This window comes from Nocardiopsis mwathae, from assembly GCF_014201195.1.
Taxonomy (GTDB): domain Bacteria; phylum Actinomycetota; class Actinomycetes; order Streptosporangiales; family Streptosporangiaceae; genus Nocardiopsis_C; species Nocardiopsis_C mwathae.
Genome location: NZ_JACHDS010000001.1, coordinates 403,701 through 634,386 on the forward strand (window position 1 = coordinate 403,701; position 230,686 = coordinate 634,386).

The 230,686-nt window shown below is 71.4% G+C and carries 145 protein-coding genes, 1 tRNA gene, 3 rRNA genes and 1 riboswitch (1 of these 150 running past the window's edge); of the genes, 110 read left to right on the forward strand and 39 right to left on the reverse strand.

What is annotated here, in order from left to right:
• Nucleotides 1-548 carry the 3' portion of a TetR/AcrR family transcriptional regulator gene (locus HNR23_RS01670; protein WP_184072809.1) on the forward strand. The gene continues 106 nt to the left of window position 1, outside the view, so only the last 548 of its 654 coding nucleotides appear in the window; its start codon lies off the left edge, out of view; its stop codon occupies nt 546-548.
• Nucleotides 545-2,068 (forward strand): glycerol-3-phosphate dehydrogenase/oxidase, encoded by a 1,524-nt coding sequence (locus tag HNR23_RS01675; protein WP_184072811.1) that lies wholly within the window; start codon nt 545-547, stop codon nt 2,066-2,068. The genes HNR23_RS01670 and HNR23_RS01675 overlap by 4 nt, the downstream gene beginning before the upstream one ends.
• Nucleotides 2,069-2,150: 82 nt before the next feature.
• Here the strand turns inward: HNR23_RS01675 and HNR23_RS01680 are convergent, their stop codons facing one another.
• On the reverse strand, nt 2,151-3,032 hold the full coding sequence (locus HNR23_RS01680; RefSeq protein WP_184072813.1) for an SCO6745 family protein: 882 nt from the start codon (nt 3,030-3,032) through the stop codon (nt 2,151-2,153).
• A gap of 112 nt (nt 3,033-3,144) precedes the next feature.
• On the reverse strand, nt 3,145-3,633 hold the full coding sequence (locus HNR23_RS01685) for an inorganic diphosphatase (protein WP_184072815.1): 489 nt from the start codon (nt 3,631-3,633) through the stop codon (nt 3,145-3,147).
• A gap of 207 nt (nt 3,634-3,840) precedes the next feature.
• On the opposite strand from HNR23_RS01685, the gene HNR23_RS01690 reads away from it, so the two are divergent.
• The 6 genes from HNR23_RS01690 (at nt 3,841) to HNR23_RS01715 (ending at nt 35,530) form a co-directional block, all read left to right on the forward strand.
• Nucleotides 3,841-4,692, forward strand: coding sequence for a metallophosphoesterase (locus HNR23_RS01690; protein ID WP_184072817.1), 852 nt, complete (start codon nt 3,841-3,843; stop codon nt 4,690-4,692).
• A gap of 1 nt (nt 4,693) precedes the next feature.
• Nucleotides 4,694-5,386, forward strand: a complete 693-nt coding sequence (locus HNR23_RS01695; RefSeq protein WP_184072819.1) for a 4'-phosphopantetheinyl transferase superfamily protein — start codon at nt 4,694-4,696, stop codon at nt 5,384-5,386.
• Nucleotides 5,387-5,525: 139 nt separating this feature from the next.
• Nucleotides 5,526-6,110: a TetR/AcrR family transcriptional regulator gene (locus tag HNR23_RS01700; protein WP_246421526.1), complete on the forward strand. Its 585-nt coding sequence runs from the start codon at nt 5,526-5,528 to the stop codon at nt 6,108-6,110.
• A 970-nt stretch (nt 6,111-7,080) separates the two neighbouring features.
• Nucleotides 7,081-18,171 (forward strand): SDR family NAD(P)-dependent oxidoreductase, encoded by an 11,091-nt coding sequence (locus tag HNR23_RS26455; RefSeq protein WP_184072824.1) that lies wholly within the window; start codon nt 7,081-7,083, stop codon nt 18,169-18,171.
• Nucleotides 18,172-18,228: 57 nt separating this feature from the next.
• Complete coding sequence (locus HNR23_RS26460; protein WP_184072825.1) at nt 18,229-29,178, forward strand: type I polyketide synthase; 10,950 nt, start codon at nt 18,229-18,231, stop codon at nt 29,176-29,178.
• 7 nt (nt 29,179-29,185) lie between these two features.
• Complete coding sequence (locus tag HNR23_RS01715) at nt 29,186-35,530, forward strand: type I polyketide synthase (RefSeq protein WP_184072827.1); 6,345 nt, start codon at nt 29,186-29,188, stop codon at nt 35,528-35,530.
• A 92-nt stretch (nt 35,531-35,622) separates the two neighbouring features.
• Here HNR23_RS01715 and HNR23_RS01720 read toward each other — a convergent pair whose 3' ends face one another.
• A complete protein-coding gene (locus HNR23_RS01720; protein ID WP_184072829.1) occupies nt 35,623-35,997 on the reverse strand; it encodes a hypothetical protein in 375 nt (124 codons plus the stop codon).
• A 536-nt stretch (nt 35,998-36,533) separates the two neighbouring features.
• Nucleotides 36,534-36,776, reverse strand: coding sequence for a hypothetical protein (locus HNR23_RS01725; protein ID WP_184072830.1), 243 nt, complete (start codon nt 36,774-36,776; stop codon nt 36,534-36,536).
• A gap of 14 nt (nt 36,777-36,790) precedes the next feature.
• Here HNR23_RS01725 and HNR23_RS01730 point away from each other — a divergent pair, with 14 nt between their 5' ends.
• From HNR23_RS01730 to HNR23_RS01745, 4 genes are all read left to right on the forward strand, one after another.
• A complete protein-coding gene (locus HNR23_RS01730) occupies nt 36,791-43,123 on the forward strand; it encodes a type I polyketide synthase (protein WP_221307997.1) in 6,333 nt (2,110 codons plus the stop codon).
• Nucleotides 43,124-43,731: 608 nt separating this feature from the next.
• A complete protein-coding gene (locus HNR23_RS01735) occupies nt 43,732-45,711 on the forward strand; it encodes an ABC transporter ATP-binding protein (RefSeq protein ID WP_184072835.1) in 1,980 nt (659 codons plus the stop codon).
• 319 nt (nt 45,712-46,030) lie between these two features.
• Nucleotides 46,031-46,930, forward strand: coding sequence for a proline iminopeptidase-family hydrolase (locus tag HNR23_RS01740; RefSeq protein WP_184072837.1), 900 nt, complete (start codon nt 46,031-46,033; stop codon nt 46,928-46,930).
• 104 nt (nt 46,931-47,034) lie between these two features.
• Complete coding sequence (locus HNR23_RS01745) at nt 47,035-47,997, forward strand: ACP S-malonyltransferase (protein ID WP_184072839.1); 963 nt, start codon at nt 47,035-47,037, stop codon at nt 47,995-47,997.
• A 75-nt stretch (nt 47,998-48,072) separates the two neighbouring features.
• Here HNR23_RS01745 and HNR23_RS01750 read toward each other — a convergent pair whose 3' ends face one another.
• Entirely contained in the window at nt 48,073-48,315 is a 243-nt protein-coding gene (locus HNR23_RS01750) for a phosphopantetheine-binding protein (protein WP_184072840.1), read from the reverse strand.
• Between the two features lie 207 nt (nt 48,316-48,522).
• On the opposite strand from HNR23_RS01750, the gene HNR23_RS01755 reads away from it, so the two are divergent.
• From HNR23_RS01755 to HNR23_RS01805, 11 genes are all read left to right on the forward strand, one after another.
• Nucleotides 48,523-50,073: an AMP-binding protein gene (locus HNR23_RS01755; RefSeq protein ID WP_184072841.1), complete on the forward strand. Its 1,551-nt coding sequence runs from the start codon at nt 48,523-48,525 to the stop codon at nt 50,071-50,073.
• A gap of 326 nt (nt 50,074-50,399) precedes the next feature.
• Nucleotides 50,400-52,001 carry an AMP-binding protein gene (locus HNR23_RS01760; RefSeq protein ID WP_184072842.1) on the forward strand — a complete coding sequence of 534 codons (1,602 nt, stop codon included), beginning with the start codon at nt 50,400-50,402 and terminating at the stop codon, nt 51,999-52,001.
• Nucleotides 51,998-53,254, forward strand: a complete 1,257-nt coding sequence (locus HNR23_RS01765; protein ID WP_184072843.1) for a type III PLP-dependent enzyme domain-containing protein — start codon at nt 51,998-52,000, stop codon at nt 53,252-53,254. Before HNR23_RS01760 ends, HNR23_RS01765 begins: the two co-directional genes overlap by 4 nt.
• 138 nt (nt 53,255-53,392) lie before the next feature.
• On the forward strand, nt 53,393-53,917 hold the full coding sequence (locus tag HNR23_RS01770; RefSeq protein ID WP_184072844.1) for a cobalamin B12-binding domain-containing protein: 525 nt from the start codon (nt 53,393-53,395) through the stop codon (nt 53,915-53,917).
• Between the two features lie 13 nt (nt 53,918-53,930).
• Complete coding sequence (locus HNR23_RS01775; protein WP_184072845.1) at nt 53,931-55,298, forward strand: methylaspartate mutase; 1,368 nt, start codon at nt 53,931-53,933, stop codon at nt 55,296-55,298.
• A 162-nt stretch (nt 55,299-55,460) separates the two neighbouring features.
• Entirely contained in the window at nt 55,461-72,242 is a 16,782-nt protein-coding gene (locus HNR23_RS01780; protein ID WP_184072846.1) for a type I polyketide synthase, read from the forward strand.
• 2 nt (nt 72,243-72,244) lie between these two features.
• On the forward strand, nt 72,245-77,842 hold the full coding sequence (locus HNR23_RS01785) for a type I polyketide synthase (protein WP_343070384.1): 5,598 nt from the start codon (nt 72,245-72,247) through the stop codon (nt 77,840-77,842).
• Nucleotides 77,843-78,251: 409 nt separating this feature from the next.
• The gene (locus tag HNR23_RS01790) at nt 78,252-79,865 is read left to right on the forward strand and encodes an acyl-CoA carboxylase subunit beta (protein WP_184072848.1); all 1,614 of its coding nucleotides are present in this window, start codon (nt 78,252-78,254) and stop codon (nt 79,863-79,865) included.
• A 35-nt stretch (nt 79,866-79,900) separates the two neighbouring features.
• The gene (locus tag HNR23_RS01795) at nt 79,901-80,131 is read left to right on the forward strand and encodes an acyl-CoA carboxylase subunit epsilon (RefSeq protein WP_184072850.1); all 231 of its coding nucleotides are present in this window, start codon (nt 79,901-79,903) and stop codon (nt 80,129-80,131) included.
• Nucleotides 80,128-80,904 (forward strand): thioesterase II family protein, encoded by a 777-nt coding sequence (locus HNR23_RS01800; RefSeq protein WP_343070385.1) that lies wholly within the window; start codon nt 80,128-80,130, stop codon nt 80,902-80,904. Before HNR23_RS01795 ends, HNR23_RS01800 begins: the two co-directional genes overlap by 4 nt.
• An 847-nt stretch (nt 80,905-81,751) precedes the next feature.
• Complete coding sequence (locus tag HNR23_RS01805) at nt 81,752-84,628, forward strand: helix-turn-helix transcriptional regulator (RefSeq protein ID WP_281381933.1); 2,877 nt, start codon at nt 81,752-81,754, stop codon at nt 84,626-84,628.
• 151 nt (nt 84,629-84,779) lie between these two features.
• On the opposite strand, the gene HNR23_RS01810 is transcribed toward HNR23_RS01805, so the two are convergent.
• Together HNR23_RS01810 and HNR23_RS01815 are read right to left on the reverse strand one after the other, a co-directional pair.
• Nucleotides 84,780-85,451 (reverse strand): ATP-binding cassette domain-containing protein, encoded by a 672-nt coding sequence (locus HNR23_RS01810; RefSeq protein ID WP_184072854.1) that lies wholly within the window; start codon nt 85,449-85,451, stop codon nt 84,780-84,782.
• Nucleotides 85,452-86,473: 1,022 nt separating this feature from the next.
• A tRNA-Arg gene (locus tag HNR23_RS01815) sits at nt 86,474-86,545 on the reverse strand.
• A 110-nt stretch (nt 86,546-86,655) separates the two neighbouring features.
• Here HNR23_RS01815 and HNR23_RS01820 point away from each other — a divergent pair.
• From HNR23_RS01820 to HNR23_RS01930, 23 genes are all read left to right on the forward strand, one after another.
• Complete coding sequence (locus tag HNR23_RS01820; RefSeq protein ID WP_343070386.1) at nt 86,656-87,045, forward strand: response regulator transcription factor; 390 nt, start codon at nt 86,656-86,658, stop codon at nt 87,043-87,045.
• Entirely contained in the window at nt 87,042-88,484 is a 1,443-nt protein-coding gene (locus HNR23_RS27105) for a DALR anticodon-binding domain-containing protein (protein WP_184072856.1), read from the forward strand. Before HNR23_RS01820 ends, HNR23_RS27105 begins: the two co-directional genes overlap by 4 nt.
• A gap of 123 nt (nt 88,485-88,607) precedes the next feature.
• The gene (lysA, locus tag HNR23_RS01830; RefSeq protein ID WP_184072858.1) at nt 88,608-89,999 is read left to right on the forward strand and encodes a diaminopimelate decarboxylase; all 1,392 of its coding nucleotides are present in this window, start codon (nt 88,608-88,610) and stop codon (nt 89,997-89,999) included.
• A gap of 88 nt (nt 90,000-90,087) precedes the next feature.
• The gene (locus HNR23_RS01835; RefSeq protein WP_184072860.1) at nt 90,088-91,386 is read left to right on the forward strand and encodes a homoserine dehydrogenase; all 1,299 of its coding nucleotides are present in this window, start codon (nt 90,088-90,090) and stop codon (nt 91,384-91,386) included.
• A gap of 342 nt (nt 91,387-91,728) precedes the next feature.
• Entirely contained in the window at nt 91,729-92,787 is a 1,059-nt protein-coding gene (gene thrC, locus HNR23_RS01840; protein WP_184079727.1) for a threonine synthase, read from the forward strand.
• A gap of 211 nt (nt 92,788-92,998) precedes the next feature.
• Nucleotides 92,999-93,988, forward strand: a complete 990-nt coding sequence (gene thrB / locus HNR23_RS01845) for a homoserine kinase (protein ID WP_184072862.1) — start codon at nt 92,999-93,001, stop codon at nt 93,986-93,988.
• A 436-nt stretch (nt 93,989-94,424) separates the two neighbouring features.
• The gene (gene rho / locus HNR23_RS01850) at nt 94,425-96,422 is read left to right on the forward strand and encodes a transcription termination factor Rho (RefSeq protein ID WP_184072864.1); all 1,998 of its coding nucleotides are present in this window, start codon (nt 94,425-94,427) and stop codon (nt 96,420-96,422) included.
• 389 nt (nt 96,423-96,811) lie between these two features.
• The gene (gene rpmE / locus HNR23_RS01855) at nt 96,812-97,021 is read left to right on the forward strand and encodes a 50S ribosomal protein L31 (RefSeq protein WP_184072866.1); all 210 of its coding nucleotides are present in this window, start codon (nt 96,812-96,814) and stop codon (nt 97,019-97,021) included.
• 154 nt (nt 97,022-97,175) lie between these two features.
• Nucleotides 97,176-98,243, forward strand: coding sequence for a peptide chain release factor 1 (gene prfA, locus HNR23_RS01860; RefSeq protein WP_184072868.1), 1,068 nt, complete (start codon nt 97,176-97,178; stop codon nt 98,241-98,243).
• Nucleotides 98,240-99,097 carry a peptide chain release factor N(5)-glutamine methyltransferase gene (prmC, locus tag HNR23_RS01865; RefSeq protein WP_184072870.1) on the forward strand — a complete coding sequence of 286 codons (858 nt, stop codon included), beginning with the start codon at nt 98,240-98,242 and terminating at the stop codon, nt 99,095-99,097. The genes prfA and prmC overlap by 4 nt, the downstream gene beginning before the upstream one ends.
• A gap of 61 nt (nt 99,098-99,158) precedes the next feature.
• Complete coding sequence (locus tag HNR23_RS01870) at nt 99,159-99,956, forward strand: L-threonylcarbamoyladenylate synthase (protein ID WP_184072873.1); 798 nt, start codon at nt 99,159-99,161, stop codon at nt 99,954-99,956.
• 203 nt (nt 99,957-100,159) lie between these two features.
• A complete protein-coding gene (locus HNR23_RS01875; RefSeq protein ID WP_184072875.1) occupies nt 100,160-101,341 on the forward strand; it encodes an MraY family glycosyltransferase in 1,182 nt (393 codons plus the stop codon).
• A gap of 227 nt (nt 101,342-101,568) precedes the next feature.
• Nucleotides 101,569-101,994, forward strand: a complete 426-nt coding sequence (locus tag HNR23_RS01880) for a hypothetical protein (RefSeq protein ID WP_184072877.1) — start codon at nt 101,569-101,571, stop codon at nt 101,992-101,994.
• Between the two features lie 60 nt (nt 101,995-102,054).
• Entirely contained in the window at nt 102,055-102,273 is a 219-nt protein-coding gene (locus tag HNR23_RS01885; protein WP_184072879.1) for an AtpZ/AtpI family protein, read from the forward strand.
• A gap of 120 nt (nt 102,274-102,393) precedes the next feature.
• Nucleotides 102,394-103,233 (forward strand): F0F1 ATP synthase subunit A, encoded by an 840-nt coding sequence (atpB, locus tag HNR23_RS01890; protein WP_184079729.1) that lies wholly within the window; start codon nt 102,394-102,396, stop codon nt 103,231-103,233.
• 96 nt (nt 103,234-103,329) lie between these two features.
• Nucleotides 103,330-103,548 (forward strand): ATP synthase F0 subunit C, encoded by a 219-nt coding sequence (gene atpE / locus HNR23_RS01895; protein WP_017558358.1) that lies wholly within the window; start codon nt 103,330-103,332, stop codon nt 103,546-103,548.
• Nucleotides 103,549-103,601: 53 nt separating this feature from the next.
• Nucleotides 103,602-104,138: a F0F1 ATP synthase subunit B gene (locus HNR23_RS01900; protein ID WP_184079731.1), complete on the forward strand. Its 537-nt coding sequence runs from the start codon at nt 103,602-103,604 to the stop codon at nt 104,136-104,138.
• Nucleotides 104,138-104,947 (forward strand): F0F1 ATP synthase subunit delta, encoded by an 810-nt coding sequence (locus HNR23_RS01905; protein WP_184072881.1) that lies wholly within the window; start codon nt 104,138-104,140, stop codon nt 104,945-104,947. Before HNR23_RS01900 ends, HNR23_RS01905 begins: the two co-directional genes overlap by 1 nt.
• A gap of 80 nt (nt 104,948-105,027) precedes the next feature.
• Nucleotides 105,028-106,671, forward strand: a complete 1,644-nt coding sequence (atpA, locus tag HNR23_RS01910; protein WP_184072884.1) for a F0F1 ATP synthase subunit alpha — start codon at nt 105,028-105,030, stop codon at nt 106,669-106,671.
• Nucleotides 106,672-106,674: 3 nt separating this feature from the next.
• Nucleotides 106,675-107,592 (forward strand): F0F1 ATP synthase subunit gamma, encoded by a 918-nt coding sequence (locus HNR23_RS01915; RefSeq protein ID WP_184072886.1) that lies wholly within the window; start codon nt 106,675-106,677, stop codon nt 107,590-107,592.
• Between the two features lie 5 nt (nt 107,593-107,597).
• Complete coding sequence (gene atpD / locus HNR23_RS01920) at nt 107,598-109,040, forward strand: F0F1 ATP synthase subunit beta (protein ID WP_184072888.1); 1,443 nt, start codon at nt 107,598-107,600, stop codon at nt 109,038-109,040.
• 78 nt (nt 109,041-109,118) lie between these two features.
• On the forward strand, nt 109,119-109,523 hold the full coding sequence (locus HNR23_RS01925) for a F0F1 ATP synthase subunit epsilon (RefSeq protein WP_184072890.1): 405 nt from the start codon (nt 109,119-109,121) through the stop codon (nt 109,521-109,523).
• 20 nt (nt 109,524-109,543) lie between these two features.
• Entirely contained in the window at nt 109,544-110,029 is a 486-nt protein-coding gene (locus HNR23_RS01930; protein ID WP_394353734.1) for a DUF2550 domain-containing protein, read from the forward strand.
• A gap of 128 nt (nt 110,030-110,157) precedes the next feature.
• Here the strand turns inward: HNR23_RS01930 and HNR23_RS01935 are convergent, their stop codons facing one another.
• From HNR23_RS01935 to nucS, 3 genes are all read right to left on the reverse strand, one after another.
• Nucleotides 110,158-110,754, reverse strand: a complete 597-nt coding sequence (locus tag HNR23_RS01935; RefSeq protein WP_184072894.1) for a cob(I)yrinic acid a,c-diamide adenosyltransferase — start codon at nt 110,752-110,754, stop codon at nt 110,158-110,160.
• Nucleotides 110,755-111,150: 396 nt separating this feature from the next.
• Nucleotides 111,151-112,680 carry a M20/M25/M40 family metallo-hydrolase gene (locus HNR23_RS01940; RefSeq protein ID WP_184072896.1) on the reverse strand — a complete coding sequence of 510 codons (1,530 nt, stop codon included), beginning with the start codon at nt 112,678-112,680 and terminating at the stop codon, nt 111,151-111,153.
• Between the two features lie 254 nt (nt 112,681-112,934).
• A complete protein-coding gene (nucS, locus tag HNR23_RS01945) occupies nt 112,935-113,612 on the reverse strand; it encodes an endonuclease NucS (protein WP_184072898.1) in 678 nt (225 codons plus the stop codon).
• Nucleotides 113,613-113,901: 289 nt separating this feature from the next.
• On the opposite strand from nucS, the gene HNR23_RS01950 reads away from it, so the two are divergent.
• Nucleotides 113,902-114,288 (forward strand): SCO5389 family protein, encoded by a 387-nt coding sequence (locus tag HNR23_RS01950; RefSeq protein WP_184072900.1) that lies wholly within the window; start codon nt 113,902-113,904, stop codon nt 114,286-114,288.
• 208 nt (nt 114,289-114,496) lie between these two features.
• Here the strand turns inward: HNR23_RS01950 and HNR23_RS01955 are convergent, their stop codons facing one another.
• Entirely contained in the window at nt 114,497-115,501 is a 1,005-nt protein-coding gene (locus HNR23_RS01955; protein WP_184072902.1) for an LLM class flavin-dependent oxidoreductase, read from the reverse strand.
• Between the two features lie 140 nt (nt 115,502-115,641).
• On the opposite strand from HNR23_RS01955, the gene HNR23_RS01960 reads away from it, so the two are divergent.
• The 5 genes from HNR23_RS01960 to HNR23_RS01980 all read left to right on the forward strand — a co-directional run bounded on the left by HNR23_RS01960 (nt 115,642) and on the right by HNR23_RS01980 (nt 120,594).
• Nucleotides 115,642-116,886: a 3-hydroxyacyl-CoA dehydrogenase gene (locus tag HNR23_RS01960; RefSeq protein ID WP_184072904.1), complete on the forward strand. Its 1,245-nt coding sequence runs from the start codon at nt 115,642-115,644 to the stop codon at nt 116,884-116,886.
• A 96-nt stretch (nt 116,887-116,982) separates the two neighbouring features.
• Nucleotides 116,983-117,297, forward strand: coding sequence for an ATP/GTP-binding protein (locus HNR23_RS01965; protein WP_184072906.1), 315 nt, complete (start codon nt 116,983-116,985; stop codon nt 117,295-117,297).
• A gap of 78 nt (nt 117,298-117,375) precedes the next feature.
• Nucleotides 117,376-118,113: an alpha/beta hydrolase gene (locus HNR23_RS01970; protein ID WP_184072908.1), complete on the forward strand. Its 738-nt coding sequence runs from the start codon at nt 117,376-117,378 to the stop codon at nt 118,111-118,113.
• Between the two features lie 409 nt (nt 118,114-118,522).
• Complete coding sequence (locus HNR23_RS01975) at nt 118,523-118,876, forward strand: DUF485 domain-containing protein (protein ID WP_184079733.1); 354 nt, start codon at nt 118,523-118,525, stop codon at nt 118,874-118,876.
• Between the two features lie 20 nt (nt 118,877-118,896).
• Nucleotides 118,897-120,594 carry a solute symporter family protein gene (locus HNR23_RS01980; RefSeq protein ID WP_221308329.1) on the forward strand — a complete coding sequence of 566 codons (1,698 nt, stop codon included), beginning with the start codon at nt 118,897-118,899 and terminating at the stop codon, nt 120,592-120,594.
• Between the two features lie 204 nt (nt 120,595-120,798).
• On the opposite strand, the gene HNR23_RS01985 is transcribed toward HNR23_RS01980, so the two are convergent.
• Together HNR23_RS01985 and mce are read right to left on the reverse strand one after the other, a co-directional pair.
• On the reverse strand, nt 120,799-122,100 hold the full coding sequence (locus HNR23_RS01985) for a DivIVA domain-containing protein (RefSeq protein ID WP_184072912.1): 1,302 nt from the start codon (nt 122,098-122,100) through the stop codon (nt 120,799-120,801).
• 431 nt (nt 122,101-122,531) lie between these two features.
• A complete protein-coding gene (mce, locus tag HNR23_RS01990; RefSeq protein WP_184079735.1) occupies nt 122,532-122,978 on the reverse strand; it encodes a methylmalonyl-CoA epimerase in 447 nt (148 codons plus the stop codon).
• Between the two features lie 144 nt (nt 122,979-123,122).
• Here mce and HNR23_RS01995 point away from each other — a divergent pair, with 144 nt between their 5' ends.
• The 3 genes from HNR23_RS01995 to meaB all read left to right on the forward strand — a co-directional run bounded on the left by HNR23_RS01995 (nt 123,123) and on the right by meaB (nt 126,054).
• The gene (locus HNR23_RS01995; RefSeq protein ID WP_184072914.1) at nt 123,123-124,310 is read left to right on the forward strand and encodes an acetyl-CoA C-acetyltransferase; all 1,188 of its coding nucleotides are present in this window, start codon (nt 123,123-123,125) and stop codon (nt 124,308-124,310) included.
• Nucleotides 124,311-124,425: 115 nt separating this feature from the next.
• Nucleotides 124,426-124,980: a DinB family protein gene (locus HNR23_RS02000; RefSeq protein ID WP_184072916.1), complete on the forward strand. Its 555-nt coding sequence runs from the start codon at nt 124,426-124,428 to the stop codon at nt 124,978-124,980.
• A 126-nt stretch (nt 124,981-125,106) separates the two neighbouring features.
• The gene (gene meaB, locus HNR23_RS02005) at nt 125,107-126,054 is read left to right on the forward strand and encodes a methylmalonyl Co-A mutase-associated GTPase MeaB (RefSeq protein WP_184072918.1); all 948 of its coding nucleotides are present in this window, start codon (nt 125,107-125,109) and stop codon (nt 126,052-126,054) included.
• A 216-nt stretch (nt 126,055-126,270) separates the two neighbouring features.
• Here the strand turns inward: meaB and HNR23_RS02010 are convergent, their stop codons facing one another.
• Nucleotides 126,271-128,244 carry a glycosyl hydrolase family 18 protein gene (locus HNR23_RS02010; RefSeq protein ID WP_184072920.1) on the reverse strand — a complete coding sequence of 658 codons (1,974 nt, stop codon included), beginning with the start codon at nt 128,242-128,244 and terminating at the stop codon, nt 126,271-126,273.
• 316 nt (nt 128,245-128,560) lie between these two features.
• On the opposite strand from HNR23_RS02010, the gene HNR23_RS02015 reads away from it, so the two are divergent.
• The 13 genes from HNR23_RS02015 to HNR23_RS02075 all read left to right on the forward strand — a co-directional run bounded on the left by HNR23_RS02015 (nt 128,561) and on the right by HNR23_RS02075 (nt 141,404).
• A complete protein-coding gene (locus HNR23_RS02015; protein WP_184072922.1) occupies nt 128,561-129,112 on the forward strand; it encodes a MarR family transcriptional regulator in 552 nt (183 codons plus the stop codon).
• Nucleotides 129,113-129,198: 86 nt separating this feature from the next.
• Nucleotides 129,199-130,896: an acyl-CoA mutase large subunit family protein gene (locus HNR23_RS02020; protein ID WP_184072924.1), complete on the forward strand. Its 1,698-nt coding sequence runs from the start codon at nt 129,199-129,201 to the stop codon at nt 130,894-130,896.
• 159 nt (nt 130,897-131,055) lie between these two features.
• Nucleotides 131,056-132,006 (forward strand): tetratricopeptide repeat protein, encoded by a 951-nt coding sequence (locus HNR23_RS02025; protein WP_184072926.1) that lies wholly within the window; start codon nt 131,056-131,058, stop codon nt 132,004-132,006.
• Between the two features lie 228 nt (nt 132,007-132,234).
• Complete coding sequence (locus HNR23_RS02030; protein WP_184072928.1) at nt 132,235-132,987, forward strand: cytidylate kinase-like family protein; 753 nt, start codon at nt 132,235-132,237, stop codon at nt 132,985-132,987.
• A gap of 227 nt (nt 132,988-133,214) precedes the next feature.
• Nucleotides 133,215-134,612, forward strand: a complete 1,398-nt coding sequence (locus HNR23_RS02035) for a malic enzyme-like NAD(P)-binding protein (protein WP_184072930.1) — start codon at nt 133,215-133,217, stop codon at nt 134,610-134,612.
• 75 nt (nt 134,613-134,687) lie between these two features.
• Complete coding sequence (locus HNR23_RS02040) at nt 134,688-135,272, forward strand: YqgE/AlgH family protein (RefSeq protein ID WP_184072932.1); 585 nt, start codon at nt 134,688-134,690, stop codon at nt 135,270-135,272.
• A 59-nt stretch (nt 135,273-135,331) separates the two neighbouring features.
• Entirely contained in the window at nt 135,332-135,574 is a 243-nt protein-coding gene (locus HNR23_RS02045; RefSeq protein ID WP_394353809.1) for a DUF3039 domain-containing protein, read from the forward strand.
• Nucleotides 135,575-135,755: 181 nt separating this feature from the next.
• Complete coding sequence (locus HNR23_RS02050) at nt 135,756-136,148, forward strand: ATP-binding cassette domain-containing protein (protein WP_184072936.1); 393 nt, start codon at nt 135,756-135,758, stop codon at nt 136,146-136,148.
• Between the two features lie 7 nt (nt 136,149-136,155).
• Nucleotides 136,156-136,938 carry a class E sortase gene (locus tag HNR23_RS02055; protein ID WP_184072938.1) on the forward strand — a complete coding sequence of 261 codons (783 nt, stop codon included), beginning with the start codon at nt 136,156-136,158 and terminating at the stop codon, nt 136,936-136,938.
• A gap of 156 nt (nt 136,939-137,094) precedes the next feature.
• The gene (locus tag HNR23_RS02060; protein WP_184072940.1) at nt 137,095-137,262 is read left to right on the forward strand and encodes a hypothetical protein; all 168 of its coding nucleotides are present in this window, start codon (nt 137,095-137,097) and stop codon (nt 137,260-137,262) included.
• A gap of 170 nt (nt 137,263-137,432) precedes the next feature.
• Nucleotides 137,433-139,151: a DEAD/DEAH box helicase gene (locus HNR23_RS02065; RefSeq protein ID WP_184072941.1), complete on the forward strand. Its 1,719-nt coding sequence runs from the start codon at nt 137,433-137,435 to the stop codon at nt 139,149-139,151.
• Between the two features lie 140 nt (nt 139,152-139,291).
• Nucleotides 139,292-140,278, forward strand: a complete 987-nt coding sequence (locus tag HNR23_RS02070) for a zinc metalloprotease (protein WP_184072943.1) — start codon at nt 139,292-139,294, stop codon at nt 140,276-140,278.
• 115 nt (nt 140,279-140,393) lie between these two features.
• A complete protein-coding gene (locus HNR23_RS02075) occupies nt 140,394-141,404 on the forward strand; it encodes a tryptophan--tRNA ligase (protein WP_184072945.1) in 1,011 nt (336 codons plus the stop codon).
• A 90-nt stretch (nt 141,405-141,494) separates the two neighbouring features.
• Here the strand turns inward: HNR23_RS02075 and HNR23_RS02080 are convergent, their stop codons facing one another.
• Together HNR23_RS02080 and HNR23_RS02085 are read right to left on the reverse strand one after the other, a co-directional pair.
• Entirely contained in the window at nt 141,495-142,070 is a 576-nt protein-coding gene (locus tag HNR23_RS02080; RefSeq protein WP_184072947.1) for an isochorismatase family protein, read from the reverse strand.
• Nucleotides 142,071-142,128: 58 nt separating this feature from the next.
• Complete coding sequence (locus tag HNR23_RS02085) at nt 142,129-143,445, reverse strand: nicotinate phosphoribosyltransferase (protein ID WP_184072948.1); 1,317 nt, start codon at nt 143,443-143,445, stop codon at nt 142,129-142,131.
• 208 nt (nt 143,446-143,653) lie between these two features.
• Between HNR23_RS02085 and clpS the strand changes: the two genes are divergently transcribed.
• The 7 genes from clpS (at nt 143,654) to HNR23_RS02120 (ending at nt 148,471) form a co-directional block, all read left to right on the forward strand.
• Nucleotides 143,654-143,944: an ATP-dependent Clp protease adapter ClpS gene (clpS, locus tag HNR23_RS02090; RefSeq protein WP_184072950.1), complete on the forward strand. Its 291-nt coding sequence runs from the start codon at nt 143,654-143,656 to the stop codon at nt 143,942-143,944.
• A 66-nt stretch (nt 143,945-144,010) separates the two neighbouring features.
• A complete protein-coding gene (locus HNR23_RS02095) occupies nt 144,011-144,577 on the forward strand; it encodes a DUF2017 domain-containing protein (RefSeq protein WP_184072952.1) in 567 nt (188 codons plus the stop codon).
• 110 nt (nt 144,578-144,687) lie between these two features.
• Nucleotides 144,688-145,101 carry a Mov34/MPN/PAD-1 family protein gene (locus HNR23_RS02100; RefSeq protein ID WP_184072954.1) on the forward strand — a complete coding sequence of 138 codons (414 nt, stop codon included), beginning with the start codon at nt 144,688-144,690 and terminating at the stop codon, nt 145,099-145,101.
• A 207-nt stretch (nt 145,102-145,308) separates the two neighbouring features.
• Nucleotides 145,309-145,587, forward strand: coding sequence for a MoaD/ThiS family protein (locus HNR23_RS02105; RefSeq protein WP_184072955.1), 279 nt, complete (start codon nt 145,309-145,311; stop codon nt 145,585-145,587).
• A gap of 5 nt (nt 145,588-145,592) precedes the next feature.
• On the forward strand, nt 145,593-146,540 hold the full coding sequence (locus HNR23_RS02110) for a PLP-dependent cysteine synthase family protein (RefSeq protein ID WP_184072957.1): 948 nt from the start codon (nt 145,593-145,595) through the stop codon (nt 146,538-146,540).
• A gap of 81 nt (nt 146,541-146,621) precedes the next feature.
• A complete protein-coding gene (locus HNR23_RS02115) occupies nt 146,622-147,443 on the forward strand; it encodes a thioesterase family protein (protein WP_184072959.1) in 822 nt (273 codons plus the stop codon).
• 227 nt (nt 147,444-147,670) lie between these two features.
• Nucleotides 147,671-148,471, forward strand: a complete 801-nt coding sequence (locus tag HNR23_RS02120; RefSeq protein ID WP_184072961.1) for an MBL fold metallo-hydrolase — start codon at nt 147,671-147,673, stop codon at nt 148,469-148,471.
• Between the two features lie 110 nt (nt 148,472-148,581).
• On the opposite strand, the gene HNR23_RS02125 is transcribed toward HNR23_RS02120, so the two are convergent.
• Entirely contained in the window at nt 148,582-149,262 is a 681-nt protein-coding gene (locus tag HNR23_RS02125) for a hypothetical protein (RefSeq protein WP_184072963.1), read from the reverse strand.
• A gap of 250 nt (nt 149,263-149,512) precedes the next feature.
• Between HNR23_RS02125 and rph the strand changes: the two genes are divergently transcribed.
• From rph to HNR23_RS02155, 6 genes are all read left to right on the forward strand, one after another.
• The gene (rph, locus tag HNR23_RS02130) at nt 149,513-150,190 is read left to right on the forward strand and encodes a ribonuclease PH (RefSeq protein ID WP_394353735.1); all 678 of its coding nucleotides are present in this window, start codon (nt 149,513-149,515) and stop codon (nt 150,188-150,190) included.
• Nucleotides 150,187-150,810 carry an RdgB/HAM1 family non-canonical purine NTP pyrophosphatase gene (rdgB, locus tag HNR23_RS02135; protein ID WP_184072967.1) on the forward strand — a complete coding sequence of 208 codons (624 nt, stop codon included), beginning with the start codon at nt 150,187-150,189 and terminating at the stop codon, nt 150,808-150,810. Before rph ends, rdgB begins: the two co-directional genes overlap by 4 nt.
• 824 nt (nt 150,811-151,634) lie before the next feature.
• Nucleotides 151,635-153,169 (forward strand): 16S ribosomal RNA (locus HNR23_RS02140).
• A gap of 384 nt (nt 153,170-153,553) precedes the next feature.
• A 23S ribosomal RNA gene (locus HNR23_RS02145) occupies nt 153,554-156,658 on the forward strand.
• A gap of 167 nt (nt 156,659-156,825) precedes the next feature.
• Nucleotides 156,826-156,941 (forward strand): 5S ribosomal RNA (rrf, locus tag HNR23_RS02150).
• The 16S, 23S and 5S rRNA genes sit together here, the layout of an rRNA operon.
• A 349-nt stretch (nt 156,942-157,290) precedes the next feature.
• A complete protein-coding gene (locus tag HNR23_RS02155) occupies nt 157,291-157,833 on the forward strand; it encodes a GNAT family N-acetyltransferase (protein ID WP_221308000.1) in 543 nt (180 codons plus the stop codon).
• A 303-nt stretch (nt 157,834-158,136) separates the two neighbouring features.
• On the opposite strand, the gene HNR23_RS02160 is transcribed toward HNR23_RS02155, so the two are convergent.
• Both HNR23_RS02160 and HNR23_RS02165 read right to left on the reverse strand, forming a co-directional pair.
• On the reverse strand, nt 158,137-158,907 hold the full coding sequence (locus HNR23_RS02160; RefSeq protein ID WP_184072969.1) for an ABC transporter permease: 771 nt from the start codon (nt 158,905-158,907) through the stop codon (nt 158,137-158,139).
• 116 nt (nt 158,908-159,023) lie between these two features.
• Nucleotides 159,024-159,995 carry an ATP-binding cassette domain-containing protein gene (locus HNR23_RS02165; protein WP_184072971.1) on the reverse strand — a complete coding sequence of 324 codons (972 nt, stop codon included), beginning with the start codon at nt 159,993-159,995 and terminating at the stop codon, nt 159,024-159,026.
• Nucleotides 159,996-160,898: 903 nt separating this feature from the next.
• Between HNR23_RS02165 and HNR23_RS02170 the strand changes: the two genes are divergently transcribed.
• Nucleotides 160,899-164,426 (forward strand): transglycosylase domain-containing protein, encoded by a 3,528-nt coding sequence (locus HNR23_RS02170; RefSeq protein WP_246421542.1) that lies wholly within the window; start codon nt 160,899-160,901, stop codon nt 164,424-164,426.
• A gap of 231 nt (nt 164,427-164,657) precedes the next feature.
• Here HNR23_RS02170 and HNR23_RS02175 read toward each other — a convergent pair whose 3' ends face one another.
• The 8 genes from HNR23_RS02175 to HNR23_RS02210 all read right to left on the reverse strand — a co-directional run bounded on the left by HNR23_RS02175 (nt 164,658) and on the right by HNR23_RS02210 (nt 174,703).
• Nucleotides 164,658-165,740 carry a prenyltransferase/squalene oxidase repeat-containing protein gene (locus HNR23_RS02175; protein WP_184072973.1) on the reverse strand — a complete coding sequence of 361 codons (1,083 nt, stop codon included), beginning with the start codon at nt 165,738-165,740 and terminating at the stop codon, nt 164,658-164,660.
• The gene (locus HNR23_RS02180) at nt 165,737-166,507 is read right to left on the reverse strand and encodes a class I SAM-dependent methyltransferase (RefSeq protein WP_184079742.1); all 771 of its coding nucleotides are present in this window, start codon (nt 166,505-166,507) and stop codon (nt 165,737-165,739) included. Before HNR23_RS02180 ends, HNR23_RS02175 begins: the two co-directional genes overlap by 4 nt.
• Before the next feature lie 25 nt (nt 166,508-166,532).
• Entirely contained in the window at nt 166,533-167,831 is a 1,299-nt protein-coding gene (locus tag HNR23_RS02185; RefSeq protein ID WP_184072975.1) for a glycosyltransferase family 4 protein, read from the reverse strand.
• Nucleotides 167,832-168,402: 571 nt separating this feature from the next.
• On the reverse strand, nt 168,403-169,449 hold the full coding sequence (locus tag HNR23_RS02190; protein ID WP_184072977.1) for an MBL fold metallo-hydrolase: 1,047 nt from the start codon (nt 169,447-169,449) through the stop codon (nt 168,403-168,405).
• Nucleotides 169,450-169,635: 186 nt separating this feature from the next.
• The gene (locus HNR23_RS02195; protein WP_184072979.1) at nt 169,636-170,820 is read right to left on the reverse strand and encodes a lipid-transfer protein; all 1,185 of its coding nucleotides are present in this window, start codon (nt 170,818-170,820) and stop codon (nt 169,636-169,638) included.
• A complete protein-coding gene (locus tag HNR23_RS02200) occupies nt 170,811-172,265 on the reverse strand; it encodes an OB-fold domain-containing protein (protein WP_343070389.1) in 1,455 nt (484 codons plus the stop codon). The genes HNR23_RS02195 and HNR23_RS02200 overlap by 10 nt, the downstream gene beginning before the upstream one ends.
• Nucleotides 172,266-172,290: 25 nt before the next feature.
• Nucleotides 172,291-173,460: an acyl-CoA dehydrogenase family protein gene (locus tag HNR23_RS02205; protein WP_184072981.1), complete on the reverse strand. Its 1,170-nt coding sequence runs from the start codon at nt 173,458-173,460 to the stop codon at nt 172,291-172,293.
• A gap of 22 nt (nt 173,461-173,482) precedes the next feature.
• Nucleotides 173,483-174,703: an acyl-CoA dehydrogenase family protein gene (locus HNR23_RS02210; RefSeq protein WP_184072983.1), complete on the reverse strand. Its 1,221-nt coding sequence runs from the start codon at nt 174,701-174,703 to the stop codon at nt 173,483-173,485.
• A 344-nt stretch (nt 174,704-175,047) separates the two neighbouring features.
• Here HNR23_RS02210 and HNR23_RS02215 point away from each other — a divergent pair, with 344 nt between their 5' ends.
• Together HNR23_RS02215 and HNR23_RS02220 are read left to right on the forward strand one after the other, a co-directional pair.
• The gene (locus tag HNR23_RS02215) at nt 175,048-175,632 is read left to right on the forward strand and encodes a TetR family transcriptional regulator (RefSeq protein WP_221308001.1); all 585 of its coding nucleotides are present in this window, start codon (nt 175,048-175,050) and stop codon (nt 175,630-175,632) included.
• Between the two features lie 227 nt (nt 175,633-175,859).
• Nucleotides 175,860-177,023 (forward strand): steroid 3-ketoacyl-CoA thiolase, encoded by a 1,164-nt coding sequence (locus HNR23_RS02220; protein WP_184072987.1) that lies wholly within the window; start codon nt 175,860-175,862, stop codon nt 177,021-177,023.
• Between the two features lie 32 nt (nt 177,024-177,055).
• On the opposite strand, the gene HNR23_RS02225 is transcribed toward HNR23_RS02220, so the two are convergent.
• The gene (locus HNR23_RS02225; protein WP_184072989.1) at nt 177,056-178,912 is read right to left on the reverse strand and encodes a hypothetical protein; all 1,857 of its coding nucleotides are present in this window, start codon (nt 178,910-178,912) and stop codon (nt 177,056-177,058) included.
• Between the two features lie 248 nt (nt 178,913-179,160).
• Complete coding sequence (gene nadA / locus HNR23_RS02230; protein ID WP_184072991.1) at nt 179,161-180,159, reverse strand: quinolinate synthase NadA; 999 nt, start codon at nt 180,157-180,159, stop codon at nt 179,161-179,163.
• Between the two features lie 211 nt (nt 180,160-180,370).
• Between nadA and HNR23_RS02235 the strand changes: the two genes are divergently transcribed.
• The 6 genes from HNR23_RS02235 (at nt 180,371) to HNR23_RS02260 (ending at nt 185,791) form a co-directional block, all read left to right on the forward strand.
• The gene (locus HNR23_RS02235; RefSeq protein WP_246421908.1) at nt 180,371-181,099 is read left to right on the forward strand and encodes an NUDIX hydrolase; all 729 of its coding nucleotides are present in this window, start codon (nt 180,371-180,373) and stop codon (nt 181,097-181,099) included.
• Nucleotides 181,100-181,183: 84 nt separating this feature from the next.
• On the forward strand, nt 181,184-181,837 hold the full coding sequence (locus HNR23_RS02240; RefSeq protein ID WP_221308336.1) for an HAD family hydrolase: 654 nt from the start codon (nt 181,184-181,186) through the stop codon (nt 181,835-181,837).
• A gap of 262 nt (nt 181,838-182,099) precedes the next feature.
• On the forward strand, nt 182,100-183,299 hold the full coding sequence (locus HNR23_RS02245) for an ABC transporter ATP-binding protein (RefSeq protein ID WP_184072995.1): 1,200 nt from the start codon (nt 182,100-182,102) through the stop codon (nt 183,297-183,299).
• On the forward strand, nt 183,296-184,108 hold the full coding sequence (locus tag HNR23_RS02250; RefSeq protein WP_184072997.1) for an ABC transporter permease: 813 nt from the start codon (nt 183,296-183,298) through the stop codon (nt 184,106-184,108). The genes HNR23_RS02245 and HNR23_RS02250 overlap by 4 nt, the downstream gene beginning before the upstream one ends.
• Nucleotides 184,105-184,785 carry an ABC transporter permease gene (locus HNR23_RS02255; RefSeq protein ID WP_184072999.1) on the forward strand — a complete coding sequence of 227 codons (681 nt, stop codon included), beginning with the start codon at nt 184,105-184,107 and terminating at the stop codon, nt 184,783-184,785. The genes HNR23_RS02250 and HNR23_RS02255 overlap by 4 nt, the downstream gene beginning before the upstream one ends.
• Before the next feature lie 100 nt (nt 184,786-184,885).
• Nucleotides 184,886-185,791, forward strand: coding sequence for a glycine betaine ABC transporter substrate-binding protein (locus HNR23_RS02260; RefSeq protein ID WP_184073001.1), 906 nt, complete (start codon nt 184,886-184,888; stop codon nt 185,789-185,791).
• A gap of 394 nt (nt 185,792-186,185) precedes the next feature.
• Here HNR23_RS02260 and HNR23_RS02265 read toward each other — a convergent pair whose 3' ends face one another.
• Both HNR23_RS02265 and sppA read right to left on the reverse strand, forming a co-directional pair.
• Nucleotides 186,186-186,653 (reverse strand): flavin reductase family protein, encoded by a 468-nt coding sequence (locus HNR23_RS02265; protein ID WP_184079748.1) that lies wholly within the window; start codon nt 186,651-186,653, stop codon nt 186,186-186,188.
• A gap of 23 nt (nt 186,654-186,676) precedes the next feature.
• Nucleotides 186,677-188,422, reverse strand: coding sequence for a signal peptide peptidase SppA (gene sppA / locus HNR23_RS02270; protein ID WP_184073003.1), 1,746 nt, complete (start codon nt 188,420-188,422; stop codon nt 186,677-186,679).
• A gap of 127 nt (nt 188,423-188,549) precedes the next feature.
• Here sppA and HNR23_RS02275 point away from each other — a divergent pair, with 127 nt between their 5' ends.
• Nucleotides 188,550-189,251, forward strand: coding sequence for a hypothetical protein (locus HNR23_RS02275; protein WP_184073005.1), 702 nt, complete (start codon nt 188,550-188,552; stop codon nt 189,249-189,251).
• Between the two features lie 178 nt (nt 189,252-189,429).
• On the opposite strand, the gene HNR23_RS02280 is transcribed toward HNR23_RS02275, so the two are convergent.
• The 5 genes from HNR23_RS02280 to HNR23_RS02300 all read right to left on the reverse strand — a co-directional run bounded on the left by HNR23_RS02280 (nt 189,430) and on the right by HNR23_RS02300 (nt 198,364).
• Complete coding sequence (locus HNR23_RS02280; protein WP_343070390.1) at nt 189,430-190,497, reverse strand: DUF418 domain-containing protein; 1,068 nt, start codon at nt 190,495-190,497, stop codon at nt 189,430-189,432.
• Between the two features lie 224 nt (nt 190,498-190,721).
• Entirely contained in the window at nt 190,722-192,971 is a 2,250-nt protein-coding gene (gene glgB / locus HNR23_RS02285) for a 1,4-alpha-glucan branching protein GlgB (RefSeq protein WP_184073007.1), read from the reverse strand.
• 79 nt (nt 192,972-193,050) lie between these two features.
• The gene (locus tag HNR23_RS02290; protein ID WP_184073009.1) at nt 193,051-194,436 is read right to left on the reverse strand and encodes a maltokinase N-terminal cap-like domain-containing protein; all 1,386 of its coding nucleotides are present in this window, start codon (nt 194,434-194,436) and stop codon (nt 193,051-193,053) included.
• A complete protein-coding gene (treS, locus tag HNR23_RS02295) occupies nt 194,433-196,292 on the reverse strand; it encodes a maltose alpha-D-glucosyltransferase (protein WP_184073011.1) in 1,860 nt (619 codons plus the stop codon). The genes HNR23_RS02290 and treS overlap by 4 nt, the downstream gene beginning before the upstream one ends.
• A gap of 80 nt (nt 196,293-196,372) precedes the next feature.
• Nucleotides 196,373-198,364, reverse strand: coding sequence for a maltotransferase domain-containing protein (locus HNR23_RS02300; RefSeq protein ID WP_184073013.1), 1,992 nt, complete (start codon nt 198,362-198,364; stop codon nt 196,373-196,375).
• A gap of 564 nt (nt 198,365-198,928) precedes the next feature.
• On the opposite strand from HNR23_RS02300, the gene glgP reads away from it, so the two are divergent.
• The 10 genes from glgP to HNR23_RS02350 all read left to right on the forward strand — a co-directional run bounded on the left by glgP (nt 198,929) and on the right by HNR23_RS02350 (nt 212,932).
• Complete coding sequence (glgP, locus tag HNR23_RS02305; RefSeq protein WP_184073016.1) at nt 198,929-201,592, forward strand: alpha-glucan family phosphorylase; 2,664 nt, start codon at nt 198,929-198,931, stop codon at nt 201,590-201,592.
• Nucleotides 201,593-201,762: 170 nt separating this feature from the next.
• A riboswitch (TPP riboswitch) is annotated at nt 201,763-201,871 on the forward strand.
• Nucleotides 201,872-201,968: 97 nt separating this feature from the next.
• Nucleotides 201,969-202,607, forward strand: a complete 639-nt coding sequence (locus HNR23_RS02310) for an ECF transporter S component (protein ID WP_184073019.1) — start codon at nt 201,969-201,971, stop codon at nt 202,605-202,607.
• On the forward strand, nt 202,604-204,163 hold the full coding sequence (locus tag HNR23_RS02315) for an ABC transporter ATP-binding protein (RefSeq protein ID WP_184073021.1): 1,560 nt from the start codon (nt 202,604-202,606) through the stop codon (nt 204,161-204,163). Before HNR23_RS02310 ends, HNR23_RS02315 begins: the two co-directional genes overlap by 4 nt.
• Nucleotides 204,160-204,975, forward strand: coding sequence for an energy-coupling factor transporter transmembrane component T family protein (locus HNR23_RS02320; protein ID WP_184073022.1), 816 nt, complete (start codon nt 204,160-204,162; stop codon nt 204,973-204,975). Before HNR23_RS02315 ends, HNR23_RS02320 begins: the two co-directional genes overlap by 4 nt.
• 102 nt (nt 204,976-205,077) lie before the next feature.
• The gene (locus HNR23_RS02325) at nt 205,078-205,842 is read left to right on the forward strand and encodes a GNAT family N-acetyltransferase (RefSeq protein ID WP_184073024.1); all 765 of its coding nucleotides are present in this window, start codon (nt 205,078-205,080) and stop codon (nt 205,840-205,842) included.
• Nucleotides 205,843-206,148: 306 nt separating this feature from the next.
• On the forward strand, nt 206,149-206,937 hold the full coding sequence (locus HNR23_RS02330; protein WP_184073026.1) for an enoyl-CoA hydratase-related protein: 789 nt from the start codon (nt 206,149-206,151) through the stop codon (nt 206,935-206,937).
• A 448-nt stretch (nt 206,938-207,385) separates the two neighbouring features.
• The gene (locus tag HNR23_RS02335; RefSeq protein ID WP_246421543.1) at nt 207,386-209,479 is read left to right on the forward strand and encodes a protein kinase domain-containing protein; all 2,094 of its coding nucleotides are present in this window, start codon (nt 207,386-207,388) and stop codon (nt 209,477-209,479) included.
• A gap of 270 nt (nt 209,480-209,749) precedes the next feature.
• A complete protein-coding gene (locus tag HNR23_RS02340; protein ID WP_184073028.1) occupies nt 209,750-210,529 on the forward strand; it encodes an electron transfer flavoprotein subunit beta/FixA family protein in 780 nt (259 codons plus the stop codon).
• A 31-nt stretch (nt 210,530-210,560) separates the two neighbouring features.
• The gene (locus HNR23_RS02345; protein ID WP_184073030.1) at nt 210,561-211,505 is read left to right on the forward strand and encodes an electron transfer flavoprotein subunit alpha/FixB family protein; all 945 of its coding nucleotides are present in this window, start codon (nt 210,561-210,563) and stop codon (nt 211,503-211,505) included.
• Nucleotides 211,506-211,762: 257 nt separating this feature from the next.
• Nucleotides 211,763-212,932 (forward strand): cysteine desulfurase family protein, encoded by a 1,170-nt coding sequence (locus tag HNR23_RS02350; RefSeq protein WP_184073032.1) that lies wholly within the window; start codon nt 211,763-211,765, stop codon nt 212,930-212,932.
• Between the two features lie 139 nt (nt 212,933-213,071).
• Here HNR23_RS02350 and HNR23_RS02355 read toward each other — a convergent pair whose 3' ends face one another.
• Nucleotides 213,072-214,247: a DUF695 domain-containing protein gene (locus HNR23_RS02355; protein WP_184073034.1), complete on the reverse strand. Its 1,176-nt coding sequence runs from the start codon at nt 214,245-214,247 to the stop codon at nt 213,072-213,074.
• Between the two features lie 182 nt (nt 214,248-214,429).
• On the opposite strand from HNR23_RS02355, the gene mnmA reads away from it, so the two are divergent.
• The 8 genes from mnmA (at nt 214,430) to HNR23_RS02395 (ending at nt 225,197) form a co-directional block, all read left to right on the forward strand.
• Nucleotides 214,430-215,527 (forward strand): tRNA 2-thiouridine(34) synthase MnmA, encoded by a 1,098-nt coding sequence (mnmA, locus tag HNR23_RS02360; protein WP_246421544.1) that lies wholly within the window; start codon nt 214,430-214,432, stop codon nt 215,525-215,527.
• Between the two features lie 208 nt (nt 215,528-215,735).
• Nucleotides 215,736-216,263: a DedA family protein gene (locus HNR23_RS02365; RefSeq protein ID WP_184073036.1), complete on the forward strand. Its 528-nt coding sequence runs from the start codon at nt 215,736-215,738 to the stop codon at nt 216,261-216,263.
• Between the two features lie 47 nt (nt 216,264-216,310).
• Nucleotides 216,311-217,330, forward strand: coding sequence for a uroporphyrinogen decarboxylase/cobalamine-independent methonine synthase family protein (locus tag HNR23_RS02370; protein WP_184073038.1), 1,020 nt, complete (start codon nt 216,311-216,313; stop codon nt 217,328-217,330).
• Nucleotides 217,331-217,354: 24 nt separating this feature from the next.
• Complete coding sequence (gene ligA / locus HNR23_RS02375; RefSeq protein WP_184073040.1) at nt 217,355-219,550, forward strand: NAD-dependent DNA ligase LigA; 2,196 nt, start codon at nt 217,355-217,357, stop codon at nt 219,548-219,550.
• A gap of 359 nt (nt 219,551-219,909) precedes the next feature.
• Entirely contained in the window at nt 219,910-221,967 is a 2,058-nt protein-coding gene (locus tag HNR23_RS02380; protein WP_184073042.1) for a putative bifunctional diguanylate cyclase/phosphodiesterase, read from the forward strand.
• Nucleotides 221,968-222,086: 119 nt separating this feature from the next.
• The gene (gene gatC, locus HNR23_RS02385) at nt 222,087-222,386 is read left to right on the forward strand and encodes an Asp-tRNA(Asn)/Glu-tRNA(Gln) amidotransferase subunit GatC (RefSeq protein ID WP_184073044.1); all 300 of its coding nucleotides are present in this window, start codon (nt 222,087-222,089) and stop codon (nt 222,384-222,386) included.
• Nucleotides 222,383-223,897 (forward strand): Asp-tRNA(Asn)/Glu-tRNA(Gln) amidotransferase subunit GatA, encoded by a 1,515-nt coding sequence (gene gatA, locus HNR23_RS02390; protein WP_184073046.1) that lies wholly within the window; start codon nt 222,383-222,385, stop codon nt 223,895-223,897. Before gatC ends, gatA begins: the two co-directional genes overlap by 4 nt.
• A gap of 196 nt (nt 223,898-224,093) precedes the next feature.
• Nucleotides 224,094-225,197, forward strand: a complete 1,104-nt coding sequence (locus HNR23_RS02395) for an IS630 family transposase (RefSeq protein WP_184072741.1) — start codon at nt 224,094-224,096, stop codon at nt 225,195-225,197.
• Nucleotides 225,198-225,393: 196 nt separating this feature from the next.
• Here the strand turns inward: HNR23_RS02395 and HNR23_RS02400 are convergent, their stop codons facing one another.
• Both HNR23_RS02400 and HNR23_RS02405 read right to left on the reverse strand, forming a co-directional pair.
• Nucleotides 225,394-226,626 (reverse strand): Cys-Gln thioester bond-forming surface protein, encoded by a 1,233-nt coding sequence (locus tag HNR23_RS02400; RefSeq protein ID WP_184073048.1) that lies wholly within the window; start codon nt 226,624-226,626, stop codon nt 225,394-225,396.
• A gap of 495 nt (nt 226,627-227,121) precedes the next feature.
• Nucleotides 227,122-228,321, reverse strand: coding sequence for a thioester domain-containing protein (locus tag HNR23_RS02405; protein ID WP_184073050.1), 1,200 nt, complete (start codon nt 228,319-228,321; stop codon nt 227,122-227,124).
• Between the two features lie 468 nt (nt 228,322-228,789).
• Between HNR23_RS02405 and gatB the strand changes: the two genes are divergently transcribed.
• Nucleotides 228,790-230,286, forward strand: coding sequence for an Asp-tRNA(Asn)/Glu-tRNA(Gln) amidotransferase subunit GatB (gene gatB, locus HNR23_RS02410; RefSeq protein WP_184079756.1), 1,497 nt, complete (start codon nt 228,790-228,792; stop codon nt 230,284-230,286).
• Nucleotides 230,287-230,686: the final 400 nt, after the last annotated feature.

Below are 230,686 nucleotides of genomic sequence, written 5' to 3' on the forward strand. Positions count from 1 at the left end.
CCGGCGTGAGCCGCCCCACCGTCTACCGCCGCTGGCCCGACGTCACCTCCCTCGTCGCCGACCTGCTCACCCGCGAGCTGTGCGCGCTCCTGCTGGCGAACAAGTCCGACCAGGGCGAGCTGGCCGGCCGCGACCACCTCGTCCTCCAGGCGGCGGGTGTACTCCGCTCGCTGCTCTCCCACCCCCTGTTCACCCGGATCGTCGACAACGAGCCGGAGCTGATGGCCACCTACACCTTCCAGCGCCTCGGGGCCGGTCAGGAGGCGGCGCTCGCCATGCTCCGGCCCGAGATCGAGGCCGGGCAGCACGACGGCTCGATCCGCGGCGGCCACCCGGAGTCGATGGCCCGCATGGTCCTGCTGGCGGTCCAGAACACCGCGACCTCGCGCCGCCTGACCGCCGACGTCATGACCGAAGAGCAGCTGGTCGGCGAGCTGAGCTCGCTGCTCGACGGCTACCTGGCCCCGCGCCCCCCGAAGGGCGCGGCCACCCCTCCCGCGGCGGACACCGCCACCGACGACACCCAGGGCGAGGTGCTGCACCGATGACCCGACCGACATCCCTCAACGCGGCCCGACGCGCCCGCGAACTGGACGGACTCGCCGCGGACCCCGCGGTGGACGTGGTGGTCATCGGCGCCGGGGTGACCGGCGCCGGTGTCGCCCTGGACGCCGCCGCGCGCGGGCTCGGCGTCGTGCTGGTCGACCGGCACGACCTCGCTTTCGGCACCAGCCGGTGGAGCTCCAAACTGGTCCACGGCGGGCTGCGCTATCTGGCCAAGGCCCAGGTCGGCGTCGCCTACGAGAGCGCGCGGGAGCGCGACGTGCTCATGCGGGTCACCGCGCCGCACCTGGTGCGGACCATGCCCATGGTGGTGCCGCTGCACGAGACCGTCGACACCGCCCACGCCACCGTCACCCGCACCGGCGTCGCAATGGGCGACCTGCTGCGGGTCGCGGCCGGGACCGATCGCGGCACACTGCCGCGCTCCCGCCGCCTGAACCGGGCCCAGACCGCGCGGCTGCTTCCGGGCATCCGCGACACCGGACTGCGCGGCGGCATTCTGTCCTTCGACGGGCAGCTCACCGACGACGCCCGCCTGGTCGTCGCGCTGGCCCGCACGGCGGCCGGGCTCGGCGCCCGGGTCATCACCCGCTGCGCGGCCGAGCAGGCGCACGGCGACGGGGTGGTGCTGCGCGACACCCGCACCGGTGAACGGCTGGAGGTGCGCGCCCGCGCCGTGGTCAACGCGACCGGGGTGTACGCGGGGGAACTCGTCCCGGGGCTGCGATTGCGCCCCAGCCGCGGCACCCACCTGGTGCTTCCCGCCGAGGCGCTGGGCCACCCGCGCACCGCCGTCACCGTCCCGATCCCGGGCAGCTTCAACCGCTTCGTGCTCGTCCTGCCGCAGCGCGACGGGCGGGTCTTCGTCGGGCTCACCGACGAGCCGGTGGACGGCCCCCTTCCGGAGGTTCCCGAAGTACCCGAGTCCGACATCGCGTTCCTGCTCGGCGTCGTCAACGGCATCACCACGCGCCCGCTGCGGCGCTCCGACGTCATCGGGGCCTATGCGGGCCTGCGCCCGCTGCTCGACGCGGGCGACCGCTCCAGCGCCGACCTGTCCCGCAGGCACGCCGTCCTGGTCGCGGACAACGGTGTCATCAGCGTCGTCGGCGGGAAGCTCACCACCTACCGCAGCATGGCGCAGGACGCCGTCGACATGGCCGTGCGCACCTCCCGCCTGGCGGCGGGCCGCTGCAGGACGCGGGAGCTCCCGCTGGTCGGCGCGGCGGACCGCAACACCCTGGACGCGGTGCCGGCGGAGCGGCGCCTGGTCGCCCGCTACGGCACCGAGGCCGCGGCGGTGATCGAGGAGGCGGTCGGCGACCCGGCGCTACTGGCTCCGGTCGCCAACGGGGTCACCCCCGCCGAACTGCGTTTCGCGGTCCGCCACGAGGGCGCCCTGGACGTCTCCGACCTCCTGGACCGCCGCACCCGCATCGGCCTGGTCCCCGAGGACCGCGCCAAGGCCGTCGCGGCGGCCGAGGAGGCACTGGCGGCGGGCTGAGGCCCCCACAGCCGCGCCTCCTCAGCCGTCCGCGGGCCCCTGAGCCCCGTCGCCGACCGGCGAGAGAACCCAGGGGCGGGTGTCACTTCCTGACGGGGGGCAGGGTGCCCTTGGCGCGGATGTCCGCCGAGATGGGGGCGGCCAGTTCGCGCAGGCGCCGACACCCGTCGGCGCCGAGGGGGGCGAACGCGGGCAGAGACAGGGCGTCGGTGCGCGCCTCCAGGTCGTCGCGGAGGCGCCGGCCCTCCTCGGTGACGGTGGGGTCGCCCGCCTCCTCGACCGTGACGAGGCCGCGGTCGGCCAGTCGGGTCACGGCGGCGTTCCAGTCCTCCTCGCTCCACCCGCGGCCCCACCGCAGGACCTCGGCGGAGTAGGCGCCGGTCGCGGCCTGGCTGGCCAGGGCCTCCACCGGCCCCAGGTCGGCCTCCAGCAGCAGCGCGATGTGGCCGTCGCCGCGGAACTCGCGGATCAGCGTGGCGGCGTGCCACAGGACCAGGTGCGGTTCCTCCGGCCAGGGGAGCCCGGCGTGTCCCGCGAACAGCGGGCGGGCGTGCGGATGCCGCGCGGCCGCCTCCGCCGCGGTGCGGGCGAGGTCGGCCGCCTCCCGCAGCTCCGGCGAATCCAGCCTCTCCTTGCCCAGGATGCGGCGCAGGACCTTGTCCGCGATCGCCAGCCGGGTGCCCAGCACCGCCTGCGGCGCGGCCACCGACCACGCCTCGGGGATGACGGTGCGGATCAGCTCGGGGTTGAAGTTGTAGAAGGTGGCGGCCACCGTTTCCGCCCCGACCGGGCCCAGCGGGGCCGCGCGCGAGGGGAAGTACGTCCAGGGCAGCGACTCCAGGCCGATGCTCTGGAAGGCGGGGGCCGTCTCGGGTGCGAAGTAGACGGATGCGTGGATCGGCTCGACCGCAGCCCAGGCGGCGCGGGCGAGGTCGGGGGTGGCGGGTGGGGTCGACGCAGACATACGTGCTCCGTTCCGCGCGGTGGCCGGTCGGCCGGCGCGGCCGGCCGTCGCGCAACACGGTACCGAGCCGGGTTCGGCCTCCCGGGAGCGGCCCCGGGCGAACGGTCGGCGCTCAGGCCTTCTGCCGCGCGGCCCGCCGCTGGGCGTCGAGGACGGTCGCCTCCGCGGCGGCACGGTCCTGCCAGCCGCGGACCTCCGAGCTCTTGCCCGGCTCCAGGAGCTTGTAGATCTCGAAGAAGTGGGTGATCTCGTCGAGCTGGTGCTCGGGGATGTGCCGCAGGTCGCGGATGTGCTCCACGCGCGGGTCCCTGGCCGGCATGCACAGGACCTTGGCGTCCGGGCCGCCCTCGTCCTGCATCCAGAACACCGCCACCGGGCGGACCAGAACCGCGCACCCGGGGAACGACGGCTGCTCCAGCGGCACCATCGCGTCCAGCGGATCGCCGTCCTCGGCGAGTGTTCCGGGGATGTAGCCGTAGTCGGCGGGGTACTGCGTCGCGGTGAAGAGCGTCCGGTCCAGCCGGATCCGGCCGAGCCTGTGGTCCATTTCGTACTTGTTCCGCGATCCCTGCGGGATCTCTACGACCAGGTGGAATTCCATGACGACTCGTCCCTCGCGGTTGCCTCGCGGCGGCGGGTTCGCGGCCGCGCGTGGACGGGTGTACCCACTCTGGCGGAAGAGGCTCATGGGGCGGCGGTGGCCGACAGTGACGGGAAGGGCGTTCCGGGCGTTCCGGGTGCTTTTCCGGGCCGGGTCAATGGGAGATAGGGGTGACGCTGCGCGAACCCCTTCCGTAGGCTGGGTCGGGTGAATTCTGCGCGTGTGCACCCCGGAAACCTGCTCGCGGTCAGCGACCTGCACGTGGCCCACCCGGAGAACCGCAAGGCCCTGGAGGAGCTGCGTCCGCGGACGCCGGAGGACTGGCTGATCGTCGCGGGCGACGTGGGGGAGCTCAGCGCCGACATCGAATGGGGACTGGCGACGCTCGGCGAGCGGTTCGCCAAGGTCATCTGGGTGCCGGGGAACCACGAGCTGTGGACGCACCGCGACGACACCGTCCGCCTGCGCGGCGAGCACCGCTACCGCCACCTGGTGGAGGTCTGCCGCAGCATCGGCGTGGTCACCCCGGAGGACCCGTACCCGGTCTGGGAGGGCGCGGGAGGCCCCGTGGTGATCGCGCCGCTGTTCGTGCTCTACGACTACAGCTTCCTCGCCCCTGGCACCTCCACCCCCGAGGAGAGCCTGGCCAAGGCGTACGACACCGGCGTGGTGTGCACCGATGAGATGATGCTGCACCCCGACCCCTTCCCGACCCGCGCGGCGTGGTGCGCGGCGCGGGTCGAGGCGACCGAGCGCCGCCTGGCCGCCGTCGACCCGGAGCTGCCGACGATCCTGGTCAACCACTGGCCGCTGGTCCGCGAACCCACCCGCATCCTGCGCTACCCCGAGTTCGCACAGTGGTGCGGCACCGACCGCACCGCCGACTGGCACGTGCGCTTCCGTGCCCGGGTCGCGGTCTACGGGCACCTGCACATCCCCCGCACCACCGTCTACGACGGGGTGCGCTTCGAGGAGGTCTCCATCGGCTACCCGCGGGAGTGGAAGCCGCGCGGCGGCCACGGTGGACTGCGCCGCATCCTGCCGGAGGAGGACGGCTGAGGTGATCGAGGAACTGCTGCCCGTCGGCGTCGCCGCGGTCGAGGCGTTCGAGGACCGGGACGACGCCGCGCTCTTCCCCGAGGAGGAGGCGCTGCTGGCCCGCGCCGTGGACAAGCGCCGCCGGGAGTTCACCACGGTGCGCGCCTGCGCGCGCGACGCGCTCGCCTCCCTCGGCTTTCCGGCCGCCCCGCTGTTGCCGGGGGAGCGCGGTGCCCCCGGCTGGCCGCGGGGGGCGGTCGGCAGCATGACCCACTGCGCCGGGTACCGGGCCGCCGCGGTGGCCCGTGCGTCCGACGTGGCGACGGTCGGCATCGACGCCGAACCTCATGATGCCCTGCCCGACGGGGTCCTGGAGAGCATTGCCCTGCCGGAGGAGCGTGTCCGGCTGAAGAACCTCGCGGTCGGCGACCCGGACGTCTGTTGGGACCGTCTCCTGTTCAGCGCCAAGGAGTCCGTGTACAAGGCGTGGTTTCCGCTGACCCGCAGGTGGCTGGGGTTCGAGGAGGCCGATATCGCCATCGACCCCGAACGGCGGACCTTCTCGGCGCGCCTGCTCGTGGAGGGGCCGGTCGCCGACGGCCGCCGATTGGACGGGTTCGAAGGCCGCTGGATCGTCGGCAACGGCATCGTCGCCACTGTGATCGCCGTGCCCAAGGGCGGCGATGGGACGGCACCCGGACGATACGGAACGTGATTCGAGAAGGGGAGTGGGCAACGCGTCGCCGCGCGGTCGTGAAGAACAGGTTACGAAGTTGTTGGCGGAATCCCTGGACTTCAAATAGACGTTTGTCTAGGCGCCGGGATACGATAGCCAAATGGGACATCGTGGGGACTTGCTCGCGGGAGCGAAACGCTGCCTGTACGAAAAAGGTTACGCCCGCACAACCGCGCGGGACATCGTTGCCGCCTCGAACACGAATCTGGCGTCGATCGGCTATCACTTCGGGTCGAAAGAGGCTTTGCTCAACGAAGCGCTTATTCAGGCGTGCACGGAGTGGTATGAGGAGCTGGAACGGGCGCTGGTGGTCGAACTCGACCCGACGACCGGCGCGGTGGACCGCTTCGAAACGGTGTGGAGCCGAATCGTCGAGCTGTTCGAGCAGCACCGTTCTCTGTGGATCGCCAATTTCGAGGCGCTGGCGCAGATCGAGCGGGCCCCGGAAGTACGCAGAATTCTCGCCGAGTCCCAGCAGTCGGTGCGCGACGCCATGGCCTCATGGTTCCCCGACCAGGGCGCCGCGGGTGACGAGATGCCGCCGCCGGAGGTCGGCGCCCTGCTGCAGGCGATGCTGATGGGCGTGATGGCGCAGTGGCTCATCGATCCCGAGTCGGCGCCCGGCGGGCGGGACCTGGCGATCGGGCTGCGCCGCATCGGCACGGGCATCGGCCCGTTGCGCGGGACTCCGCACGGGGGCTGAGCTCGGGGACCGGAGGCGTCCAGACGGGCTCGGGGGCAGGGGGCCCGCCCGGACACCTCCGGGATGTGACGGCGTGACCGCGGTGGTCGGGAGGCCAGCGCGGCCACGCGCATTCACCGAGTGGGCATTCGCCGGTACCGACCGGTCCGACGGGGACGTCCGCACCGCCGTTCAGACGAGAGGGGAACCGGGTGAACGGTGGATGCTCGGCGTCAGCGCGGTTTCAGCAAGGGGGAAACCGCGCCGACGACACGGTGACGGTCGCCGTGGTCCGGGGCTCTCGGGAGACTCGTGCCGGTGCGGATTCGCAATGAATCCGCACGTCGGCCTGTAGGCCGTCGGCACCGGCGCCGTGCGCGCACTTTCGCACGTTTGAACCTCCCTTGACGTTATACGTACTTACGTCTTAGTCGTCCGTATAACCGTCAGGATGAGCCTAACCCATCCGGGCGGCGTTGAATCGCCCGCGGTGGAGGCCTTTTCGGGCGCCGGGGCGGGCGTTCGGTGCGGGTGAGATCATTTCCGTTTCGACGGGATGGCGCAACCTGGCGCTATTCACCGTGTGTGACTGATCCGCGCCGCAGCGTTCTTGGGCTACTCGTGAGTAACAATAAGGTCACGGCAGCGCCTCGGGGCGGGCACGGCGCGAAGCCGGCCGCCCGCTCCCCGTTAGGGGGGAGTAGGGACGAGCTAGGGGTGGCGCCCCACGGGGGTGCTAAGTAGCGTGCAAGTGGATATCTCGGTGCCTTCGAGAGGTTTTCCGATGATTCTTGAGCGCGGCTCGATAAGTGGAGGCAACTGATTACGGCAATGGTCGCCGAATCTTGTCGACGGTGATCGGGGCGAAACCGAATCCGGGGATTCGAGTGGCGAATCGGGTCCGCGGCCCGGGGTCGCCCCCACTCGTGTGCGCCGTGGCTCCTGTGCATCGGCGCACGATTTTCCTGATCGATTCAGTGGGGTGGCGTGGGTGAACAACGAGAAGAAACTTCTCGATTACCTGAAGCGGGCGACAGCGGATCTGCGCGAGGCCCGCAAGCGTATTGCCGAGACTGAACGGCGGGACCACGAGCCCATCGCCATCGTCGGCATGGCATGCCGCTACCCCGGGGACGTGGCCTCTCCGGACGACCTCTGGCGCCTCGTCGCCGAAGGCCGGGACGCCGTCTCCGAGTTCCCCACCGACCGCGGCTGGGACACCGACGCGCTCTACGACCCGGAGCCCGGCACACCCGGCAAGAGCTACACCCGCGAAGGCGGCTTCCTCCATGACGCCGCCGCGTTCGACGCGGACTTCTTCGGCATCAGCCCACGCGAGGCCAAGGAGACCGACCCGCAGCAGCGCCTGCTCCTCGAAGTGGCCTGGGAGGCCTTCGAGAGCGCCGGAATCGACCCCTCCTCACTCCGCGGCAGCCCCACCGGCGTGTTCGCCGGAATGATGTACCACGACTACGCCGGCGGCTCCGCCACCGGCTCCATCACCTCCGGCCGCCTCTCCTACACCTTCGGCCTCGAAGGCCCCTCGGTATCGGTCGACACCGCCTGCTCGTCCTCCCTCGTCGCCCTGCACCTCGCCGCCCAGTCGCTGCGCCGCGGCGAATGCACACTCGCCCTGGCCGGCGGCGTCACCGTTATGGCCACCCCCGAGACCATCGTCGAGTTCAGCCGCCAGCGCGGGCTGGCCGCCGACGGGCGGTGCAAGTCCTTCTCCGCGACCGCCGACGGCACGGGCTGGTCCGAGGGCGCCGGAATCCTCATCGCCGAGCGGCTCTCCGACGCCCGCCGCCACGGCCACCCCGTCCTCGCCGTCGTGCGCGGCACCGCCGTCAACCAGGACGGCGCCAGCAGCGGGCTCACTGCCCCCAACGGCCCCGCCCAGCAGCGCGTCATCGCCCAGGCCCTGGCCGCCGCCGGGCTCACCCCCGCCGACGTCGACGCCGTCGAGGCCCACGGCACCGGAACCACCCTGGGCGACCCCATCGAGGCCCAGGCGCTCATCGCCACCTACGGCCGCAACCGGCCGCAGGACCGGCCGCTGCGGCTCGGCTCCATCAAGTCCAATATCGGCCACGCCCAGGCGGCGGCCGGTGTCGGCGGCATCATCAAGATGATCATGGCGATGCGCCACGGCCTGCTGCCCCGGACCCTCCACCTGGAGGAGCCCAACCCGCAGGTCGAGTGGTCCGACGGCGCCGTCGAACTCCTACGCCAGGCCCACCCCTGGCCCGCGACCGACCACCCCCGCCGCGCCGGGGTCTCCTCCTTCGGCATCAGCGGCACCAACGCCCACGTGGTCCTCGAAGAGGCGCCGAGCGGGCGGCGGGAACCCGACACCGACCTCCGCGACGGAGAAGCGGACGCGACCGCCGCCCCCGACCCGGCCGACGACGCCCGCCCGGCCGTCCGCGGCCCTGTCGTGCCCTGGCTGATCTCCGCCAAGACGCCCGCGGCACTGCGCGCCCAGGCCGAGCGCCTGCACGCCTTCGCCCGGCGCGATGGCGACGGGACCGACCCCGACCCCTTCGACGTCGGCTTCTCACTGGCCACCACCCGCGCCACCCTGGACCACCGCGCCGTCGTCGTCGGCGCGGACCGTGAAGACCTGCTGCGCGGTCTGCACGCCGTCGCCGCCGATACCGCAGCCCCCAACGTGGTCCGCGGCTCCGCGTCCGAGGGCAGAACCGCCTTCCTGTTCTCGGGGCAGGGTGCGCAGCGTGTGGGGATGGGTCGGGAGTTGCACGCCGCCTTCCCCGCCTTCGCCGAGGCGTTCGACGCGGTGTGCGCCGAGCTCGACACGCACCTGGACCGCCCGCTCAAGGAGGTGGTGTGGGCGGTGGAGGGTTCGGATGAGGCCGGGCTGCTGGACCGGACGGCCTACACGCAGACGGCGCTGTTCGCGGTCGAGGTCGCCCTGTTCCGGCTGGTCGAGTCCTGGGGCATCAAACCCGATTACCTGGCCGGGCATTCGGTCGGCGAGCTGGCGGCCGCCCATGTCGCCGGGGTGCTGTCGCTTGCCGATGCGTGCGCGCTGGTGGCGGCGCGGGGGCGGTTGATGCAGGCGCTGCCTGCGGGCGGGGCGATGGTGGCGGTCCAGGCGACCGAGGGGGAGGTCGCCCCGGTTCTCGCGGAGGTGGCCGACCGGGTGAGCATCGCGGCCCTGAACGGCCCGGCCTCGGTGGTGGTCTCCGGTGCCGAGGACGCGGTTCTCGCGGTGGCCGACCGCTTCAGGGAGCAGGGTCGCAAGACCAGCCGCCTGACGGTGTCCCACGCCTTCCACTCTCCGTTGATGGAGCCGATGCTGGAGGAGTTCCGTTCGGTCGCTGAAGGCCTCACCTACGACCCGCCGTCGATCCCGATCGTGTCCAATGTGACCGGTTCGCTCTCCTCTGCCGTTGATCTCGGGGATATCGGGGGAAAGACCGGCGCTGATGCCCCGATATCTCCGAGATCATCGGGGGATGTGGCCTCGGCGGAGTATTGGGTGCGGCATGTGCGGGAGGCGGTGCGGTTCGCCGACGGGATCCACGCGCTGGAGGCCGAAGGCGTCACGCGCTTCCTGGAGCTGGGCCCTGACGGTGTCCTCACCGCGATGGCGCAGGGGTGCGTGGAGTCCGCCGATGCCCTGCTGGTCCCGGCCGCCCGGAAGGACCGGGGCGAGGTGACGGCGCTCTTCACCGCCGTCGGCGCGCTGCACGCCGACGGCGCGTCCGTGGACTGGGCACGGGTCTTCACCGGCCGGGGCAAGCGCGTCGATCTGCCGACCTACGCCTTCCAGCGCGAGCGCTTCTGGATGAACTCCGTCGCCACCCCCGGCGGTCAGGGCGACGTCCGATCGGTCGGCCTCGGCCCGACCGACCACCCGTTGCTCGGCGCCGCCGTGCGGGTCGCGGACTCCGACGGCGTCGTGCTGTCGGGCCGCCTCGCAGTCGGCACCCAGCCCTGGCTGGCCGACCACCGGATCGGCGAGACCATCCTCTTCCCCGGCACCGGCTTCGTGGAGCTGGCGATCCGCGCGGGCGACGAGGTCGGCTGCGGCCTCGTCGAGGAGATCACCCTGGAGGCGCCGCTGACCCTGCCGGAGCGGGGCGGCGTCGCACTGCAGGTGGTCGTCGGCGACCCGGACGGCTCCGGCACCCGAAACGTGGCCGTCTACTCCCAGCGCGAGGACGACCTGGCCGGGGAGGACGGCTGGACGCGGCACGCCAGCGGCATTCTCGCCCCCGGCGCCGACGCCCCCGCCGCCGACCTGGGGGAGTGGCCGCCGAACGCCACCCCCGTCCCGGTCGAGGACGCCTACGACCGTCTCACCGGTGACGGCTACGGGTACGGCCCGGTGTTCCGCGGCCTGCGCGCGGCCTGGCGGAGCGGTGACGATCTGTTCGCCGAGGTCGCCCTGCCCGAGCACGCCCACGAGGACGCCGCCCGTTTCGGCCTCCACCCCGCCCTGATGGACGCGGCGCTGCACGTCGGCCTGCTGGAGGACAAGGGCGACGGCGAGACGCTACTGCCGTTCGCCTGGAACCGGGTCTGCCTGCACGCCGTCGGCGCGACCGCACTGCGCGTGCGGATCTCGCTGCTCGGCCAGGGCCGCGAATCCCTCACCATGACCGACACCACCGGTCGGCCGGTGCTGTCGGTCCAGACCCAGGTGACCCGCCCCGTCGACGCCGGCGGGCTCACCGCGGCCGCGGGGTCGAAGCGGCACGACGCACTGTTCACCGTGGACTGGACACCGGCCGCGGGGGTGAACCCGTCCGATGCCCCGGCCGATCGGAGCCTGGCGGTGCTGGGAGCAGAAGGCAACGGCTTCGGCGGCGCGGGCACGGCCTTCCCCGACCTGGCCGAGCTGGCGTCCACCCTGGACGACGGAACGCAGGCCCCCGACGTCGTCCTCGCCGTCGCCGAACCCCGCGGAACCGCCGATCCCGGAACGGGCGCGGCGACTCCGCAGGCGGTGCGCGCAGCGGCCCATCGGACGCTGGACCTGCTGCGCGCCTGGCTGAACGATGACCGGTTCGCCGCATCCCACCTGGTCATCGCCACACGGAACGCCGTGGTCGTCGACCCCGAGAACGACACGATCGACCTCGTCCAGGCCCCGCTGTGGGGGACGGTACGTGCCGCACAGGCGGAGAACCCCGGCAGGATCACCCTCGTGGACGTCGACGGCCGCGACGACCTCACGCCCCTCCTCCGCGCCCTGGCCGCCTCCGACGAGACCGAGGCGGCGGTGCGCGGCGGCACCGTGCACGTCCCCCGGCTCGCGCGGGCGAACCGACCGGGCCGACCGGGCACCGAGGGCGACACCGCCACTTGGACCCCAGACGGAACGGTGCTGGTCACCGGCGGTACGGGCGGGCTGGGCGCGCTGGTCGCCGAGCACCTGGTGCGCGAGCACGGGGTGCGGCACCTGCTGCTGACCAGCCGCCGCGGTATGGACGCGCCGGGAGCGGCCGAATTGCAGGCCGAACTGGCCGCGCTCGGCGCAGAGGCCACCATCGCCGCCTGTGACGTGGCCGACCGCGACGCGCTCGCCGCCCTGCTCACCGGCATCCCCGCCGATCACCCGCTGACCGGTGTCGTCCACGCCGCGGGCGTCGCCGACAACGGGCTCGTCACCGCGCTGACCCGCGAACAGCTCGACACCGTGCTGCGCCCCAAAGCCGACGCCGCCTGGCACCTGCACGAACTCACCCGCCACCTCGACCTGTCGGCCTTCGTGCTCTTCTCCTCCACCGGCGGCATGCTGCTCGCCGCGGGGCAGGCCGGGTACGCGACCGCCAACGTCTTCCTCGACGCACTGGCCCGGCACCGGCGGTCCACCGGACTGCCCGCGACCTCCCTGGCCTTCGGGCTGTGGAGCATCGACACCGGCATGGCGGGCGAACTCGGCGAGGCCGACCTGCAGCGGATGAACCGCCTGGGCCTGCCCGCTCTCTCCACCGACGAGGGCCTGTCCCTCTTCGACGACGCCGTCGCCGACGACGCGGCCGTGCTCATCCCCACCAAGGTCGACATGGCAGCGCTGCGCGCCCGCGCCGACGAACTGCCCGCCCTGCTGCGCGGACTGGTCCCGGCCCGCGCCCGGCAGGCGCGGCAGGCCGCGGCGGGCGGCGGCACCCCCGGTTCACCATCGACCCTGGAGCAGCGGCTGGCCACGCTGGACCCTGAGGCGCGCGACCGCATTCTGCTCGACCTGGTGAGCACACACGTCGCCACCGTCCTCGGGCACGCGTCGGCCGACGCGATCGACCCGGACCGCCCCTTCCAGGAGCTCGGCTTCGACTCGCTCGCCGCCGTGGAGCTGCGCAACACCCTGAACACCTCCACCGGTCTGCGCCTGCCCGCGACCCTCCTCTTCGACTACCCGACCTCCCGGCAGGTCGCCCTGCACCTCGCGTCCTTCTTCACCGCCACCCGGACCGTGCCCGCGGCTGCGGTGGCGGCGACGGCCGCACCCGATGACGACCCGATCGTCATCGTGGGCATGGGCTGCCGCTTCCCGGGCGGCGTGGAGACCCCCGACGACCTGTGGCAGCTGGTGGTCGACGGCCGTGACACCGTGTCGGCCTTCCCCACCGACCGGGGCTGGGACATCGAGGGCACCTTCGACCCCGAGCCGGGCACCCCCGGGAAGAACTACGCGCGCGAGGGCAGCTTCCTCTACGACGCCGCCGACTTCGACCCCGCGTTCTTCAACATCAGCCCCCGCGAAGCACTGACGATGGACCCCCAGCAGCGGCTGCTGCTGGAAACGTCCTGGGAGGCCTTCGAACGCGCCGGAATCGACCCGGCCACACTCAAGGGCAGCGCGACCGGCGTGTTCACCGGGATGATGTACCACGACTACGCGGCCAACAGCAGCACCGGCTCCATCGCCTCCGGGCGCATCGCCTACACGTTCGGCCTGGAAGGCCCGGCGGTCACCGTCGACACCGCGTGCTCGTCCTCCCTGGTCGCGCTGCACTGGGCGATCCAGTCGCTGCGGTCCGGGGAAAGCTCGCTGGCGCTCGTCGGAGGTGTGGCGGTGATGGCCACCCAGGAGATGTTCGTCGAGTTCAGCCACCAGCGCGGGCTCGCCGTCGACGGCCGGTCCAAGGCGTTCGCGGCGGCCGCCGACGGCGCCGGGTGGGGTGAAGGCGCCGGTGTCCTCATCGTCGAGCGGTTGAGCGACGCCGAACGCAACGGCCACCGGGTGCTCGCCGTCATCCGCGCCAGCGCACTCAACCAGGACGGCGCCAGCAACGGCCTGACCGCCCCCAACGGACCCGCGCAGCAGCGGGTCATCCGCCAGGCGCTGGCCAGTGGTGGGTTGACCCCCGCCGAGGTCGACGCGGTGGAGGCGCACGGGACCGGGACGACGCTGGGCGACCCGATCGAGGCGCAGGCCCTCATTGCCACCTACGGGCAGGAGCGGCCGCAGAGCGGTGAGCCGCTGTGGCTCGGCTCGATCAAGTCCAACATCGGGCACACCCAGGCGGCGGCGGGCATCGCCGGCGTCATCAAGACGGTGATGGGGCTCCGCTACGGGCTGCTGCCCAAGACCCTGCACATCGACGCGCCCACCCCCGAGGTCGACTGGTCGGCGGGAGCGGTGGAGCTGCTGACCGAAGCGCGGCCGTGGCCGTCGACCGACCGCCCGCGCCGGGCCGCCGTCTCCTCCTTCGGCGCCAGCGGCACCAACGCCCACGTGGTCCTCGAACAGGCGCCGATGGGCCAGGCACTGCAGGCGGTTGCCGACGCCGACACCGACACGGGGGACGGCACCGGCGGTCGTGCGTCGGCAGCGGAAGCGGTGCCCGTACTCGTGTCCGCCAAGAGCACCGAGGCGCTGCGCGCACAGGCCGCGAAGCTGCGCTCGCACATCGTCCAGCACAGTGACCCGAACACGTTCGACCTGGCCGACCTGACGAACACCGCCTACTCGCTGGCCACGACCCGCGTCCCGATGGAGCACCGCGGAGTCGTGGTGGCGGGGGACCACGGTGAGCTGCTGGAGGGACTGTCCGGACTGGCCGCAGGTGAGCCCGCGGGTGGGGTCGTTCAAGGCGTGGCCCGTACCGGAGGATCGACCGCGTTTCTCTTCACCGGGCAGGGTGCGCAGCGTGTGGGGATGGGTCGGGAGCTGTACGGCAGGTTCCCGGCGTTCCGTGAGGCGTTCGACGCGGTGTGCGCCGAGCTCGACACGCACCTGGACCGCCCGCTCAAGGAGGTGGTGTGGGCGGAGGAAGGCTCGGACGACGTCGGGCTGCTGGACCGGACGGCCTACACGCAGACGGCGCTGTTCGCGATCGAGGTCGCCCTGTTCCGCCTGGTCGAGTCGTGGGGGATCACGCCGGACTTCCTGGCCGGGCATTCGGTCGGTGAGCTGGCGGCCGCGCATGTGTCCGGGGTGCTGTCGCTTGCCGATGCGTGCGCGCTGGTGGCGGCGCGGGGGCGGTTGATGCAGGCGCTGCCTGCGGGCGGGGCGATGGTGGCGGTCCAGGCGACCGAGGGGGAGGTCGCCCCGGTTCTCGCGGAGGTGGCCGACCGGGTGAGCATCGCGGCCCTGAACGGCCCGGCCTCGGTGGTGGTCTCCGGTGCCGAGGACGCGGTTCTCGCGGTGGCCGACCGCTTCAAGGGGGAGGGTCGCAAGACCAGCCGCTTGACGGTGTCCCACGCCTTCCACTCTCCGTTGATGGAGCCGATGCTGGAGGAGTTCCGTTCGGTCGCTGAAGGCCTCACCTACGACCCGCCGTCGATCCCGATCGTGTCCAATGTGACCGGTTCGCTCTCCTCTGCCGTTGATCTCGGGGATATCGGGGGAAAGACCGGCGCTGATACCCCGATATCTCCGAGATCATCGGGGGGTGTGGCCTCGGCGGAGTATTGGGTGCGGCATGTGCGGGAGGCGGTGCGGTTCGCCGACGGGATCCGCGCCCTGGAGGCCGAAGGCGTCACGACCTTTGTCGAGCTCGGCCCCGACGGTGTGCTGTCGGGGATGGGCCAGGACTGCGTCACCGGCGACGCCGATGTCGCGTTCTTCCCGGTCCTACGCAAGGACCGCGGCGAGGAGCGCGAACTGGTCACCGGTCTCGGTGTGCTGCACGCCCGGGGTACGGCGGTGGACTGGGAGGCGTTCTTCGCGGGTCGCGGCGCCGATCGCGTCGACTTGCCCACCTACGCCTTCCAACGGGAACGCTTCTGGCTGAACTCCGAGGGCGACGAGTCCGGCAGCGTCGGGTTCGCCGGGCTGGAGACGGTCGACCACCCGCTGCTCAGTGCCGCCGTCGCCATCCCGGAGTCCGGGGGCAGGGTCCTCACCGGCCGCCTTGCCGTGGGCACCCAGCAGTGGCTCGCCGATCACGACATCCTCGGCACCGCGGTGCTTCCACCGGCGGCACTCGTCGAACTGGCGGTCCGCGCAGGGGACGAGGTCGGTTGCGCCACCGTGGCCGAGCTGGCCGTGGAGGTACCGCTGGTCCTTCCCGAGCGCGGTGGTGTCGCCCTGCAGGTGGCTGTGGGCGGCTCGCAGGAGTCGGGGGCCCGGCCCATCTCCATCTACTCGCGCGCCGAGGACGCCGTACCGGACGCTCCCTGGACGCGGCACGCCACGGGCGTCCTCGGCTCCTCCGCCGACACCGCTCCGGCACCTCTCGCGGAGTGGCCGCCGTCCGGCGCCACCGCCATCGATGCCGACGACACCTACAAGCGCCTGTTCACCGCCGGGTACGGGCACGGCCCGGTGTTCCAGGGGCTCCGGTCGGCGTGGCAGGCGGGGGACGACCTGTTCGCCGAGGTCGCCCTGCCCGACGACGGGGATGCCGCCGCCTTCGGCCTGCACCCCGCCCTGCTCGACGCGGCGCTCCACACCGGGCTGCTCGACGGGGGTGGCGACGACGGTGACGGGATCGTCCTCCCCACCTCCTGGAAGGGGGTGACCCTGCACGCCACCGGCGCCGCGGCCGCCCGGGTCCGGCTCACCGCCGCGAGTGAGGACGGGGGCAGGAAGCTGATGATCGCCGACGCCGCGGGGCGGCCGGTCCTGACGGCCGAGGCGGTCGCGTTCCGACGGGTCTCCGCCGATCGGCTCAGAGCGACCGGCGGCGTCCGCGACGACGCGCTGTTCCGGATCGCCTGGGAACCGGTTTCCTCCGGCAGCACCGCCGCGGCGGCCCCGGCACCTGGAGGCTGGGCGGTCGTCGGCTCCGATGCGCTGGGCCTCGGTGGCGACGTGCCGGTGTTCGCCGACATCCCCGCACTGCTGGACGCCGTCGGCGACGGCGCGTCGGTGCCGGGCACGGTGCTGCTCGCCACGGCCCCGCCGACCGGGCACGCGGGAGAGGCGGACGCGGATCCCGCGGCTGTGCACGGCGCGGCCGCGGCCACCCTCGCGTTCCTCCGAACCTGGTTGGCCGAACCCCGCTGTGCCGACTCCAAGCTCGTGGTCGTCACCCGAGACGCGGTGTCCACCACCGGCGAAGCGGCGCCGAACCTGGTCGGTGCCGCGATCCGGGGCCTGATCCGCTCGGCGGAGTCGGAGAATCCCGACCGGTTCATGCTGCTGGACGTGGACTCCGCCGACTCCTCCTGTGAGGCGCTGCTCACCACCACGGCCCTGGACGAACCCGAGGTCGCGCTGCGCGACGGAACGGCCCTGGCGCCCCGGCTCACCCGGGCCGCCGCACCCACCTTGTCCGATGACGCCTCCATCGGCCTCGATGTGGAGGGAACGGTGCTGGTCACCGGCGGTACGGGCGGGCTGGGCGCGCTGGTGGCCGAGCACCTGGTGCGCGAGCACGGGGTGCGGCACCTGCTGCTGACCAGCCGCCGCGGTATGGACGCGCCGGGAGCGGCCGAATTGCAGGCCGAACTGGCCGCGCTCGGCGCAGGGGCCACCATCGCCGCCTGTGACGTGGCCGACCGCGACGCGCTCGCCGAACTCCTGGACACCATCCCTGCCGAGCACCCGCTCACCGGAGTCATCCACACCGCCGGTGTGCTCGACGACGGCGTCATCGGGTCGCTGACCTCCGAGCGCATGGCGAACGTCCTGCGCCCCAAGGTCGACGCCGCCCGACACCTGCACGACCTCACGCGCGACACCGAATCCCTGTCGCTGTTCCTCCTCTTCTCCTCGGTCGCCGGTACCCTCGGCGGCCCTGGACAGGGCAACTACGCGGTGGCCAACGCCTACCTCGACGCCCTGGCCGTGCACCGCCGCTCCCTCGGCCTGCCCGGGATGTCTCTGGCCTGGGGCCTGTGGGGTCTGGGCGATGGCGGCATGGCAGGGAGCCTCGGAGACTCCGACCTGCGGCGGATGAACCGCTCCGGCATCACACCGATGTCCGCCGACCAGGGACTGGAACTGCTCGACGCGGCGCTCGGCACGGATGGCGGTGTGCTGCTGCCGGTCCTCCTCGACCTCGCCACCCTGCGGGCGCAGGCCGGCACCGGCCTGCTGCCCCCCGCCCTGTACGGCGTCGTGCCCGTCCCGGTCCGGCAGGCGGCGGCCCAGGGCGGCGGGACGTCCGGCACCGGCGTGGGCGCGCCGCTCGCGGACCGGCTGGCGCGGATGAGCGCGCCCGAGCGCGACGACTTCCTGATGGAGCTGGTCGCCAAGCACGTCGCCGCCGTCCTCGGGCACGCCGCCTCCACCCGGGTCGAGCCCGACCGCGCCTTCTCCGAGCTGGGCTTCGACTCGCTGGCGGCGGTGGAGCTGCGCAACCGGCTCAACGCCGCCACCGGGCTGCGCATGCCCGCCACGCTGCTGTTCGACCACCCCACCTCCCGCCAGGTGGCCGGGTTCATCAGGTCCGAGGCGAGCCCCGAGGAAGCGGACTCCGCGCAGCCCGTCCTCGCCGAGCTCGACCGGCTCGGCGCTGCTCTCACCACCCTCGCCTCCAGCGGTGACGACGGCGGCGAGCACGCCAAGATCACCGCCCGCCTGGAGACGCTGCTGCGCACGTGGCAGGACGCACACGCCGGAACGACGGCCGAGGAAGCGCCGGAGAGCGACTTCGCGGAGGCCTCCGACGACGAGCTGTTCGCGGTCCTGGACAACGAGCTCGGCACACCCTGACCCGCACGAGACACGACGCCGGCCCCACCTGCCACCGCAGCAAGATTGGTTGAATCCATGACCAAGGCCAACGACGACAAGCTTCGCGACTATCTGAAGCGGGCCACGGCCGACCTCCAGCAGACCCGGCGTCGACTCCGCGAGGTCGAGGCGCGCGACCACGAGCCGATCGCGATCGTGGGCATGTCGTGCCGCTACCCGGGGGGCGCGGACACCCCCGAGAAGCTGTGGCGGCTGGTGGACGAGGGGCAGGACGTCATCGCGGGGTTCCCCACCGACCGCGGCTGGGACGTCGACGATCTCTACGACCCGGTCCCGGGCACCCCCGGCAAGACGTACGCGCGCGAAGGCGGCTTCCTCTACGACGCGGGGGAGTTCGACGCCGACTTCTTCAGCATCAGCCCGCGCGAGGCCAAGGAGAGCGACCCCCAGCAGCGGCTGCTCCTGGAGACGTCCTGGGAGGCCTTCGAGCGCGCCGGGATCGACCCGACCCGGCTGAAGGGCAGCCCCACCGGTGTGTTCGCCGGGCTCGTCTACCACGACTACGCGGCCAGCACCACACGCGGCGCGGTCGTCTCCGGGCGCGTCTCCTACACCCTGGGCTTGGAAGGGCCTGCGGTCACGGTCGACACCGCCTGCTCATCGTCGCTGGTGGCGCTGCACCTGGCCGCGCAGTCGCTGCGCCGCGGCGAGACGTCGCTCGCGCTGGCCGGAGGCGTCACCGTCATCGCCACGCCCGAGACCTTCGTGTGGTTCAGCGAGCAGCGCGGGCTCTCCCCCGACGGGCGATGCAGGGCCTTCGACGCCGCCGCCGACGGCACCGGGTGGGGGGAGGGCGCCGGAATGCTGCTGCTGGAGCGGCTGAGCGACGCCAGGAAGAACGGGCACCCCGTGCTCGCCCTCCTGCGCGGCAGCGCCATCAACCAGGACGGCGCCTCCAACGGTCTGACCGCACCCAACGGCCCCTCGCAGATGCGGGTGATCGAGCAGGCCCTCGCCGACGCCCAGGTCCCGGCCGACCAGGTCGACGCCGTCGAGGCGCACGGAACCGGGACCACACTCGGCGACCCCATCGAGGCGCAGGCGCTGCTCGCCACCTACGGCAGGAAGCGGCCCGAGGACGGGCGGCCGCTGTGGCTGGGCTCCATCAAGTCGAACCTCGGCCACACCCAGGCAGCGGCGGGTGTGGCCGGGGTCATCAAGATGGTCATGGCCATGCGCAACGGGCGCCTGCCCAAGACCCTGCACGTGGAGGAGCCCTCCCCTCAGGTCGACTGGACGGCCGGCGCCGTCGAGCTGCTGGCCGAGCCCGTCGCATGGGAGGAGAACGGGCACCCGCGCCGCGCCGGGGTCTCCTCCTTCGGTGCCAGCGGCACCAACGCCCACGTCATCCTCGAACAGGCGCCGACATCCGAGGAGACCGACGGCCCTGACGGGGCCGCGGGCGCCGCGGACGACACCCCTGCCGCCCCCGTCGCCGCCGCCTTCCCCGTGGTCCCGTGGATCGTCTCCGCCAGGACCCCGCGGGCGCTCCAGGCGCAGGCGGCCAGACTGGCCGAGCGCACCGACCTGGTTCCGGGGGCCGACCCCGCCGATGTCGGGCACGCGCTGCTGACCACCCGCGCCGCCTTCGACCACCGCGCCGTGGTCATCGGCGGCGACCCGACGGCCCTCGCCGAGGGCCTGACCGCGCTGGCGGACGGCGAACCCGCCCCCGGCGTCGTACGCGGCACGGCGCTCAGCGACCCGCGCGTGGTGTTCGTGTTCCCCGGCCAGGGTTCGCAGTGGGTCGGGATGGCCGTCGACCTCCTCGACACCTCCCCCGTCTTCGCCGAGCGCATGGCCGAGTGCGCCCGAGCGCTGTCCCCCTACATCGACTGGGACCTCATCGACGTGGTCCGGGGCAGGCCGGGCGCCCCCACCTACGACGCCGTCGATGTCGTGCAGCCGGTCCTGTGGGCGGTCATGGTGTCGCTCGCGGAGCTGTGGCGGTCCTTCGGCGTCCGGCCCGACGCCGTCGTCGGCCACTCCCAGGGCGAGATCGCCGCCGCCTGCGCGGCCGGCGCCCTCACCCTCGACGACGGAGCCAAGGTGGTGGCGCTGCGCAGCCGGATCATCGCCGACAAGCTCGCCGGCAAGGGCGGCATGGTCTCGGTCTCCGCGCCGATCGCGCGCGTGCGCGAGCTGGTGGGCGGCTGGGACGGGCGCATCCAGGTGGCCGTCGAGAACGGCCCCGGTTCGGTGGTCGTGTGCGGCGAGGCCGACGCCCTCGACGGGTTCCTCGCGCAGATGGAGAGCGAGGGCATCCGGGCGCGCCGGGTCAAGGTGGACTACGCCTCGCACTCGGTGTTCGTCGAGGAGATCCGCGATGACCTGCTCGCGGCCCTGGCGGACGTGCGCCCCCGCTCCTGCGACACCGCCTTCTACTCGACGGTGACCGGCGGACTACTGGACACCTCCCGGCTCGACGGCGAGTACTGGTACACCAACCTCCGCTCCACGGTGCGCTTCGAGGAGGTCGTGCGCGGCCTGCTGGAGAAGGGCTTCGGGGTCTTCGTCGAGTCCAGCGCCCACCCCGTACTGACCATGAGCGTCGACGAGTCCATCGAAGCGGCCGGGGCGGCGGCCGCGACCGTCGGGTCGCTGCGCCGCGACGAGGGCGGACTCGACCGCTTCGCCACCGCGCTCGCCGAGGCCCACACCCGCGGTGTCGCAGTGGACTGGTCCCCGGCCTTCGCCGTGCGGCCCGGCGCCCGCGTGGACCTGCCCACCTACGCCTTCCAGCGCGAGCACTACTGGCTCGACTCGGTCGGCGGCCAGGGCGGCGACGTCCGCTCGGTCGGCCTGGGCTCCGCCGACCACCCGCTGCTCGGCGCCGCCGTGAGCCTCGCCGGGTCCGACAGCGCGGTGCTGACCGGTCGCCTGTCGGCCCGTACCCAGCCGTGGCTGGCCGACCACCGCGTCGGCGACACCGTCCTGTTCCCCGGCATCGGGTTCGTGGAGCTCGCGATCCGCGCCGGTGACGAGGTCGGCTGCGGGATCGTGGACGAGCTGACCCTGGAGGCGCCGCTGGTGCTGCCGGAGCGCGGCGGCGTCGCCCTGCAGGTCCTCGTCGGCGGACCGGACGACTCCGGTGCGCGCACCGTGGAGGTGCACTCGCGGCCCGACGACGAGGAAGCGGCGGACGCGCCCTGGACACGGCACGCGACCGGCCTGCTGTCGTCGGACGGCACCGGGGACGGCGGCGCCCGCCTCGACGTATGGCCGCCGCCGGACGCCGTCCCGGTCGGTGTCGACGACGCCTACGAGCGCCTGGCCGACAGCGGGTACGGCTACGGCCCGGTGTTCCAGGGGTTGCGTGCCGCCTGGAGGCGCGGCGACGAACTGTTCGCCGAGGTCGAACTGGCCGAATCCGCGCACGGCGACGCGGCGCGCTTCGGCCTGCACCCGGCCCTCCTGGACGCGGCCATGCACGTCATCGCGCTGACCGGGAGCACCGGGGACGCGGGCGAGGTGATGCTGCCGTTCGCCTGGTCCGGCGTCCGATTGCACGCCTCCGGTGCCACCGCCCTGCGCGTGCGCGTCGAGACCACCCGCGACGACGTGCTGAGGCTCGACATCGCCGACCCGACGGGCGCCCCTGTGGTGTCGGTGGAGTCGCTGACCCTGCGCGCGATCGACGAGGCGCGGCTGAGCGCGGCCCGGCCGGCCTTCCATGACGCGCTGTTCCAGGTGGAGTGGCCCGCCGTTCCGGTCGCGGCGGACTCCGGCGGACCGGTGTCGTCCGTCGCGTGGGACGCGGTCGCCGACGTCGCCCCCGACGCAGGAGACGGCGGCGGCACCGACACCGACACCGACACCGACACCGGCACCGGCACCGGCACCGACGTTGTCATCCTCCCCGTCGACGGCGGCACCGACCCCGAGACGGTCCGTGCGGCGACCTACCGCGTGCTGGAGGCGCTGCAGTGGTGGCTGGCCGAGGAGCGCGAGGCGGTGTTCGCCGGCTCCCGCCTGCTCGTCGCCACCCGTGGAGCCATCGCCGCGGCCCCGGCCGAGCAGGTCACCGACCTGGCCGGGGCGGCGGTGTGGGGCCTGGTGCGCTCGGCCCAGACCGAGAACCCCGGGCGGATCATCCTCGTGGACCTGGAGGTGGGCGGTGGGCGGCTCGCCGACGTGCTCCCCGCGATCGCCGCATCGGGCGAATCACAGCTCGCCCTGCGCGGAACCGAGCTCCGCGCCGCCCGCCTGACCCGCGCCCCGGCCCCGGAGGACGTCGCGGACGAGGGCGGCCCCGCATGCGGGCCCGGTACGGCGTTCGGGCCACACGGGACCGTGCTCATCACCGGCGCCACCGGCATGATCGGCTCCCTGGTGGCCGAGCACCTGGTGCGCGAGCACGGGGTGCGGCATCTGCTGCTGACCAGCCGCCGCGGTATGGACGCGCCGGGAGCGGCCGAGCTGAGGGACGACCTGGCCGGTCTGGGTGCGCAGGCGGTGATCGCCGCCTGCGACGCCGCCGACCGCGACGCACTGGCGACCCTGCTCGCCGGCATCCCGAACGACCGACCGCTCACCGGGGTCGTGCACGCAGCCGGTGTGCTGGACGACGGCGTGGTCGCCTCGCTCACCCCCGACAGGATCGACGCCGTCCTGCGGCCCAAGGCGGACGCGGCCTGGAACCTGCACGAACTGACCCGGGGCACCGACCTGTCGGCCTTCGTGCTGTTCTCGTCGGCGGCCGGTGTCATCGGGTCACCGGGACAGGGCAACTACGCCGCCGCCAACGCCTACCTCGACGCGCTCGTCGCACATCGCCGAGCCTCGGGACTGCCCGGTCAGTCGCTCGCGTGGGGCCTGTGGGCGCAGAGCAGTGAGATGACCGGGCAGCTGGACGCCACCGACAGATCCCGCATCGGGCAGGGCGGCGTCGTCCCGCTGACCACCGAGGAGGGCATGGCGCTCTTCGGGGCGGTCACCCGGCCGACCGCGCCGCCCGTACTCGTGCCGCTGCGCCTCGACCGCTCCGCTCTCGGCAGCGGCGGCGCCGTCCCCGACCTGTTCCGCGGCCTGGTCCGCACCCCGACCCGCCGGGCCGCGCATCGCGCGGCCGGGGCCTCCTCTCTGCGGGACCGGCTGGCCAGGATCCCCGAGGCCGACCGCGAGGCCGCCGTGCTGGAGATCGTGCGCAAGCACGTCGCCGCGGTCATCGGTATCGCCACGGCCGCGTCCGTCGACGCGCAGCGTGCCTTCTCCGATCTCGGATTCGACTCGCTCATGGCGGTGGAGCTGCGCAACGGGCTCAAGGACGAGATCGGGCTGCGCCTGCCGACCACGCTGATCTTCGACCACCCGACGCCGCAGCGCGTGGCCCGGCACATCCTGGCCGAGGTATCGGGCGAGGTGGACGAGGCCGCCGTGCGCCGTCCGGTCGCCGCCGCGTCCGACGACGACCCGATCGTCATCGTCGGCATGAGCTGCCGCTTCCCGGGCGACGTCGCCTCGCCCGAGGACCTGTGGCGGCTGGTCGCCGACGGTCGGGACGCGGTCGCGGCGTTCCCCGAGGACCGCGGCTGGGGCGCGGACCTCTACGACCCGGAACCCGGCAAACCCGGCAAGGTCTACACGCGCGAGGGCGGGTTCCTCTACGACGCCGCCGACTTCGACCCCGCGTTCTTCGGGATCAGCCCCAACGAGGCGCTGTATATGGACCCGCAGCAGAGGTTGCTCCTGGAAGCGTCGTGGGAGGCCTTCGAGAGCGCGGGCATCGACCCGGGCACCCTCAAGGGCAGCGCGACCGGTGTGTTCACCGGGATGATGTACCACGACTACGCCGCCAACGCGGCGACCGGCGGCATCGCCTCGGGCCGGGTCTCCTACACCTTCGGTTTGGAGGGGCCTGCGGTCACGGTCGACACGGCCTGCTCGTCGTCGCTGGTCGCGCTGCACTGGGCGATCCAGTCGCTGCGGTCGGGAGAGTCCGATCTGGCGCTCGCCGGGGGTGTGGCGGTCATGGCGACCCCCGAGGTCTTCGTCGAGTTCAGCAGCCAGCGCGGGCTGTCGCCCGACGGGCGGTGCAAGTCGTTCTCCGGGGCGGCGGACGGCGCCGGCTGGTCCGAGGGCGTCGGCATGCTGCTCGTCGAGCGGCTGAGTGACGCGGAGAAGAACGGGCACCCGGTGCTGGCGGTGGTGCGCGGCAGCGCGGTCAACCAGGACGGGGCCAGCAACGGGCTGACCGCCCCCAACGGGCCGTCGCAGGTGCGGGTGATCCGCCAGGCGCTGGCCAGTGGTGGGCTGGGTCCGGACGAGGTCGACGCGGTGGAGGCGCACGGGACCGGGACGACGCTGGGCGACCCGATCGAGGCGCAGGCGCTCATCGCCACCTACGGGCGGGAGCGGCCGCAGAGCGGTGAGCCGCTGTGGCTCGGCTCGATCAAGTCCAACATCGGCCACGCGCAGGCGGCGGCGGGCGTCGCCGGGGTCATCAAGATGGTCGAGGCCATCCGGCGCGGCAAACTGCCCCGGACGCTCCACGTCGACGAGCCGACGCCCCAGGTCGACTGGTCGGAGGGCGCGGTCGAACTCCTCACCGAGGAACGGGACTGGCCGGACAACGGACAGCCGCGGCGGGCTGGAATCTCGTCGTTCGGGATCAGCGGCACCAACGCCCACGTCATCCTCGAACAGTCGCCGACCGGTCAGGAAGCGGCGGACGGAGTCGAGCAGCCCGACACCGCTCCGCAGGCGTCGGCGTTCCAGCAGGTGACGCCGTGGCTGCTGGCCGGACGCGGCGCCGACGCGCTGCGCGCCCAGGCCGAGCGGCTGAAGGCATTCGTGGTGGAGCGGGACGAGCTGACGCCGCTCGACGTGGCCTACTCGCTGGCCACGACGCGGGTGCCATTGGAGCATCGCGCGGCGGTCATCGGTGAGGACCGGGACGCACTGCTGCGTGGCCTGGACACGCTGATCGCCGGTGAGCCCCGCCCCGACGTCGTTCAGGGCACGGCGAGGGACGGCAAGCTCGCGTTCCTGTTCTCGGGGCAGGGTGCGCAGCGTGTGGGGATGGGTCGGGAGCTGTACGCCGCCTTCCCCGCCTTCGCCGAGGCGTTCGACGCGGTGTGCGCCGAGCTCGACACGCACCTGGACCGCCCGCTCAAGGACATCGTCTGGGCCGAGGAGGGCTCGGACGATTCTGAGCTGCTGGACCGGACGGCCTACACGCAGACGGCGCTGTTCGCGGTCGAGGTCGCCCTGTTCCGCCTGGTCGAGTCCTGGGGCATCAAACCCGATTACCTGGCCGGGCATTCGGTCGGCGAGCTGGCGGCCGCCCATGTGTCCGGGGTGCTGTCGCTGCCCGACGCGTGCGCGCTCGTGGCCGCACGCGGCCGCCTGATGCAAGCCCTCCCTGCAGGGGGCGCGATGGTGGCGGTCCAGGCGACCGAGGAGGAGGTCGCCCCCGCACTGGCGGGCCTGGAGAGCAAGGTGAGCATCGCGGCCCTGAACGGCCCCCGGTCCGTCGTGGTCTCCGGCGAGGAAGCAGCGGTTCTGGAGATCGCCGACCGCTTCAAGAAGCAGGGTCGAAAGACCAGCCGCTTGACGGTGTCCCACGCCTTCCACTCTCCGCTGATGGAGCCGATGCTGGAGGAGTTCCGCGAGGTCGCCGAGGGGCTTACGTACAACACCCCCACGATCCCGGTGGTCTCCAACGTGACCGGTTCGCTCTCCTCTGCCGTTGATCTCGGAGATATTGGGGGAAAAACCGGCGCTGAGACCCCGATATCTCCGAGATCATCGGGGGGTGTGGCCTCGGCGGAGTATTGGGTGCGGCATGTGCGGGAGGCGGTGCGGTTCGCCGACGGGATCCGCGCGCTGGAGGCCGAGGGGGTGACGACCTTCCTCGAACTGGGGCCGGACGGCGTCCTGACCGGCATGGCGCGGGTCTGCGTCGAGTCCGACCGTGCGGTCCTGGCGCCGTCGCTCCGAAAGAACCGTCCCGAAGCCGTCGCCCTCGTCACGGCGCTCGGGACACTCCACACCACCGGCGTCACCGTCGACTGGCCGCAGGTGTTCGCCGGGTCCGGGGCGAGCCGCGTGGATCTGCCCACCTACGCCTTCCAGCACGAGCGCTACTGGATGGACTCGGTCGGCGGGCAGGGGGGCGACGTCAGATCGGTCGGCCTCGGCTCGACCGACCACCCGCTGCTCGGCGCGGCGGTCCGGCTGGCGGGGTCCGACGGGGTCGTCCTGTCGGGGCGCCTGTCGGTCGGCACCCAGCCCTGGCTGGCCGACCACGCGGTGGGTGGCTCGGTGCTGTTCCCCGGCACCGGGTTCGTGGAGCTGGCCGTCCGCGCCGGTGACGAGGTCGGGTGCGGCCGCATCGACGACCTGACCCTGGAGGCACCGCTGGTGCTTCCCGAGCGCGGGGGTGTCGCGCTCCAGGTGGTGGTCGGCGACCCGGACGATTCGGGTGCGCGGCCGGTCGACATCTACTCGCATGGCGAGGAGGCCCCGGCCGAGGAGCCGTGGACCCGGCACGCCACCGGCCTTCTCGGCACCGCGGAAGGTGCTCCGGCCGTCGAACCGGCGGCGTGGCCGCCGCAGGGTGCCGAACCCCTTGACCTGGACGGCTTCTACGCCGGACTCGCCGCAGACGGCCTCGACTACGGCGCGCTGTTCCAGGGCCTGCGCGCGGCCTGGCGCACCGACGACGGGATCGCCGCCGAGGTGGCGCTGCCCGGCCCCGCGCAGGAGGAGGCCGCCCGTTTCGGCCTGCACCCCGCCGCACTCGACGCGGCACTGCACGCCGTCGCGCTGACCGGGGACACGGACGGCGTGGTCCTGCCGTTCTCCTGGTCGGGCGTCGAACTCCACGCCGTGGGCGCGTCCCACCTGCGGGTCCAGGTGCGCAGGACCCGCGACGGCGAGGTGGCGCTGGACATCGCGGACCCGGCCGGGGGAGCGGTCGCGACCGTGCGGTCGCTCGTGCTGCGGCCGTTCTCCCCCGAGCAGCCGGCCGCCGCGCGGACCGCCTTCCACGAGGCGCTGTACCGACTCGACTGGACACAGGTCCGGGCGGGGGCGCCGCAGCCGATGGCCTGGGCGGTCCTCAAGGCCCAGGGGCCGGACCTCGCCGAGGAACTGGGTGCGCAGGCCCGGAGCATCGACCGCCTCGACGCGGCGGGGGGCGGCGACGTCGTGCTGCTCCCGTGCCTGGGCGGCGGCGCCGATCCCGACGTGGTCCGCGGGGCGACGCACCGGGTGCTGGGCGTGCTGCAGGCGTGGCTGGCCGAGGATCGGTTCGCCGACTCCCGGCTGGTCGTGGTGACGCGCGGCGCCGTGGCCGCCGGGCAGGACGAGGAGGTCGTGGATCCGGCCGGGGCCGCGGTGTGGGGCCTGGTGCGCTCCGCTCAGGCCGAGAACCCGGGCCGGGTCGCCCTCGTGGACATGGATGGCGACACGGACGCGGTCGCCGCGGACGGCCTGTCGGCCGCCCTCGCTTCGGGTGAGCCGCAGGTCGCGGTGCGCGGGTCGTCGGTCCTCGCCCCCCGCTTGGCGAGGGTGCCGAGGGAAGAGGGAACTCAGGTCGGCGCCGGAAGCGTCGGCGGCGGCACCGTTCTGGTCACCGGCGCCACCGGCACGCTCGGTGCCCTGGTCGCCAAGCACCTGGCAGCAGAGCACGGAGTGCGGCACCTGATGCTGACCAGCCGCCGGGGAATGGACGCCCCGGGCGCCGCCGAGCTGCACAAGGAGCTGGCCGAGCTCGGGGCCGCGGCCACGATCGCCGCCTGCGACGCGGCCGACCGCGACGCCCTCGCCGCCCTGCTCGGCACGATCCCGGCCGAGTACCCGCTGACCGGTGTCGTGCACGCGGCGGGCGTCCTGGACGACGGCGTGATCGCCTCGCTCACCCCGGATCGGATCGACGCGGTGCTGCGGCCCAAGGTGGATGCGGCGTGGAACCTGCACGAGCTGACCCGCGACCTCGACCTGTCGATGTTCGTGCTGTTCTCGTCGGCGGCCGGTGTCATCGGGTCGCCAGGGCAGGGCAACTACGCCGCAGCCAACGCCTACCTCGACGCCCTGGCCGCGCACCGCCGGGCGCAGGGGCAGGTCGGCCACTCGCTGGCGTGGGGGCTGTGGGCGAGTGACGCGGGTATGGCGGGCGGTCTGGCCGACGCCGACGTGCAGCGGCTGAGCCGCTCGGGCGTCGACGCGCTCGCGGTCGAGGAGGGGCTGTCCCTGTTCGACACCGCCGCCGGGCTCGCCGAACCGGTGCTCCTGCCCCTGCGCCTGAACCTGGGCGCGCTCGGCGGCGGCTCCGCGGACGGCTCCGATCTCCCGTCGGTGTTCCGCGGGCTGGTCAGGACGCCCACCCGTCGCGCCGCCGGGACGGGGCCGGGGGCGGCGGCCACGCTCAAGCAGCGGCTGGCCGGGCTGTCGGCCGACGAGCGCGGCACCGTCCTGCTCGACCTGGTCCGGGGCCAGGCGGCGGCCATCCTCGGGCACCCCGGCCCGGACGCGGTCGAACCCGACCGGGCCTTCAGCGACCTGGGCTTCGACTCGCTGACGGCGGTCGAGTTCCGCAACCAGGTCAACGCGGCCACAGGCCTGCGCCTCCCCGCCACGCTGATCTTCGACCACCCCAACTCCCAGGCACTGGCCGACCACCTCGCCACCGAGCTCGCACCGCAGGACCCCGTGGACGACGGCCCGGGGTCGGGTGAGGCAAGGATCCGTTCCGCCCTGCAGACCATCCCGCTCGACCGGTTGCGCGAGGCCGGGCTGATGGACAGCCTGCTCGAACTCGCCGGGCTCACCGGTGAGGACGAGGCGCGGGCGGCGGTCGGTGAGGACGGTGGAGAGGACGGCGCCGACCCCGCCGGTGACATCGGCGCCATCGACGAGATGGACGCCGAGAGCCTGATCAGCATGGTGCTCGACGGTTCCGGCAGCGCCGATGGCCCTGACGACTCCGAACACTCCGACGACGCGACGCGGGAAGCGTGACACTGCGATGGCCGATGCCAAGGACAAGAAGCTGGTCGACGCGCTCCGGGCCTCCCTCAAGGAGACCGAACGGCTGCGTGCGCAGAACAAGAAACTGACGGCGGCGTCGCGGGAGCCGATCGCGATCGTCGGCATGAGCTGCCGCTTCCCCGGGGGTGTGACGTCCCCGGAGGACCTGTGGCGGCTGGTCGCCGACGGGCGGGACGCGGTCGCCGGGTTTCCGACCGATCGCGGCTGGCCCGCGGACCTCTACGACCCCGACGCGACGCGACCGGAGACCAGCTACTCCAACGAGGGCGGGTTCCTCTACGACGCGGCCGACTTCGACGCCGACTTCTTCGGGATCAGCCCCAATGAGGCGCTCATGATGGACCCGCAGCAGCGGCTGCTGCTGGAGGCGTCGTGGGAGGCGTTCGAGCGGGCCGGGATCGATCCGGGGACGCTCAAGGGCAGCGCCACCGGCGTGTTCGCCGGGATGATGTACCACGACTACCCGGCCAACGCGAGCACGGGCGCCATCGCCTCGGGCCGGATCGCCTACGCCCTGGGGCTGGAGGGTCCGGCGGTCACCGTCGATACCGCGTGCTCGTCGTCGCTGGTCGGCCTGCACTGGGCCGTGCAGGCGCTGCGGTCGGGTGAGTGCTCGCTGGCACTGGCCGGCGGCGTGACCGTCATGGCCACCCCGGAGACGTTCATCGAGTTCAGTCGGCAGCGCGGGCTCGCGCCCGACGGGCGGTGCAAATCGTTCTCCGGGGCGGCCGACGGCACCGGCTGGGGCGAGGGCGTCGGCATGCTGCTCGTCGAGCGGCTGAGCGACGCGAAGAAGAACGGGCACCCGATCCTGGCGATCGTGCGCGGCAGCGCGCTCAACCAGGACGGGGCCAGCAACGGGCTCACCGCCCCCAACGGGCCGTCGCAGATCCGGGTCATCCGCCAGGCGCTCGCCAACGCGCAGGTGTCGGCCGAGCACGTCGACGCCGTCGAGGCACACGGGACGGGGACCACCCTGGGAGACCCGATCGAGGCACAGGCGCTGCTCGCCACCTACGGCCGCGACCGCGCGGCCGACCGCCCGCTGTGGCTGGGGTCGATCAAGTCGAACATGGGCCACACCCAGGCGGCGGCCGGCGTCGCCGGGGTCATCAAGATGGTCATGGCGATGCGGCACGGAGTTCTTCCCAAGACGCTGCACGTTGATCGGCCGTCGCCGCAGGTGGACTGGTCGGTGGGCGCGGTGGAGCCGCTGACCGGGGCGCGGCCGTGGCCCGAGGTCGACCGGCCGCGCCGCGCCGCCGTGTCGTCCTTCGGGATCAGCGGCACCAACGCCCACGTCATCCTGGAGGCCGCGGCGGAGGCGCCGACCGAGGCCGTCGATACGGCCGACGCCGCGGTGTCCACCCCGGTCGTGCCGTGGGTGCTGTCGGCGAGGACCCCCGACGCCCTGCGCGCCCAGGCCGAGCGGCTGCGGGCGCACGTCGCCGACCGGGCCGAGGAGACGGCGCTGGACGTCGGGTACGCGCTGGCCACGACGCGTGCGTCGATGAAGCACCGGGCGGTCGTCGTCGGTGCGGACCGCGAGGAGCTGCTGCGCGGGCTGGACGCGGTCGCGGCGGAGACGGCGGCTCCGGGGGTCGTGCGGGGGACGGTGCGCCGGGGGAAGACCGCGTTCCTGTTCTCCGGTCAGGGCGCTCAGCGGCTGGGGATGGGCCGGGAGTTGTATGCGGCGTTCCCGGTGTTCGCCGAGGCGTTCGACGCGGTCTGCGCCGAGCTCGACAAGCACCCGGACCGCCCCCTCAAAGACATCGCCTGGGCCGAAGAAGACTCCGCCGATGCCGGTCTGCTGAACCAGACCGCTTACACGCAGACGGCGCTGTTCGCGATCGAGGTGGCGCTGTTCCGTTTGGTGGAGTCGTGGGGGATCAGGCCTGACTTCCTGGCCGGGCACTCGATCGGTGAGCTGGCCGCCGCGCATGTCGCCGGGGTGCTGTCGCTGGACGACGCGTGCGCTCTGGTGGCGGCGCGCGGACGGTTGATGCAGGCGCTGCCGTCCGGCGGCGCCATGGTCGCCATCCAGGCCACCGAGGAGGAGATCGCCCCGGCCCTGGCGGGTCTGGAGGACAAGGTCAGCATTGCCGCGGTCAACGGCCCATCGTCGGTCGTCATCGCCGGTGCCGAGGACGTGGCCGAGGAGATCGGCGCGAAGTTCGCGGCGATGGGCCGCAAGACCCGCCGCCTGACGGTCTCGCACGCCTTCCACTCTCCGCTGATGGAGCCGATGCTGGCGGAGTTCCGGTCGGTCGCTGAAGGCCTCACCTACAACCCCCCGTCGATCCCGCTGGTCTCCAACGTGACCGGTTCGCTCTCCTCTGCCGTTGATCTCGGGGATATCGGGGGAAAAACCGGCGCTGATACCCCGATATCTCCGAGATCAACGGGGGATGTGGGGTCGGCGGAGTACTGGGTGGATCACGTCCGCCACGCCGTCCGGTTCGCCGACGGGGTGCGTGCGCTGGAAGCAGAGGGCGTGGCGCGCTTTCTGGAGCTGGGGCCCGACGGTGTCCTTACGGGGATGGCCCAGGGGTGCGTGGAGTCCGCCGACGCCCTGCTGGTCCCGGCCGCCCGGAAGGACCGGGGCGAGGTGACGGCGCTCTTCACCGCCGTCGGCGCGCTGCACGCCGACGGCGCGTCCGTGGACTGGGACGCGGTCTTCGCGGGGCGCGGCGCCAAGCGCGTCGATCTGCCCACCTACGCCTTCCAGCGGCGGCGGTTCTGGCTGGAGGACCCGTCGCTGGGCGGCGACCCAGCCGGGCTGGGGCTCGAAGCGGCCGACCACCCGCTGCTCGGTGCGGTGGTCGCGGCCTCGGAGGACGGCGGCGAGACGGTGCTGACGGGCCGCCTGTCCGCGGACTCTCCGGCGTGGCTCGGCGACCACCTCATCGCCGAGACGGTGCTGTTCCCCGGCACGGGGTTCGTCGAGCTGGCGGTCCGCGCCGGCGACGAGGTCGGGTGCGGGGTGGTGGAGGAGCTGACGCTGGAGGCGCCGCTCGCGCTGCCCGACAGCGGGGGAGTGGCGGTCCGCGTCGTCGTGGGCGGACCGGGCGAGGGCGGGGCGCGGGCGATCCACATCTACGCGCGGGCCGAGGGCGCCGCGCCGAGTGAATCGTGGACGCGCCACGCGGTCGGCACGCTGGCCCCGAACACCGCCCCCGCATCGGATGACGTGCTCGGGGTGTGGCCGCCGCAGGGCGCCACCGCCATCGACCTCGACGGTTTCTACCCCCGGCTGGCCGAGCGGAGCCTGACCTACGGGCCGGTGTTCCAGGGGCTCAGGGCGGCGTGGCGGCGCGGGGACGAGGTTCTGGCCGAGGTCGCCCTCCCCGAAGGGGCCGAGGGCGAGGCGGCCCGGTTCGGCCTGCATCCGGCCGTGCTCGACGCGGCCCTGCACACCATCTCCTTCATGGAAGGGAACGAGGAGCGGCCGCTGCTGCCGGTGGCGTGGAACGGCGTCGCCCTGCACGCGGCGGGGGCGGGATCGATCCGCGTGCGGCTGCGGCCGACCGGGGACGACATCGTCGCCCTGGACATCGCCGATGCGTCGGGCGGCTCGGTGGCGTCGGTGGAATCGCTGGTCCTGCGGCCGCTCGCGCTCGACGCGCTGGAGGCTGCGGTCGGGGGGTACCAGGAGTCGCTGTTCCGCGTGGAGTGGGCGCCTGCGGCGGTGGGCGGGTCGACGCCGCCGAGCTGCGCGGTCCTCGGCGGCGACCCGTTCGGCGTCGTGGGTGCGGATGACGTTCCCGCCTTCGACGACCTGGACGTGCTCGGCGCGGCCATCGACGCGGGTGCCGACCGGCCCGAGGCGGTGCTCTACCCGTTCGACGCGAGTGCCGGGGCGGACCCGGCCGCCATCCGCGCGGCGGTGTCGTCGGTGCTTCGGGACGCCCAGTCGTGGCTGGGCGACCCGCGCTTCGCCGGGTCCCGGCTCGTCCTGCTGACGCGCGGCGCGGTCGCCGTCGGTGATGGGGAGGACGTCGCCGACCTGGCCGGGGCCGCGGCGCGCGGCCTGGTGCGGTCCGCTCTCGCCGAGAACCCGGACCGGTTCGGTCTGCTGGACATCGATGGTGCGGTTTCGGATCCCGCCGCGCTTCCTCTCGCTGTCGGCGTCGGTGAAGCGGAGGTCGCGGTGCGCGGCGGCGAGGTTCGCGTGCCGCGCCTCGCGCGGGTACCGGCGGTCGGCGAATCCGAGGTGCGGCCCTTCGGCTCCACGGCCGACGGGACGGTGCTGGTCACCGGTGGCACTGGTGGCCTGGGCGCTCTCGTGGCCGAACACCTGGTGCGGGAGCACGGGGTGCGGCACCTGCTGCTGACCAGCCGCCGGGGCATGGACGCGCCGGGGGCGGCCGAGCTCGTGGACAGGCTGACCGGGCTCGGGGCCGAGGCGGAGGTCGCGGCCTGCGACGTGTCCGACCGGGAGGCCCTCGCCGCCGTCCTGGGCATGATCCCGGCCGATCGGCCCCTGGCGGGGGTCGTCCACACGGCCGGGGTGCTGGACGACGGCGTTGTCCCGTCGCTCACTCCCGAGCGCATGGACACGGTGCTGCGTCCCAAGGTCGATGCGGCCTGGCACTTGCACGAGCTGACCCGGGACCGCGACCTGTCGGCGTTCGTGCTGTTCTCCTCGGCCGCCGGAGTTCTCGGCAGCCCGGGGCAGGGCAACTACGCGGCCGCCAACTCCTTCGCCGACGCGCTGGCCGCGCACCGCCGGGCGCAGGGGCTGGTCGGCCAGTCCCTCGCCTGGGGACTGTGGGCGCGGTCCAGCGGGATGACGGGGACACTCGACGACGCCGACCGCTCCCGGATCGCGCAGGGGGGCGTGCTTCCGCTCTCCGACGAGGAGGGCCTGGAACTCCTCGACGCGGCTGCCGTGTCCGGAGGGGCGCTCCTCGTCCCGATGGGCGTCGATCTCACGGCTGTGGGCGCGGCGGGAAATGGCCTTCCGGACCTCTTCCGAGGCCTGGTGCGGACACCGGCGCGGCGATCGGCGAGTGGCACACGGGCCGGCGCGGGGGCGCTGCGCAAGCAGCTCGCCGACCTCGCCGAGGAGGAGCGTGAAGGCGCGCTGCTGGAGGCGGTGCGCGGGTACGCGGCCACCGTGCTCGGGCACGGCGGCGCCGAGGACGTCGACCCGGACCGCGACTTCCTGGAGTCCGGCTTCGACTCGCTCACCGCGATGGAGCTGCGCAACCGGCTCAACGCCGCCCTCGGACTGAGCCTGTCGCCGATGGTGGTCTTCGACAGTAAGAACCCGGCGGATCTCGCCCGTTATGTTCTCGGTGAGCTAGCGGCGCAGCTGGACGGCGCCGTGAACGGTGGCGCGGCGTCGGCGGACTCGGCGATGTCGGGCGACGATCGGTCGGACACCCTGCACGACCTGTTCCAGAGCGCCGTGACCTCGGGCCACATGCAGAAGGGGTTGTCCCTGCTGCGTGCGGTCGCCGACATCCGGCCGGAGTTCGAGACGCCGGACCAGCTGGAGGAGCCGATCAGGGCGGTGCGGTTGGCCGACGGGTCGAAGCGGCCCCGGCTGATCTGCCTGGCCACGCCCATGGCGACCGGTGGCGTGCACCAGTTCGCGCGGCTGGTTCCGCCGTTCCGCGGGGAGCGCCCGGTGGCGGCCCTGCCGCTGCCGGGCTTCGGGCGCGGGGAGCCGTTGCCGACATCGCTCGACGGCGTGCTCGCGGCGATCGCGGACAGCGTGCTGGACGCGGCCGAGGGAGAGCCCTACGTGCTGCTCGGCTACTCGTCGGGCGGCCTGGTGGCCCAAGCCCTCACCGCCCGCCTGGAGGACCTGGGCAAGCGGCGGCCGGAGGCGGTCGTCATGCTCGACACCTACCAGGTGGACGACTCCGGGAAGGCCGACCTGTTCGAGGACCTGATCGGGGGCCTGTACACGAAGGAGTCGAACTTCGGGCGCTTCGACAGCGCGCGCCTGTCCGGGATGATCCGCTACATCGACCTGCTGCTCGGCGACTTCACGGCCCGGAGCATCGAGACGCCGATCCTGTTCGTCGGCGCGAGCGAGTGGTTCAGCGACGCGAAGCCGAACGAGCGAGCGGAGCCGTCGATGCCGTTCGCCGACGGCCGGTTCGCGTCGGCGGTGGAGTCGAGTGAGGAGGCCGGGCGCGTAGAAAGCACTGCTGCGGCGGAGGCGGCGGACGGCGAGGACTGGCAGGCGACGTGGGACGGAGCCGCGGCCACGGTGCGCGTGCCGGGCAACCACTTCACCATCGTCGAGCAGGACGCGGTGACGACCGCCCACGCCATCGAAGAATGGCTCGCGACCCTCGACATCTGATACCGCTTCCACCCCACCTCCTCCGATGATCTCGGGGACGGCGACGTAATACCGGCGGGTATTCGGTCGACGGGCCCGAGATCAACGGGGGATCAGGGGTGCCCCCACCCGTTGGCGAGCCGCCGCATGTAGGGCCGGATGAGGGCGGGCTGGACGGAGTCGTGGCGCTTGTTCCAGCAGCCGATGGGTTCGCCGGGGTAGGCGAAGATGAAGGTATGGCGGACCGGGAGGAGTGTCCAGCCCTTCCGCAGTCCCCTGGTGTGGTCGCTCAGCCAGGCGCCGAACAGCTCTTCGGCATGACTGGACTCCCGTGCCCAGAGGAACATCGGCGGGCGGCGTCGGCCGCGACGCTCGTCGGACAGGATGAGGAGCAGCACCGCCGCCACGATGTCGGCCAGGCGCCCCAGCACTCCCCGCCGGGGTTTGGCGTGCCGGGCGTGGTAGGTCGGAATCCTTGCGGCGATCACTTCTCACCTCGTGGGAATGAAGGGCGGCAGGCCGTCGGGGCCTGTCCGACGGTGGAGGCGGCCCGGACACCGGTCCCCAGGTCGTGTCCGGGGACGGTGCGGTCGTGGCCCCATGCGTCCGCCAGCGCTTCGACGAGCAGGAGCCCGCGCTGACCCTCGGTAGTCAACCAGTCATCAGGGGACCTGTGTGCAGGAATCGTGGGAATGAGTCCGCTTCCGTCCTCGTCGACCTTCGGATCCCGCCGGGCGCCGCAGGGGCTCGTGCGGCTCTGTGGTCAGGCTCCTTGCCAGGCTCTTCGCCCGGTACTTTCGTGCTGCCGGGGTTCGAGAACCGCGCCGCTGCGGGCGGTCCATGGAGAGGCGAGGGAAACGCGTCCACGGGGTCGAGGTCGGGGTCCGGGAATCCGGGGGGCGGTCCTTCTGTGTTCTGTCATGCGGAATGTTCAGGGTTCAATATGTGAGCGTCGGCCATTTTGTGTTCTTGATCGTTTGTGATTCGACGGACGTCGGTCGCAGTGGTGATGGCACCATTGACTTCAGAGTTCATGCTGATGGAGGTGGGTGATCCGGAGGGTGGTAAGTGTGGTGTCATCACCACTGCCCTTGGTGGTGCGTGCACCAGTGTGATCATCTGTAGGCTCCTGGAAGCCTTGAGTCATGGGATGAATGCTGCCATTTTCAATAGGTGAATATTCCATCACTTCCGTGGGCCATGATCGCTGTTCTTCTGCGATCTGGTCCTTCTTTATGGTGAGCGCGTTATTTGCTGCCGTGATCACTCTGGATGGTGTGGGTGAGTAACGAACAGAAGCTTCTCGACTACCTCAAGCGGACCACCGCCGACCTGCGCAGTGCGCGGAAGAAGGTCATCGAGGCGGAGCTGCGGGAGCGGGAGCCGATCGCGATCGTCGGGATGGGCTGCCGGTTTCCCGGCGGGGTGGAGTCGCCCGAGGACCTGTGGCGGGTCGTCGACGAAGGCCGCGACGTCGTCGGTGGCTTCCCCGAGGACCGGGGGTGGGACCTGGCCGGGCTCTACGACCCCGAACCGGGCAGGCCCGGAAAGTGCTACGTGGACCAGGGCGGCTTCCTCTACGACGCCGGGGACTTCGACGCCGACTTCTTCGGCATCAGCCCACGCGAAGCCAAGGACTCCGACCCCCAACAGCGCCTGCTCCTGGAGACGGCCTGGGAGGCGATCGAGAGTGCCGGCATCGATCCCACGACGCTGAAAGGCACCCCCACCGGCGTGTTCGCCGGGGTCATGCACCACGACTACGGCGTCGGCAACACCGTCGGCAGCATCGTCTCCGGGCGCATCTCCTACACCCTCGGCCTGCAAGGGCCGGCCGTCTCCCTCGACACCGCCTGCTCGTCCTCACTGGTGGCTCTGCACACCGCCGCGCAGTCGCTGCGCAGGCAGGAATGCGGCCTCGCCCTCGTCGGCGGTGTCACCGTCATGGCCACCCCCGACGCCTTCCTCTACTTCAGCGAGCAGCGCGGACTTGCCTCCGACGGCCGCTGCAAGTCCTTCGCCGCGGCCGCGGACGGCACCGGGTGGAGCGAAGGCGTCGGCATGCTCCTGGTCGAACGCCTCTCCGACGCCGAGAAGAACGGCCACCGCGTCCTCGCCGTCCTCCGGGGCAGCGCGGTCAACCAGGACGGCGCCAGCAGCGGCCTCACCGCGCCGCACGGCCCCTCCCAGATCCGGGTGATCGAGCAGGCCCTGGAGGACGCCCGGCTGCCCGCCGAGTACGTCGATGCCGTCGAGGCGCATGGGACCGGTACGACCCTGGGCGACTCGGTGGAGGCGCAGGCGCTGCTCGCCACCTACGGGAAGGACCGCCCCGCCGACCGGCCCGTGCGGCTCGGGTCGATCAAGTCGAACATGGGCCACGCCCAGGCCGCCGCCGGTGTCGCCGGGGTGATCAAGATGGTCATGGCGATGCGCCACGACCGGCTGCCCCGGACCCTGCACGTCGACGCGCCCTCGCCGCAGATCGACTGGTCCGCGGGCGGTGTCGAACTCTTGACCGCCCCGGTCGCCTGGCCGCGCACCGACGAACCGCGCCGCGCGGCCGTCTCCTCGTTCGGAATCAGCGGCACCAACGTCCACGTCATCCTGGAGGAGCCCCCGCCCGCCGAAGGCGAACCGAGCCCGACCGACGGCGACGCGCCGGACCCCGCCGCGCCGCTCCCCGTCCCCTGGGTGCTCTCCGCCACGACCCCCGAAGCCCTGCGTGCCCAGGCCGCCAAACTCCACTCTCACCTGGAGGAGCGGCCCGACCTGCACCCGGTGGACGTCGGCCACTCCCTGGCCACGACGCGTACCGCCTTCGCCCACCGAGCCGTCGCCGTCGGCAACGGCCGTGACGAACTCATGCGCGGACTCGCCGATCTGGCCCACGGCGGCTCCGCCGACAACATCGTCCACGGCACCGGCTCGACCGAAACCCCGCGTGTGGTGTTCGTCTTTCCCGGTCAGGGCTCGCAGTGGGCCGGGATGGCGGCCGGGCTGCTCGACGCCTCGCCCGTCTTCACCGAACGTATGGGGGAGTGCGCCCGAGCCCTGAAGCCGTTCGTCGACTGGGACCTGTTCGACGTGCTGCGCGGCCGCCCTGGCGCGCCCACGCTCGCCGCGGTCGACGTCGTGCAGCCGGCGCTGTGGGGGGTGATGGTGTCGCTGGCCGAGTTGTGGCGCGCCCACGGGGTCGAGCCCTCGGCGGTGGTCGGACATTCCCAAGGCGAGGTCGCCGCCGCCTGCGTGGCCGGAGCGCTCTCGCTCGACGACGGCGCCCGCGTCGTGAGCCAGCGCAGCCGCGTCATCGCCGAGCGGCTGGCCGGGAAGGGCGCCATGGCCTCGGTGGTGGCACCGGTCGGCCGGGTCCGCGACCTGGTCGCCGCCTGGGGCGGACGCATCCAGATCGCCGCGGAGAACGGCCCGAGCTCCGTGGCGATCTGCGGCGAACCTCCCGTGATCGACGAGCTGATCGAACGGCTGACCGGCGAGGGCATCCGCGCGCGTCGCATCGGCGTCGACTTCGCGTCCCACTCCTCGTTCGTCGAGGACGTCCGCGACGACATGCTCCAGGCGTGCGACCCCGTGCGCCCCCGGTCATCGGATATCGCCTTCCACTCGACGGTCACCGCGGCACGCCTGGACACGGCAGGCCTCGGCGCCGACTACTGGTACCGCAACCTCCGGTCCACCGTGCGCTTCGACGAGGCCGTGCGCGGTCTGCTCGACACCGGCGCCGACATCTTCATCGAGGTCAGCCCGCACCCCGTGCTCTCCCTGGGGGTGGACCAGGCCATCGAGGCCGCCGGTGCTCCCGCCGCCACGGTGCCGACCCTGCGCCGCGACGACGGCGGCCCGGCCCGGTTCGCGATCTCGCTCGCCGAGGCGTACGTGCACGGTGTCCCCGTGGACTGGGCCAGGGAGTTCTCGGGAGTCGGCGCCCGGCGCGTGGACCTGCCGACCTACGCGTTCCAGCGCGAACGCTACTGGGTCGACCCCTCGGGCCCCTGCACCGGCGCCCCGGCGGGCCCCGCCGGCGGCGTCGGCCTGGAGCCGGTGGACCACCCCGTCCTCACCGCCGCGATGCCCGCGCCCGAGACCGGCGGCGTAGTGCTGGTGGGCCGACTGGCCCGCGCCTCCCACCCCTGGGTGGCCGACCACGCCGTCGCTGACACGGTCCTCTTCCCCGGCACCGGCTTCGTCGAGCTGGCGATCCGCGCAGGAGACGAGGCGGGCTGCGGGCGGCTGGACGAACTGACCCTGGAGGCACCGCTCGTCCTCCCCGACCGGGGAGGCGTCGCGCTCCAGGTCGTGGTCGGCGAGCGGGACGCGGCCGGGGCGCGTTCCGTCGGCATCTACTCGCGCGCCGACGACGGACCATCCCGCGAGACCCCCTGGACCCGGCACGCCACCGGATCGGTGAGCGAGACGCCGACCGAGAGCGCGGCCGCCGGGCTGAGCGTGCCCCCTGCGCGCTCAGCCTCCTCGCTCGGCTCCGCCGCCGACGCGGGTGGGCCTGCGGCGGGTGGCGTCGACGGCTCCGCTCGCTCGTTCGACTTCGCCTCGCCGTGGCCCCCGGCCGACGCCACCGCACTGGATGTCGCCGACGCCTATGAACGTCTGCGGGCCGACGGGTACGGCTACGGCCCGGTGTTCCAGGGACTGCGTGCGGCATGGCGCCGTGGCGACGAGCTGTTCGCCGAAGTCGCCCTGGCCGACGCGGCGCGAGCGGAAGCCGACGGCTTCGGCCTGCACCCCGCCCTCCTCGACGCCGCACTGCACCCCGCCCTCCTCCCCGGCGACGGCGCCGAAGGCGGACGCGACGGGGTCGGCGACGCCAAGGGCGACGGCGGCGCGACCATGGTCCTCCCCTTCGGCTGGAACGGGGTCACCCTCCACGCGGTCGGCGCCACCGAACTGCGTGTCCGGCTGGTGACGGCTCCCAGCGGCGGCGGGGAACTGGCCGTGGCCGATACCTCCGGCCGCCCTGTTCTGACGGTCGACTCGCTGGTCGTGCGCAAGGTCCCGGCCGACCGGCTGATCACGGCCGCCCGGCGGCCACACGAGTCCCTCTACCGGGTGCGCTGGGAGCCCGCACCGAGTCTGGCGCGTGTCGCATCCTCCCCGCCCTCCCCGGCGGCCCCTCGCGGCCTGGTCGTCCTCGGCCCCGACACGCTCGGCCTCGGCGGCGGCGCCGAACAACTCGCCGACACCACCGCACTCGCCGCCGCCATCGACAACGGGCGCACCCCGCCCGACCTCGTGGTCACGCGCATCGCGCCCGCGACCGGCGACCTGCCGGACGCGGCCCGCACCACCGCCTGCGAAACACTGGACCTGCTGCAGGCCTGGTGCGGCGACGACCGGCTCGCCACCTCCCGCCTGGTCGTGGTGGCCGGCGGCGCAGCGGTCGCCGGCGCCGACGCGGAGCACACGGACCTCGGCCTGGCCCCGGTGCGGGGCCTCGTCCGCTCGGCGCAGGCCGAGAACCCCGGCCGAATCGTGCTGCTCGACCCAGACGACTCCGTCATCCCCGCAGACCTCCTGTGCGCGCTGGCGGAGTCCGGCGAACCCGAGGTCGCACTGCGCGCCGGGACGCCCTGGGTCCCCCGACTGGCCCGGACCGGCGCGCCCGCCGACCGCCCCGACGCGTGGGACGCCTCCGGCACGGTCCTGATCACGGGCGGAACCGGCGGGCTCGGCGCGCTCGTCGCCCAGCACCTGGTCGCCGAACACGGCGTGCGGCACCTGCTGCTGGCCGGCCGCCGCGGCCCCGACGCCCCCGGAGCGGCCGAACTCCAGGCCGACCTCGTCGCCCGTGGCGCCACCGTCACCATGGCCGCCTGCGACGTCTCCGATCGCGCGGAAGTGGCCCGCCTGCTCGCCGGGATCCCGGTCGAACGTCCCCTGACCGGGGTGGTGCACACCGCCGGTGTGCTCGACGACGGCGTCATCGGTTCGCTGACCGCCGAGCGTATGGACAAGGTCATGCGTCCCAAGGTCGACGCCGCCTGGCACCTGCACGAGTTCACCCACGACCTCGACCTGTCGGCGTTCGTGCTGTTCTCGTCCGCTGCCGGGGTCCTGGGCAACCCCGGCCAGGGCAATTACGCGGCGGCCAACACCTTCCTCGACGCGCTCGCCGCACACCGCCGCGCCTCCGGGCTGCCCGGCCGGTCGCTGGCCTGGGGACTGTGGGCGCGAAGCAGCGGGATGACCGACGCGCTCGGCGGCGCCGGCACCTCCAGGATCGCGCGCGGCGGCGTGCTGCCCCTGCGCGACAGCGAAGGCCTGGAGCTGTTCGACGCCGCCACGACCTCAGACGACGCCGCCTCCGTCCCCATCAGGCTGGACCTGGAATCCCTGTCCGGCAGCGGCGACCTCCCCCCGCTGTTCCGCGGGCTCGTGCGCCGTCCCTCCCGGCGGATCGTCAGCGGCCGCGCCGACGCCGAGCCACTGCGCGACCGACTCACCGGCGAGCCCCGGGAGGCGATCGAGGCAGAGGTGCTGGACCTGGTACGGACCCACGTGGCGGCGGTGCTCGGACACGGCGGCCCCGAGGACATCGACCCCGACCGGAACTTCTTCGAATCGGGCTTCGACTCGCTCACCGTGATGGAGCTCCGCAACGGGTTGAACGCCGCCACCGGGCTGTCCCTGCCGCAAATGGTCGTGTTCGACAACGACAACCCCGCCGCACTCGCCCGACAGGTCGCGTACCTCCTGACCGAGGAACTGGACGGCGGAACCGGCGGCGAGCAGCAGAACGACCCCGAGGAGGCGGATGACCTGCACGCGCGCCTGCGCGAGGCGGTCCTCTCCGGCGACCCGCAGCGGGGGCTGGCGATGCTCCGCGTTGCAGCGGAGGAGCGGCCGAGGTACGACTCCCCGGCGGACCTGGACGAACCCCCGGCGCCGGTGCGACTGGCCGAGGGAGCCGGGAACCCGAGGCTGATCTGCGTCAGTACGCCCATGGCGACCGGCGGCGTCCACCAGTTCACCCGCCTGGTCACCCACCTGCGCGGGGTACGCCACGTGTCGGCGGTCCCGGTACCCGGATTCTCCTCGGGCGAGAGGATCCCCGCCACCGGTGCGTGCGCCCTGGAGACCATCGCGCAGAGCGTCCTGCGCGCGGCCGAGGGGCAGCCGTTCGCCCTGCTCGGGTACTCCTCGGGCGGCCTCCTCGCCCAGGCTGTGGCCGGCCACCTTCAAGCGAATCGGGGAATCGACCCGACCGGGGTCGTCATGCTCGACACCTACCCGATCAAGGGGCGCACCGGGGCGCCCATCTTCGAACGCCTCATCGGAGGCCTCTTCGACCGGGAAGCGACCTACGGCTGGTTCGACGCCACCCGCCTGACCGGCCAGGCCGCCTACATGAACATCCTCCAGGACCTCGACACCGACATCTCCCGAGCCCCGCTGTTCTTCGTCGGAGCCGAGGCCCCCTTCGAAACCGAACCTGACGGCTCGGCCCCCGCCGACTGGGCCGCCACCTGGGAGTCCGCCACCCTGACCCGCCGCGTCCCAGGCGACCACTTCACCATGGTCGAGGACCACGCCGAAACCACGGCCCGGGCCGTCGAGGAGTGGCTGGCGCGGCTGGGGTAGGGAATCACGTCCACCGCTCCCGCACACCGGGTCCGCTGATCACCACCCCGATCGGCGGACCCGGTGCCGCCTCCCGCAGTGAGCATGGGCTGACATCCGATGGTGTCCGTTTCGTCCGATCAAATCCCATGGTCATTCGCGGGAGCCGAACAAATCAGGCGCCGGGAGGATAGGGTCGTCCGCCGCCTCCTCTCCGGCCTGTCCGGAACCGACTCGCCCTCGGAAAGCGCTTACCCGCCCCCAAGGGCACCGCCGACCGTGGCGGGGCAGGGGCGCCCCACCACGCACCCGCCGTCGCCGCTGCTTTTCCCCACAGGACTCCCCGCACACGACCACCGACAAGGCCGCCCAGCGGACCCCATCAGCCTCACCCCCTGCCCCCTATCGACGTCGATCTGCCTGCTGCGGTGGGACCGGTGATTTCGGATCGGCGGTATCCACAGCGGAGCTCGGTGGTTCCCTCGCACGTGGGCGGCGTTGCGGTCGGGATCGGCTCCCGAAATTTCGGGAAACCGCCGCGCTGGTGAGGGGTCCTCCCGCAAGCTGGGGCGCATAGCTCCCCGCTCCCCGCCCCGTCGCAGCCGCAGTCGTGAGGAGATGAACGCTTCATGCCGCTTTGGCGCCGACGCCCTCCGGCAGCCGACGCGCAGCAGTCCGCCACTGAGCAGTCCGCCACCGAGCCGTCCGGCGCCGAGTCGTCGGGTGCGCGGTTGCCGGAGGCGAAGGCCAGCCGCTACAGCCCCTGGGCGCATGAGCTGGAGGCGACATCGATCTGGCGGGTGGCGGCTCGGCTCCCGGCGCTGGTGGTCACCGCGCTGCGCTGGTCGTGGCGGGCCAGTCCGCGCGATACCGCGGCGACGGTCGGGTTGAACGTGGCGGCCGGGGTGTTCACCGCGTTCGGCCTGATCGCGGTCGCGGGCGTGCTGGAGTCGCTGTTCGGTTCGGGCCCGACACCGGAGCGGGTGCGGGCGGCGCTGCCCTCGCTGCTGCTCGTCGCCGGGGCGGCGGTGGCGCGCGGGACGCTGGCCACCCTGGCCGGGTGGGCGCAGGCGCGGCTGGCGCCGCAGGTGGAGCGGTCGGTCGAGCTGGAGCTGTTCCGGCTGACCTCCCGGATCCGGCTGGAGTCCTTCGACGACTCCGACTTCGCCGACACCATGTACCGGGCGCGTGACCGCGGCACGAGGGAGGTCGCGCGGATGGTCAACTACACCGTCGACGTCCTGACCGCGCTGATCGGGCTCATCGCCGTGGCCGGTGTGCTGTCGGTTCTGCACATCGCTCTGCTGCCGCTGCTCATCCTGACGGTGCTGCCCGACGGGTGGGCGGCGGTGCGCGCCGCCCGGATCCGCTACGCCAAGCTGCGCGAGATGACCACCATCCGGCGCCGCGAGACGATCATCGGCGACCTGCTGGCCGATCGCGCGTCGGCCGCGGAACTGCGCGCCTACGACATGCGCCCCTTCCTGCTGGACCACTACAAGGCCTGCGCCGACCACGTCCGCGACGCCCTGCTCGGCGTCGCGCGGCGCCAGACCCTGGTGCGCGCAGGCGGCGACTCGGCCTCGGGCGCCGCAACCGCACTCACCTACACCGCGCTGGGCGGGCTGCTGGTCGGCGGCGCGATGCCGCTGTCGGTCGCGGGGACCGCGGTACTGGCCATCCGCCAGGGGCAGACCTCGCTCAACCAGCTCCTGCTGAGCGTCAACGCCTGCTATGAGTCGGGCCTGTTCTTCAACGACTTCCTGGAGTTCTGCGACCAGGCACGCACCCGTCTGGCACCGCCGGCGACCCGGCCGCTCCCGGGCGAGCTGGAGGTGCTGTCCACCCGCGGCCTGGTGTTCGCCTACCCCGGGACGGACGAACCGGCCCTGCGCGGGGTGGACATCGAGGTCCGCAGAGGTGAGGTGGTCGCGCTCGTCGGTGAGAACGGGTCGGGGAAGAGCACGCTGGCGCGGCTGCTGTCCGGGCTCTACACGCCTCAGGCCGGAGCGGTGCTGTGGAACGGCGTCGACCTGGCGGAGGTCGTGCCCGAGGAGTACCGGGCCCGCATCGGGCTCATCAGCCAGGACTACACCCAGTGGCCGCTGTCGGCGCGGCGCAACATCACCATGGAGCGGGACACCGACGAGCAGCGGCTGCGGCGGGCGCTGAAGCTCAGCGGCGCCGACGAGGTCGTGGCCGAGCTGTCCCAGGGGCTGGACACCCTGCTCGACAAGCGGTTCGTCGACGGCGCCGACCTGTCCGGCGGGCAGAAGCAGCGCATCGCGGCTGCCCGCGGGCTGTACCGGGACGCCGACCTGGTCGTGGCCGACGAGCCGACCGCCGCCCTGGACGCCCGCGCCGAGCAGCGGCTCTTCGACACCCTGCACACCGCGGCGACCGACCGGACGGTCCTGCTGATCACCCACCGGCTGGCGTCGGTGCGCATGGCCGACCGCATCTACGTGCTGGACCGCGGCCGGGTGGTCGAGCAGGGGACGCACGAGCAGCTGATGGACATCCCCGGCGGCCACTACCGGCAGCTGTTCTCCATCCAGGCCGACGCGTATGCGGGCCTGGGCTTTCCCTCCCGGTCCGGCGAGGAGTGAATCGGCGATAGCCGGGGCGGTGCGCCAGGGCGTGTGCGGCGGATGCCCTCCGGGGGGCGAGCGGCCGTCCGGAGCAGTGAGCGCAGTGCCGGTGGCCGCGATCCGGAAATGATCCGCCACACATGCCTTAGGGGGTCCTAGGGATCGCTTAGGGGTTTCGCCCGTGGGGGGTTTCGTTAGGATCGAGACCGGTCGCATATCTGTGTTGTGATGGATGTGACGATGCCTTCTCGATTGCGCGGCCGGTGTCGCGGGAGCGCGGGGACGTTCCGTTCTCGGTGAATGTTGAACGAAGATCTTGACCGTCGAGGTGATTGAAATGTCCCTGGCTCCCAGCGCCAAAGGGACCGTGCCGTTCAAGGAATTCCAGACGTGGTACCGGGTCACCGGGGACCTGGAATCCGAACGGCCCGCCCTGGTTCTGCTGCACGGAGGTCCGGGGAGCACGCACGACTATATGTTGAACATGGCCGAGCTCAGCGAGCTCGGTTTTCCTGTCGTGCACTACGACCAACTCGGCAACGGCGGCTCCACGCACCTGCCCGACCGCGGCCCGGCCTTCTGGACGGTGAAGCTGTTCCTCGACGAGCTCGACAACCTCCTCGGCCACCTCGGGATCGCCGACGACTACGTGCTGTTCGGCCAGTCCTGGGGCGGCATGCTCGCCGCCCGGCACGCCTCCGAACGGCCCGACGGGCTGCGCGGCCTGGTCATCGCCAACGCCCCGGCCTCGTACCGGCTGTGGCTGCAGGAGATGAAGGTGCTGCGCGAGCAGCTGCCGGAGGACGTCAACGAGACCCTGCTGCGGCACGAGGCGGACGGGACGACGCAGAGCGACGAATACTTCGCCGCCATGCGGGTCTTCTACGAGAAGCACGTCTGCCGACTGGACCCGTGGCCGCGCGACTACATGGCCTCCTTCATGGAGATCTACAACGACCCCACCGTGTACTACGCGATGAACGGGCCGAGCGAGTTCCACGTCATCGGAACGCTGAAGGACTGGTCGGTGGAGGAGTGCTCCGCGGATATCGCGGTGCCGACCCTGCTGGTTTCCGGGCGGTACGACGAGGCGACTCCGGCGACCGTGCAGCCTTTCTACGACAGGATCCCGGACGTGCGCTGGGAGATATTCGAGGAATCGAGCCACCTGCCGCATCTGGAGGAGCCGGAGCACTTCCGGGAAGTCATGGCGGAGTTTCTCAACGGGGTCGGATGAAATTGTCCGGCGCCGTTCTGCTGCTCGGGCCATCAGCCGGTCTTCCGGACCGTTGATCTGCTGAACATTTCGACCGCACGGCTGGGACAAGGGAAAGCGGACTTATGGAGAACGGTGCCCGTACGGGCGAGGCGGTCGTCTTCCCCGGGATGGGGCCGACCCGCTTCGCGGACGTCGGCAAGTTCATGGTCATCAACCCGTTCGCGCGGGAGCTGGTCGCGGTCGCGAACGACACCCTCGGGTACTCGCTCGTCGAGCGCTTCAAGCGGACCCCGGGCGACTACTCGGAGTACGCGCAGGTCGCCTTCCTGATCAACTGCCTCGCGATGGCGCGATGGGCCGAGCGCGAGCACGGCGCCCAGCCCGAGCTGTGCGTCGGACCGAGCTTCGGTGCCAAGACGGCGGCGATCTACTCCGGCGCCCTCGACCCCGCCCAGGGCGTCGACGTGGCGGTGCGCCTGGCCCGGCTCCAGGACGAGTTCTTCGCCACCGAGCACACCGACGTGGTCACCGCCTCCTTCGCGCGGGTGCCGGACGCGGCACTGCGCGAGATCCTCGACGGTATGGCCGAGCGCGGCGAGTGGTACGACGTCGCCTGCCGGGTCGACGCCGACTTCCACATGGTCTCGCTGCGCCGCGAGCACCTGGAGGCGTTCCACAAGGAGCTGAGGGGGCGCGGCGGGCTGCCGCTGTACGAGATGCACCCGCCCATGCACTCGTCCGCGTTCGGCGGCCTGCGGAAGCGGGCCGAGGAGGAGGTCTTCGCCGACCTGGAATTCCGCGACCCCCGGGTGCCGGTGGTCGCCGACCAGGACGGCAGGGTCGTCACCACCGGCGACGGCGTGCGCGAGCTGCTGCTCGACGGGTTCGTCCGGGCGGTCCAGTGGCCCGAGGCGGTGGCGGCGATGCGGGACCGGGGGATCACCAAGGTCTATGTGTGCGGCCAGGACGCGCTGTTCGGCCGGGTCGGGGTCACCACCCGCACCTTCACGGTGGTGCCCGTCAACCCCCAGCTGGTCATGCGGCCCGAACGGCGCCCCAGGCGGCGGCCCGAGGCGCGGCGGTAGGCGGGCCGACGGCGATGCGGGGTCGTCCGCCTTCGCCCGGCCCCGGGCCGCCCGGCCCGGGGCGGTGCAGGGCGGTCAGGCGGCCTGCATCTGCGACAGCGTCTTCCACAGCACACCCGGGGACGCGAAGGTCTCCATCGTCAGCGCCTCGTCCACGAACCGCACGTCGTAGGCGGCCTCCAGCTGGGCGAGCAGCTCGACCGTCCCCATCGAGTCCAGACCCAGGTCCCTCAGGTCGGTGTCCTCCTCCAGCGGCTCGTCCGCGGAGAGAAAGGGAACGTAGGACCGCAGAAGCTCTTCGAACCGTTCATCCCACATATCCACATCAGCCTTTCATCGTGATCCCGGATGCACTGATCTCCGTAATGGACGTTATTGCACGAACCGGGGTGTGACAAGTTTTGTGGCACATTTTTTCGAGTTGGGGATTCGTTTCTCCGCGAAGGCCCTCTCTCTTCTTCGGTGTGTCCTGAAAACCGTCGAAACCGCTGCGTGCCGCACCCTTCCGAGGAGGAAGTGAAAGAAATGAAGGAAACAACCGGAGTGGCGCTGTACTCGCGTTTCCTTCGCGGGCTCGCCCGATCCCCCGACCGCCCCGCGGTCCGGCTCGGCACGGACACCATCACCTACGAGAGCGCCCACCGCCGTGCTCTGCTATGGGCCGGGTCCCTGCTCGCCGGGGCGCCCGAGCCGCCCGCGGCCGTCGGCGTGCTCGCGGGCAAGGGCGTCCAGTCGTACGTCGGCATCCTCGCCGGGCTGTACGCCGGGGCGACGGTGGTGCCGCTGCACCCCGCCTTCCCCACCGCCCGAATCCGCCGGATGCTGCAGGTAGCGGGGGTGACGGCGATCGTCGCCGATGAGCAGGGGCTGGCCGGGCTGCCCGAGATCCTCCACGACGCCCCGCCCATCCTTGTGCTGGCGCCCGAGGTCGACGCGGAGGTCCCCGCCCCTCTCAAGGAAATCCCCGTCGACCCCGCGCACGCCCTGGCCGAGCCGCGCCCCGTCACCGCAGCCGACACCGCCTACATGCTCTTCACCTCCGGATCCACCGGCGTCCCCAAGGGCGTGCCGATCAGCCACGGCAGCACGCACCACTACTTCGGGCTGCTCGACGAGCGCTACGACTTCACGCCCGACGACGTCTTCACCCAGACCTTCGACCTCAACTTCGACTGCGCCATGTTCGACCTGTTCTGTGCCTGGGGTGCGGGGGCGAGCGTCGTCTGCCCGCCGCCGCAGGCCTACCGGGACATGCCGGCGTTCCTCGCCGAGCAGGGCGTCACGGTGTGGTTCTCCACGCCCAGCAGCATCGCGCTTCTGCGCCGTATGGGAGCGCTTGTACCGGGTTCGATACCGACGCTGCGCTGGAGCTTCTTCGCCGGCGAGGCACTGCGCCTGGCCGACGCCGCCGACTGGCACGCCGCCGCGGTGAACTCGACGCTGGAGAATCTGTACGGCCCCACCGAGCTCACCGTCACCATCACCGGGCACCGCTGGTCGCCCGAGGAGTCGCCGCGGCTCGGCCTCAACGGGCTCATGCCCATCGGCCGCGTACACCCCGGCCACGACCACCTGCTGCTCGGTGCCGACGGCTCGCCCACCGACGCCGACGAGGGCGAACTGTGCATCACCGGCCCGCAGATGGCGGCCGGGTACCTCGACCCCGCCCAGAACCAGGGCCGGTTCGTCGAGATCGACGGGCGCACCTGGTACCGCACCGGTGACCGGGTCCGCCGCGCCGACAACGGGGAACTCGTCTACATCGGACGGCTCGACGCCCAGGTCCAGGTACAGGGGTGGCGTGTGGAGCTGGCCGAGATCGAGCACGAGCTGCGCGGTGTGGACGGGGTCGAGGACGCCGTCACCGTGACCCGCGAGGGCGACGGCGGAACCGAACTGGTCGTCTTCTACACCGGTACCCCTACCTCCCCGGCCGCCCTCGCCCGCGAACTGCGCCGGGTCCTGCCGCCGGGCATGCTGCCCAAGCAGTACCGGCACGTGGACGCGTTCCCGCTCAACCCCAACCGGAAGATCGACCGGGGCCGGTTGGGGTGCGTCGCGAACGCGATCGAGTGAGCGGAGGCGTCGATGCCGTTCGGCCGCAGGCCCGTGTGCGTCGGCGGTGGAGTGAGGGAGGAGCGTGAGTGCGCGGGGGGTGCGTCGCGAACGCGATCGAGTGAGCGGAGGCGTCGATGCCGTTCGGCCGCAGGCCCGTGTGCGTCGGCGGTGGAGTGAGGGAGGAGCGTGAGCTCGCAAGGAGAACAAGGAGAAAAGCACAGCGGGCGGCCGAGGAACGCCAGGGCACGCTCCGGGGCCGACGGGATAGGGGAGCCTAGGGGTATTGCATACGTACGTACGTAGGTAGCCTTTTTTCCCGACGCCGAATTCTTCCTTGTTCTGCCATGGGCGCGAATCGCTCGTATGTTTTCAACTACCGGGCACGGGGAGTGGCCTTGAATACCCACGCGAACTCGACCCCGAATGATGATGTGAAACCGCCTGCCGCGGGTGGCCTTATTCATGCACTGCTGGATGACGCCGTCGCGGAGGTGCCGGACGCCCGTGCGGTTCGCGACTCGGTCGGGGAATGGAGTTACCGGCGGCTGAGCGAGCTCAGCCACGCTTTCGGAAACTGGCTGATGGAGCGCGGTGTCCGGCCGGGTGACCGTGTCGTCACGCAGATGTCGAGCACGCGGGAACTGGTCGCCATGTTCTACGGCGCCTCCCGCTGCGGCGCGGTCTTCGTGCCGCTGAACCCGGCGATGAAGTCCTTCCACCTGGCCTCGGTACTGAAGAACGCCGACCCGGTGGTGGTCGTGGCGGCGGAGGCCAACACCGGGCCGCTGCGCGAGGCGGCGCCGTCGGTGCCCGTCTACGACGCGGCCGAGGTGTGGACGGAGGTCGAAGCGCTGGACGCGCGCGGCGTCCCCCCGGTGGAGGCCGGGGTCGGACCCGATGACCTCGCGGTCCTCATCTACACATCGGGTAGCACATCGGCCCCCAAAGCGGTCATGGGACCGCATGCCCAGGTCACGTTCGCATCGCATGCGATCAACGCCGAGCTGCGCTACCGCCCCGACGACGTGGTCTTCTGCCGCTTCCCGCTTTCCTGGGACTACGGCCTGTACAAGGTGCTGCTGTCGTGCATCGGCCGCTCGGAGATCGTGCTCGCCGGTGAGGAGTCCGACCTCGTGCTGCTGCGGCGCATGCGCGAGGTGGGGGCGACGGTGGTCCCGATCGTCCCGTCCCTGGCCGGCATGATCGCCACCCTGGCCGGGCGCGACGCCGAGCCGGCGCCGCCGGTGCGGATGTTCACCAACACCGGCGCGGCCCTGCCCGCCTCCACCATCGACGCGCTGCACAAGCACTTCGCCGGGGCGCGGGTGGTGCGCCAGTTCGGGCAGACGGAGTGCAAGCGGATCTCGATCATGCCGCCGGAGATGGAGCTGGAGAAGCCCGAGTCGGTGGGCCGCCCGCTGCCCGGCACCCGGGTGCTGATCCTCGGTGAGGACGGGGAGGAGCTGCCGGTCGGCGAGGTCGGCGAGATCGTCGCCGTGGGCCCGCACGTGATGCCGGGCTACTGGTGCGCGCCCGAGCTGAGCGCCCGCACCTTCCGGCGTGATCCGCGGACCGGTGGCCTGCGCCTGCACACCGGGGACTACGGGAGCCTCGACGCCGACGGCTACCTGTACTTCGAGGGCCGCCGTGACGACATGTTCAAGCGCAAGGGCATCCGGATGAGCACGCTGGAGATCGAGGCCGCGGCCATGGACATCCCCGGTGTGCGCAGCGCCGCCGTCCTGCCCCCGACGGGCGGGCACGACCTGGCCGTCTTCGTCGAGGGCGAGCTGGAGCAGCACGCGGTCCTACGGGAGCTGCGGCTGCGCTTGGAGCCGCAGAAGGTCCCGGCGATCTGCCGGGTGATCGACGACGTCCCGCTCACGCTGCACGGCAAGAACTCGCGGGAGGCGCTGGTGAAGATGCTCGACGGGAGTGACCGGTGACACGATACGCCGACTTGGCCGAGCGCTACGGCTCGCCGCTGTACGTCTACGACCTTCAGCGGGTGGCCACCGCGCGGCGGGACCTGTTCGCCGCGCTGCCGGAGGAGTTCGACCTCTTCTACGCGATCAAGGCGAACCCGCACCCCGAGGTCGTGCGCACGCTGCGCGAAGGCGGCGCGGACGCCGGGAAGGCCTGCCGGGCCGAGATCAGCTCCACGGGCGAGCTCGCCGTGGCGCTGGAAGCCGGGTTCCGAGGGGAGGAGATCCTCTACACCGGGCCGGGCAAGACCGGGCGGGAGCTGCGCGAGGCGATCGCGCTGGGCGTGCGCATGTTCTCGGTGGAGTCACCGGGCGACATGCGGCACATCGGCGCGGCCGCTGTGGAGTCGGGGGTGGAGGTCGAGGCCCTGCTGCGCATCAACAGCGTTTCGGCCAGTGCTACCACCAGCATCCGGATGACCGGAACTCCGTCCCAGTTCGGGATCGACAGCGAGACCCTGGCGGACGTGCTACCGGAGCTGCGCTCGGTGCCCGGCACCCGCATCGCCGGCTTCCACTTCTTCCCGCTGAGCAACGCGAAGAACGAGGAAGCCCTCATCGGCGAGTTCCAGAACACCATCGCGCTGGCCGCAAGGCTGGAGCAGGAGCTGGACCTGCCGCTGCGCTTCCTGGACATCGGCGGCGGCTTCACCCTGCCCTACGCGGTGCCCGGCGAGCGCCCCGTCTACGGCAAGCTGCGCTCCGAACTGGAGAGCACGCTGGACGTGCACTTCCCACAGTGGCGCTCGGGTGCGCCGCGGATCGCGTGTGAGTCGGGCCGCTACCTGGTGGGCGACAGCGGCACCCTGGTCGCCGGGGTCAGCAACGTCAAGGAGAGCCGCGGCCGCAAGTTCGTCATCCTCGACGCGGGCATCAACACGTTCGGCGGCATGTCCGGCCTGGGGCGGCTGCTCCCGGTCGCCGTGCAGCTCGACGCCGAGGAGGAGGCCTCCGACACGGCCACGCTCGTCGGCCCGCTGTGTACCCCCGGCGACATCCTCGGCCGCGAGGTCGCCTTGCCGCCGCTGGCGGCGGGCGACGTCGTGAGCATCCCCAACGCCGGCGCCTATGGCCCCACCGCCAGCCTGCTCATGTTCCTCGGACGGCCCGCGCCGACCGAGGTGATCGTCCGCGGCGACGAGCTCGTCTCCGTCTCCCGCATCGACCACACCCGTTCCTATCAGGTGGGATCCGGCCCCGACGTACGCCAGTAGCCACGCCTCTCCGTTGATCCCGCGAGAACGGTTCGAACCACGACGAAGATCCGAACCGTTCTCCCGGGATCAACGGAGGGACACGGGGATGGGGCGGATCCCTGGTCATCTATCTCGGTATTCGAGTGGAGTATTCCTTTGTCTGAGTCAGGGTCCGAGTCGGAGCTCGAACCTCCGCAGAACGAGGCGAGCAAGGGGACGGTCGTCGTCACCACCATGGCGTCCGACTCCCACACCTGGAACCTGGTGTTCCTCCAGCTGCTCATCGAAGAGCTGGGCTACGACGTGGTCAACCTCGGCCCGTGCGTCCCCGACGACCTGCTGGTGCGCGAATGCCGCGACATCGCACCGGAGATGGTGGTCATCAGCAGCGTCAACGGCCACGGGTACCAGGACGGCATGCGCGTCATCTCGCGGCTGCGCGCCGTCGACGACCTGGCCGCCACCCCGATGGTGATCGGCGGCAAGCTCGGCATCGCCGGCGGCGAGGACGCCGCACACATCGAGGAGCTCATGGCCGCCGGCTTCGACGGGGTGTTCCAGGACGGGGTCAGCGGGGTGGCCGACTTCCGCAAGTTCATCGAGACCGCCCCGGCCAAGGGCCGGGAACTCGCCGCGGCATCCGAGCGGCGGCGGCTGAGCGCGGCCAACGCGAGTGGATGAGCGGGAGCCGCGGATGAGCCTGGTCCCCGGGGGCGCGCGGCCGGTCGCACACGGCGACCTGCCCGTCGACTTCGGTGCGTTCGTGCGGCGTGAGGGCGGTGGCGGTGGGCTGGTGGCCCAGCCGCGGATGGGGTTCAGCGACCCCGCGAAGATGCGTGAGGGCCTCATCGCCACCAAGGGGGCCGACGCCAGCACGGTCGGAACGATCACCCTCGACAGCTACACGCGCGTCGGCGACCTGGCCGCCGCCGCGACCGCCCTGCGCGACGGCATCGGCCTCAACGGCTACCCGATCGTCAACCACAACGCGGCCACGACCCGCCGGATGCTGGCCGGGGTACGCGACGCCGACTTCCCCGTGCAGGTCCGGCACGGCTCGGCGGTGCCGCGCGACATCTTCCGGGCCTGCCTGGAGCTGCTGCTGAACGCGAGCGAGGGCGGACCGGTCTCCTACTGCCTCCCCTACGGGCGCACCCCGCTGGCCGAGTCGGTGCGCAACTGGGCCGAGTGCACCGCCCTGTTCTCCGAGCTCCGCGGCATCGGAGTGGAGGCCCACCTGGAGACCTTCGGCGGCTGCATGATGGGCCAGCTGTGCCCGCCCAGCCAGCTCGTGGCCATGAGCGTGCTGGAGGCGCTGTTCTTCCACCAGCACGGTGTCCGCAGCATCTCGGTCAGCTACGCCCAGCAGACCAGCATGGCCCAGGACATCGAGGCGGTCCGCGCGCTGCGCCGCCTGTGCTCGCAGCTGCTGCCCACCGACAACTGGCACGTGGTCATCTACGCCTACATGGGCGTCTACCCGATGACGCCCGGTGGCGCCTACCGGCTGATGGGGGAGGCCGCCCGGCTGGCGGTGCTGACGGGTTCGGAGCGCATCATCGTCAAGACCGTGGCCGAGTCGCAGCGAATTCCGGTCATTGCGGAAAACGTCGCCGCCCTCGAATTCGCCGGGCAGGTCGCCGAAAACAACCATCCGCTGCCCGATGAGGGTGAGGTGGATACGCAGACGTACCGGGAGGCGCACGCCCTCGTCGATGCCGTGCTCAATCTCGACTCCGATATCGGGCGCGCCCTGCTGCTCGCATTCAAGCAGGGGTACCTGGACATTCCCTACTGTGTGCACCCCGACAATATGGGGCGTGCCCGCAGCTACATCGACGGCGATGGCTGGCTGCGGTGGGCGGAGACGGGATCGCTTCCGTTGAAGCGGGTGGTGGGTGGCGGGCGGTCGCGTCGGCTCACCGCGGCCGACCTGCTGGAGGACCTTTCCTACGTGCAGCGGAAATTCGATGACGAAGCGCTGGAGCTCGACGGTGCGGACGGTGGCGGAGTTGGTATCGGTGCGCCCGGCGATCCTGCCGTGAAGGAAATGGAAAATTAAATATTCGATATCCGGGGGGCGTCGTCGGGGTCGCTTTTCCGGGTGTTCGCCTAGGGGCCGCTAGGGGTGTGGAGGGGGTCAATTTCCTCCGTACCGTACGGTGCTGGGCCTGGTCGTGTGTGAAGCCTGTCCGCAAGAACAGTGATGACGTGGAGTGCGCAGATGAGCGAGTCCGGAAGCTCTGTTTCCGACAGCCGCAGCGAGCCGAACACGGGGGGCGCCTCGGCGTCGGTCCGCCGGCTCGAAGGTTTGCCGGCATCCGAGCAGGGCGCCGTCCTGCTCTCCATGGTCCGAACCGAGGCCGAGGCGGTGCTGCGCAAGGTGCGGCCCGACACCAGGGCGGCCGTCGACGCCGACCGGCCCTTCAAGGAGCTGGGGTTCGACTCGCTGGCCGCCGTCGAACTGCACACCCGCCTGACCGCGGCCACCGGCCGGGACCTCCCGGTCACCATCGCCTTCGACTACCCCACCCCCGCGGTCATGGCCCGCTTCCTGCGCGCCGAAATCCTCGGCCTGCCGGAGGAGATGCCCGCCCCGGCCGCACCCGAGTCCGTCGACGACGAGCCGGTGGCCATCGTGGGCATCGGCTGCCGCTTCCCCGGCGGCGTCTCCTCGCCCGAAGACCTGTGGCGGCTCCTTCTCGACGAGCGCGACGTCCTGGGCGAGTTCCCGCGCGACCGGGGGTGGGACGTCGACGACATGTTCGACCCCGACCCCGAGACCCCCCGTAAGAGCTACGTGGACAAGGGCGGCTTCCTCGACACCGCCACCGAGTTCGACGCCGACTTCTTCGGGATCAGCCCGCGTGAGGCCCTGGCCATGGACCCGCAGCAGCGGCTGATGCTGGAGACCGCCTGGGAGGCGCTGGAGCGCGCCGGCATCGACCCCACCTCGCTGCGCGGCAGCCGGGCCGGCGTGTTCATCGGCTCCGAGGTCCACGAGTACGGGGTGCGGGTGCACGAGGCCCCCGAAGGCCTCGACGGCTACCTGATGACCGGCAACGCGCCCAGCGTCGCCTCCGGCCGGGTCTCCTACACCCTCGGTCTGGAAGGCCCCGCCGTCACCGTCGACACCGCCTGCTCCGGCTCGGTGGTCTCGCTGCACCTGGCCGCCCAGGCGCTGCGACGCGGCGAGTGCTCGCTCGCGCTCGTCGGCGGTGTCGCCGTCATGGGCAGCCCGGGCATGTTCACCGCCTTCAGCCGCCAGCGGGGCCTGGCCCCCGACGGCCGCGTCAAGGCGTTCGCCGCGGCCGCCGACGGCACCGGATTCTCCGAGGGCGTGGGCCTGCTCGTCGTCGAGCGCCTGTCCGACGCCCGCCGCAACGGCCACACCGTCCTCGCCCTGGTGCGCGGCTCCTCCATCAACCAGGACGGCGCCTCCAACGGGCTCACCGCCCCCAACGGCCCCTCGCAGCGGCGTCTCATCCAGCAGGCCCTGGCCGGCGCCGGGCTCACCCCCGACCAGGTCGACGCCATGGACGCGCACGGCACCGGCACCAAGCTCGGCGACCCCATCGAGGCCCAGGCCATCCTCGCCACCTACGGGCAGGGCCGCGAGGAGGACCGGCCGCTGTGGCTCGGCTCGATCAAGTCGAACCTCGGCCACACCCAGGCCGCCGGTGGCGTCGCCAGCGTCATCAAGATGATCCTGGCGATGCGCCACGGCGTGCTGCCCAAGACCCTGCACGTGGACGCCCCGACCCCCAACGTGGACTGGTCGACCGGGGCGGTCGAACTCCTCTCCGAGACGCGGCCCTGGCCCCGGACCGACCACCCGCGCCGCGCCGCCGTCTCCGCCTTCGGCATCAGCGGCACCAACGCCCACGTCATCCTCGAAGAGGCGCCCCCGGTCGAAGAGGACGGGGAGGCGCAGGCGCCCGCCGAGCCGGAGGCGCGCGAGGAGAACGAGGACAGCACCGCCGCGCCGGTGCCCGTGGTCGTCACCGGAAAGAACGACGCCGCCCTGCGCGCCTACGCCGCGCGGCTGCGCGACCGCGTCGCCGACGACCCCGACCTCACCCCCGCCGACCTCGGCTACTCCCTGGCCACCACCCGCGCTTCCCTGGACCGGCGCGCCGCCGTGGTCACCGACGACCGGGACGAGCTGCTGTCCGCCCTGGAGACGCTAGCCGACGGGCGCACCCAGCCGGGAACCGCCACCGGGACCGTGCCCGGCGGGCGCCTGGCGTTCCTGTTCACCGGGCAGGGCAGTCAGCGCCTGGGCATGGGACGCGAGCTCAGCGAAGCCCACCCCGTCTTCGCCGATGCCCTTGAGGAGGCCATCGGCTACCTCGACCTGCAGCTGGAGGAATCGCTGTGGGACGTCCTCTTCGCGGAGGAGGGAACCGAGGAAGCTGCGCTGCTCGACCAGACCGCTTACACGCAAGCCGCGCTGTTCGCCGTCGAGGTCGCGCTGTACCGCCTGGTGGAGTCCTGGGGCATCCGCCCCGACTACCTCGTCGGGCACTCCGTCGGTGAGCTCGCCGCCGCGCACGTCGCCGGCGTGCTCTCCCTGGAGGACGCCGCCACCCTGGTGGCGGCGCGCGGCCGGTTGATGCAGCGGCTGCCCGAGGGCGGCGCCATGGTCGCGGTGCAGGCGAGCGAGGACGAGGTGCTGCCGCTGCTGGACGGCTACGGGGACCGGCTCGGCATCGCCGCCGTCAACGGCCCCACCGCCGTCGTCATCTCCGGCGACGAGGACGCCGCCCTGGAGGTCGCCGCGCAACTCACGGAGCAGGGGCGCAAGACCAAGCGGCTCAACACCAGCCACGCCTTCCACTCGGCCCGCATGGAACCCATGCTGGCGGAGTTCGCCGAGGTCGCCCGGGTGCTGGACTACCAGGCGCCGCTGATCCCCATCGTCTCCAACGTCACCGGCCGACCGGCCACCACCGAGGAGCTGTGCTCGCCCGACTACTGGGTACAGCACGTCCGCGCCGCCGTCCGCTTCAGCGACGCCGTCCGGCTGCTGGAGGACGAGGGCGTCACCACGTACCTGGAGCTCGGCCCCGACGCGGTGCTCTCGGCCATGGGCCAGGAGTGCGTCACCGGCACCGACCCCGAGTCGGCCCCCGTCTTCGCCGCTCTCATGCGCCGCGATCGGGACGAGGAGCGCGAGGCCGTCGCCGCCGTCGCCCAGGCCCACGTGCGCGGCGCCCGGGTGGACTGGGAGGCCTTCTACGCCGGACGCGGCGCGCGCCGCGTCGAACTGCCCACCTACCCCTTCCAGCGCCGCCGCTTCTGGCTGACCCTGCCGGTGTCCACCGCCGACGCCTCCGGCTTCGGCCAGGTCCCGGCCGAACACCCGCTGCTGGGCGCGATCGTGCAGCGCGCCGACGGCGAGGGCCTGGTGCTGACCGGGCGGCTCTCGCTGCGCACCCACCCGTGGCTCGCCGACCACGTGATCTCCGGGGTGGCTCTGCTGCCCGGGACCGCGTTCGTCGAGCTCGCCGTGCGCGCCGGCGACCAGGCCGGGTGCGACCACGTCGAGGAGCTCACCCTCGAAGCTCCGCTGGTGCTGCCCGAGCAGGGCGCCGTCGCGCTGCAGATCGTCGTCGGCGAGCCGGACCGGACCGGCAAACGGACGGTGGAGTTCTACTCCCGCCCGCACGACGACCCCGAGTCGGAGTGGACCCGCCACGCCAGCGGCCTCCTCGCCTCCGGCGCCCCGGCTGCGGTCACCGACACGTTCGAGGCAAGTGCCTGGCCGCCCGCCGGAGCCGCCCCGGTCGACATCTCCACCCTGTACGACGACATGGCCGCCCAGGGCTACGGCTACGGCCCCGCGTTCCACGGCCTGCGGTCGGTGTGGCGGCGCCCCGGCGGCGAGGTGTTCGCCGAGGTCGTGCTGCCCGAGGAGATCCGCTCCGACGCGGGCGACTTCGCCCTGCACCCTGCCCTCCTCGACGCGGTCCTGCACGCCACGGACTTCACAGCAGAGGTTCCCGACCGCGACACCACACGGCTCCCCTTCTCCTGGAACGGCGTGACCCTGTACTCCACCGGCGCGCAGGCGCTGCGGGTCCGCATCACCGCCACCGGCGACGACTCGGTGGCGCTGGCGATCGCCGACGCCGCCGGCGCGCCCGTCGCCGCCATCGACTCCTTCGTGCTGCGCACCGTCTCCGAGGAGCGGCTGCGCGCCGCCCGGGGCGGTGGCGCCTCGCTCTACCGGATCCACTGGGACGTGGTGTCCGGCGGGACACCGCGGCCCGAGACCGTCGCCGAGTGGGCCGTCCTCGGCGCCGGGGGGCCGTTCGGCGCGGCCGTGGCCGCGTACGACGACCTGGCCGCCCTCGGCGCGGCGATCGACGCCGGGGCGCCCGCGCCCGAGGCCGTGTTCGTCCCCGTGGAGCCCGACGCCGAGGGCGCCGACGTTCCCGCCGCCGTTCGCGACGGCATCAGGCGCCTGCTGGACCTGGCACAGGCCTGGCTGGCCGACGACCGGTTCGCCGCGTCGAAGCTGGTCGTGGTCACCGGCGGTGCCGTGGCGGCGGAACCGGGCCAGGCGCCCGCCGATCTCGCCGCCGCGCCGCTGTGGGGTCTGCTGCGCTCGGCGCAGGCCGAGAACCCCGACCGGTTCGTCCTGGTCGACATCGACGACCAGGAGACGTCGGTGCGCCGCCTGCCCGAAGCACTGGCCACCGGGGAGCCCGAGCTCGCCCTCCGCGACGGCGAGATCCGCGCCCCCCGCCTCACCCGCCTCCCCGCGTCGACCGACGCGGCCGCGACGTGGACCCCGGCAGACGGTGAAGGCACCGTCCTGATCACCGGTGGCACGGGCGGCCTCGGGGCGACCGTCGCCCGGCACCTCGTGGCCGAACACGGGGTGCGGCACCTGCTGCTGGTCGGCCGCCGCGGTATGGACGCCCCCGGCGCCGCGGAGCTGAAGGACGCGCTGACCGAACTGGGCGCACAGGTCACCGTCGCCGCCTGCGACGTGTCCGACCGCGACGCCCTGGCCGCCCTTCTGGACACCGTCCCCGCCGAGCACCCGCTGACCGGGGTCGTGCACACCGCCGGTGTGCTCGCCGACGGCCTGACCGCGTCGATGACCCCCGAGCAGGTCGACACCGTGCTGCGGCCCAAGGCCGACGCCGCCTGGCACCTGCACGAACTCACCCGCGACACCGACCTTTCCGCATTCGTCCTGTTCTCCTCGACCGCCGCCTTCCTCGACGGCGCCGGGCAGGGCAACTACGCCGCCGCCAACGTCTTCCTCGACGCGCTCGCCGCCCGTCGGGTGCGCGACGGACTGCCCGCCACCTCGCTCGCGTGGGGCCTGTGGACCGGTGTCGGCGGCATGGGTGAGGACCTCGACGAGGCCGCTCTGCAGCGCATCCGTCGACTCGGCCTGGACGTCCTCACCCCCGAGGAGCACCTGGCCGCGCTCGACGCCGCCCTCGCCACCGGGGAGGCCGCCCTGGCGCCGGTCCGCGTGGACCGGCGCGCGCTCAGCGCCCGCCCCGACGGCATCCCCGCGATCCTGCGGTCCCTGGTCCGCACCCCCGCCCGCCCCACAGCGGCGGCCACCGGCCCCGTCTCCGTCGAGGAGTCCCTGGCCCGGCGGCTCGCCGAGATGCCGGAGAGCGAGCGGTTCCGCGTCCTGCTCGACCTGGTCCGCGCGCAGGTCGCCGACGTCCTCGGCCACGACGGCTCCGACGCGATCGGCCCGCGCCGCGCGTTCAGCGACATCGGTTTCGACTCACTGGCCGCCGTCGAGCTGCGCAACCGGCTCAACACCGCCACCGGCCTGCGACTGTCGGCGACACTCACCTTCGACTACCCCACACCCCAGGCCTTGGCCGAGCACATCGAGTCCAAGCTGCTCAGCGTCGAGCCGTCGACCGCAGCCCCCCCGGCCGTGGCCGCGCCCGCCACCGACGACGACCCGATCGTCATCGTCGGCATGAGCTGCCGCTACCCCGGCGGCGTGTCCTCGCCCGAGGAGCTGTGGGACCTGCTCGCCGACGGCGGCGACGGCGTCTCCTTCTTCCCCGAGGACCGTGGCTGGAACGTCGAGACGCTGTACGACCCCGAGCCCGGCAAGCCAGGCAAGAGCTACTCGCGCGAGGGCGGATTCCTGCACGACGCCGCCGAGTTCGACCCCGACCTCTTCGGGATCAGCCCGCGCGAGGCCCAGGCCATGGACCCGCAGCAGCGGCTCCTCCTGGAGAACGCGTGGGAGGCCTTCGAACGGGCGGGGATCGACCCCCTAGCGCTGCGCGGCAGCCGCACCGGTGTGTTCGCCGGTGTCATGTACCACGACTGGGCCACCCGGCTGGGCGGCGAGGTCCCCGAGGACGTGGCCGGCTACCTCGGTAACGGCGGGCTGGCCAGTGTCGTCTCCGGCCGGGTCGCCTATGCCCTGGGCTTGGAGGGCCCGGCGGTCACCGTCGACACCGCCTGTTCCTCCTCCCTGGTCGCACTGCACTGGGCCGTGCAGGCGCTGCGTGCGGGGGAGTGCGACCTCGCGCTCGCCGGCGGTGTGACCGTGATGTCCACCCCCGACACCTTCATCGACTTCAGCCGCCAGCGCGGCCTCGCCGTCGACGGCCGCTGCCACTCCTTCGCCGCCTCGGCGGGCGGCACCGGCTGGGGCGAGGGCTCCGGCCTGCTCGTGGTGGAACGGCTGAGTGACGCGCAGCGCAACGGGCACCGGGTGCTGGCCGTGATCCGCGGCAGCGCGGTGAACCAGGACGGCGCCAGCAACGGCCTGACCGCCCCCAACGGGCCGTCGCAGCAGCGGGTCATCCAGCAGGCGCTGGCGGTCGGCGGCCTCACCCCCGCCGACGTCGACGCCGTCGAGGCGCATGGCACCGCCACCACCCTGGGCGACCCGATCGAGGCGCAGGCCCTCATCAACACCTACGGGCGGGAGCGGCCGCAGAGCGGTGAGCCGCTGTGGCTCGGCTCCGTCAAGTCCAACCTCGGCCACACCCAGGCGGCGGCCGGTGTGGCGGGCGTCATCAAGATGGTCGAAGCCATGCGGCACGGCGTGCTGCCCAAGACCCTGCACGTCGACGAGCCGACGCCGCAGGTCGACTGGTCGGACGGAACCGTGGAGCTGCTGACCGCAGCGCGGGCGTGGCCCGAGACCGAACGCCCGCGCCGCGCCGGGATCTCGTCCTTCGGCATCAGCGGCACCAACGCCCACGTCGTCATCGAGCAGGCGCCGTCGAGCGGCACCCCCGCTGTCGGCGGCTCGGGCGGCACCGATGCGCCGACCCCGGTGGCGCTCGCGACCGTCCCGTGGGTCGTCGCCGGTAGGACACCGCAGGCGCTGCGGGCCCAGGCCGAGCGGCTGCGCGGCCGCTTGGACGCGCTCGCCCACCACCCCGTCGCGGAGATCGGCCACGCCCTGGCCACGACGCGCGCCGCGCTGGAGCACCGGGCGGTCGTCGTCGGCGCGGACAGCGAGGAGCTGGCCCGGGGGCTGGAGGCGCTGGCCGCGGGCCGGACCGCGCCGGGCGTCGTGCGCGACACGGCGACCGACGGCAACGTCGCCTTCCTGTTCTCCGGGCAGGGTGCGCAGCGTGTGGGGATGGGTCGGGAGCTGTACGGCAGGTTCCCGGCGTTCCGTGAGGCGTTCGACGCGGTGTGCGCCGAGCTCGACACGCACCTGGAGCGCCCGCTCAAGGAGGTGGTGTGGGCGGAGGAAGGCTCGGACGACGTCGGGCTGCTGGACCGGACGGCCTACACGCAGACGGCGCTGTTCGCGGTCGAGGTGGCGCTGTTCCGGCTGGTGGAGTCCTGGGGGATCACGCCGGACTTCCTGGCCGGGCATTCGGTCGGTGAGCTGGCGGCCGCGCATGTGTCCGGGGTGCTGTCGCTTGCCGATGCGTGCGCGCTGGTGGCCGCACGCGGTCGCCTGATGCAGGCGCTGCCCGCAGGGGGCGCGATGGTGGCGGTCCAGGCGACCGAGGGGGAGGTCGCCCCCGCACTGGCGGGCCTGGAGAGCAAGGTGAGCATCGCAGCCCTGAACGGCCCGGCCTCGGTGGTGGTCTCCGGTGCCGAGGACGCGGTTCTCGCGGTGGCCGACCGCTTCAAGGGGGAGGGTCGCAAGACCAGCCGCTTGACGGTGTCCCACGCCTTCCACTCTCCGTTGATGGAGCCGATGCTGGCGGAGTTCCGCCAAGTCGCAGAGGGGCTTACGTACAACCTCCCCTCCATCCCGATCGTGTCCAATGTGACCGGTTCGCTCTCCTCTGCCGTTGATCTCGGGGATATCGGGGGAAAGACCGGCGCTGATGCCCCGATATCTCCGAGATCATCGGGGGGTGTGGCCTCGGCGGAGTATTGGGTGCGGCATGTGCGGGAGGCGGTGCGGTTCGCCGACGGGATCCGCGCCCTGGAGGCCGAAGGCGTCACGACCTTTGTCGAGCTCGGCCCCGACGGTGTGCTGTCGGGGATGGGCCAGGACTGCGTCACCGGCGACGCCGATGTCGCGTTCGTTCCGGTTTTGCGTCGGGACCGCGGCGAGGAGCGGGAGCTGGTCACCGGTCTCGGTGTGCTGCACGCCCGCGGCATCGACGTCGACTGGGCCGAGTTCTTCGCGGGCCACCGCGCCGGCCACGTCGATCTGCCGACCTACGCCTTCCAGCACAAGCGCTACTGGCTGGACGCCGGCGGCGCCATGGGCGGAGACCTCGGGTTCGCCGGGCTGGAGTCGGCGCGCCACCCCATGCTCGGTGCGGTGGTGGCCTCGCCCGGGTCCGACGCCGTCGTGCTGACCGGGCGCCTGTCCGCGGACACCCAGCCCTGGATCCCCGACCACGACGTGCTCGGCGCGATCCTGCTGCCCGGCACCGGATTCGTGGAGCTGGCGATCCGTGCCGGTGACCACGTCGGGTGCGGTGTGCTGGACGAACTGACCCTGGAGGCGCCGCTGGTGCTTCCCGAGTGCGGCGGTGTCGCGCTCCAGGTCGTGGTCGGCGGTCCCGATGCCTCGGGCACCCGCACGGTGGGCATCTACTCCCGCCCGGAGAGCGACACGGGCGAGGACTCCTGGACGCGGCACGCCACCGGCGCACTCGCGGCGACCCCGGCCCCCGCCCCCGCGTTCGACTTCGCGTCGGAGTGGCCGCCGCCCGGTGCCACCGAGGTCGCGGTCGAGGGCGCCTACGAGGGCCTGGTCGCCCGCGGCTACGGATACGGCCCGATGTTCCAGGGCCTGCGCCGGGCCTGGCGGCGCGGCGACGAGGTGTTCGCCGAGGTCGCCCTGCCCGAGGAGGCGCGGATCGAAGCCGCCCGGTTCGGCCTGCACCCGGCCCTGCTCGACTCCGCGATGCACGCCGACCTGTTGCAGGACGAGACCGGCGGCGCGACGCTGCTGCCGTTCTCCTGGAACGGGGTGTCGCTGTTCGCCGCCGGGGCGGCGGCCCTGCGGGTCCGGCTGCGCCGCGTGCGCGGCGACGAGGTCTCGGCGCTGGACGTGGCCGACGCCTCCGGGCAGCCGGTGCTGTCGGTGGCCGAGCTGGTCTCCCGGCCGGTGTCGGCCGAGCAGATCAGCGCGGCGAGCGCCGGAACCGCCGAGTCGGTGTTCCAGGTGGAGTGGAACCCGCTGCCGGTGGGCGCCGACGGCGCCGACATCTCCCTCCTCGGGGTGGTCGGCGGCGACCGCCTCGGCCTCCCGGAGGGCGTGCCCGCCTACGCGGACCTCGCCGCCCTCACCGCGGCGCTCGACGGCGGCGCTCCGGTCCCGAGCACCGTGCTGCTGCCGGTCGCCACACCTGAGGGCGACGACGTCCCCGCCGAGGTCCGGGCGGCGCTCGGCGAGGTGCTCGGCACGGTACAGGCCTGGCTCGCCGAGGACCGCCTGTCCTCCGCGCGCCTGGTCGTCGTGACGCGCGGCGCCGCCGTCCGCGACGGCGAGACGCCCGATCTTGCGACCGCCCCCGTGTGGGGCCTCGTGCGGGCGGCCGCCGAGGAGAACCCCGGCCGGTTCGGCCTGGTCGACCTGGACGGCACCGCCGCGTCCGCCGAGGTACTGCCCGCGGTCGCGGCATCGGGCGAGCCCGAAGCCGCGGTGCGCGTCGGGGCCGTGAGCGTCCCGCGCCTGGCCCGGGTCCGGGTACCCGGAGGGGAGCCGACCCCGGCCTGGAGCGACAACGGCACCGTACTCATCACCGGTGGCACCAGCGGACTGGGGGCCATGGTCGCCCGGCACCTCGTGGCCGAACACGGGGTGCGGCACCTGCTGCTGACCAGCCGCCGCGGTATGGACGCCCCCGGCGCGGCCGACCTGGCCGAAGAGCTCGCCGGGCTGGGCGCCCGGGCAACGGTCGCGGCCTGCGACGTGACCGACCGGGACGCGCTGGCCGCCCTCGTGGGCACCGTCCCGGCCGAGCATCCGCTGACCGGGGTCGTGCACGCGGCGGCCATCGCCGACAACGGGCTCATCGGCGCGCAGACCCCGGAGCGGTTCGACGCGGTGCTGCGCCCCAAGGCGGACGCCGCCTGGCACCTGCACGACCTGACCCGCGAGAAGGACCTGACGGCGTTCGTGTTGTTCTCCTCCTCGTCCGGCCTGGTCGTCGGCGCGGGGCAGGCGAACTACGCCGCCGCCAACACCTTCCTGGACGCCCTGGCGGCCCACCGCCGCGCCGTCGGCCTTCCGGCGACGGCGATGGCGTTCGGCATGTGGGCGGTCGACACCGGCCTCGGCGGCGATCTGTCCGACGCCGATCTCGACCGCATGAGCCGGCTGGGTATGCCGGCCCACACCGCGGAGGAGGGTCTGGCGATGTTCGACGCCGCCCTCGCCTCCCATGCGGCCGCGGTCGCCCCGATCAAGCTGGACCCGGTGGCGTTGCGGGCACGCACCGACGAGCTTCCGGCGGTGCTGCGCGGTATGGTGCGTGCCCCCGTCCGGCGCACGGTCCGGGCCGACACCGTCTCCGGCGGCGGCACCGAGCTGGAGCAGCGCCTCGCCGGCCTCTCCGAGGCCGAGCGGGACCGCGCGCTGCTGGGGCTGGTGCGCTCCAACGTCGCCGCCGTCCTCGGGCACGCGTCCGCCGACGACATCGAGCCGGACCGGGCCTTCAAGGAGCTCGGTTTCGACTCGCTCGCCGCGGTCGAACTGCGCAACCTGCTCAACTCCGCGACCGGCCTGCGCCTGCCCGCCACGCTCGTGTTCGACTACCCGACGTCGACGGCCGCCGCCGATCACATCAAGTCGCGGCTGTCCGGTGTCACTTCGACGACGCAGGCCACCACGGCCGTGGCGACCGTGTCGGGCGACGACCCGATCGCCATCGTCGGGATCAGCTGCCGCTTCCCCGGCGGTGTCCGCTCGGCGGAAGAGCTGTGGGACCTGGTGGCCGAAGGCCGCGACGCGGTCTCCGGTTTCCCCGACGACCGCGGCTGGGACGGCGACGCCCTCTACGACCCCGAGCCCGGCCTGCCCGGCAAGACCTACACGGTCGAGGGCGGCTTCCTCTACGACGCGGCCGAGTTCGACCCCGAGTTCTTCGGGATCATGCCGCGTGAGGCGCTGGCCATGGACCCGCAGCAGCGGCTGCTGCTCCAGGCCTCATGGGAGGCGTTCGAGCGCGCCGGAATCGACCCCACGACCATGCGGGGCAGCCGCACCGGCGTCTACGCCGGGGTCATGTACCACGACTACGGCACCCGGCTGCAGGACGTGCCCGAGGACCTGACCGGGTACCTCGGCAACGGCAGCGCCGGGAGCATCGCCTCGGGCCGGGTCGCCTACACGCTGGGCCTGGAGGGCCCGGCGGTCACCGTCGACACGGCCTGCTCGTCGTCCCTGGTGGCGCTGCACATGGCCGTGCAGGCGCTGCGCTCGGGCGAGGTGAGCATGGCGCTGGCCGGCGGCGTGACCGTGATGCCCACGCCCGACATCTTCGTCGACTTCAGCCAGCAGCGCGGCCTGGCCCCCGACGGCCGGTGCAAGGCGTTCGCGGGCGCGGCCGACGGCACGGGCTGGTCCGAGGGAGTGGGCCTCCTGCTGGTGGAACGGCTCTCCGACGCGGAGAAGAACGGGCACCCGGTCCTGGCGGTGGTGCGCGGCAGCGCCATCAACCAGGACGGCGCGTCCAACGGTCTGACCGCGCCCAACGGCCCCTCGCAGCAGCGGGTGATCCAGCAGGCCCTCGCCGCCTCCGGCCTCACCACCGCCGACATCGACCTCGTGGAGGGACACGGGACCGGCACCCGGCTCGGCGACCCGATCGAGGCCCAGGCGCTGCTCGCCACCTACGGGCAGGAACGGGCGGGGGACCGGCCGCTGTGGCTGGGCTCGATCAAGTCCAACATCGGCCACGCTCAGGCCGCGGCGGGCGTGAGTGGCGTGATCAAACTGGTCATGGCGATCCGCAACGGCCTGATGCCCAAGACCCTGCACGTGGACGAGCCGTCGCCACAGGTCGACTGGTCGGCCGGGAACGTGCGGCTGCTGGACGAGGCCCGGGAGTGGGCGGACGCGGGCCGCCCGCGCCGCGGCGCGGTGTCCTCCTTCGGACTCAGCGGCACCAACGCCCACGTCATCATCGAGCAGGCGCCGACGGGTGCGGCGACGGAGGCCGAGGCGGCCGCGCCGCGCGACGCCGGAGCGGCGCCCCTCCCGCTGGTCCCCCTCGTCGTGTCCGCCAGGACCCGCAGGGCACTGCCCGGCCAAGCCGAGCGGCTGCACGCGCACCTGGTCGGCAGCGAGGAGGACAGCCTGCTGGACACCGGGTTCTCGCTGGTGACCTCGCGGGCGGCACTCGACCACCGTGCCGTGGTGCTGGCCGGTGACCGCGATTCGGCCCTGCGCGGACTGGCGTCGCTCATCGAGGAGGCGGAGTCGCCCGACGTCGTCACCGGGGCGGTGCGCTCCGGCGGTCGGACGGCGTTCCTCTTCTCCGGCCAGGGCGCCCAGCGCCTGGGCATGGGCCGCGAGCTGCACGCGGCCTTCCCGGTGTTCGCCGAGTCGTTCGACGCGGTGTGCGCCGGGCTGGACGAGCATCTGGAGCGTCCGCTCAAGGAGGTCGTGTGGGCCGAGGAGGGCTCGGCCGACGCGGAGCTGCTGAACCGGACCGCCTACACCCAGACCGGGCTGTTCGCGATCGAGGTCGCCCTGTTCCGCCTGGTCGAGTCGTGGGGCATCACCCCGGACGTGCTGGTCGGCCACTCGATCGGCGAGCTCGCCGCCGCCCACGTGTCCGGTGTCCTCTCCCTGGAGAACGCCTGCGCGCTGGTCGCGGCCCGCGGCCGGCTGATGCAGGCGCTGCCTGCGGGTGGGGCCATGGTGGCGATCCAGGCGACCGAGGGCGAGGTCGCCCCGGCGCTCGCGGAGGTGGCCGACAAGGTCAGCGTCGCCGCTGTCAACGGCCCGGCCTCGGTGGTGGTCTCCGGTGAGGAGGCGGCGGTCCTGCGGATCGCGGACCGGTTCAGGGCGGACGGCCGCAAGACCAGCCGCCTGACGGTCTCCCACGCCTTCCACTCTCCGTTGATGGAGCCGATGCTGGAGGAGTTCCGCCAGGTCGCCGAGCGGCTTACCTACAAGGCCCCGTCGATCCCGCTGGTCTCCAACGTGACCGGTTCGCTCTCCTCTGCCGATGATCTCGGAGATATCGGGGGAAAAACCGGCGCTGATACCCCGATATCTCCGAGATCAACGGGGGACGTGGCGTCGGCGGAGTACTGGGTCCGCCACGTCCGCGATGCCGTCCGCTTCGCCGACGGCATCCGGCACCTCGACACCCTCGGCGTCACCCGGTTCGTCGAGCTCGGCCCCGACGGCGTCCTCACCGCGATGGCCCAGGGCTGCCTGGATGACGCCGACGACGCCCTGCTCATCCCCTCCCTGCGCAAGGACCGCCCCGAGGCCACCGCCCTGCTCACCGCGCTCGCCCGGCTCCACTGCGGCGGCGCGCGTGTCGACTGGGCGGCGTACTTCGCCGGGACCGGAGCCCGCGGGACGGAACTCCCGACGTATGCGTTCGAAACGCGGAGGTACTGGTTGGACGCGCCGAAGACGGTGGGCGACGCGGCCGGGCTCGGCCAGATCGCGGCCGACCACCCCCTGCTCAGCGCCGTGATGGTCTCCCCCGAGGGCGGCGGCGTCACCCTCACCGGGCGGCTGTCGCGCGAGACGCACCCCTGGTTGGTCGACCACGACGTCCTGGGCACCGTGCTGCTGCCCGGCACCGGCTACGTCGAACTGGCCATGCGCGCCGGCGAGGAGGTCGGCTGCGAGGTCGTCGAGGAACTGACCATCGAGGCGCTGATGCCCATCCCGGAGACCGGCGGCGTCGCCGTCCAGGTCGTCGTGGGGGAGGCCGAGGCCGACGGGCGCCGGTCGTTCAACGTGTACTCGCGGGTGGAGGACGCCCCCGCCCACGTCCCCTGGACCCGCCACGTCTCCGGTGTGCTCTCCGACGAGGGCGAAACCGACGTCACCCCGGAGTCCTTCGACGTGGGCTACGCGGAGTGGCCGCCGGCCGGCGCCGAGGCCGTCGACATCTCCAACGTCTACGACTACCTCACCAGCCAGGGCTACCACTACGGGCCGATGTTCCGCGGGCTCAAGGCGGTGTGGCAGCGCGGCAAGGAGATCTTCGCCGAGGTCGCCCTGCCCGAGGACGCGACCGGGGCCGCCGCCGAGTACCGGGTGCACCCCTCCCTGCTGGACGCGGCGCTCAGCGCCACCGACTTCCTCGACGGCCGCAAGCCCGAGGACGTCGGCGCCTCCCAGCTCCCGTTCGCCTGGACCGGGGTCCGCCTCCACTCGGGCGGCGCCGCCCGGATGCGGGTGCGCATCAACTGGGTCGGGTCGGACGCCAAGGTCGGCTCCGACGCGGTCAAGCTGGAACTGGCCGACCCGGCGGGCACCCCGGTCGCCACCGTGGAGTCACTGGTGGTGCGGGCGGTCACCCCCGACCGGGTCGCCGCCGCGGCGGCCGCCTCCACCGGCACCCGGGAACGCGAGTCGATGTGGCGCGTCGGCTGGACCCAGCACGCGCTCGGCCCGGCGTCCGACGCCGCCATCGGCGCGTGGGCGATCCTGGGCGCCGGCAAGGCCGGGCTGGCCGACGCCGACCTCGGCAGGCGCCTGCCCGTGTACAAGAGCCTGGGCGCGCTCGGCTCCGCCCTGCTCGAAGGCGAGCCGATCCCCGAAGTGCTCCTCTACGACGTCCCGGCGCCGGGCGCCGCCGACGTCCCGGCCGACGTGCGCACGGTGACCGACGACCTGCTCCAGGTCGTGCAGGGATGGCTGGCCGACGAGCGCTACGCCGACTCCCGGCTCATGGTCGTCACCCGCGGCGCCGTCGCCATGGACGACGAGGAGATCGACCTCGCCCAGGCCCCCGCCTGGGGCTTCATCCGGTCCGTCCAGCAGGAGAACCCCGGCCGGATCATCCTGGTCGACCTCGACGGCACCGACACCGCCCTGCTCCAGCTCGCCCCCATCGCGGCACTGGAGGAGCCCGAGGTGGCGGTGCGGGGGAGCGAGGTCCGGGTGGCGAGGCTGGCCAAGGTCTCCGCGCACGAGGAGGAGAACCCGCCGGCCTGGGACTCCACTGGAACCGTCCTGGTCACCGGCGGCACCAGCGGACTGGGCGCTCTGGTCGCCCGGCACCTGGCCTCGGTACACGGTGTGCGGCACCTGCTGCTGACCAGCCGCCGCGGCCCCGGTGCCCCCGGCGCGGCCGAGCTCCGCGCGGAACTCGCCGAGCTGGGAGCCGAGGCCACCATCGCCGCCTGCGATGCCGCGGACCGCGATGCGCTCGCCGCGCTGCTGGACGGTATCCCCGCCGAGCACCCGCTGCGCGGTGTGGTGCACGCCGCCGGGGTCATGGACAACGCGCTCATCGGTTCGCTCACACCCGAGCAGGTGGAGCGGGTGCTGCGGCCCAAGGTCGACGGGGCATGGAACCTCCACGAGCTCACCCGCGAGCGCGACCTCGCCGTCTTCGCCCTCTTCTCGTCGGTGGCCGGACTGGTCATGGGAGCGGGGCAGGCGAACTACGGCGCGGCCAACCGGTTCGTCGACGCCCTGGCCTGGCAGCGCCGCCGCGACGGCCTCCCGGCCACGTCGCTGCCGTTCGCGCTGTGGACGACGGTGACCGGGCTCGGCGGCGGGACGGAGGTCGACGCCGAGGCCGAGGAGCAGCGCATGGCCGGGATGGGCCTGCCGCCGCTGTCCTCCGCGGAGGGGCTGGTCCTGTTCGACGAGGCACTCAGCCTCGACGAGGCCGTTCTCGTCCCGCTGCGTGTCGACCCCGCGGCGCTCGCCGCCGCGGCGGCCGACTTCCCGCTGTTGCGCGACGTCAAGCGCTCCTCGGCCCGCACCCCGGTCCGCAGGAGCGGGGGCGGAGCCAAGCAGGCCAAGGGGGCCGCGGTCGCGTCCGGGGAGAAGACGCTGGAGCAGCGTCTCGCCGGGCAGAGCCGGGAGGAGCGCGAACGCGTCCTGCTGGATCTGGTGCGCACCCACGTCGCGGCGGTCCGGCACGACGACCCCGAGGCCATCGAGGCCGACAGGGGCTTCACCGAGTTGGGACTCGACTCGCTCGCCGCGATCGAGCTGCGCAACCGGCTGCAGACCGCCACCGGGCTGCGCCTCCCGGCCACGTTGATGTTCGACTACCCGACGCCCGTGGAGCTGTCGAAGTTCCTGCTGGAGGAGCTGCTGCCGGGGCTGGCCGACGCCCCGGCGGCCGAGCCGACGGCGGCGCCCCCATCGGGTACCTCGGACGACGCCATCCGGGAGCGGCTGGCCTCCATCCCCATCGAGCGGATGCGCGAGGCCGGACTGCTGGACGACCTGCTCCGGCTCGCCGCGCCTGACCAGGGCGGGGCCGCCCCCACCCCCGAGCAGGGCGGGGCCGCGGCGCCGACCGGGGCCACGGGCGGCGACATCGCGAACATGGGAGTGGACGACCTGGTGCGGGCGGCCCTCAAGGCCGACGGAACCAACCGAGCAGGAGAGGCCGAGTAACCGTGGACGCATCCGTCGACCAGATCGTCGAAGCACTGCGCGCGTCGATGCTGGAGAACGAGAAGCTCCGGCAGCGCACCGCCGAGCTGGAGCAGAAGTCCGGCGAGCCCATCGCGATCGTGGGCATGGCGTGCCGCTACCCCGGCGGCATCGCTTCCCCCGACGACCTGTGGCGGCTGGTCGCCGACGGCCGCGACGGGGTCACCCCGTTCCCGGCCGACCGCGGCTGGGACCTCGACGGGCTGTACGACCCCGAGCCCGGAAAGCCCGGCAAGAGCGTCACCCGCGAGGGCGGGTTCCTGCACGACGCCGCCGACTTCGACGCCGGGTTCTTCGGTGTCGCCCCGCGTGACGCCGTCGCCATCGACCCGCAGCAGCGCCTCATGCTGGAAACGTCCTGGGAGGCCTTCGAGGACGCCGGGATCGCGCCGGCGACGGTGAAGGGCAGCCGCACCGGCGTGTTCGCCGGGGTCATGTACCACGACTATGGGGCCGGCTCCAGCGACGGCAGCCTCGTCTCCGGCCGGGTCGCCTACACGCTGGGTCTGGAGGGTCCGGCGGTCACCGTCGACACGGCGTGCTCGTCGTCCCTGGTCGCCCTGCACTGGGCGGCCCAGGCGCTGCGCTCCGGCGAGTGCGAGCTGGCGCTGGCCGGGGGCGTCACCGTCATGACCACGCCCGACATGTTCGTCTACTTCAGCAACCAGCGCGGCATGGCCAGGGACGGGCGGTGCAAGTCGTTCGCGGCGGCGGCCGACGGCACCGGCTGCTCCGAGGGTGTGGGCATGCTGGTGCTGGAGCGGCTGAGCGACGCGCGCAGGAACGGCCACCGGGTGCTGGCGGTCGTGCCGGGCAGCGCGGTCAACCAGGACGGCGCGAGCAGCGGGCTGACCACCCCCAACGGCCCCGCGCAGCAGCGCGTCATCCGCCAGGCGCTGGCCGCGGCCGGGCTGACCCCCGCCGACGTCGACGTCGTCGAGGCGCACGGCACCGGGACCACCCTGGGCGACCCCATCGAGGCGCAGGCCCTGCTGGCCACCTACGGCCGGACCCGCCCGGACAACGGGCGGCCGCTGCTGCTCGGCTCCATCAAGTCCAACCTCGGCCACACCCAGGCCGCGGCGGGCGTCGCCGGAGTGATCAAGATGGTGCAGGCCATGCGGCACGGCACCGTGCCCAAGTCGCTGTACAGCGATGACCCCACCCCGCAGGTCGACTGGACCCGGGGCGCGGTGGAGCTGCTGACCGACAACGTGCCGTGGCCCGAGAACGGGCACCCGCGCCGTGCCGGCGTCTCCTCGTTCGGGATCAGCGGCACCAACGCCCACGTCATCATCGAGCAGGCGCCGACCGAGCCGGAACCGGCCGCCGAAGCGGCCGTGCCCGCCGCACCACCCGCGGTGCTGCCGTGGCTGGTGTCCGCCAAGAGCGCCGAGGCACTGCGGGCCCAGGCCGAACGGCTCCGGGCGCACCTGGCCGAGCGGCCCGGCGCCGACCCGGGAGACGTCGCCCACTCCCTGCTGACCACGCGCTCCCTGTTCGAGCACCGCGCGGTGGTGGCCGGAAGCGGGCGCGATGAACTGCTGCGCGGCCTGGACACCCTCGCCGCCGGGGAGACCGGGCCCGGCGTCGTCAGCGGTGCGGTGGCCAGGGGGAAACTCGCCTTCCTGTTCACCGGGCAGGGCGCGCAGCGCACCGGGATGGGCCGCGAGCTGCACGCGGCCTTCCCGGTGTTCGCCGAGGCGTTCGACGCGGTCTGCGCCGAACTCGACAAGCACCTGGAGCGCCCCCTCAAGGAGGTCGTCTGGGCCGAGGCTGGGTCGGACGACGCCGGGCTGCTGAACCGGACCGCCTACACCCAGACCGGGCTGTTCGCCATCGAGGTGGCGCTGTTCCGCCTGGTGGAGTCGTGGGGGGTGAAGCCGGCCTACCTCGCCGGGCACTCCATCGGCGAACTCGCCGCCGCGCACGTCGCCGGGGTGCTGTCGCTCCCGCATGCCTCCGCCCTCGTCGTGGCACGCGCCCGTCTCATGCAGGCCCTGCCCGAGGGCGGCGCCATGGTCGCCGTCCAGGCCACGGAAGACGAGGTGCTGGCGCTGTCCGACACCGGAGACGAGGCGAGCATCGCGGCCGTCAACGGCCCCGCCTCGGTGGTGGTGTCCGGGGCGGAGGGCACCGTGCTGCGCATCGCCGACCACTTCGCCGAGCAGGGCCGCAAGACCCGCCGACTCACCGTCTCCCACGCCTTCCACTCGCCGCTCATGGAGCCGATGCTCGCCCCCTTCCGCAAGGTGGCCGAGGGACTGACCTACAGCGCGCCGACCATCCCGATCGTGTCGAACGTGACCGGTGCCCTGGCCGACCCCGAAGAGCTGTGCCAGGCCGACTACTGGGTCCGGCACGTCCGCGAGGCCGTCCGGTTCGCCGACGGCATCAGAACCCTGGTCGGTGAGCGTGTCACCACCTTCCTCGAACTCGGTCCCGACGGCGTGCTCAGCGCCATGGGACAGGAGTGCGTCACCGACGACGCCGACGTCGTGTTCGCCCCGGTGCTGCGCCGGGAACGCCCCGAGGTCCGCGAGTTCGCCGCCGGCCTGGGGCTGGCGCACGCGCGCGGCGCCGAGGTCGACTGGAGCGCCCTCGTCGACGGCCGGGCCGCGCGCCGGGTGGACCTGCCCACCTACGCCTTCCAGCGCCGCCGGTACTGGTCCGACGAGATGGCGGCCATGGGCACCACAACGGATGTGGCCGGTTTCGGCCAATCTTCCGCCGACCATCCGCTGCTCGGTGCCGCTCTGCCGCTGCCCGACACCGACGGCGTGGTCCTCACCGGGCGGCTGTCGCCGGGCACGCAGCGGTGGCTGGCCGACCACGACGTGCTCGGTTCCGTGCTGCTGCCCGGCACCGCGTTCGTCGAACTCGCGATCCGTGCCGGCGACCATGTGGGCACCGGCGTACTGGAGGAGCTGACCCTGGAGGCGCCGCTGGTGCTTCCGGAGAGCGGCGGCGTGGCCGTGCAGGTCGTCGTGGGCGGCCCGGACGAGGCGGGGGCCCGGCCGGTGAGCGTGTACTCCCGCGCGCAGAGCGACGCGGGTGAGGGCGCCTGGACACGGCACGCCTCCGGCACCCTCGTGGCCGAAGGAGGCGCGCCGTCGGCCCTGGAGGAGTGGCCGCCACCCGGCGCCACCGCGGTCGGCATCGACGGCGCCTACGACGGCCTGATCGAGCGGGGCTACGCCTACGGCCCGGTCTTCCAGGGCGTGCGCCGGGTCTGGCGGCGCGGGGAGGAGACCTTCGCCGAGATCGCCCTGCCCGAGAGCGCCCGGGAAGAGGCGGCCCGCTTCGGCCTGCACCCGGCGCTGCTGGACGCCGCCCTGCACGCCGACATGCTCGCCGGGGCCGACGACGGCTCGACCCGGCTCCCGTTCTCCTGGAACGGGGTGTCGCTGTTCGCCACCGGCGCCTCGGCGCTGCGGGTCCGGCTCACCCGGGTCGGCGACGGCGACGTCGCCATCGACCTGGCCGATTCCACCGGCGCCCCGGTCGCCCGGGTGGACACCCTCGTCTCCCGGCCGGTCTCCGCCGAGCAGCTGCCCGCCGTCTCCGGTGCCCGCAACGACTCGCTGTTCCGCTTCGACTGGACGGAGCTCGACCCGGGCGCCGCCCCGACCGGCGTCGGCACATGCGCCGTCATCGGCCCCGACCCCTTCGGGCTCGGCCCGGTCCTCGCGGCGGGGGGACTCGGGGGCGAGCACCACGACGACCTCGCCGCGCTCGGCCGCGCAGTGGGCGCGGGGGCGCCGACACCCGACCTGATCTTCGCGGCCTTCCCACCACCGGCCGAAAGCCGATCCGCGTCGGCGGTGGAATCGAGTGAGGAGACCGAGAGCGCCGGAAGCACGGATTCCCCGGCCGCCCGCGCCGCCGCGCACCGCGCCCTGGAGCTCGCCCAGGCGTGGCTGGCCGACGACCGCTTCGAGTCCTCCCGCCTTGTCGCGGTGACGCGCGGCGCGGTCGCGGCCGGGCCAGACGAGGATGTCCCCGACCTGGTCCACGCGCCGGTGTGGGGCCTGCTGCGGTCGGCCCAGGTGGAGAACCCCGAGCGGTTCACCCTGCTCGACCTGGACTCCGCGGGCGCCGCCGACCTGCCTGCGGCCGCGCTGGCGGCCGCCGCCGAGGCCGACGAGCCGTGGCTCGCGCTGCGTGGGGGAGCACTGCGCGTGCCGCGTCTGGCGCGCGTCGACGCGACCGCCCCCGGTGCGGACGGCGGACTCGACCCCGGCGGCACGGTTCTCGTCACCGGCGGTACCGGTGTGCTGGGCCGCCTGCTCGCCCGGCACCTGGCGGCCCGGCACGGCGCCCGGCACCTGCTGCTCACCAGCCGACGCGGCATGGACGCCCCCGGCGCCGCCGTGCTCAAGCGGGAGCTGACCGAGCTGGGCGCCGACGTCACGATCGCCGCCTGCGACGTGGCCGACCGTGACTCCCTCGACGGTCTGCTGGCGTCGATCCCGGCGTCGGCCCCGCTGACGGCGGTCGTCCACACCGCCGGTGTCATCGACGACGGCGTCATCCCGCAGCTGACCCCCGAGCGGATGGACCGGGTGCTGCGGCCGAAGGTGGACGCCGCGTGGAACCTCCACGAGGCCACCCGGGACATGGACCTGTCGGCGTTCCTGCTGTTCTCGTCCGCCGGCGGCGCGCTCGGCGGCCCGGGGCAGGGCAACTACGCTGCGGCCAACGTGTTCATGGACGCGCTCGCGCACCACCGGCGCGCGCTGGGGCGCCGCGCGGCCTCCTACGCGTGGGGTCTGTGGGCCGATGGCGGGCTCTCCGGCGACCTCGCCGACAACGACGTGGGCAGGATGGCGCGGGCCGGTGTGCTCGGGTTGTCGGTGGAGGAGGGCCTGGCCCTCTTCGACGCGATGCTGGCCATGGACGAGCCGCTGCTGTTCCCGGTGCGCCTGGACTTCGCGACGCTGCGGTCGGGCGGCGACGGGCAGCCGCCGGCCATGTTGCGCGGCCTGGTGCGGACGCCCGTGCGGCGCGGAGCAGGAGCGGCCGCGCCGGTCGGCGACGAACTCGCCGACCGGCTGGCCCGGATGCCCGGGAACGAGCGCGCCCCGGCCGTGCTCGACCTCGTCCGCACGAGCGCCGCCACGGTGCTCGGGCACGACGGCCCCGCCGCCGTCGGCCCCGACCGGGGCTTCTTGGAGCTGGGCTTCGACTCGCTGACCGCGTTGGAGTTCCGCAACCGGCTGCGCGGCGCGACGGGGCTGCGGCTGCCGGCCACGCTCATCTTCGACTACCCGACGCCCACCGCCATCGCCGACCACATCACCGCGCAGCTCGGCGGTGGGGAAACAGGCGCCGGAGGCGGTCTGGAGGCGGAACTGGCGCGCCTGGAGTCCGTCCTGGCGGGGGCCGCCCCGGACGCCGCCGAGGCCGACCGCGTCGAGGCGCGGCTGCGCGCGCTGGCCGCGAACTGGGCGCAGACCCACGGCACCGCGGGGGCCGGGGACGATGACGCCGACCTCGAATCGGCGACGGCGGGCGAGCTGTTCGACATCCTCGACAACGAGCTCGGCTCCGCCACCTGACCGATGCCCGCCCCTGCGCCCCCCGTGCCTCGCCGACATCGACGGAGGGGTGCGGGGGCGCCGCGTGGTCCTGGTGTACCAGGCTGTCATCGGGGTTGGCGCCGCGACCGGGGATGACCGCACTCGCGATTCGGATGCGCAGCGTGGCGGATCGACTCCGAAAAGCACGTTCTGCGAGGTCGTCCGAGGCCGACCGAGCGTCTAGGGGGAAAGTCGACAAACTTTAGGGGGTGAGAATCGTAGCGGCGGCCGCCCCGTCCTCGGTCTAATTGAAGTTAGCTTACTTATCCGAACGTATGTCCAGGTTCGGCCATGAGCGCGGAACGTGCCCGAGAGCCGTCGCGCGGGGGATGGGGTGCCGGCCCCGGCCGGACCACATGGAATCGCCTGACCGAATGGATGAGTGCGGATGACAGTGACAGAGGCGGACGACATCGGGGGGACGGAAGCCCCGGAGGCCACGACCACACCGCCCGACCTTCGCGCGCGGGTGGCCGAGCTGACCCAGTTCGCCGAGGCCGCCCGACAGGGCCCGGGGTTGCGCGCCACCGAGGCCCAGTGGGCCAAGGGCAAGCTGACGGTGCGCGAACGCATCGACCTCCTCTTCGACGAGGGCACCTTCCGGGAGATCGAGCGGTTCCGCCGCCACCGCGCCAGCGGATTCGGGCTGGAGGCCCGCCGCCCCTACACCGACGGCGTCGTCACCGGCTGGGGTCTGGTCCACGGCCGCAAGGTCTTCGTCTACGCCCACGACTTCCGCATCTTCGGCGGCTCCCTCGGCGAGGCGCACGCCGAGAAGATCCACAAACTCATGGACCTCGCCGAGTCGGCGGGGGCGCCGCTGGTCGCCCTCAGCGACGGTGCCGGCGCGCGCATCCAGGAGGGTGTCACCGCACTCGCCGGCTACGGCGGCATCTTCCGCCGCAATGTCCAGGCCTCGGGTGTCATCCCGCAGATCAGCGTGATGCTCGGCCCGTGTGCCGGCGGAGCCACCTACTCGCCGTCTCTCACCGACTTCGTGTTCATGGTCGAGGGCACCGCGCAGATGTACATCACCGGGCCCGACGTCGTGCAGTCGGTGACCGGCGAGCAGATCAGCCACGAGGACCTGGGCGGCGCCCGGGTACACGCCTCGGTCTCCGGCGCCAGCGGCTTCGTCTACGACGACGAGAAGGAGTGCATCGAGGAGGTCCGCTACCTGCTGTCGCTCCTTCCGCAGAACAACCGTGAGCTTCCCCCGGCGGTGCATGCCGACGACCCCGCCGACCGCCGCAACGACGCCCTGGTCGACCTCGTCCCGGCCGACCCCAACCGCTCCTACGACATGCGCGCGGTCATCGAGGAGATCGTCGACGACGGCGACCTGTTCGAGGTGCACGCCTCCTGGGCGACCAACATCATCTGCGGGTTCGCCCGGATGGACGGCCACGTGGTGGGCATCGTCGCCAACCAGCCGGCCGTGCTCGCCGGCGTGCTCGACATCCACTCCTCGGAGAAGGCCGCCCGCTTCGTGCAGGTCTGCGACGCCTTCAACATCCCCCTGCTCACCCTCGTGGACGTCCCCGGCTTCATGCCCGGCAAGGAGCAGGAGCACGGCGGCATCATCCGGCACGGCGCCAAGCTGCTGCACGCCTACTGCGCGGCGACCGTGCCGCGGATCCAGCTCATCGTCCGCAAGGCCTACGGCGGCGCCTACATCGTGATGGACTCCCGCTCCATCGGATCCGACCTCTCGTTCGCCTGGCCGACCAACGAGATCGCGGTGATGGGCGCCGATGGCGCGGCCAACGTCGTCTTCCGCCGCGAGATCGCCGCCGCCCCCGACCCCGAGGTGGCCCGCGAGCAGCGGATCAAGGAGTACCGAGAGGAGCTCATGCACCCCTACTACGCCGCCGAGCGCGGCCTGGTGGACGACGTCATCGACCCCGCGCTGACCAGGTCGACCCTCATCGACGCCCTGGAGATGCTGCGGACCAAGCACGCGCCGCTGCCCGCCCGCAAGCACGGCAACCCGCCCGTCTGATGGGCGCGGCGCAGGAGGGCCGGGAGGCCCCGTTCATGCGGATCGTCCGGGGGTCCCCGGACGACGAGGAGATCGCCGCGATCACCGTCGCGGTCATGGCCCTGATGCGGAGCCGGGCCGAGGAGTCCGGCCCGTCCCGCCCGGCCCCGAGGTCGGCGCGGTGGACCCAGTGGCGCGGCTACTGCCCGCCCGGGGCCTGGGCCGAGGACTATCCGGTGGCGAACGCCGGGCGGCGGCCGGTCGCGGCCGGAAGAGGAGCGGTGTGACAGTGGTACAGCCAGGAGAGCGCGAAGGCGGCGCGTGGGTCCGCCGGTTCCACCCGGCGCCGGAGGCCCGTACGCGCCTGGTCTGCTTCCCGCACGCGGGAGGGTCGGCCACCTTCTACCACCCGGTCTCCCAGGCGATGTCCCCGGCGGTCGACGTCCTCGCGATCCAGTACCCCGGGCGCCAGGACCGGCGATCCGAACCGTGCGTCGACGACATCGCGAAGCTGGCCGACCTGGTCGTGGGTGAACTGCGCCCGTGGGCGGACCGGCCCCTGGCCATGTTCGGCCACAGCATGGGTGCGTCGCTGGCTTTCGAGGTGGCGCGGCGTTTGGAAGCCGACGGCGTGACCGCCACCGCGTTGTTCGTTTCGGGGCGCCGTGCCCCCACGGCGTTCCGGGACGAGCGGGTGCACCTCGCCGACGATGACCGGATCATCGCCGAACTGAAGCGGATGAGCGGCACCGACGCCGCCGTGCTGGGCGACGAGGAGATCCTGCGGATGATCCTTCCTGCGGTGCGGGCCGACTACCGGGCGGCCGAGACCTACCGCTACACACCCGGGCCGGACGTGAGCTGCCCGATCATCGCGATGACGGGCGACGACGACCCGCAGGTGACCCTCGACGAGGCGCGCAAGTGGGCGGACCACACCAGCGGTGGGTTCGACCTGCAGGTGTACTCCGGCGGGCACTTCTTCCTGACGCACCACGCCGCGGCGGTGATGCGGGCCATGACCGACCGCATCGAGGGCCGGTCGGCCGTCGGGGACTGAGAGCGGCCGCGGCGCCGTCCCGGTCGGGCGAAAGCGGAAACACCCCCGGCGGTACCTCGGGAAATGCGTGTGCGGCGGCGGGCCGACCGCGACCGGAGATTATCCCGGATTCAACATGCGATCATATTGGTTCCACGGCGGCGTTCAGCCCCCTCGGCACCTTCGGCCACTTCCGGCCAGGTGGGGGGCGGAACGCCGCCCGGCATTCATCCGGGGTTCACGCGCGGCTGCACCTCGCATAATTTCGACACCATTCAACGTCAAGATCGTTTTCGTGGGAAGGGCTCGGCGCGGAAATGATCTTGCTCGTCTCCGGTGACCTGCGGTTTCCTTGCGCGGGGTCACGATCGCATGAGGACCGTGGCGGGATCATTTCCGTGTCGATAAGGTGAATGCGGCCGGGCGCCGCCTCGCCCGCGCGCCGTGTCGGCCGCGCTCCTCCAGGGGCCGTGTCGCCTTGGCCGCAGGCGCTGAAGTACCATGGGCGCACGCCGTCGCGGAGTCGCGTGAACATCATGTGAAGCGCGTGTTTCGGGTGTTCGACGGTTTTCCGGTTTCGGCTGCCAAGAGACGTTGCGCCGACCGTGGGAAGTCCGTTGCCTGTCGCCCGGGTTGCCATTCGTGGTGCCCCCGGCGACCTTTTCGGTGACGAGGCCTGAAAGCCCCCCGCCTGACGTGGAGATAGTGCCCATAAGTGTACACACGCGTGCGGAGAGTCGCAAAGTTAGACGCTTGTACTTCACTTTCTCTCGCGGGTAGGTTGGCGTGGGGCAGAGAGGGGTCCGGGTCGCACCGACTCACCCTTTTATGCAGGCTCGCAATTAAGAGGACGGTGACGCGGATGCAGATGGCGGAGCGGAGAGTTGAATTAGAGACATTGAATCGACTGTTCACCGAGAGTGTGCACGGCAAGGGCCAGGTCGTGCTCATCACCGGTCCCGGTGCCAGTGGCAAGAGCGAACTCGTCAGCGCGTTCCACGGGCGTGCCGAGGACGAGGGGGCGCTGGTACTCAGCGCCGCCGGCTCGCGTGCGGAGCGCGTCCTGCCGCTCGGGGTCATGGGCCAGCTGTTCCGGTCCGCGGTCCTGCCCCACGAAATGACGGAACAGGTGGAGCACCTGCTGCGGCCGGAGCCGATGGGCTTCACCGCCGACGAACCGGACCCGGTCACCCTCGGACAGCGGCACGCGCAGGTGGCCTACGGGCTCTGCGCGCTGCTGCTCGAACTGGCCCGGGACCGCCCCGTGGTGCTGAGCGTCGACGACGTCCACCACGCGGACGGCCCCAGCCTGCAGGCCCTGCTGTACATCCAGCGGCGGCTGACGTCGAGCCGGACCATGCTGGTGCTCAGCGAATGGCAGCAGCCCCGGCCGGCCTACCCCCTGTTCCACGCCGAGCTGACCCGGCAGCCCAACTGCACCAGAGTGCGGCTGGCACCGCTCTCCGGGCTCGGGGTGGAGGAGCTGCTGCGCGAGCACATGGCGGCGGAGGACGCGCGCAGGCTCGCCCCGGTCTTCCACGCGGTCAGCGGCGGCAACCTGGTCCTGCTGCACGGGCTCATCGAGGACCACTGCACCGTGGCGGCGGTCGGGCACGGCGGCGCATGCGCGGACGCCGCCATCGCCACCGGGGAGTCGTTCCGCCAGGCCGTACTGTCCTGCCTGCACCGCTGGGAGCCGCGGCTGCTCGAAGTGGCGCAGGCGGCGGCCCTGCTCGGCGAGTCCGCGTCGGCGTTCGCGGTCGCCCGCCTGCTCAAGGTGAAGGCGGCCTCGGTCGAGCCGGTGCTGGGCGCGCTGAACACGACGGGTCTGCTGGACGACGTCCGGTTCCGGCACCCGGCGGTCCGCGCCGCGGTGCTCGGCGACCTGGCCCCCGAGGGCCAGGCGGTCATGCACCTGCGGGCGGCGCGGCTGATGTACCAGGACGGGGCGGCTCCCGCGGAGATCGCCGGCCACCTCATCACCGCGGGGGGCGGTGTCGACGAGGGCTGGATGGCCGACGTGCTGCGGGACGCGGCCAAGCAGGCGCTCGCCACGGGGGAGGCGGAGCGCGCCATCGAATGCCTGGACCTGGCGCTGCAGGCCTGCGGCGACGAGCGTGAGCGCGCCGCCATCACGGCCCTGCTCGCCCGGGTGCAGTGGGGGGTGAACCCCTCGGCGGTCTCCCGGCTGATCCGGCCGCTCACCGCCGCGTTCGAACGGGGGCACCTGGACGGGACCGACGTCATGGCGCTCGGCCGGTACCTGTTCTGGCACGGCCGGGGCGAGGAGGCGGCCACCACGCTCGGCTGGTTCGACGGGTCGCCGCATGAGAGCGACTCCTGGACGCAGGCCGAGCTCGACCTCACCCGGGACTGGCTGCGCCTGTGCCACCCGCGCCTGCCGACGGCCGAAGGCACCCCCTTCACGGCCAACGGCGGCGCACCGGGGATGGCCGCGGTCACGGCACCGGGGGCGGCGCAGCGGACGGCGCAGCGCAGAGGCGGAGCGGGAACGTCGGCGGAACGGCATCGGGGAGTGCGCACGGAGGCCACGCTCACCGATGTGATGAACAACGGCCGGGGTGACGAAGCCATCGGCCGTGCGGAGCAGGTGCTGCAGAGCTGCCGGCTGTCCGACACGGTGATGGAGTCGGTGCTGGGGGCACTGCTCGTCTTCATTCATGCCGACCGGCTGGACAAGGCCGTGCACTGGTGTGTCACGCTCGGGGACGAGGCCAAGACCCGAGGGTTGCACGCCTGGTCGGCGACGCTGGCCGACATGCGGGCGCGCGTCGCGCTGCGCCAGGGCGACCTGGCGGCGGCCGAGCGCCACGCCCGCCAGGCGCTGGCCGACATGTCCCCGCAGAGCTGGGGGGTGGCCGTCGGCTCGCCCATGGCCCACCTCCTCCAGGCGACCACCGCCATGGGACGGCTCGCCGAGGCGGAGGAGCTGACCGAGCAGGTCGTTCCGGAGGACATGGCGCACACCTGGTTCTGGCCGCGCTACCTGTACGCGCGCGGCCACTACTACCTCGCGTCCAACCGGCTGCACGCCGCGCTCGGCGACTTCCAGACCTGCGGCGCGCTGCTCAAGGACTGGAACCTCGACCTGCCGGGGCTGCTGCCGTGGCGGACCGCCTCGGGCCAGGTGTACCTGCGCCTCGGCCGCCCGGAGGCGGCGCGGGAGCTCGTCGTCGAGCAGCTCGGCCGGCCGGGCGCCGGTAACCCCCGGGTCCGGGGTGTGTCGCTGCGGGTGCTGGCGGCCACGGGCGACGTCAAGAAGCGGGCACCGATGCTCAAGGAGGCGGTGGAGCGCCTCCAGGAGAGCGGTGACCGGCTCGAACTCGCCCTGGCCCTCGCCGACCTCAGCGACGCCCACCACAAGCTCGGCGAGTTCGCGCGGGCGCGGCTGATGGCCCGCCGCGCCAAGCAGATCGCCAAGAGCTGCCACGCCGAGGCGCTGTGCCAGCGGCTGCTCCCCAGTGAGGGGGCCGATGGTGCGGGCGATAAGGCGGCGGGACCCTCATCTGAGACCGAGGTGTTCGCCGTGCTCAGCGACGCCGAACGGCGGGTGGCCGCCCTCGCGGCGCTGGGTCACACCAACAGGGAGATCGGGGGCAAGCTGTTCATCACGGTGAGCACCGTCGAGCAGCACCTGACCCGGGTCTACCGCAAGCTCAACGTCAACCGCCGCACCGATCTGCCGACCGAGCTTCCCCTGCTCATGGCGGACACCGCGGGGTGAGGCGGTCCCGTGCGGCGTCCCCCCGACCGCACGGGACCGCCGTCCGGAGGCGTCGCCGACGCGTCCGGGCCCCGGCGGCCCCAGGGCGTGTCCACCGGTTCGGTGGACACGCCCTTCGCCGTTCGTGGACCCGGGCCCTCCTCGGCCCTCCTCACGGGCAGGGAACGGGGACCAGTCGGCCGTCGGTGATGGCGACGGCGTCGTCGCACGCCTCCTCGGCCACCTCGTCGGTGTCGGTGGACAGGACGGCGGTGCCGCCGCCGTCCACGAAGTCGCGCAGCATCTCCCGCATCAGCTCGGCGGACTCCGCGTCGACACCGGCGAACGGGTCGTCCAGCAGCAGCAGCCGCGGTTCGGGCAGCAGAGCCACGACGAGCCCCATCTTCTTGCGCATGCCGGTCGAGTACTCACGGACCAGCGTGGTCTCGGCCTCGGTCAGGTCCCACAGGCCCAGCAGCCGCTCGGCGCGGACCGCGAGCTTGACCGGGTCCAGCCCGTTCCACATCGCGACCGAGGTCAGCCAGTCGCGGCCGGTCCAGTGGTCGGGGATCGTCGGCTCGTCGGGCAGGGTCCCGAGGACCGCCTTGGCCCGCGCGGGCTCCGCCCACATGTCCACCCCGAAGATCCGGACATCGCCCTCGTCGGGCGGGAGCAGGCCGACCGACATCGACCACAGGGTGGTCTTCCCGGCTCCCTCAGGGCCGACGACGCCGAACACGCAGCGGTCCGGGACACGGAGATCGGCGTGGTCGACCACGAGCCTGTCGCTGAATTGCTTGCACAGTCCGTTCAGTTGCAGGGCGAAGGACCGGTCGGCGTCCACGGAGGTGCCGTTCGGTCCGGCGCGGAACCCGCGGGCGGCTGGGGCGCTTAATTCTACCGACGATCGCACGGGAGATCCCACCTTCGAAGCTTATGACAGGTATGTGAGTTTCCTGAGATGCCCGCAAACGAACGGAACATCGGACGAAAGCGGATCGCGTCATGATCGTGCTCGCGTCGCGGGAGAATATCAGTCGGGGGATCGGGCGCATGCAATTGTTGTCGACGGGGGCGCGCCCGGTCGGGCGATTCCGGCCGTTGTGCACGTCCGGCTGTGTCGTTCTGGTGGGCCTTAACGGCCACGGGGCGGGGGTTGGATTTCGGTGGCGAGTATACATACGTCTTAGTCATTTGTGTAGCAAGAGGGGGTGTGGCGGGCCCGCACGCCACCGCGCTGCGCACGTCGGCCGCCGGCCGGGCCGCGCCCGGGCCTCCGGCGTACTCCGGCGTACTCCGGCATATGCTCTGGTTTTCCTGACGCCTTTAGCCTCCCAGGTCATGGCGGGGTGGTGCACGGGTGTGTTTACCCCGGCCCCGCACGGGTGCTGTCACCACATTCGACGTCGATCACGCATGTCGTCCCCGACCGATCGAAACCGGGATGTCAGGGGTGCACTCACCACAATGGTGGTTACTAGGGGTGGCGGTCCGGCTCTCCTGTGGAGGTGTCCGATCGACTTCCACAGGACGATCGTGTTGCATCCCTGAATGTGTCACGACCGGCGCATCGGAATTGCGCGGGATCCGGGGCGATCAATTGGTTCCACCGGCACCCCCTAATTTCCCGACGGGGACACCACCCACAATGGCGAACAGGTCCTGATATGTCGCCCCCGAGTATCCGGCCGTCGGGACCCGCCGTGAGCGGTCGAACCCCGTGTCGCCCCGCGTCGGGGCCGGTCGGCGGCCCGTGACATCCCGGCGTGCGGCGGCGCGACCCCGGGCGGGCCCGTAGGTGGAAAACGAGGCCGCGGGCGGAAAACACGAAAGGGAACATCCGACCGGATGTCCCCTTCGACGCGGTGCCCCCTGCAGGATTCGAACCTGCGCACACGGCTCCGGAGGCCGTTGCTCTATCCCCTGAGCTAAGGGGGCGTGGCTTGCGGGAGTAACTCTAGCAGGGGCCGAGGGGTGGATCGCGCAATTGATCCCGGGATCGCCGATACCGCGGCGGTCGGAGCCGCCGGGGCGCTAGTCTCACGGCCGTGGGTGATGTGCTGGCACGGGTACTGGTGGTCGACGACAACGAGGTGATCCGCCAGCTGATCAGTGTGAATCTGCAGCTGGAGGGCTTTGAGGTGCACACCGCCGTGGACGGGCAGGACTGCCTGGAGCAGGCGGCCGAGGTGCGGCCCGACGTGATCACGCTCGATGTCATGATGCCCCGGCTCGACGGTTGGGTCACAGCGTCGCGGCTCCGGGAGAGCGAGGAGACCCAGGACATGAAGGTCCTGCTCATCACCGCCCGTGCCCAAGGCGACGACCTGCGGCGCGGCCGGGAGATCGGGGTCGACGGCTACCTCACCAAACCGTTCGAGCCGACCGAGCTCATCCGCATCGTGCGCGACCTCGCCGGGCTGCCGCAGGACGGGTGAGCCACGGCATGGACGACGGCCCCCAGGACGGCGGGCGGCGCGGAGCGCCGCCGCCGGTGCCCGCCCCTGATGCGGGCGCGACCCCGCGGTGGGTGGACGAGCTGCTGCGCACGGCCGCCGCCGAGGTGAGCGGCGTCGGCCTCGACCGGGTCCCCGGCGCCCAGCCGCGCCGACCGCCCGCGGGCGCGCCCGGAGACTTCGCGAGTGCGCTGCCGCTGCGGTTGGCCGGAGCGGCGCACACCCCGGCCGACCGGCTCGCCGCCGATATCGCCGCAGCCCTGCGCGCCCATCCACAGGTGGTGGACGCCGCGGTCGAGGGCCGGGGCTTCGTCAACCTCACCCTCACTCCGGCCGCGCGGGTGTCGCTGGTCCGTGCGGTCGGCGACGGCGCCGCCTACCTCACCGGCGGCGGGCCGGGCACGGCGGGGGAGCCGAGCCTCGGCGCTCCCGACCCCGGGGCGCCATCGGCCGCCACGGCGGCCCAGAGCGCCGTCGGCCGTGGCGGTGCACCCGTGTGGGCGCTGTCGGCCCTGCACACGGCGACCTCCGTCGAGGAGGCGCGCATCCTGGCGCGCGACGACGCCCGCCGACGCATCGCCCACGCGCGCGAGGCCGTCCACGCTGGCGCCGACGACGTCGTCCGCCCCCGGGGCAGACCCCCATCGAGCGGCCCGCGCCAGGCCGCGCCCGCCACCGGGGCGCAGGCCTCCGGCCCCGCGCGCATCCCCGAGGTGAGCTGGCGCGACCCCTACCTCGACGAGCGGTCGCCCCGCGGCCCGGTCGCGCGCCTCCTGTCGGTCACCGGCGAGGCGAGCGCCCGCGTCGCGTTCTGCCGTTCCATCCCCGAGCGGCCCCGCAGGGGGGAGGTGACCGGGCCCGGCCTTCCCGCCGTCCCCACGGCAGAGGCCCCCGGCCACTGGGCGCGCCACACCGACGCCAACCCCGCCTTCCGCGTCCGCTACGCCCACGCGCACGCGGTCTCCACCCTGGCCTGGTCCTTCGCCCGGGGCTGGGACGTACCGGCGCTTCCCGAACACGCGATCACCGGCCGGACCGCAGCGGCGGCCGGCCGCCCCCTGTCCGGCCACGTCGGCCCCACCACGACCACCGGCCTCACCCCCGCTGCCGTCGCGGCTCTGGACGAGCCGCCCGCCGCCGCGCTCATCGGCGAACTCTTCGACGGCCCCGGCGTCCTCGCCACCGCAGCGCGCCGTCGCGAACCCCATATCCTGGTCCGCTACCTCGAAGGTCTGGCGATTGCCTACCATGAATGGCGGGAATCCCGCGGCGCCGCAATCGGGGACATGATCGGACCGGAAACGGCCGACGGCGCGTGCGGGGAGGGCATCGCCGCGCGGCTCGAACTCTGTGCCGCCGCGGCCGGTGTGCTCGGAACGGGGCTGTCCCTGCTCGGTGTGTCCGCACCCACGCGGCTGTGAACGACCGGGCCCCGGCCCGCAACATCCGTGCGTCCCGCCGCCCGGAACGGCCCCGCGCCGTCCCCGGGCTGCCGGACCCGCCCACATGACGCACCTACCGAACCCAGCCGAGAGCCCACGCCCATGAGCCGTTACGCCCACCCCGCAGGCCCGCGTCACGCGGACGTGCTTCCCGAGGAGCACCCGCCGAGCCCGCCGCAGGACCTCACCGAGCTCGACCCCCGGGTCTGGCCCGCCACGGCCCGGCGCGTCGACGGCGAGATCGCCATCGGCGGCATCGGCGTCTCCCGGCTCGCCGAGGAGTACGGGACCGCCCTGTTCGTCCTGGACGAGGAGGACTTCCGCGCCCGCGCCCGCGACTACCGAGAGGCCTTCGCCCCCGTCGGCGGCGACGTCTACTACGCGGGCAAGGCACTGCTCACCAAGGCCGTCGCGCGCTGGGTGCGCGAGGAGGGCCTCAAGCTCGACGTGTGCAGCGGCGGCGAACTCGCCGTCGCGCTCGCCGCCGACTTCCCCGCCGAGGACATCGGCATGCACGGCAACAACAAGTCCGAGGCCGAGCTGGCCCGGGCCGTCGAGGTCGGCGTCGGCCGGATCATCGTCGACTCCTTCGACGAGATCGACCGCCTCGACCGGCTGGCCGCCGCCCGTGGCAGGGTCCCCAAGGTGCTGATCCGCGTCACCACCGGCGTCGAGGCGCACACCCACGAGTTCGTCGCCACCGCGCACGACGACCAGAAGTTCGGCTTCGCGCTGAGCACCGGCGCCGCCCAGGAGGCGGTCCGCCGTGCCCTGGCCGCCGAGCACATCGAGCTGGTCGGCCTGCATTCGCACATCGGCTCGCAGATCTTCGACATGGCCGGGTTCGAGGTCGCCGCGCGCCGCGTCACCGAGTTCCTCACCCGCGTCCACGCCGAACTGGGCGTCACCCTGTCCGAGCTCGACCTCGGCGGCGGACTGGGCATCGCCTACACCTCCGGTGACGCCCCGCTGGCCCCCAAGGCCATCGCCGAAAGCCTGGTCTCCATCGTCCAGCGCGAGTGCGCGGCCGCCGGCCTGCCGGTCCCGCGGATCGCGGTGGAACCCGGCCGCGCGGTCGCCGGCCCGTGCGGCATCACCCTCTACCGGGTCGGCACCATCAAGGACGTCGAGGGCCTCCGCACCTATGTCAGCGTCGACGGCGGGATGAGCGACAACATCCGCACCGCCCTGTACGGCGCCGAGTACACCTGCGTGCTGGCCTCCCGAGACAGCGACGCCGAACCCATGCTCTCCCGCCTCGTGGGCAAGCACTGCGAGAGCGGCGACATCATCGTCCACGACCTCTACCTCCCCGCGGACCTGCGCACCGGCGACCTCGTGGCGGTCGCGGCGACCGGCGCCTACTGCTACTCCATGGCCAGCAACTACAACCACCTGCCCCGCCCGGCCGTCGTCGCCGTCCGCGACGGCGCCGCCCGAACGCTGGTGCGCAGGGAGAGCGAGGACGACCTGCTCCGCCTGGACGTAGGCTGAGTGGCCGCGGCCCCGAAGCGCAGGAGCGCCGCGGCCAACCGTGATCGGCACGAATGCACGAGATGAGAGAAGTGGGAGTCACCCCCAGATGGCAATGAAGGTGGCGCTGCTCGGATGCGGCGTTGTGGGCTCGGAAGTGGTGCGGCTGCTCAACGAGCGGTCGACCGAACTCGCCTCACGGATCGGGACGCCCCTGGAGATCGGCGGCATCGCGGTGCGCCGGCTCGGGCGGACCCGCGGCACGGGGCTCGACCCGGAGCTGTTCACCACCGACGCCATGGGCCTGGTGACGCGGGACGACATCGACCTGGTGGTCGAGGTGATCGGCGGGATCGAACCCGCACGCTCGCTCATCCTCGCGGCGATCAAGTCCGGCAAGTCGGTCGTGACCGCGAACAAGGCGCTGCTCGCCGAGGACGGCGCGACCATCCACGCAGCCGCCCGCGATGCCGGGGTGGACGTCTACTACGAGGCGTCCGTCGCCGGCGCCATCCCGCTGCTGCGTCCGCTGCGCGACTCCCTGGCCGGGGACACCGTGCACCGCGTCATGGGCATCGTCAACGGCACCACCAACTTCATCCTCGACCGGATGGACACCCTGGGCGCCGGGTTCGCCGAGTCACTGGAGGAGGCGCAGGCGCTCGGCTACGCCGAGGCCGACCCGACCGCCGACGTCGAGGGCTTCGACGCCGCGGCGAAGGCCGCCATCCTGGCCCGGCTCGCCTTCCACACCCAGGGTGTGACCGCCGCCGACGTGCACCGCGAGGGCATCACCGAGGTGACCGCGGGCGACATCGCCAGCGCCAAGGCGATGGGGTGCGTGGTCAAACTCCTGGCCATCTGCCAGCGCTCCGCCGACGGCACCTCGGTGGGCGTGCGCGTGCACCCCGTCATGCTCCCCCGCGAGCACCCGCTGGCCACCGTGAACGAGGCCTACAACGCCGTGTTCGTCGAGGCCGAGTCCGCCGGGCGGCTGATGTTCTACGGCGCGGGCGCCGGCGGCGCACCCACCGCCAGCGCCGTCCTCGGCGACCTCGTCGCCGTCGCCCGCAACCGGCTCGCGTCGACCGCCGTGGCCGAGGGCGCACACGACACCGGGCTTCCGGTCCACCCGATGGGCGACACCATCACCCGCTACCACGTGGCCCTCGACGTGGCCGACCGGCCGGGCGTGCTCGCCCGCGTCGCCGAGGTCTTCGCGGGCAACGGCGTCTCCATCAAGAACGTCCGCCAGGAGGGCCACGGCGACGACGCCCAGCTCGTCCTGGTCAGCCACCCGGCACCCGACGCCGCACTCGCCACGACCGTGGAGCAGCTGCGGGTGCTCGATATGGTCCGCTCGGTCGCCAGCGTGATGCGCGTCGAGGCCTCCGGCGACGACGGCTGACACCGGGGCCACGGACCCCGCCCGCACCGCACCCACCCGGACCGGTGCCCCCTGCTCCGATGGCCTCGGGAGAACGGTTCCGATTCCGACGGGAAGCTCCGACCGTTCCCCCGAGGCCATCGGAGCAGGGGCGTGTCCTGTCCCACCGGCCGAGACCACCGTGCCGCGGATTCCCGGGTCGCGGGCTCTGGGGCCTAGAATCGGTGCAGATCACCAGGGCGCACGGGACGGCCGAAACGGCCTCGGTTCCTACCGTAGGGCCGCCGCACACGGCACGCCCCGCCGCCTGACGCATCGAACCCAACGCAAGTCCCACCCACTCGAAAGGGCCCTGTCGTGAGCATGGCACGGGCGTGGCGAGGGGTCGTCGAGGAGTATCGCGACCGCCTTCCTGTCAACCCGAACACCCCGGTCGTCACCCTGATGGAGGGCGGAACCCCGCTGGTACCCGCCCGCCGGGTCTCGGAGCTGACGGGGTGCGAGGTGTTCCTCAAGGTCGAGGGGCTCAACCCCACCGGGTCCTTCAAGGACCGCGGCATGACGATGGCCATCACCAAGGCGGCCGAGGAGGGCGCCAAGGCCGTCATCTGCGCCTCCACCGGCAACACCAGCGCGAGCGCCGCCGCCTATGCGGTGCGCGCCGGGATGACCTGCGCGGTGCTGGTCCCGCAGGGCAAGATCGCGATGGGCAAGCTCGCCCAGGCGCTGGTGCACGGCGCCAAGCTGCTGCAGGTCGACGGCAACTTCGACGACTGCCTGGAGCTGGCCCAGAAGCTCTCCGTCGACTACCCCGTCGCGCTGGTCAACTCGGTCAACCCCTACCGGCTGCAGGGGCAGAAGACGGCGTCCTTCGAGATCGTCGACGCGCTCGGCGACGCCCCCGACATCCACTGCCTCCCGGTCGGCAACGCCGGGAACATCACCGCCTACTGGATGGGCTACAAGGAGTACGCCGCCGACGGCGTCTCCACCCGGCGGCCGCGCATGTTCGGATTCCAGGCGAGCGGGGCAGCGCCGATCGTCAGCGGAGAGCCCGTCCAGCAGCCGCGCACCATCGCCACGGCGATCCGCATCGGCAACCCCGCGTCGTGGAGCCATGCCGAGGCGGCCCGTGACGAGTCCGGCGGGCGGATCGACTCGGTGACCGACCGGCAGATCCTGGCCACCTACCGGCTGCTCGCCGCCGAGGAGGGCGTGTTCGTCGAACTCGCCTCCGCCGCCAGCGTCGCCGGGCTGATGCAGGCCGTCGAGGAGGGCCACATCGAGCGCGGCAGCCGTGTGGTGTGCACCGTGACCGGAAACGGCCTCAAGGACCCCGACTGGGCGCTGGCCGGGGCGTCGGCCGCGACGACCGTCCCGGTCGACGCGCAGGCGGCGGCGACCGCGCTCGGGCTGGCCTGATCCGGCCACACCGGCGTCTCCGCCGCATCACTCCCCGGGGCCGCCCGGCCCGGGGGAGTGCCGGGCCCAGCGCCGTGCCCGTGGCCGGTTCCGGCCAATTTGTCGGGTTTTCGGATCCGTTCCCGACGTGTCCCGGAACCGGCCGCCCGGACGACTCCGGCCCCCGCCCGCGCGGCGGGCCGACCGCGTTTCCAACCTTCGGAGTGATGTGATGTCTCAGCTGCGCCCGGGCAGGGTGCTCGTCCGTACCCCCGCGACCAGCGCCAACCTGGGGCCGGGTTTCGACGCCCTGGGGCTCGCCCTGGGGCTGCACGACGAGGTGGAGGTCACGGTCCGTGACGACGACCGCGTCACCGTCGACATCGTAGGAGAGGGCGCCGACGACCTGCCGCGCGACGCCTCGCACCTGGTCGTGGCGGCGATGCGGCGCACGTTCGAGGTGGCCGACCGCCCCCTGCCCGGCCTGGATCTGCGCTGCCGCAACGGCATCCCGCACGGCCGGGGGCTGGGGTCCTCCGCGTCGGCGATCGTCGCGGGCGTGACCGCGGCCGCCGTCCTGCTGGGCAAGGGCGACCCGGCGACCGGGGAACTGGATCGCGACCACGTCTTCGGCGTGGCGGCCGATATCGAGGGACACCCCGACAACGTCGCACCCTGCGTCTACGGCGGCTTCACCATCGCGTGGCGGGGCACGGCCGGCTGGGGGGCGCTCTCGCTGCCGCCTTCGCCGCGGCTGCGTCCGGTGGTGTGCATCCCCGAGGAGCGGCTGTCCACCGAGCGGGCCCGCGGCCTGCTGCCCGCGTCGGTGCCGCACGCCGACGCGGCGTTCACGGCCGGGCGTTCGGCGCTGCTCGTTGCGGCCGTTTCCGGCCACCCGGAAATGCTGATGGAGGCGACGGAGGACCGGCTGCACGAGGGTTATCGGGAACCCGCCATGCCCGCGAGCGTGCGGCTCATCGGTGAGCTGCGGAAGCACGCCGGTCTACCTGCCGTGGTCTCGGGTGCGGGACCCACCGTCCTGGTGCTGGGGTACGCCCCGGAGGTCGGCGCGGACGCCGGGATCCCCGACGTGGCGGGGAACGTCGCACGAATCAGTGCGGACCTGGTTGATTCAATACGCGAGCGAACGGGTACTGGTTGGCACATACGCCCCTTAACAATCGATCCGGCAGGGGTGTGGATCAGTTCTCCCCGTTCATAGACCTGTGTCGAGGAATAGCTGTGGGCTCCGGTGGTGTTAGGCTAGGTGAAGCACCAGATGCCCCGTTGCGGGGCGTGTGCTCATCCGCCACAGTCTTCTCCGTGTCCAATGCGCACATGGTCGCCTCCATGCACGCGCTACACCCGGTGATCTCTGTGTTGAGTTCGCGGCGCACCCGTGACTCTGCCCTCCCTACCGAAGTCGGTTCCTCGTTCGGCGAGAGCGACAGAATGGTCCACGGGCGGCGTATCCGAGCTCATCGCCCCAACGTCTGGCTGCACCCAGAGCCCGCCGTGAATGGGTAGGAGCCGCACGTCGGTTCCCGATGACATCCAGCTGGGGCAAGCCCGACCCGGCCCCCGCCGGTTCGCACCACCGGGCCGGCCGTTACACGACACGATGACGGCCTGAGCCCGCTCCTTGGGAAGGACCCTTAGTGAGCGACACCACCGAACTCCACACGGACGCGGCGGTCAGTACGCACGACAACCAGACCGCGTCCGCTGCGGAAGCCGGCGACGCCGCCCCTTCAGCAGGCAAGACCGCGGCGGCCCGGAGCCGAAGCGGCGGCACGGGTCTGTCCGCCCTGAAGCTCACGGAGCTTCAGCGGCTCGCGTCGAGTCTCGGTATCACGGGTACGGGGCGGATGCGTAAGAACGACGTCATCGCCGCCATCGAAGCCAAGCAGGGCGGCCCGGTGGCCGCCCCGTCGACCAGGAAAACCCCGAAGACCTCTGAGAATCGCACGGGAAGCGGTAAGGTCGACGACACCGACGGCGCGTCCGCGGCCCGTCGTCCCGCCGCGAAGAGCGCGGACAGCGGGGCGGCGACGGACGCTCCGGTGACCACCGAGACCCCCGCTGTCACCGACGAGGGGGCGAAGGAGCAGGCTGAGCGTTCCGAGAAGCCCGCTCGCAGCCGCCGGTCCCGCAGGCGCGGCGACGACTCCGGTGACCAGACCAGGCCGTCGGACGGCACCGACCCCTCTACCACCGCGAGCAGCGTGACCAAGACATCCAGCACCCCGCAGAAGAGCGGCTCCGACTCCGCGAACGGCCAGTCCACCTCGGGCGGCCGCGAGCGCCAGCGCAACCGCCGCAACCGCGGCAACCGTGAGGAGACCGCCGCCGCCGACACGTCCACACAGGACACTGGCCGGAAGGGCGGTGGCCAGAGCGGCCGCGACACCTCCGACGACGACTTCGGCTCCGGTGGCCGCCGCCGCGGGCGGCGGCGCGACCGCCGCGACCGCCGCGGCCGCGACCGCCAGGACACCGAGCCCGTGATCAACGAGGACGACGTCCTGCTGCCGGTCGCCGGCATTCTGGACATCCTCGACAACTACGCCTTCGTGCGCACCACCGGCTACCTGCCGGGCGCCAACGACGTGTACGTGTCGCTGGCCCAGGTCCGCAAGAACGGCCTGCGCAAGGGCGACGCCATCACCGGTGCCGTGCGCCAGCCCCGCGAGGGGGAGCGCCGCGAGAAGTTCAACGCGCTCGTGCGGCTCGACACCATCAACGGAATGGCGCCCGACCAGGCGCGCAACCGCCCCGAGTTCGCCAAGCTCGTGCCGCTGTACCCGCAGGAGCGGCTGCGCCTGGAGACCGAGCCGAACATCCCGACGACCCGGATCATCGACCTGGTGTCGCCGATCGGCAAGGGGCAGCGCGGCCTCATCGTCTCGCCGCCCAAGGCCGGAAAGACGATGGTGCTGCAGTCGATCGCCAACGCGATCACCGAGAACAACCCCGAGTGCCACCTCATGGTCGTCCTCGTCGACGAGCGGCCCGAAGAGGTCACCGACATGCAGCGCACGGTCAAGGGCGAGGTCATCAACTCGACCTTCGACCGCCCTGCCGAGGACCACACCACCGTCGCCGAGCTCGCCATCGAGCGCGCCAAGCGGCTGGTGGAGATGGGCCTGGACGTGGTGGTGCTGCTCGACTCCATCACCCGGCTCGGGCGCGCCTACAACCTCGCCGCACCGGCGAGCGGGCGCATCCTGTCCGGCGGTGTCGACTCCACCGCGCTCTACCCGCCCAAGCGGTTCTTCGGCGCGGCCCGCAACATCGAGAACGGCGGCTCCCTGACGATCCTCGCCACCGCGCTGGTCGATACCGGCTCGCGGATGGACGAGGTCATCTTCGAGGAGTTCAAGGGCACCGGCAACATGGAGCTCAAGCTCAACCGGCAGCTCGCGGACAAGCGGATCTTCCCCGCGGTCGACGTCGTCCAGTCCAGCACCCGTAAGGAGGAGATCCTGATGTCGAGCGAGGAGCTCAACGTCATCTGGAAGCTCCGCCGCGTGCTGCACGGGCTCGACGCCCAGCAGGGCCTGGAACTTCTCCTGGAGAAGATCAAGGACACCAAGAGCAACGCCGAGTTCCTGCTGCAGGTGCAGAAGACCACGGTGGGGTCCGGCGAGAGCTGAGTCCCACCGGTCGCAGACCCGCACACCGGCGGCCCGCCCCACCACACGTGGCGGCGGGCCGCCGCCTTTCGGGCGCTGCGGCCTGCCCGGACGCCCGGTGCCGCGCCGCGGAGCGGCACCGGGCGTCCGGGGCCGGGTCCACGGCCGGCACCGATCGGCGGGAATAGCGGCTGGTCGGTTCCGGGTTGAAGGTCTGGCAGACTGGTATACGAAGAATCGCCCCCGCACGTGCGGGGGCCATCCCAGGTCATACGACCGCCGCGGTACCGGTTCACGCAGGCCACAGGTGTGCACCCCCGCCCATGCGGGGACGGACCCGAGTCCACTGCCTCATTGCGACCGCCGCCTTCGGCATGCGTCCGGCGACCGCCCTTAGCGAGGAGATCCACGTGAAGGCCGACATCCACCCCGACTACGTTGTCACCGAGGTCACCTGCACCTGCGGCAACAGCTTCGTGACCCGCAGCACCGTTACGCAGGGCAAGATCCGTGCGGACATCTGCTCCGCCTGCCACCCGTTCTACACGGGCAAGCAGAAGATCATGGACACCGGCGGCCGGGTCGCCCGCTTCGAGCAGCGCTTCGGCAAGCGCAAGTAGCGTCTGCCCCGGCGGGTCCGGTCGCGCGCCACGACGAACGGCGCGCGACCGGACCCGCGCACCAGGTTCGACGAGGCCGCGCCCCGTACCGGCACGGGCGGTGCACCGGTCTGCAGGCCGGGGTGAAACCAGACGCTACCGATGAGGACGAGACGTGAAGCTGGACGACCTTCTGGGCGAGTACTACGAGCTTGAACAGCAGCTCGCCGACCCCTCCGTGCACGCCGACCAGGGGCGGGCGCGCCGCCTCGGCAAGCGGTACTCCCAGCTCACCCCCATCGTCACCGCCTACCGCGAGCTCAACCGCGTCGAACGCGACATCGAGGCCGCCCAGGAGCTCGCCGCCGAGGACCCCGCCTTCGCCGAGGAGGCCAAGGAACTCGCCGCGGACAAGGAGCGGCTGACCGAGCGCCTGCGCTTCCTGCTCATCCCACGCGACCCCGCCGACGACAAGGACCTCATCATGGAGGTCAAGGCCGGCGAGGGCGGCGAGGAGTCCGCGCTGTTCGCCGGCGACCTGGTGCGGATGTACCTGCGCTACGCCGAGCGCCAGGGATGGAAGACCGAGGTCATCGACGCCACGTCCTCCGACCTCGGCGGCTACAAGGACATCACGATCGCCTTCAAGAACCGCGGTACTCCCGAGCCCGGCCAGGGCGTGTGGCCGCGGCTCAAGTTCGAGGGCGGCGTGCACCGCGTCCAGCGCGTCCCGGTCACCGAGTCCCAGGGCCGCATCCACACGTCGGCCGCCGGTGTGCTCGTCGTCCCCGAGGCCGAAGACGTCGAGGTCGAGATCAACGAGAACGATCTGCGCATCGACGTGTACCGGTCCTCCGGCCCGGGCGGGCAGAGCGTCAACACCACCGACTCCGCGGTCCGCATCACCCACGTCCCCTCCGGCATCGTCGTCTCGTGCCAGAACGAGAAGAGCCAGCTGCAGAACAAGGAGCAGGCCATGCGGATCCTGCGCGCCCGGCTGCTCGCCGAGGCGCAGGCCGCCGCCGAGGCCGAGGCCGCGGCCGAACGCAAGAGCCAGGTCCGCACGGTCGACCGCTCCGAGCGCATCCGCACCTACAATTTCCCGGAGAACCGGATCTCCGACCACCGTGTCGGCTACAAGGCCTACAACCTCGACCAGGTCCTCGACGGGGAGCTGGGCGGAGTGCTGCAGGCGCTCATCGACGCCGACACCAAGGAAAGGCTGGAGCAGGCGCAGTCATGAACTTCCTGCTCGACGAGGTCGCGCGGGCCACGCTGAGGCTGGCCGAGGCGGGGGTGGCCTCGCCCCGCACCGACGCCGAGGAACTCGCGGCGTTCGTGCACGGCGTTCGTCGAGGAGAGCTGCACCAGGTTCCCGACGCCGACTTCGACGCCCTGTACTGGGAGTGTGTCGCCCGCCGGGAGGCCCGCGAGCCCCTGCAGCACATCACCGGACGCGCCTACTTCCGCTATCTGGAGCTGCAGGTCGGCCCCGGCGTCTTCGTGCCCCGCCCGGAGACCGAGATCATGGTCGGCTGGGCCATCGACACCCTGCGTGCCATGGACGTCGCCGACCCCCTCGTCGTCGACCTCGGCACCGGCTCCGGCGCCATCGCCATCTCCATCGCCCAGGAGGTACCGCGCTCCCGCGTGCACGCCGTCGAGGTCGACACCGAGGCCCTCGCCTGGGCCAAGCGCAACATCTCCAACAGCGGCCACGCCGACCGCATCACCCCCCACCAGGCCGACATGCGCACGGCCCTGCCCGAGCTCGACGGCAGTGTCGACCTGCTCATCACCAACCCGCCCTACGTCCCCACCGACGACTCCGGCCAGATCCCGCCCGAGGTCCGCGACTACGACCCGTCGCCCGCCCTCTGGTCGGGAGCCGACGGCCTCGACATGATCCGTGAACTCGAAGGCGTCGGCCGCCGCCTGCTGCGCCCCGGCGGCGCCATGGCGATCGAGCACGGGGACGGCCAGGGCATCGACATCCCCCACCTGTTCCCCGAGGAAGACGGCTGGCGCGACGTCCGCAACCGCAAGGACCTCGCGCACCGGGACCGGTTCGTTGTCATGCGCAGGGCGGACACCTAGGCAAGAGTGGTCCCGCCGCCATGGCGCGCGTCTGCAGATGGAATGGAATGGTGATCCACACATGAGCCGCAGCTACGACTGCGCCGACGACGCGGCCCGCAAGGACGGCGTCGCCGACGCCGCGTCCAGTGTGCGCCGCGGCGAGCTGGTGGTGCTGCCCACCGACACCGTCTACGGCCTCGGCACCGACGCTTTCAGCCCGAGTGCGGTCTCCTCCCTGCTCAAGGCCAAGGACCGGGGCCGGGATATGCCGCCGCCGGTCCTCGTCGGATCGGTGCGCGCGGCCCAGGCGCTCATCGACGACCTCGGAGGGCACGGCCAGGACCTCATCGAGGAGTTCTGGCCCGGTCCGCTGACCATCGTCTGCACGGCCACACCGAGCCTGTCCTGGGATCTGGGGGACACCCTGGGGACGGTGGCGGTGCGCATGCCCATGCACCCGGTCGCGCTCGAACTCCTCAAGGAGGTCGGGCCGATGGCGGTCAGCAGCGCCAACGTCTCCGGGCGCCCGGCCGCGACCACCGCAGCCGAGGCGGCCGAGCAACTCGGTGACAGCGTCTCCGTCTACCTCGACGGTGGCACGTGCAGCGAATCCGCGCCCTCGACCATCGTCGACCTGACCTACGCGGTGCCGCGCGTGCTGCGCGGCGGCGCCATCCCCATCGAACGGCTGCGCGCGGTGTGCGGCACGGTGATCGGCGAGACCAAGCCCAAGGCCGCGGCCCGGCCGACCGAGTCCGCGGAGGCGGAGGAGACGGAGGAAGCGGAGAGCCCCGGCGGCACCGTGGAGGGTGGGGCCGGAGACGCGCCGGAGAGCCCTCGTCCGGCGAACGACCCCGCCCCGGAGAGCGACCGCTGACCCCCGTCCCTCTCTTCCGTTGATCTCGGAGATATCGGGGTGTCATCGGCGATTTTCACCCCGATATCCCCGAGATCAACGAACGAGGAAGCGGGGTGCTAGGTTCACAGGGAATGTCCCGACAGCGTCCGTCGGCCCCGCGGGTCCGGGCCGTGCTCGGCCGCTCGCCGGTGCGCTGAAACGAAAGGCTTCTAGGACACGTCGTGCGTGAGTATGCGCTCACCTTTGTCATCGCGGTGGCGGTCACCTATCTGCTGACCCCCTTCGTCCGGCGGGCGGCGATCACCTTCGGTGCCGTGCCGCCGGTCCGCGACCGCGACGTGCACACCGAGCCCATTCCGCGGCTCGGCGGCATCGCGATCTACGGCGGGTTCGCCGCCGCGCTGCTGATCTCGGCGAAGCTCCCGCACCTGCAGGAAGTCTTCGTCTACAACACCTGGATGGCACTGCTGCTGGCCGGCGGCCTCATCACCGCCATCGGCGTCGTCGACGACCGGTGGGGGATGGGCCCCATCCCCAAGCTGGCCGGGCAGGTCGCCGCGGCCGGCATCCTCGTGTCGATGGGGGTGCAGCTGCTCTGGCTGCCGCTGCCGGGCACGACGCTGTCACTGGGGCCGTGGCTCGGCGCGTTGATCTCGGTCCTGCTGATCGTGGTGACGATCAACGCGGTGAACTTCGCCGACGGGCTGGACGGTCTGGCGGCCGGCATCGTGGCGATCTCGGCGTTCGCCTTCTTCGCCTACTACTACGTGGCCGCCGTCGACCAGGGCTTCGAGCGGCAGTCCTACCCGGCGATGATCGCGATCATCCTGGCCGGGGTGTGCATCGGATTCCTCCTGCACAACTTCAACCCGGCCCGCGTGTTCATGGGCGACACCGGGTCGATGCTGCTCGGATTGCTGCTGACGTCGATCACGATCACGGTGACCGGCCAGTTCGATGCCAACACGGCGGCCAACAGCGGGGAGAACGGTGCGGTCGGCGTCCACCACGGCATGGTGGTCTTCCTACCGGTGCTGCTGCCGCTGCTGGTCATCGCGCTGCCACTGGCCGACCTGGTGCTGGCGGTCGTCCGCCGGACACTGGCGGGCAAGTCGCCGTTCGCCCCCGACAAGAAGCACCTCCACCACCAGCTTCTGGGGCTCGGGCACTCGCACGCGCGGGCGGTGCTGCTGATGTACCTGTGGGCGGCGATCATCGCGTTCGCCTCGGTCTCGCTGGCCGTGTTCGACCAGCCGGTGATGATCCTGACCGTGACCACATTGGTAGCACTCTGTGCTGTCGGGCTGATCACCCTGCCGCGGCTGCGCCGCCGTCGCCGCCGTCAGCAGCGGCGGCAGGCGCAGGAGATCACAGAAGATCACATTTCGGTCGCGAAAGACTGACGCTGAGCCCCAGCTCTATTGGTGAACAAACGGTGAACGCCAGGGGAACTATGCAGCCGGTGCTATGCCTGGCCCGTGAGATAGCTTACAGACCGCCTGGAAAGTCGGTGAAACGGGCATTTTTCGCCCTTGTAAGGCGTGCGTAAAGGTCACCTGGGGACAGGTGCCGAAATCCTTGTGATAGCTTTCACGAGCAAGCACCCCACTGAACATCCACCGGAGCCTCAATGCAGGAACACGACGCCCGGGTCCTCCGTGGCGCCGCGATTCCCACCGCCGTCGTCGGCCTGATCGCGATGATCGTCGCGTTCGCGATCACGGGGACCCACGGGCTCATCGGTGCTGTTCTCGGCACCCTGCTGATCATCGCCTTCTTCGCCGTGTCCGCGTTCGTGATCGCGATCACGGGGAAGCGGCGGCCCCAGCTGCTGCTGCCGGTGGCCTTCCTGGTCTACACCACCAAGATCGGGATCCTCGCGGTCGTCCTGGTCCTCTTCGGGGGGACCACCGCCTTCGACGGCAACTCGTTCGCACTCACCTCCCTGGCCTGCGTCATCGCCTGGCTGGCCGGACAATCGGTGGCGAGCATGCGGGTCAGGCGCCTCTACGTGGAGCCGGTCGAGGACACCGAGACCGCCGGGGAACAGCGGTGAGCCGCCCCGGGCGGGGGGGTGTGCGCACGGTATTCACCTACTGCTATCTTCCGGAGCGAGATGAACGACCGTCAGGGCGGTGCCGAGGAGAAAGATCCTCAGGCCCCCAGCGGCAACACGGTCATCTCGTATCTGCTGGGGGGCCTGGCCTTCTGGGGCTTTGCGGGTTGGTTGGCGGACCGGGCACTCGGCTACGAGACGCTGTTCCTTCCCATCGGCCTGCTACTGGGCCTGGTCGCATCGATCTACCTGATCATCACCCAGTACGTCCGGTTCTGACTGCCCAGCCCGGTAGCGTGCGGCTCACATCCGTCCTGAGAGCGGGGAGCGGCGCGGTATCGCCCTACACATCGAGGATTGAGTTGCGTCACGACGAAAGGGTTCGCCGTGAGTGCTGACGTGTACAGCGCCGCCGCCGAGGAAGGCTGCCACATCTTCGGCACCGGATGCGGATTCAGCCCGCCCGGTACCGAGCTCTTCTTCCCCACGCCCTGGATCGACTTCGGTCTGCCCGGGACGTCCGGCATCACCAAGTACTTCCTGGTCCTGGTGGTCGCGCTCCTGGTGGCGTCGGCGTTCTGGTACTTCACCACCCGCAGGTCCAAGGTCGTCCCCGGCCGCGGCCAGAGCCTGGCCGAGCTGCTGGTCTTCTTCATCCGGGACAACATCACCCGGACGACCATGGGCAAGGAGGGCGACAAGTTCCTTCCCCTGATGGTGACCCTGTTCCTGTTCATCTTCTCGATGAACATCATGGGCCTCATCCCCGGCCTGCAGCTCCCGGTCAACTCGAACCTCGCGTTCCCCGCGGTGCTCGCCCTCACGGTCTTCGTGCTGTGGAACGTCGTCGGCATCCGTCGGCACGGCTTCGGCGGCCACGTCAAGGCGCGACTCGTCCCCGGCGGCGTCCCGGCGTGGATCCTGCCCGTCGTGGTCCCGATCGAGGCGCTGTCCAACTTCATCATCCGCCCGGTCACCCACGCCATCCGTCTTTTCGCGACCATGTTCGCGGGTCACCTGCTGCTGGCGGTCTTCGCAGCGGCCGGCTGGTACCTGTTCAACCCGACCTCGCCCATGGGGCCGCTCTTCGGTGCGCTCTCCGTCGGCTACTCGGGTTTCGCCTTGATCGGCTTCCTGGCCTTCACGGCTTTCGAGCTGTTCATCATGGCCGTCCAGGCCTACGTTTTCGTCCTGCTGGCCTCCATTTACATCGGTGAGGCCATGGAGGGTGCGCACTAAACGCGGTGCGTGCGCTTTACGACCCCATTCCGGTAAGCAACGTCAGTTCGGCGGAATCGACAGACCGTCGGCGTGTCTGAGTAAAGGGAAAGAACAATGGAAATCACCGGTAGCCTCGCGACCATCGGTTACGGCCTCGCCGCGATCGGCCCCGGCATCGGCGTCGGCATCATCTTCGGCATGGGTGTGCAGGCCATCGCCCGCCAGCCCGAGGCCCGCGGCATCCTGCAGGGCCAGATGATCTTCGGCTTCGCCGTGGTCGAGGCCCTGGCCATCCTCGGTTTCGTCCTCGCGTTCATCCAGTCCGGCCAGTAAGACCGGCTGGATTCTGAAGGCCGGATAGGAACGCGAAGGAGATGCCAACCATGATCCTGGGAGCCGAGCAGGAGAACATCCTGCGGATTCACTGGGACGAGTTCACCTTCGGTGTTATCGCCTTCCTCATCATCCTCGGTGTCGTCTACAAGTTCTGGCCGAAGCTGACGGCCGCCCTGGATGAGCGTGCCAACCAGATCGAGGGTGGCATCGAGCGGGCCAAGAAGGCCGAGGCCGAGGCGGAGGAAGCTCGCCAGCAGTACCGCGAGAAGCTCGAAGAGGCGCACCGCCAGTACGCCGCCGAGCTGGAGAAGGCCAAGGAGCAGCGCGCCGCGATCATCGCGGAGGCGCGCGAGGAGGCCCAGGTGGAGGCCCGCCGCATCATCGAGGCGGGGCACGCCCAGATCGAGGCCGACCGGCAGCAGGCGTTCGCGCAGCTGCGGGCCGAGATCGGCGCGCTCTCCACCGACCTCGCCGAGCGCATCGTGGGTGAGACGCTCGCCGACAGTGCCGCGCAGAACCGTGTCATCGACCGGTTCCTCGCGGAGCTGGAGCAGAGCGAGAGCGCCGAACAAGCCGAGGTGCGCTGATGCGGGGTATCAGCCGTACGTCGCTGGAGCAGGTGACAGGACGCCTCGACGGCGTCCTGCCGTCGGCCAACGCCCCGACGCTGGGCCACGAGCTCTTCGAGGTCGTGGCGCTCCTGGGCCAGGAGCACTCCCTGCGTCGGTGGCTGGCCGACCCCGCCAACCCGGCCGCAGCCAAGTCGGGTCTGATCGGCCAGCTGCTGGAGCCGAAGGTGTCGCCGACCACCGTCATGGTGGTCAGCGACGTCGTCCAGGCGGCGTGGTCCACACCGCGCGACATGGTGGACGCCGTCGAGCGGATGGCCGTCTACGCCGTGATGGCCGGAGTCGAAGGCGAGCAGCGGCTCGACGAGCTGGAGGACGAGCTCTTCCGGTTCGGTCGGATCGTCGCCTCCGAGCCGGACCTGAGGGCCGCGCTCACCTCCGAGGGCGTCGCACCGGAGCACCGGCGCACGCTGCTGGAGAACCTGCTCTCGGGCAAGGTCTCCGCGGCGACATTGTCGCTGGTCACTGAGGCCGTAACGCGCCCCAGGGGACGTACCCTGGAACAAGGCCTGGAGCACTTCGGGCAGCTGGTGGCCGAGCGCGCCCAGCGCTACATCGCGGTCGTGCGCACGGCGGTCGCACTCAGCGCCGACCAGCAGTCCCGTCTGCAGGACGTCCTGACCCGGGTGTACGGCCGGACCATCCACCTGAACATCGAAATCGTCCCGGAGATCGTGGGTGGGCTCTCCATCCGCGTGGGCGATGAGGTCATCGACGGCACCGTGGCCGGGCGTATCGCCGAAGTTCGGCGGCGCCTCGCCGGCTGACGCGACAGACGACACGACGCAACGCAAGCACGCACGGCGCCGCGGCAATCGGCGCCAAGGAGAGCAAGGACATACGTGAGATGGCGGAGCTGACGATCCGGCCGGAGGAGATCCGGAACGCGCTGCAGCGCTTCGTCCAGTCGTACGAGCCCGACGCCGCCGCGCGCGAGGAAATCGGAACCATCACCTATGCAGGTGACGGTATCGCCCGCGTCGGTGGTCTTCCCTCGGCGATGGCGAACGAGCTGCTGGAATTCGAAGACGGAACCCTGGGCCTGGCCCAGAACCTGGAGATCGGTGAGATCGGCGCCGTCGTCCTGGGTGACTTCACCAACCTGGAGGAGGGCCAGACGGTGCGCCGCACCGGCCAGGTCCTCTCGGTCCCGGTGGGTGACGCCTTCCTGGGCCGCGTGGTCGACCCCACCGGTAAGCCGATCGACGGCCAGGGCGACATCGAGACCACCGAGCGCCGCGAGCTGGAGCTGCAGGCCCCCACGGTCATGCAGCGCAAGCCGGTGCACGAGCCGATGCAGACCGGCATCAAGGCGATCGACTCGATGACCCCGATCGGCCGCGGTCAGCGCCAGCTGATCATCGGCGACCGGCAGACCGGTAAGACCGCGGTCTGCATCGACACGATCATCAACCAGAAGTCCAACTGGGAGTCCGGCGACCCCGACAAGCAGGTGCGCTGCATCTACGTCGCGGTCGGCCAGAAGGGCTCGACCATCGCGGCCGTCAAGGGCGCGCTGGAAGAGGCCGGCGCGATGGAGTACACCACCATCGTCGCCGCCCCCGCCTCGGACCCCGCGGGCTTCAAGTACATCGCCCCCTACACCGGTTCGGCCATCGGCCAGCACTGGATGTACGAGGGCAAGCACGTCCTGATCGTCTTCGACGACCTGACCAAGCAAGCCGAGGCCTACCGCGCCGTGTCGCTGCTGCTGCGCCGCCCGCCGGGCCGTGAAGCCTACCCGGGCGACGTCTTCTACCTGCACTCCCGCCTGCTGGAGCGCTGCGCCAAGCTCTCCGACGAGATGGGCAAGGGTTCGATGACCGGCCTGCCGATCATCGAGACCAAGGCGAACGACGTCTCGGCCTACATCCCCACCAACGTCATCTCCATCACCGACGGCCAGGTCTTCCTTGAGTCCGACCTGTTCAACCAGGGCCAGCGCCCGGCGATCAACGTCGGTGTGTCGGTCTCCCGTGTCGGTGGCGCCGCGCAGACCAAGGCCATGAAGGGCGTCAGCGGTACGCTCCGCCTCGGCCTGGCCCAGTACCGCGAGCTGGAGGCCTTCGCCGGCTTCGGCTCCGACCTGGACGCGGTCTCCAAGGCGCAGCTGGAGCGCGGTGCCCGGCTCTACGAGCTGCTCAAGCAGGGCCAGTACTCCCCGTTCCCGATGGAGCAGGAAGTCGTCTCCATCTGGGCCGGGACCACCGGCCAGATCGACGATGTCCCGGTCGAGGACGTGCGCCGCTTCGAGGCCGACTTCCTGGACTACCTCGGCCGCGAGCACGCCGGAATCCTGGACGCGATCCGGGAGAGCGGCAAGTTCGAGTCGGAGACCGAGGCCGCCCTGAAGGACGCCATCGCCGAGTTCAAGCAGACCTTCCAGACCAGCTCCGGCTCCGTCCTCGGCACCGAGGAAGAGGCCGAGGCCCTGGAGGAGAGCAAGGTCGGTCAGGAGACCATCAAGGTCGCCAAGAGCGCCGGGAAGTAGCCCATGGGAGCACAGGTTCGCGTCTATCGCCGGAGGATCCGCGCGGCGAAGTCGACGGCGAAGATCACCCGTGCGATGGAGCTCATCGCCACCACCCGCATCACCAAGGCGCAGCGTGCGGCCCAGGCGGCCGGCCCCTACGCACGGGAGATCACGCGGGCGGTCTCGGCCGTGGCCGGGCGGGTCACCGACCACCCGCTGCTCACCGAGGTGGAGAGCCCGAAGCGGGCCGCCATCCTGGTGATCACGAGTGACAAGGGGCTCGCCGGCGGCTACACCACCAACGCCATCAAGGAGGCCGAATCCCTGACCGCGCTCCTGTCGGAGCAGGGCAAGGAGGTCGTCCAGTACGTGGTGGGCCGCAAGGGCATCGGCTACAACCAGTTCCGGAACCGCCCCATGGAGCGGACGTGGGGGGGCATCACCGAGCGCCCCACCTACGCCCACGCCAAGGAGATCGGCACGGTCCTGATGGAGAAGTTCATCCAGGACCCGGCCGAGGGCGGCGTCGACGAGATCCACATCGTGTCGACCGAGTTCGTCTCCATGCTGACGCAGCGGGCGCGGTCCAACCGCGCCCTGCCGCTGGAGGTCGAAGAGGTCGAGGCGGAGGAGCTGGAGAAGGAGCAGGGCAAGCCGCTCCCTCTCTACGAGTTCGAGCCGTCCCCGGAGGACGCCCTCGACCGGCTGCTTCCGCAGTACGTGACGAACCGGATCTATTTCGCGCTCCTGGAATCGGCGGCCTCTCAGTGGGCGTCGCGTCGCAACGCGATGAAGGCGGCCACCGACAACGCCGAGGAGCTTGTCAAGACCTTGACCCGCCAGGCCAACCAGGCCCGCCAGGCGGAGATCACCAATGAGATCAGCGAGATCGTCGGCGGTGCCGACGCCCTTGCTGCTGCCAGCGCGGGGAGTGAGTAAGAGAAGTGACTGCGACTGCTGAAGGGACGGCCGCACCTGCGACGGCCACCGGGCGTATCGCTCGGGTGACCGGCCCGGTCGTCGACGTGGAGTTCCCCGTCGACAGCCTGCCGGCGATCTACAACGCCCTGCACACCGACGTGACCATCGGTGGTGAGACCAAGACCCTGACGCTGGAGGTGGCTCAGCACCTCGGCGACAACCTGGTCCGCACCATCTCCCTGGCTCCGCAGGACGGCATGGTCCGCGGCGCCGAGGTGCGCGACACGGGCGCGCCGATCAGCGTTCCGGTGGGCGACGCCGTCAAGGGCCACGTGTTCAACACGCTGGGCGAGTCGATGGACGTCCCCACCTCCGAGCTGAAGGTCACCGAGCGCTGGCCGATCCACCGTCCGGCTCCGCCCTTCGACCAGCTTGAGTCGAAGACCGAGATGATGGTGACCGGTATCAAGGTCATCGACCTGCTCACCCCCTACGTGCGCGGTGGCAAGATCGGTCTGTTCGGTGGCGCCGGTGTCGGCAAGACCGTTCTGATCCAGGAGATGATCACCCGTATCGCCCGCAACTTCGGCGGTGTGTCCGTCTTCGCGGGTGTCGGTGAGCGGACCCGTGAGGGCACCGACCTCTTCCTGGAGATGGGCGAGATGGAGGTCCTCCCGGACACCGCTCTCGTCTTCGGCCAGATGGACGAGCCCCCGGGCACCCGCCTGCGGGTCGCGCTGTCCGCTCTGACCATGGCGGAGTACTTCCGCGATGTGCAGAACCAGGACGTGCTGCTGTTCATCGACAACATCTTCCGGTTCACCCAGGCCGGCTCCGAGGTCTCCACGCTGCTCGGCCGCATGCCGTCGGCCGTGGGGTACCAGCCGAACCTGGCCGACGAGATGGGCCTGCTGCAGGAGCGGATCACCTCGACCCGCGGTAACTCGATCACCTCGATGCAGGCGATCTACGTTCCCGCGGACGACTACACCGACCCGGCTCCGGCCACCACCTTCGCCCACCTCGACGCGACGACCGAGCTCTCCCGCCCGATCTCGCAGAAGGGCATCTACCCGGCGGTGGACCCGCTGGCGTCGACCTCCCGCATCCTCGACCCGCAGTACGTGGGCCAGGAGCACTACGACGTCGCCCAGCGGGTGATCGGGATCCTGCAGCGCAACAACGACCTGCAGGACCAGATCGCGATCCTCGGTATCGACGAGCTGTCCGAAGAGGACAAGATCATCGTCAACCGGGCGCGCCGCCTGGAGCGCTTCCTCTCGCAGAACATGTTCGTCGCCGAGAAGTTCACCGGCAACCCGGGCGTGTTCGTTCCGCTGGAGGAGACCATCGCCTCCTTCAAGGCGGTGTGCGAAGGCGAGTACGACCACCTGCCCGAGCAGGCGTTCCTCGACGTCGGCAACATCGAGATGGCCGTCGAGAAGGCCAAGAAGCTCCAGGGCTAGTTCACGGTGGGGGGCGGGTGCCGGTTCGGCGCCCGCTCCCCATTCGAAACCGCCCGCGAGCCGAAGGAGTTTGTGGCAGTGTCGAAGAAGCTATTCGTCGAGATCGTCTCGCCCGAGCACGAGGTGTGGGCGGGCGAGGGCGACATGGTCATCGCCAAGACCGTCGAGGGTGAGATCGGTGTGCAGCCCGGGCACGTTCCGGTGCTGGCGCTGCTCGCCCCGGGGGCGGTCGTCCGGATCCTGGGCGGCCGGGAGACCGGTGAGGTCCGCGCGGCGGCGCACGGCGGGTTCATCTCCGTGGCCGACGACCGGATCTCGATCCTCGCCGAGGTCGCCGAGCTCGCCGAGGACATCAACGTGGACCGGGCCCGCAAGGCGCTCGCCGGCGTCGAGTCCGGCGGGATCGGTCCGGAGGACACCGAGGCTCAGGCGCGCGCCGCGCGTGCGCGTAGCCGCCTGGAGGCCGCCGGCGAGGCGGCCTGAGGCCCAGGGGACATGTGAGAGTGGGGGCGCAGCTGTTCGGCGGAGCGTGGTTCGAGATCGCGGAGTGGCTGTTCTTCGGCCTCCTCGTCCTGGCCCTCGTGGGGTTGGCCGCCGTGACCGTGCGCAGGTTCGTCCTAGAGCGCGGGGGCGGCGCCGTCGAGTGTTACATGCGGGCCGGTGCCGGCGACGACCCGGCTCCCTGGCGCATGGGGTTCGGGCGCTACGGGAGCGAGGAACTGCGCTGGTACCGCATCTTCTCACTGTGGCCGCGGCCGACAGCCGAGCTGTCGCGCCGCGGTCTCGTCATTATGGGGCGCCGTGCGCCCACCCACCGCGACCTGACGGAGCTCACCTCCGACCTGGTCGTGATCGAGATCGGCTGGTCGGCCGAGGACGGCACCGACCCCAAGGAGCCGGTCTGCGAGATCGCGATGAGCGAGAGCGCCCTCACCGGGTTCCTGTCGTGGCTGGAATCGATGCCGCCCGGCACCATCTGGCAGTCATGATCCGACGGCCCTGAGGACGCCGGACCCGCGAATGATCATGGGGACGGATCGGGCGAAACCGGTGTCCGTGGATGTCGACCCATGGTCATTCGCGGGAATGGGCACCGCCACTCGATCTCAGGCCGGTGTCAGCGCTCGCCGCCGGGCTTCCAGAGAACCTCGTCGCCGCCCGTGCCGAGTACGCGGCACAGCACGAACAGCAGGTCGGAGAGACGGTTGAGGTAGCGGGCCGTCAGCGGGTTGACCGTCCGGCCGTGGGCCTCGATCGCCGCCCATGCGCTGCGTTCCGCCCTGCGGGTGACCACGCGCGCGGTGTGCATCAGCGCGACGGTCGGTGAGCCGCCGGGCAGCAGGAAGCTGCGCAGGGTCGGCAGGTCGGCGTTGTAGGCGTCGCAGGCCTCCTCCAAGCGCTCGACGTAGTCCTCCTCGACGCGCAGCGGCGGGTACTGCGGGTTCTCCACGACCGGGCAGGACAGGTCCGCCCCGAGGTCGAAGAGCTCGTTCTGGATCCGGCCGAGCAGGGTCCGGATGTCGTCGGGCACGTCGCCCAGGGCCAATGCGGTGCCGATGGCGGCGTTGGCCTCCTCGACGTCGGCATAGGCGGCCAGCCGCGGGTCGGTCTTGGAGGTCCGACTCATGTCGCCCAGCGCGGTGGTGCCGGCGTCGCCGCCCCGAGTGTAGATCTTCGAGAGGACGACGGGCTTGTCGGAATCCTTTTTCGTCATGGCCCAAGACTAGAAGTCCGCGCGTGCACCCGGTCGGCGGATAACCGTTCGGTCTCAGCGGGTGTCGCATGATCGACAGGCTGATACGTTGAGCACTGAACAAGCTACTCAGAGTAGTTGTTCGGGGCTGAGTGGCCGTGGAACGTTCGACCGGGGGACACCGGGGGACGGCCGAGGTACTGCGGCCCGTGGGGGAACGAAGCCTCAATGAGGGGGATGGCCGGGGCCGCCGCAAGGGGGGAGTGACGCCTTCAGTCGGGGGGCTGAGGGACACCGCCCGTTCCGCGGTCCGGGGTGAGGGGAGCCCGGACCGCCGGGCGGACCCGGCCGGGAAGGAAAACGCCCGTGGGCGAGGGGAGAACCCCTCGCCCACGGGCGCCCAGCGCGGTAGGACGGTTACCGCAGCCAGAGGTCGCCCTGGCGGTCGAACTCGTTGCCAGCCTGGGCCGGGGCGTGCAGCGTCCGCGGTGCGACGCCGTTGACCGGGAGGGTGCTCTTGGAGAACCTCTCCACGGAGTAGGCGAGGGCACCGGAGAGCTCGTCCACCGAGTCCCAGTTGATGTTCTCGACCGTGTCGTCGGGCGTGTGGTAGAAGGGGTCGAAGTCCATCCCGGCGGTACCGCCGTAGTACTCGACCTGCTGCTCGGACTTGACGGCGTCGCCGCCGCTGAAGAGGCCGCCCGAGGGGATGTCCTCGGCCATGAAGGCGCTGTAGTCGGAGCGGCCGCTGAACTCGGTCGGCTCGGACACCAGGCCCTGGTCGGCGAAGTAGTCCTCGAAGGTCTTCTGGATCGCGGCCGATCCGGACGGCGGACGCAGTGAGCCCGCCAGCTCACCCCGGCCGTCGTAGACGAAGCGGCCGTAGTTGTACGACCCGATCATGTCGAAGTTCAGGTAGAGCGCGATGTCGTCCAGCTGCTTGTCGCTCAGGCTCTCGACGTACTTCGTGGAGCCGACCAGCCCCTGCTCCTCGGTGCCCCAGAACGCGAACCGCACCTTGTTCTTCGGCGTGCCGAGCTTGGCGAACTGCTTGGCGGTCTCCAGTACACCGGCCGTGCCGCTGCCGTTGTCGTTGATGCCGGGACCCTCCTCGACGCTGTCGAGGTGGGCGCCGACGACGACGACGTTGTCCTTCTTCCCGCCCCTGGTCTCGGCGATGACGCTGTAGGAGGACTCGGTGACCACCTCGGCGTCGACCTTGAGGCGCAGCTCCAGCTTGCCGCCGACGGCCAGCAGGTCGGCGCCGACCTTGTCGGTGGTGCCGACGACGGGGATGTCGGAGAGCCGGCTGACCGTCCCGGCGATGGTGCCCTCGACGTTGTTGAAGATGACGGCGCCGGTGGCACCCGCGTCGGCGGCGTTCTGCGTCTTCTGCGCGAACGTGCAGCCGCCGCGCTTGATGACGGCGATCGCGCCCTCGGGGAACCCGGTGAAGTCGCCGGCGGCGCAGCCGCTCTCGGCGCTGTCCGGGTTGACCGGCACGCCCGCGGCGGTGATGTCGCCACCGGTCGAGTAGGTCATCGTGTTGAACTCGTCCCCGGCGGTGAACTCCCGCTCCTTGGGCTTGGTCACGGCGAGCTCGGGGGTGGAGTGCTGCTTCCAGGCGTCGAACTCGTAGTGGTGCTTCTTCGGCTTGTAGCCGGCCCGCTTGAGCTGGTCGATGACGTACTTGGCGGAGACGTCGTAGCCGGCGGTGCCGCTGGCCCGGTTGCCGCCGTTGTAGTCGGCGATGGTCTGGAGGTTCTCCATGTGGGCGCGGACATTGTCCACCGTCACGAGAATGGGCAGCTGGGCCGTGTCGGCCTGGGCTGCGGCCGGGCCGAGGCCCAGGGCGAGGACGGTGGCGAGGGTGGTGCCGCCGGCCAGCAGGCGTCTCCGTGCGGATGAGGCACGGCGGGGGGATCGTCCACGTTGTGGGGTACGCACGATGGCCCTTCTGACAGGCGCCCACCCCGCGGGGTGCCGGGGGCGGGCGCGAATGGTGCGAAGTACCGTGCAGCCTGTCAGGTCGGGATACCGCGGATCAAGGTGAGCCACACGTACTTGCCACAATCAGCCAGACCCCTTACGTAGCGGGAGGTTCATGTGGTGTTATGGACGATTCACACCTGATCGTCCGGTCCATCGGGATGCGATCCACCCGGGTCGGCCGTGGCCGACCGCGACCGTCGGCGCGGTCGTCAGAACAGCCGGGGCGTGTCCGGTTCGATGCCGCGCAGCTCGTCGTAGTCGAGGGTGACGCAGTCGATGCCCCGGTCGGCGGCCAGGACACGGGCCTGGGGTTTGATCTCCTGGGCGGCGAAGATGCCGTGGACCGGCTTGAGGGCCGGGTCGCGGTTGAGGAGTTCGAGGTAGCGGGTGAGCTGCTCGACGCCGTCGATGTCGCCGCGGCGCTTGAGCTCGACGGCGACGGTGGCGCCCTCGCCGTCGCGGCACAGGATGTCGACCGGGCCGATCGCGGTGGGGTACTCGCGACGGATCAGGGTGTAGCCCTCGCCGAGGGTGGTGATGTGCTCGGCGAGCAACTCCTGCAGGTGGGCTTCGACGCCGTCCTTCTGCAGCCCCGGGTCGACTCCGAGCTCGTGGGAGCTGTCGTGCTGGATCTCCTCGATCGTCAGCACCAGCTTCTCACCGGACTTGCCGTGCGTGACGGTCCAGACGGCGAGGCCGTCGTCGTTCTTCGCCTCGCGCACCGAGCACGGTGGGTTCATCCAGTTCAACGGCTTGAAAGCGCGGTCGTCGGCATGGATCGACACCGATCCGTCGGCCTTCATGAGGATCAGCCGCGGGGCCATGGGCAGGTGGGCGGTGAGCCGACCGACGTAGTCGACGCTGCAACGGGCGATAACGAGACGCACGGGACGTCACGCTACCGGCAGCGCGGCACCGGTTCGGCCGGAATCGGGGAACGGAGGGGCGACGGATCGGGTGGATTTCGCGGCAGGGGTGGCATTGAGTGCGAATGAAAACTATTTTCATATCGCGCAGAGGGTTAGCAAGCTGTGGCCCTCGTGTCCCGTGACGTCCCCGCGTACCGGGACCTACCGTCACAGGACGCACACGGAGCCCTCAGGGGCCCGGCGACACCGCCGTCGCCGCCACCGCGGGTTCCGCGGCGTCCTGCCACCGAGAGATTGAAGGACCCACATGTCGCTCACGGTCTCACCGGAACTGCTCGACAAGGCTCAGCGGGGCCCCATCGACGACGCCGACTTCATCGACTGCATCCGCACCTCCCTGCCCTACGCCTGGGGCGTGATCAGCGGCCTCGCCGAGCGGGCGGCGGCCGACGGCGGCGAGTACGCGGCCAACGAGGTCCCCCCGCCCGGCGAGGCCGAGCGCGGCCAGCTCCTTCGCCTGGTCGCGAGCGACGCCATGCGCGCCGCCGTCGAGCGCCACTTCGGGATGCGGCTGGCCTTCCAGAACTGCCACAAGGTGGCGCTGTTCCGCGGAGACGCCGACGCCGCCCACGCGGACTTCGTGACCCCGCGCGCGCAACTCCTCAACCAGTCCCCGGAGTTCGTCGACTGCTAAGGCGTGTTCGGCGGATCATTCCCGGCTCGCGGCCACCGGAACGACGCTCGCTGCGCCGCTTCACTCGCCGAGCCGAACTGGATCGACTTCGTGGAGCGGCCTGCGAGCGCCGCCCCGGACGGCCGCTCGCTCACCGGAGAGCATCCGCCGAACACGCCCTAGCCGCCCCGGCCCTTCGCCGCGATCGACGAGGGGCCGACGGCCGCCGTCAGCTCAGGGCGGCCCGGACCTTCGGCAGCACCTCGGCGCCCAGCCGCCGGATGTTGCGCAGCACCGCCCGCGGGTCGCCCGCCCCCTCCACCAGCAGGATGAGCTCTTCGGCGCCGGTGATGCGGGCCTGCTCGGTCAGTCGCGCCACGCAGTCGTCCGGCGACCCCACCGCGTGCGTGTCGGCCAGGAACTCCGCGTACCGCTCAGGGTCCCGCTGGGGCCGCTGCCGTCCGTCGAGCGGCTGGTAGCTCGCCAGCCCCGGCCGCAGCCAGCGCGGCAGCGACCCCAGCAGGACGTCGCGCGCCTCCTCCCGGGTGTCGGCCACCTGCGCGACCCCTGTCACCACGTGCCCGGCGACGGGCGCATCCGCGTGCGACGCGTGCTCGCGCAGCAGTTCGGCCTGCTCCTCGGCGGTCAGGTCCATCCCGAGCAGGAGCGGCAGGCCCATCCGCGCCGCGAGCTCCAGGGTGCGCCCCGACGACGCCGCCACGGTCACGTCGAGGTGCGGTCGGCTCCGCGGCCCCGGGACGATCTCGACCTCGCGGAACCCGAACGTCGCCCCGTCCGCACGCATCCGGCCCCCGCGCAGCGCCGTCATCAGCACGTCCAGCGACTCGGCGAAGCCGTTCTCATAGCGGTCCAGCCCCGTCCCGAACACCTCCAGGTCGATCCAGGGTCCGCCGCGCCCCACCCCCAGCCGGAACCGCCCGCCGGACACCTGGTCCAGCAGGTTCGCCTGCTCGGCGAGGTCCACCGGGTGCCGGGTGCTCAGGACGCTCACCGCCGTGCCCACATGCATGCGGGAGGTCCGGCCGAGGACGAACCCGGCCAGTGTCGCGGCCGACGGGCAGATCCCATAGGACATGAAGTGGTGCTCGGCGAACCACACGCCGTCGAAGCCGGCCTCCTCGGCGGCGACGGCGGCGTCCAGCGTCGACTCCAGCACCCCGGTGTGGTCCCGGCCGGGGAACTGGGCGGCCGGGAGGAACGCTCCGATACGCATGCTGGCATTCTGGTGGCGACACCGCCGCCTCGTCGCGCGAACGAGCGGATTCCTCCCCTCGACGGCCGACATTTCTGGACGAGAGCGCGACAAGTACCCGCCGGTAACGAGCGCATCGGGCACCCCGTAAGGTGAGTCACATGGTGCAGGAATTCAAGAAGGTCGGAGTGGTCGGGCTCGGAACCATGGGCGCCGGCATCGTCGAGGTGTTCGCCCGGGCCGGCTTCGCGGTCACCGGGGTGGAGATCGACGACGCCGCGCTCGACCGGGGCCGCGGCCACCTGGAGAAGTCGCTCGGCAAGGCGCTGGGCAAGGGGAAGATCACCGAGGAGGAGCACGGTGCCATCCTCGCCCGCCTGACGTTCACCACGTCGCGTGAGGACCTGCGCGACGCCGACTTCGTCGTCGAGGCGGTCCCCGAGCGCATGGACATCAAGCGGGACGTCTTCGCCGACCTCGACCGGATCTGCCCGCCGGGCACGATCCTGGCCACCAACACCTCGTCCCTGTCGGTCACCGAGATCGCCGCCCTGACCACCCGCCCGGACAAGGTCGTGGGGCTGCACTTCTTCAACCCGGCGCCGGTGATGAAGCTGGCCGAGGTGGTCGGCACCGTGCTGACCGCGCCGGGCACGATCCAGATCGCCACCGAGGTCGCCAAGCGCATCGGCAAGACCCCCGTGACGGTCTCCGACCGGGCCGGGTTCGTCGCCAACGCGCTGCTCGTCCCCTACATCAACGACGCCGTCAAAGCCTACGAGCGCAAGTACGCCTCCCGTGAGGAGATCGACGCGTCGGTGACCGCGGCCGCCGGGCTCCCCATGGGCCCGCTGGCCCTGGCCGACCTCGTCGGCCTGGACGTCTGCCTGGCCGTCATGGACGTGCTGTGGGACGAGTTCCGCGAGCAGCGCTACGTCGCCGCCCCGCTGCTGCGCCGCATGGTCGCCGCCGGGCTGCTCGGCCGCAAGAGCGGGCGCGGGTTCTACGACCACTCCGGTGCCGAGGACCCCGCCGAGGAGGTCCCGCAGGGCCCCATCGCGACCAAGCTGCGCGACGCCGCGGACAAGGCGAGCCCGAGCCTGAGCGGGCTGCTGCTCGCCCCGCACATCAACGACGCCATGACGATGATCGCGCAGGGCTACGCGAGTGCCGAGGACGTCGACACCGCCATGCGCTTCGGTTGCGGTTATCCCAAGGGGCCGGTGGAGCTGCTGGAGGAGATCGGCGTCGAGCGGGTCGCCGAGGACTACTTCCACTGCATCAACGGCGGACTGATCCCCTTCGCCATGGTCTGCGGCCTGATCCTCGACCGGCTGCCCGAGGTCGACGAGGACTGCGCGGACGGGGAGTGCTGCGGGGGCCCCGAGCATCCCACCGCCTCCTGAGGCCTGCCGGTCCCGGGGCCGGGAGGGCCTGCCGTCACCGTCGCTCGCGATGCGGCCCGTGAACGGCCGACCCTTCCGCCCCCCTACCCTGGAAACGTGAGTCCGCGCCGTAACAGCCCCCGCCGCAAGGAGCGCCTCGTCCAGCCGCCCGACGAGGACGCGCTGGTGCTGCGCATCACCGGCGGCCAGCGCCGGGAGACCGGAGCCGACGGCGAGTGGGTGATCCGACGCGTCAGCGGCGCCGCCGCGGCCAAGACCTACCGCTGCCCGGGCTGCTACCAGGAGATCCCCGTCGGGATGCCGCACGTGGTGGCATGGCGGCCCTACGGCGACGGTGCGGACCGCCGCCACTGGCACTCCTCGTGCTGGGAGCGGCGCGCCCACCGCGGGGTCCGGCCGCCACGGCGCTGAGCTGCGGCGGTTCCGCCCACCCACGCCGGTCTCCGCCCCGACCGCCAGGCCCGTTCTCCCGTTCGACATCGAGGACCCATGGACATTCGCGCCGCCACGGTGCTGCCCGCCGACCGCCGCCCCATCACCCTGCACACCGCCGACGGCCTGGAGCTCGTCGGCGAGCTGGCGCTGCCGGAGTCCGGTGCTCCGGTGGCGACCCTGGTCTGCCTGCACCCGCTGCCGACGGCCGAAGGCATGATGGACAGCCACGTGCTGCGCAAGGCCTCCTTCCGGTTGCCGGCCCTGGCCGACGTGGCAGTGCTGCGGTTCAACACGCGCGGCACCACCTCTCGGCACGGGACGAGCCAGGGCACGTTCGGGGACGGCGAGACCGAGCGCTACGACGTCGCCGCCGCGATCGAGTTCGTCGAGTTCGAGGGCCTGCCCCGGCCGTGGCTGCTGGGCTGGTCGTTCGGTACGGAGCTCGCGCTCAAGTGGGGCTGCGACCCGGAGGTGGAGGGCGCCATCCTGCTGTCGCCGCCGCTGCACCGCGCGCAGGACAAGGACCTGGACGCGTGGGCGGAGTTCGGCCGCCCGCTGGTGGCGCTCGTCCCCGAGTTCGACGACTACCTGCGCCCGGCCGAGGCGCGCGAGCGCTTCTCCCGCGTCCCGCAGGCCGAGGTCGTCGGTGTGGACAATGCCAAGCACCTGTGGGTGGGTGAACCCTACGTCCGCAGGGTGCTGGACGAGATCGTCGGACGCGTCGCGCCGAAGGCCCACCCGCTGCCGACCGAGTGGGACGGCCCGGCCGAGCGCGACAGCGGTACGGCCTGAGAAGGCGGTACGGCGTCCCTGGAATGCGGTCGGAGCGTCTGACCGGAATCGGACGCAGCTGACCTGCGGGTGCGCCGAATCGCGGCCGAGCGGCCGACAGAGGCCGCAGTTCGGAGAAAAATGTTGAAGATTACACCAATCACCCTGGGGGCGGCATCGCCTCCGGGGTGATTCATGTATGCCGTCCAAACGCTGGTATGTGATCCGAAACACCTCTACCTTGCTTGTGGGAGCGCGACGGTCCACCGCCCTTGCTCACGCACCGCATCCGGGCCGTCGCGCTGCCGACCGCACCGACCACGGGATCACAGTCGTCACGAGGGGTCACAGAACCATGGACGATCCGCAGCGAGGATCACCCGGCCACGACACGACGGGGGAACGGGACACCAGCGCCAGAACGGTGGCCATGGGCACCGATCCGCGCTTCGTGGAGCTCAAACGGCGCCTGAAGGTCTTCGTCTTCCCGATGAGCATCGCCTTCTTCGCCTGGTACCTGCTCTACGTCCTGATGTCCGCCTTCGCCCGCGACACCATGGCGATCGTCCTGTTCGGGTCGGTCAACGTCGCCCTGGTGTTCGGGCTCCTCCAGTTCGCCACCACCTTCGGCATCGCCTTCCTCTACGCCCGCTATGCGGCGCGCCGCCTCGATCCGCTCGCCGAGGAACTCCGCGCAGAGCTCAGCGGCGCCGCCGACGACCGGGCCACCGTGGAAGCGGGCGTGGCGGTCGGCGGCTCCGGGGGCAAGGCGGTGAACGAATGACCGCAGTCCCCATCACCGCGATGAGCGCGGCGGCCACGACCGGGGCCATCGGGAGCGGCAGCGAACGCCTGGCCACGATGGCCCTCTTCGTCCTTCTCGTCGGGGCCACCCTGGGCATCACCCTGTGGGCCAACCGGCGCACCCGGTCGGCCACCGACTTCTACGCCGGCGGCCGCGGCTTCTCCGGGTTGCAGAACGGCATGGCCATCGGCAGCGACTACATGTCCGCCGCGTCGTTCCTCGGCATCGCCGGGATGATCGCGCTGTTCGGCTACGACGGTTTCCTCTACTCCATCGGATTCCTGGTGGCGTGGCTGGTCGCCCTCCTGCTCGTCGCCGAGCTCCTGCGCAACTCCGGGCGCTTCACCGTCGCCGACGCGATGTCCTACCGGATGCGGCAGCGCCCCGTGCGCACCGCCGCGGCCGTCTCCACCGTCACCGTGTCCATCTTCTATCTGCTCGCCCAGATGGTGGGCGCGGGCGCGCTGATCGCACTGCTCCTCGGAATCCAGGAGGGGGAGACCTTCCTCGGCCTGGACGCCGATGCCGCCAAGGTCGCCGGCATCGTCGTCGTCGGCCTGCTGATGACGGTGTACGTGACCCTCGGCGGTATGAAAGGCACCACCTGGGTGCAGATCATCAAGGCCGGCGTGCTCATGGGCGGCGCCGCACTGCTGACGGTGCTGGTCCTGGCCTCCTACGCGTTCGACTTCGGCGCGCTGATGGGTGACGCGGCCCGTGCCAGCGGTCAGGGGCAGGCGTTCCTCGAACCCGGCCTGCGCTACGGCGTCGAGGTGGACGGCGACGCGTGGGCGACCCTGTGGAACAAGCTCGATCTCATCAGCCTCGGCATCGCCCTGGTCCTGGGCACGGCCGGACTCCCGCACATCCTCATCCGCTTCTACACCGTGCCCGATTCCAAGGCCGCCCGCACCTCGGTCAACTGGGCGATCGTGCTGATCGGCGCTTTCTACCTGATGACGCTGGTGCTGGGTTTCGGTGCGGCCGCCATCGTCGGGCGGGACGCCATCACCGCGCAGGACGCGGCCGGGAACACCGCCGCTCCGCAGCTCGCCCAGCAACTGGGGGTGCTGCTCGGCGGGGGAGCGGTCGGCGCGCTGCTGCTGGCGTTCATCGCCGCGGCCGCGTTCGCCGCCATCCTGTCCACGGTCGCGGGCCTGACCCTGGCCTCCTCCTCGTCACTCGCGCACGACTTCTACGCGAGCGTGCTGCGCAAAGGGCGCTCCTCGGAGCAGGAGGAGGTCCGCGTCGCCCGGATCGCCGCGCTGGGCATCGGCGTGGTCGCGATCGTCCTGGCGATCTTCGCCCAGGGGCTCAACGTCGCGTTCCTGGTGGCACTGGCGTTCGCGATCGCCGCCTCGGCCAACCTGCCGTCGCTGCTGCTCAACCTCTTCTGGAAGCGGTTCAACACGGCCGGGGCCGTCGCCGGCATCTACGGAGGGCTGATCTCGGCCGTCGGGCTGGTCTTCTTCTCCCCGGTGGTCTCCGGCAAGGTCCACCCGGAGACGGGGGAGAGCCTGTCCCTGCTCCCCGCCGGGGTCGACTTCGCCTGGTTCCCGCTGGAGAACCCCGGCCTGGTCTCCATCCCGCTCGGGCTGCTCTGCGCCGTCGTCGGCACGCTGCTGTCCAAAGAGCGCGACGACGACAGGTTCACCGAGATGGAGGTCCGCGCCGTCACCGGGGCCGGCGCGCACTGACGCCGACCGGTGTCGGACCCCGCCGCGGCGGGTGCGGCGCCGCCGGATGAACGTGCCGTATGACCGGAGGCCCGGCCCCACGCATGGGGCCGGGCCTCCGGCGCCGTCCGGTGGTTCCGGAGACGGCTGCGCTCGTGTCCGCTCCCCCTCTCCGGCACACCCGGGTGCGCGGGGAGGGGGAACACGGGACGTCCGTGGTGGCCGCTACTCCTGCCACCAGTCCTCGTCGTCGCCGCCCTTGCCGGACTTGGCGGGGACGGCGGGCGGGGACTGCTGCTTGCTGTTACCGCCCTCGATGGCCGGGGGCTCCTGGGCCGGCGGGGCGGCGACCGCGGCCTGCGCCGGGGGCGCCGGGATCGGTGCTCCCCCGCCACCGAGCAGCTGACGCAGCTGGTCCATGTGGGACTGGATGCCGTCACGCTGGCGGCTGAGCTCGTCGACCTGCTGCTGAGCGGCGGTCATGATGCGGTCGGCCTCGGCCTTGGCATCGCCGACCAGGTGCTCGGCCTTGGACTTGGCCTCGGCCGTGATCTGCTCGGAGTTCTTCTTGGCGTTGGCGACGACCTGCTTGGCGTGCTGCTCGGCGTCGCGGCGGGTCTGCTCCGCCTGTGCGCTGGCCTTGGTCGCACGCTGCTCGGCGCTGGCGGCGCGCTCCTCGGCCTCCGAGACGAGCTTCTGCGTGGCGGCCTGGGCGGCCGCCAAGCGCTCGGCGTCCTGCCGCTCGGCCTCCTCGCGGCGGCCGGCCAGCTGGATCTCGAACTCGGCCTCCTCCTGCGCCCGCTTGGCCTCGCTCTCCTCGACGGCGCGCTGCGCCTGCGCGCGCATCTCGTCGGCTTGGCGCTTGGCTGTCTGCAGGGTCTCGTCGCGCTCGCGCTTGGCGGACGCGCGGGCCGTGGCGCACTCGCGCTCGGTGGTGGTCCGCAGCTTGGCGATCTCACCCTCGAACGTCGCGCGCTTCTCGGCGATCTCGTGGTCGACCGCGGAGCGCTTCTTCTGCACCTCGCGCTCGGTGGTCGAGGTCAGTTCGTCGGCTTCGCGGCGGGCGGTGGTGCGGATCTCCTCCGCCTCGTTCTCGGCGCCCGTGCGCATCTCGTCCGCCTCGCGCTGGGCGGTCGTGCGCAGTTCGGTCGCCTCGTTCTCGGCGGCGGCGCGCATCTCGGCGGCCTCGATCTTGGCCGCGGACTTGATGTCGTTGGACTCGGCGCGGGCGCCCTGGACGAGTTCGGTGGCCTGCTCCTCGGCGAGCCGGAGCAGCTGCTCGATGCGGGCGCCCAGACCGGAGTAGGTGGGACGCTCCTGCTCCTGGATCTGGCGCTTGGCCTCGGTGAGCTCCTTGCGCGTGCGCTCGGCCTCTTCGCGGGCCTGGGCCAGCTCGTTCTGCTTCTGGCCGATGAACTCCATGACCTGGTGCCGGTCGTAACCACGCAGCACCACGTCGAACTCGGTGGCTTGATTGCCTTCCTCGAAGAAATTGCTGAGCTGGGCTTCAATATCTGGCGACGACATGTGGCGGAATCCTGAACGGGTGACGAGTCGGCTACGTATGCGGAGATTGTCGTGTGGAGAGCCACGAGGTGACGTGGAGGACGGCTCCTCGCACCTCGGATCGGCGGTAGCACTTTCCCGGGAAGGGTACTCCGCGAGGTCCTTCCGCGTTGGGATGTTCGCTCCATTGATGCGGTGTGCCCAACGGAGGCGCATGCCGTGCGTTGTCGACCCGCCTCGACGAGTCTGCATACGTACGGGGGGACGGATGCCGCAGACGATCCGAGTCTGGCGACTAGCAGACTTTATCAAGCTCAGGCCTTTTCGGAAGGGCCTTTCGGTAGGTTCCTGCCCAGGTCCTCGGTCGTGGTGCGACCGGGACATGCGACGACACGTGAAGTGACGGTTACATCACGCTACCGCGATATCGCCTGTGGGCCATGCCTTGTCGGCTACCGGGCGTGTCCACCGGGTGCGCCGGCCGACTGGACCAGTTCGGTCAGCACCCCTCCGCAGTCCTTCGGGTGCAGGAACGTGATCAGCGACCCCATCGAGCCGGTGCGCGGCTCGCCCAGCACGCGGACCCCGCGCTCGCCCACGGCGGCGGCCTCGCCAGCCACATCGGCGGTGCCGAACGCGATGTGGTGCACCCCCTCCCCGTTCTTGGCCAGGAACTTCGCCACCGGCGAGTCTTCGCGGACGGGCTCCAGAAGCTGCAGGTAGCTGGCCCCGCCGTCGTCGGTGCCGTTGATCCGCAGCATCGCCTCGCGGACGCCCTGCTCCTCGTTGACCTCCTCGTGGGCGACCTCGAAGCCGTAGGTGTCCCGATAGAACCGTACGGCGGCGTCCAGATCGCGGCAGGCGATGCCGATGTGGTCGATGCGGGTGAACGGAGACACGGATTCGGACGCAGCGGCGGACACGGTCGCGGACCTCCCGGAAAGTGGGTCAAGGGCGTATATGTATCGTGACAGACCAGGTGTCGTGAGCGGACTGGCCACCAGCCACGAAAACACACACGAGTACACATGGAGGCACACCCAATGCCCGGATCCGTCATCGTCAGTGGAGCCCGGACGCCCACCGGGCGCCTGCTCGGGTCGCTCACCGGTTTCCAGGCCGTCGACCTGGGCGCCGTCGCCATCGAGGCGGCGCTGCAGCGGGCCCGGATCCGCGGCGACCAGGTGGGCTACGTGGTCATGGGCCAGGTCCTGCAGGCCGGCGCGGGGCAGATCCCGTCGCGCCAGGCCGCGGTGAAGGCCGGCATTCCGATGAACGTGCCCTCCCTGACCATCAACAAGGTGTGCCTGTCGGGCCTCGACGCGATCGCGCTCGCCGACCAGCTCATCGCCGCGGGCGAGTTCGACGTCGTCGTGGCCGGGGGCATGGAGTCGATGACCAACGCCCCGCACCTGCTGCCCAAGTCGCGCCAGGGGTACAAGTACGGTTCGGTCGAGATGCTCGACGCGACCGCCCACGACGGCCTCACCGACGCCTTCGACAACGAGTCCATGGGTGCCTCCACCGAGCGGCACAACGCGCGCCTCGGCATCGGCCGCGCCGAGCAGGACGCCTTCGCCGCGCGCTCCCACCGGCTGGCCGCCGCCGCCATCAAGGACGGCCGGTTCGCCGATGAGATCGTGCCGGTGAGCATCCCGCAGCGAAGGGGCGAGCCGCGCGTCTTCGGCGAGGACGAGGGGGTGCGCCCGGAGACCACCGCCGAGAGCCTGGGGCGGCTGCGCCCCGCCTTCGACGCCGACGGCACCATCACCGCCGGGTCCTCCTCGCAGATCTCCGACGGTGCCTCCGCCGTCGTCGTGATGAGCAGGGCCAAGGCCGAGGAGCTGGGCTGCGCGGTCCTCGCCGAGATCGGCGCGCACGGCAACGTCGCCGGCCCGGACAACTCCCTGCACTCCCAGCCGTCCAACGCCATCGAGCACGCGCTGGCCAAGGCGGGCAAGCAGGTGGGCGACCTCGACCTGATCGAGATCAATGAGGCCTTCGCCAGCGTCGCCCTGCAGTCCACGCGCGACCTGGGCGTGTCCGAGGACATCGTGAACGTCAACGGCGGCGCCATCGCGCTGGGCCACCCGATCGGCGCCTCCGGCGCCCGCATCGCGGTCACGCTCATCCACGAGCTGCGCCGCCGCGGCGGCGGACTGGGCGCGGCCGCCCTGTGCGGTGGCGGCGGACAGGGCGACGCCCTGCTCTTCCAGGTCCCCGGGGCCTGACCCGCGCCCTTCCGCCATGACCGGCGACGCCCGGTACGGCATTCGGAGAAGCCCCGATCGACCCGCGTCGGAAAACCGCTACTCCGCTGTCGTACCGGGTGCGTAGGGTGCCCCCATGAGCGATACCGAGCGTCCCGAGTCCCCCTTTCCCCGGCCCCTCACCGGCACCGAGAAGCGCGTCCTCGCCGCGGCCGCCGCGGGCGAGCGCGAAACCCTGGAAGCGTTCCTCGACGACCAGCGTGCCGCCGTGGTGCGGCGGGCGAGCGGGCTGAGCGAGGACGACGCGCGCCGGCGCCTCGTCCCCTCCAAGACGACCCTCGCCGGAATGCTCAGGCACCTGGCGATCGTCGAGCGCAACTGGTTCCAGCACCGCCTGCTCGGCCGCGACCGCGCCGAGCTCGGACTCCCCGCCGACGACCTCGCCGACGACCCGACCTGGGACCTGGCCGACGGCGACACGCTGCCCGAGCTGATCGCCGACTACGAGCGCGCGTGCGCGGAGTCCCGCGCCGCGGCCGCCGGCCTGCCCCTGGAGCGGACCTTCGTCCACCCGCAGGTCGGCGAGCTCTCGCTGCGCTGGCTCCTGGTCCACATGGTCGAGGAGACCGCCCGCCACGCCGGGCACGCCGACATCCTGCGCGAGCAGACCGACGGAACCGCCGGCTTCTGACCCGGTGCCCGGCACTCCGGGCAACGCGCGGCCGGGGGCCTGCTGTGACACGGCTCTCCTCACCCTTGCGATACTCGGCGTCATCGGATCTTTCCGACACGGACACACTCAACGCCGAGGAGTCGCATGCAGGCCCCCGAACTCGTCGAACGCATGCTCCGGGGAGACCGCCGCGCTGTCGCGCGGACGATCTCCCTGGTGGAGAACGCCGCCCCGCAGCTGCGGGAGATCATGGCGGGGCTCGCGCCGCACACCGGGCGGGCGCGCATCGTGGGGCTCACCGGCTCGCCGGGCGTGGGTAAGTCGACCTCCACCAACGCGCTGGTGAAGGCGCTGCGGGCGCGTGACGAGAGTGTCGCGGTACTCGCCGTCGACCCGTCCTCGCCGTTCTCCGGCGGCGCCCTGCTCGGCGACCGTGTCCGCATGCAGGAGCACGCCACCGACGGCGGCGTCTTCATCCGCTCCATGGCCAGCCGCGGGCACCTCGGCGGCCTCTCCTGGGCCACCCCGCACGCCCTGCGCGTCCTGGACGCGGCCGGCTTCGGCGTGATCCTGGTGGAGACGGTGGGCGTGGGCCAGGCCGAGGTGGACATCGCGCGGCACGCCGACACCACGGTGGTGCTCTGCGCGCCCGGAATGGGTGACAGCGTGCAGGCGGCCAAGGCCGGGGTGCTGGAGATCGCCGACATCTTCGTGGTGAACAAGGCCGACCGCGAGGGGGCGCGGGTGACCGCGCGTGAGCTGCGCCAGATGGTCGGCCAGGTGGAGCACGGCCCCGGGGAGTGGAAGCCGCCGATCGTCAGCACCGTGGCCGCCAAGGGCGAGGGCATCGACGAGCTGCTGGGGCGACTCGACGAGCACCATGCCCACCTGACGGCCACCGGGGAGGCGGACCGCCGCAGGTTCGCCCGCGCGCGCGAGGAGATCGAGGCGATCGTGATGAGCACCCTGCGGGCGCGGCTCGGCGACGTCCACGGCCACGCCGCCCTGGACAAGCTCGCCGACGCGGTCGCGACCGGCCACGGCGACCCCTACAGCGCCGCCGACACCCTCCTGGCCGCCCTCGACACCTGAAGCCCTGCACCACACCTCCGTCGGTCTCGGGCGGGCGGTTCGAACTCCCGCCGGGAGTTCGAACCGCCCGCCCGAGACCGACCGCGGCGAAGGCCGTCCCGCCCGGGTGCACTCCGGGCGGGACGGCGTCGGGTGGCGGCCCGCCGCACCGGGCCGCCACCGGGTGAGGACCAGGGCCGGGAGGGGATGGGCCCCGGGTCCTCTTTCGGGGGTGGGTCAGGAGTCGAGCGCCTCGTCGAGGGCCGACATCAGAGAGCCTTGGGCGTCGTCACCGTCCAGCGACCAGATCATGACGCCGTTGAGGTCGCGCCCCTTGGCCCATTCGACCTTCTGCTTCATCGAGATCTCGTCGTCGTAGGTCCACCACGTGCTTCCGTTGTACAGCCAGGCGGTTCCGGCCTCGTCGTCGCGGTGGAGCGTGTACCCCCGGTTCGGGAGTTCCCTGATCCGCTTCCAGTCCTCGTACCCGTCCTCGTAGGTGCCGCGGGCGGGACCGGTGGCCTGCTGGAAGAGACCGTCGCCGTTGGGACCGGGCTGGACGCCCGTCCAGCCGCGGCTGTAGAAGGGGACGCCGAGGACCAGGTCGGCGGGGTCGGCACCGCGGTCGACCCACGCGTCGATGGCGATCTCGCTACTGAAGAACCGCGGACCGGGGTCGCCTTCGACCAGGACCAGGTTGGACTGGTGGTTGGTGTAGTCCTCCCAGGCGCCGTGGTAGTCGTAGCCCTGAACGGTCACGAAGTCGAAGTCGGGCATGATCTTCTCGACCTCGAACCCCGCCTCGACCTTCTCCGGGTCGGCCGGCATGAACGACGTCAGCTCGTAGTAGCGCCCGGTCTCCTGTTCGAGGGCGTCCAGCTGGGTGCGGAACTCACGCACCAGGGCGGTGAAGTTCTCCTTGTCCTCCGGGCGGACGATGTTGTCCTCGTGCCCCTCGGAGCCCGGCCACTCCCAGTCCAGGTCGATGCCGTCGAACACGCCGTAGGCGGCGCCGGGGCCGCCCGCGCCGTCGAAGGGCGGGAGGTTGCCGCGCAGGAACATGTCGATGCACGAGGACGCCATGCGCTGGCGGGACTCGGGCGTCAGGGCGGCGTCGGAGATGTACTTCGACCAGGTCCACCCGCCGATGGAGAGGTTGACCTTCAGGTGCGGGTGCTTCTCCTTGAGCTTGAGCAGCTGGTTGAAGTTCCCGCGCAGGTCCTGGTCCCAGCGGTCGGCGACGCCGTCGACGCTCTCGTCGGCGCGGAAGGAACGCCCGTAGTCGGCCCACGCGTCGCCCTGTCCGGCCTGGTTGACCTGGAAGCACTGTCCGTTGCGGTTGATGTTGGCGAAGGCGTAGTTGATGTGGGTGAGCTTGGCGGCGGTGTCACTGGTGTCGATGTTCTTCACCAGGTAGCCGCGGTCGTAGATGCCCCACTGGGTGAAGTAGCCGACCCGGCGCTCGTCGTCGGAGGGCTGCCCGCCGTTGCGTTCGGCGGTGCGGGCGGTGACGGGCGGGCTCGCGTCGGACCGGTTGCCGGCGGCGTCGAAGGCGCGGACGCCGAAGGTGTACTCGGTGTCGGGGGTCAGGCCGCCGACGGTGCCACTGGTGGTGTCGCCGATGACGGTGCGCACGACCTCGCCGTCGGCGCCGAGGATCTCGTATCCGGCCACGCCCACGTTGTCGGTGGAGGCGGTCCACTGGAGGGTGATGCTGGTGGCGGTGGTGCCGAGGACGCTCACGTCACCGGGGACGGTGGGCGGCTCGGTGTCGTCCTCGCCCGGGCCTCCGGCGCACGGCGCGTTGTTGAGCGTGCAGTTCACCGGGGCGGTGTCGCCACCGGAGAAGGAGCCGTTGAAGCCGATCTGGTAGGTGCCCCCGGCGGGGACGGATGCGCCCCATCCGGGCGGGGTGAGCGTGTAGTCGGAGCCGGAGCGCTCCATCGTGGCGTTCCACAGGCTGGTGATGCCGGCGCCGGCGGGAAGACTGAACCGGATCGTCCAGTCGTCCAGCGTGGTCGAGGACTGGTTGTCGATGGTGAGCTGGCCGCTGTAGCCGGTGTCCCACTTCGCCCCTTCGGTGTAGACGACGGTGACACCGGAGGGGGCGGTGGGAGCGGCGGACGCGGGGGCCGCGATGAGTGCGAGCGGGGCGACGAGGAGCGCCGCGATCGACGCGGCGAGCCAGCCTCGTTTGCGGGGGATACTCACGTTGCTGCATCTCCTGTGAAGTAGGAGCTTCAGGGGGATGTGGTTCGGGAGATGTCCTGCTTCGGCCACCAATTTTTAGGAAACTTAACTATTAGTTCGGTGAAGGGTCAACGACGTGATCGCACCTTTTCCCGCCGTCGCTGGCCAGGGGGGACGGCGGGAAAGGTCCCGGGGCGGTGGAGAAAACCAGGTGGCAGGCGCAATGCGCGGCACCGCACCGCCCCGCCGCGGCCCGGTGGCCGATGTCGGCCAGCGAGCCCCCGTTGACCAGGGGTGAGTTGAGTGTTAACCGTTCGCGGCTCGCTACAGTGGCAGCGTGGGAAACCCGCTGAATCTCCGGTTCGACCCGATCGAACGCGCCCATGACAACTGGAGCCGCCACTGGGGCGCTTCCCCTGCGATGGTCGCGGTCACCTCGATCATGCGGGTGCAGCAGATCCTCATCGGCCAGCTCGACGGTGCGCTCAAGCCCTACGGCCTGACCTTCGCCCGCTACGAGGCCCTGGTGCTGCTGACGTTCAGCTCCACCGGCGCGCTGCCGCTGGGCAAGATCGGCGAGCGGCTCATGGTGCACCCCACCAGCGTCACCAACACCATCGACCGGCTGGAGCGCCAGGGCCTGGTGCGGCGCAAGCCCAATCCGAGCGACGGCCGCGGCACGCTCGCCGAGATCACCGGCTCCGGCCGCGAGGTCGTCGAGGACGCCACCCGCGACCTGTTGGCGATGGGCTTCGGGATGGACTGCTACGACGACGGCGAGCTGTGGGACATCCACACCGTCCTGCGCCGCCTGCGCGTCGACTACGGCGACTTTCCCGATGACGTCGACGGCGCCGGCGCCCCCGGGCGCCCCTCGGGCGAACGCTGACGCGCGGTCCGACCGGGGGATCGGGGGAGAGCGGTACGCGTCCGCCACCCCTATCGAAATTTAGTTGGAAGTCCTACTATCGGAGTATGGCTCAGCACACAGACGACGGGCGTGCCCGCTGGCAGGCACGGTATGACGCCTCCCGCGTCCGGGACGCCGACTTCACCACGCTCTCCGGCCAGGAGGTCGACCCCGTCTACGGGCCGCCCGACGGCGCGCAGGTGCCCGGCTTCGAGCGCATCGGCTGGCCCGGGGAGTTCCCCTACACCCGCGGGCTGTACCCCACCGGGTACCGCGGCCGTACGTGGACCATCCGGCAGTTCGCCGGGTTCGGCAACGCCACGCAGACCAACGAGCGCTACAAGATGATCCTGGCGTCGGGCGGCGGCGGCCTCTCCGTCGCCTTCGACATGCCCACCCTCATGGGCCACGACTCCGACGACCCGCAGGCGCTCGGCGAGGTCGGCCACTGCGGCGTGGCCATCGACTCCGTCGCCGACATGGACATCCTGTTCGACGGAATCCCCCTCGGCGACGTCACCACCTCGATGACGATCAGCGGGCCGGCCATCCCCGCGTTCTGCATGTACCTCGCCGCGGCCGAGCGCCAGGGCGTGGACACCCGCACCCTCAACGGCACGCTGCAGACCGACATCTTCAAGGAGTACATCGCCCAGAAGGAGTGGCTGTACCCTCCCGAGCCGCACCTGCGCCTCATCGGCGACCTCATGGAGTACTGCGCGGCCGAGATCCCGGCGTTCAAGCCGCTGTCGGTGTCGGGCTACCACATCCGCGAGGCCGGGGCCACGGCCGCCCAGGAGCTCGCCTTCACCCTGGCCGACGGGTTCGGCTACGTCGAACTCGGCCTGTCGCGCGGGCTGGACATCGACACGTTCGCGCCCGGCCTGTCGTTCTTCTTCGACGCGCACATCGACTTCTTCGAGGAGATCGCCAAGTTCCGCGCCGCCCGCCGGATCTGGGCGCGCTGGATGCGCGACCGCTACGGCGCCACCGGCGAGAAGGCCCAGTGGCTGCGCTTCCACACCCAGACCGCCGGCGTCTCGCTGACGGCCCAGCAGCCCTACAACAACGTCGTGCGCACCGCCCTGGAGGCGCTGTCGGCCGTCCTCGGCGGCACCAACTCGCTGCACACCAACGCCCTGGACGAGACCCTGGCGCTGCCCACCGAGCAGTCCGCCGAGATCGCGCTGCGCACCCAGCAGGTGATCATGGAGGAGACCGGCGTGGTCAACGTCGCCGACCCGCTCGGCGGCTCCTGGTACGTCGAGGCGCTCACCGACCGGATCGAGGCCGAGGCCGAGCGCATCTTCGAGCGCATCCTGCACATGGGCGGCGGCGAGGACGCCGAGCATGCCATCGGCCCGATGACCTCGGGCATCCTCACCGGGATCGAGAACGGCTGGTTCAGCTCCGAGATCGCCGAGTCGGCCTTCCAGTACCAGCAGGCCCTGGAGAAGAACGAGAAGCGCATCGTCGGCGTCAACTGCCACACCTCCACCGTCTCCGGCGAGCTGGAGATCCTGCGTATCAGCCACGAGATCGAGCGCGAGCAGAAGCGCGTCCTCGCCGAGCGCCGCGCCGAGCGCGACCAGGCCGCCGTCGACGCCGCCCTGGCCCGCCTGCTGGCGTCCGTCAAGGACCCGGACAGCGGCAACCTCATCCCGGTGATCCTGGACGCCGCCCGCGCCGAGGCCACCCTGGGCGAGATCTGCCGCACCATGGGCGAGGAGTTCGGCACCTATACCGAGGACCCGCGGTTCTAGCGGGGCAGGCGGAACCGGCGGTCGCGGGGCGGGGCCTTTCCCGCCCCGCCGCCGTGCCCAGGGCGGACGCCCAACGGGCCGGCCGGGCCGACCCCGCCGTCCCGCGGCGTCGGTGCGGAGGGTGACCGGTTCCCGGTGCGGATACGGCAGGATGGAACCATGCAGCCTTCGGACTACTCCATGCACAGCGCGGTCGACCTCGGAGCTCGCAAGGCGGCCTTGGAACGCGAGGCCAAGCGGCAGGCCCAGGAGTCGTCGGGCACCGCCAACCCGTACGCCATCGACGTCAACGAGGAGAACTTCCAGAACGAGGTCCTGGAGCGCTCGCTCAGCGCCCCCGTCGTGCTCGCCATCCTGCAGGCGAGTTCCGAGCAGTCGGCCCAGGTCGAAGCGGCCCTTGACCGGTTGGCCATCGGCGCCGGCGGGCAGTGGGCGGTCGCCAAGGTCGACGTCCAGGCCAGCCCGCAGCTCGCCCAGGCGCTGCGCGTCCCGGGCGTGCCGATGGTCGCCATGGTCATCGGCGGCCAGGTCGTCCCCGGCCCGGCCGGCCCCGCCACCGAGGACCAGCTGCGCGAGTGGCTCTCCCAGATCTTCGAGGGCCTCAAGCAGCAGGGCGTGCTGCCGGCCGAGTTCACCGGGCTCGGCGAGCCCGGGGCGGGCGAGGCCCAGGGGGCCGAGGCCGGTCAGCAGGCCGCCCAGGACCCCGCCGACGTCGAGGCGCAGGAGGCGATGCAGCGCGGCGACTTCGCCGCGGCCGAGGCCGTCTACACCAAGGCGCTGGAAGCCGACCCCTCCGACGAGCAGGCCAAGCTCAAGCTGGCCCAGGTCCGCCTGGTGGGGCGGGTGCACGCGCTGGAGGCCAACGCGGCGCGCAAGGCGGCGGCCGACGCCCCCGACGACGTCGCGGCGCAGATCGACGTCGCCGACATCGACATGTACGGCGGCAAGTTCGAGGACGCCTTCGACCGGCTGATCGGCACGGTCCGGCGCACCTCCGGCGACGACCGCGACCGCGCGCGCAAGCACCTGCTGACCCTGTTCGAGGTGCTGCCGGGCGGCGATCCCCGCGTCGCCAAGGCCCGCCGCGACCTCACCGCCGCGCTCTTCTGAGCCGCCGCCCGCGGACCCGTCGGCCGGCCCGGCCGCCCCTGCGGCGGCCCCGGCGCCACCGATCGCTGCGAGGACCGACCCGCCCCGGACCCGGCGTCCGCGGGCGGGTCGGCCGTGTCGCGCCACCCGCTGTCGCGCCACCCGCTGTCGCGCGGCCCGTTGATTCGCAGGTGAAAGGGGTAGGACCCGGGGCACACGAGGACGGTTCCTGCTGCCGGGTGGTGCCCGATGAGCTTTGTGGTGACGATCTCCGCGACCTTCGGGTCCGGGGGCAGCGTGATCGGACCCGCCGTCGCAGAGCGGCTCGGCGTCCCTTTCCTGGACCGCGCCATCCCCGGCGCGGTGGCCCGGCAGATCGGCTGCACGCTCGAAGACGCGCTGGAACACGACGACCGTGCCGCGACCGGCTTCGAACGGCTCATCGCCAGCGCCGCCCGGCTGCCGACCGTGACCCTCGGCAGCGTCGACACCACCTTCATCGGCGCCACCGACGCCCAGGGCCGACTCCTCTACGACCAGGAGTTCGTCGACCAGACCGAGAAGGTCATCTGCGAGGTCGCCGCGACCGGCGCGGTCATCCTCGGCCGCGCCGCCGCGGTGGTGCTCGCCGGGCACACGACGGCCCTGCACGTCCGCCTGGACGCCGCCAAGCGGCGGCGGCTCGCCCAGGCCGCCAGGATGCGGGAGGCGTCGCAGGCCGAAGCGCTGCTGCTGGGCGCCGACCGGGAGGCGGCCGAGGCGGCCTGGCAGCCGCCGACCATGCGCGACCTGGAGGACAACGACCGCGCCCGCACCGCCTACGTCCGCCGCTTCTACCGGGTCGACCCCTCCTCCCCCTCCCTCTACCATCTGGTCGTCGACTCGACCGCGATCGGCGGTTCGGCGTGCGTCGACGTCATCGAGCGGCTGGCACGCGACCGCGCCGGAGAGTCCGGGGGCACCACCGGGTCGGCGACCGGAACGGCCCCCGAAACGCCGTGATACGCGCCAATGTGACGGTTTTCACTCGTGCTGCGGCCCGCTTCGGCGATGCAGCCGCCCAGTGGTCCGACCACAACGTGAGAGGCGACACCTACTCGTCGGTAATGTCCGGTTTCGCGGTCTCTCAAGCGCGCGGTGATCAGAGGTGATGGCACCATGAAAGATGCGCCGGAGCACCGCGAGTGTGCAGGCGAGCGCGGCAGATCCGTGAACTTGAGGAGCTTTACGTGGCCACCCTTCCCAGCGTTTCCTACTCCATAACGGTTCGTCTCGAACTCGACGGGGGTGGCAGCGCGGTAGGCAGCCTGACCAACGCCGTCGAGCACGTCGGCGGCATGATCACCGCTCTCGACGTCGCGTCGGCCGGCCACGAGCGGATCCGCATCGACGTCACCTGCGCCGCCCGCGACACCGACCACGCCCAGGCCATCGTCGACGCCCTGGGCGCGCTGGACGGCGTCGTCGTGCACAAGGTCAGCGACCGCACCTTCCTCATGCACCTGGGCGGCAAGATCGAGATGAAGTCCAAGGTGCCGCTGCGCAACCGCGACGAGCTCTCCATGGCCTACACCCCGGGTGTCGCCCGCGTCTCCCAGGCGATCGCGGCCAACAAGGACGACGCCCGCCGCCTGACGATCAAGCGCAACAGCGTCGCCGTGGTCACCGACGGCTCGGCCGTGCTGGGGCTGGGCAACATCGGCCCCGAGGCCTCCATGCCCGTCATGGAGGGCAAGGCCGCCCTCTTCAAACGCTTCGCCGACATCGACGCCTGGCCCATCGCCCTGGACACCCAGGACGTCGACGAGATCGTCCGCACCGTGCAGGTCCTCGCCCCCGGCTTCGGCGGCATCAACCTGGAGGACATCTCCGCGCCGCGCTGCTTCGAGGTCGAGGCCCGGCTGCGCGAACTCCTGGACATCCCCGTCTTCCACGACGACCAGCACGGCACCGCCATCGTCGTGCTCGCCGCCCTGCGCAACGCCCTGCGGGTGGTCGACAAGAACCTGGGCGAGGTCCGCATCGCCATGTCGGGCGCCGGCGCCGCCGGCACCGCCATCCTCAAGCTGCTCATGCACGCCGGGGCCAGAGACGTCATCGTCTGCGACGTCCACGGCGCCGTGCACAAGGGCCGCGACCACCTCGACCCCAACCTTTCCTGGATCGCCGAGCACACCAACCCCGAGGGCTACTCCGGCGACCTCAAGGGCGCGGTCAAGGGCGCCGACGTGTTCATCGGCGTCTCCGCACCCAACATCCTCACCGGCGCCGACATCGCCGAGATGAACGAGGACTCGATCATCTTCGCCCTGGCCAACCCCGACCCCGAGGTCGATCCGGAGGTCGCCCACCTGCACGCCGGCGTCGTCGCCACCGGCCGTAGCGACTACCCCAACCAGATCAACAACGTCCTGGTCTTCCCCGGCTTCTTCCGAGGCCTGCTCGACGCGCAGAGCCACCACGTCGACTCCGACATGATGGTCGCCGCCGCCAACGCCATCGCCGACGTCGTCACCGACGACGAACTGGGCCCGCACTACATCATCCCGAGCGTCTTCCACACCGACCTGTCGCAGCACGTCGCCAGCGCGGTTCGAGAGGTCGCCACCCGCGGCCGCGACGCCTGAGGCAGGCCTGGGCGGGCACTGCGGAGCGGCGCCGGGCGGGGGTGCCCGCCCGGCCCACCGGGTAGTTGTGGATACATGGACGAGCCGACGCTGACCGGCCGCCTGCTGGTGGCGACCCCGATGCTGTCCGAGCCCGAGTTCCGGCGCTCGGTCGTCTTCGTGATCGACGACGACGCCACCGAGGGCACCCTCGGCGTGATCGTGAACCGGCCCTCCGAACTGCCGGTCGACGACGTCCTGGGCGACTGGAGCGGGTACGCCACCGCGCCCGCGGTCATGTTCGCCGGAGGCCCCGTCGGCGCCGGTTCCGGGCTCGCCCTGGGCATGCCCGGAACCGACGACGCCCCGCTGGGCTGGCGCCCGCTGTCGGCCTCCGCCGACGACGCCACCGTGCCCCGGCTCGGCCTCATCGACCTCGACACACCGCCCGAGATCCTCGGCGGTGCGCTCGGCCGGTTCCGCGTGTTCGCCGGATACACCGGGTGGAGCGAAGGGCAGCTCGGCGCGGAGATCGAGGAGGGCGCCTGGTACGTCCTGCCCGCACTCGCCGACGACGTGTTCTCCGCGGCGCCCGGCTCACTGTGGTCCCGGGTGCTGCGTCGGCAGGGCGGTGATCTCGCCTTGGTATCGACTTTCCCGGACGACCCGACGTTGAACTGAGTTCCGTCCCCTGCGGATACCGTGGGATGAGACGTAGGAGGTGTGAGGGCACGATGGCCATGGACATGCATGTCGTCAACAAGGTGCTTCCGGAGAGCGAGACCCGCCCCGACATTTCGCACGACGACGGCGACCGCGAACGGTTCGCCCACTACGTGCAGAAGGACAAGATCACGGAGAGCGCCGTCACCGGCACCCCGGTGATCGCCCTGTGCGGCAAGGTGTGGGTGCCCAACCGCGACCCCAAGAAGTTCCCGGTCTGCCCCGAGTGCAAGAAGATCTACGAAGAGATGATGAAGTAGGCCGCATGCCTCCTGGGTCCCGGTAGACGCGAACGAGCGGCCTCGGACGCACACCATCGTGCGCCCGAGGCCGCTCTCGTCGTTCCCCGGGCCGTCCGCGTTCGCGCGCCGGCCCGTTCATCGTCCGACCGAGGTCGGCCTGGAACGACGCGCCATCACCATCGCGGTACCCCCCGCGACGGTGGCGACGAGCGCGGTGGCGATCAGGCCGACCAGGGCCGCGCCGGTGCTGGGCGGACCTCCCGACCCGCCCTCGCCGATCGCCGCGCTCGACATCCGCCACCAGGAACTCGTCCTCGGTATCGCCCGTGCGCACGCCGAGAGCGGCGGCGCGGCCGTCGTCGTTCCGCACGACTTGGGGTCGGCTGCTGCCTATGCGCACCGGATGGCGGTACTCTCCAGGGGGGCCATCGCCGTCTGCGGGGCGCCGCGCGAGGTATTCTCGGCGTCTCTGCTGAGCGATGTGTACCGGCACGAGGTCGAAGTCCTGTCGCATCCACGCACCGGGGACCTCTTGGTCCTGCCCGTCGGGAACGGCGGACGCGTGGACATTCGTGAACGTCCAGTCGGGTAGGTCGGATTTGGTGTCCAGAACTGAACCACGGTCATATGGGGACCGCGGTCCCGCTCGGGGCGGCCGCAGAAAGTCGAGGGGGCGCCGCAGAGCCCCCGCGCGCCGGCGCACCACACCCGGCGACATCGCGCGCGGCACCATCCGCGTCATCGGCGAGCTGCTGTTCACCGCCGGCGTCGTCATGCTGTTCTTCGCGGCCTACGAGGTCTACGGAAAGCAGTTCGAGACCGACGCCCAGCAGCGTGACCTCGCCCAGGGGCTGGAGGAGCAGTGGGGCGAGCCCAGGGGCCCCGACTCCGAACCGCTGCCCGGCTCCGCCAACGCGCGGATGTACATTCCCGACCTCGACCTGCAGTGGGTGGTCGTCAACGGGGTGTCCCAGGAGGACATCAAGTACAGTCCCGGCCACTACACCGGTAACGCCGAGGCGGGGGAGAAGGGCAACTACGCCGTCGCCGGGCACCGCACCCCGGGCATCTTCTGGGACCTCGACCTGCTGAAGGACGGCGACACCATCGTCCTGGAGGACCGGGAGAACTTCTACACCTATGAGGTCGTCGAGGACAAGGTGGTCACGCCGGACGAGGTCTGGGTGGTCGACGCCGACCCCTTCGACGAGTCCAACAACGACGATCCGCAGCGCGCGCTGCTGACGCTGACCACCTGCGCCCCGAAACTGTCCAACTCCCACCGGCTGATCGTCTGGGCCGAGCTCTCCGACACCCGACCCAAGGACCAGGGCATGCCCGAGAGCATCGCCGACATGGCACCGGAGAACGCCGACGCCTAGGGCGTGTCCGGCGGATGCTTGCCGGTGAGCGAGCGGCCGGCCGGGGCGGCGGGCGTCGTTCCGGTGGTCGCGAGCCGGGAGTGATCCGCCGACCGAGACCGGCCGGGCCGCCCACGTCGGCCCGGCGCAGGAAAGAGAGAACGGGGTTACCCACCGATGTACGGACTGATCTGGCGCCTCCTACCCGGCCCGGTCCCGGTGAAGCTCGTGCTGGCGCTCGCACTGCTCGCCGGAGCGGCGGCCCTGCTGTGGTACGTCGTGTTCCCCTGGGCCGACCCCTACATGCCGTTCAACGACGGCGCTGTGGACGTCCCGGGCAACTGACGGCGCCGTGCCCCCGGATCCCCGGCGGATCCGGGGGCACGGCATGCCGACACGGCCGCACGCGGCGGGACGGGGCGGGTGGAACGTGACGAACGCGCCGTTCGCGTGACGCCTGCCCGGTCCCCATGGGCGGTTACCCTCTTCCGGGTGAGTATCAGGGGATTGGCAGCATGACGCTTCTTGAGACCAGCACGTCGGACCGCCTCAGCGGCCTGCGCCAGTGGCAGCGCGAGGCCTACGAGGAGTACTTCCGGAGGAACCCGCGCGACTTCCTCGCGGTGGCCACGCCCGGCGCCGGCAAGACCACCTTCGCGCTGACGCTGGCGAGTGAGCTGCTCGCCCAGCACGTCGTCCGCTCCGTCACCATCGTCTGCCCGACCGAGCACCTCAAGAAGCAGTGGGCCGAGGCCGCCGCCCGGTTCGGGATCGCCATCGACCCCGATTTCAAGAACGGCCAGGGCGCCCTGGGCCGCCAGTACGTCGGCGCGGCCGTCACCTACGCGCAGGTCGCCGCGCACCCGATGCTGCACCGCAACCGCACCGAGGCCCGCCGGACCCTCGTCATCTTCGACGAGGTGCACCACGCCGGCGACGCCCTGTCCTGGGGCGACGCCGTGCGCGAGGCCTTCGACCCGGCCGCCCGGCGGCTCTGCCTGACGGGGACGCCCTTCCGCTCGGACGTCAACCCCATCCCCTTCGTCGACTACGTCCAGGACCACAACGGTGTGCGCCGCTGCTCCTGGGACTACAGCTACGGGTACGCCCCCGCGCTGGCCGACGGCGTCGTGCGCCCGGTCCTCTTCATGGCCTACTCGGGCGAAATGCGCTGGCGCACCAGCGCCGGGGACGAGCTGGCCGCCCGGCTCGGCGAACCGCTCACCCAGGACGCTCTGGCCCAGGCGTGGCGGGCCGCGCTCGACCCCAAGGGCGACTGGATCAAGAAGGTGCTGGCCGCGGCGGACCGCAGGCTCACCGAGCTCCGCAACACCACGCCCGACGCCGGCGGGCTGGTGATCGCCACCGACCACGAGGCCGCCCGCGCCTACGCCCGCATCCTGCGCCAGATCACCGGCGTCGGTGCGACCGTGGTGCTCTCCGACGACCCCACCGCCAGCAAGAAGATCAAGCGGTTCGCCGAGTCCGACGACCGCTGGATGATCGCGGTGCGGATGGTCTCCGAGGGCGTGGACGTGCCCCGGCTGATGGTGGGCGTCTACGCCACCTCCACCAGCACGCCGCTGTTCTTCGCCCAAGCAGTCGGGCGCTTCGTCCGGGTGCGCAGACGCGGTGAGGTCGCGTCGGTGTTCCTGCCGTCGGTACCCACGCTGCTGGAGTACGCCGGGGAGATGGAGCGCGAGCGCGACCACGCACTCGACCGTCCGCTCAAGGACGGGGAGGCCGACCCCGAGCAGGACCTGATCGACGAGGCGCGCCGCAAGCGCGACACCCCCGACGCCGGGGACGAGCTCCCGTTCGAGACGATGGAGTCGGCCGCCGAGTTCGACCGCGTGCTCTACGACGGCTCGGAGTTCGGCGGCGGTGCCCCCGGATCACCCGAGGAGGAGGACTTCCTCGGCCTGCCCGGTCTGCTCGAACCCGACCAGGTGTCCCAGCTGCTGCGCAAGCGCAAGGCCGATCTCCAGGCCAACCAGCGCAAGGCGCCCAGGGAGGAGCCGAAGCAAGCCGCCACCCACGAGGTCGTCGCGGAGCTGCGCCGGGAACTGCAGACCCTCGTCGGAGCATGGCACCACCGGACCGGCAAACCGCACGGCATGATCCACACCGAGCTGCGGAGCGCCTGCGGCGGGCCGCCGATCGCGCAGGCCTCCCCCGAGCAGATCCGCGAGCGGATCGCCCGGATCAGATCCTGGGCGACCGGAGGCCGGTGACCGCGGGGACGCCGACGGCGACACCCGGGACGCCCCGGGAACCTCCGGAAGGCCGAGCGCCGGAAAGATCGGCAAATAGTTCGTCACGACCACGTGTCGCGGTCCACCCGCCTGCCACATGATCACTACAGTCCGTGACTATGATCCGTGGTGAGAAAGCACGCCGCAGCGCACCCGCCGCCATGTGGGGCGGCCTGCTGTTCGGGGCGCTCGCCCTGGCCGGGCTGATTCTGACGGGCGCCGCCCGGGCGGGGGAGCCCGCCGGGACGCCGCCCCGCGCGCCGGGACCTGAGGTCAACGCCGACGCCGCCTGCCCGCCGCGGACCGAGTCCGCCGCGCGCACCACGGGCACCGAACCGCGCGGGCACGCCCACCTCACCCCCGAGGAGGCGGCCGCACTCGACCGGCAGCTCAACGACGCCCTGATCACCCAGCGCGCCCCCACCGTGGGGCACCGGAAGACCGTGCCCACCGTCGTCCACGTGGTCTCGGCGGGCGACGGCCGCGGCGCCCTCACCGACGACCAGGTCGCCCGGCAGATCCAGACCATGAACAAGGGCTTCAGCGGCGGCTACGGCCCCGGCGCCGACACCGGCTTCCGGTTCGACCTGCGCGATGTCACACGCACCGTCGACGACTCCTGGTTCGAGGCGTTCACCCAGCACGAGAGCGCGATCAAGCAGAAGCTGCGGCGCGGTGGCGCCGACACCCTCAACCTCTACATGGTCAACCTGCCCGAGGGGATGCTCGGCCGCTCCACCTTCCCGCAGCAGTACAAGGCGTCGCCCCAGCTCGACGGCGTCGTCGTGGACTACCGCACCATTCCCGGCGGCGAGCGCAAGAACTTCAACCTGGGCTTCACCGCGACGCACGAGACCGGGCACTGGCTCGGCCTCTTCCACACCTTCCAGAACGGCTGCCGGTATCCCGGAGACTACGTCCGGGACACCCCCTACGAGCGGGAGCAGGCGGTGGGCTGCCCACACGGGCGCGACACCTGCCCGCAGCCGGGGCGCGACCCGATCCACAACTTCATGAACTACAGCAACGACCCCTGCATGACGCACTTCACCCACGGCCAGGCCCAGCGCATGACCGACCACTGGCGGGCCTTCCGCGCCCTGTAGCCGATCGGTCGGTCCCGGCGGAGCGCGTGATGGTCGCCGGTGGCGGCCTTCGGCGCACTGCGCCGAGATCGACGACATGATCCGGCCGGGTACCCGCCCCGATAGACTCGGCGCCATGGCAGCGACCAAGACCTACCTGACCGGGATCCAGACCTCGGGCATGCCCCACATCGGCAACTACATCGGTGCGATCAAGCCGGCGCTGGCCGCCGCGAGCGAGCACGACACCATGTACTTTCTCGCCGACTTCCACTCGCTCAACTCGGTCAAGGACCCGCAGAAGCTCCGAAGCGACATCCGGTCGGTCGCCGCCACCTGGCTCGCCTGCGGACTGGACCCCGAGCGGACCGTCCTCTACCGGCAGTCGAGCATCCCCGAGGTGTTCGAGCTGGCCATCATCCTGTCCAACATCACCTCCAAGGGCCTGATGAACCGGGCGCACGCCTACAAGGCCGCCCGCGACCGCAACGAGGCCGCCGGCGTCGCCGACCTGGACGCCGGGGTCAACATGGGGCTGTTCAACTACCCCATCCTGATGGCGGCCGACATCCTCATCATGGAGGCCGACTACGTGCCGGTCGGCCGTGACCAGATCCAGCACATCGAGTACACGGTCGACATCGCCGGAAGCTTCAACCACCTCTACGGCGGCTCCTACTCCTTCCCGATCCCCAAGGGCGTGTTCCCGGAAGGCGACGCCAGTGTCCTGCCCGGCGTCGACGGGCGGAAGATGAGCAAGTCCTACGACAACCACATCCCGCTCTTCCTCCCCGAGAGCAAGCTGAAGAAGCTGGTCCGGCGGATCCCCACGGACTCCACCCCGGTCGAGGCCCCCAAGGACCCCGACACCTCGGTGCCGTTCCAGCTGCTCGCCCAGTTCGCGCCCGAGGAGCACACCGCCGCCACCCGCAAGCGCCTGGAAGAGGGCGGCATGGGCTGGGGCGAGCTCAAGAACGAGCTCTTCGAGGTGCTCAATGACACCTTCGGGCCGATGCGCGACCGCTACGAAGAGCTGATCGCCCCCGACAGCGAGCTCGACGGCGTCCTGGAGGCGGGGGCGGCCCGTGCGCGCGAGCGCGCACGGGCGACGATGGCCAAGGTCCGCGCGGCCGTCGGCATCGACTGAGCCGCCGCCCGCGCCGCCGCAGGACACGAAGGGGGGCGGTCCGCCCGGGTCGACCGGCGGCCCGCCCCCTCGTCTCGTCCGTGAGCCGCCTCAGGCCAGCACCGGCCTCCCCTGCAGCGCGACACCCTTCCCGGCGAGCGACCGCAGCGCCACGTCCGTGGTGGCCTCGGCCACCCCGGCCGTCAGGTCCAGCAGCACCCGGGTGGCGAACCCGGCCTCGGCCGCGTCCGACGCGGTGGCGCGCACGCAGTGGTCGGTGGCGATGCCCACCACGTCCACGTCGGTGACGCCCCGGTCGCGCAGCCAGTCCTCCAGGGACCGCCCCTGGGGGTCGGAGCCCTCGAACCCGCTGTAGGCCGCGGTGTAGGCGCCCTTGCTGAACACCGCCTCCACCGCACCTGTGTCGAAGTCCGGGTGGAACTCGGCGCCGTGGGTACCGGCGACGCAGTGCCGGGGCCAGGTGTCGACGAAGTCCGGCTCGTCGGCGAAGTGCGCCCCGGGGTCGATGTGGTGGTCGCGCGTGGCCACGATGTACTCGTACTCGCCGCGGTGCTCGGCGATGAACCGCGACACCCGGGAGGCCACCCCGGAGCCGCCGGTGACCGCCAGACTCCCTCCCTCACAGAAGTCGTTCTGCACGTCGACGACGATCAGTGCCTTGGGCATCTTCCGCTCCCCCTTCCGAACCTCGGTCATCCGAGCCGTCACCGGCGCCCCGGTCGGCTCAGTCGTGCACGTACCGCTCGAACAGGGTCGGGATGGCGGCCTCTCCGGCCGACATCCGGCGCGCCTCCTCCGGTAGTTCCGCCACCGCCCGCTCGTGCCGCTCACGCGCGGCGGACAGCGGTTCGGCCCCGACGATCTCGCCGCCGTCCACGAGTCGCCGCAGCAGCGGGCGCGTGCCCGGGTCGTGCTCCGGTTCATACCCGTAGACCAGCTCCGCGGTCGCCACGCCCCGGTCGTCCCGCCGGCGCGCCGCCCACTTGCGGCCGCCCTTGCTCGGCTTGCCCACGGAACGCTTGGCCACCGACTCCAGCCGGTCGTCGGCATCGCCGCTGCGTGCCCGCGCCACCAGCTTGTAGACCAGTGACACCGTCGGCGACCCCGAGCCCGTCACCAGTGCCGTGCCCACCCCGTAGCCGTCGACGGGAGCGATGGCCAGTGCCTGGATCGCGTACTCGTCCAGGTCGCCGGTGACCAGGATGCGGGTGCGGGTGGCACCGTGCCGGTCGAGCAGGGCGCGGACGCGCGACGCCGTCGCGGCGAGGTCGCCCGAGTCCAGGCGCACCCCGCCCAGATCGTCTCCGGCCAGTTCGATGGCGGTCCGCACCGCGCGCTCGACGTCGAAGGTGTCGACCAGGAGGGTGGTCCCGTGGCCCAGCGCGTCGAGTTGTGCGGCGAACGCGTGCCGCTCACTGTCGTGCGCCAGGATGAAGGCGTGCGCGCTGGTGCCCGCGGTCGGCACCCCGTAGCGGCGGCTCGCCTCCAGATTCGAGGTGGTGGCGAACCCGGTGAGGTAGGCGGCGCGGGCGGCGGCCACCGCGGCCATCTCGTGGGTGCGGCGCGACCCCATCTCGACCAGCGGCCGCCCGCCGGCGGCGGTCACCATGCGGGAGGCGGCGGACGCGATCGCGGAGTCGTGGTTGAAGATGGACAGCGCCACGGTCTCCAGGACCACGGACTCGGCGAACGTGCCCTCGACGACGAGGATGGGGGACCCGGGAAAGTAGATGTCGCCCTCGCCGTAACCCCAGATGTCGCCGGAGAAGCGGTAGTCGGCGAGCCACTTCAGCGTGGAGTCGTCCACGATCTCGTTATCGGCCAGGAAGTCCAGCGTCGCGGTATCGAACCGGAAGTCCCGCAGTGCGTCGAGGAAACGGCCCGTCCCGGCCACCACACCATAACGCCGTTGGTCGGGGAGTCGGCGCGCGAACATCTCGAACACGGTCCGCCGGTGTGCGGCACCGCTGCGCAATGCCCCCTGCAGCATCGTCAGCTCGTACCGGTCGGTGAGCAGCGCACTGCTCCAGTCGTCGGTCATAAGGGTCAAGGTTAGTTTGTGTCTCTCGGTTACAAAATATCCGACCTCCTATGACGCTCCCCACCGCGTCGGCAGTGAAAGATGGGAGAATGCTCTGTGAGGATGCCTGTGCGAATCGGTGCTCCCGCCGGTGACCTGGACACCGTTGCCCTGGACACTGCCGCGCGCCGTCCCGCACAGCCCGGACGGAGGAAAGGATGAGGGAGCCATGACGACGGCGCCGGTCGAGCTGGAACGGCCGGACATCGCGGAGGATGTGCGCGCGCAACTCCCCTGGGTGACGATCGTCTGGAACGATCCCATCAACCTCATGTCCTACGTCACCTACGTCTTCCAGACGGTCTTCGGCTACTCGAAGCGCAAGGCGCACAAGCTCATGCTCGACGTGCACTACAAGGGGCGTGCCGTGGTCTCCAGCGGTACCCGCGAGGAGATGGAGCGCGATGTCCAGGTGCTGCACCGGTATGGTCTGTGGGCGACCCTGCAGCACGACGAGTGATGGGCACCGGGTGACGAGCGGACACGATGATGGGCGCAGGCCTTCGGAGCGCGGAGCAGTGACGGCATGACCATGGGATTCCGGCCCGACTCCGGCGGGGTCGCCATCGATCTGGACGCTGAGGAGTCGGCGGTTCTGCGCTCCATGGCCGCGCTCCTCCTCGACCTGGTGGAGGAGCCCGAGCCGCGTGACGAGCTCGCCGAACTCGTCGGTATCGGCGGAAGCGCGGAGAAGCCCGACGACCCCGTGCTGGCGCGGCTGTTCCCCGACGCCTACGGTGAGGGCACCGAGGCCTCCGGCGACTTCCGCCGCTACACCGAGGACGACCTCCGCCGGCACAAGCGGGAGAACGCACGGACCATGCTGTCCGGGCTGCCGGTCGCGGGCGGAACACTCCGCCTCGACCTCGCCGCCGCGCACGCGTGGATGAAGGCGCTGAACGACGTGCGCCTCGCGCTCGGCACCCGGCTCGGGGTCGACGAGCACACCTACGCCCGGGAGGGGCGCGGAGAGCTGAGCGAGGGCGACGCCGCCGCGCTGCACATCTACGACTGGCTCGGCAAACTGCAGGAGTCACTGGTCCAGTCGCTCTTCGGGATGGGCGGCGGCGACGAGGACGGCGCCGATGACTGAGCGGCCGTCGACCGCAGGCGGAGCCGGGGTCCGCGAGGGTGGTCGGGCCGACGAAGGAAAGTCATACCCAGTGAGTGGGTAGGGAAATATTCTCGGATACGCTGAGGACCATGCTGAGGATCGACCGCGCGATCTACGACAAGATCGTCGACCACGCCCGCCGCGACCACCCGGACGAGGCGTGCGGCGTCGTCGCCGGACCGGAGGGCTCCGACCGGCCGGAGCGGTTCATCGAGATGGTCAACGCCGAGCGCTCGCCGACCTTCTACCGCTTCGACTCCATGGAGCAGCTCAAGGTCTGGCGGGAGATGGACGACCGCGACGAGGAACCCGTGGTCATCTACCACTCGCACACCGCGACCGAGGCCTACCCCTCGCGCACCGACATCTCGTATGCCTCCGAGCCCGACGCGCACTACGTCCTGGTGTCCACGCGCGACCCCGAGACCGCGGAGTTCCGCTCCTACCGCATCGTCGACGGGGAGGTCACCGAGGAGCCGGTGGAGGTCGTCGACGCCGGCTGACACCGGACACACCCCGGCCGCGGCCCCGCCGGGCCCCACCGGCGCGAGCCAGGGGGCGCGGTCCAGGGGCGGAATCACCGGCGGCCGCCGCCTGTTGCACTCCAACGTGGCGGGTCGCCGCGCCGGCCCGCGGGGGCGGCGACCACGGACCCCGTCGACCACAACCGACCGCAGACACGACCACACGCTTGTAACGGAGAGACGCCCATGGCCATCAAGGTCAGCATCCCCACCATCCTGCGCAACCTGACCGATGGCGCGAAGGCCGTCGAGGGCGAGGGTGCGACGCTCGCCGAACTCATCACCGACCTCGACAAGCGCTACCCCGGCATCGCCGAGCGCCTCGTCGAGAACGGCAAGCTGCGCCGCTTCATCAACGTCTACCTCAACGACGAGGACGTCCGGTTCGTCGGCGGCATCGAGGCGTCCCTCTCCGACGGCGACACCGTGACCGTCCTGCCGGCCGTCGCCGGCGGCATGCGCTGAGCACCATGCGCTACGACTCCCTCCTCGACTCGCTCGGCCGGACCCCGCTCGTGGGGCTCCCGAGCTTCTCACCCGCGCCCGAGGTCCGCCTCTGGGCGAAACTGGAGGACCGCAACCCGACCGGGTCGATCAAGGACCGCGCGGCCTTCTACATGATCCAGGCGGCGGAGAAGGAGGGCCGACTCAGCCCCGGATGCACCATCCTGGAGCCGACCTCCGGAAACACCGGCATCTCGCTGGCCATGGTCGCCAAGCTGCGCGGCTACCGCATGGTCTGCGTCATGCCGGAGAACACCTCCGCCGAACGCCGCCAGCTGCTGGAGATGTGGGGCGCGGAAATCCACTTCTCCGCGGCGGAAGGCGGCTCCAACGAGGCGGTCCGGGTGGCCAAGGCCATGGCCGAGAAGCACCCGGAGTGGGTCATGCTCTACCAGTACGGCAACCCGGCCAACGCCCGTGCCCACTACGAGACCACCGGCCCGGAGCTGCTCGCCGACCTTCCCGAGATCACCCACTTCGTGGCCGGGCTGGGCACGACCGGCACCCTCATGGGCGTCGGCCGGTACCTGCGCGAGCAGCGGCCCGACGTCAAGATCGTCGCGGCCGAGCCCCGCTACGGCGAACTCGTCTACGGGCTGCGTAACCTCGACGAAGGCTTCGTCCCGGAGCTCTACGACGAGAGCGTGCTGACCACGCGCTTCTCGGTCCCCTCCGACGCGGCGCTCCGTCGCACCCGTGAACTGCTCACCCAGGAAGGCATCTTCGCGGGAATCTCCACCGGCGGCGCCCTCCACGCCGCCCTCGGAATGGCGCAGAAGGCGGCCAAGGCGGGTGAGCGCGCCGACATCGCCCTCGTCATCGCCGATGCCGGATGGAAGTACCTGTCCACCGGCGCCTACGAGGGCACCCTGGAAGAGGCCGCGCAGCGCCTCGAAGGCGAGCTCTGGGCGTAGTCGGGCACCGGGCACGACCGCTCGGCGCCGGGGCCCGTTCGCGGGACCCGGCGTCCGGGCGTCGGACCCCAGGGAAGTTGAATGGTCGACATGGTCCGATTCGACACCGCGACCGCGGTCACCCCACTCGGCGCCGGACGCTACTCGGCCGACCTCGACCCCGGCTACCTCATCGGCCACGCCATGAACGGCGGATACCTCATGGCCGTCCTGCAACGGGCGGCGCTGCTGGAGTCCCCGCACCCACACGCCGTCTCGTCCTCGTTCCACTTCCTCCGCCCCGCCGGAGCCGGGCCGGCGGAGATCGACGCGACCCTCCTCAGGTCCGGCCGCACCGTCGCCACCGTCCAGGTGACGATCGGCCAGGACGGGCGGACGCTCGTCACCGCCACCATCGCCACCGCCACCCTCGCCCCCGGCGCCGACCCGGACTACGAGGCCCCACCCGCGGCCGTGCCCCCGATCGACCGGTGCCGCCGCTATGACCCGCGCGCCGCGGGCAAAGGCGCGAGCGGGTTCGCCGGACGCGTCGACGCGTACTACGCACCCGCGACCTGGGCCCGGCTCCGCCGCACCGACGCGACCGCGGCTCCGGAGCCGGAGCTCCTCGGCCACATCGGACTCAGCGAGGCGGACGGCGGCCCCGGCGCGGATCCCTGCCTGGTCCTGCCGCTGGCGGTCGACGCGCTCCCGCCGGTCATCTCGGTGTTCGACAACTGGCGCTGGGCGCCGACCGTCGAACTGACCTGGCACATGCGCGCCGTCCCCGAACCCGGGCCGCTGAGCTTCCGATCCCGAGCGGAAGCGCTGGTCGACGGCTGGTTCGACGAGTCCGTCGACCTGTGGGATGTGAAGGGAAGACTGGTCGCGCAGAGCCGCCAGTTAGCGCGATGCGGACGCTGAGACATCCCGCGGAACTTACTTGACCAGGGAAAATAAGATGGGTTGCATCTTGTGAAGAAGTCACGTGTGATTCACGACGCGTGAGACGAGGGCCACATTATGTACCACCGGAGGGGTCATTGGGGTAGACCCGTAACACGGAGAACTTGGAGTCTCCCACCTCGCGACACATCCGCTTCACCGCGTGAATCCTCGCGGAGGCAGCTCATCGAAAAGGCAATTGCGACGTGCGACTAACCATCATCGGCTCAGCGGGGAGCTTCCCCGGCCCCGCCAGCCCCGCCTCCTGTTACCTGGTGGAGGCCGGAGACTTCCGGATGCTGCTCGACCTGGGCAACGGCGCCCTCGGAGCACTCCAGAAGTACGTCGACATCTACGACATCGATGCCGTATACCTCAGCCACCTGCACGCCGACCACTGTTTCGATCTCTGTTCCTACTGGGTGGCCCGCACCTTCCCACCCGGTGGACGCAAACCCCGCATCCCCGTCTACGGTCCGGTCGGCGTCGCCGAGCGGATGGCCGAGGCGTACGGGCTCGACCCCGACCCCGGCATGACCGAGACCTTCGAGTTCCGCGAACTCGGCCCGGGGGAGCTGCGCATCGGCCCCTTCGAGGCGCGGGTGGACCTGGTCAACCACCCTGTGGAGGCCTACGGCATCCGCCTGGAACACGACGGTGCGTCCCTCACCTACAGCGGAGACACCGGGGCCTGCGACGAGATCATCGAACTCGCCCGGGACGCCGACCTCTTCCTATGTGAAGCGTCTTTTCAGGACCACCGGGAGCACCCCAAGGACATGCACCTCACCGGGAGCGAGGCGGGCGAGCACGCGCGCAGCGCCGGAGCGCGCCGACTGGTCCTCACCCACCTGGTCCCATGGAACGACGACGACCGCACCTACGAAGAGGCGCGCAGCACGTTCGACGGTCCCATCGAACTCGCGCGCCCCGGCGCCGTCTACGAGGTGGGAGCGGGAGCCGCGGCCGCGCCCTCGCCTCGGAAACTGGCCAAGCGGCTGCCCTGAGAGCCCTGCTACCGAACACCGAACCGGCCACCTGTGATCCGCTGCCATCGGGCCGCGGATCGCGGGTACCAGCGCCCCCGTGGACGCATGTCCGGGTCGGCGCCGCGGGTTCACCTCTCCGTGGAGCCCGCCTCGAACAGCCGCGATGCCGTCTCCGTCGCCGCTTCCAGCAGTAGCTCGTCCTCGTCCAGGTCGCGGTGTGCCGTGACGGACATCAGCATCCCCGGTAGGTGCACGTCGACCCCGGAGAACATCTCGCCCCCGGTGACCACCGCGAGGCCGCCGAGTGCCTCAAGTTCCGGTGTGGTGAAGTAGTCGGGGTTCCCGCGCGCGGACTCGGGGACGTGCCCGGGGTACTCGACCTCGCTCCGCTCGGGCAGGAACGTCACGAGGACCACCTGGCTCCCTTCGCGCGGGGCGTATCCGGCCCACGAGCACTCCAGTCGCCCCTCGGCACGAACCTCGGTGAACTCCGGGTCGGTCAGCCGCTCGGCCGCATCCTCCATGGCGTCCGTCAGCCCGCTGGATGCGCAGGATCCCGGAAGCGGAAGGGGATCCACCGCCCCCGCAGGCGCGTCGGCCGCCGCGGCGTCGGAACGCTCGGGCGGGCCGCTCGGAACCGCGGTCCCGCCCCACCGCGTCCACAGCGGCTCGGAGGCCTCCTCCCGCGGGCCGGGCGGTGCCGTCGCCTCCTGGCCGCCACCGCACCCGGCCACCAGCCCGGCGACCACCGCGGCGACGGCACCCTGCCTCCACCGGATGGCCGATGCGTTCCGCGGACTCAGTTTCATGGGAGGGGGACCTCAGCCCTTCGAGGAAACAAGGAGGGACGGTTGCACCATGGTGTCATCCCCTACCCGACGCCTGTCAGGCGGTGACCGGACCGTAAGCGAAGGGAGATCGGCCGTGCGGGACGGAGGACAGCCCGTGTCCCGACGAAACCGCAGTGGGTTTCGGCCACACGCCACGGCCGGTCGCGGCCGCCGATAGGCTCGACCTATGGCTCGACCCGACGGACGCGCTCCGAATGAACTCCGGCCCGTGAACATCACCCGCAACTGGCTCCGCCACGCTGAAGGTTCCGCTCTCGTCGAATTCGGCGACACGCGCGTGCTGTGCGCCGCAAGCGTCGAGGACGGCGTCCCGCGGTGGCGCCGCGGAACGGGCGAAGGCTGGGTCACCGCCGAATACGCGATGCTTCCCCGTGCGACCGACACCCGAGGCGCACGGGAGTCGGTGAAGGGCAAGATCGGTGGGCGTACCCACGAGATCTCCCGCCTCATCGGCCGCTCCCTGCGCGCCGTCGTGAACTTCAAAGCCATGGGCGAGCACACCATCACCCTCGACTGCGACGTGCTGCAGGCGGACGGGGGGACCCGCACCGCGGCCATCACCGGGGCCTATGTGGCCCTCGCCGATGCGGTGAAGTTCCTGCGCAAGCGCCGGAACCTGAAGAACAACCCGCTCACCGGGTCGGTGGCGGCCGTAAGCGTGGGCATCGTCCAGGACCAGGCCCGCCTCGACCTGAACTACCTGGAGGACTCGGTCGCGCAGACCGACATGAACGTCGTCGTCACCGGTGACGGCCGCTTCATCGAGGTCCAGGGGACGGCCGAGGGCGCGCCGTTCGAGCGGAAGGCCCTCGACGGGTTGCTGGACCTGGCGGTCGAGGGGTGCGCCGAGCTCACCGACATCCAGAAGAAGGCCCTGGCGGGATGAACCCGCGCAGCACGATCGTCCTGGCGACGCGGAACGCCAAGAAGGTGCCCGAGATGCAGGCGATCCTCGCCGAGGCGGGGCTGGACGCCGAAGTCATCGGGCTGGACGCCTATCCGGACGCGCCGGATGTCCCGGAGACCGAGCCCACGTTCGCCGGAAACGCCCTGCTGAAGGCCCGCGCCATCGCCGAACACACGGGGCTGCCCGCTGTGGCGGACGACTCGGGGCTCAGGGTCGACGAACTGAACGGGATGCCGGGGGTCCTGTCCGCTCGATGGTCGGGACGCTTCGGTCAACAGGCGGGCGACAAGGATCTGGCCAACCTGGAGCTGGTCCTCGACCAGCTGGCCGACACCCCGCCGGAACGGCGCGGCGCCGAATTCGTGGCGGCGGCCGCGATCGTGCTCCCGTCGGGTACCGAGGACGTGGTCGAGGGCGTGATGCGCGGGCACCTCATCGACAAGAGCCGGGGCGAGAACGGGTTCGGTTACGACCCGATCTTCGTCCCGGACGGGGAGACGCGCACCACGGCCGAGATGAGCGCTGCGGAGAAGAACGCGATCAGCCACCGCGGCATCGCCTTCCGCCGACTGGCCGAACGCCTGAGGAGCCTGCTCTAGCCGAGCAGCACCACCCAGACCGAGGGTGTGGTCGGTCACCGGGCAGGAGCCCGGTGACCGACCACACCATGGGTGCGCAGGTCAGGGGGCGGTTCGACCCTGGCAACGGACGTAGGAGACGCGAATTCGCGATTCGCCCCTTCGCCCACCATCCGGTACTGTCATCTCGGTCATCGACGCCGTTCCCCAGGGGAGCGGAACGATCACACTCGGTCACGTTAAAATCGTTCGAACCATGTGTTGCGAGCGTGTAAACTGGATCGAGCAGGTGGCCGGAAGCCGAGCGTCCAACGCGGATGAGCGGTAGGCCCGACCTCACCGGTGGACGAAGCGGACGCAGCGCGGCCGCCTCCATCACACTAAGAACGACCGTTCGGGCAGCGCCTCTGGCGGCTGTCGGATCGGACCTCGGTTGAAGATTCGCTGGAAAGCACCATTCGGTGTAGATCCAGCGAGAACAACCGGATAGATTCCTCTGCTTGCAGGGAATCCGCAAAATCGCCGGTTTGGCGGAGTGTGGAAGCCCTGATAAAGTGGAGGCACAACAAAGCGGAAAGCACCGCCTCTACAGAAAAGCCTGATCAGGTCCGTTGGTTCGGGTCGGCTTGTATGGGATGAGCGGTTGTTTCTTGAGAACTCAACAGCGCGTGTTTGTTTTTCTTTCAGCCAAGTTTGTTTTGGCCCCTTAGAGCACACGGATGCATTGCGGTGTCCGGTTGGTGCTCGGGGTTCCTTTGATTGGCCAGGGTGATACCTGGTCGGTCAGGGTTATCTCTTCCAGGTTTACCGCCGCGCCCGTGAGGGCGGGGTCGGTTGTTTGACCTTTGATGGAGAGTTTGATCCTGGCTCAGGACGAACGCTGGCGGCGTGCTTAACACATGCAAGTCGAGCGGTAAGGCCCTTTCGGGGGTACACGAGCGGCGAACGGGTGAGTAACACGTGAGTAACCTGCCCCTGACTCCGGGATAAGCCGTGGAAACGCGGTCTAATACCGGATACGACGCCCCTCCGCATGGTGGGGTGTGGAAAGTTGTTTCGGTTGGGGATGGACTCGCGGCCTATCAGCTTGTTGGTGGGGTAACGGCCTACCAAGGCGATTACGGGTAGCCGGCCTGAGAGGGCGACCGGCCACACTGGGACTGAGACACGGCCCAGACTCCTGCGGGAGGCAGCAGTGGGGAATATTGCGCAATGGGCGGAAGCCTGACGCAGCGACGCCGCGTGGGGGATGACGGCCTTCGGGTTGTAAACCTCTTTTACCACTCACGCAGGCCCGGGGTTTTCTTCGGGTTGACGGTAGGTGGGGAATAAGGACCGGCTAACTACGTGCCAGCAGCCGCGGTAATACGTAGGGTCCGAGCGTTGTCCGGAATTATTGGGCGTAAAGAGCTCGTAGGCGGTGTGTCGCGTCTGCTGTGAAAGGCTGGGGCTCAACCCTGGTTTTGCAGTGGATACGGGCATGCTAGAGGTAGGTAGGGGAGACTGGAATTCCTGGTGTAGCGGTGAAATGCGCAGATATCAGGAGGAACACCGGTGGCGAAGGCGGGTCTCTGGGCCTTACCTGACGCTGAGGAGCGAAAGCGTGGGGAGCGAACAGGATTAGATACCCTGGTAGTCCACGCCGTAAACGTTGGGCGCTAGGTGTGGGGGCTTTCCACGGTTCCCGTGCCGTAGCTAACGCATTAAGCGCCCCGCCTGGGGAGTACGGCCGCAAGGCTAAAACTCAAAGGAATTGACGGGGGCCCGCACAAGCGGCGGAGCATGTTGCTTAATTCGACGCAACGCGAAGAACCTTACCAAGGTTTGACATCACCGGTAATCCGTTAGAGATAGCGGGTCCTTCGGGGATCGGTGACAGGTGGTGCATGGCTGTCGTCAGCTCGTGTCGTGAGATGTTGGGTTAAGTCCCGCAACGAGCGCAACCCTTGTTCCATGTTGCCAGCACGTAGTGGTGGGGACTCATGGGAGACTGCCGGGGTCAACTCGGAGGAAGGTGGGGATGACGTCAAGTCATCATGCCCCTTATGTCTTGGGCTGCAAACATGCTACAATGGCCGGTACAGTGGGCGTGCGATGCCGTGAGGCGGAGCGAATCCCTAAAAGCCGGTCTCAGTTCGGATTGGGGTCTGCAACTCGACCCCATGAAGGTGGAGTCGCTAGTAATCGCGGATCAGCATTGCCGCGGTGAATACGTTCCCGGGCCTTGTACACACCGCCCGTCACGTCATGAAAGTCGGCAACACCCGAAACCTGTGGCCTAACCCCTTGTGGGAGGGAGTGGGTGAAGGTGGGGCTGGCGATTGGGACGAAGTCGTAACAAGGTAGCCGTACCGGAAGGTGCGGCTGGATCACCTCCTTTCTAAGGAGTCTTTGATAGCCGACGGTTCCTGCGTTCGCAGGGTTTTTCCGATTGGTCGGCGGACTCGGAAGTGGACCCGGGTTCCTGGTCTGGTTTTTCTGGACCGGGGTTGCCTGGGATGGCTGGGTTTTGAGAAGCAAACGTCCTGCACCGTTTGGAAGAGGGGTGTGGGCGCGCTGTTGGGTGTCTGAGGGAGCGACCGTGTGGTTGTCTTCCCGCTGCCACCCCGATGAAGACCCGGGTTGCGGTCGTCCTGCTTGTTCGCTGGTTGTTGGCCGGTGGAGTTGGTGGGAGGTTCCGGCTGCTGCTGTCTGGTGTTGTGGTTGGGTGTGTGGCTGGTGTTTTGATTCGTGGATAGTGTGCGCGAGCATCTTGTATCTGTGGTGGCCAAGTATGTGTGGCATACGGTGGATGCCTTGGCACCAGGCGCCGATGAAGGACGTGGGAGGCCGCGATAGGCCGCGGGGAGCTGTCAACCGAGCGTTGATCCGCGGGTGTCCGAATGGGGAAACCTAGCCCGAGTTGTGTCGGGTTGCCGCCGCCTGAATGTATAGGGCGGTTGGTGGTAACGCGGGGAAGTGAAACATCTCAGTACCCGCAGGAAGAGAAAACAATATGTGATTCCCTGAGTAGTGGTGAGCGAAAGGGGATGTTGGCTAAACCGTGCGCGTGTGATAGACGGCAGTTGTTGCGTGTGCGGGGTTGTGGGATGTGCCTGTTCAGGTCTGCCGGCCTGGGGTGGTTGTGTGTTCTGTTAGCTGAATCCGTTGGGAAGCGGTACCGGAGTGGGTGAGAGTCCCGTAGGTGAAGGCAGAGCACTGGCTGCTGGGCATGCTCCCGAGTAGCGCGGAGCCCGTGAAATTCCGTGTGAATCTGGCAGGACCACCTGCTAAGCCTGAATACGTCCTGGTGACCGATAGTGCACTAGTACCGTGAGGGAAAGGTGAAAAGTGCCCCGGTGAGGGGTCGTGAAATAGTACCTGAAACCGTGTGCTGTCAAGCCGTCAGAGCCTGTGCTTTTGTGTGGGTGATGGCGTGCCTTTTGAAGAATGAGCCTGCGAGTTATGGTGTGTGGCGAGGTTAACCCGGGTGGGGTAGCCGTAGCGAAAGCGAGTCTGAATAGGGCGTTTGAGTCGCATGCTGTAGACCCGAAGCGGAGTGATCTACCCATGGCCAGGGTGAAGCGGCTGTAAGAGGTCGTGGAGGCCCGAACCCACCAGGGTTGAAAACCTGGGGGATGAGCTGTGGGTAGGGGTGAAAGGCCAATCAAACTCCGTGATAGCTGGTTCTCCCCGAAATGCATTTAGGTGCAGCGTTGCGTGTTGCTTGCCGGAGGTAGAGCGACTGGTTGGCTGATGGGCCCGACAAGGTTACTGAGGTCAGCTAAACTCCGAATGCCGGTTAAGTTGAGCGTGGCAGTGAGACTGCGGGGGATAAGCTTCGTAGTCGAGAGGGAAACAGCCCAGATCATCAGCTAAGGCCCCTAAGCGTGTGCTAAGTGGGAAAGGTTGTGGAGTTGCTGAGACAACCAGGAGGTTGGCTTAGAAGCAGCCATCCTTTAAAGAGTGCGTAATAGCTCACTGGTCAAGTGGTTCTGCGCCGATAATGTAGCGGGGCTTAAGCACACCGCCGAAGCTGTGGAGCCGGCACCTAGGGTGCTGGTTGGTAGGGGAGCGTCGTGCATCCGGTGAAGCTGCCGAGTGATCGTGTGGTGGAGGGTGTGCGAGTGAGAATGCAGGCATGAGTAGCGAGACACACGTGAGAAACGTGTGCGCCGATTGACTAAGGGTTCCTGGGGCAGGTTAATCCGCCCAGGGTGAGTCGGGGCCTAAGGCGAGGCCGACAGGCGTAGTCGATGGATAACGGGTTGATATTCCCGTACCCGTTCGCACGCGTCCAGTATCGAATCCTTTGATGCTAACCACCACTGAAGCGGTTTTTCACCTTCGGGTGTTTTTCCGTGGAGGCGTGGGACCCAGGAGGGTAGTAGGTAAGTGATGGGGTGACGCAGTGGGGTAGCTCTACCGGGCGGTGGTTGTCCCGGGATAAGCGTGTAGCCCGAGAGGTAGGTAAATCCGTCTCTCGTTATGTGGGTGAGGCGTGATGTCGAGCCGTTTTTGGTGAAGTGAGTGATCCCGTGCTGTCGAGAAAAGCCTCTAGCGAGTGTGTGGGCGGCCCGTACCCTAAACCGACGCAGGTGGTCAGGTAGAGAATACCGAGGCGTTCGGGTGAACCATGGTTAAGGAACTCGGCAAATTGTCCCCGTAACTTTGGGAGAAGGGGAGCCCTGTCTGGTGAAGGAGTTTTCCTCTGGAGCTGGGTGGGGTCGCAGATAGCAGGGGGAAGCGACTGTTTATTAAAAACACAGGTCCGTGCGAAGTCGTAAGACGCTGTATACGGACTGACGCCTGCCCGGTGCTGGAACGTTAAGAGGACCGGTTAGATTCCTTTCGGGGGGTCGAGGCTGGGAATCTAAGCGCCAGTAAACGGCGGTGGTAACTATAACCATCCTAAGGTAGCGAAATTCCTTGTCGGGTAAGTTCCGACCTGCACGAATGGCGTAACGACTTCCCCGCTGTCTCAACCATGGGCCCGGTGAAATTGCACTACGAGTAAAGATGCTCGTTTCGCGCAGCAGGACGGAAAGACCCCGGGACCTTCACTATAGCTTGACATTGGTGTTTGGGATGGTTTGTGTAGGATAGGTGGGAGCCTGTGAGGCCGCTACGCTAGTGGTGGTGGAGGCGTTGGTGAAATACCACTCTGGCTGTTTCGGGCATCTAACCCGCACCCGTGATCCGGGTGGGGGACAGTGTCTGGTGGGTAGTTTAACTGGGGCGGTTGCCTCCTAAAGGGTAACGGAGGCGCCCAAAGGTTCCCTCGGCCTGGTTGGCAATCAGGTGTTGAGTGTAAGTGCACAAGGGAGCTTGACTGTGAGACGGACGTGTCGAGCAGGTGCGAAAGCAGGGACTAGTGATCCGGCACCGGCGTGTGGAAGCGGTGTCGCTCAACGGCTAAAAGGTACCCCGGGGATAACAGGCTGATCTTCCCCAAGAGTCCGTATCGACGGGATGGTTTGGCACCTCGATGTCGGCTCGTCGCATCCTGGGGCTGGAGTTGGTCCCAAGGGTTGGGCTGTTCGCCCATTAAAGCGGCACGCGAGCTGGGTTTAGAACGTCGTGAGACAGTTCGGTCCCTATCCGCTGTGCGCGTTGGAGACTTGTGAAGGGCTGTCCCTAGTACGAGAGGACCGGGACGGACGAACCTCTGGTGTGCCAGTTGTTCCGCCAGGAGCATGGCTGGTTGGCTACGTTCGGGAGGGATAACCGCTGAAAGCATCTAAGTGGGAAGCCTGCTTCGAGATGAGGTCTCCCGCCCCACTTCGGTGGGGGTAAGGCTCCCAGTAGACGACTGGGTTGATAGGCCGGGTGTGGAAGCCTTGTGAGGGGTGGAGCTGACCGGTACTAATCGGCCGAGGGCTTGTCCACCGCAGATGCTGGGTGCTCGCGCACACTATCGACTTCTTTCACCGCTTGTGGGTGGTGGGGTGGTTGGCGAAGATCGCGCACGACTCGTTTGTTTTTCATATTGTGCCGCTGTTGCGGCCCTGGTTTTCCACGCTGGCGGGGTTGTTCCTGTTGGTGGTGGTTGAGGGTTGCGGTGGTTTTGGCGGAGGGGAAACACCCGGTCTCATTCCGAACCCGGTCGTTAAGCCCTCCTGCGCTGATGGTACTGCCCTGTGGTGGGGTGGGAGAGTAGGTCGCCGCCGCGCGTTTTTGTTGGGGGGATCGCCTTTCGGGGTGGTCCCCCCTTTTTTTGTGCTGCCAGGGCTTGTGTGTTTGTGAACCCTGTGGGTGGGTGGGGTTGTTGTTCGTTGATCTCGGAGATATCGGGGTGAAAACCGGGCGGGATACCCCGATATCTCCGAGATCAACGGGGAGAGGGGCGCGGGAAGGGTGCCCCTCCCGCTGCCTCCTCGTCGCTGCTGTTGGTCTCGCCAGGTCACCCTGCCGGGGACCGTGGACGAGGCGCCCAGCGGTCCGTGATCCGCCGATACGTTTCCGAGGGGCTTGCGGCCGGCAACTAGCGGACCCGATGAGCGAGAGTGACACCATGGACCGATGGATCGCATGACCGAGGTGCGAACAGCGCACACTGCCGATCTCGGCGCTGCCGTTCTCGATGCCGCGCGGGCACTGCTCGTTGATGTCTTCGAGGGGGAACTCACCGAGGATGACTGGGAGCACTCGCTCGGCGGGATCCATGCTCTGGTGTGGGAGGGCGACGATCTCATCGGGCACGGGTCCGTGGTCCAGCGTCGGCTGATCCACGGTGGCCGGGCGCTGCGTACGGGGTACGTGGAGGGTGTCGGCGTGCGGGCGGACCGTCGGCGGCATGGTCATGGTGGGGCGCTGATGGATGCCCTGGAGCGGGTGATACGCGGGGCGTATGATCTGGGGGCGCTCGGTGCGACCGATGAGGGCGCGGAGTTTTACAACGGGCGGGGCTGGCAGCGCTGGCAGGGGCCGACGTCGGCGCTGACCCCTTCGGGGGTCACCCGCACCGCGGCGGAGGACGATTGCATCTACGTTCTTCCGGTTCAGGTCCCTCTCGACTTTTCCGGTGACCTGATCTGCGACTGGCGCGACGGCGACGTCTGGTAGCGAGGTTCGCGGGGCGGCGGTGGAAGGGGGCACCCCCGCGAGGTCGATCTTCGACTGTCGATACTTGGCGGCGTGCGGGGAAGGGCGTCGCTATCCTTCCCTCGCCGAGGCTGGGTCCGTGGCGGACCGCGACCGCGATTCGCAGTGCGCGATTCGCAGTGCGCGACTGGCAGTGCGCGACTGGCAGTGCGTGATTCGCGGTGCGTGATTCGCGGTGCGCGGTCCGTCGGGATCCCGTGGTGCTCGCTCAGTTCCGCTGCCCGTCGATTTTTCCGCCGGGTTCCCTTCGCCGGGCCCCTCTTGTCAGATTCCGCGGCGCATGGCGCGGGTGCCGAGGAGCAGGCCGAGGACGGCGATGGCGAGCGCGGCGAGGGTGCCGTACAGGACCGATGGGTCGGCCAGCTGTCCGGCGAGCAGGGCGCGTTCGGCTTCGACGATGAAGGTGATCGGGTTGAACATCGCGATCGCCTGCAGCCAGGCCGGACCGGACTCGACGGGGAGCATCACCCCGGACAGCAATAGCAGGGGGAACATCAGCAGCTGCGTGACCTCGTAGAACAGCTCACCGCGTGGGTGCGACGCGATCGCCAGGACGAACGACAGCGCACCCAGGCCGATTCCCAGCACCAGCAGGAGAGCCAGTCCGGCCAGCAGTCCCGCCATGTGGATCTGGAACCCCAGGGGGACCGCCAGGGCGATGAGGAGGGCCGACTGGGCCAGCAGGATCACCATTTCCTTCAGCGTTCGGCCGACCAGCAGGGCCGATCGGTCGAGCGGGGTGACCAGCATGCGCTCCATCGATCCGCTGAGGAGTTCGACCAGCATGTTGTACCCGGCGAGCATGGGACCGAACAGGCACATCATGACCAGGATGCCGGGCACGAACCACTGCCATGACGCCCCACCGCCACCGAAGTCCTGCGTTCCCGCCAGCAGCGAACCGAACAGGACGAGGAACAGCAGCGGTTGGGCCATGGCGGTCAGCAGGCGCATCGGCTCGTGCAGGACCGGGGCGAGTTCTCGGGTGAACATGGTCCGGGTGTCGCGGGCGAACTTCGCGGCTGCCGTGCTCATCGTGGGTCTCCTTCTCAGGTGAGGGGTGCGTCCGCCATGTCGGTCCGCCATGCGTCGGTCGGCCATGGATGGAACGAGGACCGGGGTGGGGTGGGGGCCGCGGCGTTCCGTGCGGGTCATGCGTCGCCGCCCTCCTGCTCGCTTTCGCGCAGGGTGCGTCCGGTGAGTGCGAGGAAGACGTCGTCCAAGGTGGGGCGGGCTGTTTCGGCGGAGACGATCTCGACCTCGGCCGATTCCGCCACACGCAGATAATCCGGCAGCACCTCGCCCGCGTTCGTGACGCGCACGCGGACGGTGGTCCGGTCGGTCTCGATGGCGTCCGGTGCGGCGAACCGCGCGGCGACCCGGGCGGCTCGGGCCGCTTCGCGCTCATCCGGGGCCCTGAGGGTGATGAGGTCGCCCGCCAGGTCGCCCTTCAGCTTCTCGGCGCTGCCGTCGGCGATGACCCGGCCGTGGTCGACGATCACCACCCGTTCCGCCATCGTGTCGGCCTCCTCCAGGTAGTGGGTGGTGAGGAAGAGCGTCGTGCCGTACTCCTCGCGCAGTCGCAGGATGTGCTGCCAGATGTCAGCTCGGCTCTGCGGGTCGAGGCCGGTCGAGGGCTCATCGAGGAAGAGCAGCCGGGGACGGTGGATGAGTCCCATCGCGATGTCGAGGCGGCGGCGCTGGCCGCCCGAGAGCGTTGTGGGGGTGCGCTTCGCCAGTGGGCTGAGCTCCAGCAGGTCGAGGGTCTCGTCGGCGCGGCGGCGGGCGGCGGACCGAGTGAGTCCGTAGCAGCACCCTTGCGTCACCAGCTCGTCGCGAACCCTGTACTCCTCGCCCGCGCTGGTCTTCTGCCCGACGTAGCCGATCCGTGCGCGTACGCCGGCGGGGTCGGTGACGACGTCGACACCGGCGACCACCGCCGTTCCCGAGGTCGGCGGCAGCAGCGACGTCAGCATGCGCAGGCTCGTCGATTTCCCGGCTCCGTTCGGGCCGAGGAAGGCGACCGGTCGGCCGGCTTCGACGTCGAGGTCCAGCCCGCGCACGGCCTCGATGGTCCCTCCCTTCACCTTGAAGCTCCGGGTCAGTTTTCGGGCATGGATCATGGTCCCCTCCTGGGGCGCTGTTCGGTGGGATCCGGGCATGGCGAATAGGCCCTGATTCGGCGGGCTCGGTGGAAGCCGGACCATCTTCGTCGACGTAATCCCGGAAATACAAACGCGAATGTACGTTCACATTTCTCTGACCTGCGGAAACGTGGCCATTAAGGGGTCGTGGGCGCATGCCGGAGGGTGATTGCCGCCGCTGAATGCGGCATTGCTCGGGGATGCGGAGAACCGGGAGACTTCGGTGGCGGAACGGTGCGATTTCCGGGTGGCCGATGGTGGCGATGCGTTGCTCGATGCTTCGCTCGGTACGTACGGGCGGTCAGTGCTCCCGCCGAGGGGGCGTGCCTCCGAGGGCGGGGCGGTCGCCGGGGCGTTCACGGTCGCCGGGGCGTTCACGGACGCCGGGCGGCCGTCGACGGCCGGCGGATGGTGAGGTGGTGGATCGTCGGCGTGCGGCATGTTGCGAAGTGACATGATGCACACTGGTTTGCGGGTGGCCGGTAGGCGGGGTCCCTGCAAGATGGCTGGTCGGCGGCCACCGGTGCCAGGAGTCGTTTCGCCTGATCTGTCCGACGCTTCCCCGGGTTTCGGGCGTTGACGCCCCGACCTAAGAGCACGGTGAGAACCCCGTCGGCGGCAGGCTGGGGCGGCGTTGTGGTAGGCGGGGAAAGGTATCGTGTTCCGGGAGGGTAGCGGCGATATCCCCCGCAGCGCCGGTGCCGATCCAGATCTTCGCAGAACCGATTCGACCCATGCACGCGTAGTGACGTGTGAACGCTGTCGCATGCTGGGGGATCGAGAGTGCCAGGGGGCCACCAACTGAGTGAGAGCACGAACGGCGGCGGCCAGAGGGAGCCGCGCCCTGAAGCTGACACGCCCGAAAACGACGAAGCTGCGGCTATGGACGGTATCGAACCCCAGGACTCAGTACCCGACGCGCCGGACGACAACGCGGATGACAGGACCGAGGTCATCTCTCCGCTGGCGGAGAGTTCCGAGTCGGGTGGAACCGGATCCACCCCTTCGGAGCCGGCCCCCGAGGCGAGCGACGAGGCCCCTACCGCATCGGTGACCGAAACCACCGGGGCGGACGCTTCGGAGCAGGCCGAGTCGGCCCCCGACGGCGACCCCGCCGAAGGTGCCGAAGGTACTGCCGACGACGCAGTCGGCCCCTCCACCAGCGGCTCTTCCGAGGACTCCGACGGCGGCTCCGAGGGCTTCGGCTGGTTCGAGGCGTCCGGCGGTGAGGCGCCTGCGGCCGATCCCTCCGATGCCGACGGGTCCTCGTCGTCAAGCGCGTTCAAGGACAGCGGAAGCTTCTTCCGCGACCGTGTTGCCCGAACCCTTGCCGAGCAGGGGTACAGCCTCGGTGACGATGGCGTCATCTCGGATGCCGACACGACCTCCTCATCGACGAAGGCGGTCGATGACGATGAGGACGGGGACGACTCCAGGGACGGTGTCGGCGCCTCTGACGACGTCGACGGCTCCGGTGCGTCCGACGCCGGCGGTGCCGCTGACACCGCCGATTCCGCCGTCGGGGCAGGCCACGCGGACGACGCCGGAGACGATGCCGACGTCCTCGACGCCGCCGGTGACGACGTCGAGGAAACCGTCGTCACCACTCCTGTCGCAGCTGACTCCGTTTCCGACAAGGCCGAGCACGATTCCGTGTGGGACCCGGAGGGCACGGCCGCCTTCACACCCGTCTGGGATGAGGAGGAGGACGAGACGGAGACCGCCGCGGCCGGTGCCCCCGCGGCGCCCGGCGCCACGGGCTCCGGCGGCGCCGGAGCGTCGGCCGGTTCCGCCGACTCCGTTGACTCCCCCGGAGACGACTCCTCCCGGGACGGTGCCGACTCCACCCGTCCCAACGCCACTGCGGCCGGGGCGGCCGATGGAGACGGGGCCGACGGCGGCGACGCCTCCGACCCCTCCGAGGAGGCTTCCTCCGACGCGACGACCCCCGTCGACGCGGGGGCGCTCGCCGGAGCCGGGTTGGGTACCGCTGCCGCCGCGGGTGCGGCCTCGGCCTCCGGCTCCCGGGAGACGCCGGACGGCCGGGACACGGCCGACGCCGCACACGCGGCGGGGACGACCGCGACCTTCGACGTCCCCGACATGTCCGGTGCTGCCGGTGGCCCCGCTGGAGGCGGCCCCGCGGCAGCGGCGGGCGCGGGCGGCCTCGCGGCCGCCGTCTCGAAGGCGAAGAAGGCCGGGAAGTCCAAGGGCGAGAAGAAGGGCGGCGCCAAGCCGAAGAAGCCGCTGTGGCTGCGCCTCACGATGGGCGGGCTCATCACCGCCGGCGTGTTCGTGCTGCTGGGGGTCATCGGCTTCGGTGTCGCCTACGCGACGATCGAGGTCCCGGACGGCACCCAGGCCGCCGCCACCGAGCAGGGCTCCACCTTCTACTACGCCGATGGCGAGACCGAGTTCGCCTACCGGGGAACGGACCGGGAGCCGATCACCTACGAGGAGATCCCCGAGGTCGTCCAGGACGCCGTCATCTCCGCCGAGGACCGCGGGTTCTGGTCGGAGCCCGGCGTCTCGCTCAGCGGTACGATGCGCGCCGTGTGGTCCACGGTCACCGGCCAGCAGGTCCAGGGTGGTTCCACCATCACCCAGCAGATGGTCCGCGGCTACTACGACGGTCTGAGCAAGGACAGGTCGATCACCCGCAAGGTGAAGGAGATCGTCATCTCCCTCAAGGTCGACCAGTCCAAGGACAAACAGTGGGTGATGGAGAACTATCTCAACACCATCTACTTCGGTCGCCAGGCCTACGGCATCCAGGCCGCCGCGCAGGCGTACTTCCACAAGGACGTCGGCGAACTCAACGCCTCGGAGGCCGCGTTCCTCGCCGCCGCGATCCAGCAGCCCACTCTGTTCGGCCAGGCCGACGAGGACTACACGGCGAATATGGAGGAGCGCTGGCAGTACGTCATGAACGGCATGGTCACGATGAACGGCAAGGACGCCGACATCGGGATCACGCAGGCTGAGGCGGACGAGGCCGAGTTCCCCAAGCCGGACGAGCAGACCCCGCAGAGCGACCTCAGCGGGTACAAGGGCTACATGTTCCAGCAGGCCATGCGGGAGCTGGAAGACCTCGGCTACTCCGAGGACCTCATCAACCGCGGCGGTTTCAAGATCGTCACGACGTTCGACGAGGACCTCATGGAGAAGGCGAAGCAGGCGGTGGAGTCCACCCAGGGCATGGAATCCCTGCCCGAGCACGTCCAGGCGGGTCTGGCCGCCATCGAACCGAAGACCGGTGAGGTCAAGGCGTTCTACGGTGGCAAGGACTTCATCGAGAACCAGTACGACAGCGCCTTCAGCGGCAGCGCGCAGGCGGGTTCCGCGTTCAAGCCCTATACGCTCGCGGCGGCGCTTACGGAGGGCTACAGCGTCGACAGTGTGGTGGACGGCAGTTCGCCGATGGCGGTTCCCGGCGGCGGGTCGATCCGCAACGCCGGAGGGGTCAGCTACGGCCCGCTGACCCTGACCCAGGCCACCGCGAAGTCGAGCAACACCGCCTACGTGCGGCTCAACGAGCAGGTCGGCGGGGACAAGACGGCGGATGCAGCGGAGGCGGCGGGTCTTCCGGCCGCCTCCATGACCGAGGAGCAGCGCGCGGCGATGTCGTTCCCGCTGGGGATCTCCAGCGTGCGTCCGGTGGACCAGGCCAGCGGGTTCGCGACGTTCGCCAACGGCGGCGAGCACATCGAGGCGCACGTCGTCAAGAAGATCGTCAACAAGGACGGCGACGACGAGCGACCCGAGGTCGACAAGGAGCGGGCGTTCGACGAGAGCGTCGCCAACGACGTCACCTATGCGCTGGAGTCCGTCGTCAACGGCGGTACGGGCAGCAGGGCGGCGCTGGGCCGTCCGGCGGCCGGCAAGACCGGGACCACCGACGGAAACGTCGCCACCTGGTTCGTGGGGTACACCCCGCAGCTCGCCACGGCGATGACGGTCTACAGCGACGACAACAAGGCCGTCGTCGTCCCCGGCTGGGGTGTGGTCCAGGGCGGTACGCTCTCGACGTCCATCTGGCAGAAGTTCATGTCGATGGCCATGGAGGGCGAGGACATCGAGTCCTTCCCCGGACGCAGCGGTGGCGGAACGATCCATAACTGGGCGCCGAACGTTCCGGAACCCGAGGTGGAGGCTCCGCCGCAGGACCAGGGGCAGCAGCAGCCGGAGCAGCAGCCGGAGCAGCAGCCGGAGCTTCCGCCTGAGAACGGCGGAGGGAACGGCAACGGCGGCGGTGTGAGCCCGCCCGATGGCGGTGACGGCACGGGTGACGGCGGTGGTCACCAGCCCGACCCGGGTGGTGGTGAGGACCTCGGCGGCGGAGGCGGCCACGAGGGTGGCGATATTCCGCCACCGGGCGGCGGCGGTGGCGGCACCGCCGGCCCCGGTTGAAGGGGAGTTCCGGAGTGGCTCGGCCGGTGAGCCGCCTCAGGGCGAGCTGACCGGCCGCTCCGGCCCGGTCCCCGCGGATCCCTGTGGTCCCCGTGCTTCTCTCCGATGGGGAGCACGAGGGGGACGAAGCGCACGGGGCATCTCGTGGAGGACCGCTCGGTCACGACGACGGCGGTGGCCGGACCCCTGCGGTGGGGGTCCGGCCACCGCCGTTTCGGTGGCGGCCGCCGTTCAGCGCACCAGCGCCGCGCAGCCGCAGGTCTCGGGGAGGACGGGGCCGTGTACCTCGTTCCCGAGGTCGGTGAACACACGCGCTCCCGGGGTGGCCCCGCACAGCGCGTCCGCCGCGAGGATCACCGCGGCCGCCGTCCACGTGCTCCGCTCGACCGGCCAGTTGACGTCCTCGGCGAACTGGTAGCCGGTCCAGTAGGCTCCGTCATCCGGGTCGCGCAGGTGCTGGATGTCGCCGAGGAGCCGCGTCCCCAGCTCGGTCTCGCCCATGGCCGCCAGCGCGAGCACCAGCTCGGAGGTCTCCGCACCGGTGACCCAGGGCTGGTCGCTCACGCAGCGGATGCCCAGCCCGGGGACCACGAAGGTGTCCCAGCGCTCGTTGATGCGCTCCTTGGCGGCGGCGCCGCGCACGGCCCCGCCGAGGATGGGGTAGTACCAGTCCATCGAGTAGCGGCTGCGATCGGCGAACACCGACTCGTGCTCGGCGACGAGGTGGCCGAGGTGGGCGGCGGCCAGCTCCCAGTCGGGTTGGGGTCGGCCGATCCGGTCGCCCAGCGCGGCCGCGCAGCGCAGCGCCTGGTGGATGCTGGCACACGCGGTGAGCAGCGCGTGGTCGCCGGGGCTGCCACCGGGGTCGCGTGCCCACTGGATCTCGCCGCGCTCGGTGCGCAGCCCCAGCACGAACTCGATGCCGCCGCGGACCACGGGCCACATCTCCTCGGCGAAGGCGTCGTCGCCGGTGATGAGCAGGTGGTGCCAGACGCCCACGGCCGGGTAGGCGGCGTGGTTGGCCTCGCGGATCGGGTTGACGACCTCGCCCTGGCGCAGCTTGGCCGGCCAGGAGCCGTCGGCGTCCTGGACCCCGGCCAGCCAGGTGTAGGCGCGGCGGGCGGCGTCGATGTGCCCGGTGGTCGAGAGCGCCATGGCGCACTCGACGTGGTCCCACACGTCCAGGTGCCCGCCGGGGAACCAGGGGATGGCGCCCTCGGGGGTCTGGGTGGCCAGTAGGTATCCGGCGGAGCGGGCGATGTCGGCGGCGTCGAGCACACCGGGCAGAGCGGGCAGCCCGGACGGGGAACTCATACGCGGTCCCGGGCCGGGGCGCCGGGGGTGTCGACGGCGCTCGCGTGCTCGCTGTCGAGCGGCTTGCGCAGGTACACGACGACGCTCTTGCCGATCACGGGGTTGAGCAGGCGCTCGGTGACGCGGGTGACCGCGGGCGCCTCCAGCATGTCCCAGACCAGGAGCTTGTGGTAGGCCTTGGCCAGCGGGTGGTCGTCGTCGTCGGTGCCCACCGCGCACTTGATCCACCAGTAGGGCGAGTGCAGCGCGTGCGCGTGGTGGTGCGGCCCGATCCGGAACCCGGTGGCCTTGAGCTTGGCCTCAAGTTCGGCGCGGGTGTAGATGCGGATGTGCCCGCCCTCGTTGGTGTGGTACTCCTCCGACAGCGCCCAGCAGACACGCTCGGGGAACCAGCTGGGGACGGTGACGGCGGCGATGCCACCGGGCTTGAGCACCCGGTAGAGCTCCTTCATGCCGAGAGTGTCGTGCGGGATGTGCTCGAAGATCTCGGCGGCGATGATCCGGTCGAAGGTGCCGTCGTCGAACGGCATGTCGAGCGCGTCGCCCTTGACCGTCTCGGCCTCCGCATCCGCGGGGGCCTCTCCCTCGGCTCGCATGGCGGCGAACATGGTGGCGACGTCGGCGAGATCGTTCTCGTTCTGGTCGAAGGCGACGACGTCCGCGCCGCGCCGGTAGATCTCGAACGCGTGCCGGCCGCCACCGCAGCCGAGGTCCAGGACGCGGTTCCCCGGTCCGACGGGGAACAGGGTGAAGTCGACGGTGATCAGGGCTGGCTCCTTCGGGTCGTGCCGGTCACAGGCGTGAGGTCAGGCCGCTCGGGCGCGCCTGGGCCTCCTCGATCGTCTGGGCGTAGCGGAGGGCGGTGGCCTTGGCCACCGCCCGCCAGGTGAACCGTTCCTGGACGCGCTGCCAGGCGGCGGCTCCCATGCGTGTGCGCTCGGCGGCGTCGTCGAGGAGCGCGCCGATGGCGGAGGCCAGTTCCTCGGGGTCGCCGGGGGCCGTGAGCCGCCCGGCGTCGCCGTCGTCGCCGACGACCTCGGGGATCGCTCCGGCGCGGCTGGCCACCAGCGGGGTCCCGCAGGCCATCGCTTCGACGGCGGGCAGTGAGAAGCCCTCGTACAGGGAGGGGACGACGGCGACCTGGGCGCCGGCGATGAGGCGGGCGAGTTCGGTGTCGTCGATGCCGCTGACGAAGGAGACGCGGTCGCGCAGGCTGAGCTCGTCGACGAGCCGGTCGGTGGGGCCGCCGGGCTTGGGCCTGCTGACGATGGTCACCGAGATGTCGCGTTCGGTGGCGAGCTTGGCGGCGGCGCGCAGGAGCGTGGCGACGCCCTTGAGGGGGCTGTCGGCGCTGGCGACGCAGACGAGGCGGCCGGGGACGCGTTCGACGTCGGGGCGCGGGTGGAAGTAGCGGGTGTCGACGCCGAGGGGGACGACGCCGATGGCGGGTCGGCGGACGCCGAACTCGCGCACGATGTCGTCGGCGGACGACCGGGAGGGGACGAGGATGGGCGCCAAGCGGCGGGCGACGCGGCCCTGCATGCCGACGAAGCTGTACCAGCGGCGTTTGGACAGGCGCTGCCATCCGGTGGCCTGCTCGACCTCGATGCGCCGGTCCACGGTGATGGGGTGGTGGATGGTGGTGACCATGGGGAAGCCGCCGGCCTGGAGGCCGAGCAGCCCGTAGCCGAGGGTCTGGTTGTCGTGGATGACGTCGAACTCGGAGCGCCGGCGGCGCAGTTCGCGCTGGGCGCGCAGGGAGAACGTCAGCGGCTCGGGGAAGCCTGCGGTCCACATCGTGCCGACTTCCAGGACGTCGATCCAGTCGCGCCACTGGGAGACCGGGGGTGCCTTGAACGGGTCGGCGTCGTTGTAGAGGTCGAGGCTGGGGAGCTTCTCCAGGATCACGCCGTCGTCGAGCTCGGGGTAGGGCTGACCGGAGAACACGGTGACCCGGTGGCCGAGTGCCGCGAGTTCGCGGGAGAGATGGCGGATGTAGACGCCCTGGCCACCGCAGTGCGGTTTGCTGCGGTAGGAGAGCAGGGCGACGCGCAGCGGACGTTGCGGATAACGACGTTCAGGATGCGACATGGATCCAACCCATCGGCAGGGGCCTGGTGTGAGGCGGCGCTGAGTGTGCAGGCGCGGGGCGTGGCGTCTTGGGGCGCGAGAAGTCGGTGCGTGAGAACTCGGGGTCGACGGGTTCCGGCTGGGCGGGCGTCGGCCGGCAGGGCCCGGTGTGGGCGCGGAGCGGGTGTCGCGACGCGGTTCCGGCCGGCACGGTCAACAGTTCACCTCGTTCGTCGCTCGTGGGCCCGGTGCGCGGGGCGCGCCCGTAGCGGTCGGTTTCGCTCGGGGCGACCCGTGGACGGCCCGTTTCCCAGAGGCCGACGGGCCCCTGCCGCCCGTCCCGGGCGGGTCGTCAGGGCCGGTGCTGGGACACTCGCGATGTTACCGGCCAGTTTAATACCTGGCCGTCACTAGCGGATATTCCGTACGAGGATCTTATGACGGGACAAACCTCCGGTTACCCTCGCCCCTCGTACCCGGATGGCATCGGGCGGTAGCCGTGGGGGCCGAGAAGTGCGTGACACGCGCAGAGCCGGTGGCGGGCGCCTGCCGCCGGGTGGTCGCGACCCGGTACCCGCCACCTGTGGTTCGCTCAGCGGTTGGCGGCCGGGGTGGCCTCGGCCGTGGACCGCGGCGCGGTGCTCGGTGCGGTCCAGTGCAGAACGCCCTCGCTCCCGGTGGTACGGATGGCCCGCCGTCTGCGCTCCAAGGTACGCAGGTGGGCCGCTGTCTCGGAGGCGGCCATGCGGCGGGCCAGGGCGTGCATGTCGCTCCACGGCCGCCGCCACGGCAGTGCCGCGGCCAGCTCCCACAGGGTGGAAGGCGTGCTGCCCAGTGCCTCGGCGAGGAGGTCGAGCTTCTCCTCGTGGTGCGCGATGATCTCGGCCGCACGCGGGCCGATCGCGGTGAACCGGTGCTCGTGCGCGGGCAGCGCCTGCGTGGCGCCGATGTCGCTGAGCCCGCCGAGCGACTCCAGGAAGGTGCTGAGCGGGTCGTGCTCGTCGTCGAAGGGGAAGAGGCCGATGTGCGGGGTGATGCCGGGCAGCAGGTGGTCGCCGGTGAACAGTCGGCCGTCGTCCTCCAGGTACAGGCAGATGTGGCCGGGGGAGTGGCCGGGGGTCCACACCACGCGCAGTCTGCGGCCGGGCAGGTCGACGAGCTCGCCGTCGGCCAGCGGGCGGTCGGGCGGCTGGGGTGGCTCCATACGCGGGTCCAGCTGTGCCCACAGGTCGACCTCCTCCGCGGAGGCCCCGGCCAGGCGCAGCTGGCTCACCTCCAGTTCGCGCTGGCCGCCGCCGCGCAGGTCGTCGATGCGCCCCAGGAGGTCGATGTCGGCCTGGTGCATCGCGATCCACGCCCCCGAAGCGGCGCGTACCCGTCCGGCCAGGCCCGAATGGTCGGGGTGGAAGTGGGTGATGACGACCCCGCGGACGTCCGCGATACTCGACCCCATGTGCTCCAGGCCGCTGCACAGGGCCCGCCACGACTCCTCGTGCTCCCAGCCCGCGTCGACCAGGACGGGTCCGCTCGGGCTCTCCAGCGCGTAGATCAGCGTGTAGCCCAGGGGGTTGTCGGGGATCGGCACCGGAATGCTCCAGATTCCCGAGCCGAGGTCCTCCACCGGTGGTGTCTCCCGCATGCTCTGGCCCCTCTCCTCGCCCGCCGGGCGCGGGCGTCCTTAGGTCCGTGCTCCGTGGTTCGAATTGAAACCGAATCGGATTCTAGAGTACGTACCTGCCCCCACCCGGCGACGGAGGCCCTCGACCCGGTCGCGGAGGTGCCGGGTGAGGCTGTGTCTCCGAGGTCGGCGGAGGGGCGCGGGAGGTCAGCGGTCGCGGCTCAGGATCAGGCCGCTCGTGGGCACCCCCGTTCCCGCTGTGACCAGGACGTTGGCGACCCCCTCGACCTGGTTGGCCGCGGTCCCGCGGACCTGGCGGACGGCCTCGGCGATCCCGTTCATCCCGTGGATGTAGGCCTCGCCGAGCTGCCCGCCGTGGGTGTTGACCGGCAGTCGGCCGCCGAGCTCCAGCTCCCCGTCGGCGGCGAGGCCGGGCGCCTGGCCGCGGCCGCAGAACCCCAGTTCCTCCAGCTGCACCAGGACGAACGGGGTGAAGTGGTCGTAGAGCACCGCGGTCTGGATATCGCCGGGCCCGAGTCCCGAGCCGCGCCAGAGCCCGTCGGCCACGATGCCCATCGCCGGAAGCCCCGCCATGTCGTCGCCGGGGTCCGTCGAGTAGTACGAGGTCATCATCATCTGGCCCGGCGCCGAACCCTGGGCCGCCGCGGTGACCACCGCGGGCGGTCGGCGCAGGTCGCGGGCGCGCTCGGTGCCCGTCACGACCACGGCGACTCCGCCGTCGCTCTCCTGGCAGCAGTCGAACAGCCGCAGCGGCTCCACCACCCAGCGCGACGCCTGGTGGTCCGCCAGGGTGATCGGCCGCCCGTGGAACCAGGCCCGGGGATTGGTGGCCGCGTGCCGCCGGGCCGCCACCGCCACCCGCCCGAAGTCCTCGCTCGTCGCGCCGTAGGCGTCCATGTAGCGGCGGGCGCACATCGCGACCCACCCGGCCGGGGTGAGCAGGCCGAACGGTACGTGCCAGCTCATCTCCAGCCCCTGTGACGTCGGTGCGCGCAGCGCCCCCGGTGCCGCCTGGCCGAAGCGGCGCCCGCTGCGCTCGTTGAACGCCCTGTAGGCCACCACGACCTCGGCCTGCCCGGTGGCCACCGCCATGGCGGCCTGCGCGACGGTGCCGCACGCCGCTCCGCCGCCGTAGTCCACCCGGCTGAAGAAGCGCAGGGCTCCGGCACCGATCTCGCGCGCCACCGCGATCTCGGAGTTGGCGTCCTGGGTGAAGGTGACCATGCCGTCGACGTCGGCGGGATGCAGTCCGGCGTCGTGCAGCGCGGCGACCACGGCCTCGGCGGCCAGCCGCAGCTCGCTGCGCCCGGACTCCTTGGAGAACTCCGTGGCGCCGATACCGGCGACGGCGGCCCTGCCCTTCAGCGCCATCGGCTCTCCTCTCCGCCGCAGCGCGGCCCGGGTACCTCCACGACCACGGTGCCGGTCACGTGCGTCCCGATGCCGTTGGTCCCGCGCACGGCCACGGTGGTCCGCGGCCCGTCGCGCTCGGCCACGGTCCCGCGGAGCGAGAAGGTGTCCCCGGCATGGTTGGGCACGCCGAGCCGGACGGCGATGGAGCGGACCCGTGCCGCCGGCCCGGCCCAGTCGGTGACGCAGCGCTCCACCAGGCCCTGGGTGGTGAGGATGTTCATGAACACGTCCGGCGACCCCTGGGCGCGTGCCCGGTCCGGGTCATGGTGGATGTCCTGGAAGTCGCGGGTCGCCAGCGCCTGGGCGATGATCGAGGTACGGGTCATCGCCAGGTCCAGGGCGGGAGCCCCCGCGGTCGGCGGCCGGTCCCGGGTGGCGGGCTTCTCCGCAGACCGCCACTGGGGCAGCACCAGGTCCTCGTCGACGCGTTCGAAGTCGACCCTGACCCGCATCCCCGAGTGGACGGCCTCGGGTGCGACCCCCAGGATGTTGCCGACCATCCGCACCCCTTCCGGTAGCTCCACGACCGCCACCACGTAGGGCGAGGTCCGGCCCGGAACGGCCGGGTGATGGTGGACGACGTGGCTGAACACCGTGCCGGTGCCTGCGGCCACGACGTGGTCGCGCGAGGTGGAGTGGCACGACGGGCACATCGGACCCGGCGGGTGGCGGAGTCGGCCGCAGTCGGCGCACCGCTGGATGCGCAGTTCACCGGCGAGGGCGCCATCCCAGAAGAAGTGGGTGTCGCAGCTGCGCGCCGGGCGCAGCGGGTAGGGCTCCGCGGTGGCGGGTCGCGCCGGGGCGGGAGCGTCGGCGGGGCGCTCCGCACGCGCCTCCCGGGCGGACGGCAGGAACTTGAGAACGCGGAACAGCATGGTGCCGACGCGCTCGCCCCCGCTGTACCAGGACGTGTGCCAGGTGAGGAAGTAGCCGGTGCCCAGGGCGGTGCGCTTGGGTCCGGCGAGGTCGCCGAACCTCGTCGTGGTTCGCAGGAGCTCGCCGGGGTGCAGGTAGCGGTCGAAGTCCTGCTCGCAGTCGGTGGCGACCACGCCCGAGTAGCCGCCGTCGGCGAAGCAGGCGAGCAGGTCGTCCACGGCGCTCCCGGGCCGCTCGGCGGCACCGTCGTCCCCGGGGCCCGGATACCCGGCCATCGTCCACACCTGCAGCATGGCCGGCGGCGCCACGAGGCCGTCGTGCCCGGCCCGGCGGGCGGCCTGCTCGTCGAGGTAGACGGGGTTGGTGTCGCCCATCGCCCGCACCCAGTGGCGGACCATGGGGGTGTTCACCGGGTCCGGCGCCGTGCCGCCGTCCACCTCGCCGCGTTCGCGCGCGGTGGCGGCCAGATCCATCAGCCGGGTGTGGACCACGTCGTCCACGGAGGGCGCGGGGCGGTCAGCTGTCACGGGGTCGTCCTTTCCGGTGTCGCGCCTAGCGCGGCGCGCGGGGCAGGCCCAGGCCGAGGGTGGCGATTAGCTCGCGCTGCACCTCGTTGACGCCCCCGCCGAACGTCATGACCAGGGCGCCCTTCGCGCCGGAGTCGAGGCGGGCCAGCAGGTCGCGCGTTCGGGGGTCGGCGGGGTCGCCGTAGCGTGACGCGGTGTCGGCGATGATCCGCGGCACCTCCTGCAGCCGCTCCGAGCCGTAGACCTTGTTGGCCGAAGCGTCGGCTGCGCCCAGCCAGCCGGTGTCGACGGTCGCGGCGACCTGCCAGTTCAGCAGTTCGTTCACACGCAGGTAGGCGTAGACGCGGCCGAGGGCGCGCCGGACGGCCGGCTCCTGGATCGGCGCCGGCCCGCCGCCGACCCGGTCGGCGGACCGCGCCCAGTCCAGGAACCGGTCGTAGAGGCGGGCGATGTTGCCGGAGGGGCCGAGGGTGAGCCGCTCGTGGTTGAGCTGGTCGGTGATGAGGCGCCAGCCCCGGTGCAGCTCGCCGACGAGGCGGTCGGCGGGGACGTGCACGTCGGTGTAGTAGGTGGCGTTGGTGTGGTGGTGACCGTCGGCCGTCACGATCGGCGTCCAGGAGAATCCGGGGTCGGCGGTGTCGGTGATGAGGATGGAGATGCCCCTGTGCTTCGGGGCGCCCGGGTCGGTTCGCACCGCCAGCCAGACGTGGTCGGCGAGGTGGGCGCCTGAGGTGTAGGACTTCTGCCCGTTGACGACGAAGTCGCCGGAGCCGGTGCGCACCGCGGTGGTGCGCAGCGACGCCAGGTCGGTCCCGGCCTCCGGCTCGGTGTAGCCGATGGCGAAGTGGAGCTCCCCGGCGAGGATCCCGGGCAGGAAGCGGTCCTTCTGCCCGGTGGTGCCGTGGTGCAGCAGCGCGGGGGCGACCGTCTGCAGGGTGACCAGGGGGTAGGGCACGTCGGCCCGGGTCACCTCGTTGACGAATATCTGCCGCTCCAGTGCGCCGAATCCGCGTCCGCCGTACTCGGCGGGCCAGCCCCACCCGAGCATGCCGTCGCGGCCCATGCGGCGGATGACCCTCGTGTAGACGTCCGGGTCGGTGGGGGCGGCACGCTCGTCGGGGGTCATGACCGTGGCGAGGTAGCCGCGTAGCCCGTCGCGGAGTGCGCGCTGCTCCTCGGTGAGATCGATGAACATGGGTGGGCTCGCTCCCAGGTCCCTAGGCGTGGTCGGGGTGGCGGAGGGCGGGCGGATCGGGAACAGGGGGGACGTGCACGGGGGTGTCCCGTGCGGCGAGGCGGCCCAGCGCGTCGAGTCGTGCCTCCGGGCCGCCGAGGACCGATGAGGCCCACCTGCCGATGGAGAAGAGACGGTGCAGGGGGTAGGCGGCGTCCACGCCGAGCCCACCGTGCAGGTGCTGCGCGGTGTAGAAGGCGTCCAGCACCTGGTCGGTGATGAGGAGCGCGGCGGCGGCCAGGACGTGGTCGGTGTCCTCGTGCGCGTGTGCGGCCGGGTCGCCGGCGGGCGGTCCGCTCGTGGCCAGCCGCCAGACCCCGGCCCACATCGCGGCGTCCAGGGCGCGGGCGGCCACGTAGATGTCGCCGACCTTCATCGTGACGGCCTGCAGTTCGGCAAGGGCGCGGCCGAACTGGCGCCGGGTCCCGACGTGCCGGGTGGTCAGGTCCAGCGCACCGGCCAGCGCGCCGGAGACGGTCGCGGCGAGTCCGGCCAGGGCACAGCGGTGCAGGACGCGGGCGGCGGCGCCGGTGGTGTCGGCACCCAGCAGCGCGGCGGCCGGGACCCGGGTGCCGTCGAGGCCGATCCGGGTGGCGGGGTCGGGTGTCCCCGTGGGGTGGGGGTGGTGGCTCAGGCCCTCGGCGTCGCCGGGGACGAGGAAGACACCGGTCCCGCCGCCGTCCAGTCGCGCCGGGACCAGGACGGTGTGCGCCGCGGCGCCGTAGGGGACGGCGGTCTTGACTCCGTGCAGGACGTAGCCATCGCCGTCGCCGTCGCGGTGGGCGGTCGTCGCCGGATCGGTGGTGCCGCCGTCGGCCCGCCCGGGTTCGCAGAAGGCCGCGGTCAGCAGCTGCTCTCCGGCCGCGGCGGGGGCGAGCGCGGCCCGCTGCGGCGGGGTTCCGCACAGCGCGACCGGCAGGGAGCCGAGCGCGAGCGAGGCCAGAGCGGGGACCGGTGTCGCGCGGGCGCCGACTTCGCGCAGCACCACCGCGACCTCGATGGGGCCCGGGCCGGTGCCTCCGGCATCCTCCCCGACGGCCGTGCCCAGCAGACCCGCCTGGGCCATGCCCTGCCATGCCGCGGTGTCGAACGCGGCCGGGGCGGGTGTGTCCGCTGCTCGGGCCGCCGGCGCGGCTACGCGGTCGAGGACGTCGGCCGCCAGAGCACGCAGGTCCTGCTGGTCGTGGTCGAGGGAGTAGTCCACGGTGCACTCCGCATGGATCGCCGTCGAAGCCCAACCCTGCACGCTCAGTAGAACAGATTCTATTGGGCGGCGCCAGAGTCCCTCAGGGGATGTGTTTCCGGTCTCTTTGGGGGCGCGGACGTCGCCCGATGAGGCCTTATCCACAGTTGTCTAATGATGAAGTTCTGGGTGATCCTTGGATAACGTGTTCTCATAGAGGTTCCGCCGGGCGCAGACGGATGGCGCCCGGGTGGCGGGGGAGAGGCCGGCACGGCCCGTTCGGCCGTGTCGCGGTCCTGCGGGGCGGACGTGCCCGCGACGACGATGATGGGAGAGACGCCGTGGCGGTCCAGGCGCCGATTGGGATGCGGATGCGGAATCAGAACCAGCGCCGCAAGCGGATCGTGCAGACGGCGGCAGCCCTGGCGCTGCGCGGCGGCGTCGAAGCCATGCAGATGCGCACGGTGGCCGAACGCGCGGGCGTCGCACTGGGCACGCTGTACCGCTACTTCCCCTCGAAGATGGACCTGGTCGTCGCGGTCGTCACCGAGGAGCTGGACCTGCTGGAGACCAGCATCAGCCGTCGGCCGCCGAACGCCGAGACGGCCGCGGGGCGCGCCGTCGACGTGCTGATACGGGCCACCCGCGGCCTGATGCGTGAGCCGGAACTCGCCGATGCGCTGGTGCGGTCGCTGATCATGGCCGAGGTCAAGACGGAGCTGGGAACGCGCATCACCGACCTGCTCTGGCGGGTGGCCACGGGGGCCCCGGTCGCCGAGGGTGAGGAGGGCGTCGTACCCGACCGCGACGCCGACGACTACGTCCTCGTCGGTTCGCTGGCGAGCATCTGGATCTTCGAGCTGCTGGAGATCCTCAAGGGGCACCGCGACATGGAGCAGGTGCAGCAGCGCCTGAAGGTCACCGCGGAACCACTGCTCGCAGGATTCTAGATCGCGGGCCGGGACTGCGCGCCCGTTTCGTCCGTGGTTTAAGGATCACCCGGAAGCCGCCGCGGGGGTGGGCGAAACCTGAAATTAACCTGAGCGGTTTCACGCCTCTATGCCGGGTTCTCACCCCCTCCCCAAAAATCAGAACCGGTTATATTCTGCTCCCCGGGCGCGCGGCTGGTACCAGCGGTCGGCATCATGGCCGGCGGCACACTGCGGCGGGAGGCGGCGTGGCGACCCCGGTCATCGTCGAAGCGGTCCGGACCCCCATCGGTCGGCGTCGCGGCGCCCTTTCCGGGGTGAAGCCGATGGCCCTCCTGGGGCACGTCCAGCGCGCCGTGGTGGAACGCGCCGGAATCGACCCGCACGAGGTCGGCCAGGTCTTCGCCGGGTGCGTGACCCAGGGCGGTGAGCAGGGCAACCACATCGGCCGATACGCCTGGCTGTACGCGGGGCTGCCGTGGCAGACGGGGGTCACCACCCTCGACGCGCAGTGCGGCTCCGGCCAGCAGGCCCTGCACATCGCGGCCGCGATGATCCGCTCCGGAGTCGTCGAGACCGCCGTCGCCTGCGGTGTCGAAGCGATGAGCCGCGTCCCCCTGGGGCGCGGCGTCCACCCCGACGACCCCCGTCCCCGCGACTGGGACCTCGACCTGCCCGACCAGTTCACCGCCGCCGAGCGCATCGCCCGCCGCCGCGGCCTGACCCGCCGCGATCTCGACGCCTGGGGTGTCCGCTCCCAGGCCCGCGCCGCCGCGGCGTGGACCGAAGGGCGGTTCGACCGCGAAATCGTCCCCGTGCCCGTGGCGCGGACCGGGGACCGGGCGACCGGTGGTGGAGGCCGCGGCGGCATCGTCGCCCGGGACGAGGGCCTGCGTGCGACCACCCCCGAGGGGCTGGCCGCGCTGCGGCCCGTCACCGGCGGCGCGCTGCACACAGCGGGCAGTTGCGCCCAGATCAGCGACGGAGCCGCAGCGGTGCTGCTGACCGGCGAGGAGCGGGCGCGGGCCCGGGGGTTGCGCCCGCGCGCCCGGATCCGCGCGCAGGTCCTCACCGGCGCGGAACCCCGCTACCACCTCGACGGCGCGGTCCGGGCGACCGGCAGGGTCCTGGCCGACGCCGGTATGACACTGGGCGACATCGACCTCGTCGAGGTCAACGAGGCCTTTGCGGCCGTCGTCCTGTCCTGGGCCGACCGGCACGACCCGGACCTGGACCGGGTCAACGTCAACGGCGGAGCGATCGCCCTGGGCCACCCGGTGGGCGCCACCGGGGCGCGGCTCATCACCACGGCGTTACACGAACTCGAACGCCGCGACGCCGCGACCGCCCTGGTGGCCATGTGCGCCGGCGGTGCGCTGGCGACCGCCACCGTCCTGGAACGGACCCCCTGACCCCGCAGCTCCGACACGGCCGGCAACGCGCCTCAGCCGAGGAAGTTCTTCAGGTCGTCGAGGAACTTCGCCATTCCGCTGCTCTGGCCCCCCGAGTCGCCGTCGGAGCCGTCGTCCTTGTCGCCGTCGCCCTTCCTCGGCGGGCTGCGGTCCTGGGAGGGGCTGGGGCTGGGCGACGGGCTGGGGTCGGCACCGGGAGCCTGCGCGCCCCTCCGGGCATCCCCGGGGCGTCCCTGCGTGGCCTCGTCGGCCTCTCCCGCCTCACCGGGCCCCTCGTCGGACCCGGGTGCCGCCCCCGGGTCGGCCTGCGGAGCTGTGCCCCCGGACCCGCCCGGCGCCACCCCCGATGCGGTGCCCCCGCCTCCGCCCGGGCTTCCGCCGGCGCCCCCGGCCGCGCCGCCCGCACCCGTGTTGTTCTCGGGGCTCAGCTCCCCGCTCAGCGGAGGAGGGGACGGCAGGCCGGGCGGACCGGGGTCGGTGATGGTGTCGCCGTCGCTGCCGTTCATGAAGACGGCGGTCGCCGACAGCACCACGGACGCCGCCACCGTGACCAGGCCCGAGATGGCCGACGCCGGCCAGCGGCGCTTCCGGGCCCCCCGGCCCTCGGCCTTCGCCGCGGCACCCTTCCCGGCACGTGCGGAGCGGTCCTCGTCCCGGCCCGGTGGCCGGGTCGGGGTGGCGATCGGCTCCGTGGCCGGGATCCGCTCGACGTCGTCGGTGGTGATGCGGTCCCGCGGGAGCGCCCGGGGCTCACGGCGCGGTTCCGTGCCGCGGGCACTGTCGCGGCGGGTCCCCGCTGCGGCCGCGGCCGCGCCGGGGACGCCCCTGCGTGCCGGGCGGGGGCGCTTCTCGCCGGCCCGGCGCCGCTGCGGCGGCGTGCGGCGTGCGGATCTGCGGCCGCTCGCCGCGCCCTTTCCCTGGGTCGGCTTCGCGGAGGCGCCCGACGGCTCCGCGGCCGCGGACGGCCCGGTCGAGCCCCTGTCGGCGCTTGGAACGGGGCGCTCGCGGTGTTGAGGGAAACCGTCGGTGGCCAGCGGCCGCAGCTCCGCCGCCGCCCTGCGGCGCGCCTCCGCCCCCTGCCGGCCGGTGCATGCGGCCAGGATCTCTCCGCGCAGGTCGGAGGGTGGTCCCGGCGGTTCGAGGACGGCCAGCAGGCGGGCCACGTCCGACGGAGTCCAGGCCGGTCTCTCCCCGCCGCTCTGCGCGGACCTGCCGCGCGAGGCGTCGCTGAGCTCGGGTGCCGGGGTGTCGGTGGAGCCGGTCGCCATGGCGTCCGCGGACATGACCATGTCGACGACGGACCCGGGCTCCTTGGCGAACTCGGAGAGGACGTCCGCGGCCCGGCGCACCGACGCACGGCAGAGTTCGCCCGCGATGTCGGTGTCGAGACTGAGGATTCTGGCGATCTCGGAGACCGGGAGCGCATGCCGCAGGTGCAGTTCGAGCAGCTCGCGGTGGCTGGGCGGCAGACGCCGCGCCACCTCGACGGCCGGGCGCTCGGCCGCGACCGTGGCCAGTCCGACGAGGGGCGAGCGGGTGGCGAAGCCGTGCCGCTGGCTCGCGGCCCGTGCCAGCGCGAACAGCCAGGGGCGCAGGAGGGTGCGGTCGCCCAGGTCGCCGACCAGCTCGGCGGCGGAGAGGAACGTCCGGCGCAGGGCCGCCGCCGCGGGCTCCTCGGCTCCTCCGCGGTTCGGGTGGGCGCTGCCCGCCTCGCCTGCCCCGTCCGTCCCGCCGTCCGCGGGCTCCACCAGTGACCAGCAGTAGCGGTAGAGCCGCGGGGCGAAGGTGTCGTAGCAGCGGTCGAATCCGCGCCCCTCGCGTAACTGCGCGGCGAGGTCCGCGTCGGACCCTTCCCCCCGCTGCCGTCCGGTTTCGCTTCGCGTCGTCACTGCCCCCTCCTCAAGTGCGACACACGGCCCCCGGCGGACCCCTGGAATAGAGACAGGGAGATAGCGCCTGAGTGGTCCGGACGACGCTAACGACGCGGGTGCGGTGCTGTCCGGCGCATGCGCGAGCTGTGGCGGGAGGGTAAGGATTCTGTCACTCAGGGTGGGGGTGCGCCGACGGGGGGCCGGACGGTGCGCTCCGCGATCCGGACCCCCGTAACCCCGCCGGGGGAGACGGCGGTTACTCGCCGCTATTCGCCGCCGCGCGAGGGAGAGCCGATCGCGATCATCCGCTCCACCGAGCGGCGCGCCCTGGCCGCGGTCTCCTCGTCCACCGTGATCTCACCGCTGCCGTCCCGCAGCGCTCCGAGCAGCTTGTCGGCGGTGATCATCTTCATGTAGTGGCACTCGGCGCGCGGGTTGACCGGCTCGAAGACCGTCGTGGGGTTGGCCGCGCGCAGCTGGTGCAGCATGCCGGTCTCGGTGGCGATGAGGACCTTGTCCGCCGTGGTCTGCTCCGCGGCGGTGAGCATTCCGCCCGTGGACAGCACCTTGACCCGCTCCTCCGGGACGGCGCCGCTGCCCGCCAGGTACAGGGCGGAGGTCGCGCAGCCGCACTCGGGGTGCACGTACAGCTCGGCGTCGGGCTCGGCCGCGGCCCGCTCTCGCAGGGTGCCGCCGTCGATTCCGGCGTGGACGTGGCACTCGCCCATCCACACGTGGATGTTGTCGCGCCCGGTGACCCGCTTCACGTGCGCGCCCAGGAACTGGTCCGGCAGGAAGAGGATCTCCCTGTCCTCCGGAATGGAGCGGATGACGTCCGCGGCGTTGGACGACGTGCAGCAGACGTCGGTCTCGGCCTTGACCGCGGCGGTCGTGTTGACGTAGGCGACGACGACGGCACCGGGGTGCTCGGCACGCCACGCCCGCACGTCGTCGGCGGTGATCGTGTCGGCCAGAGAGCACCCGGCTTCGGGGTCGGGGATGAGGACGGTCTTCTCCGGGGCCAGGATCTTGGCGGTCTCGGCCATGAAGTGGACACCGCAGAACACGATCGTGCTCGCGTCCACCGACGCCGCGAGCCGGGACAGGGCGAGCGAGTCGCCCGTGTGGTCGGCGACGTCCTGGATCTCCGGCCGCTGGTAGTTGTGCGCGAGGATGACCGCGTCGCGCTCCTTCGCGAGGCGGCGGACCTCCTGCGCCCACTCCGCACTGGTCAAGTTGCCCGTGGTGGCGGTGACCGTTGCCATGTCCTTGCACTTCCGTTCGGACGGGGGGACGGCGGCCGCGGCGGGCCGACGTCGTGTTTCCGGGCGTGTCGTTCCGACCACACCGAGTTTGTGCCTACTAGGCTAAAACTCGACAAAGCCTAACATGTGATTCATGCGCGGGACTGGGGCGGATGCGGAAGCCAAAGAGAGGGACGGAACCGGAGCAGCGGGCGGGGGCGTCGAGCCGCCGATGAGCCCGGCGCGACCGGGATCGCCGACACGGCCGTGCGACCCGCCGGGGCCGGGCGTCGCCGCGCACGAGGTCCTCGCCGTCGTCTTCCAGATCCGGCAGGACCGGTTGAGCGTGCTGCTCTGGCGCCGCGGCCTGCCGCCGTACGAGGGGCACTGGGTGCTTCCGGGCGGCGGGCTCGGCCACGGCGAGGGCCTGGGCGAATCCATCCGGCGCCAGCTCGCCCAGAAGGTGGATGTGCGCGAACTCACACACCTGGAGCAGCTGGAGACCCGCGGCGCCCCCGACCGGCACCCCCAGGGGCGCACGCTGGCCACCGCCTACCTGGGCCTCGTCCCGGCCGACATCGACCCGGTCATTCCGGAGGACACCGCCTGGCACCCGGCCTCCGACCTCCCCGAGATGGGCTTCGACCACGCCGCGATCGTGCACTCCGGCCGCCGCCGCCTGCGCGCCAAGCTCTCCTACACCAACATCGGGTTCGCGCTGGCCCCGCCGGAGTTCACCATGTCCGAGCTCTCCCGCTACTACCGGGCGGCGCTGGGGCACGACGTCGCCGCCACCAACCTGCGCCGGGTGCTGCTGCGCCGGGGGCAGATCGAGGAGACGGGGCGGTCGGTGCCCTCCGGTCGCTCCGGCGGGCGCCCGGCCGCGATGTTCCGCTTCCGCGCCAGGCGCCTGGAGATCACCGACGCCTTCGCCGTGCTGCGCCCGCCCGCGTGCCGGTGACGGCGGCGCTGTGTCATGTCCCATCCCGTGAACACGCGCCCGTGAGAAATCCGCAGCCCGGGACGTGTTAGCGTCCATTTTGTGATGATTCGCAGCGTGGTGTTCGACGTCGGCGAGACCCTGATCGACGAGACACGCATCTTCGCCCGCTGGGCCGACCGGCTCGGCGTGCCGCGCCTGGCCTTCTTCGGGCTGATGGGCGGCATGCTCACCCAGGGCCGCGAGCTCACCGACGCCTTCCGCGCGGTCAAACCCGGATTCGACCTCGACGCCGAATCCGCGGCCTGGCGTGCCGAGGAGCCCCACTCACTGCGCGAGAGCTTCGACGAGGGCGACCTCTACCCGGACGTCCGCCCCGCCCTGGCCGCCCTGCGCGGCATGGGGCTGCAGCTGATCATCGCCGGAAACCAGCCGTTGTCGGCGGCGCCCGCCCTGGAGGCGATGAACCTGCCGGTCGAGCAGATCCACGTCTCCGACGCCTGGGGTGTGGCCAAGCCCGACCCCGCGTTCTTCACCCGCGTCGGCGAGGTGGCCGGAGTCGGCCACGGCGAGATCCTCTACGTCGGGGACCGCCTCGACAACGATGTCGTCCCGGCACAGGAGGCCGGGATGCGCGCGGCCCTGCTGCGCCGCGGCATGCTGGGCTATCTGCACGCCGGACGTCCGGACGCCCGGCGGGCGGACGTGCTGCTCGACGGCCTGGACGAACTGCCCGAGTGGATCGCCGAACAGGGCTGACGCGCCCCTCCACCCGCGATGTCCCGACCCGTTTCTCCGGCCTCGGCGATGCGCGCCGAAATCCGCAGGCGATTCGGCGCGGTTCGCCGAGGGCGACGCACGGGCACGGAGGTGAGGCGGACAACACAGCCGCCCGCGTGCTTGTTTGCCGCTTCCTTTGCCGGGAAGATTGCGACCCGATCCGCATACTCAGGGGAACCGCCCCCATGCCCATGACCCACCAGGGGCTTCACCGCCCGGATGAGAGACGCGGCCACCCACCATGATCACCTTCGAGGGCGTTTCCAAGCGCTATCCGGACGGCACCGTCGCCGTCGACGACCTCGACATGACCGTCCCGGCCGGCCGGACCACCGTGCTCGTCGGCTCCTCCGGCAGCGGCAAGACCACCGCGCTGCGGATGATCAACCGGATGGTGGACCCCACCGGCGGTGTGGTCTCCATCGACGGCGACGACGTGCGCGACCGCGACCCCGCCGTGCTGCGCCGGTCCATCGGCTACGTCATCCAGCAGGCCGGGCTCTTCCCGCACCGCACCATCGTCGACAACATCGCCACGGTGCCGCTGCTGCTGGGACGGCCCCGGCGCGAGGCACGTGCCCGGGCCGGCGAGCTGATGGAGCTGGTCGGCCTCGAACCCGGCCAGGCCAGGCGCTACCCGCACCAGCTGTCCGGAGGCCAGCAGCAGCGGGTCGGCGTGGCCCGCGCCCTCGCCGCCGACCCGCCCATCCTGCTCATGGACGAGCCGTTCAGCGCCGTCGACCCCGTCGTCCGGGCGAGCCTCCAGGACGAGCTGATCCGGCTCCAGTCCGACCTGCACAAGACCATCGTCTTCGTGACCCATGACATCGACGAGGCCGTCAAGCTCGGCGACGCCATCGCGGTGTTCCGCCCCGGCGGCCGCCTCGCCCAGATGGACCACCCCGAGCGCCTCCTCGCCGACCCCGCCGACGAGTTCGTGGAGTCCTTCATCGGCTACGACCGCGGCGTGCGGCGGCTCTCGTTCTTCCCGGCCGGGAAGCTGTCGCTGCGCGGCGACGTGGTCGTCGGCGCCGACCTGGCGGCGGGGGCGGCCCGGTCACTGGCCAGGAGCCTGGACGAGCCCTGGCTGCTGGTCGTCGACGCCGAGCGGCGCCCGCTCGGCTGGATCGCCGCGGCCGCACTCGACCGCACCGAGGCCGACCGGGCCCTGGGCGACCTGGACCTGGTCGCCTACGGGCACGTCTTCACCGTCCCCACCGACTCGCTGCGGGCCGCCCTGGACGCCGCCGTCCTCTCACCGGCCGGCCGCGCCGTCGGCGTGGGCGAGGACGGCACGGTCATCGGCGTCGTCGCCCAGACCGACCTGGGCTCGGCGATCTGGTCGGTGGGCGAGTCCGACGGGCACGACGGCGCCGCCGCGGGCCGGGGCGCCGAGCCCGGCGAGGGCACCGGGGCCGCCGCGGGACGGGGTGCGCCATGACCGACGGCCTGTGCACCGCCGTGCGCGCCCTGGGCTCCCCGGCGGACGGAAGCCCGACGGTCCTCGCCTGGACCTGCGACAACTTCGCCGCGATCGTCTGGCCGCGGTTGGTCGAGCACATGGTGCTGGCCTACGTGCCGATCCTGCTCGGCCTGGCCCTGGCCCTGCCGATCGGTATCGCCGGCGCCCGGTGGCGTGCGCTGTACCCGCCGGTGCTGACCGGCGTGAACATCATCTACGCCATCCCCTCGATCGCGCTGTTCTTCCTGATGCTGCCCTACACCGGCTTCAGCCTGTGGACGGCGATCATCCCGCTGACCCTCTACACCCTGACGATCCTGGTCCCCAACGTCGTCGACGGCCTCGACCAGGTGCCCGACCACGTTCGCCAGGCCGCCGTCGCCATGGGCTTCGGCCCCCTGCGACGCCTGCTCCAGGTGGAGCTGCGCATCGCGGTCCCGGTCGTCATCGCGGGACTGCGGGTCGCGGCCGTCGCCACCATCAGCATGGTCAGCATCGCCTCCCTCGTCGGCCTGGGCGGCCTGGGCCAGCTCATCCTCAGTGAGGGCTTCAAGCGCCAGTTCCCGGCGCCGATCATCGTCGGGGTGGTGCTGTCGGTGGTGCTCGCGTTCCTCACCGACGCACTGCTGGTCGGCGTGCAGCACCTGCTGACCCCGTGGAAGCGCCGGACGGAGCGCCGCGGGAGGCGCCGGCCGGTGCCCGGGGCGCAGCCCCCGGAGACCCGATCCCCCAGGACACAGCCGCCGGCCGTACCGGCGGCACCGGGCGCACCGCGGGAGGACGGATGAACGTCGTGATGTGGATCCTGGAGTGGCTGGCCCAGCCCGAGAACTGGGCCGGTCCGGGCGGGATCCCGGTCCGCTTCGCCGAACACGTCGGCTACTCGGCCCTGGCGCTGCTGCTGTCGGCGGCCATCGCCGTCCCCCTCGGACTGCTCACCGGGCACACCGGCCGCGGCGGCTTCCTCGTCGCGAGCCTCGCGAACTTCGCCCGCGCGCTGCCGACCATCGGCGTGCTCTTCCTCGTGGTGCTCCTCGTCGGCATCGGCCTGCTGCCGGTCATGGTCGCCCTGGTCGCGCTCGCGGTGCCGCCCATCCTCGTCAACACCTACGAGGGTGTGCGCAACGTCGACCCGCAGCTCAAGGACGCGGCCCGGGGCATGGGGATGCGGGGCCGGGAGGTGCTGCTCCGGCTGGAGGTCCCGGTCGCGCTGCCGCTGATCCTGCTCGGCCTGCGTACCTCCGCCATCCAGGTCATCTCCACCGCCACCATCGCCGCCTACGTCGGCATCGGCGGGCTGGGCCGGTTCATCGTGGACGGGCAGGCCCGCCAGGAGCTGCCGATGATGCTCGGCGGATCGCTGCTGGTGGTCGTCCTGGCGCTGCTGGTGACCGCGCTGTTCGGCCTGCTGGGGCGGGTCCTGGTCGCACCGGGGCTGCGCCGCGGCACGCCGGTGTCCCGATGACCGCCCCACCCTCCGCCCACCTGTGAATCCGACCCACCTGCCGACCCCACCCACCGACCTCGGCTCCACCGGCCGCGACGGAAGAGAAGATAGGCACGACATGCGAAGACCGATACGCTCCGCGCTCGCCGGACTGGCCCTGCTCCCGGTTCTCGCCGCCTGCGGCGGTACCGACCCCTACGGCGAGGGCGCCACCAGGGACGACGGCGGCGGCAAGATCGTGGTCGGGTCCGCCGACTTCCCGGAGAGCACCCTGCTCGCCCACATCTACGCCCAGGCCCTGGAGGCCAAGGGCCTGGACGTGGGAACCCAGCTGAACATCGGCAGCCGCGAGGTCTACTACGACCAGATCGCGGCCGGCAACCTGTCGGTGTTCCCCGAGTACAACGGCTCCATCCTGACCTACCTCGACCCCGGCGCCGAGGCCAGGGGGACCGAGGAGACCGACGCGGCCGTCACCGAGCGGCTGCCCGAAGGACTGGAGATCCTCGACCCGTCCCCGGCCGAGAACAAGGACTCGGTGACGGTCACCGAGGAGACCGCCCGCAAGGAAGGCCTGAAGACCCTCGCCGACCTTGAGAAGGTCGCCGGGAACATGACGCTCGGCGGCCCTTCGGAATTCGAGACCCGCGCCCAGGGCGTCCCTGGCCTGGAGAAGACCTACGGTGTGACGTTCGGGAACTTCCGTGCGCTGGACGTCTCCCTGCTGCCCCAGGCGCTCAAGGACGGCGACGTTCAGGCCGCCAACCTGTTCACCACCGACCCGGCGATCGTGAAGAACGGGTTCGTCCCGCTGGAGGACCCCGACGGCCTCTTCGGCACGCAGAACGTCACCCCGCTGGTGTACGGCGACGCCGTGGACGAGGAGGCGCGCGCCGCGCTCGACGCCGTCTCGGCCGAGCTCACCACCGAGACGCTGAGCGAGCTGAACGAGCGGGTCAGCATCGACCACGAGAACGCCGCCGACGTGGCGTCGGACTGGCTCGCCTCCGCCGGCCTCGCCTGAGGTCCGCCCCTTCGTCGATCTCGGAGCGATCGGGGTGGGAAATCGCCGGGGAGACCCCGGTTTCTTCGAGATCGACGAAGGGTGCGCGGCTTCGGCCGTCCACCGGGCCTCGTGCAGCCGGTGGACGGCCGTGGCTTGAGGGCGGGCGAGGGGCTCGGAGGGTCGGGGCACGGAAGGTCGTTGTGCGGTGCGATATCGGGGGCGGGTTCGGGACATCTGGAATCGGATCAGAGGATCATGGCCAGGATCAACCCGACGATGAGGATCCCGAGAACCGTGTAGAAGCCGTCCATGCTTCCATTGCACTGCGGACATGGCGCGGGAGAAAACTAGCGAGTAGGCGGGAAAAGGCTCTCCCGAAGGTGCGGCGAGCAACCTCTCTAGAGAGTTTCGGCTACCGCAGAGCGCGGTACCGCCCGTCGTGCCTGATCAGCGGGGACGGGTTGGCCCGCACCCCCGCCACCTCCGGCAGGGAGTCCACCGCGGCCAGGTAGACGACGTGGTCGCCCGCCTCCACCCGCTGCGTCACCGAGCACTCCAGGGCCGCAAGCGCCGAGCCGAGGATCAGCGCCCCGGTGCGCTCGCCCCGGTGGTGCGGCTCCGCGGCCAGCAGCAGCCGCGCGGACGGCCGCCCCTCGGCGGCGAACCGCCCGGCGATGGCCCGATGCCCCTCGCCGAGCACGTTCACCGCGAAGGCGCCGCGCAGGTCGATGACCTCCCGCAGGTAGCTCGTCCGGATCACACTGAGCATGACGATCGGCGGGTCGGCGGAGATGGACGCGAACGCGCTGACCGTGCTGCCGATGTCGTCGAGCTCGTCGGCCACCGTCACCACGGTCACCCCGGTGGGCAGCAGCGCCATGGTCTCCAGGAACTCCCCGGGATTCACCGGATCTCCCACTCCCCGGGCATGACCAGCGGACCGGCGGCGGGCAGGCCCAGCCGCTCGGTCAGCCGCGCCAGCGGCCCCCACATGCTCACCCGCACGTCGGCCTCGCTCTTGTCCTCGCTGGACTCCGCGGGCAGGAACCGGTCGAGCGGGCCGGGCTGAGGGAACAGGCGCAGTGGCGCGGTCGACGGGAGTCCCGCCTTGGCGCGGGCCAGGCGGACCGCCGCGTCCAGCCCGCCCAACTCGTCGACCAGCCCGCGCTCGTGGGCGTCCTGCCCGGTCCACACGCGACCCCGGGCCACCTCGTGTACCTGGTCGCGGGAAAGGCCGCGGGCCTCGGCCACCTTCGCGGTGAAATCGTCGTAGATGGCGTCGAGCAGCGTGTTCACCCGCTCCCACTCCGACTCGGTGAAGGGCCGGTCGGGGGTGAACATGCCGGAGTGCTCGCCGCCGTCGATCGCGTCCGTGCTGATGCCCACCCGGTCCATCAGGCCCTTGAGCACCGGCTTGCCCACGAACACGCCGATGGAGCCGGTGAGCGTGCCGGGGTGGGCCACGATCGCGTCGGCGCCCAGCGCGACGTAGTACCCGCCGGACCCGGCGACGTCGCCCATCGTCGCGATGACCGGGGTGCCGGACTCGCTGGTCAGTTCGGCCTCGCGGCGGATGACGTCGGAGGCGACGGGCGAGCCGCCGCGGCTGTCGACGCGGAACACCACGGCTCTGACCTGCGGGTTGCGGCGCGCGGCGCGGAACGCGGCCGCGATCGTGTCGGAGCCCATGCTGGTGCCGCCGCCCAGCGGGGAGCGGCGGCTGCGCCCGGTCTCCACCGTGCCGGAGGCGTGGATCAGCGCGATGAACTCATCGCGCCGCACCGCGGGAACCCGCTCGGCCATCGCCTGGCGGTGCTGGTAGCGGGTGACGAACTGGAGCGTCGGCCGACCGTCCCCGTCGGCCCCGGTGCCCTGGGGGTCGGCCGCGCCCTCGGGGGCGAAGCGCCCGAGCAGGTCGTCGATGACCTCGTCGCGGTAGGCGAGGCGGTCGACGAGCCCGTGCGCTTGCGCCTCGGAGGCGAGGAACGGGCCACGCCCGACGAGTTCCCGCACCCGTTCGGGGGTCATGCCGCGGCCCGCGGCGACGCCCTCGACGACCTGGTCGCTCAGCGACTCGACGATCCGGCCGGTGGCCTCCCGGTGCGGCTCGGTGAACTCGCGCTCGGTGAACATGTTGACGGCGTTCTTGTACTCGTGCCGCGCCCCGCCTTCGTACTGCACGCCGAGCTTGTCGATGGCGTCGCGCACGAACGTGCTCCGGATGCTCAGGCCGGTCAGCCCCACCGTGCCGGTGGGCAGCAGCGCGATCTCGTCGAACGCGGCGGCGAGGTAGTAGGGCACCGTGCCGGGGGCGAGCTCGCCGAACGACTCACTCCACGCCACCGCGGGCTTGCCCGCGCCGCGGAACGCCCGCACGGCGTTGCGCAACTCCTGGACCTGGGCGAAGCCCAGAGGCCTGCCGTCGACCCTGGCGATCAGCGCCTTGACCCGAGGATCCAGGGCGCCGCGGCGGATGCCCTCGACGAGGTCGGTGAGGCGTTGCCGCCGCTTGGTCAGGATCCGGCCGATGGGGTCGGCCGGAACCTCGTCGGTGACGCCTTCGGTGAGGTCGAGTTCGAGGACCAGCGGTGCGGTGCGGCGCTGGCGGATCCGGGTGACGGGGTCGAGGAGCTTCGCGACATCGGGCATGCCCTCAGGCTAGTGGCTGGGTCGGCGCCGGGCGATGGCGCGGTGATGGCACGCTCTTTGGCACGGGGCACCGGGCCCTCCCGCTATCGTCGATGGGTCACCCCCGACCCCGAGGGAGGGAACTCGCATGTCCGACACATCCGGCAGCACGCGCTCCAGGGTCCGTTCCTTCCCGGCCCTCGCAGCGGCCGTCACGGCGTTGACGCTGGTCGTGGCCGGGTGCGGGGGCGGCGACGCCCCCGAGGAGAACGGCGAGGCCTCCGGCCCCCAGCCCGACGAGACCTACAGCGGCGTGGTCGCCGCCGCCGAGGCTCCGGCGCCCGACGGCTTCACGGCCGAAACCTTCGAGAAGATCCGGATCGATGTGCCCGACGGCTGGGCCACCGAGGAGTCCGGCGACATGCTGTGCATGCGGCCCCCCGGCGAGTCGGAGTGCGGCTACGGCTCGATCCAGGTGCTGCCCAAGGTCGCCAAGAACGACCCGAACAAGTGGCCCACCAAGGGCACGGCGTACAACAAGGACGGCGGCTGGGCCTCCGAAACCGGCACCTGCCGCTCCCTGAACACCTGGGAGGACGGCGACGTCGAGGCGAAGCAGGCCAAGCTCCAGAGCTGGGACGGCGACGGAACCGTCAAGCTCGCCGACGACCTGAAGGCCAACCACCGGGTGTGGACCGTGACCTGCGAGAACGGCGACACCTTCGAGGTGCGCCTGTGGCTGCTGCCCACCAGCGACGTGGCCGTCTACGCCTGGTCGGTCGACGCCCAGTACGCCGCCGTCTACGACAAGGTCGCCGAGTCGATGAACACCGAGAAGTACAAGCGCTGACGCCCGCCCGCGCCAGACGCCGGGGTGGGATACCCCGGCCCAGCGCCCGGCCGAGCTGGTCGCTCCGGAGCCGGTGGTGTGAGGCGTGGTTGCACTCACCACCTGGCGCAGCCCGCGGCTGCTACCCCGATATTCCCGAGATCAACGGAAGGTAGGGGCGGCCGTGCCGAAACGAGCCTCAGGCTGCGGCGCCGAGGGCGCCCGCCGTGTCGGAAGCCTCTGTTCGGCGACGTAGCGGCACCAGCTCCCACCAGGTCACGCAGCGCCACGCCCATTCCAGGGGGCCGTAGCGGAAGTGGCGGAGCCACAGGGTGCTGAACGCCCACTGGGTGGTCAGCAGGCCGCCCGCCAGCGCGAACAGGGCGCCGTACCGGTCGTGGGAGGAGAAGTCGAGCAGCCACCCGACCAGCAGCACCACGAGCGTCGCGCTGAGGTAGTTGGTCAGCGCCATCCGGCCCAGCGGGGCGAAGACGGCGTGCAGCAGCCCCTTGAGCGGGGTGCGCATGAGCAGGCACATGCCGGTGACATAGGCGCAGGCCATCAGCAGTCCGGCGACCACGCTCGACGTCGTGAAGCCGGTCTTGTTCAGGCCGTCGGACACCTGCCAGAACACCGCGGCCACCGAGGCGGCGGCGAACAGCAGGAAAGCGATGGCCGTCTCGCCGGAGCGGCGCTCCAGCGTCTGCGGGATCCCGTAGCGGGCCACGGCCAGGCCGAGCAGGAAAAGGCCGGGGACCAGGGGCAACCCACCGTGGACGAGGGTCACCCCGGCGACGGATCCCACGACGCCGCCGATCAGCACCGCCCAGCGGGGCAGGTAGGTCGCCGGGAGCAGGATCACCAGCCCCACGATGGCGTAGCTGAGCAGTACCTCACCCGGGTAGACGAGCATGTGCAGCGCGCCGAGGGCCGCCAGCATCACCAGGCGGCGGACCAGCAGCAGCCGGGGCTTGTCGGCGCGCGCTTGGGCCGAGTCGAGGAACAGGGCGAAGCCGATCCCGAACAGGAACGCGAAGATCGGCATGAACCGGCCGTCGACGAACAGGTGCAGGTAGTCCTCGGCGGGGTGCACCGGCGGCAGGGGGTCGTCGGGCCCCAGGGCCTCCAGCGCCCCGTAGCCCATCTGCGTGATGGGCCCGATGTTCACCAGCAGGATCCCGCACAGTGCGAACCCGCGCAGCACGTCCAGTACGTCGATCCGTCTCTTCGCGGCGACGATCCCGCCCCCGCTGTCCCGACCGCTCACGCGGTGCCCCCTTCTCGCTTGCGTCCCGGCCCTGTTCGGTGCGTTCGTGCAGGTGTCCGGATGGATGACTCTGCGAGGTTAGGCGTCGGAGCGGCAGGCCGACATCGGTCATTCGGGTGGTCGTGGAGCGGCGTCGGCCTCCTCCTTTCGGCGGGATCGGACCGACGAAAGGCGCGGGGCGGGCCACCCGCGCGGTCCAGGCCACGCCTGCGGTACGCGCCGCGTCACGGCCCCGCGTGCCGCCCGGGCCGCTCCGGCGGGTACCACAGCCACACCGTGGCCAGCGGTGGGAACGCCACAACGGCCGAAGCCGGCTGCCCGTTCCACTCCCCGGCCGCGGCCTCGACGTACCGGTCCTCCCCCGCCGTGCCCGCGACCCCGGTGGCGCCCGTGCCGCTGCCCTCGTAGCGCGCGGCGTCGGTGTTGAGCACCTCCCGCCACCGCCCCGGTCGGGGCAGGCCCACCCGGCGCTCGGTGCGCACCTCGGGGGAGAAGTTGACCAGGCACGCAAGCACCGACCCGTCGTCGCCGTGCCGCAGGAACGACAGCGTGTTGCCCGGTGCGTCGCCGCCGTCCAGCCAGGTGAAACCGCCCGGTTCGGTGTCGAGTGACCACAGCGCCGGCGTGTCGGTGTACACCCGGTTGAGGTCGGCCACCAGGCGCTGTACACCCGCGTGGTAGGCGTGGTCGAGCAGCCACCACTGCACGCCGTCCTCGTGCGACCACTCGTCACCGTGCCCGATCTCGCCGCCCATGAACAGCAGCTGCTTGCCCGGGTGCGCCCACATGTAGCCGAACAGGGCACGCAGCCCGGCGAACCGCCGCCACTCGTCGCCCGGCATCTTGTACAGCAGCGACGCCTTGCCGTGCACGACCTCGTCGTGGGAGAGCGGCAGGATGTAGTTCTCGCTGTAGGCGTAGACCATCGAGAAGGTGATCTCGTCGTGGTGGTGCTGCCGGTGCACGGGGTCGCGCCTGAGGTACTCCAGGGTGTCGTGCATCCACCCCATGTTCCACTTGAAGCCGAAGCCCAGCCCCCCGGCGTCGGTCGGCCGGGTCACCCCGGGCCAGGCGGTGGACTCCTCGGCGATCATGACGATGCCGGGGTTGCGGCGGTAGGCGCAGGCGTTGAGCTCGCGCAGGAACTCCAGCGCCTCCAGGTTCTCCCGCCCGCCGAACGCGTTCGGTTCCCACTGGCCCGGCTCCCGCGAGTAGTCCAGGTAGAGCATCGAGGCGACCGCGTCCACCCGCAGCCCGTCGATGTGGAACTCCTCCAGCCAGAACAGCGCGTTGGCGATGAGGAAGTTGCGCACCTCGGTGCGGCCGTAGTCGAAGATGAGCGACCCCCAGTCGGGGTGCTCGCCGCGCCGCGGGTCGGGGTGCTCATAGGTGGGAGACCCGTCGAAGCGGGCCAGCGCCCACTCGTCCCTGGGGAAGTGCGCCGGGACCCAGTCGAGCAGTACGCCGATCCCCGCCCGGTGCAGTGCGTCGACCAGGGCGCGCAACTCGTCGGGCGAGCCGAACCGCGAGGTGGGGGCGTAGAAGGAGGTGATCTGGTAGCCCCAGGAACCCCCGAAGGGGTGTTCGGCCACCGGCAGGAACTCTACGTGGGTGAACCCCATCCGGCGCACGTAGGCGACCAGTTCCTCGGCGAGCTCCCGGTAGCCCAGCCCCGGCCGCCATGACCCCAGGTGCACCTCGTAGACGCTCATCGGGCGGGAGATCCACTCCTGGTTCTTGCGCTCCGACAGCCAGGCGTCGTCGTCCCACGCGTAGCCGGAGGTGAAGACGACCGACGCCGTTTCGGGCGGTGCCTGGGTGGCGAAGGCCATCGGGTCGGCCTTGTCCCGCCACCGGCCGTCGCGGCCGAGCACCTGGAACTTGTACGTCGAGCCGTCGCCGACGCCGGGGACGAACAGCTCCCACACGCCGGTGGCGCCGAGCGAGCGCATCGGGTGCGCGGTGCCGTCCCAGTGGTTGAACTCGCCGATCACCCGCACTCCCTGGGCGCCCGGCGCCCACACGGCGAAGGCGGTGCCGCGGGTCTCGCCCATGGCGGAGGGGAAGCTGCGGGTGTGGGCGCCCAGGACCCGCCACAGCTCCTCGTGCCGCCCTTCGGCGATGAGATGCAGGTCGAGGTCGCCCAGGGTGGGCATGTGCCGGTAGGGGTCGTCGACCGGGCGCCCCTCGGGGGCACCCGGGTAGCGGACGAGCAGCCGGTAGTCGGGGATCGCCTCGGCCCCGTCGGCCGAGGGCGGGGGCCCGGGCAGGGCGGCGGCGAAGACGCCGGCGTGCACGTGGTCCAGTTCGACGGAGGTGCCGTCGGCCAGCACCGCCCGCACCGATTCCGCCAGGGGCCGCAGCGCGCGCACGGTGACGCCGTCGGGGCCGGGGTGCGCCCCGAGGAGGCGGTGCGGGTCGTGGTGTCGGCCGCTGACGAGTCGGTCGATGTCGGTGCGCTCGATCTGGCTCATCGTCTTCCTCGTCCGTCGGTCGCGGTTCCGGTGCGGCTGGTGGTGTGGGGGCTGGTCGGGGCGGCGTGCACATGGCGGTTCATCGGGTCAGCTCCGCGATGGAATCGAGGGGGATACGCAGCCAGGAGGGACGGTTCCGGGCCTCGTAGATGACTTCGTAGACGGCCTTGTCGTATTCGAAGGCGCGCAGGACGGCCTGGTGCTTCTCCGGGTCCACGCCGCCGGCGCTCGCGTAACCGGCGCAGAAGGCGTCCCTGTTGTGCCGCGCCCACGCGCGTGCCGCCGGGGCCAGCGCCTCCTCCGACGCGCTGCCGATGAGCTGGTAGTGGGCGGCGTAGTCGAACGACCGCAGCATCCCGGCGACGTCGCGCAGCGGGCTGGCGGGGCGCCGCCGGTCGCACACCGGAACGGCGGGTTCGCCCTCGAAGTCCAGCAGCACCCACCCGGCGTCGGTGCGCACCACCTGACCGAGGTGGTAGTCGCCGTGGATGCGCTGGACCGGAAGGGGTTCGGCGACCGCGGCGAACGCGTCGTAGGCGCTGCGCAGCGCGGGGGCGTAGCGCGCGAGCTCGGGGATCTCGGCGGTGGCGGAGTCCAGTCGCAGCCGCATCGCCCCCGCCAGCTCGCCGAGCATGTCGGGGGTGAGCACGTCGGTGGGCAGCTCACGGGCCAGGGCGCGGTGCACGGCCGCGGTGGCGCTGCCCAGGCGTTCGGCCTCCCCGGCGAAGTCGCCTCCGGCGTCGCCGGGTGGGAGACCGGTGGTGTCGTACAGGTCGCGCACGCTGGTCGCGGCCAGCACCCAGCCGTCGGTGGCGCTGCGCAGGTAGTCCTGGAGCAGCGCCAGTGTGGTGGGGACGGTGCCGCCGTCGCCGGGCCGCCGCGCGGGGAGGTCGGTCTCGATCCAGCCGTGGGGCCGGGCCACGAAGGGGGACCCGGCCAGTGCGGTGGTGAGTTCGAGGTCGGGGTTGCGCCCCGGCCACAGCCGCCGGAACGTCTTGAGGACGTAGTCCTCGCCGTAGACCAGCGAGGTGTTGGACTGTTCCCCGGTGAGGACGAGGCTGCGCTGGCCGGTGCGGATCGCCCCTCCGGGCAGGCGGCGGAAGCGGAGGCCGCGGTCGGTCCTCTCGTCGGCGATCCCCTCCAGCAGCGACGTGGTCAGTTCGGGGTCATGGGCGGCGTCGTAGACGGCCCACGTCGTGCTGTCGCCGGGCAGCTCGCACACGCCGATGGCGGCGTGCGCGAGCTCGTCGCGCAGGTCCCCGGCCCTGCGGACCCCGAGGAGCACCTGGTAGCGGGAGGTCGATCCACGCTGGCCGACCTCCACGACCAGCAGCCGCAGGCCGGGTTCGCCGGTGACGACCGGGTGCTCCGCCTCGACCATCACCTTCTCGATCGGTGTCCCCTTGCCGGCGAACCACCGCTGGCGCGGGATCCAACCGGCGAGGAGCTCCTCAAGCTGACTCATCTTTGAAAGGCCTTGTTCCCTTCCCGCACGGCCCGATGGGTGGTCGGGTGGACTGTGGCGTCGTGGTCGGCTGCGGCGCCGCCGGCACCGGCGACGGCGGTGGCGCCGGTGCCGGCGGTGTTGAGGTCCTCGGCGGTGGGGCCGTCCGTCTCGTCGACCGGTGGGAGCTGGAACCAGTAGAAGCCGTGGCCCGGCAGCGTCAGCAGGTACGGCAGCTCGCCGATGGCGGGGAAGCGGACGCCTCCCATGCACTCGATGGGGGTGACGCCCCCGTAGCGGCGCAGGTCGAGTTCGACCGGCTGCGGGAACCGGGAGAGGTTGTTGACGCACAGCATGCGGTCGTCGCCGTACTCACGGACGAAGGCGAACACACTGGGGTTGTTGGCGTGCAGTTCGGCGAAGTCGCCGGTGCCGAACACCGGGTGCCTTTTTCGGATCTGGATCATCTTGCGCGTCCAGTTCAGCAGCGACCCGGGGTCGTCGCGCTGGGCCTCGACGTTGAGGGCCTGGTAGCCGTGGATGGGGTCGAGGATCAGCGGCAGGTACAGGCGCGCGGGGTCGCAGCGGGAGAACCCGGCGTTGCGGTCGGACGTCCACTGCATGGGGGTGCGCACCGCGTCGCGGTCGCCGAGCCAGATGTTGTCGCCCATGCCGATCTCGTCGCCGTAGTAGAGGACGGGTGAGCCGGGCAGGGACAGCAGCAGCGCGGTGAACAGCTCGATCTGGTTGCGGTCGTTGTCGAGGAGGGGGGCGAGCCGGCGCCGGATGCCCACGTTGGCCCGCATGCGCGGGTCCTTGGCGTACTCGGCGTACATGTAGTCGCGTTCCTCGTCGGTGACCATCTCCAGGGTCAGCTCGTCGTGGTTGCGCAGGAAGATCGCCCACTGGCAGTTGCGGGGGATGGGCGGGGTCTGCGCGAGGATCTCCGAGATGGGGTAGCGCTGCTCGCGTCGGACGGCCATGAACATCCGCGGCATCAGCGGGAAGTGGAAGTTCATGTGGCACTCGTCGCCGCCCGACTCGAAGTCGCCGAAGTAGTCGACGACGTCGGCCGGCCACTGGTTGGCCTCGCTGAGCAGGACCCGGTCGGGGTAGAGGCGGTCGACCTCGGAGCGCACGCGCTTGAGGAACTCGTGCGTCTCCTTGAGGTTCTCGCAGTTGGTCCCCTCTCGCTCGTAGAGGTAGGGGACGGCGTCCAGGCGGAACCCGTCGATGCCCAGGTCCAGCCAGAACCGCAGGACCTCCAGGATCGCCTCCTGGACGGCGGGGTTCTCGAAGTTGAGGTCGGGCTGGTGGGAGAAGAAGCGGTGCCAGTAGTACTGGCCGCGCTGCTCGTCGTAGGTCCAGTTGGACTGCTCGGTGTCGACGAAGATGATGCGGGCGTCGGTGTAGCGGTCGGTGTCGTCGGACCACACGTAGAAGTCTCCGTAGGGCCCGTCGGGGTCGCTGCGCGACGCCTGGAACCACGGGTGCTGGTCGCTGGTGTGGTTCATGACGAGGTCGGTGATGACCCGGATGCCGCGGCGGTGCGCCTGCTCCACGAGTTCCACGAAGTCGGCGATCTTCCCGAATTCGGGAAGGATCTTCATGTAGTCCGAAATGTCGTATCCGCCGTCGCGCAGCGGCGACTCGTACAGGGGGAGCAGCCAGATGCAGTCGATGCCGAGCCATTCGAGGTAGTCGAGCTTCTCGACGAGCCCCCGGAGATCCCCGGTGCCGTCGCCGTTGGAATCGTAGAAACCTCGGGCGAGTACCTCGTAGAAGACCGCGCGTTTGTACCAGTACGGATCGCGGGGGGTCTCGTGGGAAAAAGTGTCGGGCACGGCCCCATGGGGCGCGTCTCCGGGCTCTGGCATCGGATGTGTCACGAAACTACTCCACCGGTTGTCGTTCCAGTGTGTTCCGCCGGTCGTGCCCGATCGCGGTGTTCGCGGAGCTATCGGGGCTTTCCGGAGGATGCGACGGTGAAAACATGGGCTGGTTGGATATTCGGGTCGAGGTGGACGTAATTCGCCCCTCCCCATTCGTAGGATTCGCCCGATAATTGGTCCGTCACGAGGATCCGGTCCTCGGAGGTGAACCCGAGAGCGGGCATATCGAGCCACACCGTCCCCTCGGCGGGGCGGTGCGGGTCGAGGTTCACGACCACCAGGACGACGTCGTCGGCCCCCGTACCGGGGCCCTCGCCCACGGTGGCGCTCCGCTTGGAGAAGCAGGTCAGCTGGGGCCGGTCGACGTGGTGGAAGCGCAGGTTGCGCAGCTCCTGCAGTGCCGGGTGCGCCCGCCGCAGCTCGTTCAGCCGGGTGATCAGGGGGGAGATCGTGGCCCCGGCGGCTTCGGCCGCCGCCCAGTCGCGCGGTCGGTACTCGTACTTCTCGGAGTTCAGGTACTCCTCGCTGCCCGGCCGCACCGGCGTGTTCTCGCACAGCTCGTAGCCCGAGTAGATCCCCCACGTCGGGGACAGCAGTGCGGCGAGCAGCGCGCGGATCTCGAACGCCGGGCGGCCGCCCTCCTGCAGGTAGGCGTGGAGGATGTCGGGGGTGTTGGCGAAGAAGTTGGGCCGCATGTAGGCGGCGGCCTCCCCGCTGAGCTCCCGCAGGTAGCCCTCCAGCTCCTCCTTGCCGTTGCGCCAGGTGAAGTAGGTGTAGGACTGGTGGAAGCCGACCTTGGCCAGCGTGTGCATCATCGCCGGACGGGTGAAGGCCTCGGCGAGGAAGAGCACGTCGGGGTCGGTCCGGGCGATGTCGGCGAGCAGCCGCTCCCAGAACGCCACCGGCTTGGTGTGCGGGTTGTCCACCCGGAAGATCCGCACGCCGTGCGCCATCCAGTGCCGGACCACGCGCAGCACCTCGGCGTAGATGCCATCGGGGTCGTTGTCGAAGTTCAGCGGGTAGATGTCCTGGTACTTCTTGGGCGGGTTCTCCGCATAGGCGATCGAGCCGTCGGCGCGCACGGTGAACCACTCGGGGTGCTCGGTGACCCAGGGGTGGTCGGGGGAGCACTGCAGCGCCAGGTCGAGCGCGACCTCCAGGCCCAGCTCGCGGGCCCCGGCGACGAACGCGTCGAAGTCGTCGAGGTCGCCGAGGTCGGGGTGGATCGCGTCGTGGCCGCCGTCGGCCGAGCCGATGGCCCACACCGACCCCGGGTCGCCGGGCCCGGCCCGAAGCGCGTTGTTCCGGCCCTTGCGGAACGAGTGGCCCACCGGGTGCACGGGCGGCAGGTAGACCACGTCGAAGCCCATGTCGGCGATGGCGGGCAGGCGCTTGGCGGCCGTGCGCAGGGTGCCCGGGCGCCAGTGCCCGTCCTGTCCGAGGGGCTCAGCGCCCTCCGACCGCGGGAAGAACTCGTACCAGGAGCCGAAGAGGGCCCGCTTGCGGTGCACCTCCAGGGGGAACCGCTTCGACCGTGTCACCAGGTCGCGCAGCGGTGCGGCGCCGAGTTCGGCGAGCACGTCGGTGGCGGTGGCCAGGGCGAGGCGCTCGGCCGCCGGCAGGGCGGTGTCGCGGAGCCGCTCGGCGACCTGTGCCAGCTCGGGTCGGCGCGGCACCCGGCGCGCGGCGCGCTCCAGCAGTCGGGCGCCCTCCTCCAGCATGAGTTCGGCGTCCTGGCCCAGCGGGATCTTGATCTCTGCGCCGTGCCGCCAGGTGGCGTAGGGGTCGTCCCACGCCTCCACGGCGAACTTCCAGCTCCCCTCGCAGGTGGGGCGCACCTCGGCCGCATAGCGGTCGGTCCCCGGGGTGACCTCGCGCATGGGCGTCGGTCCCTGGCGGCGCCCCTGGGGGTCGTAGAGCACGACACCGGCTCCGAGGGCGCCGTGGCCCTCCCGGATGACGGTGGCGCTGACGGTGAAGGTCTCACCGGCGACGGCCTTGGCCGTGCCGAGGTCGGGTACGGGAGAGACGTTCAGAATGGGAATGCGTCCGATCACAGGTGCACCAATGCAGGCAGCGAGAGAACAGAAGGGCCGGAGAGTCGGAGACTGGAATATTGTCGCGTTTTCGACGATTGCGGGATGTTCGTGTCGTTGCAGGCGTTGAAGGTATTCGAGAGCGGGCAGCCCGAAGTGCCCGAAAGGCCCACGGGTGGCCCCGGTCGTTCGGGCTCGGCGCGCTCTCACTGTCTATCGTCGGCCCGGAATGGTCCGCATCCGATGGTTTGCGGTGCGTATTTTTTGTGATTGTCGTCACACTGGCGAAGGTCCTTCGTGGGAGGTATCTTCGGCGGTTGCGCACGTAGAACAACGACAAACCGGTCGGGCGCCTCAGGGGGAACACTCGTCACATTCGTTCCGCGTGTGGCAATAAGGGGTTAAATCGGCGTGCTTCCCGTGTGTGCTGATCGTGCGATGGAGATCCGAAAGGGCGCTCTGTCCGGTTTGGCGGAGAATGGGGAAAATCCTCCCGAAAACCGGAAAGGCGGGCCTGACGAGTGTTCGTTGAATAGTGGCTTCAGGGGTCGCGCAATCGCCGCGGATTGACTAGCCTCACGCTCCGTGAAGGCGATTCGCAGATTTACCGTCCGTACCGTCCTCCCCGACGAACTCGCCCCCCTGGGCCGGCTCGCCGCGAACCTCCGATGGGCCTGGCATCCGGCCACCCGCGAGGTCTTCGCCGCGATCGACCCCGAGGTGTGGGCGGCCGTCGGCCAGGATCCGTTCCGCATGCTCGGGGAGGTCGGTGCCGACCGCTTCTCCGAGCTCGCCCGCGACGAGGCGTTCTGCGCCCGCCTCCGCGAGGCCGACTCCGACCTCGACTCCTACCTCACCGGCCCGCGCTGGTATCAGGGACTGTCCGCGCCGCCCTCGGGCATCGCGTACTTCTCGGCCGAATACGGCCTGACCGCCGCGCTGCCCCAGTACTCCGGCGGGCTGGGCATCCTCGCCGGCGACCACCTCAAGAGCGCCAGCGACCTGGGCCTGCCGCTCATCGGTGTGGGCCTGCTCTACCGGCACGGCTACTTCACCCAGACCCTTTCGCCCGAGGGCTGGCAGCTGGAGGCCTATCCCGAGATCGACCCGCGCGGGCTGCCCATGAGCCGCCTGGCGGACGCGGGCGGGGAACCCGTGGCCATCGGCGTCGACCTGGCCGACGGCCGCCGGATCACCGCGCACGTGTGGGTGGTGCGGGTCGGCCGGGTCCCGCTGCTGCTCCTCGACGGCTGCCACGAAGGCAACGACCCTGAGCTGCGCGGCATCACCGACCGGCTCTACGGAGGCGGCAGCGAGCACCGGCTCCGCCAGGAGCTCCTGCTCGGCATCGGCGGCGTCCGGGCCGTCCGCGCCTACTGCGAGCTGAGCGGCCACCCCCGCCCCGAGGTCTTCCACATGAACGAGGGGCACGCCGGGTTCCTCGGCCTGGAGCGCGTCCGCGAGTACATCGGAGACGCCGGGCTCACCTTCGACGAGGCGGTCGAGGCCACCCGCGCGGGCACGGTGTTCACCACCCACACCCCCGTCCCCGCCGGGATCGACCGGCTGCCCCGCGAGCTCGTCGAGCGGCACTTCGCCGCCGACGTGTCCGCGGCGCCCGGCGTGCCGTGCGACCGGGTCATGGAGCTGGGCACCGAGGACTACGCGGGCGGCGACCCCGCCGTGTTCAACATGGCCGTGATGGGTATGCGGCTGGCGCAGCGCGTCAACGGGGTCAGCCGGCTGCACGGACAGGTCGCCCGGGACATGTTCCGCGGCCTGTGGCCGGGCTTCGACACCTCCGAGGTCCCGATCTCCTCCATCACCAACGGCGTGCACGCCCGCACCTGGGTCGCCGACGAGGCCCAGAGGATGGCCGGCCGCATGGTGGAGGACTCCGCCGAGTTCACCCACACCGAGGGGTGGCGCAAGATCACCGGCGCCGCCGAGGAGGACCTGTGGGAGATGCGGCGGACGCTGCGCTCCCGCCTCGTGGCCGATACCCGGCGGCGACTGCGCGCCTCCTGGCGGCAGCGCGGCGCCAGCTCGGCCGAGCTGGGGTGGGTCGACGACGTGCTCGACCCCGACGTCCTGACCATCGGCTTCGCCCGGCGGGTGCCGTCCTACAAGCGGCTCACCCTGATGCTGCGCGACCGCGACCGACTCACGTCGATGCTGCTCGACCCGCGGCGCCCGGTGCAGATCGTCATCGCGGGCAAGGCCCACCCCGCGGACGAGGGTGGCAAGCGCCTCATCCAGGAGATCGTGCGGTTCACCGACGACCCGCGGGTGCGGCACCGCATCGTCTTCCTGCCCGACTACGACATGGCGCTGGGCCACTCCCTGGTGCAGGGCTGCGACGTGTGGCTGAACAACCCGCTGCGCCCGCTGGAGGCGTGCGGCACCTCGGGCATGAAGGCCGCGCTCAACGGCGGGCTCAACCTGTCCATCCGCGACGGCTGGTGGGCCGAGTGGTTCGACGGCTCCAACGGCTGGGCCATCCCGACGGCCGATGGCGTGAGCGACCCCGACCGGCGCGACGAGCTGGAGGCGTCGGCGCTGTACGAGCTCATCGAGGGCGAGGTCGCCCCGCTGTTCTACGACCGGGACGAGGCGGGGCTGCCCAACCGCTGGCTGGAGATGGTCAAGCACACCCTGGTGTCGCTCGGCCCCAAGGTGCTGGCCACGCGGATGGTCCAGGACTACGTCACCCTCCTCTACCAGGGAGCCGCCGACTCCTCACGCCGGCTGGTGGGAACCCCCACGGACGAGGCGGCCGCCGACGGCACCGACACGTCGGCCCCCGCCATGACCGGCGCCCGTGAGCTCGCCGACTGGAAGCGGCGGGTGCGCAAGGCCTGGCCGGGGGTGCGCATCGAGCACGTCGAGGTGGTCGGCATGGAGGACCCGCCCCAGGTCGGCGGCGCGATGCAGGTGCACGCCACGCTCGTGCTGCCCGGTCTGGCCCCGCAGGACATCCAGGTGGAGGTCGCGGTGGGCCGGGTCGCCGACGACGAGCGGCTGCTCGAACCGGTCGTCGCCACCCTGGCGCCGGTCGGCGATCCCGAGGAGGTCGAGGGACCGCTGGTGCGCTACGCGGGATCCGTGCCCCTGGTGCGGTCGGGAACCTGCGGCTACACGGTCCGGGTCCTGCCCGCCCACGCCATGCTCGCCGATCCCGCCGAGATGGGGCTGGTCGTGGCCCCCCGGCCGCCGGAGGCCATGGACGACGGCATGGTGCTGAGGTAGCGCGGCCCTATCCCTTCCGATGATCTCGGAGATACTGGGGGAAAGATCGCCGGGGAGACCCCGATATCCCCGAGATCATCGGAAGGGACGGGCTGCTGGCCGGCGGCAGGGTCGGTGATGTCCGGTGTGTTGCGGGATCACCCATAATGGAGTGAACTGCCGGAACGGCAGGGAACCGACAGGGGAGCGCTTCGGCGCTGAGAGTGCGGGATCGGCCCCGCAGACCCTTACACACCTGATCCGGGTCATGCCGGCGAAGGAAGTCGTAGGATCCGTCGGCCGCGGATCCGGCCCGCGCGCCCACGCGCGCCCCGGCCGCGGCCCTCTTGGCACTTCGCGCCCTCTCGTGCACCGACACGAAGGGACACCGATCGACGTGGGAACCTCCGCCGCGCCAGGAGAAACCTCGGGCGCCCAGCCGACCGAACCCACCCGACCCACCGCATCGGGCCGCCGGTTCCGCTGGCGCACCGTCGACATCGTCGTCGCCGCCGTTCTCGGCGTCGCCATCGGGGTCATCTTCTGGTTCTGGGGGATGCTGTGGGAGGCCACCTCGCCCCTGTTCCTCTTCTTCCCGCCCGCCCAGGCGGTGATCTACGGGATGTGGCTGCTGCCGGGGGTGCTCGGGATGCTCATCATCCGCAAGCCCGGCGCCGGCGTGCTCACCTCGACGGCGGCGGCGACCGTCTCGATGCTGCTCGGCACCCACTGGGGGCTGCTGGTCGTGCTCGCGGGCGTGCTGCAGGGGCTGCTGCCCGAGGTGGTCTTCGCGCTCGGCCGCTACCGCTTCTGGGGGATGGGGATCTCCATCCTCGCCGGGGCCGCCGCCGGGCTGGCGCCCACCGCGATGGACCTGACCCTGTACTACGCGGACTGGCCGGCCGCGTTCATGGCCGCCTACGGGGTGATCGTCGTGCTCAGCGCCGCGATCATCGCCGGGATCGGCGGCCGACTGCTGACGACCGCCCTGGCCCGCGCGGGCGCGCTCACGCCCTTCCCGTCGGCGCGCGGATGAGCGGGGGCGCGGCCCGGGGCGGGGCCGGCGTGCGGTTGTCCGGATGGGGCTGGCGGCACGGCGCCCGCGACGCGTGGGCGCTGCGCGGCGTCGACCTGGTGATCGAGCCGGGGGAGCGGGTCCTGCTTCTCGGAGCCTCCGGCGCGGGCAAGAGCACCCTGCTGCACGCGCTTGCCGGCCTCACCGGCCCCGACGCCGCCATCACCGGTGAGCAGGAGGGGGCGCTGCTGGTCGACGGCGAGCCGGCCGACCGCCGCCGCGGCGACATCGGCCTGGTCAGCCAGGACCCGGAGACGCAGCTGGTGATGGCGCGCAGCGGCGACGACGTCGCGTTCGGCCTGGAGAACCGGGCCCTGCCCCGCGCCGACATCTGGCCGCGCGTGCACGCCGCGCTCGACGGGGTGGGCTTCCCGTACGGCATCGCGCGGTCGACGGCCGCGCTGTCGGGCGGCGAGAAGCAGCGGCTGGTGATCGCCGGAGCGCTGGCGATGGACCCCCGTCTGCTGCTCCTCGACGAGCCGACCGCCAACCTCGACCCGGTCGGTGCGCGCCTGGTCCGTGACGTGGTGGCCGACCTGGTGGCCACGAGCGAGGCGACGCTGGTCCTGGTCGAACACCGGGTGGCCGACGTCATCGGGCTGGTGGACCGCGTGGTCGTGCTGGAGCCGGGCGGCGGCGTCATCGCGGACGGCGCCCCGGATGCCGTCTTCGCCGCGCACGGCGCCGACCTCGCCGAGCGGGGCGTCTGGGTCCCCGGCCACGCCCCCCGGCCTTCGGGCAGCGCGGCCGCAGGGCCACCGCGGTGCCCTCCCACGTCCCCCCTCATCGAAGCGGTCGGCGTCGTCGCCCGCGAGCCCGACCCCATCGGCCCGCGCACCGGGGCACCGGCCACGGTCCTCGACGGGGTGGACACGGCGGTCCGGGCCGGGGCGGCCACCGCCCTCACGGGCGTCAACGGCTCCGGCAAGTCCACGCTGCTGATGCTGCTGGCCGGGCTCACCGCCCCGCACGGCGGGACGGTGGAGCCGCGCGGCGCCCTGGCCGACGTCGACCGGCGCCCGCTGGTCCGGTGGCCGGCCCGGCGCCTGGCCCGACACCTGGGCACGGTCTTCCAGCATGCCGAGGACCAGTTCGTCACCGGGAGCGTCCGCGATGAGCTCGCCTTCGCGCCGACACGCACCGGTCTGGGGGAGCGTGAGACGGCGGCGTGGGTGGAGGAGCTGCTGGAGCGGCTGCGCCTCACCGGCCTGGCCGATGTGCACCCCGCCACACTGTCCGGCGGTGAGAAGCGCCGCCTCTCGGTCGCGACGGCCCTGAGCTCCGGCCCCGCGCACGCGCCCGACGTGCTGCTGCTGGACGAGCCGACGTTCGGCCAGGACACACGCACCTGGTCCGAACTGGTGAGTCTCCTCGCTGACCTCCGCAGCGAGGGGAGGGCGATCGTCATGGCGACCCACGACACCCTGCTGCTCGACCGCTTCACCGACGTCGAGCTCCGCGTCGGCGACCGCCGCGTCACCCCGGCCTCGACGATCGAGGGGGAGGCCACCCGATGACCACCCACCGGCCGCCCCGCGCACAGTCGGAGCGTCACCCGTCCGGCACACCCGGCGCCCATCCCATCCCCGAAACCGAGGCTCACCCCGCCATCACGGCCTGGCTCCGGCGCGCCAACCCCGCCGCCAAGGTGGTGGCGGCGCTGCTGGTGACGGCCGCGCTGATCCCGACGGTCGACCCGGTGACCCCGGGCGTCGTGTTGGCCGCGGTCGCGCTGGTCCTGCCCTTCGCGGGGATCGACCGCCGCACGGCCCTCACCCTCGGCGGCCCGCTCCTGCTGGCGGCGCTGTCGGTCGGTGTGGTCAACCTGATCTTCGGGGAGAGCGGCCCGCTGACCGCGTTCGGGCTGGCCGTGCGTCTGCTGGCCATCGCGCTGCCGGGCGTGCTGGTGGCGGCCACCAGCGACCCCACCGAGCTGACGGACGCGCTGGTGCAGCGGCTGAAGCTGCCGGAGCGCCCGGTGATGGGGGTACTGGCCGCGCTGCGGCTGATCCCGCTCCTGGCCGCCGAGTGGCGCACCCTCACCCTGGCCCGCCGAGCCCGCGGCCTGGAAGCGGGTCGCAACCCGTTCACCGCCGCCGCGATCTTCGCGGGCAAGGCCTTCGCCCTGCTGGTCCGCTCGATCCGTACCGGAACCCTGCTGGCCACCGCCATGGACGCCCGAGCCTTCGGCACAGGCCCCCGCACCCACGCCCGCGAAAGCCCCTGGCACCGCTCCGACACCTGCCTCCTCATCGGTACCGTGGCCGTCCTACTGGCGGCCCACACCCTCTCCCTCGCGCTGGGCACCTGGAAGCCCCTCTTCATGTGAGAGGCCGGCCCACGCCCCCGAAGCCGAACGGCCGTCTCAAGGAGAGACGAAGGGGGAAGGGCTCTTCAACGCCGCTGACCACCCTGCTGCCATTCTGTTCCGATGGACAGTGCGGATGACATGGTGATCGAGCAGCAGGCGCTGCGGGCGTGGCCGGCGACGGTGGTGAAGGAGGCGCAAGGGTGGGTTCTGCGCTCGACACCCGGTGTGGCGCGCAGCAGATCGAACAGGGCGCTTCCGCCCCGGTGCGGTGCGCTCGATGGGCTGTCTGCGGTCCAGAAGTTCTACGGGCGGCGGAACCTGCCGGTGTTGATCCAGGTTTCCCCGGCGCACCGACATCTCGCCCTGGACGATCACTTGGCCGCGCGCGGGTTCGAGCGCCTGTCCCCGACGCTGGTCATGCGGGCGCCGCTGACCGAGGAGACCGGGCGGCGTCGTGGCAGGGGTGTCGGCGGTGCGGAACGGCAGGTCCGCCTCGGAGCGCGGGACGAGGCGTGGACCCGGACCCTGCAGTCGGTCGACGGGCGGAGAGATGCCGCCGGGGAGCTGGTCATGGATCGTATCCCCGCGCATACGGTTTTCGCGCGGGTCCTGGACGAGGACGACGAGGATGAGGTGGCGGGGGTCGGGGCCGGGGTCGTCGACCGCGAATGGCTCGGCGTCTTCTGCATGGGAACCCGCCCGGAGTACCGGCGCGGTGGCGTGGCGACCGCGATCCTGCGGTCCTTGCTCACGTGGGGGCGGGGTCATGGAGCCCGGTCGGCGTGGTTGCAGGTCGAAGAGGAGAACACCGCCGCTCGGAAGCTCTATGAAGCGTATGGCTTCGTGGAGTCGCATCGCTACCACTACCGGCGGTCGACGGGGTGATGCCGAGGGCAGGCCGGTGGCCGAAAAATGCAGAGGACATCCCGACATGTGTCCTGTTGGCGTCCGGATTCATGAACCCCGTGACCGACCAAGAGATCCGTGCGTCCTTTACCCGCTGTCCCCGCCGGTGCGAAGAGGCGGATGAGCCGAGTCGTGCGGGCCGCCCCGGCGAGGAGGCACCTCGCCGGGGCGGTCGTGCCGTGCGACGGCCCCCGGACCCTGGGTGGGGGCCGCGCGGGGTGTCCGTGGTAGGTAGAGGTGAGCCAGCCCTCAGTGCTGGAGACGAACCCGTGAAAGGTGCCGACCGTGGGAGAGTTCGTTCGTGTCGAGGCCGACCCGGCCAACCCCGCCGTTGCCGTGATCCGGTTGGACCGGCCCAAGTTGAACGCGCTGAACGCGCAGGTACAGCGGGAGATCGGGGCCGCCGCCGCGCAGGTCGGGGCCGATGACGCGGTGCGCGCGGTCGTGGTCTACGGCGGGGAGAGGGTCTTCGCCGCCGGGGCCGACATCAAGGAGATGGCGGACATGACCTACGCCGACATGTCCGCGCACTCGCGCACCCTGCAGGACTCCTTCACCGCGGTCGCGCGCATCCCCAAGCCGGTCATCGCCGCCATCACCGGCTACGCCCTGGGCGGCGGCTGCGAGCTCGCGCTGTGCGCCGACTTCCGCGTGGCGGCCGAGGACGCCAAGCTCGGCCAGCCCGAGATCCGGCTCGGTGTCATCCCCGGCGCCGGGGGCACGCAGCGGCTGCCCCGCCTGATCGGCCCGGCCCGGGCCAAGGACCTCATCTTCACCGGCCGCATGGTCGCGGCCGACGAGGCGCACCGGATCGGCCTGGTCGACGAGGTGGTCCCGGCCGCCGAGGTGTACTCGGCGGCGGTCGCGATGGCGGCGCGCTATGCCGACGGTCCGGCGGTCGCGCTGCGCGCGGCCAAGCAGGCGATCGACAGCGGTCTGGAGGCCGACCTCGACACCGGCCTGGAGATCGAGCGGCTGCAGTTCTCCGCACTGTTCGCCACCGAGGACCAGAAGACCGGCATGCGCAGCTTCGTGGAGGAGGGCCCGGGCAAGGCGCGGTTCTCCGGGCGGTAGCCCGTCCCGGGCCCCGATCCGCCGGGGGTTTTCCCCTCATAGGCGGGGCCGCGCCGCCACCGTCGCGGTCGGCCCCCGCCCGCCGTCCCAGTGCCCGATCCGTGTCCCGAGTGCGGTGGAGAACCATCATTCGAGGGTGGTTTCCCGGAACCGGGGACCGACTTTTTCCGTCATACTCGTGGGGTCACCCGAGAGTGCCATGCGCCGCATGGTGTCAGGGGTCGTTCTCTACCCCTGTCGTTCGGGAGATCCGGATGGTGTCGACACCATACGCCCGTGCCACGGCGGCACTCGCCCCGGCGGGCACCGGACGAGTGGGTTCGGCTTCGATGTTCACGAGAAGGTGACGGCTGCCCTCAGGGGCCGCGGGGCCGTCGCGAGTCCCGGATGTCTCCCGCCAGCTAGGCTGGACGTGGTGATATGCGGGCATTGAGGGGATGAAATCGCTATGGCAATGACGGCAGGTTTCCCCGAGGGCGAGGAGCTGCCGGAGCGTATCGGCCCGTACCTCATCCGCCGCCGTATCGGGCAGGGCGGAATGGGCGTTGTGTACCAGGCCGAAGACCCGCGCACGGATCGGCTGGTCGCGATCAAGGTGCTCCGCCCGGAGGTGGCGGGCGACCACATCGCGCGCGCCCGGCTGGACCGCGAGGTCAACACGATGCGCCTCGTGCACAGCCGCAACGTCGCCGAGGTCATCGACGCCGACACCACGGCCCGCCTGCCGTGGGTCGTCACCGAGTACGTCCCCGGCCCCACGCTCGACGCCACGGTCAGCAACCACGGTCCCCTGCGCGGCCGCGCGCTCACCCGCTTCGTGGCCGGGCTCGCCCAGGCGATCGACGACATCCACGCCGCCGACGTCATCCACCGCGACCTCAAGCCCGGCAACGTCATCATCTCCAACGGCGAGCCGATCGTCATCGACTTCGGCATCGCGCACGCGGTCGACGGCGCCAAGCTCACCCAGACCGGCACCTTCGTCGGCACGCCCAGCTACCTTTCGCCCGAGGTCATCGAGGGCACCGATCTCGGCCCCGCGACCGACGTGCACGCCTGGGGCGCCACCGTCGCCTTCGCCGCCACCGGAGAGCCGCCCTACGGCGCGGGCTCCTTCGAGGTCATCTTCTTCCGCATCCTCAACGGCGAGATCACCATCGACGGCGTGCCCGACCAGCTGCGCCCGATGATCATGCGGGCGGTCTCCCGCGACATGGCGTCGCGCCCGACCGCCGCGCAGCTGGTCGCCGAGTCCCGCCGACTCAACCTCGACCTGCCCTGGACCGAGGGCCCGACCCACGCGGGCACCGGTCTGACCGGCAGCCACACCGTGCAGGCGCCGATGCCCGGGTCGGGGCACGGCGCCGGTCCGCACACCGCCTCCGGGGGGAGGGGCGGCTGGGGCGCAGCGGCCGCCGGCGCTGCCGCCGGTGCGCTGGCCGGGTCGGCCATGGGCCGCGGCGACGACGCCCCCGAGGCCCCGGCGACGCAGGCCGTGCCCGACCCGCAGGAGACCGGGCAGGTGCCGCCCACCGGTCCGGCCGCCGCTGCGGCGGAGCTCGACCCCCGCGGGCGGGACGACCGGGCGGAGGCGGCCGAGCGGCCGGACCGGACGATGGTCGCCGGGAGCGGCGCCTATGACCAGGCGACGCGCGCGGTCCCGGTGGACGAGCCGCAGTCCACCGGCTACCTGGCGCCCGAGGAAGCGCGGGACGACCGCTCGGGCGGCCCGCACACGATGTTCTACGACTCCACGCTGCGCCCTGAGGAGTTCCGCGACATCCTCACACCGGTCGAGGGCGGCGGCCCCGCGCGGCGCGCCGACCACACGACCGCCCTGCCCGCCGACGACTACGGCGATGAAGAGGAGGAGCCGCGCCGGGGCCTGTTCGACCGCATCAAGGGCTCCGGCAGCGACCGCCTCAGCGACTATCTGGGTGGCGGCAGGGACGACGGCGACTACTACGACGACGCCGAACCGCGTCGGCTTCCGTCGCTCATCCTGGTTCCGGCCCTGCTCATGCTGGCCGGGCTGGGCCTTCTGGTGCCGTGGGCGGGGCTCGTCCTGGGCGTGCTGGTGGCCTCGACCCTGGGTGCGCTGAACCTGGTCAAGGCGGAGCACGCGCGCCGCCTGCAGACGCGGGGGCCGCGCAGTTCGGACAACGTGGTGATCGCGCTGAGCATGCCCTGGGCGCTGATCCGCAACCTGGGCACCACGCTGATGTACGGCGCGGGCTACCTGCTCGGCGGCATCGTGCTGGGTCTCATCGTCGCGTTCATCATCGGACCGAGCGACGCCAACACCGTGGGCTCCTATGCCATCGTGGCGGTCGTGCTGGGCAGCTTCCTCGGCCCGAACGGGCGGGGTGCGCGGGTCGAGGCGGTCGAGCTGATCGACAGGATCGACATCCGCAACGTGTACGCGTACTGGATCATCATCGCCGCTCTCATCCTGTTCACGATGCTCGTGTACTCCTTCGGGCTCACGTCCGCGGCGTACTGGGGAGGGATCGGTGGTCCCGGCGACTGGTTCAGCGGCTAGACTTCCGGCCGAACGGCCAGATTGTTAGGTGAGGCTTGCCTTTGTTGAAACTCACCCGGGGTCGCCGTTTGCCCTCTGGCTACTAGTCAGTAACATCGGGGGTATCACCTGAATCATCAGGCGGGATGGCGTGACGTGAACGTCGACCCGCTGCCGGATGAGACCGGAGCATTTGGCACCCTTGGGGACCATACGCAGCAAGGACGCACCAGGCGTCCGCGCCGTCCGAGTGGGCGACGCAAGAGAGCGCAGGGAGGTCGGCCACCGGCCATGAATATTGTCGTTTTGGTCAAGCAGGTCCCGGACACGGCGACCGAGCGGAAACTCTCGTCGGATGACAACACGCTGGACCGCGCGGCGTCGGACGGTGTCATCAACGAACTCGACGAGTACGCGATCGAGGAGGCCCTGCTTCTCAAGGAGAAGCACGGCGGCGAGGTCACCATCCTGACGATGGGCCCGGACCAGGCGACGGACTCGATCCGCAAGGCCCTGTCCATGGGGGCCGACAAGGCCGTCCACCTCGCGGACGACGCGCTGCACGGCTCCGACGCCCTGCAGACCGCCTATGCGCTGTCCCAGGCTCTCCGCAAGATCGGCTTCGACCTGGTGGTCCTGGGCTCGGAGTCCACCGACGCCCGCACCGGCGTCGTGGGCGCGGCCCTCGCGGAGTACCTCGGCCTGCCCCAGCTCACGCTGGCCGGCAAGGTCGACGTCGACGGCTCCGCCATCAAGGTCCAGCGTCAGACCGACTACGGCTACGACGTCGTCGAGGCGCAGCTGCCGGCCGTGGTCTCGGTGGTCGAGAAGATCAACGAGCCGCGCTACCCGTCGTTCAAGCTGATCATGCAGGCGAAGAAGAAGCCGGTGGAGAAGCTGGCGATCGCCGACGCCGACATCGACGCCGCCAAGGTCGGTCTCGCCAACGCCGGGACCGAGACCCTGGACTTCGCCGCGGCCCCGCCGCGCGCCGCGGGCACGATCGTCAAGGACGAGGGCGACGGCGGTGTGAAGGCCGCCGACTTCCTCGCCGACAAGAAGTTCCTGTAGGTCCGGCGGAGACGAAAGAAGGATTACGGATATGGCTGAGGTCCTCGTCCTCGTCGACCACGTCGACGGAGAGGTCAAGAAGGTCACCACCGAGCTGCTGACCGCCGCCCGCCGCATCGGCGAGCCGGCGGCCGTGTGGATCGGTGAAGGCGCCGAGTCGGGCAAGGCCAAGCTGGCCGAGTACGGTGCCGAGAAGGTCTACGTCGCATCGGCGGAGCTCGACGACTACGTCGTCGCGCCCAAGGCCGAGCTGCTGGCCAAGCTGGCCGGCGAGAAGTCCGCCGCCGCCGTCCTGGTCTCGGCCACCGCCGAGAACAAGGAGGTCGCCGGCCGGACCGCGGTGAAGCTGGGCTCGGGTGTGCTCACCGACGTCGTCGACGTCGACGCCGAGGTCGTCGCCGAGCACAGCATCTTCGGCGGCGCCACCATCACCCACGCCAAGGTGAAGTCCGGCGTGCCGGTCGTCGCGGTGCGCCCGAACTCCGTTCCGCCCGAGCCCGCCGCGGGTGCGGCCGCCGAGGAGCCGGTCTCCGTGGAGGTGTCCGAGGCCGCCAAGGGCGCCAAGGTGGTGGAGCGCGTCAAGCAGGAGCGCGGCGCGCGTCCGGAGCTCACCGAGGCCGCCATCGTGGTCTCCGGTGGCCGCGGTGTCGGCTCCGAGGACTTCTCGGTCGTCGAGGAACTCGCGGACTCGCTGGGTGCGGCCGTGGGCGCTTCCCGCGCCGCCGTCGACTCCGGCTGGTACCCCAACCAGTTCCAGGTCGGCCAGACCGGCAAGACCGTCAGCCCGAACCTCTACATCGCGCTCGGCATCTCCGGTGCCATCCAGCACCGCGCCGGCATGCAGACCTCGAAGAACATCATCGCGGTCAACAAGGACCCCGAGGCACCGATCTTCGAGCTCGCCGACTTCGGTGTCGTGGGCGACCTGCACAAGGTCGCGCCGCAGCTGACCGAGGAGATCAACAAGCGCAAGTAGTGGCATCCGCCACCTCGCTGCACTGGCGGCGGCCCCGGGCATCCCGTCCGGGGCCGCCGCCTTCCTCCGTCGATCTCGGAGACAGTGGGGCGACAATCGGCCGTGAGGCCCCGATATCCCCGCGATCGACGGAGGGCAGGGGCGCCGCAGCCCGCCGCTGTCGGCGGACCGGCGTCTGGCTGAGCCCGGTCCCCACGTACGGTCCGTACCGGTCGCGGTGATCCGCCGGTTTTCGCCGCCGTATCCTTAACAGCGCCATGGTGTATCTGGATCACGCAGCCACGACCTCCGTCCGGCCCGAGGCCATCGCGGACATGACGGAGGAGTTCGGCCGTCTCGGAAACGCGTCCTCCCTGCACGGCGCCGGCCGCCGTGCCCGCCGCACGGTGGAGGAGGCGCGCGAGGCCATCGCGGACGCGATCGGCGCCGCCCCCAACGAAGTGGTGTTCACCGGCGGCGGTACCGAGGCCGACAACCTCGCCGTCAAGGGGCTGTACTGGGCGCGCAACCAGGCCGACCCGAAGCGGAAGCGGATCCTGGTCGGCGCGGTCGAGCACCATGCCGTCCTCGACCCGGCGCGCTGGATGGCCGACCACCAGGGCGCGGTCTGCGAGGAGGTTCCGGTCGACGGCGTGGGCCGGGTCCGGCCCGAAGCGCTGCGCGCGGCGATCGAGCGCGACCCTGACGATGTCGCCCTGGTCTCGGTGATGTGGGCCAACAACGAGGTCGGCACCGTGCAGCCGATCCACGAACTCGCCGCCATCGCGCGGGAGTACGGCATTCCGTTCCACACCGACGCGGTGCAGGCGGTCGGCGCCGAGCCGGTCGACTTCGCCGCCTCCGGGGTATCGGCGCTGACGCTGACGGGCCACAAGATCGGCGGACCCGTGGGCGCCGGAGCGCTGGTGGTGGCCCGCGGGGTCGATCCGGTGCCGGTGCTGCACGGTGGCGGCCAGGAGCGCGAGGTGCGGTCGGGCACCTTGATGACCCCGCTGCTGCGCGGTTTCGCCACGGCCACGCGGCTGGCCGTCGCGGAACGCGAGGAGCACACCTCGCACCTCATCACCCTGCGCGACGAGCTCATCGCCGCGGTCCGCAAGGCCGTGCCCGACATCGCGGTCAACGGCGACCCGGTCGACCGCCTGGCCGGCAACGCGCACATCTCGTTTCCCGGCTGCGAGGGCGACGCCCTGCTGATGCTGCTCGACGCGCACGGCATCGAGTGCTCGACCGGCTCGGCCTGCTCGGCCGGTGTGGCCCAGCCCAGCCACGTGCTGCTGGCCATGGGCGCCGACACCGAGACCGCGCTGAGCTCCCTGCGCTTCTCCCTGGGCCACGGCTCCACGATCGACGACGTCACCGCGCTCGGCCGCGCCATCGGCCCGGCCGTGGACCGCGCCCGCGCCGCACGCAGCAAGCGCAGGTAGCGAGGGCGGCGCCCCGCCGCCCTCGGTGCCGCCCTTGCCCACCGGACATCGGCCGGGTTGACCGCCGACCGGGGCGTGATCCGCAGAACACGCCCGGGCCGCCCCGGCAGGCCGCCACCGGCCCGGCCGGGATCCGCCGCTACTGGCCCAGTTGCCGCTTGATCGGCTTGATCAGCTGATTGACGGTGTCCCAGTTCGGCTCCAGGCGGCTGCGGACCATGGCGCGTCCCTCCGGCCACTCCTGCACCGCGGACTCGAACTCGGGCAGGACGCCGGACTCGGGGTCCAGGTAGTAGTGGAGGATGCGCTGGCCGCCCATGGTCTGCCGGGCCAGTAGTGCCCCGTTGTCGCCGAGCAGGTCGTCCAGACGGGCGGTGAACGCCTCCAGCGCCGAGGCCGACGGTTCGGCCGGCAGCTTGTCCGCGTCGCTGTCCGTGTACGGCAGGGCGACGGTCACCGACAGCGTCATCGCCGGGAAGTCGCGGCGGTGCAGCGGGTGTCGCACGGCGATCTCCACGATTCCGGTCAGCCGGATGCGGGCCTGTACGGTGACCCACCCGCCGCCGAACGCGCCGGCCAGCTGCTGGACGACCGCGGGCATGGACGTCGGCGGCAAGGGGTCCAGCGGCTTCTCGGACAGGGGGGTGACCCTGGAGATCCACCGCACACAGTCGTCCTCGCCGAGTGCCAGCATCACCACGTGCTCGGCCAGGCCCTGCTGTGCCTCCTCGGGGAGGAACATGTTGTCCGGGTGGTAGACCCCTGCCTCCATCATGTTGCGCTGCTGGTCCACCCGCAGCGAGACGGAGCAGTGGGAGAGGTCGAGCCGGTGGTCGTCGGTGGTGTAGGTCTCGCCCAGGCCGGCGTGGTCGGCGGGGATCGCCGGGAAGAACCGCCAGTCGGCGTCCGCGGGGGCGGCGCGCATCCAGCGCTCGGCCAGTACCCGGGCCTCGTCGTCGGCGCCCGCGATGAGCGTCAGCGCGTAGGAAGGTGCCGGGCCCTCCGCGGCGGCGTCGGCCTCGGCCAGCCGCGCCAGCAGCTCGTCGGGGTCCGCGTCGGCGGGCAGGCCGAGGCCGCCCAGGTCGTCGATGCCGCCGGGCCCGGTGCTGGGAGCGGGGGAGGCCCGCCAGGTCAGGGCGGGGTGGATGCGCGTGACGCGCTCGGTGATCCGGTCCGCGATCTCGGGGGAGACCGGCGACCCCGCATCGACCGACACCGCCAGGGGGCCGCGGACGTCGGCCCATCGGGACCAGAACCCGTCGACGGCGACGGCGGAGTCGGGACTTTCGGACTTGCGGCGACGGAACAGAGCCATGGCCATGATTTTCGCAGAGCCGAGGGGGTGCCGTGGCACCGGCGCAGGCGCGACGCGCGACGTTTCCCGCGGCCCCGATCCGGCCTTCGGCACTGCGGCACGTACGGAGCGCCGACGCCTCCGGGGGTCCGGCCGCCGCCGTCGCGCAGCAGCATCCTCCAGCGCATAGGCTGGAAGGCGTTATGACTTTGCGCGTACTCGCCGCCATGTCGGGCGGCGTCGACTCCGCGGTCGCGGCCGCCCGCGCGGCCGAGGCCGGGCACGACGTCACCGGTGTGCACCTGGCCCTTTCCAAGAACCCGCAGTCCTACCGCACGGGCGCGCGGGGCTGCTGCACCGTCGAGGACTCCCGCGACGCCCGGCGCGCCGCCGACGTCATCGGCATCCCCTTCTACGTGTGGGACATGGCCGAGGAGTTCGACCGCGAGGTCGTCCAGGACTTCGTCGCCGAGTACTCGGCAGGGCGCACGCCCAACCCGTGTCTGCGGTGCAACGAGAAGATCAAGTTCGAGGCGGTGCTCGACCGGGCGATCGCGCTCGGCTTCGACGCCGTGGCGACCGGCCACCACGTCCGCAAGGTCGACGGCCGCCTGGTGCGCAGTGTCGACCCGGACAAGGACCAGTCCTACGTGCTGGGCGTGCTCACCCGTGAGCAGGTGGCGCACGCCATGTTCCCGCTGGGTGACTGCACCAAGGAGGAGGTGCGCGCCGAGGCCGAGCGGCGCGGGCTGTCGGTGGCCGACAAGCCGGACAGCCACGACATCTGCTTCATCGCCGACGGCGACACCGCAGGGTTCCTGAACAGGCGGCTGGGCGGGGAGCCCGGCCCGATCAAGGACGAGTCCGGCGAGGTCCTGGGCACCCACAGCGGCGCGCATACCTTCACGGTGGGCCAGCGCAAGGGGCTGAACCTGGGCGGGGCACCCGACCGCCGCTACGTGCTGTCCATCGAGCCGGTGAACAACACGGTGACGGTCGGGCCGCGTTCCTCGCTGCGGGTGGACGAGATCGTCGGGCGGAGCCCGGTGTGGAGCGGCTGCGACCCGATCACCGAGCCGACGCCGTGCATCGTCCAGCTGCGGGCGCATGGCGAGGTCTATGCGTGCACGGCATGGCAGCGAGGCGAGGAGCTGGTGATCCGCCTGGCGGAGCCCGCCACGGGCGTGGCCGCCGGGCAGGCGGCCGTGCTCTACGACGGGGACACCGGCGACACGGTGCTGGGCTCGGCGACGATCACCGCCACCGCACGGAGTGAGGAGGAGGCGGCCGCCGCGGGCTGACCCGGGCGGGGCGCCGCCGGTCCGGCGGGCGTGGGCGTCACCGCACCGTGCCGCCCCCCGCGACCGGGGAGTGTTAGGTTAGGCTTAGCAATATTGCATGGACGTTGCCGGGGCGCGTCCGGCGCAACGGGCGTCGTTCCCCCGGCCGCGAGCCGGGAATGACCCGCCGAATACGCCCCGGGGTGGCGAGAGCGAGGATGGAGGCGGCATGCCGTACGGGTTCCTGGAAGGCCAGCCCTTCCTGGTCGTGTACCTCTCGCTCTTCGCGATCGTGGTGCTGCGCGCCCAGGCCACCTATTGGCTGGGGCGGGGTGTGTGGGCCGGGCTGCACCGCACCGGCATGGCCGAGCGCCTCGGCACCAAGCTCACCCGCGCCCACGACCTCATCGACCGCTACGGCCCGCCCGCCGTCACCCTGTCGTTCTTCACCATCGGCATCCAGACCGCCGTGAACTTCACGGCCGGCGCCATGCGGATGAGCTTCCCCCGCTACCTGGTGGCGATGCTGCTGGGCTGCATGGCCTGGGCCGGCATCTACAGCCTAGGCGGCATGGCCGTCATCGCGGTGTGGTGGAACCTCTTCATCCACTCGCCGCTTCTGGCCGTCGGCGCCACCGCCGCGCTGGCCGCGGTGGTCGTGGGCGTCGTCCGGCACCGCCGGCGCCGCCGCGCCGCAGCCGAACAGGCGGCGGCCGACCCGTCGGACCCCGCCGACCCCACCGAGCGCGTGTCCTGACCCGCCTCGGCCGGTCACCGTCCCCCGGTGCCCTAACCTTGAGCGTCGTGACGCACGCGAGATTTCCCTGGCCCGAGGCGAGTTCCACCGGTGTCGGCTCCTACCCCGGCGACGACCCCGACGAGGCCGTCCGCACCATCCTGGGCGAGCTGCCCGACCTGCCCCACCTTCCCGAGCTTCCCGCGCGCGGAGCCGGGGCCGACATCATCGGCCGCACCGCCGCGCTGCTGGTCGACCTCCCGGTCGAGGTGCAGCCCTCGGGGTGGCGGGTGGTGCAGCGCCCCGGCCGCGACCTGGCCCGCGCCACCGACTTCCTCCGCTACGACGTCGACGCCCTGGAGGAGCACGCGCATTCTTACCACGGCCCGCTGAAGATCCAGGTCGCCGGGCCGTGGACGCTGGCGGCCGGGATCGAGCTGCGCACCGGTGAGAAGCTGCTCGCCGACCACGGGGCCGTCGCCGACCTCTGCGCGTCGCTCGTCGAGGGGGTGGTGGCGCACATCGCGGACGTCCGCTCCCGCGTGCCCGGCGCCGAGTTGCTGGTCCAGGTCGACGAGCCGTCCCTGCCGTCCGTGCTGACCGGTGCCGTGCGCACCGCCAGCGGGTACGGTCGGCTGCCCGCGGCCGACCGGGCGGCGGTCGAGGCCCGGCTGCGCGCGCTGTTCGGCGCGATCACCGAGGCCGACGGGCTGCCGGTCGGCCACTGCTGCGCCGCCGCGGCGCCCGTCGACCTGCTGCGCCGGTCGGGGGCGCGGGCACTGAGTCTGGACGCGACCCTGCTGACGCGGGCGCACGACGAGCACATCGGCGTGGCCGTGGAGGCGGGAGCCGGGCTTTTTCTCGGTGTCGTGGCGAGTACGGACTCGGTTTCGTCCGACCCGGCCGCTACCGTCGATCCTGTACGTGAGCTGTGGAATCGGATCGGCTTCGCCCCTGAGGAGCTCGCGGCGACGGTGGTCACCACCCCGACGTGCGGGCTGGCCGCGGCTTCGCCCGGCCACGCGCGCGCTGCGATGGCGGCGTGCCGGGACGCCGCGCGGGTGCTGCGCGAGGAACCACGGCGGTAGACGGTGAGGAAAGGACGTACCCGGGTGAGCGCGGAAGATCCGGCGGCAGCGGATGCGGGCGGCACGGAGGGCATCCCCGCCGAGGTGCGCGAGCGCCACGCCGAGCTGTGCCAGGAGATCGACGACCACAGCTACCGGTACTACATGCAGAACCCGATCATCTCGGACGCCGAGTACGACGAGCTCGTGGCCGAACTGCGCGCCATCGAGGCGGCGCACCCCGAGTTGATCACCCAGGACTCGCCCACGCAGAAGGTCGGCGCGCCGATCAGTGTGGACTTCGCGGCGGTCGAGCACCGGCAGCGGATGGAGAGCCTGGACAACGCGTTCAGCGCCGAGGAACTGCAGGCGTGGACGCAGCGGGCGAGCAGTGAGGTGCCGGTCGACGGCTACCTGTGCGAGCTCAAGATCGACGGACTGGCCGTGGACCTGGTCTATGAGAACGGCCGCCTGACCACCGCCGCCACCCGCGGCGACGGCCGGGTCGGCGAGGACATCACGCTCAACGTCCGCACCATCGACGCCGTCCCCGACCGGTTGGACGAGAGCGTCCGGCCCGCGCCCGAACTGCTGGAGGTGCGCGGCGAGGTCTTCCTGCCGGAGGACGACTTCAAGGAGCTCAACGCCCGGCTGACGGCCGAGGGCAAGCAGCCGTTCGCCAACCCGCGCAACGCCGCGGCCGGTTCGCTGCGGCAGAAGGATCCCCGCGTCACCGCGACCCGCCCGCTGAGCATGCTGGTGCACGGCATCGGCGCGCACCGGGGAGTGGAGGTCACCCACCAGTCGCACGCCTATGACCTGATGCGCGACTGGGGCCTGCCGGTCAGCGACCGCTACCGCGTGGTGGCGACGACCGCGGAGGTGTGGGACTTCGTCGAGTACTACGGCGAGCACCGCCACGAGCCCGACTACGAGATCGACGGTGTGGTGGTGAAGGTGGACGACGCCGCCCTGCAGCGGCGGCTGGGTTCCACGAGCCGCGCACCGCGGTGGGCGATCGCCTACAAGTACCCGCCCGAGGAGGTCACCACCAAGCTGGTCGACATCAAGGTCGGGGTGGGCCGGACCGGGCGGGTCACCCCCTACGGCGTCATGGAGCCGGTGGTGGTGGCCGGGTCGGAGGTGCAGTTCGCCACCCTGCACAACGCCCAGGAGGTCCAGCGCAAGGGCGTGCTCATCGGCGACACCGTGACCCTGCGCAAGGCCGGCGATGTCATCCCGGAGATCCTGGGGCCGGTCGTGGACCTGCGCGACGGCACCGAGCGGCCGTTCGTGATGCCGGAGACCTGCCCGGAGTGCGGGTCGCCGCTGGGCCGGCAGAAGGAGGGCGACGTCGACCTGCGCTGCCCCAACGCCCGGTCCTGCCCCGGCCAGCTGCGCGAGCGCGTGTTCTACATCGCCAGCCGCAAGGCCCTGGACATCGAGGCGCTGGGCTACGTCGCGGCCACGGCGCTGACCCAGCCGCTGCGGCCCCAGGAGCCGCCGCTGCGCGACGAGGGCGACCTCTTCGACCTGTCGGTGGAGCGGCTGCTGCCGATCCGCACCCTGGTCCTGGACCCCGACACCACCGAGCCCAAGCCCGACCCCAAGACGGGCGAGCCCAAGGTGGTCACCTTCTTCGCCAACCAGCAGGGGGAGCCGAAGAAGACGGTCGAGAAGCTGTTCGAACAGCTGGAGCAGGCCAAGAGCCGGCCGCTGTGGCGGGTGCTGGTGGCGCTGTCGATCCGGCACGTGGGGCCGCGTGCCGCCGAGGACCTGGCCCGGCACTTCCGGTCGATCGACGCGATCGCGGAGGCGAGCGAGGAGGAGCTGGCGTCGGTCGACGGCATCGGCCCGACCATCGCCCAGTCCATCGTGGAGTGGTTCCAGGTCGACTGGCACCGCGAGATCGTCCGGAAATGGCGCGAGGCGGGTGTCCGGATGGAGGAGGAGGGCGCGGGGAGCGGTCCGCGCCTGCTGGACGGCGTCACGGTCGTGGTCACCGGCTCACTGGAGGGATTCACCCGCGACGGCGCCAAGGAGGCGATCGCGGAGCAGGGCGGCAAGGCCACCGCGTCGGTCTCGAAGAAGACCCGGTTCGTGGTGGTCGGCGACAGCCCCGGGAGCAAGTACGACAAGGCGGTGGGCCTGGGCGTGCCGATCCTGGACGAGGCTGGCTTCCGGGTTCTGCTGGAGCAGGGGCCGGATGCGGCCATGGAGCACCGGCTCCCCACGGAATGATCGGTGCGGCCGTGCGCTGACCAGGATCGGGACCGGTCGAACGTCGGCGCGCGGCCGGTTTATGCCACTGGCTCTCTACTATGGGCGACCACTAGGCTACCTGTCGCAGTATTGTGGAGTGAATCGGGCGATTTCGCCAGGTCCGGCCTGCCTTACTAAAAGTCCTCATCTGGCGACACCTGGTCACAGGTCATCGTAGGGTGAGCATGATGACCGGGGTTGACCCGCAGATTGCAGACGTGGCTGTAACGGTCATGGGGGTGACCGGAACGGTTGAGACGGATTTCGTGAGGAGTACCTGCGCCGCGATGGATCCGCCGACTCGGCGCAGCGCTCCGTGAAGCACCCCGAGGATGTCTATGTTGGATCCCAACAACACCCGGGATGTCGGCCCCCGGGTCGGGACACCGCTGTGGCTCTACCTCGCCGGCACCACGGTGTCCGGTTGTGCTCTCCTCGGCCTGTCGCTGTACTGGCTCGGCCTGGACCGGCTGCAGGTGCTCGCCGGGCAGCCGCTCATCTGGGTGGTGCTGTGCATGGTGGTCCTGGGCGAGCTGCGCCCCATCGCCACGCCGCGCACCGGGGCCGACAACGGGGCGCCGACCTCCCTGCCCTTCTCGTTCGCGCTGCTCATCTTCTACGGCCTGGCCGTGGCCGGACTGGTCCAGGCCATCGCCTCGATCATCGCGGGGGTGGCCCGCGGCCACGCACCGCACCGAACCGCGTTCAACGTGGCCCAGTACGTCCTCAGCTTCGGGGTGGCCGACGCCGTCATCCGGATGATCGTCCCGCACGCGCAGGCGATCCCCTGGGTGCCCGGCGGCGCCGAGCTGCTCGTGGTGGCCCTGGCCGGCATCTGCTACTTCGTCACCAACCTGGTGCTGGTGGAGTGCGCGGTGGCGATGCACGAGCGCGCTCCGCTGCACGGCACCCTCACCCGCGACCTCGGCCAGCGCCTGTTCGTCAACGGCGTTCTGCTCAGCCTCGCGCCACTCGTCGTCGTCGCGATGACCCACGAGATCTGGCTGGTGCCCCTGTTCTCGCTGCCGCTGGTCGCCCTCTACACCAGCGCCACCCTGTCGGTGAAGCGGGAGCACCAGGCCAACCACGACGAGCTCACCGGGCTGGCCAACCGCAAGCTGCTGATCCTGCGCACCCAGGAGGCGCTGAGCGAGGCCCAGCAGCGCGACCACCGCGTCGGCCTGCTGCTGCTCGACCTCGACCGGTTCAAGGAGGTCAACGACACCCTCGGCCACCCCACCGGCGACCGCCTGCTGCAGACCGTCGCGCGGCGCCTCACCCACAGCGTCCGCCCCGGCGACCTGGTGGCCCGCCTCGGCGGCGACGAGTTCGCGGTCCTGCTGCCGCAGGTGCGCGACGCCGCCTCCGCCCGCGAGGTGGCGGCGCGGCTTCGGGTGTCGCTCGCCGAGCCGATGCGCCTCGACGGCGTCGAGTTCGACCTGGAGGCCAGCGTCGGCATCGCCCTTTACCCCAACCACGCCCCTGACTTCGAACTGCTGATGCAGCGGGCCGACGTCGCCATGTACGTCGCCAAGGAGCACCGTACCGGCGTCGAGCTGTACGCCCCCTACAAGGACCGCAACTCCACCGCCCGGCTGAGCCTGTTCGGCGAGCTGCGGCGCGCGCTGGTCGAGGACGAGCTGGAGATGTTCTACCAGCCCAAGGTGCACCTGGGTGAGCGCCGCGCGGTCGGGATGGAGGCGCTGGTCCGCTGGCGGCACCCGCAGCGGGGCATCCTGCCGCCCGAGGAGTTCGTGCCGCTGGTGGAGCAGTCCTACCTCATGCGCAGCTTCACCCACGAGGTGTTGGAGAAGACCCTGCCGCAGGTGGCCCGCTGGCAGGCCGAGGGGGTGCGACTGCCGGTCGCCGTCAACCTCTCGGCGCGCGAACTGCTCGACCCCACCCTGCCCGACATCGTGGGCGCGGCCCTGCGCCGCCACGGCGTCCGGCCGGAGGCGCTGCGCCTGGAGATCAGTGAGCGGGTGATGGTGTCGGAGGCGGAGGCCGTCACACCGACCATCCTCGCCTTGGCCGACCTCGGCGTCTCGCTCTCCCTCGACGACTTCGGCACCGGCTACTTCACCCTGGCCCGGCTCAACCGGCTCCCGGTGGAGGAGATCAAGATCGACGAGTCGTTCATCCGCCGGATCGTCGACGACGCCGACGGGCACGTCATCGTCAGCTCCGCCGTCGACCTCGTCGGCTCGCTCGGCATGCGGGCCGTGGCCGAGGGGGTGGAGAGTGAGGCGATCGCCAAGGCGGCCGCGGCCATGGGCTGCTACGCCGCGCAGGGCCGGTACTTCGCCCCGCCGATGGAGGCCGTCGCGGCCACCGAGTGGCTGCTGCGCGAGGGCGGGCTGGAGCCCGCCGCGGAGAAACCCACCCACTTCGCCTGAGAACGGGTGGGCGCGGTGGCCGGGGTCTCCCGGCCGCGGGTCCGCTTCGACACCCGCGCCTCCGCGACGGTCATAGGATTGACCTGTCCCGATCCGCCGAAGAAACGGTATGAGAATTCATGTCCGCCATCACCCGCGATGAGGTCGCTCACCTCGCCCGGTTGTCGCGGCTCGCGCTGCAGGAGGACGAGCTCGACCAGCTCGCCGCCCAGCTGGATGTCATCATCTCGGCTGTGGCCAAGGTGCAGGAGGTCGCCACCGGCGACATCCCGCCGACCTCCCACGCCCTGCCGCTGACCAACGTGTACCGCCCCGACGAGGTCCACCAGGGGCTCAGCCCCGAGGAGGCGCTCGCGGGTGCGCCCGCGGTGGAGGACCAGCGCTTCCGCGTTCCGCAGATCCTGGGGGAGGAAGAGTGAGCAGCGCAGAGGAGCGCGCCGGGATCATCCGGCTGAGCGCGGCCGAGATCGGGGCCGCCGTGAAGGCCGGCACCTACTCCGCCGTCCAGGTCACCGAGGCCTTCCTGGACCGGGCGGCCGAGGTCGACGGCGACATCTCCGCCTTCCTGCACATCGACCGCGAGACCGCACTGGCCCAGGCCCGCTCGGTCGACACGCGGCTGGCCGCGGGCGCGGAGCTCGGCCCGCTGGCCGGTGTGCCCGTCGCGCACAAGGACGTGTTCACCACGGTCGACATGCCGACGACCGCCGCGTCCAAGATCCTTGAGGGGTGGCGCCCGCCCTACGACGCCACCGTCACCGCGCGGCTGCGCGAAGCCGGGATGGTCATCCTCGGCAAGACCAACATGGACGAGTTCGCCATGGGGTCCTCCACGGAGAACTCCGCCTACGGCGTGACCCGCAACCCGTGGGACCTGTCCCGGATCCCCGGCGGTTCCTCCGGCGGTTCCTCGGCGGCCGTGGCCGCGTTCGAGGCGCCGCTGGCCACCGGTACCGACACCGGCGGATCGATCCGCCAGCCGGCCGCGGTCTGCGGTCTGGTCGGGGCCAAGCCGACCTACGGCGGCTCCTCCCGCTACGGGTTGATCGCGTTCGCCTCCTCGCTGGACACTCCCGGCCCGTTCGCGCGCAACGTGCTGGACGCGGCCCTGCTGCACGAGGCGTTCTCCGGGCACGACCCGCACGACTCCACCTCCATCGACGCCCCGGTGCCGGCGGTCGTCGAGGCGGCCAGGCGGGCCGACGTGGAGGGCATGCGCATCGGCGTCGTCAAGGAGTTCGCGGGCGACGGCTACCAGCCGGGCGTGCTGCAGCGCTTCCAGGAGGCCGTGGAGCTGCTGGAGTCCCTGGGCGCCAAGGTCGTCGAGGTCTCCTGCCCGAGCTTCGACACCGCGCTGGCCGCCTACTACCTGATCGCGCCGAGCGAGTGCTCCTCGAACCTGGCGCGCTTCGACGCCATGCGCTACGGCCTGCGGGTCGACGACGACGGCACGCGCAGCGCCGAGGACGTCATGTCGCTGACCCGGGCGCAGGGCTTCGGCCCGGAGGTCAAGCGCCGTATCATCCTGGGCACCTACGCGCTGTCCAGCGGGTACTACGACGCCTACTACGGCTCGGCACAGCAGGTGCGCACGCTCATCAAGCGCGACTTCGACGCGGCGTTCCAGGACGTCGACGTGCTGGTCTCGCCGACGGCGCCGACCACGGCGTTCCCGCTGGGCGAGCGCGCCGACGACCCCATGGCGATGTACCTGGCCGACCTGTGCACGATCCCGACCAACCTGGCGGGCAACGCCGCGCTGTCGGTGCCGTGCGGGCTGGCCCCCGAGGACGGCCTGCCGGTCGGCCTGCAGATCATGGCGCCGGCGCTGGCCGACGACCGCACCTACAGGGTGGGTGCGGCGTTCGAGGCCGCGCTGCGGAGCAAGAACGGTGCCGACCTGCTCGACTCCAGCCCGTATGCGCCCTAGAGCGTGTTTGACGGATCATTCCCGGCTCGCGGCCACCGGAACGACGCTCGCTGCGCCGCTCCACTCGTGAAGCCGACCTGGATTGACTTCGTGAAGCGGCTTGCGAGCGCCGCCCCGGACGGCCGCTCGCTCACCGGAAAGCATCCGCCAAACACGCCCTAGTGTCCTGATTGGTTAGTTCGTTTATGGTTGTGGGATGAGTCTTCCCGGACCGAAACCGCCACCGCTGGACCTGTCCGAGGACGAGCGCACCGAGCTCCAGCGGTGGGTCAGACGCCGCAAGACCGCCCAGGACCTGGCCCTGCGGGCGCGGATCGTGCTCGCCTGCGCCCAGGGCATGTCCAACGCCCAAGTGCGGCGCGAGCTGGGGGTGTCGGCGCCCACGGTGACCAAGTGGCGGCAGCGCTTCGCCGAGCACCGCTTGGAGGGCCTGACCGACGAACCACGGCCGGGCCGGCCGCGCACCGTCACCGACGCCCAGGTCGAGGCGGTCGTGGCCGCGACCCTGGAGACCAGGCCCGCCCACGGCACCCACTGGTCCACACGCTCCATGGCCAAGCACACCGGCCTCACCCAGAACGCGGTCTGGCGGATCTGGAACGCCTTCGGCCTGCAACCCCACCGCACCGAGTCGTTCAAGCTCTCCACCGACCCGTTCTTCATCGACAAGGTCCGCGACGTGGTCGGCCTGTACCTGGACCCTCCCGAACGGGCGGTCGCGCTGTGCGTGGACGAGAAATCCCAGATCCAGGCCCTCAACCGCACCCAGCCGGTCCTGCCGATGATGCCCGGCACACCCGAGCGCGCGACCCATGACTATGTGCGCGCGGGAGTGACCAGCCTGTTCGCAGCCCTGGACACCGCCACCGGCCGGGTGATCACCTCCATCCACCGCCGGCACCGCGCCACGGAGTTCAAGAAGTTCCTGGCCAAGATCGACCGCGAGGTCCCTGCCGAGCTGCAGGTACACCTGGTCCTGGACAACTACGCAACGCACAAGACACCCGAGATCCGCAGGTGGCTGCTGCGCCACCCCCGGTTCCACCTCCACTTCATCCCGACCGGCTCGTCCTGGCTGAACCTGGTCGAACGCTGGTTCGCCGAGATCACCGAGCGGCTGATCCGCCGCGGCACCCACCGCAGCGTCCAAGCCCTGGAAAAGGACATCCGCGCCTGGGCCGCGTCCTGGAACGAGGACCCCCGCCCATATGTGTGGACCAAGACCGCCGAGGAGATCCTCGACAGCCTTGCCTTCTACTGCCAACAAATCAACAAACGAACTAACCAATCAGGACACTAGGAGCCGGAACCGCGGCGTCTGACACCACACGGGCCGGGACCCCTCGGGGGCCCGGCCCGCCGGCTTCTCCGCGTAGATCTCGGGGGAAGCGGCGCCACGGCGGGTGGAACGGCGAACGCCCGCCGCCGTGGGGATGCCACGGCGGCGGGCGTCAGGTGCTCTCAGCGGAGCAGCTCTGCGGCGGAATCCGCGCCTCTTACTCGGCGGACTCGTCGGCGGCGCTGCGGCGCTTGCGGCTCAGGTACATCGCGCCACCACCGGCACCGAGGGCGGCGACACCGGCGGCGACCAGACCGGCCAGCGCGGCGCCGGTCACCGGCAGCGAGGGCTTGCTGTCATCCGGCTTGGGCGCGGGGGTCTCCTTGTCCTCCGGCTTCGGAGCGGGGCTCTCCTTGTCGCCCGGCTCGGTGGGCTTGTCCGGGGTCGGCGACGGCTTCTCGTCCGGCTCCTCGCTCGGCTCCGGGCTGGGCTTCGGCTGGTCGGCCTTGGCCCACTTCACGTCGACCTCGTCGGAGACGGAGATCTTGCTGGACTTGGCGGTGATGAGGGTCTGCGTGGCCTTCTGGCCCTCGATGCCCTTGAACAGGCGACCGGCCTTCATCTCGGTCGTGGTGGACGCGGAGACCTTGGCCTCGCCCGGGTCGGCGTCCTCGGGCACCTTGACGCCGAAGGAGCCGCCGTTGCCGACGCTGTCGACCTTCTTGCCGGTCTCCAGGTCGACCAGCTCGACGCCCTCCGGGGCGGTGAGGTCGAGCGCCACCGACTCGGCGCTGGTCTCCAGCTTGAACTCGCCGATGGTCTCGCCGGCCTTGCCCTCGGCGGACTTCGGGGTGATGGTCAGCGACGGCTGGGGCTGCTCGATGGCCGCGGCGTTCTCCACGAGGTACTCGTAGAGCGCGATGGCCTTGGCGTCGTTCCTGCGGTTGTTCTTGTCGAGCTTGGTGTCGTTGCTGAAGTGCCAGATGGCGGCCTGGGTACCGGCGACCGCCTGCGCCTGGGTCAGCCCGGCGACACCGCTCTTCTCGGCGACGGCCTGGACGTCGACGGTCGGGAACGAGTTCTGCAGGATCCAGTGGACCTTGGCCGGGTCGGCGAAGTCGCCCTTGCCCGGGTAGTTGGCCCAGTCGTCCTCTTCGTACTTGGCCCCGCCGATGATCTGCGTCTCGTAGTCGATGCAGTAGGTCTGCAGCGTCTCGCCGCCGTCGAGCTTCAGGTTGAACAGGCTCGGGCGGATGCTCTGGTGGGAACCCTCGAAGTAGAGGTTCGGGCCGTTGACCGCGTTGCCGACGTAGGTGCCGCGCGCGGCGTTGGCCAGCGCGGGAGAGGCGGCGACGCCGAACGCGAGGAGCGCGGCGGTGGCGGTCGCGGCGACCGTGGTCAGGGCACGACCGCGGCGGTGGGGGCTGTGGGGAGTAATCGTGTCGATCAAGTTGTGTCCCGGTGAGAACTAGGGGAACCGGATGGGGTCATCCGGCACTGTCTGACGCGGATGACAATGTGTGGCCGTCGGGACCGGGTTGCGCGTGCCGTCGAACGGCGGTGCGGGCCCGGTGCGTCAGGTGCGGTGTTCCGGCCACTCGATGGATGTACGTCGGACGCCCTGGGGGCGCGTTCTGACTTCGCCGCTGGCACGGTGAGGGTCGCGGGACCGCGGCGGCGAGCTTTCAAGACCGCACCGCCTGATACTAGCGACCCGTTTCCGGCCTTCCAACAGTCAGCGGAAAAAAGACGCGAATCCAGGGCGATCCGCCCTTATTTGTAGCACCTTGGGCGGTACATCTTGGGGATCTCCCAGGTCGGAAGGGGGCAGACTTCTCATTCCGGACAGGGGTCGTCTCGGTCGACCTGGAAACGGTCAGGACTATTTCGGTCCTGTGGTGTCCGTAATGACCTGCGGAAACACCGGGGATCCGTCCCGCCCCGCCTATCTCCGGCGCCGGTGGCGAGCCAGATACATCACAACCGCTCCGGCGGCCAGCAGCACCAGCCCGCCCAGGACCAGCGACTCGGCCCAGTTGCCGGTCAGGCCCAGGTCCTCGGTGGGGCGGCGGTCGTCGGCGACGACGACGGTGCCGGGCGAGCCCGTGGGCGATCGGGCGGCCGACGGTGAGGGCGCGGGGGGAACGCCGTCCGCCGAACCCGGTGCGGCGGACGGCGTTCCGCCGGTCGCCGGCGGGGTCTCGGCCGCTTCGTCGACGTCGTCGGCGCGCCGCCAGTGCACCTTGGCCGAGACGCTTCGGGTGGATCTGCCGGAACCCGCCGTGACCAGGGGCTGGGTCCGCACTCCGTCCTTTCCGGTGAACAGCCCGCCCGGCGCCAGCAGGGCGTTCTCGGCGCGCGCGTAGACGGTCGCGATGCCCTCCGGCGCCGCCGGGTCGACCTCGACGAAGAACTCCCCGCCGTCGGGCACCTCGCTGAGCCGGGTCCCCGCCCCGTCGGTGAGGGCCGCCGAGCGTGCCCCCTTCACCGCGACCGCCACCGGCGACTCTCCGGAGGTCCGCACCCGCAGCGGGCCGAGCGGGACGGCAGGGTCGGCGCCGTCGATCCGGTCGGGCGTCATCGCCAGCGACGGGGCGATCGGCGCTGCGTCGCCGTCCTCCGCCCGCTCGACCAGGTAGTCGTAGAGCGCGCGCACCGCCGCCGATCTCTGGTCGCCCAGCGTCAGCGCGGTCCCCAGTTCGATGTCGTTGGTATAGCGCCAGATCGCGGCCTGGGTTCCGGCGATCGCCTGGCGTCGGCTCAGCCGCGCGATCCCGCTGTCCGCCCGCAGCCGCTCCAGGTCCACCTCCGGGTAGGAGTTCTGCGCGATCCAGGCGACCGGTCCGGCGTCGATGCCGCGCCCGGCGGGGTCCGTCGCCCAGGAGGACTCGGTGTAGGCCGCGGTGCGGTCCACGCTGCTGCTGATATCGGCGCAGTAGGCGGGCAGCGAGGTGGTGCCGTCCACCCGCAGGTGGTACAGGAAGGTCTCGACGTCGGTTCCGTCGGACAGCCGGATCGTCTCCCCGGCGACGGGTTCGCGGTCGACCCTGGCGATGCCGTCGGCGGCGGCGGTCGGGGCGGCGCCGAGGGACAGGGCGAGTACGGCGCTCAGCACCGCGACGCAGCACCGCAGGATTTCGCGCATGCGTGACTGGCTCCCTGACGGGCGGGCTCCTGGGGCCGTGGCAGGCAGGAACGAGGCGGGCAGGAGGGCGGGAGATCGTTGTGCGGTCCAAAGATAGCCGCCGGGCTCCTCCCGATTCCCCGGAAAGCGCTGATGAGTCGCCGAATCGTGCGCGGGCCGTGACCCGGGCCGACGGAAGGCCGCCGACCAGGCATGGCGCAGCTCACGGCGGGGATCGGGCCGAGTTCGTGCCTGGCGCGGCCCGGAGCATCGGTAGGCTTCGTGGTGTCCCCGTCGGCGGCCGGTGTAACGGGGGTGGGGCCGGGCCCCTGGCACGAGACTCGGACTCGGACACGGACATTGTCGGCAGAGTCCCTCCACCGGCGGGGGACGGCGCGCAGCGGGGCGCTTGGAAAGACGGAAACGGGTAGTGCGGCGATGGTTGGCGCGGTAACGAGCGGCCTTGGCACCAACGGCGGTCCTGCGCCGGTGGCCTACGACGACGCCTTGCGCTCCTACGAGCCGGTACTCGGCCTGGAGACGCACATCGAGCTGGGGACCGCCTCGAAGATGTTCTGCTCGTGCTCCACCACCTTCGGGGCCGAGCCCAACACCCAGGTGTGCCCGGTCTGCCTGGCGCTGCCCGGTTCGCTTCCGGTGGTCAACGCCAAGGCCGTGGAGAGCGCGATCCGCCTCGGTCTCGCGCTGAACTGCTCGATCGCCCCGTGGGGCCGGTTCGCCCGGAAGAACTACTTCTACCCGGACATGCCGAAGAACTACCAGATCTCCCAGTACGACGAGCCGATCTGCGTCGACGGGCACCTCGACGTCACGGTCGACACGCCCGACGGGCCCAAGGAGATCCGGGTCGAGATCGAGCGCGTGCACATGGAGGAGGACACCGGCAAGACGTCGCACGTCGGTGGCGCCACCGGCCGCATCCACGGCGCCGACTACTCCATCGTCGACTACAACCGCGCCGGCATCCCGCTGCTGGAGATCGTCACCAAGCCGATCGAGCACACCGGCGAGCTGGCCCCGCTGGTGGCCCGCGCCTACGTCAGCGAGCTGCGCGACCTCGCCCGCGCGCTGGGCATCTCCGACGTGCGGATGGAGGAGGGGTCGCTGCGCTGTGACGTCAACGTCTCGCTGATGCCGCGCGGCGGCACCGAGTGGGGCATCCGCAGTGAGACCAAGAACGTCAACTCGCTGCGCTCCGTCGAGCGCGCCGTCCGCTACGAGATCGAGCGCCAGGCCGGGGTGCTGGAGGCCGGGCAGCGCGTCGTGCAGGAGACCCGGCACTTTCAGGAGCACAGCGGCACGACCGTCTCAGGCCGCAGCAAGGAAGAGGCCCAGGACTACCGCTACTTCCCCGACCCCGACCTGGTGCCGGTCGCGCCGAGCGCCGAGTGGATCGAGGAGCTGCGCACCACCCTGCCCGAGCTTCCGGCGGCCAAGCGCGCCCGCATCAAGGCCGAGTGGAGCCTGTCCGACGAGGAGCTGCGCGACCTCGTCAACGCCGACGCCATCGACCTCGTCGCGGCGACCGTGGACGCCGGTGCGTCGTCCGCCGACGCTCGCAAGTGGTGGCTGAACGAGCTCTCCCGCCGCGCCACCGAGACCGAGGTCGAGCTGTCCGCGCTGCCCATCACCCCGGCGCAGGTCGCCCGGGTCGTCGAGCTGGTCGCAGAGGGAACGCTCACCAACAAGCTGGCCCGCCAGGTCATCGAGGGTGTCCTGAAGGGCGAGGGCGAGCCGGACGCCGTCGTCGAGGCCCGCGGACTTAAGGTCGTCAGCGACGACTCCGCGCTGGGCGCCGCCGTCGACCAGGCGATCGCCGACAACCCCGACGTCGCCGAGAAGATCCGCGGTGGCAAGGTCGCGGCGGCCGGCGCGCTGGTCGGCGCGGTGATGAAGGCGACGCGCGGACAGGCCGACGCCGGCCGCGCCCGCCAGCTCATCCTGGAGAAGCTCGGCGCCGCGTGACCGGCGCCGCGGCGGCAGGTCGCTCCCATCACACACAGTGAGCGACTTGTCGCCGTGTCTGTGGCTCACTCTCTATCTCCGCGTGACATTGGCTGATTAGCCTGGTCGCGGCAGAGCACGGACGGATGGAACGGATAATCCGCGGGAGCGGGTCACCGGCCGAGGCGGCCGAGCGGGCGTGTGATCGCGGACGCAAGATCGTCGCACAGGAGACTCCTCCCCGGCAGCAGCGCCTCCGGGTCCGCCGGACCGCCCGATGGGGGCGCCAGGCCACACGGACCTTGGGAGCCGGCGAGGGGGTGCCTTCGCCGACACCGCAAGCTTTTCCTGCAGGGCCCGCCCTCGTCGACTCCCATGATCGGAAGGTGCCCATGATCACGGCCGTCGCGGTGGGACGCGC

Coding starts and splice junctions, on each gene's coding strand:
- HNR23_RS01675 (WP_184072811.1), top strand. CDS start 545: ATGACCCGACCGACATCCCTCAACGCGGCCCGACGCGCCCGCGAACTG.
- HNR23_RS01680 (WP_184072813.1), bottom strand. CDS start 3,032: ATGTCTGCGTCGACCCCACCCGCCACCCCCGACCTCGCCCGCGCCGCC.
- HNR23_RS01685 (WP_184072815.1), bottom strand. CDS start 3,633: ATGGAATTCCACCTGGTCGTAGAGATCCCGCAGGGATCGCGGAACAAG.
- HNR23_RS26460 (WP_184072825.1), top strand. CDS start 18,229: ATGACCAAGGCCAACGACGACAAGCTTCGCGACTATCTGAAGCGGGCC.
- HNR23_RS01715 (WP_184072827.1), top strand. CDS start 29,186: ATGGCCGATGCCAAGGACAAGAAGCTGGTCGACGCGCTCCGGGCCTCC.
- HNR23_RS01735 (WP_184072835.1), top strand. CDS start 43,732: ATGCCGCTTTGGCGCCGACGCCCTCCGGCAGCCGACGCGCAGCAGTCC.
- HNR23_RS01740 (WP_184072837.1), top strand. CDS start 46,031: ATGTCCCTGGCTCCCAGCGCCAAAGGGACCGTGCCGTTCAAGGAATTC.
- HNR23_RS01745 (WP_184072839.1), top strand. CDS start 47,035: ATGGAGAACGGTGCCCGTACGGGCGAGGCGGTCGTCTTCCCCGGGATG.
- HNR23_RS01750 (WP_184072840.1), bottom strand. CDS start 48,315: ATGTGGGATGAACGGTTCGAAGAGCTTCTGCGGTCCTACGTTCCCTTT.
- HNR23_RS01755 (WP_184072841.1), top strand. CDS start 48,523: ATGAAGGAAACAACCGGAGTGGCGCTGTACTCGCGTTTCCTTCGCGGG.
- HNR23_RS01760 (WP_184072842.1), top strand. CDS start 50,400: ATGGGCGCGAATCGCTCGTATGTTTTCAACTACCGGGCACGGGGAGTG.
- HNR23_RS01775 (WP_184072845.1), top strand. CDS start 53,931: ATGAGCCTGGTCCCCGGGGGCGCGCGGCCGGTCGCACACGGCGACCTG.
- HNR23_RS01780 (WP_184072846.1), top strand. CDS start 55,461: ATGAGCGAGTCCGGAAGCTCTGTTTCCGACAGCCGCAGCGAGCCGAAC.
- HNR23_RS01790 (WP_184072848.1), top strand. CDS start 78,252: ATGACAGTGACAGAGGCGGACGACATCGGGGGGACGGAAGCCCCGGAG.
- HNR23_RS01795 (WP_184072850.1), top strand. CDS start 79,901: ATGCGGATCGTCCGGGGGTCCCCGGACGACGAGGAGATCGCCGCGATC.
- HNR23_RS01805 (WP_281381933.1), top strand. CDS start 81,752: ATGGCGGAGCGGAGAGTTGAATTAGAGACATTGAATCGACTGTTCACC.
- lysA (WP_184072858.1), top strand. CDS start 88,608: ATGAGCCGTTACGCCCACCCCGCAGGCCCGCGTCACGCGGACGTGCTT.
- HNR23_RS01835 (WP_184072860.1), top strand. CDS start 90,088: ATGGCAATGAAGGTGGCGCTGCTCGGATGCGGCGTTGTGGGCTCGGAA.
- thrC (WP_184079727.1), top strand. CDS start 91,729: ATGGCACGGGCGTGGCGAGGGGTCGTCGAGGAGTATCGCGACCGCCTT.
- thrB (WP_184072862.1), top strand. CDS start 92,999: ATGTCTCAGCTGCGCCCGGGCAGGGTGCTCGTCCGTACCCCCGCGACC.
- prmC (WP_184072870.1), top strand. CDS start 98,240: ATGAACTTCCTGCTCGACGAGGTCGCGCGGGCCACGCTGAGGCTGGCC.
- HNR23_RS01870 (WP_184072873.1), top strand. CDS start 99,159: ATGAGCCGCAGCTACGACTGCGCCGACGACGCGGCCCGCAAGGACGGC.
- HNR23_RS01880 (WP_184072877.1), top strand. CDS start 101,569: ATGCAGGAACACGACGCCCGGGTCCTCCGTGGCGCCGCGATTCCCACC.
- HNR23_RS01885 (WP_184072879.1), top strand. CDS start 102,055: ATGAACGACCGTCAGGGCGGTGCCGAGGAGAAAGATCCTCAGGCCCCC.
- atpE (WP_017558358.1), top strand. CDS start 103,330: ATGGAAATCACCGGTAGCCTCGCGACCATCGGTTACGGCCTCGCCGCG.
- HNR23_RS01905 (WP_184072881.1), top strand. CDS start 104,138: ATGCGGGGTATCAGCCGTACGTCGCTGGAGCAGGTGACAGGACGCCTC.
- atpA (WP_184072884.1), top strand. CDS start 105,028: ATGGCGGAGCTGACGATCCGGCCGGAGGAGATCCGGAACGCGCTGCAG.
- HNR23_RS01915 (WP_184072886.1), top strand. CDS start 106,675: ATGGGAGCACAGGTTCGCGTCTATCGCCGGAGGATCCGCGCGGCGAAG.
- HNR23_RS01935 (WP_184072894.1), bottom strand. CDS start 110,754: ATGACGAAAAAGGATTCCGACAAGCCCGTCGTCCTCTCGAAGATCTAC.
- HNR23_RS01950 (WP_184072900.1), top strand. CDS start 113,902: ATGTCGCTCACGGTCTCACCGGAACTGCTCGACAAGGCTCAGCGGGGC.
- HNR23_RS01955 (WP_184072902.1), bottom strand. CDS start 115,501: ATGCGTATCGGAGCGTTCCTCCCGGCCGCCCAGTTCCCCGGCCGGGAC.
- HNR23_RS01960 (WP_184072904.1), top strand. CDS start 115,642: ATGGTGCAGGAATTCAAGAAGGTCGGAGTGGTCGGGCTCGGAACCATG.
- HNR23_RS01970 (WP_184072908.1), top strand. CDS start 117,376: ATGGACATTCGCGCCGCCACGGTGCTGCCCGCCGACCGCCGCCCCATC.
- HNR23_RS01975 (WP_184079733.1), top strand. CDS start 118,523: ATGGGCACCGATCCGCGCTTCGTGGAGCTCAAACGGCGCCTGAAGGTC.
- HNR23_RS01980 (WP_221308329.1), top strand. CDS start 118,897: ATGAGCGCGGCGGCCACGACCGGGGCCATCGGGAGCGGCAGCGAACGC.
- HNR23_RS01985 (WP_184072912.1), bottom strand. CDS start 122,100: ATGTCGTCGCCAGATATTGAAGCCCAGCTCAGCAATTTCTTCGAGGAA.
- HNR23_RS01995 (WP_184072914.1), top strand. CDS start 123,123: ATGCCCGGATCCGTCATCGTCAGTGGAGCCCGGACGCCCACCGGGCGC.
- HNR23_RS02000 (WP_184072916.1), top strand. CDS start 124,426: ATGAGCGATACCGAGCGTCCCGAGTCCCCCTTTCCCCGGCCCCTCACC.
- meaB (WP_184072918.1), top strand. CDS start 125,107: ATGCAGGCCCCCGAACTCGTCGAACGCATGCTCCGGGGAGACCGCCGC.
- HNR23_RS02020 (WP_184072924.1), top strand. CDS start 129,199: ATGGCTCAGCACACAGACGACGGGCGTGCCCGCTGGCAGGCACGGTAT.
- HNR23_RS02025 (WP_184072926.1), top strand. CDS start 131,056: ATGCAGCCTTCGGACTACTCCATGCACAGCGCGGTCGACCTCGGAGCT.
- HNR23_RS02030 (WP_184072928.1), top strand. CDS start 132,235: ATGAGCTTTGTGGTGACGATCTCCGCGACCTTCGGGTCCGGGGGCAGC.
- HNR23_RS02040 (WP_184072932.1), top strand. CDS start 134,688: ATGGACGAGCCGACGCTGACCGGCCGCCTGCTGGTGGCGACCCCGATG.
- HNR23_RS02045 (WP_394353809.1), top strand. CDS start 135,332: ATGGACATGCATGTCGTCAACAAGGTGCTTCCGGAGAGCGAGACCCGC.
- HNR23_RS02060 (WP_184072940.1), top strand. CDS start 137,095: ATGTACGGACTGATCTGGCGCCTCCTACCCGGCCCGGTCCCGGTGAAG.
- HNR23_RS02065 (WP_184072941.1), top strand. CDS start 137,433: ATGACGCTTCTTGAGACCAGCACGTCGGACCGCCTCAGCGGCCTGCGC.
- HNR23_RS02070 (WP_184072943.1), top strand. CDS start 139,292: ATGATCCGTGGTGAGAAAGCACGCCGCAGCGCACCCGCCGCCATGTGG.
- HNR23_RS02075 (WP_184072945.1), top strand. CDS start 140,394: ATGGCAGCGACCAAGACCTACCTGACCGGGATCCAGACCTCGGGCATG.
- HNR23_RS02080 (WP_184072947.1), bottom strand. CDS start 142,070: ATGCCCAAGGCACTGATCGTCGTCGACGTGCAGAACGACTTCTGTGAG.
- HNR23_RS02085 (WP_184072948.1), bottom strand. CDS start 143,445: ATGACCGACGACTGGAGCAGTGCGCTGCTCACCGACCGGTACGAGCTG.
- clpS (WP_184072950.1), top strand. CDS start 143,654: ATGACGACGGCGCCGGTCGAGCTGGAACGGCCGGACATCGCGGAGGAT.
- HNR23_RS02095 (WP_184072952.1), top strand. CDS start 144,011: ATGACCATGGGATTCCGGCCCGACTCCGGCGGGGTCGCCATCGATCTG.
- HNR23_RS02100 (WP_184072954.1), top strand. CDS start 144,688: ATGCTGAGGATCGACCGCGCGATCTACGACAAGATCGTCGACCACGCC.
- HNR23_RS02105 (WP_184072955.1), top strand. CDS start 145,309: ATGGCCATCAAGGTCAGCATCCCCACCATCCTGCGCAACCTGACCGAT.
- HNR23_RS02110 (WP_184072957.1), top strand. CDS start 145,593: ATGCGCTACGACTCCCTCCTCGACTCGCTCGGCCGGACCCCGCTCGTG.
- HNR23_RS02115 (WP_184072959.1), top strand. CDS start 146,622: ATGGTCGACATGGTCCGATTCGACACCGCGACCGCGGTCACCCCACTC.
- HNR23_RS02125 (WP_184072963.1), bottom strand. CDS start 149,262: ATGAAACTGAGTCCGCGGAACGCATCGGCCATCCGGTGGAGGCAGGGT.
- rdgB (WP_184072967.1), top strand. CDS start 150,187: ATGAACCCGCGCAGCACGATCGTCCTGGCGACGCGGAACGCCAAGAAG.
- HNR23_RS02155 (WP_221308000.1), top strand. CDS start 157,291: ATGGATCGCATGACCGAGGTGCGAACAGCGCACACTGCCGATCTCGGC.
- HNR23_RS02160 (WP_184072969.1), bottom strand. CDS start 158,907: ATGAGCACGGCAGCCGCGAAGTTCGCCCGCGACACCCGGACCATGTTC.
- HNR23_RS02165 (WP_184072971.1), bottom strand. CDS start 159,995: ATGATCCATGCCCGAAAACTGACCCGGAGCTTCAAGGTGAAGGGAGGG.
- HNR23_RS02170 (WP_246421542.1), top strand. CDS start 160,899: ATGGACGGTATCGAACCCCAGGACTCAGTACCCGACGCGCCGGACGAC.
- HNR23_RS02175 (WP_184072973.1), bottom strand. CDS start 165,740: ATGAGTTCCCCGTCCGGGCTGCCCGCTCTGCCCGGTGTGCTCGACGCC.
- HNR23_RS02185 (WP_184072975.1), bottom strand. CDS start 167,831: ATGTCGCATCCTGAACGTCGTTATCCGCAACGTCCGCTGCGCGTCGCC.
- HNR23_RS02190 (WP_184072977.1), bottom strand. CDS start 169,449: ATGCGGGAGACACCACCGGTGGAGGACCTCGGCTCGGGAATCTGGAGC.
- HNR23_RS02195 (WP_184072979.1), bottom strand. CDS start 170,820: ATGGCGCTGAAGGGCAGGGCCGCCGTCGCCGGTATCGGCGCCACGGAG.
- HNR23_RS02205 (WP_184072981.1), bottom strand. CDS start 173,460: ATGTTCATCGATCTCACCGAGGAGCAGCGCGCACTCCGCGACGGGCTA.
- HNR23_RS02215 (WP_221308001.1), top strand. CDS start 175,048: ATGCGGATGCGGAATCAGAACCAGCGCCGCAAGCGGATCGTGCAGACG.
- nadA (WP_184072991.1), bottom strand. CDS start 180,159: ATGGCAACGGTCACCGCCACCACGGGCAACTTGACCAGTGCGGAGTGG.
- HNR23_RS02235 (WP_246421908.1), top strand. CDS start 180,371: ATGAGCCCGGCGCGACCGGGATCGCCGACACGGCCGTGCGACCCGCCG.
- HNR23_RS02240 (WP_221308336.1), top strand. CDS start 181,184: ATGATTCGCAGCGTGGTGTTCGACGTCGGCGAGACCCTGATCGACGAG.
- HNR23_RS02245 (WP_184072995.1), top strand. CDS start 182,100: ATGATCACCTTCGAGGGCGTTTCCAAGCGCTATCCGGACGGCACCGTC.
- HNR23_RS02250 (WP_184072997.1), top strand. CDS start 183,296: ATGACCGACGGCCTGTGCACCGCCGTGCGCGCCCTGGGCTCCCCGGCG.
- HNR23_RS02255 (WP_184072999.1), top strand. CDS start 184,105: ATGAACGTCGTGATGTGGATCCTGGAGTGGCTGGCCCAGCCCGAGAAC.
- HNR23_RS02260 (WP_184073001.1), top strand. CDS start 184,886: ATGCGAAGACCGATACGCTCCGCGCTCGCCGGACTGGCCCTGCTCCCG.
- HNR23_RS02265 (WP_184079748.1), bottom strand. CDS start 186,653: ATGGCGCTGCTGCCCACCGGGGTGACCGTGGTGACGGTGGCCGACGAG.
- sppA (WP_184073003.1), bottom strand. CDS start 188,422: ATGCCCGATGTCGCGAAGCTCCTCGACCCCGTCACCCGGATCCGCCAG.
- HNR23_RS02275 (WP_184073005.1), top strand. CDS start 188,550: ATGTCCGACACATCCGGCAGCACGCGCTCCAGGGTCCGTTCCTTCCCG.
- glgB (WP_184073007.1), bottom strand. CDS start 192,971: ATGAGCCAGATCGAGCGCACCGACATCGACCGACTCGTCAGCGGCCGA.
- HNR23_RS02290 (WP_184073009.1), bottom strand. CDS start 194,436: ATGAGTCAGCTTGAGGAGCTCCTCGCCGGTTGGATCCCGCGCCAGCGG.
- treS (WP_184073011.1), bottom strand. CDS start 196,292: ATGCCAGAGCCCGGAGACGCGCCCCATGGGGCCGTGCCCGACACTTTT.
- HNR23_RS02315 (WP_184073021.1), top strand. CDS start 202,604: ATGAGCGGGGGCGCGGCCCGGGGCGGGGCCGGCGTGCGGTTGTCCGGA.
- HNR23_RS02320 (WP_184073022.1), top strand. CDS start 204,160: ATGACCACCCACCGGCCGCCCCGCGCACAGTCGGAGCGTCACCCGTCC.
- HNR23_RS02325 (WP_184073024.1), top strand. CDS start 205,078: ATGGACAGTGCGGATGACATGGTGATCGAGCAGCAGGCGCTGCGGGCG.
- HNR23_RS02335 (WP_246421543.1), top strand. CDS start 207,386: ATGGCAATGACGGCAGGTTTCCCCGAGGGCGAGGAGCTGCCGGAGCGT.
- HNR23_RS02340 (WP_184073028.1), top strand. CDS start 209,750: ATGAATATTGTCGTTTTGGTCAAGCAGGTCCCGGACACGGCGACCGAG.
- HNR23_RS02345 (WP_184073030.1), top strand. CDS start 210,561: ATGGCTGAGGTCCTCGTCCTCGTCGACCACGTCGACGGAGAGGTCAAG.
- HNR23_RS02350 (WP_184073032.1), top strand. CDS start 211,763: ATGGTGTATCTGGATCACGCAGCCACGACCTCCGTCCGGCCCGAGGCC.
- HNR23_RS02355 (WP_184073034.1), bottom strand. CDS start 214,247: ATGGCTCTGTTCCGTCGCCGCAAGTCCGAAAGTCCCGACTCCGCCGTC.
- mnmA (WP_246421544.1), top strand. CDS start 214,430: ATGACTTTGCGCGTACTCGCCGCCATGTCGGGCGGCGTCGACTCCGCG.
- HNR23_RS02365 (WP_184073036.1), top strand. CDS start 215,736: ATGCCGTACGGGTTCCTGGAAGGCCAGCCCTTCCTGGTCGTGTACCTC.
- HNR23_RS02380 (WP_184073042.1), top strand. CDS start 219,910: ATGTTGGATCCCAACAACACCCGGGATGTCGGCCCCCGGGTCGGGACA.
- gatC (WP_184073044.1), top strand. CDS start 222,087: ATGTCCGCCATCACCCGCGATGAGGTCGCTCACCTCGCCCGGTTGTCG.
- HNR23_RS02395 (WP_184072741.1), top strand. CDS start 224,094: ATGAGTCTTCCCGGACCGAAACCGCCACCGCTGGACCTGTCCGAGGAC.
- HNR23_RS02405 (WP_184073050.1), bottom strand. CDS start 228,321: ATGCGCGAAATCCTGCGGTGCTGCGTCGCGGTGCTGAGCGCCGTACTC.